Raw genomic sequence first — 230,686 nt, forward strand, 5'->3', positions numbered from 1 at the left:
TTCACCGATCATCCAATTCAAAAAATAAATGTATATGAGACGAATTACCGCTTTCTTGTTATTTCTGCTTATCTTACTGACGGGATATGCTCAGAATCCTTTTGCTGCTTACGGCTATGAACCTACGATGGCTACATTGAGTAATGGTCGTTTTGATGAATTTCATGATAAGAATCGAATTGTAGAGATTGGTTCTATCAAGTTTGATACAGAAACGAATAAAATAGTAGGGCTGGTTGGAGCGGACACTTTGGATTCTGTTATGGATGTTCAAACGGTCAGCCGCTTTATTTCCATTGATCCTCATGCTGAAAGGTATTATTCAATAAGTCCGTATGCATATTGCAATAATAATCCGGTGAATTATGTTGATCCTGATGGAAGAGATTGGTATCGGCACAATGAAAATGGAAGTTATTACTGGCAAGAAGGACATGACGAATTGGAAGGTTATACGAATGTTGGCTCTTCTGTTTCCATTCAATTAGGTGATGATTCGTATTTTAATGCTTACCAAAATGCAGGTGTAATGGCAAATCAAGCAGTAAATGCTTTTGGTTTGATATCTTCCAGCGCAAAGCTACAGAATCAGTTTTTAGGAAAAAATAGTCCTTTATCGGAAAACTCTAAGTCTGAATTGTTTAATGGATTGGTTAATCAAGAGACGAATGAAATAGGACTAAAAGTTGGACAGGCTTTGTGGGGATTAACAGCTTCTGAATTTGTTGGTGGAGTTGGAGGACGTTTTTTAAGTAAATTGTTTAACAAATTTGCTGCTGACGCTATTCAGACAACTGCTCATGGGGCTGAAAGAATAGCAGGGGCTGCTGCAACAAGGGGGGGAGTTCTTACTGCAAATGGGATCCGAGCTACAAAAACGATGGGTAAGGCATTTTCGCAATCAGATGGAGCAACTGTATATCTACATGAAATTAGTTCAGGACGATTTAATGCGGTTGTTTTGAATGCTGATGGTAAGGTTATAACAACGATGAGTAATTGGTCACAAAAATCAATAAATAGAATAGCTAAGAATTATGGATGGAACTTATGATAAAGATGGAATGGAGGTAATCTGTTGTTTTTGTGGGAAGTCATTACCTTATCATAAAGCAATGGTAATAAATGTGCAGAGCAACGTAAATAGTGAAGAAGTTCAACAATTGTTTTGCCATAGAAATCATTTTAAAGAGAGATTAGATAAATCAATTTCACTATATATAGATATTGATGAAAATTAGATAAAATTTTCTCAGATGAATTATTCCTGTTTTTTGTAATTTTCTTGATATTATAAGGAATGGCTTCATTTAGTCGAAGCATACCATATTCTGTAGTTAAAAATGTTTTTAAATATGGAGTAGTGACAATGGAAAGAACAGTAGCGTAAGTCGTAAGGACTTTTGAGAATTTTAGAATAATCGCCAATAGAGAAGGAACTCGTGTTATATCTGTAATTAAATTAGGACATTAAATGTTATTTAACAAATATCAATCTAAGCTTTGGTGCAGGATGCTCAACTTTATAAGAGCTTTCCATAATGGGGAATTATCATATTGTGATCTTGTGTATAGTCTAGGGGGCTTGGGATGCTGGGGAATTTAAAAATGAAAGAATGATTGAGCATTTGACTATTGGATCCCTTTGGAGAATTGGAGTGTTATAAAAGGAAATAGTGTAACTGTTGAAGATGTTAATCAAAATCTATCTGATATGGAGTCTTTTTTAAAAAGAGTTCTTCTAGAAGATCAGAATAGGCAGATTGGGTAAGTTTATATTAGATGATAAAAATATGGATGAAATTTATGAAGAAATTAATAACATTTTGGCAAAATGGAATCCTATTGGAGTTTGTGAAGATATAGCATTGGATGAATATGGAGGGTATATTCCTGTGATAGTTCATTTTCTTCAAAATCGTCAAGAATTAATGGAATATTTAGAGAAAATACTGATAGATGATATGGGACTAAATTATGATTCATACAATGAAAAACACTTTGATAACTTACAAAAAGTTTGTGATAATTTGATGAAAATCTATCGGAATCGAAAGAAACAATAATGATTAATGAAAAGAGGAATTCTAATATTCTTTTTACTTATTGCAAACCACCTGTTTGCACAAGTAGGCAATTTCTATCGGATGAGTTATGATAGCATTGACTCGATGTTGGTTAATAGGAAAACCTTAAATCTAAAAGAAGCTATATTTGCAGTTGAAAATGCATATTTTGATGGAGAGCTAAATCGTGAAGATTTTGAGTATAGATTGCAGCAATTTGTTTCTTTTACCCAACTGCTTTCCGCAAATAACCTGATCAGCTATAATCATGCCGATTTTCATTCTGTAAATGTCCATGCTGCTATCTATCGAATGATGACGGATACAATTCCTGTAGCTGTTTCAGATACTACATTGCTATATCATTTGCCATTTCAATATAATTTCGATGACTATGCCGGAAGTAAAGAATGGAGCAATATGTTTGTTTCTATTTTAATGTCTACTCACGAGGGGAATTGTCATTCTTTACCTCTATTTTATAAATTGTTGACAGAAGAGTTGGGGGAAAGATCATGGTTGGCATTAGCCCCTAATCATGCTTATATAAAACTACATAATGAGGCTGATGGATGGTATAACGTGGAATTGACTTCCGGTCAGTTTCCTACTGATGTATGGATAAAAGCTTCTGGGTATATCCATACTGATGCTATCCGAAGTGGCGTTTATATGGATACGCTTTCCTTAAAGTCTACGGTTGCTATTTGTATGACAGACTTGGCAGAAGGTTATAAACACAAATTCTCATCGGATTATGATCCTGAATTTATACTGAAATGTTGTAATTGTACATTGGAGGCGTTTCCCAACTATATCAATGCGCTGTTACTCAAAGCTGAAACATTACTTGAAATTTTTACGAGAACTAAAGACGAGGAACTCTATCGGGATGTGGAGAAACTTTACACATATATTCACCAGCTAGGTTATCGTAAAATGCCGGATAAAATGTATTTGGAATGGTTACAGTCATTAAGAGGATGCTCTGGTGCATTTTATAAGTAGGGACCAATATAGAGACCACTTTGGTGATACACTATGAAACTTCATGTTATTTAACGGGATATGAAAACTAATTTATTAATCTGAGTTGAAGGAGTAATAGGTTTTATAGCATATCATTAGAAAACGGTATTTAGTGACCGCCAGGAACCTCAAGCAGTCCTTTCAGATGATTTCTGAGGGGGCTTTTCTTTTAAAGTGGGTAAAAATGTTCCCACTTTGTTCCCGCCTTTTTCAATTGTTCCTAATAGTACATTTATACTATCCGGTTTCTGCCGGAGGGGGATTCAGCAGACGAAAGCAGTATTTGATAACGCTTGTTCTCCCGGTTTCCCATGTACGCACGCATACGTATAATGGTTCAGATTCTTTAGGTCTCTTTGCGCACGTGTGCGTATGGATCGTCACCTTTGTACCATAGGACTGTGTGAAAGTGTGTGATTCTTTCTATAGACTGTCCAATTATGACCAATTTTTTTCGTGCGTATATGCGCATACGTACGTGGACACTTCATTTAATTCACTTTATTGTGCCTATACACCCATACACTAAATATTCAATTAGTATGTGATGGATCATTGCTTTTTCTTTTTCCTCGGTTTTCTATATTTTACCACAACATATCTAAGCACATCAGCCGCATTACAGAACCACTTTCCATTCTGCTTATTGCTTGGTTTATCACTCCGGATTTTACCTTCTTCTATTAACTTAAGAAGGCGGCCCAATCCACCAACCATGCTCGCAGCTTTTCGTTGTCCAAAAGTCTCTCTATCCATAACAATAAGAATATTCGCTAACTTAAATTCGGCTGATTCGTCATAAGAAATAAAGTGCTTCAAGGACTGATTTATCATGATCTATTGTAATTATTTATAATAAAGCTCTATAAAAATAGCAATCCATATTAATATATTCTGCAAATAATGGATAATTTAGCTCTATACTTTTTTGTTTATCCTGGCAAGGTATATAAGCTCTTTATCACCTTGCTTTATCAAACAAAAAGAGACTGACTTTTTGCCAACCTCTTGTAATTTGAACTGATAAGCATTGAACTCCTAAATAGCTTTTGTTTGGCATGAATTCACGATAAACATTTGTTGGATGTCATCAATACTAATCTGTGATTCTTCATAAAGTGGATTGAGTGGGAATATTGTAATATGTCTATCGTTAATACTTGAAATACGCCTTACTGTATATCCGTTACCAATCTTTATCACATAATCATTTCCTATCTTCACGTCTTGTATATTAACCTCATCACATCGCAAATAGTCACCATTAGCAAAGCTCCATTTTGAACCGTTATTCATGCTGTCGCCTATCATTCGGAAGGCAAAAGTAAATTCTGATACTTCATCAATTTCTTTTCTTGTTTCCATTTCGTTTTTGTAGTCTTAGTGATGGATATCCCACCAAATTAATAATATCAATAAAATAAATTTTCTCCGTCTTTTCTATACAGGTAGTACCCACTAACGAGGTTACCAAGTATTATAATTATCTCTATCATGGTTCAATCTCCACAATAAGAGCCACAGCCGTAACCCATCGAACGACTAATACGATTTTGATACTCAGCATAAGAGATGTCCGCTTTGCGTGCTGCGATCTCGTCTCTCATGCGTTGTGCTTTGGCTTCTGCTTCACGTTTGATACGTTGTGCTTCCTGTTCTGCAGTAAAAAGAATAGAGCGAATTGCAGCCTATTCCCGTGCTTCCTGTTCCTTTGCCTCCTGAGCTTCTTTCTCTGTATCTATAGCCTTGATACTCTCTGTTACTTGAACGTTGAATTTAGCCATTTTCCAGCTTTTGCGGAGTGCATCGGAGAATGTCGGGTACTTTGCACGTGCATTGTTATACAAGTTGTGTACTCTTTTCATTATTTGGGATAAGTTGTATCGTTTCATATCCGTAATGTTTTATGTTTTGTTTATGATGCAAATGTAATATATAGCGGTACATTAATCTAAATAGAAAGAAATATTTAACATTACTTTAACTGAGAAATGTACCGTAAAAACATTATATTTAATAATAATTCTTATATTTGTACCGTAAACTAAAACATTACGATATGGATTTAAGAATAAAGGAAGTTATAAAAGAAAAAGGCATGACCATAACAGAGCTTGCCGATAAGATGGGAATAAATAGAGTAAATCTGTCTAATATGGTTAATGGTAACCCAACGGTCGAAACATTAAACAAAATAGCGGATGCTTTGGAAGTTTCGGTTACTGAACTCTTTGAGCAATCCAAGACCGGAACCGCCTCTTTGTCCTGTCCTCACTGTGGAAAGAGTATCAATATCAAAGCTGAATGACCATGAATGAAGAAATGAAACAACTATTGAATGAAGTTGATACACTCAAAATACAATTATCAGCTTTGCGTCCGCTCCCTGAAGAAGCACTGAAAAAGATTCAGGATGCTTTGGATATTGAATATACTTACGAAAGCAACCGTATAGAGGGTAACACCCTTACTTTGCAAGAGACTGCCCTTGTTGTAAATGAAGGGGTAACCATATCAGGCAAATCCATGCGTGAGCACTTAGAAGCAATTAATCATGCGGAAGCAATAGACTACATTAAAGACATTGCGAAAAAGGATATAGAGATAAGCGAACATACCATTAAAGAAATACACGCCCTTATTCTTCATGGCATAGATCGTGAGAATGCCGGAAAGTATCGTACTGTCCCTGTTATGATTTCAGGTAGTACACATATGCCACCCCAACCTTATTTGATAGAGAAGCAAATGGAAGACTTTATTATCAAGTTTCAGCAGATGGAAAAAGAAAAGATTCATCCGGTTCTTATTGCTACCTATCTCCATGATGAACTTGTACGCATCCATCCGTTTATTGACGGTAACGGACGTACTTCCCGTCTATTGATGAATCTATATCTCTTACGTAATGGTTATACCCTTATCACATTAAAAGGCAGTAATGAAGCCAAAATAAGCTATTACAGGGCTTTAGAGAAATCGCATACAGAAAATAAACCGGAAGACTTTCGAAAACTTGTTGCTGAGGCTGAAAAAGAGTCTTTGTTACGGTACTTAACTATTATGGAATAGTTGAAATATGAAAAAAGTAAATAAAATTTCATGGAGAGCAAAGACTTTCTGTGAATGGTATGGATACGATGTAAACAAGGTTAGAAATTGTATGAAATTACCAGAATTTGAACTTCTTAAATGTGAAACTACTCAGGAAATTAAAGCTGCAGGAGTAACCAAAGATACTCCATATATGATAAACAACCCTTTACATTATGAAATCTCTAAAGAATAAGGCAAGAATGGATGCAATAATTGTATTTATATCAAAGGATATAGAAAGTATTGAATCAATTTTAAATTTTGGAATTAAAACTTACTATAAATGTAAGGATGAATATATATATTATAAAAAATATCCTCAAATAAGGATGGCAAAAGATGCATTAACTTTGGATTTACTTAAACTGAATTTAATATCTGAGGACTTACAAAAAGAGATAAGAAAAGGCAAAAAGCGTTGGTTCTCAGTGAATGGTGTCGATGTAAGTATTAGGGTTGAAAACGAACTAAAACACATGGAGCGTCTATGTAAAACACTTCCATGTTTTTAAAGATACGTAAAAAGTAACTGTGTGCTATTGATTTAGATGTTTTATGCCACATAACTTAAATTATTTAGGCTATGCCTTTTTTTATAGCAGTCCCAAAAGTTTCATTTTCCGGTATAGTTTTAGTTACCATTTAAGTTTCCTCAAGTAACTAAAGAGGTAACATAAAAAACATACCTCTTTTGAGGTATCGGTAAGCCTCATCACGCACGTGTGTAATGATTATTAAAAAATCTTCCGGAACAGGTGTATGTATACTCTTCAGTTTTTTTGTTGTGATTAGCTTTCAAATTAGTATCTTTAACAGCATAAGCCATAAGTTTTCAGCATCGGATCGCGTTGTGATTAGCTTTCAAATTAGTATCTTTAACAGCAAAAGAGCAGAAGTACCAGGAACAGGAACGGTTGTGATTAGCTTTCAAATTAGTATCTTTAACAGCGTAACGTAAAGTGTTCACTTCCGGTAAGTTGTTGTGATTAGCTTTCAAATTAGTATCTTTAACAGCTACTTGATCGTGTGAGTTGCTGGTGTTGTGTTGTGATTAGCTTTCAAATTAGTATCTTTAACAGCTGAGAATCCGGGAGTCGGTTGTTATCTTTTGTTGTGATTAGCTTTCAAATTAGTATCTTTAACAGCGACCTCCTTGCCTGGAATGTTGCCATGAAGTTGTGATTAGCTTTCAAATTAGTATCTTTAACAGCACTAACTTCGGTAAGTGCTGTTTTTAAGTAGTTTACGAGCCTTGTATATAGAATTTTTTGAGTGAAGATAGTTGCTTATCCTTTGTTATAAATAAAAAAAATGGTTCGAATTGTAGAGTTCCAAAGCTATAAAATAGGAAGATGAGGTCAACATCTAATTGCTTGCTTTTTTCATTTGTTTATGAAACGGTGGCCAAATACTAAAGATTAAAAGCTGAACACAAAAAAACATTGTGCTCAGCTTTCAGCCTGAATGTAAGAGATTATATGATATTGGTTTTATTTTTTAAGTTTCTTTCCGGGGACATCGTGTAATTTCGGACGAGTTGGGCGGATATTATAGGTATTCATCCAATTTTCAAGAATATCACGATGCTTTTGTAACTCATTATTGTAAGTATTTTCCATTGTCAGGTTTCTTGTTTCGCCTCTATCTTCTTGCATGTCAAATAGTTGTTCACGATGATTCCCTTTATCGTAAAGTACATATTTATAACGTTTGCTACGTACCATCCAACCTCTGGTTTTGCTGCCATCAAACTGTGTTTCGGTGATGATATAGTCTTGATGCGGGCTTTGCGGGTTTCCTTCTTCCACAATTTTACGAAATGATTTTCCGGTTGCACCCTTTGGCATTTCAGCACCTGCCCAATCACAGATAGAAGCAAAGAAATCTATACCATTGCTGATGAGCTGAGGCAGTACTTTACCTGCATGCTTCTTACCTGGTAATGTGATGATGAGAGGAATATTAACCACTTCTTCATATAAGGCAGATTTCTGATTCCAGTGGTGAGCACCTATACCATCTCCATGATCGCTGGAGAAGATAACGACTGTATTCTTCCAAAGGTTGTTCTTGTCGATAGCATCAATAATTTTTCCGATTTCCTTGTCTACCTTTTCTACCAGGCGGTAGTAGTTATACCGATACATGCGCCAGTCCTCGGGGGTATAGTTAGCTGTAGGATATACATTATAGTTATTTGCTCTTTCGTTTTCTATGATATCAGCATCATAAGGACTTTTTGCAAAATTGGCGGGTAGGCCCGGACAATCCCGAATGTCGGGTGTGTCTATATTTCCATAAGGTAAATTCTGACTTCGTGCATATTCACAGATGTTGTGCGGGTTATCGTACGAAGCGACCAAAAAGAATGGCTTCTTGTGCTCGCGTGAAAGGTATTCGGCACAAGCTTCCGCCAATCCGTCATCGCTATGTTTATATATATTGTCGAAGCCATATTCCTTATCGGGTATATCAAGCAAAGGGATATGCCATTTGCCACCATAAGCACAATCGTATCCGGCATTTTTTATCAATGTACCCAATGTTTGGTTCTTGAGTGAATCGGGCATTGGTGAGCCGTTTACGGATAATCCTACTGCGCCGGGATAGTGGCCCGTAAACATTGCACCGCGTGAAGGGCCACTAAGGGGAGAGGTACAATAAGCATTGTTGAACATCACACCGGCAGCAGCCAACCTGTCAAGATTAGGAGTATGTAAATCCGGATTTCCGGCACAACTCATGGCATTGGCTGTTTGTTGGTCAGTGAAGATGTAGATAATGTTGGGGTGTTCGGCGGCAAAAGCCACAGAGGGGCATAACAAAGAGAGTGATGCCAGATACTTCATTGAAATAGGTTTTACCATGTTATTTAGTTTTGATAAATAAATCATCTTTGGGAGGATTATTTTCCTGATTGCTAAGTTACTCTTTTTTGTCTGTTTGGATTGATATTTATGTCCTTTTTGTTCAATGGAATGTTTATTAAGCTATCAATTTTGTGTGAATTACCTGTAATTTTGTGCAAATACCACTTCATTGCTATGTGACAGCCATTTTGAATGTGATTGGTATATGTCGTTAGAAGGAAGGTGCTATTCAAAAAGAAAGTGGTCTGTTACGGTAATATGTAACAGAATACACTTTCTTTTATTGAATTTGTAGCGGATTATTTCTTCGTGTTCTTATCCGAAACAGAAGTAATATTCCGAACCGTTACTGATGTAGAGGGTATCTTCTCTTTTTTCAATAAAGATACAGTTTTCTCTTGCCAGCCATCCGATAGCCAACATTACATCTTCAATAGCCAGATTGGTTATTGTACATAGTTCGTGAACGGAGATTTTCTTCATCTCGTTAAGTACCCGCCATACTTTGCCTGAATTTTCTCCAATTCTTGCTTTTTCCATAATGCAGATATATTTATTGTTTCCCTGATTATATAACAAAACAGAGGGGTGAAAAAGTCGGGTATAATGCTTCTGAATGAACACTATAAATGAAATAGCGGTTCTGATTTTGTAACTTTGAAACTAAATAGGTACGAAAAGTGGAAAAGTTTCGATAAATGAAAAACGTTTTCCGATATTCGGAAAACGTTTAAAAGATGAGTGAGCCTCTTGTCGGATTCGAACCAACGACCCCGAGATTACAAATCACGTGCTCTGGCCAACTGAGCTAAAGAGGCGTTTTCTGTTTTGCGGGTGCAAAGGTAATCATTTACTCCAAAATTCCAAATAAGGAAATGAAAAAAATAGGATGAAAATGCTATTTGATAAGTCATATGATTTGTTTACTTTTGCAAATCAATTAATTAGGTATAAAAGAAAATGAAGAAGATTTTTTTTAATGTGTCTTGTCTGGTCTTGTTGGTTACAGGCGTTTTAGCTTGTTCCGGACAGGGAAAAAAGGATAAAGAGAGTGCTGCTACGGATAGCGTATCGGTTGCTATAGGAAATAATAGTGCCGTACAGGCTGATAGTACGGGATACATTGTTAAGGTAGGAGAGATGGCTCCCGATTTTACGGTGACGTTGACCGATGGAAAACAGGTGAATCTTTCCACACTTCGTGGGAAGGTGGTAATGTTGCAGTTCACCGCCAGTTGGTGTGGTGTATGTCGTAAAGAGATGCCTTTTATTGAGAAAGATATCTGGTTGAAGCATAAGAATAATCCCAATTTTGCTTTGATCGGTATTGATCGTGATGAACCGTTGGATAAAGTACTTGCTTTTGCAAAAGCTACCGGAGTTACTTATCCGTTGGGACTTGACCCGGGAGCGGATATCTTTGCTAAATATGCACTTCGCGATTCGGGAATTACAAGAAATGTATTGATTGATCGTGATGGGAAGATTGTGAAGCTCACACGCTTGTATAATGAAGAAGAATTTGCCTCTTTGGTGCAAAAAATTGATGAAATGCTAAAGAAGTAGTTTTAAAAAGACAAAAGCCGGTGTTGACTGGCTTTTGTCTTTTTAAAACGAACGGAATACTTAAACTTTATTAATCCCTAAACTCATTTTATGGTTATAACTCTCATTATTTTAGTACTATCTGCAGCTTTTTTTATGAGTGGTAAGGTGCGTTCTGACCTCGTTGCTCTTTGTGCATTGATTTCTTTACTTATTTTCCAGATACTGACTCCTGAAGAGGCTCTTTCGGGCTTCTCCAATTCGGTAGTTATTATGATGGTAGGACTGTTTGTGGTTGGTGGGGCTATCTTTCAGACAGGGCTGGCAAAAATGATTAGTAGTAAGATATTGAAGCTGGCAGGTAAAAGTGAATTACGATTATTTTTATTGGTGATGTTGGTTACTTCTGCTATCGGAGCTTTTGTTAGTAACACAGGTACTGTAGCGCTGATGCTCCCCATTGTAGTGAGCCTGGCTGTCAGTGCGGGTATGAATCCCAGCCGCTTGTTGATGCCATTGGCTTTTGCAAGTAGCATGGGAGGTATGATGACTCTGATTGGTACACCACCCAACCTTGTGATTCAGAATACATTGACAAGTGCCGGATTTGAACCTTTGTCTTTTTTCTCTTTTTTACCTGTGGGTATCATTTGTGTAGTAGTAGGTACACTCGTGTTGTTGCCCCTTACCAAGTGGTTTCTTTCAAAGAAAGGAAAGAAACAGGATGGACTCTCTTCCGGGAAGTCATTGAACCAGTTGGTGAAAGAGTATGGGTTATCCAGTAATTTATTCCGTTTGCGTGCTGTTTCTACATCTGCATTGATAGGAAAAACAATTATCGATCTGGATGTACGGCGTAAATATGGACTGAATATTCTGGAGGTACGTCGTGGAGATGCTTCTCAAAATCGTTTTCTGAAAACGATTACACAAAAACTAGCCTCTCCTGATACCGTGATGCAGGCTGAAGATGTGCTTTATATTACAGGTGAGGTTGAGAATGTGGATCGGTTTGCTCAGGATTATCTGTTGGAAATGCTCGACGGGCATACAACAGAAGAAGCCGCAAAGGCTGATAAATCACTTGATTTTTATGATATTGGTATTGCTGAAATCGTATTGATGCCTTCTTCCAATTTATCGAATCGTACCGTGAAAGAGGCTGGTTTCCGCGATAAGTTTAATTTGAACGTGTTGGGTATCCGCCGTAAAAAAGAGTATATCCTGCAAGGACTGGGTAATGAGAAGATGCATAGTGGAGATGTACTTTTGGTGCAGGGTACCTGGCAGGATATAGCACGATTGAGTAAGGAAGATGCCGATTGGGTAGTGTTGGGTCAACCTTTGGATGAGGCAGCTAAAGTAACATTGGATTATAAAGCTCCTGTGGCGGCTGCTATCATGCTCCTGATGGTAGTGATGATGGTATTCGATTTTATCCCAGTGGCTCCTGTTACTGCGGTGATGATTGCAGGAGTATTAATGGTGCTTACAGGTTGTTTCCGAAATGTAGAGGCGGCTTATAAAACAATAAACTGGGAAACAATCGTATTGTTTGCAGGTATGCTTCCCATGTCGTTGGCATTGGAAAAAACGGGAGCGTCAGAATACATATCCAATAGCCTTGTCAGTGGATTGGGGAGCTATGGACCGATTGTTTTGATGGCAGGTATTTATTTCACTACCTCACTGATGACAATGTTTATCAGTAATACTGTGACGGCAGTATTGATGGCACCTATTGCCTTACAAAGTGCCTTGCAGGTAGGGGTTAGCCCCGTGCCCTTCTTGTTTGCTGTCACTGTAGCTGCCAGTATGTGTTTTGCATCTCCGTTCTCAACACCTCCCAATGCTTTGGTGATGCCGGCAGGGCAATATACGTTTATGGATTATATAAAAGTAGGATTACCACTTCAAATAATAATGGGGGTAGTGATGGTATTTGCATTGCCACTACTGTTTCCGTTTTGATAATGTGCCAATATGATAATATGCCAATGTGCCAATTGGCTGTGCTATTACACTGCGCAGCAATTGGCACATTGGCATATTGGCACATTAACACATTATTAATTTAGCCAGATAATCGTAATGCTTTCCTTCTTTGACAAGCTCGGCTTTGAAACCATATTCAGCAGCATAGAGGCTGAGAGTCTGGAAATCGATATATAGCCAGTCGAATGAGTCTCCTTTAATATCTTTATATTGCATTTGAAAATCAATCTCACCATAGTAGTCTCCGGCAAGGTCTATTTCAAAACTACCATCTTCGTCTTCAAAAAGATAGCGTAAATCACTTGAGTCCATTAATATACAGCCGCCCGGGCGAAGTAACATTTTCATTCTCCGGAAAAAAGCAGGCATATTTTCCAGTCGTCCGATGATACCGGATCCATTCATCAACATTAGGATTGTATCGAATGTGTCAACAAACTGTTCATCGAACAAATTAATAAGTCGGGCGTTAGTAACACCACGTTGTTTCATTACCTCTACAGACAACGGGGAAATGTCGATAGCACATACTTCTTTCCCCATTTCCTGAAGAGCGATGGCATGGCAACCACTTCCGGCACCAACATCGAGAATACTTCCGTTTGCCAGTTGCAGAGCGGTGCGTTCAAGCAATGGCATTGTTTTGGCATTACGAAAAAGCTGTCTTACGGGGATTTCGTCTTCATCGAACTGTGATGAGAATACTTGTAAGCGGTTAGCCTTATGATGATTGAAATAGTCGGCTATGGCAGCTCCCATAGGATCTTTGTCTGTTGTGAGTAAGGTTGTTTCCATTACGTCGTTATTGGTTGTTAAGGAAGCAAAGATAGATAATTCGGAGAAAAGGATTATCTTTGTACATTGAAAATATGAATTAAAGAAGTAAGATTATGAGCTTAGAAGATGCAATGATGGGTGGTATCGTTTTTAAAGGGAAGAAAGACGGTCCTAAAAAAGAGGAAGATAAGGTGAAGACGAAAGCTAAGAAAACAACTTATATTAAAGGAACCCATGGCTCTGGCGCTGCAAAAATGAAGGCGGAAATAAGAAGGAAAAGGGCGGGAAGACATAAGAAATAGTTATTTAGTTGACAGTGGACAATTGACAGTTGACAGTTAGCTGCGCATCATGCCACATTGTAACTGTCCACTGTCCACTGTCAATTGTTCACTGTGGTAATATTTCAATCCAGTAATCGTCCGGATCATTTATGAAATACAATCCCATAGCTGTATTTTCAAAGCATACGCAGTTCATCTCTTTGTGATACTGACGGATGGCATCATAATCGCCAGCTACGCGAAAGCAAAGATGGCTTTCGTTTTCTCCTAATTCATAAGCCTCTGTATGTTCTTTCAACCAGGTAAGTTCCAGTAGGAATCCGGTCGTATTATCAGTGAGATAAACCAATATGAATGAGCCGTCTTTAGCCTCTTTACGATGATGTTCTTTCAGGCCGAGCGCTTTTTCATAAAATGCGATACTGCGCTCTAAATTGGTTACATTGATGTTGAAGTGATCAAATCTGCTTTTTATTTCCATATTTAATAATGTGATAATTTGCTAATATGCCAATGTGCCAATTGCTGTGCAGGGTAATAGCGCAGCCAATTGGCATATTGGCACATTGAATAATTATTTAATCCAGGCTTTTACAATTTCTCCTGCATATGTACGTGGTTGCCCTTCCAGTGGAGCTTGTGACGGGAGTTTCTTGCATTCAAGAATTACCGAAGGCTCTGTCTGGTTAGAAGGATAGAATCTTACAGAGTAAGTTTCTGCTTTCTCTATCTGTTCGTTGGACTGATCGGGAGAGAATATGGTGAAAACAACAGGTTTACCGTCCATTTTTCCTAATGAACCACCTGCATTGGCAGTCATCATCGTCATGTTGAATGCATCTTTACCAATAGCAATTACAAGTTTGCCTGCACCCATCTGAATGGCACTGGCCGGTACCTGTGAAGGTGCTACTTCCGTATAACCGGGTATGCTACCTGATGCAGACGGAGTGGCACTTGCAGACGGGGTGGCAACAGTAACGGGTGTTGCCGGAGTGATAACTACCGGTCCGGGAGCTGTTACTGCTTTTTTCGTAGTCTGTACTTCAGGTTCTACTGCTTCTGCTGCTCCTAATGCCCGGGCTGCACTGGCAAATAGATCATCTGCAAAGTCTACTGTCTTTTTACGCCATTTGGCCAGACCGCGTATCAACTTGGTCTTTGATTTGTTGAGTGCATATTTATCAGTAATCCACTCTTCGGCGGTATATCTTTCGGTTTCACGATAACTGAAACGTATCTTTTCTATTTCCATCAGGCACTGACCGGGTTTGCAGGTTACAGTAATCTGATAGTTTGTCAGTGTGCGGTCTAATGACAAGGCACTCGATCTGAATACGATCCATTCTTCGCCAATTCCCGCTATCATTCCTTTTTCTTTGTCCCAGTAAGCAATACGGCTTCCCTGGTTTTTATTCTCTTTCAGCCTGTTTTCCATCCATTTCATCATTCTGTCGAATATCTGATCCTGTGACATACCTGGTATGCTGAATTCTTTGGAAAATACAACTTTTCCATCTACTTCGGGAACCGCACCAACAAGGTATCTGCTGTCGTCGTTGTCATCTTTATCTTTCTGTGCCATGATACTTACCGGCAGGCAGAGAAGAAATAATACAAGAAAAAAGTGTGTTAATCTGTTCATAATTCTATGTTTTATTTAGTAATATCAAAAGTTTCTCCTCGGTGAGTGATGTTGATAAAATGGCATCCATTGGCCTCTGCTATGTTTCGGAAAGCATTTCCTCCCTCATAATCTTCACTGAAGTGCATGGGTACAAATATAGTAGTTTTTATTTGTTCAATGAATTGTTTGGCTCCTTTCATGTAATCTTTTCCCATTCGCCGGTCTACCGGAAATAAGACGAGGTCAATGGCAGGAGCTTGTTGCTTCAGATATTTCACTTCTGCCAGAAAATCGCCATTCGCTTTACGTATTTCCTCTTCGGTAGATTCTTCACTCCAATGCCAATTGTTGAGATCGCCGGCATGGAATATATGCATAGCTTGCAGGTGAATGAGGAAAGAAATTCCCACGTCTGTCGAGCCGAATGCGTCAATTCTCAAAGCATCATCCTCATAGCTTTCTCCTTTATTAATATAAATAGCATCTTCCTGCTTGGCGCGACGATGTTTCAGGATATCTTTTGAGAAAATATAGATGATGTCCGGACGTTGTTCTTTCCACGTCAGTATCTCGCGATTAAAATGATCGGGATGGAAATGGGTAGAAAGAACATATAGCTTACCGGGTTTCTCCAATAGATAGTCATGTACGATTCCCCGGTTTCGTTCTGTTTCTGACGAATCTTTATAATAATCAATAATAAGGGTTACACCTTCGGCTTCGATGGCAAAACCACTGTGGTAGATATAATCCAGTTTCATGGGTTAATGGTTTAGGAATGCAATATTACATATTCTTCTCATTACAAACAAGAAAAAGTAAGAAAATCAAGGAGCCAGACGTGTTACTTTCCAGGTTCCGTCTTTCTGTAGCGTATACAGAAAACGGTCATGTAGCCTGTTGGGCCTGCCTTGCCAGAATTCTATCCGGGTAGGAGTGACGGCATATCCTCCCCATTGCTGCGGGCGTTCCACTTCTTTGCCTATCCATTGTGCTGCTTCTTTCACGAAGCTTCGTATTAACTGCATCCGGCTTTTGATGGGCTGGCTTTGTGGAGAGATACGGGCCCCGATACGGCTTTTATATGGACGGTTTTTAAAATATTCATCCGATTCATGAGCCGGAACTTTGGCTGCAATGCCTTCTATATGCACCTGCCTTTCCAGCTGATGCCAGATGAATGACAAAGACACGCGTGGATTATTTGCCAGATGCCTGCCTTTACGGCTTTCATAATTCGTGTAGAATATGAACTTGCCATTATGAAGGTCTTTCAATAAAACGGTTCGTGTCGAGGGTTGTCCTTCGGGCGACACAGTGCCTACAACCACTGCAGTAGGTTCGTCTACTTTGGCATCAATGGCTTCCTGGAGCCAGCGGTTAAACAGCAAAAGCGGATTGTCGGGAAGTTCACTTTCCTTCAATCCGCCTTTGGTGTATTCTTGCCGGATGCCGGCGAGATTTATTTCCATGATTTTAATGCTATTACATTGGAACTTCTATTAACAGAATATGTGAGTCTTTCAGAGTCTCAAGCTCAAAACTGTTGGTGTCATAGATACCCATGCCGTCCCGGCGTTGCATCACTGTACCATCCACTACTATCTCTCCTTCAATAAGGAAAATGTAAACTCCTCCGTGAGTCTGATGCAGATGATAACCTAACTTTTTACCGGCTTCCACTTTACCGATGGAGAACCATGTATCCTGTAGTAGTGAGGCGGGAGTACTACCGTCAGGTGATACAATCAGTGACAGTTCATTTTTTCGTTCCAGTTCGCGGATACTGTAATCATTGTAAGCAGGATGTGTATTCCGTTCGCGTGGCATGATCCAGATCTGCAGGAATTCCACAGGTTCCGTTTTGCTACCATTTATTTCACTATGGAAGATACCCGTACCGGCACTCATTACTTGTATATCGCCCACAGTAATCACCCGGTTGTTCTTCTTACTGTCTCCGTGTTCCAGTTTTCCTTTCAGGGGGATAGATACAATCTCCATATTCTTGTGAGGATGTGTCTGGAAGCCTTCTCCCGGAGCAACACGATCATCATTCAACACCCGTAACGCACCAAAATTGATACGTTCCGAGTCAAAATATTCATCAAAACTAAATGTATGGTGACTATCCAGCCAATCGTAGCGTGAACGTCCGCGGGTATCCGCTTTATGTATTACCTTTTTCATTATTTCTCCTTGGTTTATAAGTTTATATATACAGTCAACAGTTGCGGATAACGAAAGGTTCTATTTCTTCACTTCATTTAGCAAGGGTTTATGATTTATAAAATCACGGATATTTTGTAAAGTGGTCGTTGCAATATTTCCTAATGCCTCTTTGGTGAAGAAAGCCTGATGAGAGGTCACGATTACATTATTGAATGATAGCAAGCGTGCCAGCACATCATCATCGATGATACGGTCGGACTTATCTTCGTAGAAATATTCACCTTCTTCTTCATAAACATCCAGTCCGGCAGAACCTACCTTCTTATTTTTTAAACCTTCTATAAGCGCATTGGTGTGGATGAGTTGCCCACGTCCGGTATTGATAATCATTACTCCGTCCTTCATCTTGCTGATAGAGTAATCGTTGATCAGATATTTGGTTTGTTCGGTAAGCGGACAATGCAGTGAAATAATATCCGAGCTATGATACAGTTCGTCCAATGAAGTATATACTACCTGGTTTTCACGGGCGAAGTTATAATCCGGATAGAGATCATATGCCAGTATATTCATTCCGAATCCGCGTAGGATATGAATCAGTATTTTAGCTATTTTTCCCGTACCGATGATACCGGCAGTTTTTCCATGCATGTCAAAGCCCATAAGCCCGTGCAGGGAGAAGTTTCCGTCGCGGGTACGCCAGGAAGCACGTGGTATTTTACGGTTGAGTGATAACATGAGTGCTACGGTATATTCTGCTACAGCATAGGGAGAGTAGGCAGGAACACGTAATACGGTTATTCCGTTGTCGGCCGCAGCATCGAGGTCCACATTGTTATATCCGGCACATCTTAGCGCCAGGAGTTTTACGCCATTGGCTGCCAGTGTGCGGATGACTTCTGCGTCAGCTGTATCATTAACGAAGATACAGACGGCATCCACACCTTGGGTTAATAACACATTGTTCTTGTTCAGATGTCCTTTGAAATAACGTATTTCATATCCGAACTCTTTATTTTTTTCGTTGAATGAAGTCTCATCATAGGGCTTTGTACCAAAAAATGCGATTGTATATGCCATAATTTCTATGTTTATTATCTATAATAACACTGGAAAACCTCAATAAGTTCGTATCTGTTATCTTGCTTTTAAAAGTTCTATTTTAACAGTGTGTTAAATACCTATTTAAGTCACTGTGAAAATGCATAGTTTATACTTCAAAAGTACTATACTTTGCATCACTAAAGATGGATAGTTTGTCCGTATGTTAATATTGTTAATTGGGCTTTGATGCGTTTGTTACAAACGAAACTATTTTGTTTTTTCATCAAATACTTCTTATTAGTGAAATTAAATGCACAAAGATGCTTCTTGTGTGCAATATTATTGTACCTTTGCGCCCGAAATAACTTAAAAAAGATTTAAATGAGAAAATTATCTTTGATTAGCATTGTGTTGCTGATCGTTTCAATTCCAACTTTTGCGGGAGGTCTCCTGACAAATACTAATCAGCATGTTTTATTTTTAAGAATGTTGGCTCGTGATGCTTCAACAGATATTGATGCTGTATATTCCAATCCTGCCGGTCTGGCTTTTATGGAAGATGGATTTCATCTCTCTTTTAATGGTCAGAGTGCGTTTCAGACGAGAACAATAACTTCTACGTTTGCTCCATTTGCCGGCTTCGGTGGAAATGCTACTAAAGAATATAAGGGCGAAGCTTCTGCTCCGTTTGTCCCCAGTTTTTTTGCTGTATATAAAAAAGGTGACTGGGCATTCTCAGGAAGTTTTGCCGTGACAGGAGGTGGTGGTAAGGCTACCTTTAATGAAGGGCTTGGCTCTTTTGAGTCTCAGGTATCTGTCATTCCAATGGCGATGAAAGCAGCTGGAGCGAGCTTAGTAAGTGGAGGATTGCTTCCTGAAAATCCGTTTGCAAATACGAATAAGTATTCTGTAGATAGTTATATGCGTGGAAAACAGATGATTTTTGGTCTTCAATTGGGAGCCACCTATAAAATAACAGATTATCTGTCTGTTTTTGGTGGACTACGTATGAATTATGTAAGTAATGGGTATGAAGGACATATTCGTGACATTCAGGCTAATATAGGCGATAAAATGGTGAATTTGAACCAGACGTTTACTGCCTATGCAGACCAGTTTAATAAACTGGCGGCAGCAGCGGAAGTTGCCGGACAACCTGAAGCGGCAAAAAAGTATGCAGCAGCTGCTGCAATGGCTAATAAGTATGCGAAAAATACTCAAGATAAATATTTGGATTGCGACCAGACCGGTTGGGGAGTAACACCTATTATTGGTGCTGACTTTAAGATGAACAAATGGAATGTTGGTGTGAAATATGAGTTTAATACCAAACTGAATGTAGAGAATAAAACACGTGTGGATGATACTAAGTTATTTGCTCCGGGTGTAAACACTCCACATGATATTCCAAGTTTATTAACTGTTGGTGTGTCTTATGAAATTCTTCCTGTGCTTCGTGCTTCTGTAGGTTATCATCATTTCTTCGATACTCATGCTAAGATGGCCGATGCTACTAATCTAATTACTGGAGAAAGAACCGGGAAACAGCATTTCATAGATAAAGGTACTAATGAATATCTGGCTGGTATCGAATGGGATGTATGCAAATGGGCACAAATCAGTGCCGGTATGCAACGCACAAAATATGGTGTGGAAGATAGTTATCAAAGTGATATGAGCTTTGCTGTAAGTTCTTACTCTTTTGGTTTTGGTGCCGGTTTCAATATCGCTAAAAACCTGAAGTTGAATATAGCTTACTTCTGGACTGATTATGAAGATTATACAAAGAATTGGAGTGACTATAACGGGATTTCTGCTTTGGCAGGACAAGCCATTCCGGGAACAGATGTTTTCTCACGTACCAATAAAGTATTCGGTATCGGTCTTGACTATAAGTTCTAAATAACACGAACTAATTCTCTTATATATAAATAAAAGGAGATTTCTCTGCTACTTCTATTGAGAAGGCGGTGAAATCTCCTTTTTCGTTTTTATAGAGATGAAATATTTTCTTTTTTAGAAAGAATACTGTACCAACAGATTCATACGGTTCGCATTGCGGGTATCATCATTAAAATCCGTGCGCCATCCTCTCAGATACTCGGCACCTACCTGTAGGTTGCTGGTTACATTCCAGAATAAATTAGCTACCAGATACTGTCCTTTACGATATGCTTCCGGATTTTCACTTGGATATCCATGTTCGGAGTAAAGTCTTGACAAACTATAAGTCCCTGATACAAACATATTCTTGCATAAATTGTATTGTACTCCTGCATACCATCCGAGCATAGGAAGTGCTTGCATTTTGCCCTCTTTCTCCGGATTTGGAACAAGGTCTACATTCAGATTGCTAAGATCGTTGAGAAACTGCCCGATTCCCTTTCCATAATTAAACTGTCCGAATAGTTGCCATTTCGGAGTAACAGCAAATGTGGTGGATGCCTGCAATCCGAATCCGGTGGTGGAATAGGCTTTCTGATAAACATCACTTGAATAAGTCATACTGCGAAGAATAGCTGCCAGGCGGATGTGGCTGTTCTTATTCCAGTTGTATTGAGCAGAAGTGGCAAAGTCCGGCATACGTTGTGTGCTGATAGACAGTTTGTCGGTGGTTGTTCCGTCTACCGAAGGCATCTCGGCAGCAATACCGAATTTCCAGTTCTTCAATCCGCTATACATATAACTTAACTGAGTGGTACGATAGAATGCAGAACCGTTAGGCCCGGCAAAGTCTATGGTAGGGGGAAGTGCTGCTAAATCCATAAATGAACCATAGCTGTATCCTAATGTAAATCCTAAGAATGAAGCGTATGCATTCTGGAGTTCAAATGTTTTTCCATTTCCCCGGAAGTTTCCTGCAGTGTAGACAACAAAGTCTCCCAGATTCTTGGTATGCCCTACCAGCTTTAAAAATAGGGTAGAAGTGGTAGCATCCATCTGAAACTGATTTCTTGCATAATCCGTCCCTCTGTTGGGTATAAGTGCCGGATAGAAATCTACATCTTTAACGATACCTCCGAAGTCATATTCTGCCGTAGCACGTACGTATCCTCCAATACCGAGGGCAAACTTCCCTTTTTGATCTGTCAGCAAGAAGCGGGGAGCTTTGGGTTCGTGAAAGCGTCTAAGTTGTGTCTCCTCCATGATTCGGATAATCTCATCTCCGGCTTTATCCCTTGAGACAAACATGATAGAGTTTGGCTCTTTATCTTCAATGATTACTTTTTTCTGGGCATTTGCGCAGAGTGGGAGTAGTCCCATTCCAAGTAGCAGCGCTACTGTTCTAAATGTTGTTTCCATTATAAGTTAAGTTTTAGGTGAATGTGCAAAGAACAACTAAAATTTGAAAAGGTTGAGACATCTTTGCCAAAAAAGCGAAGATAAGCTGCACCTTGGCATAAAAAATGAACTCGTTCATTTTATTCTGCTCTCGGTTTGCATTATCTTTGGGAAAAATAGACAAATATTGCGGAAGTATTGCCATAGGTAAATTCTTTTAGAAACCTCATCTTTGCATTCAGTAATAATTTGAATAATAAAACCACAATGGATAAACTGACAAATAAAATAGTAGGGATGGAATCAGAGTTGCGTCACTTTGCTCTCAAGCTGACTGCCGATCAGGATTCGGCTAATGATTTGGTGCAGGATTGTATGTTGAAAGCTCTGGATAATAAGGAGAAGTTTGTTCATGCGCAAAACTTTAAGGGCTGGATGTACACAATCATGCGTAATCTTTTTATTAATAATTATCGTCGGGTTACGCGTGAAATGTCTATGATGGATGATAGTTATAGCATTGGCCGTCAGAATCTGTTGGAGGTAGAAGATGGAGAACGTTTTGAATATGCTTATGATCTGAAGGAACTTCATAAAGTGATTAATGCGGTACCGGAATCTATGCGAAAACCTTTTCTCATGTACGTTGCCGGATTCAAATACAATGAGATCGCAGAGAAAATGGGGCTTCCGATTGGTACGATAAAAAGTCGTTTGTTCTTTGTGCGTAAAAGGTTGCAGAGGGAATTGAAAGAATTTGGTAAATAATAATTAAAGATGCATTGTCGGTGTTTATAACTGCTGATTTTTTGTGTTGGAAAATCGGCACGGATTAATTCTATGTCATATTGTTCTGCACGTTTGTTCCACGCTTTTATATACATATTTCCTGTTTGTATCTACGATGTTACTATTTTGGGTGAGTTGTAGTATGGATTTATTGAGCTAATTTTTGTTGGAGTTAATTCGTATGAGGGGAATATATTCATTTATAAGTATTGGTAACTATAATTGTTAATTATGAAATATGGATTCTATTTTTTTTACGTCCCACAACAGTAAAGAATCATACGAAAAACAAAAATCTTCATAATCATTGAATAATTTGTATTTATTATTAGAAGTATCAATAATAAGTGTATATTGAGGAGCTTCGTATGTTATCAGCCCTTCTCCCCAATTATATATTTCTTCTTGTATATTCTTTGATATTGATTGTTTGAGATTATTTTTTTGTTCAATGAAAACATAGACATCGTTTAATCTAAAATATTTTGTGTATTTTATCAATGTGTCTCCTTCTTGATAAACATTAGAGTCTATTGTGTAAATGCAATAATTACCTTTAGAAGGTTGTTCAATTACCATTAAGTAAGATATTACAGAAATTTCTTTCTGTATCATCCTTTCTTGGTAAGAAAGTTTGGTACATACTTCTTTAATAATTTCATCTGTATTAGTTGTACAACTAATACAGATGAAAAGAAACAATAATATATTCAGAATTTTATAGCAGATTTTTTCCATTTTCCATTAGGATAATATTGAGTTATTCCATCTCTTTTAGATAGTATATAATAAGAGTGTTTGTCATCATTTTTTATATTGGAAATATCTTTTTTCGAAGGAGTTCCTAAACCACCTCGTCCATCTTTTGAACCAGGGTGAGTGTGAATGTTAAAATCTTTTTCTCCTAAATATCCAACTCTTTCCTTTTTACCATAAAAATCTTTAGATGTCATATATTCAACACCATTTTCTTTAATTGTTTTATTGAAAACCCATGGAGAAACTGCAAGTCCTTCACCTACACTTGTTTTATATCCCCATGCCGACATCTCAATATTGGAATTGAATGATAAAAATTTGATGGTGCTAATACCTTCATTTAAATGAGCTTCACTAAATACGAGTCCTGATTTTGAAATATCATCAAAATAATCTCCTAAAAGAATTCCTTTTGAGATATCTAAATAATTATCTTTATCTGTAACGGTAAATTCATTTTCTTTATTGAAGTTTCCTATCATTATTCTATCATAGTCATCATCCGTATGTTGAGTTATTGATAGTTGTCCTGTATTAATATCAAACCCATATACATCTTTTCCATCTGGGTCAATAAGTTTAACTGGATTATTCATACAATATACATAAGGACTAATTGAATAATACTTCTCACAATGTGGATCTATTGACATACTCTGTAATTCAGGCTGCAATTCTATCAATGAATCTGTATTATTTTCTACAAATCCGACCACTTCATTTGTTTTCGTATTAAAAAATACATCACCTATCTCTACAATTTCCTCTTGATCGTGAAATTCTTTCTTTTCTCCGAAAGTATATACATCAGCTTTATAGCCCAAGCGGAGAAAAGGATTTCCTTCGGAATGTTGCGCTTGTAACTTAGAACAAACTGCAACTATTAAAACGATGAACCCTATAAAATTCTTCATATCTGTATTGTATTTAAGATTATTATTTCATTGCTTTTCCCATTTCAGCACTCATAGGAGTCATGTAAGGTTTGTTGTAACGTGCTTACTTTTAATGTATTACTATTTATGTAGTAATCACTCAAAATAGCACGGCAGGTAAGTTTCAGATATACCATACGTCTTTATCATTTTGTATCTTCATAAATGAATGCTGGAGAACCGAAGATAAATAAGCTTTAACACCCAATATTCGCAATGTTAAGAAATTATTCTGAATTAATCAAGAGATATTCTATCTTTTTTACTCTATTTATATAAATAATTACGCAACTATATACTTTATTGTACCAACGATTGTGTATAATGACTGGTTGGACTTTAATGTGCCAATCTGCGACTTAGCAGATTGGCATTATTAAAACCACATCAGTCGTTATTGAAATCATTTTCAAATTTCATTTTACCGTTAATTTTAATTATATTTGCAGATAAATACGAATAGATATCAATCTTACAAACAATTATTATGGAAACATTACGACGCCAACGGAGAAATAATAAAAAGCACAGTTCGCCATCAGATTGGGATAGAAAACTAAAGTGAAAGGGATGAAGATTATCTTGATTTTTTTGATGATTAATCTCTTTATAAAAACTGTACAGTACATTGCTACACATTCAAACCACCTCATAAAATGGACTTTTACAATGCTATACTTTATCTGTATTCGCCTAATGTTCAAGATGTATTGAATATTATAAACACAGCAATACATTCAGAACATAATTTAGATTTAGATAATGAGGTAATACATACAGGATTCTATTGCCTAAACCATAACGGAAAAAGATTTGGTTTTCTTTATAGCTTAACATCCCAATCATTATATTACCAAATTGATACAATAATGTCTTATCCATTAGGTACTTTATTCTACAATGCATATGAACCAACTGCTATTGGGGCATACCAAAATCCTAAAATGCAATTAAAACCCAACATACAAAACAACGATAAGTTTGTATGCTATCAAGGATTCGACGCTTTAAACAATAGCTTTTTCAATAAAACACTGATAGCATATCCGATATGTTACCCAATACCAAACTATCAGTATTTCATCTTTAAAAAATTTGAAGGGTTTCATTATATTGAAGTAAAAGTCCCTCGTGAGCTACAATTTAAGCAGCTATATTCTAAAGGATTCACATTGATATAATCTTAACTTGGGATAAATGAATAGGGAGATGTTGTTAGAAACTTCTTCAAGCAACAAGAGGGCATGCCAGTTTCCCAGCATACCCTACTAATATTTGATATAGAGTTCGATTGTCTATGGCATAGCGCAAATGTCACTTAACGGTTTATTACTTACCTGTTGGGGCTCAGACCAATTCTCTCCATCAACAGACGTTGAAACTATCCACCATAGACAGGATTGAAAACAATACCTGTCATAATAAATTTCCCTTTTCCAAGTGTTATATCCATAATTTGCATACCAGATTGTATCACTTTTATCGGTGACCAGTTAATTCCATCTGTTGATACAGTAATTTCACCATTCATAGTTCCTACTACAAATTTCCCATTACCAAAACCTATAGTATTCACGGTGTTGCTTCCTGCAATTACATTAGGAGCAGACCAACTTCTTCCATCCGTTGATGTTATAGCGAAGTTTGCATTGTTAACTTTGCCAATAGCTACAAATTTCCCATTTCCATAGGCAATGTCATTTATTGTGGCATAGGTTCTTCCTGTATATACTGGTTCTGTCCAATTCATTCCATCTGTTGATGATATAATTGGTGAGCCTTCTTTTATTCCGCTACGAGTCACCGCTACAAATTTCCCATTACCAAATATAATTCTTCTAAAACCAATTTCATTATCAAAATGAATCAGTTCTGACCAGTTTTCACCATCAATTGATGAAGCTGCATATGAATCAAATGCCGAACTTACTACTACAAACTTCCCATTTCCGTATGCAATATTATACCAACCTTTCATTCCTAATGTTTTAACTGGTGACCAATTTTCTCCATCGGTGGATGTAGTGATATAACCACTGTCTGATGTTCCATTTCCTACTGCAACATATTTCCCATTTCCATAGGTAATGCCACTCCACCATACATTGTTATCAGCTCCTACTATCATAAATTCGTTATTAAAGTTAATAATCTTTTCTGTTGAAGGTAATTCTCCCGGTTCTATTGGTTTCTCAGGTTCTTCTGGTTCCTCGGGTTCTCCAGGCTCGTCTGGCTTTTCGGGTTTCTCTGGTTCTTCAACAGGAGGCTTAACCGGAATTTCGGGAATTATAGGTTCTTTGTCACACCCAATCAATAATCCGGTACACAGTACCATCATACAAAAGATTTTTGTTTTCATTATTTAAATTTGTTTTATCCCACAACCACTGGGATGAGATAATTTCAAGAAAGCGGGTTGTTCCGGAAACGGCACTTTCCTGTTTTACAATTTATACTTGTGTCTTTATAATATTACCACTTGCACCAACTATAACAACGGTAACAGGACCAATAATATCTCCTTCCATTACTAATTGATTATTGGCGTAAGTGCCCTTTACAAAGAATCCAGAGATTGCTTCAATTTCACTTCTAATCGGGCATTTAGTCAAATCTGAACTAAACGCACCAGCTTTTAGTATGTTACAAAACGCTCTTGTTGCAATTTTACCCATAGGTTTCTCCTTTTTTTAATGATTAATATTTGATATATGTATTATAGACTTTTAGAGAAGAGTTTTGCCTTTTGGATAATCAAATGAGTAGATACAAGAAAAGGGCACAAACATACTCTTCCTCATTGATTGGTAAGGCTCTGGTAAGCCCGAAGTTCAAATAAGAAAAAGCAGTCTGCGCCCTCGATTGAGGGTGCAAACTATGCTTAGACTCATTATTTTGAACTTCATTTAAAATTTACCAGATTTTACCAAGTCAAATAATTGTCTGCAAGTTATGCAATATGTCTATTTAGAAATAATATCTGTTCTTATACCTCATTTTTTAGTTAGTGTACAAAGTAAACAAAAAAGGTGGAAACAGACAAATATGCTTTAGACAAATCACAGACTACTTATATAATTGTTTCTTAATTTGATTCCTATGCCCATTCAGGTTTCATTAACAATTCGCCATAGTACAACCGTTCCGTGAAACTTTGCAAGAAATCATTGAAACGCTCGCCATCTGTTTGTTTACGTGTGTTGTATCGGAATACAAACTCCTTGCAATACTTAGAAAGATGTTTTTTACTCGCAAGGTGATATATCCCTTTGATGCCACGCTTAATATGACTTCAAAATCCTTCTATTGAGTTTGTATGAAATCCGTTCAAAGCGTAAATATGTTGCTTGTGTGGAATAGTCTTATGCTCGTAATCTTTACTTAATGTGTTATATACATTTAGTTCATCTGTAATGATTGTAGACCCTTTACGCACACGTTCCTTGATAATCGGGTATAAAGTTGTTTTCTGAACATTAGGCACTACTTGTGCATAAACAAGACCGTCTGAAACCATGCCGAATATAGGTGTTTTTTCCTTGAGGCTACGACCTTGTGTACCGTTACCATGACTTCTACTTTTACCACCCATATAGGTTTCGTCCATTTGAGTCATATCATCAAAAGTTGCATCATCATCCTTTATGTTATGACGAATGCGGTGCAGCATAAACCATGCTGTCTTTTGGGTTACATGGATATCACGCGCCAATTGGCAGCTACTAATGCCTTTCTTGTGCGAAAGGAACAGAAAGATAGCATAGAACCACTTCTTTAACGGAAGATTGGAATCCTCAAACATTGTACCAATCCGAACCGTAAACCGTTCCCGACAATCTTTACACTTGTACAAACCTTTAAACTCTCCGTTTTGAGTCAGTTTATAGTGGTGCTTAGTTATAGAGCCACAATGCGAACAAACAGGCTCACCATGCCACCGCATATCTTCAAGATACTCTCTGCAATCCTCTTCGGTATGCAAAGTATCTATCATTTGAAGTAGTGAGTGGAATGGTTTCATGTGTACAATTATTGATTAATAGAGAAATTGTACACGAAATGGGAGGATAATTTCAGTTTTAGAGAAGAATCTTAAGAATTTTCGCAAAAAAAATAATAGCGACTGATTATTAGGTTATTGGTTGCATTAAAACGTAGATTTTTATTTGTTTTATGAGAGTAAATACATATTCTATCAAATCAAAATTGTATCGAAATGAAAACTCTTACAGAAACCCTGAATGAAACGTTGGAAAATACGTTGCAAATAGAAATTGTAAAAATGGCAGATAGTCAATCAGAAGAGAAACAAGAAGGAACAACAAATGAAGAAAATGATTAAGTTTACTCGAAGATTGGTTGAAACCAAATGTTGTAGAATGATATAATTGTAATGACAATAAATCTTAATTTTTTTCAGAGTAACACAACCTATTTCATCTTGATGCGTTACATTTGCACCATTATAAAAAAGCCACCGTCATAATGTCAAAATGACAGAAGCTTTGATAGACCTCAAAATTGTGCTGCTACACGATGAGGATGAACATTAACATTTTACTCCACGGATGTCAGACAAAGGCATCCGTTTTTACTTGGAGTTTAATCCCCCTTCTTATGAATATGGGGTTTCAAAGATGGTGTATTTCCTGGAGTCTGCTTGTTGTCTCTTTGACGACGGTCAGGCTTTCCTGTGGAAATAGCAATTCTTTTTGGACCTGTTTTGATACCCATAATAACATTTTCCTTAGTTAAACATGTGAATTTTCCTTTTCAACGGAAGGAACTCCGCCATCTTGATTTCAGAAAGATAGGTGTAAACTGCCGTTATATCCAAAAAATGAATTTTAAGCAAAACGGAATGCCGATGACACTGATAAAAACTTTCAAAAACAGTACCAATTAATACAAATAATCTTTAATGCCGCAATATCTGCCAAATAGACAGACATTGTGGCACATTTTGTATTTTTCTCAGCTAAATCAAGAGAATAAGTACGGTGAGCAAAAGTTAACCTTGGAGTGAACTCGTTATTATTGGTATAACCAATCATTGTACACAATCGTTGGTACAATAAAGTATATAGTTGCGAATAATTATGTTCAATTATTTTGTGAAAAATGATATAGTATCCGTTACCCTTTTTTGATTTCTTGAAAAAACATCCTAATCGCTTGTCGGTTTTCTAAAGATGCCGTATCTTTGCTGCCCGAATTAAAAAAACGTATGATGCCGTGAATAGCGGTCGTGTATTCTAGAACACCACGTAAAAAACAGGAGTATGAAAGAAAAAGTATCCATTCCCTTCATGTTGCTTGGCATATTGTTTAATGTATGCCTTATTGCAGCCAATCTTCTTGAAACCAAAGTGATTCAGGTAGGTAGTATTACCGTTACTGCCGGATTGCTTGTATTTCCTATTTCCTATATAATCAACGACTGTATTGCCGAAGTATGGGGATTCAAAAAAGCCCGTCTCATTATCTGGAGTGGTTTCGCCATGAACTTCTTTGTTGTAGCATTGGGCTTGATTGCCGTAGCTATTCCTGCTGCTCCTTTTTGGGAGGGGGAAGAGCATTTTGATTTTGTGTTTGGTATGGCACCACGTATTGTCTTTGCCAGTTTGATGGCATTTCTGGTGGGTTCATTCCTTAATGCTTATGTGATGAGTAAGATGAAAGTTGCCAGCGGTGGAAAGAACTTCTCCGCACGTGCTATTATTTCTACGGTTGTCGGAGAAACGGCGGACTCTTTTATCTTCTTTCCTGTTGCTTTTGGTGGTATCATTGCCTGGCCGGAACTGTTGGTAATGATGGGAATCCAAATCGTGCTGAAATCTATGTACGAGGTTATTATCCTTCCTGTGACGATTCGGGTTGTAAATGCTATCAAGAAGATAGACGGCAGCGATGTCTACGATAAAGATATTTCCTATAATGTACTTAAAATAAAAGACGTTTAATAAGTGATAAGTGAGTAGTGATAAGTGATTAGTAAGCTGCGCTATGATCCGCATGGCACTAATCACTTATCACTACTCACTTATCACTACTCAAAAGTCATTATTTATGATTAATAAAAATACTGCCTTAGTCGTGTTCAGCGGTGGGCAAGATTCAACGACCTGCCTGTTTTGGGCAAAGCGTGAATTTAAGAAAGTGGTTGCCCTGAGTTTTCTTTATGGGCAGAAACATAAGAAGGAGGTAGAACTGGCACGTGAGATAGCCCGTAATGCCGGTGTGGAATTTGAAGCAATGGATGTTTCCTTTATAGGACAATTGGGGCACAATTCATTGACGGATACAACGATGGAGATGGATCAGGATAAGCCTGCCGATAGTTTTCCGAATACGTTTGTACCGGGGCGTAACTTGTTTTTTCTTAGTATTGCTGCCGTATATGCACGTGAAAGAGGTATCAACCATATTGTGACCGGTGTGTCGCAAACCGATTTCAGTGGCTATCCCGATTGCCGGGATGCTTTTATTAAGTCTCTCAATGTAACATTGAATCTGGCAATGGATGAACAGTTCGTTTTGCATACTCCGTTGATGTGGATTGATAAAGCACAGACCTGGGCATTAGCTGACGAATTAGGGGTGCTTGACATCATCCGTAATGATACATTGACTTGCTATAACGGTATACAGGGTGATGGCTGTGGGCATTGTCCGGCATGTAAATTACGTCAGCAGGGATTGGAAGAGTATCTCGCCAGAGAGTAACATAGAGTATTTTCTTTAATAAAACGCAGATAAAAGAGCTGTTATCTCTCTTTTACCACTGTTTCTTTTATATATAATCATCGCTTGTCGTACCTCCCCGTGCGGGAAGCACAACTTTTCATTTTATGACTGAATTAAAAGATCAACTCTCCCTTTTGGGTAGAAAAACAGAGTACAAACAAGATTATGCTCCCGAAGTATTGGAAGCTTTTGATAATAAGCATCCCGAAAATGATTACTGGGTACGTTTTAACTGTCCTGAGTTTACCAGCCTTTGTCCCATTACCGGACAGCCGGATTTTGCTGAGATACGTATCAGTTATCTTCCGGATGTGAAGATGGTGGAAAGCAAGAGCCTGAAACTTTATCTCTTCAGCTTCCGTAGCCATGGCGCATTCCATGAAGATTGTGTGAATATCATTATGAAAGATCTTATCCGCCTGATGGATCCGAAATATATCGAAGTGACCGGCATCTTTACTCCGCGTGGAGGTATTTCCATCTATCCGTATGCTAACTATGGCCGTCCGGGAACGAAATATGAGCAAATGGCGGAACACCGGTTGATGAATCACGAATAGATGAAGTATTGGATACAAAGTATAGTTTATATTATTCGTTTGTATTCCGTCGATAGAATTTCCGAGCATTCTTCGGCAATACTCATAATAATGTCTGTTCCTTTTTTTCTGGGAATGCGAATACTTTCACCTACAACAAGCATATCTTCGATAGTTGGATTGTCGTTATTATTGACAGAGGTGGCATGTTCTCCATTATAGCCATTGCTACATCGGGTTAAGTCGTAAGCCGGAGCTAATGACCAGGTACCTTCCCGACAAATGAAGCTGAAATTTTTGGCATGGTCGTCTTTATTGTCGGTTAAAACGTTGAATACCATGCGTCGAAACATTTCAGCAACTTGTTTCGGGTCTTGTGTGAGGTATCCCGTCAGATGGAGTAAGGTTTTGTACTCCAGTTTGGGTTGCATAATCGATTCGTTTAAGATTGCCCCGGCTGTAGCGATATGCAACCTTTCTCCATGCTCAATATCAAAACGTTTGGTTGAAAAATACTTTCCGTTCATTAACTTATAATCAGGTACAGTGATACCGCATTTACGTGCTATCTCATTATATTGGTATTCCATTACCCCCATATCTTTGGGGTCGTATGTGTGTCTGAATTTTACTAACCATGTCCCCTCTGCATCGTGATACAGGCACTTAGGGCGACATCCTCCCGAATTGCCGCTATTAAAATATAAGATATCTTCATCTTTATCAGACCTTTCAGATAGTACGTCCAGTGCCATCTGTTGGAGATCGTCCAGCTCCGGTAATGTTTTTTCTTCGCCTATATATGTTTCGGGAATATAGCACAAAGCCCCCATTCCCGATGTACCGACAATGCTCAAACGCTGCAAAGGAGTTAGCTTACTATCGTTGATTCCTTGTTTTTTCAGCATACGATTCAGTAAATAGCGCCCGTATCCGTCGGGCAGACTGTCTTCGAAAACACCAAAGTTACCCCAAAATGGTTCCGGTTTGGCGATGAACAGATCCGACTTTAAGGGCAAGTCAAGCGGTGAAATGGAAAATCCGTTTACTGACCAATCTTTATCATATTGAAATGCGCATAATCGGTTGTCCGGGAGTCATACTAAGTGTTCCAACAGTACGATTGTGATACGTGACTGTTACTTTATTTGTAAATCTCATTTCGCCCTTTTTTTCTGTTTTTGTTCTTGTTAATCATCTCCAGTTCCTCCATTGTGTTGTAGAGTGGTTCGGAGAGCAGTGCTTTCATGTCTTTGGTATAACCTAATGCTTTTGCTAATGCCACGAAGGAAGCCAGTGAAATGGTATGTTTTTGTTCAAATTTAGCAATAGTGGGAGTTGGAACTCCGCTAAGTTCTGTGAGAGCTTCCCGTGACAGCCCCTTTTCTAATCTGCGCTTTTGTAGATTAGAAGCAAGTATCGCTAATAATTCATCGGGTGTATCAATGTCGAAATTATAAAGTAATGGCATACTATTGTATTTGAAAAAATGGAAAATAGGATGTATTGAATATTATTGTATCCAATACAAAAGTATTCCTTTTTTTGCTGACAAACAAAATATTCCTGCTTTTATTTCGATTTGTTAATGCCTATTCCTGTGTCGGTTGATGAATCACGAATAACAGAGTTATTCTAAGCTCTTTCTGAACTCCGCCGGTGTCATGCTGTATTTCTCACGAAAAACACAAGGCGGTCAAAGATTTTGAGGTTCTCCAGTTCTTTACTGCTCATTTTCTTTTCCGTCTCTGATTCCGTGTCGTTCGTAATGTCCGGAGAGGAATCGGCTGTAGCTGTTTGCTGTTGCTCTGTTGTATCTTCGTCAGCAGTATCCACAACTTCGCTGGTAGGATCCTCTTCTGTTTGTTGTATTCTTTTTTTGTTTGGTAACGTTGCAAAGATATAATTTAGTGGGGAAAAATACAATTATTTTAGTCTACACCTGTTAGGGCAAATAGGTGTAGACTAAAATAAAGAATTAGCCTAAAAGTTTTTAAAATTTAAGAATAACTTTCGTTTTGCTCTTTTGTTGGCCGATCCTATAACACGTGCTTTGGGACAAATGTTGCTGTTAGAGGACGAATTGCATAAATACTTGTAATAATATGCGGTCTGTATTGTATATTTTTGCTCTATCTGCATAGATATGTACTGTATCCCGGTGTGTAAATTCATTTATCCTGGTAAGATAAGTCCGGTTTCTCTACCATTATCTTTGCCATTATCTTTGCCATGGAAAACATAGTTCTTTATGAACGTTAATAAGAATAAATTTCTTAATATTGTCTCGTAAACAAGAAAGCCTCCATATGTCGCGTTAGCTTACTTCCTCTATTAATCTTTTAGATTATTCCTCGTATTAAGCACGACATATTTATTGAACCTAAGCCAGAGAGTATTTCGGGAGTTGGATCCCATTATCATGGTAGTAGCCGTTCAATATCGGAGCCCTTCACTAAATAAAAATGTTATGGTACAAATTTATGGAATTGATTTGGGAATGTCAAGCTTTGAGGTTAGTTTTTTGAGTGAATCGGGCAGTGTCCGTCATTTATCCGGTGTAAAGAACACGGTTCATGGGATCAGCAAGTTTCTTCTCTCCTTGCCTTCCTCTGCCGTTCTTTGTGCGGAACATACAGGCGTTTATGGCGACCTACTGCTTCGTCTGTGTACTTTAAACCGGATATGCCTGTGTTTTGTTCCGGGTTATCAGATAAAGCATAGTCTGGGGCTTCAGCGTGGTAAATCCGATCCTCTGGATGCCTGTCGTATCCGTGAATATGCCGAACGTTTTTATGACCTTCTCAGACCTTGTTTCTATGCTGGGGAAGAGATGTCTGAACTTCAGGAATTGTATCGTACACGCTCTCTGCTGGTGGAATCTCGTAAGCGCCTGGACACTTTAAACATAGGTGATAATTGTAAATCTTCTGTTTCCCTGGCGGCCGTCCATGCACGGAGAGCTGTCCTTGCGGAGTTAAATACCCCAATATCCGGGCTTGACCATGAGATAGAAGCCCTCATACAAAACTCTTCCGAATTCAGCAGGAATTATCAGATTCTTACCTCCATTGTCGGTGTAGGACCTGTGACCAGTTGTGAGCTGATAATAAAGACAGAGAATTTTAGAAAATTAGACACGGCTAAAAAATGTGCTGCTTACGCAGGTATCGCTCCTTATCCAAAAGAATCGGGAAAGATGAAATGCGGACATAAAATATCGCCAATGGGTGACAAACAATTGAAAACACTGCTTTTCTTATGTGCACGTTCGGCAAAGGAGCATAATAAAGAAATAAGATTATACTTCCTAAAAAAGCATAAAGTGGAAAAGAAGCACTTTTTCGTAGCGATGAATAACATTGCCAATAAGTTATTGCGGCTGATTTACAGTCTGATTCACAAGCAACAGACCTATGACAGGGATTATATACAAAGAGACCCGAGATGTGTTGTGATTTCAGATACACATGAATGCTGAAAAAGGAACAAATGGACCGTTTAGGTAGTAAATATTCAAAACAAGTAGACGGTTTTATAATACATTGATAATTAATACATTATATGAGAGATTATTTTGTCGTAGAGAATCGACTCGTTTCTCTACGACAAACGCTTCGATTCTCTACGAGAAACGGGGCATTTATCACCGAGAAATAAGTGAAACATCCATAAGATATAACAATTGGTATAGTTACGAAAGTAGAGTCAGTCATTAATTGTAATGAAAAAGAAAACATAATGAAGAAAGGACATATCTTTCGTAGTTAACATTTATTAAAGCAATATTCTGCGGAAACATTTGGTTTTAATAGAGTATACGAGGAACGGTCCAAGTCTCGTAGAGAAACATTCCGAGACTCTACGGGGAAAAAATATTTCTCCGTAAAGTCCCTTTTTTTAGGCTAACTGATACTGATATTTGATCTGTCTTCAGGTAGAAAAAAGAATTATATCTGCTGGTTTTGATAATATATTGTGTAGCAAATATGAAAGAAAGAAGGAAAATGTTACTTGATGGACAATAATCCGTGTTATCTGAAAAAATGAATATGGAAATCAAGGCGATTTTAGTGACTGGTACTTCATTCAGATCCAAATAAGAGGAGTCTGTGACGTCAGGAATATCACTTTGTCAAATAGTAAGTTGAAAAGAAATCCAATTCAGGCTCCCCGAAGCAATTATTCATGATGATAGGGGCCTCCATTCAATATTGTCATTGCACGATATATCTGCTCTACAAAGATAAGGCGTATCATCTGATGAGAGAAGGTCATTTTCGACATTGAAATCTTCTCCTGTGCGGCATCATATACCCGCTGCGAGAAACCGTAAGGACCTCCGATGACGAACACCAGCCGTTTGTTCACCGTATTCATCTTTCGTTTCATGTATTCGGCAAATTCGAGAGAACGCATTTCTTTGCCATGTTCATCAAGCAGCACCACCACGTCTCCCGGTTGTAAGGCTTTGCATATAAGTTCTCCTTCTTTCTCTTTCTGTTGTTCCATCGAGAGGCTTTTGGTGTTTTTAAGTTCAGGAATGACTTCCATATCGAAAGATATGAAGCGTTTTGTACGTTGGATATAGTCGTTGATAGCAGTAATATAATGTTGTTCTACCGTTCGTCCTACGACGAGCAAAGTCGTTTTCATGCTGATACAGTTCTGATTATCGCACAAAAATAGGCATTTTTTATTGTATTCTGCAATAAATGCTTACCTTTGCGTATCATTAGATACCAGATTAAGTTGAAAACTGATATCTGAAAAGCTTGTGGTTATGAAAAAACAAGTACTTTTATGGATTGCCGGATTGCTCTTTTCCGCGTCTGCGCTTTTGGCACAAGATGTACCGGTGGGTGTAGTTCTGGCATTTAAAAAAGGAAGCTCTCAGGAGCTGAACAAATTCCTGGGTGATAAGGTAGACCTCATCATTCAGAATCGTTCGACGAATGCTGACAAGCAAGCAGCAGAAAGTACCATGAATACTTTTTTTACTGAAAATAAGGTCAGTGCTTTTAATGTAAATCATCAGGGAAAGCGTGACGAATCGAGTTTTGTCATTGGTACCTTGACAACTGCTAATGGAAACTTTCGGGTGAATTGTTTCTTCAAAAGAGTACAGAACAAATATTTAATTCATCAAATAAGAATTGACAAAACCAATGAATAAGGAAAAAGAACTTATAGACAAGTTGATTGACCTTGCCTTTTCTGAAGATATAGGTGATGGTGACCATACCACCCTTTCGTGTATCCCTGCTACAGCAATGGGAAAATCAAAACTCCTCATTAAAGAAACCGGTGTATTGGCGGGCGTTGAAGTTGCTAAAGAGATATTTAATCGTTTCGACCCCACTATGAAGGTGGAAGTGTTTATCAATGACGGTACTGAAGTAAAACCTGGTGATGTGGTAATGATAGTAGAAGGAAAAGTACAATCGTTATTGCAAACAGAGCGTCTGATGCTGAACGTAATGCAACGTATGAGCGGTATTGCTACTATGACCCGTAAATACGCTCAAAAGCTGGTTGGTACGAATACTCATGTGCTTGATACCCGTAAAACAACACCGGGAATGCGTATTCTTGAAAAGATGGCTGTGAAGATTGGTGGTGGGGTGAATCATCGCATAGGGCTGTTTGATATGATCCTCCTGAAAGATAATCATGTGGATTTTGCAGGTGGCATTGATAAGGCTATCACTCGTGCAAAGGAGTATTGCAAGGAGAAAGGCAAAGATCTGAAAATAGAAATTGAAGTGCGTAACTTCGACGAATTGCAACAAGTGCTTGATTTGGGTGGAGTAGATCGTATTATGTTTGATAATTTCACTCCTGAGATGACAAAGAAAGCTGTTGAGATGGTGGCTGGCAAATATGAGACGGAATCATCCGGCGGTATCACTTTCGATACATTGCGCGATTATGCCGAATGTGGAGTGGACTTTATATCTGTGGGTGCTTTGACGCATTCGGTGAAAGGACTTGATATGAGTTTCAAGGCCTGTTGACAACTGATTTATTCTGATAAAATAAAATAGACTTAACCTCCTGTATGCTCAATCTATTGTAGTATGCAGGAGGTTGTTTATTATAGGTAAGTAATCGTTCAAAATTATATGATACTCTTATTGAAACGCAGAAACTCACAGATTCATGCAAAGCATATCATCGCTCAAGTATAGCGCAGCCATTTAATCTGCGAAAATCTGCGATCATTTGCGTTTCAATAGAATGTTGTCATAGTATGAACTAAATTTGAAGTACTACTTAAAGTCTATTGTTTTTTTGTCTTTAACTTCTTTTAAATATTATCATTGCAGCATTTCTCAGAATGCTGCGTCTAACTAACAAACGACGCAGAGAGGCGTCCGTAAAAAAAGCACTGACATTGGAAAACGAGATAGAACTGATAAAGGGCTGCCGGGCAGGGAAAGATTCCGCTCGAAAGGAGCTTTATACCCTCTATTCTAAGCAGATGCTGGCGGTATGTTACCGTTATACGGGCGATATGGATGCGGCCCATGATGTGTTGCACGACGGTTTTATCAAGATATTCACCAATTTCTCGTTTCGTGGAGAGGCATCACTGTCTACATGGATCACGAGGGTGATGGTAACTCAGGCACTTGATTATCTCCGACGGCAAAAACGCATCACACAGGTGATGGTTCATGAAGAACAACTGCCCGATATCCCCGATATATCATCTGATAGAGGAAGCAGTATCTCCGAAGAACAACTGATGGCGTTTGTGGCTGAACTACCCGATGGGTGCCGAACCGTGTTTAACCTCTATGTGTTTGAGGAGAAGTCGCACAAAGAAATAGCAGGCATGCTTCATATAAAAGAGCATTCGTCTACTTCGCAACTTCACCGGGCCAAATATTTGTTAGCAAAAAGGATTAAAGAATATAGAAACCATGAAGAGAGAAAATGATGAAATAACCGATCTGTTCCGTTCGCGTCTTGGGCATGCCGAGATGACGGTAAGGGATGGTTTTTGGGAAGAGTTGAGCTGTGATGTGGCAGTTAGTAGCCATCAGCGCCGTCGTGTGCTATTCTTCCGGGTAGCTGCCGCAGCCTCTGTTTTATTAGTGCTGGCAGCATCTTCGGCAGCTTTCTGGTTTTTCTCACCGAAAGAAGAAATAGAAGAGGCATTTACACAATTAGCAGTTTCCGGTGTAGGAAATCTGGATGGTGATCGGGTGAATCAATCGTTCTCACCTGCCCATACCGAACCGGTATTGCAGAAACCGGCTCCTGGTCGGTATGCTATGTTGGTTCAGTCCGAAGGAGAAGAGGATGATTCGATATCAGTAACTGTATCTTTGTCATTCAGCTTTTCATCAACCACCTCAAGTCATCATGGGTATGGAAGAGAAACGGAGAATTCCGGAGAAAATATTTGGAAGGCAGGAGTAAACAATGAGCCTGCTACTACTGTTACAGAAGAACAACCTGTGAAGCCGGTGTTGGCAGAGGTTAAGAAACCACGTACCTGGGCTGTGAAAGCTGCTGTTGGTACGGCTCTTCCGGCAGAAAACGGGAAATATAAGATGCCTGTAATGGCAGGTGTCACGGTAGAGAAGATGTTGAATAAGTACCTGGGAGTAGAAACCGGATTGACTTATTCAAATCTTCGTTCAGAGAATCAGAATCTTCATTATCTGGGTGTTCCGGTAAAAGTGAATGTGCATCTGGCGGAAACAAAGAAGCTGGATTTGTATGCTTCTATAGGAGGAATAGTTGAAAAATGTATAGCAGGTGCGCCGAATAATGATTTTAAGAATGAGCCTGTACAGTTGGCTGTAATAGCCGGAGTAGGGGTTAATTATAAAGTAAATGACCGGATAGCACTTTTTGCAGAGCCGGGAGTATCGCATCATTTCAATACGGATTCAAAACTTGAAACGATACGTACAAAGCGTCCCACGAATTTTAACCTTATGTGCGGAATTCGCATGACTTATTAACCATTAAAAGAACGAACGTTATGAAAAAGACATGGATACTGCTTCTCACCGTTTTTGCGGTTTTCGCATTGACCGGATGCAGTAAAGAAACCCTGGACTATAATAATCCGGATGTTGATCTTTTTGTGAAGCAACTCAAAGCCGGAACCTATAATACAAAAAATGACAAAGGGATTGTTGAAGTCCCTCATTTTACCGAAAATGACATTCCCGAATTGCTGAATTATGCCGAGGATATGAGTGTGATCCCCTCATTTCCTTCCGTATATAACAGCAATAGTGGCAAGATCCGTTTGGGCGAATGTATTTTATGGACAGTAGAAAGTATTCGTCTGGGCTTTCCGGCTTCAATGGGGTGCCATATGGTAGAAGTGAATGCCGAAAATTACGAAGCAATCTATTTCTTGTCCAATGAAGAACTGCTGGATGCTGCAGTCCGTTACCGTCGCTGGTGGGAAAACAGGCAGTATCCGCGAACGGCATGGACCATTGATCCTTGCTACGACGAGCCGCTTTGTGGTAGCGGTTACCGCTGGTGGTAGGGTAGACTAAACAACTGAACATGGCTAAACGTTTTAATCTATTGCTGCTGATTTTTTCAGTGGCCGGGACAGTACATGCCCGATGGAAAAAGAAGGATGTACTACTAACTTATTAAAATGATTAATGCATTAGAGAATGACGAAGCGCTTTATATTATTTATATTAATCAGTCTGACTGCCTCAGTAGTCTGTTCGCAAGAATGGACCACACAGGATTCTATTAAATTGAATCGAATCCTGCAGGGCAACGAAGAGATTAAACTGAACCCGGAGGCTGTGAAACAGATTGATTTCGGTTCTGAAGTTATGGGCACTCCTCTCATGTCTACAGAAAAGAGCTGGATGTTGCCGGATGCGACGCTTCCGTCTGTATTGCCTAATACGTTGCCACTGAATAAAAAACAGATGCTTACCCTGCGTCCTTATAAGCCGAATACACCTTATGACTGGGATCCGGTATATCAAAAAAAGATAAAAGTAGGGCAGGACACCTGGCGGGGAGATCCCTTTTATAGGATAAAGACGCTGAGATCCTATACTAACATGGAAAAAGTTCCTCAAAAGCCGAAAAGAACAGGAGGGGTACCATCCGATATTGAAGCTGTGAACCTGCGATATAATCCGTTGATGGGGCAGGCAAATGGTGCAATGGCGGGTGTGGGCATTGGTGGCCTTGATTTTATGTCTATCTTTACAAAAGATTTTTGGGATGTGAAAGGGCGTGAACGACGTGGCCGTACGTTAGAGGTACTGAAAGCCTATGGCGATTCGACTACCAGGCTTATTCCGATGCCTATATTGCAGCCCATCGCTCATTGAACTATCTGAAAGCCCGATTTGTTTAGTAAATAGTTAAGGAGTATTCAGCATTCAAATAATTTAGTTGAAACGCAGATTAACGCAAATTTTCGCAAAGAATTGATTCAATTCAATTATCGCGTTGCTTTATAGTTTGCGAAAATTTGCGTTAATCTGCGTTTAATAAAAGACGTATTAGTATACAAAATAAAATCAAAACAAATTCAGTTTATGAATAGAATTTCTACTCTATTGGGTATTCGTTACCCTATCATTCAAGGCGGTATGGTGTGGTGCAGCGGTTGGCGTCTGGCATCGGCAGTAAGTAATTCAGGTGGATTGGGACTTATTGGCGCTGGGTCTATGCATCCGGAGGTTCTTCGCCAGCACATCCGTAAATGTAAGGCAGCTACCGATTTTCCTTTTGGAGTAAATATCCCTTTGATGTACCCTCAAATTGAGGAGATAATGAATATTGTGGTCGAAGAAGGAGTGAAAATCGTATTCACCTCTGCCGGTAATCCTAAAACGTGGACAGGTTGGTTAAAAGAACGTGGTATAACTGTCGTCCATGTAGTGTCTTCTTCTAAATTTGCTGTGAAGTGTGAAGAAGCCGGAGTAGATGCTGTTGTTGCTGAAGGTTTTGAGGCAGGCGGACACAACGGGCGCGAAGAGACGACTACATTCTGTCTTATTCCGGCAGTACGTCGTGCAACGACTCTTCCTTTGATTGCTGCCGGCGGTATTGCTACAAGCGAAGGTGTTCTGGCTGCTATGGTGCTGGGGGCCGAAGGTGTACAAATAGGTACCCGTTTTGCACTGACTTATGAAAGTTCTGCCAGTGATGTTTTCAAAGAGTACTGTCTGCGGCTGAATGAAGGTGATACGAAATTATTACTTAAAAAATTAGCCCCCACCCGTTTGGTTACGAATCATTTTCGTAATGCGGTAGAAGAAGCTGAGGCGCGTGGTGCTTCGGCAGATGAACTGCGTGAACTATTGGGAAGAGGGCGTGCGAAGAAAGGTATTTTTGAAGGTGATCTTGAAGAAGGAGAATTGGAAATAGGACAAGTAGCTGCTTTGTTTCGTCAGCAACAATCGGTGGCAGAAGTTATGAAAGAACTGACTAAAGAGTTGAAAATTGAAAGTTAGGCAGCGCTTCTATAATTGACAATTGACCACTGTCCATTGTCAATTGTCCACTGTCCATTATAGAAGCGCAGCTAACTTTCAACTTTCAATTTTCAATTCCAAAAACATCCGCTATAGCCTTATACACTACTTTACCTTCTACTATATTAAGGCCGAGTGCTAATGCGGGATCATCTTTACAGGCTTGTTTCCATCCTTTTCCGGCAAGAGCTTTTATATACGGTAGTGTTGCATTTGTCAATGCTAAGGTAGAGGTATATGGTACGGCTCCCGGAATATTGGCTACAGCGTAATGTACGATGCCATCTATTATATAGGTTGGGTCACTGTGTGTGGTGGGATGTGAAGTCTCGAAACATCCTCCCTGGTCAATGGCCACATCTACTAATACCGTACCCGGTTGCATCATTTTCAGCATATCACGTGTAATGATGTGAGGAGCTTTATCTCCCGGAATAAGTACGGAACCTATCACGAGATCTACCGTCGGCAATTCCATTTTTAATCGTAGCTCTGAAGCATAGAGTGTTTTTACGTTTTTGGGTAATGTTTCGCTTAAATAACGTAAGCGGGCCAGGTTGATATCAGCTATTGTTACGTCTGCTCCCATGCCTGCTGCCATTTGTGCTGCATTACTTCCCACGATACCGCCACCAAGAATCAGTACTTTGGCCGGTTTTACACCGGGTACACCGCCCAACAAGATTCCTTTACCACCTTGCGGACGTTCCAGAAAACGGGCTCCCTCTTGGGTTGCCATTCGTCCGGCAACTTCACTCATCGGTATTAACAGGGGGAGTGAGTGATCTGCCTTTTCTACAGTTTCATACGCCAGGCATACAGAACCATTCTCCATCATTGCCAGTGTCAACTCTTTATCGGAGGCGAAGTGGAAGTAAGTGAACAGTAATTGTCCCTTTTTAATAAGCTTGTACTCAGGAGCTATCGGCTCCTTTACCTTCACAATCATTTCGGCAATGGCATAAACTTCTTCCATTGTCGGCAGAATCTGTGCACCCACGGCTGTGTATGCCTCGTCCGGAAAGCCGCTGTTGATACCTGCAGTATGCTGTATATACACAGTATGCCCGCATTTCACAACTTCAGCAACTCCGGAGGGTGTCATACCCACGCGATTCTCATTGTTCTTGATCTCCTTTGGTACTCCGATAATCATAATGTTATTGTATTAAGGATTAATTATAGGCGAATGTACGGAAAAGATCCTTATACTATTACTCGTAACCGGATGTTTAACAGCATATTGTCAAAAATGAGTAGCCTTTGACTATTTCTGTTTATAATAGGTCGATCTTACTGTTTTTTGAATTAATTCTGCCGGTGGGTTTTAATATTTACCCGGAATGACGTACATTTGTGATTCTAAATAGATAAGTACTGTATCCTAATTAAATGATCGTATCATTGAAACGCAGATTATCGCAAATTTACGCAAAGAATATCGTCCCTTAAGTGCAGCAAGCCATCTAATCTGCGAAAATCTGCGATCATTTGCGTTTCAATAAAACATTGGTATAGTATGAATTAAATTTGAAGTACCACTTAATGAACTATATGAAACTATATATTGCAGCTTTGTTGCTTATCTGTAGTGTACAGGCTTTTTCGCAGGAAAAGCCACAGGCATCTTTTGTCCCGCCATTTGACTTTCCGTTGACTTTGAGTGGTAATTTCGGAGAAATACGTACCAATCATTTTCACGGCGGGCTCGATTTTAAGACCGGAGGTGTTATTGGAAAGCCGGTTCGGGCGTTGGCAGACGGGTATATCTCACGTATTCGTGTTACTCACGGATCGGGGTATGTACTCGATGTTTGTTATGATAATGGCTATTCTACCATCAATCGGCACCTTAGCGGATTTACAGGAGCTATTGCAAAGCGGGTAGAAGATTTGCAGTATAAAGAGGAGAGTTATGAAGTGGAAATTATTCCCGAACCGGGTGAATATCCTGTCAAAGCAGGACAGCAGATTGCGTGGAGTGGTAACACTGGCTATTCTTTTGGTCCGCACTTGCACCTGGATGTCTTTGAAACGGCTACGGGTGATTATGTAGATCCGATGCCTTTTTTCCTTAAAAAGATCAAAGATACGACTGCGCCGAAAGTTGAAGGTATTATGTTGTTTCCTCAGCCGGGCAAAGGGATAGTGGAAGGAAGTCCGGAACATCGTACATTCTTACCTAATGTGGCACATCCTGTTGAAGCCTGGGGAGTGATTGGCACCGGTATCAAAGCATACGACTACATGGATGGTGTACACAATCGTTACGGAGTACATACGGTTGTCCTTACCGTAGATGGGGAAGAGGTGTTTCGCAGCACTGTGGATCGTTTTTCTCAGGAAGAGAACCGGATGATAAATTCCTGGACATGCGGACAATACATGAAGTCGTTTATTGATCCGGGAAATACCCTTCGTTTGCTGAAGGCCTCTAATGGTAATCGCGGTTTGGTGACTATTAATGAAGAAAGAGACTATCAGTTTTTGTATACGTTGACGGATGCGTTTGGCAATACTTCACGATGTCGTTTTACGGTGCGTGGAAAAAAACAGCCGATAGAGCCGTTACAACACCGTGAGAAATATTTCTTTGTTTGGGATAAAACCAATTTTCTGCAAGAACCGGGGTTAACGTTGGTTGTACCCAAAGGAATGCTTTATGATGATGTTGCTTTGAATTATCAGGTAAAAGCCGATAGTGGTGCTATTGCTTTCACCTATCAGTTGCACGATAAACCTGTTTCATTGCATAACAGTTGTGAATTGCGCATTGGCTTGCGGCGTAAACCAATAGAGGATACTACGAAGTATTATGTGGTACGTGTAACTCCCAAAGGTTTGTATGGTGCAGGCGGTAAGTATGAAGACGGGTTTATGAAAACGCGCATTCGTGAGTTAGGCACTTACACGGTTGCAATAGATACAGTCCCTCCTGTGATTACTCCGGTCAATCCTAAAAATTGGGCACGTACGGGAGAAATAGTGTATACCATCAAAGATAAGTCTACCGGAATCCGTTCTTATCGCGGAACCATTGACGGGAAGTATGCGTTATTTGGCAGGCCCAATATGATTCGTTCACAGTACGTATACAAGCTTGATCCGAAGCGTGTGAAGAAAGGCGGTAAACATACAGTAGAGATGGTCGCCACGGACGACTGTGGCAATGAAACGGTGGTGCGTAACACTTTCGTATGGTAAATAATCACATAATTAAGTAATATAACAACAATGAACAAGAAACTGATCCTTTGTGCTGCCTTTCTTGTGGCGGCTGTGGCGAATGCTTTCGCTTGTACCAATCTCATTGTCGGTAAGAATGCTTCTGCTGATGGTTCAACCATCGTTTCCTATTCTGCCGATTCATACGGGCTCTTCGGAGAATTATACCACTATCCGGCTGCTACCTATAAGAAGGGTACTTTGCTCGATGTCTATGAGTGGGATACCGGTAAATATCTCGGGAAGATTGAACAGGCACGCCAGACCTACAATGTCATTGGTAATATGAATGAGTTTCAGGTGACTATCGGTGAAACTACTTTTGGTGGACGTCCCGAACTGGTCGATTCTACCGGTGTCATCGATTATGGAAGCCTGATTTATATCGGTTTGCAACGTTCGCGTACGGCGCGTGAGGCTATTAAGATTATGACGGATCTCGTGCAGGAGTATGGCTATTATAGTAGCGGAGAGTCTTTCACTATTGCCGATCCGAATGAAATATGGATCATGGAACTGATAGGTAAAGGGCCCGGAATCCGTGGAGCTGTATGGGTAGCTGTCCGCGTGCCCGATGATTGTATTTCGGCACATGCCAACCAGTCGCGCATCCATCAGTTTGATATGAATGATAAGGAGAATTGCCTCTATTCGCCGGATGTGATTTCTTTTGCCCGCGAGAAAGGATACTTCAGCGGTGTGAATAAAGATTTTAGTTTTGCCGATGCCTATGCTCCGCTTGATTTTGGTGCACGCCGCTTTTGTGAGGCCCGTGTGTGGAGTTACTTCAATATGTTCACAGATCAGGGTAAGGCATTCCTTCCCTATATACAGGGTGAGACAAATGACCCCATGCCGTTGTTTATAAAACCGAATCGTAAAATTTCTGTGCAGGATGTACAGAATGCAATGCGTGATCATTATGAAGGAACACCGCTCGACATTAGCAATGACTTTGGTGCCGGTCCTTATAAAACTCCTTATCGTCTCTCTCCGTTGAATTTCAAGGTGGATGGTCAGGAATACTTCAATGAGCGTCCTATCTCTACTCAGCAGAGTGGATTTGTATTTGTAGCACAGATGCGTGCCAGTATGCCCGATGCGGTGGGTGGAGTGCTCTGGTTTGGTACGGATGATGCGAATATGACAGTTTTCACTCCGGTATATTGCTGTACGGATAAAGTTCCTGTATGTTATACCCGCGTAGGTGGAGCCGATTATATTACTTTCTCCTGGGATTCTTCTTTCTGGATTTTCAACTGGGTGTCCAATATGGTATATCCCCGCTATGATCTTATGATTGGTGATATCCGTGCTACACAGCACGAATTGGAAGGTACCTTCCATGAGGCACAGGCCGGTATTGAGAGTATGGCTACCCGTCTTTATCAGAAAAATCCGGATGAAGCAAAAGCTTTTTTGACCAATTATACCAATATGACGGCACAAAGCACTTTTGACACCTGGAAACGGTTGGGCGAGTTCATTATCGTGAAATATGCTGACGGAGTGATTCGTAAAATGAAAGATGGTAAATTTGAGCGCAACTCTATTGGTCAGCCGGCAGGTGTTATCCGTCCGGGGTATCCGAAAGAATTCCTTGAAGAATACGTAAAACAGACGGGTGAACGCTATAAAGTGAAAGAGTAAATAATAGATTATTTAAAATTATTTATTAGGAATTCTTATTTTATTCTTTTACATTTGTGACTCTGAGAAAAGATTAATCAAACATTAACCAATAAATAACAATCTAAATGGAGAATCAGGAACTCATCAAGCAGGTAACTGAGAAAGCCGAAAAATGGCTAACCCCGGCCTATGATGCCGAAACTCAGGCTGAAGTGAAACGTATGTTGGCAAACGAAGATAAAACTGAGTTGATAGAAGCATTCTATAAAGACCTTGAATTTGGTACAGGCGGTTTACGCGGTATCATGGGTGTTGGTAGCAACCGTATGAATATCTATACAGTGGGTGCTGCTACGCAGGGACTTTCCAACTATCTGAAGAAGAATTTCAAAGATCTCCCTCAGATTTCTGTAGTGGTAGGATATGATTGCCGTAACAACAGTGATCTTTTTGCCCGTATCTCTGCTGATATATTCTCTGGTAATGGTATTAAAGTGTATCTGTTTGAAGATATGCGTCCTACACCGGAAATGTCATTTGCCATTCGTCATCTTGGTTGTCAGAGTGGTATCATCCTGACAGCTTCTCACAACCCGAAAGAATACAACGGTTATAAGGCGTACTGGGACGATGGTGCACAGGTATTAGCTCCGCATGACAAAGGGATTATTGACGAAGTAAACAAGGTAACTTCGGCTGCCGATATTAATTTTAAGGGTAATCCTGATTTGATTCAGATTGTTGGTGAAGACATCGATAAACCTTATTTGGATATGGTAAAGACTATCTCTATCGATCCGGAGGCTATCGCTCACCAGAAAGATATGAAGATCGTTTATACACCGATTCATGGTACGGGTATGAAACTTATTCCGCGTGCATTGAAGATGTGGGGATTTGAGAATGTATATACCGTTCCCGAACAGATGATTAAGGATGGTAACTTCCCGACTGTAGTTTCTCCGAATCCGGAAAATGCTGAAGCATTGACTATGGCTGTGAATCTGGCTAAAGAGATAGATGCCGACTTGGTGATGGCAAGTGATCCTGATGCCGACCGTGTAGGTATTGCCTGCAAAGACGATAAGGGCGAGTGGGTACTTATCAATGGTAACCAGACTTGTCTGATGTATCTGTATTACATCATCACTCAGTACAAGAAGTTGGGTAAGATGACCGGCAAGGAGTTCGTTGTGAAGACTATCGTAACTACTGAACTTATCAAGAAGATTGCTGAAAAGAATAATATTGAAATGCTTGATTGCTACACCGGTTTCAAATGGATTGCCCGTGAAATTCGTCTGCGTGAGGGTGAAAAAGTATATATCGGTGGTGGAGAAGAAAGCTATGGTTTCCTTGCCGAAGATTTCGTTCGCGATAAAGATGCCGTTTCTGCTTGTTGCCTCATCTCTGAAATAGCTGCATGGGCAAAAGATAACGGTAAGTCATTGTATGAAATGCTGTTGGATATCTACGTAGAATACGGATTCTCTAAAGAAAAGGGTATCAGCGTAGTGAAGCCGGGTAAGAGTGGTGCCGAAGAGATCAAACAGATGATGGTAGACTTCCGCAACAATCCTCCACGCGAATTAGCTGGTTCTAAAGTAATTCTTTGGAAGGACTTCCAGACTTTGAAGCAGATTGATTCTGACGGTCGTGTGACGAAGATTGATATGCCGGATAAATCAAATGTTCTTCAGTATTTCACCGAAGATGGTGGTAAGGTTTCTATCCGTCCGTCGGGAACAGAACCTAAGATTAAGTTCTATATCGAGGTGAAGGGCGAGATGGGCTGTCGCAACTGCTTTGCCAGTGCCGATGCTGCCGCTGACGAAAAGATCGAAGCTGTAATGAAATCATTAGGTATTTAGTGGTGCTTCCCGCACGGGGAGATACGCCGAGCGATAATAAAGAAGCGGCTGGTTCGAATAGGACCAGCCGCTTCTTTTATTACTTCATGCCTTTCAAAGGCAAATATTTATTGGTATCTGTTTTCTTATTGGTCAATTGATCATCAAGACAGAAAATTTTAGTTGATTTACGTCGGCTGACTAATGGTGAAGCTATCTCTGATATACTGAATAGTATTGACTCTAGTTCATGGAATCCGATACAGATGATTTATCAGAGTGGATATCTCATGACTAAAGGATATGATGAAAGTTCTCTTGGAAATTGATAGATAGCCTTTGGAACACCTCCGTTCCGGAAGCTATTTTATTTTTGTATTTCTTTTTTTCCATCGCTTGGCGAATCTCCCCGTTGCGGGAAGTACATTTCGTTTTTTTTTGATTCTTTAGACTATTGGGGCTAATCATTCTGTGTTAAACGTTGTTCTATGAGCAACATCTAAACCAATAGTAATATGAAAGATTTAGTAGCTGACATCAAGTATGATGCCTCAAAAGTGATTAATCAGGCCGTGGGGCCAAGTAAAGAATTTTGCATGGGGTATATGAATCCCGGTGCTGGTGAGGGATACATCTCTACCATGAAGCTCTCCGTCGGTACAGTCGATGTGAAAGACCTCGATGCAGTAACCGAGAACATTGTTTCTTATGACCGTTGCGAGAAGAATGATGCTTATATCGGTCAGATCAACATGCTTACTGTTTCTTCTTTTTGTGGATTGAATGGTGCGGTCTGGGGTTTTGACCTTGCTAAACATGACGACATTGCAAGTGGAGCAGAGAAGCCGATGTACATGCAATCTCAACCCGATGGACCTGATATTCCTGTTTACAATGTTCGTCCGCTACTCGAAGCTACCGAGCGCTTGTTCGGTAAAGAGCAACAACGCCGTTTTCCGCCTATGCCCGGTTCACACATTATCTGTGCTAATAAAGATGTCACTGCCCGTGGTCCGCTATGGGTATGGTCTGCCATTGGTATCGCCATTCTGAAAGACCGTAGCAAAGGTTCTTCTCTTTTTATTGAAGATGCCAATACCTACGGCAATGATTCTACTACAGAGTCTGAGATGATTGGCTATCTTGAAGGTACTCTTCGTAAAGTGACCAATAGTATCGCCTTGTGCGGACAAGATCAGGGAGTGGAATACGAACGTATCTATGTAGGTTACAAATACACATTCGTAGAACCTCATCAGGTAGGTTGTGCTCTTACCTGTGCCCCTTATATTAACCTCGCTCAGAATGCAATTCCTGAGGGTATGCAAGCTTCCGACCTGCGTCAACTCACTATCAGCGAGTGGGAAAAGAAATTGAAACTTGAAGAGTTGACTATCTGGTAATGAAGCCTTCCCTTCTGATTATTAACCATTAAAACCAAAAGAATTATGGATGAAAAAAGAGGAACCCGCTATCCGGTTTTCGGATTTGTAACTGGTGGAACCGGAGCGTTTAATGATGGCATACCACCTCAGCCGTACGAAACATTTGCATATGACCTTGCTTTGCATCAGGCTGGAATTGAAAACTTCAATGTGATACCTTATACTTCTGTGATGCCTCCCGAAATGAGGGGGAATCTGGTGTCTATTACTCCTGAGATGAATGATAAATTTCCTTATTTACCTTTCCGTCCCGACTTGAAAGATCAATTCCATCATGGGGCAATACTCGAAGTAATCATAGCCGGTCATGGTGCCAACTATGCCGAGCATAAGGCTATTGCTACAGGAGTTGGTATTGTGTGGGCAAAGAAGAATGGTAAGTTTATAGGTGGCTTTGCCGCAGAATATGTACAGTTCTACGACTCAAAGATTGATGATGAGATTGCCGGAGCAGAAGCCCGGATGTGGCTAACCAAATCGTTGAATCATGAACTTTCAATGCGTGGATTAGAACAGGATGGCGATAAGGAGCTGTTTCACAACTTCATTAACATTCCGAGTGATAATCCGTTTGCTTACTGCCTTACGGCTATTGGTTTCCTCAACTTCGGATATGCACCTTTAGTTAAATAATCATGGCTGATGGTTCAAAGAAATTAGGATTGGGCGGGCTGGTTGCCATTGTCTTTGGGTCTATGATCGGTGGAGGTATTTTCAATATCTCACAGAACATGGCTCAGGGGGCAGGGTTAGGGGCTACTCTCATCTCCTGGGTCATCTCAGGAGTAGGAGTGTTGTTCCTTGTGCTCAACTTCAAGATACTGGCTGATGCCCGTCCTGATCTCAATGCAGGAATTTATCAGTATGCGAAAGAAGGTTTTGGTAACTATGTAGGTTTCAATGTAGCCTGGGGCTATTGGCTCTGTGCCGCGATGGGAAATGTAGCTTTTGCTGTGATGCTCAATGATTCGTTCGGAGAGTTCTTCCCTGTATTGCTAAAGCATGGCTGGCAGACAGTAGTTTTCGGTTCTTTCTTCATTTGGGCAATGTACCTCATTGTGGCGCGTGGCGTAAAAGCAGCGGCGGCAATGAATACCGTTGTTACTATCGTGAAGTTTGCTGCACTGATTCTTATTGTTGTCATTCTCTTTATCTTTTTTAAGGTAGGAGCGCTGAGTTATGACTTTTGGGGGCATGTTTCTGATTTGGGTTCTCTCGGTACACAAATCAAGAGTACAATGCTTGTAACATTGTGGTGTTTCATTGGTGTAGAAGGTGCAGTTGTAATGTCTGCCCGCGCCCGGAACAGTCAGGATGTGGGTAAAGCCGGTGTCATCGGTTTTTTGCTGGCATTGGTGCTTTATGCGCTTATCAGTATTTTATCCTACGGTATCATGAAGCAACCCGAACTGGCTAAGTTAGATGATCCTTCAGTGGCTTACGTATTGAAAGCTGCGGTGGGAGAATGGGCATACACCTTTGTAGTCCTTAGTGTGATTGTCTCCGTTATCGGAGGATGGATTGCATGGACACTGTTGTGTGCACAAGTACCTTATACAGCGGCACAGGTGAAAATCCTTCCGAAGTCGTTTCTGCGTGAGAACAAACAAGAGACACCGATTCATGCATTGCTCATATCGAGCATTATCATGCAGGTGTTTATGATACTGGTAGCTATGGCCAAGTCGGTTTACGATGCGGCAATAGATATTACCGGCGTAATGATCCTTCCTGCTTACCTTTTCTGCGGCCTTTATCTGGTGAAGGCGAGCTTTACAAAAGGGGAGTTGAAGACTACCGATGCAAAGAAGATTATGCAATACCGGATTATCGGTATCATATCTTCCGTTTTTTGCCTGTGGTTATTGTATGCAGGCAGTCTGTTGTTATTGCTCATTACTTCCATTTTCTATCTGGCGGGATTCTATTTCTATGTAGTGGCTCGCAAGCAGAATATGGAAAAGGGTGAAAAGGTATTCTCCCGTCCCGAACGCTGGTTGGCTATAGCTATTGCGGTTTGTTCTGTAATAGCTGTGGTGCTCATGGCTGAGGGAAAGGCAGGATTATAGAAAGAGAAAATACAGGTTGCGAGGGCACACGGGTTTATTGATACTTTTGAGAGAGGAACGGAGTGTTCGTTTCATTCATAAGTTGTTCGTTTGTAGTTTGTAAGTGCTTCGTAATCTGTATCTCTTTTTTAATTGTTTTTTATCCACCAATCGATCATTTTACGTGCCAGGCTGAGTTTACGTGGCAGTTCCGGTAGGTTCTCACGTGTGTAGAAAGCCCCTGAACTCAACTCTTCGTCTTGTAAACTGATTTCTCCACCGGCATAATCGGCAATGAATCCTACCATTAGTCCGCTGGGATAGGGCCACGGCTCGTTACCAAAATAAGTGATGTTTTTAATATCAAGTCCTGTTTCCTCTTTTACTTCGCGCATTACACATTCTTCCAGTGTTTCTCCGGTTTCCAGAAACCCTGCTACCAGGCTATAGAAAGTTCCTTTAAAATTTCGTGCATGTACCAATAGTAACGAATCTTCTTTACGTACCAACACCAGTATGGCTGCCGAAATAGAAGGATACATTTCGTTTCCGCATGCCGGACACCTTTTCATGATAGCATCTTTCATTTCCGTTTTTGTGCCACATACCGGGCAGAAGCGGCTATGCTGATCCCAATGTAGTATTTCAAAAGCTTTTCCGGCTGTATGGTATTGTTTCAACGGGATAAAATCATAAGAAGCACGTAGCCCGGTCATACAATATTCGTCGGATTCTTCTATGGGATGGCTGATGACGAAGGCTTTGCAGGGGTGTCCCTCCAGAATACATATTTCGTGTACATGGGTATCTGCCGGGATAGGTATAGGAGGTTGTTCGTTACAAGGGATTGTCAACTTATTATTCTGCTTTTTAAGTAGTAGCTGGTCTTTGTAGAATACAATCCACCAGGTAGTAGTTAATTTGCTCATTTCTTTAATAACTTTTTTATATCCGATTCATTAATCCATTGCTGTTGTGACGGGCGTCCGCATCCAATAGTAGTTCCCGTTTCCGGCATTCTCACCTGTCTCATTTGCGCCTTTTCGCAAGCTGTTTGCATGGCTTGCATGGGATCTTTCCGACGGGGTTTGATACTGGAATATTCTTTTGGAAAATCGAGTCCTAATTCTTCCATTAATAATTTTAGCTGCCGGCGTGGTTCTTTAGCATTCGGGTGTTCTTTGATGAGGTACATCAGCTTCCGACGCTTGTCAAAAGGTTCCTGATATTCCCGCAGCATTTCTTTGTTTACAAAAGTGATGTAAGTAACCGTTCCGTTTCCGGCGTGGTCTATTACACTTAGTCCTTCGTTGTGTGCCAGGTATTTTGTATTGCGATGTCCACACATGACGGTATCTTTCAGAAGAGACAGGTAGATGAATCTGATTATGTCATGTTCGTCATTATACCGGATACCTTTGGGCTTCAGATACCGGCTGTTGAGCCTCTTCATATAGTGGGGCGTCACCCGGCTACACCTGTATTCGTCGATGAGGTAGATGCCTCTTTCACCATATTCGTTGGTATAGAAGGTATAAAAGGCGTAATGAATGACCTTTGGATCTTCAAGCATGATCATAATATTCCATACTATTCCTGTGCGGGGAGAGGTGACACTTACATGACTCTCTACCGGAAACGACAGGGAATATTTCATTCCCCGTCCGGTTCTTGCCAGTAGCCCGATATATTCTTCGGATAAAAAATCCCACTCTTTATTCAGTTCTCCTTCTATCTGTATAGGTAGTAGCTTGTTGCTTAATTCTTTCATTCTCTTTATGCTCTCATCAGGAACACCTCTGATTTAATAGAGTTACAAAGATATGAATTTTAAAGGATGATTTTTCTTTCCACTCCTATTTCATTTATAAAATATTTATCATGTGATACTACCAGCACTGTGCCTGTATAATCTCTGATAGTCGATGTGATGATTTCTATACTTTGAATATCCAGGTTGTTGGTCGGTTCATCCAGAATAAACATATCGGGCGTATTGTTGCTGATCATCAGACAACAGAAGGCAAGCCGCATCTTTTCTCCGCCACTTAGTTTCTTACAAGGTTTATCCCATACTGTGGAGGGAAACAGATAGCGGTTGAGCCTGATTTTCACCTCATGTTCGGGTAGATTGCGAATGTTGAAAGCTTCCGCTTGCTGAAGAACATTCCGATCATTCTGAATGATAGAGTACTCTTGATTGAGGTAGACATGCTTGAAATCGGCACGGATTAATGTCCCTTCCTTGGGCATGATATCTCCGGTGATGAGTTTAAGCAAAGTGGTTTTACCGCATCCATTTGAACCTTCAATGCAAAGACGGTCACCACTTTTCAATTGAAAGTTGAGTGGAGCTTTCCATAACAGTTCGTCTCCATAGCCAAAATTAATATCGGTTGCCGTAATCAGAATTTTCCCGGTGCGTAATCCTGAAGTATCAAAATCGGTTTTTAATACTGCCGCATCAGAAAGGGAACTTCTGATTTGAGTCATTTCACCGGTTAACTTTTCCGCTTTCTCTGCATGTATATCATTAAGTTTGGTGGTACTCTTTTCTGCTCTGTCTTTCAGCACATTCATCATAATGCGGGGAATGCCTTTCCTGGCATTTGCTTTCTCGCCACGCACATTCTGTTTTTCTTTTCGTTCGGCCACTTCGCGGGCTATCTTTCTGGCTAATCGTAGTTCTTTCTCTTTTTCTTCGAGTTGTTGTTGCAGGGCATTTAGCATAATACCTTTTTGTTCTTTATAAAACTCATAGTTGCCTCCATAAGTGGTGATGTTGTTTTTTGTAAGTTCACAGGTAGTGTTCAGCAGATTGAGCAGTGTCCGGTCATGGCTGACAACAATAAGTGTGGAAGCTGCTTTCTTTACGAAATCATAAAGCCGTTTTCTTCCCTGAATATCCAGATGGTTGGTCGGTTCATCCAGCAGAATTACGGAGGGAGAATGTATTTCCATACCAGCCAGGAATACTCGGGTTTTCTCACCACCACTGAGTTGGCACAGGGGGAGTGATACTGGTTTATTTCCTAATCCCCAGGACTCTAAAGCTGCTTGTATTCTTTCTTCAATATTCCAATCTTCATCAAGAGTATTAAAGTTTTCTACAGACACATCACCGTTCAGTATGGCGTGTAGCGCTTCTATTTTTTTGTCTACTCGTAAAGCTTGTGCAATGGTCTGTCTGTCATATTGCCCGAAATGTTGGGGAATATAATAGATATCGTCCGGGCGGATCACCGTTCCTGATGAAGGCGACAGCCATCCGGCTATAATCTGTAACAGGGTCGATTTGCCCGAACCATTATTTCCGATTAATGCAATCTTTTGTCCCTTGTTTACAGAGAGGTTAAGGTCTTTAAACAGAATTTCTTTATCTGCATGTATATACGTGATTTGTTGAATGGATATACTCATACTAACTACTGGGTTTGAATGTTAAATACTTGGGATAATTAAAAAAAGGAGGGGAGGGACAAACACAATAGTGGCTAAACATACACGTTTGTGATGCTTAGCGTCAATAGAAAGATAGCATATAAAAAGTGATGTTTACCGAAATGTGTTGTCTTACTTGGATATTCTCATCGGGGTAGTTTAAATTGATTCGGCGGCAAAGATAGAACAAAAATCGGAATAGACAAAGTAAAGGTTCATTTGATAAATGTGTAGTTGTTAAAAAAGCAATTATAAAAATCCTTTAAGAGAGAATATAAGGTAGAATATAAATACTCACTCTGATGTAATCTGCTGATTGATAATGAATATAAACCTCCAGTTTAAAGATAGGCAAGAGTGTACAATTATGCGAGTGTTAATTGTACACCTTTGTCATACTAAAATGTACACTTATGATATGCTAAAATGTACATTCTTATAAAGCAAAATCAGGGTGTTAAAAAATGAATTAACATTATTAACGAACTACGCATTTGTAGGATGAATCAAAATAAAAGCCCCCGTAGAAGGACGAGGGCAACCTAAATGTTTTCACAACGGAATAATCCTTATTGTGACTTGCTTTCAAATTAGTGTGGCAAATATAATGAAAAAATTAATATAAAACTCTTTTTACAATAAATAATTATATATTTGTATATATTTAAATTTAATGCAGTATGAAAAAGATATTAGGACTGGACTTAGGAACAAATAGTATAGGGTGGGCTGTAATAAATAGTGTAGCAGATGAATCAGTTGAAAAGAGAAATATAGAATTGGCCGGGAGTAGGATTATTCCTATGGATGCTGCTGTATTAGGAAATTTTGATAGTGGAGTTACAAAATCTCAGACAGCGGAGCGGACTTCTTATCGAAGTATTCGCCGGTTGCGTGAGCGTCAATTATTGCGTCGTGAACGGTTGCATAAAGTATTACAGATATTAGGCTTTCTTCCCGAACATTATGTCAATGATATAGATTTTGAAAATCATCCTGGTAAAATTAAGAAAAATACAGAGCCGAAGTTACCTTGGAGGAAAAACTCTATGGGACAATTTGAATTTATATTTCAGGATTCGTTTGAAGCTATGTTAGTTGATTTTGCTACTCATCAGCCTGTATTTGTTTCCGAAGGTAAAAAGGTGCCTTATGACTGGACTCTCTATTATCTTCGCAAAAAGGCGTTGACAGAAATGATATCTAAAGAAGAGCTTGCATGGATTATTTTAAATTTTAATCAAAAGCGTGGATACTATCAGTTACGTGGAGAAGAAGAGGAAGAACAATCCAATAAGCTTGTGGAGTTTTATGCTTTGAGGGTTGTTAAGGTGGAGGCTACTGATGACAAGAAAGGAAAAGACACCTGGTATAATGTTCATTTGGAGAACGGGTGGATTTATCGTAGAACCAGTAACATCCCTTTGGATTGGGAAGGGAAAGTGAAAGAATTCATTGTGACAACAGATCTTAATGAAGATGGGACGCCCAAACTGGATAAATATGGAGAGGTGAAGCGTTCTTTCCGTGCACCGAAAGAAGATGACTGGACGTTGATAAAGAAAAAGACGGAGTCTGATATTGCAAATAGCCATAAAACGGTGGGATGTTATATCTATGATGCCTTGTTACAAAATCCGCATCAAAAAATAAAAGGTAGACTGGTGCGGACGGTCGAACGTAAATTTTATAAGGAAGAGTTGCGTTTGATTTTAGAAAAGCAGCTATCCTTCCATCCGGAGTTACAGGACCGGGATTTATACAGAGCATGTATCGACGCCTTATATGTCAGTAATGAGGCACATAAGAATAATATCTCCGGTAGAGATTTTGTTTATTTATTCATAGATGATATTATCTTTTATCAACGTCCTCTGAAAACTAAAAAGTCATTGATAGATAATTGTCCTTATGAGGAGAATCAGTATATGGATCGGGAAACAGGAGAGGTGAAGCAAGCACCCATTAAATGTATTGCAAAATCTCATCCTCTTTTTCAGGAGTTTCGTTTGTGGCAGTTTATCTCTAATATACGGATTTATCAGAGAGAAAGGGTTATGGATGATGGCAAGTTGGAAACGGATGTGGATGTGACGCCTGATTTTCTTAAAACAGAAGACGATTATACTACTTTATTTGAATGGCTCAATGATCGGAAAGAGGTAGACCAGAAAGCTTTTCTGAAAAATCCGCAATTCGGTTTGAAAAAGACTTTTACTGAATATCGCTGGAATTACGTAGAAGATAAATCATATCCGTGCAATGAAACAAGAAATGCTATATTGAATGGTTTGCAAAAAGTGGGTGTTGCTGCTGATTTCTTATCCCGGGAGGTGGAAGAAGCTTTGTGGCATATACTCTATTCGGTAGAAGATAAAATTGAGATTGAAAGTGCTTTACGGAAGTTTGCTTCTAAACATAATTTGGATGATCGTTTTGCGGATGTATTTAAGAAACTGCCTCCTTTCAAAAAAGAATATGGTGCATACTCTGCTAAAGCAATCAAGAAGCTTTTGCCACTGATGAGGATGGGGAAGTATTGGGAACTATCGAATATCGATGATAAAACGAAGGAACGGATTGATAAGATTATTACAGGTGAATGGGATGAGAATATCCATGACAGAGTGAGGGAAAAAGCTATAAAACTGTCGGATATAACAGATTTTAAGGGACTTCCGTTGTGGTTGTCTTGTTATGTTGTGTATAACAGGCATTCTGAAGCCAGGGCTATTGCTAAGTGGGAGAGTCCTGAGGATATTGACTCATATCTCCGGTTGTTCAGACAACATTCATTGCGAAACCCTATTGTAGAGCAGGTTATTACAGAAACATTGCGTACTGTCCGTGATATTTGGAAACGTGTAGGGCAGATTGATGAAATACATGTTGAACTGGGGCGTGAGATAAAGAATCCGGCTGATAAGCGGGCAAAGATGACTGCTCAAATAGTAGAAAATGAAAACACCAATTTACGTATTAAAGCTTTATTAGCGGAGTTTATCAACTCTGAGTACGAAATAGAGAACGTACGTCCATATTCGCCGGGTCAGCAGGAAATACTTAGAATCTATGAGGATACGGTGCTCAATAGTGTTGAAGAAATTCCGGAGGATATTAGTGCTGTTTTAAAGAAGTTTAGAGAGAGTGATTTAAAGAAACGTCCCACGAAATCGGAGTTTCTGCGTTATAAATTATGGCTGGAACAGAAATATCGTTCTCCTTATACTGGTGACATTATTCCATTAGGGAAGCTCTTTACGTCGGCCTATGAGATAGAGCATATTATCCCCCAATCCCGTTATTTTGATGATTCTTTTAGTAACAAGGTTATTTGCGAGGCTGAAGTGAATAAGCTGAAGAGTAATGAGCTTGGATATGAGTTTATTAAGAATCATCATGGACAATATGTAGAGATAGGTTTTGGTAAAGTAGTCCAGATTTTTTCTATAGAAGCTTATGAAAAATTTGTGAAGGCCAATTATTCTGGTATAGGCAGTAAAATGAAGAGATTATTAATGGATGATATACCAGAGACGTTTATAGAACGCCAGCTGAATGATAGTCGTTACATTAGTAAGGTCGTGAAAAGCTTGTTGTCAAATATTGTACGTGAGAAGGACTCGAACGGAGAGTATGAGCCGGAAGCTATTTCTAAGAACGTAATAGTATGTACAGGCAGCGTTACAGATCGGCTAAAGAGGGATTGGGGAGTAAATGATGTTTGGAATTCGATTATCTATCCCCGGTTTGAACGACTAAATGAATTAACCGGAAGTCAACAATTCGGGTGTTGGGAAAATAAGGAAGGAAAGCGTGTTTTTCAAACGGCAGTACCTCTTGAAATGCAGAAAGGGTTCAGTAAAAAGCGTATTGATCATCGGCATCATGCAATGGATGCAATTGTAATTGCGTGTGCTACACGGAATCATATTAACTATTTGAGTAATGAGTCTGCAAGTAAGAAAGCAAAAATATCTCGTACTGATTTGCAACGTTTGCTGTGTATCAAATGTCGGACTGATGATAATGGCAATTATAAGTGGATTGTAAAAAAGCCCTGGCCGGCATTTACTCAGGATATACGAAAAGCATTGGAGAATATCACTGTAAGTTTTAAGCAGAATTTGAGAGTGATAAATAAAACCACTAATTATTATGTACATTTTGATGAAAGTGGGAAGAAGGTATTGGAGAAACAGATAAATGGCGATAGTTGGGCTATACGTAAGCCGATGCATAAAGATACGGTCTTTGGCAAAGTGAATCTTCAGAAGGTGAAAGAAGTCAGGCTTAGCCTTGCTTTGGATACTCCGAAAATGATTGTTGATAAAAAATTAAAGGAAAAAGTACTTCAGCTGTATTCATATAAATATGATAAGAAAAGAATAGATAAGTACTTCAAGGAAAACGCATCTCTTTGGAAGGATTTGAACTTGTCAAAAGTGGCTGTTTATTATTTTACGAATGATTCTACTGAACCTTTAGTAGCGGTTCGCAAACCATTGGATACAAGTTTTAATGCGAAGAAGATAAAGGAGTCTGTTACGGATACGGGTATACAAAAGATACTTCTTAATCATTTGAGTAATAATCAGGATGATCCTAACCTGGCATTTTCGCCCGATGGTATAGATGAGATGAACAAGAATCTTACTACTTTAAATGATGGTAAATATCATCAACCTATATATAAGGTACGCGTATGTGAGCCACAAGGAAACAAATTTAGTGTTGGGACATCAGGAAATAAGACTTCTAAATATGTTGAAGCTGCCAAAGGTACAAATTTGTTCTTTGCTGTTTATCAAACAGAAGATGGTAAACGGAACTATGAGACTATCCCGTTGAATGTTGTTATTGAAAGAGAGAAGTTGGGGTGGACTCCTGTTCCCGAAAATAATAATAACGGTGATAAGTTATTGTTTTGGTTGTCACCTAATGACTTGGTTTATGTGCCTACTGCAGATGAATTGAATAATGGTATGAAGTTGGATAATATAGATAAGGGTAGAATCTATAAGATGATTTCCTGTTCCGGGCCCCAGTGTTTCTTCATTCCTCAGAATGTGTCTAATGCTATAATTCCTGTTATTGAATTGGGAGCAAATAATAAGGCGGAGAAATCATGGAATAATGAGATGATTAAGGCTGTTTGTGTACCGATTAGGGTTGATAGGTTGGGTTGTATAACAGAAATAAACAATCAAAAATAAGAAAAAGATAATGTTGGATTATAATAGATTGAGTTATGATTAAAAAAACATTATATTTTGGGAATCCTGTTTATCTTTCATTACGCAATGCCCAGCTTGTAATTAAACTTCCTGAGATTGTTAAAAATGAATCCTTACCGGACACTTTTAAGCAACAATCGGAGATAATGAAGCCTATTGAAGATATTGGAGTTGTAGTGTTGGATAATAAACAAATAACTATAACATCCGGAGTTTTGGAGGCGTTGCTTGAAAATAATAGTGCTGTGATAACGTGCGATAGTAGAAGTATGCCTGTTGGTTTGATGCTTCCATTGTATGGCAACACTACTCAGAATGAACGCTTTCGCTATCAATTGGATGCTTCGGTTCCGTTGAAAAAACAACTTTGGCAACAAACCATAAAAATGAAGATTAATAATCAAGCTTCAGTATTGCAGGCATGTAAAAGTGTAGAGGTAAAGTGTATGCATGTGTGGGCAGATAATGTGAAAAGTGGAGATCCTGAAAATCTTGAAGCACGTGCTGCAGCATACTATTGGAAAGGTATGTTTGCAGATATTGATGGTTTTACAAGAGAGCGTGAAGGAGTCCCACCTAATAATTTACTGAATTATGGTTATGCTATTCTGCGGGCAGTTGTTGCACGTGCATTGGTTATAAGTGGGCTTTTACCAACTTTAGGCATTCATCATCATAATCGTTATAATGCCTATTGTTTGGCCGATGATATAATGGAGCCTTATCGTCCTTATGTGGATGAGTTGGTTTTTGGTATTGTACATAATGGAGCTAATTATGGTGAGTTAAGTAAAGAATTGAAGGTTCAGTTGTTGGAAATTCCAACGTTGGAGGTAAAAATAGGTGGTAAAAGAAGCCCGTTAATGGTAGCTGTTTCGCAGACTACTGCCTCACTTTATAAATGTTTTAGTGGGGAGCTTCGCCATATCATCTATCCGGAGAGGTAATGGATCGTTTTAGTGAATATCGCATTATGTGGGTACTGGTACTTTTTGATTTACCGACTGAAACAAAGAAAGATAAAAGGGCCTATGCGGATTTCAGAAAAAATCTGCAAAAGGACGGGTTTACTATGTTTCAGTTTTCTATTTATGTGCGTCATTGTGCCAGTAGCGAAAATGCTGATGTTCATATAAAAAGGGTTAAGTCTTTTCTTCCGGAACATGGTCAGGTGGGAATATTATGTATAACTGATAAACAATTTGGAAATATAGAACTGTTTTATGGAAAGAAGATACAGGGAGTTAATACTCCCGGACAGCAGTTGGAACTATTTTAAAATAAAAAATCCCATAGAAATATGGGATTTTCTTTTGGAAACAGTCTCTTTTTTTATTTTCTGTGATCAGATGTAACTGGTTGGTATTCAGTGAATAGTAGAGATTGTGCTGTTTCCAATGGTTCAAAGATACTAATTTGAAAGCCAATCACAACTTTTTATTGTTGTGTAGCCAGCTGTTATATGCTGTTTCCAATGGTTCAAAGATACTAATTTGAAAGCCAATCACAACCTCCAAGGCGGAACGGTGACCGTTTTCAATGCTGTTTCCAATGGTTCAAAGATACTAATTTGAAAGCCAATCACAACCATCTTCGACTGCTACGGCTGTGATTTTGGCTGTTTCCAATGGTTCAAAGATACTAATTTGAAAGCCAATCACAACTGCGGTTTCCAAGGTTTGCGCCGTTGAAATGCTGTTTCCAATGGTTCAAAGATACTAATTTGAAAGCCAATCACAACGGTACAGGGGGCATCTGGAAAACTGACTCGCTGTTTCCAATGGTTCAAAGATACTAATTTGAAAGCCAATCACAACACAACAGAGAAGATGTAAGTAATAGTGATGCTGTTTCCAATGGTTCAAAGATACTAATTTGAAAGCCAATCACAACACGGAACTTGTTTAATTCGGAGTCTGTTCGGCTGTTTCCAATGGTTCAAAGATACTAATTTGAAAGCCAATCACAACAAGGTTTAGTGCATCAATTGTAAACTTACGCTGTTTTCAATGGTTCAAAGATACTAATTTGAAAGCCAATCACAACGATACAAGCACATTATTCTTTGAATATTTCGCTGTTTCCAATGGTTCAAAGATACTAATTTGAAAGCCAATCACAACAGTTGGAGGCAAGCATGAAATCGGTAGAGGCTGTTTCCAATGGTTCAAAGATACTAATTTGAAAGCCAATCACAACGGTTCTTTGATTCTGAAAAGGAGGTTGGTGCTGTTTTCAATGGTTCAAAGATACTAATTTGAAAGCCAATCACAACTCCTGTTTGACAAAGTTACTTCTCATGATGCTGTTTCCAATGGTTCAAAGATACTAATTTGAAAGCCAATCACAACCGAATCAAAGCGTTAGATTCAAATGCTTTTGCTGTTTCCAATGGTTCAAAGATGCTAATTTGAAAGCCAATCACAACCATATATATCAACTCGTCCAACATTCCGCAGCTGTTTCCAATGCTTCAAAGATACTAATTAAAAATAAACCTATGGCCGAATGGTATATTATTGATTGTTTTTTGTAGTGATAATGTTAATATTGATTGAGTTTACAATGATAGATCAATTATACCTCTATTAATTTCTATTATTCCTATTATCATGTTATATTTGTAAATCAAATAAGAAACGCATGCTAATACCTATCATTATAATTTTTATTGCTGTTGCCATTATTTATCCATTTGTAAGATGGAATCATAAGTATGGTGGTTCTTCAGATTGTGCACCTTATCAGTTGGTGGACGAAGAGGAAGACGTAAAAATTACTATTAATGGGACTATTACTTTTAAAATAGAAGAGAAACCTTTAACGCCCTCACAGAAAAAGAAGAGAAGAATGAACTCTTCAAAGAAGTAGTTTTTACTCTTAGCCTTTAGAATATCAGCTAATTATATCTATTATTATGAAGAGTATGGATAGCACAAATAATGCAGCTAACATCTTGTAAATCAATGCTTATAAAAGTACGTACTTTTAGAGTATAAGAGTACGTATTTAAGTCGCTGTTAATTACCTATTTAACTCATATTTAAATACGTACTTTTGCGAGGTAAGGATTATAAGAGCTTTTCGTATGCCATCCTAACTCCCCTGCCATATATTATTTCCCCACAATATACAAAGCCAAGCCGTTCTAACATCTTATGCATGTAGAAGTTATCAAAATTGGTATCTACCTTGAAACTATAGATTCCTTTCCCGCGACTAAATTCTTCTACTTTTTGCATGAACAGAGTAGCTATGCCCTTTTGCTTCATTTCATTGGCCACAGCCAGGCGATGAACTACTACATAAGGCTGTTCACTTAACCATTTACCTTCGATGGCTTCATAGGCCGGTTCGCCATCAAAAGAGACTGCACCATAGGCTATTATGACACCCTCGTTACATAATACGCAGGCATAACCGTTCCGAATGTCACTGGCTATATTTTCGGGTAGGGGATAGGTTTCGTCCCATTGTTGCTTTTGTTGCCGAAGCATTTGTTCTTTGGCTTGCAGGATGATTTCCCATATTCTGGCTGCATCATCGGTGGTGGCTTTTCGAAAAGTAAATGGCATAATCTTTGATTGATAAGTTTGATTTTCTTTCATTTTGAGTTTTACTCTTTATGGGCAATGTTGTTACAAAAGTAAGAAAAATATAGCACTCCCCTGGTTGTTAAGATAAAAATAACGCCTGTTTTACTTTAATTTCTAACAGGCGTTACTTGAAATAAAAATCAGAACTATCTATTTCAATCAAATGTGAATAACTGGTTTAATACTTCACTCATACTTGGGTGTGTGAAAATAAAGTCTCGTAAGAAGCTGTAATGCTGTCCGGTTTTCATTGCCATATTGACAATGTTTATAATTTCTGATGCTTCGGCACAGAACAGGGTACATCCCATGATTTTTCCGGTATGTGTATCAATAATAGCTTTCAGCATGCCGTCTGTTTGTTGCAAAGTACGGGCACGTGCTACAGCTGTGGCCGGTAAGCGGGATACTTTGAAGGAATATCCTCTCTTGATAGCTTCATCTTCCGTCAAACCGACATGGGCAAGTGGCGGGTCAATAAATACGGAGTAAGCTATCGGATCACGGTCTTCGGTGGTGCGCTCTTTATCACCAAACAGTTTATTGCGGATAATCCTGAAATCATCCAGAGATACATAAGTAAACTGCGGTCCTCCCTTTACATCGCCCATTGCCCAGATGTGTGGAGTAGTAGTGTGCAGGTGTACATCCGTAATAATAGCACCGTGTGCATCTACTTTTACGCCTGCTGCTTGTAAGTTCAGGCCCTCTATCATTGGTTTTCGGCCTGTAGCCAGTAGGATAGCATCGCCTTCAACAAAGCAAGGGACGTCATCAGCGGTGTTTGTATATGTCAGAGTCACCCCATCTGCTGTATCATGTATGGACTGTGCACGGGCATTCAGACGAATTTCTACTCCCTTCTTTTCAAGTACCTTACGTACACTGTCTGCTATATCACGGTCTTCACGCGGAATGAACGCACTTCCTCCTTCAAGTATGGTTACCTTACTTCCGAACTCTGCATACATGGAAGCAAATTCCAGTCCGATGTATCCGCCGCCTACAATAATAAGGTGGCGTGGGAGTATGTCCAGATCCAGTAGGTTGGTACTGGTATACACGTGCTTGCTTTCTTTAACTCCATCGATGGCAGGGATAATGCTTGTAGCTCCGGTGTTAATGAAAATTTCTTTACCCTGAAGTTCTATCTCTTCGTCTGGAAGAACAACTTTCACCGTGTTGGGTGAAGTGAATGAAGCCATTCCCGTATAGATTGTAACATTGGGCCGACCATCCAGATCGCTGAAGTTCTTTTCTCGGAGAAAAGAGGTCAGTTCATTTTTACGGGTAATAGCCTGTTTATAAAAGTCACTTTGTTGCTTATAGTCTTCCTTGTACATCAGTCCGGATATCCCGGCCTCATGTACCAATGCTTTGGTAGGGATACAGGCTATGTTGATACATGTACCTCCATACATTTTATCAGACCGTTCGATGAGGGCGACTTTCCAGCCACGATTGGATAATTCGGCAGCCAATGTTTTTCCACCTTTGCCGAAACCTATGATAATAGCATCATATTGTTTCATATCTATATTCTTTTAAAGGGTTATTCTGTAGGTTTATAACATCCGAAGCGGGAGATTTGTTTCAGTTACCGGGTAGTAGCTGTCAAAGATTTCAATACCCGTTGCGAGGAGTCGGAAAGTAATACTACTGCGCCAGCCAGGATTACGATGTCTTTAATAACCAGTCTTCCGGCACCCGAGAGCAAGGGGAACCCATATTCGCCACTTCCTAAGTTGGGTACCCATACTTCGGGGGTAGTGACAAGAAAAGATAATGTGCCGAGTGTCATGATAATGGCGAGTGCATCTCCTATGATGCCAACTTTAGGGAAGAAGATACCGAGAAAAACCAGGATACCGATACTCATAATGAGCGCACCCAGTCCGTAAGAGAATGTGTATGTATTATTGGCTTCGTGCCATTCGCGGTTTTCGGGAACATATGCACCTTCGGCATTTTTATGTTCCTTGTATTCCGGAGCTCCCTTAGCGTAGAAGAAACTCATAAACGGACTGTTTGCCACGAAAGGTACGATGCCATCTGCCTCGTAGTGAAAATATTTCAATCCGCCAATCCAGACGAATACAACCAGAATGGCTACACGGATAAATTTGATACCGAAACTTTTAAGACCGGAGGTGAAGGTCAGAAGAGTGATTAATTTTTCTTTCATTGCTATAACTTTTTATGGGTTTAACTTATAGACGCAAAGGTCGGGGTTTTCCCATTTGCCGGAAATAGCAATTTAGCTTTATCGCTTGTCAATTTTTCCCTTCGGATGAATTTCGGAATTGTACAGTACTTTGTCCGGTCATGTTCTTGAAAAAACGGCTGAAAGAGGACTGGTCTTCAAATCCCAACAGGTCGGCTATTTCTTTAGAACTTTTATTGCTGTATAGTAATAATCGCTTGGCTTCGGCTTCCACACGCTCATGAATGACGCGCAATGGGGAGGGGAGTTTGCAGGCTGAAAAAATATTTGATAATGTTTTAGGAGATTTATGCAGCATATCGGCATAGTCCTGTACTTGTTTTTTCTCCCGGTAATGTGTATCTACCAGAATAAAGAACTGACGAATAATTTCAAAACTGTATTCCTTTTCCTGTGTGATGTTCAGGCGCCGGCGTGCGATACGGGTAGACTGGATTATGAAGCGTTTGAGCTGGATGCGGAGCATCTCTTCCTGTAAATTGTCCGATACGGAGAATTCTTTGCTGAGTGTATCGGCAATGTCGTTCAACAGTTTCTGTTCGGCATCATCCAATACGAACCGGATCACATGTGATGAACCGTTGAAGAGGAAACCGCTGCACGATACTTCGTGGTCGTTGCCATAAATACAATAGAAATTACTATTGAACAGTAGTGTCAGGTAGTCTCCGTCAATGGATTTGAATTCCAGATGTTGCAGGTTGGACAGAGAGATAACTTCATTCGGCACAAGTATTACCTCCTGATGATCTATTTCCAGCGTAATACTGCCATTTCGTACCCAGATAAATTTATAAAGGCTCTTTTCCTTTTGCAAGGCTTTGTCTGTATGGTAAGAATCGGTAAGGACGAGCTTTCCTTTTAGTTTGGTATTATATTGTTGTATCATTATTCTTTCATGGCTGAGGCGTCAAATGAGAGCGGTAACAGATCGCAGATACTTTTCACCTCATAAATTTCTTTCTTTCCGTAGAGCAGAATGCGGATGGGCTGTTTGTAGCGTTTCTCCGTTTCGAGTATTACCTGGCGGCAAGCACCGCAAGGGGGGATAGGGAGGTCGATGAAGTCCTTTTCCGTACGGGCAGCGATGGCAAGGGTCAGCACCGGTTGATCGGGATACTGAGAGTTGGCATAGAACAAGGTAGTGCGTTCTGCACATAAACCAGACGGATAAGCGGCATTTTCCTGATTGGTTCCGGTTACCACAATTCCGTTGGCAAGCAAGGCGGCAGCTCCTACTGAGAATTTCGAATAGGGAGCGTAACTACGCGTAGTTGCCTCCATTGCACTTGTCATCAGATCCTGGTCCGTTTTATTAAGTTCATCAAATGTGTATACTTTGATAATGCTGGTAATCGTCAGGTCTTTCATCTTTATCAAGGGTTTTTGTTCTACAATTAATGTTACAAAGTTAGGAAAGAGATTGATAATCCCAATTATTTTTATGATTTTTGTGGCATTTAACTCACATTTGGACAATAATGAATCAAACTCACCACAGAGTACCACTGAGTCTCACAGAGCTTTCTTTATCAGATGAAACGCGGATAAACGCAGATAAACGCAGATTAAAATACTGTTGTTCTTTATCTTATCCTTGTTTTTCTTTGCGAAAATCTGCGTTCATCTGCGTTTCAATTAATCATCTCTTGGTGCACCTCCCTGTGCGGGAAACACTTAGACTTGTCGTAATAACCCTTGCACTTATGCTTTCTGTGGGTGCACAGGCTCAGCGCAAAAATTCCCGTTATGTAGATTATATTGATAAGTATAAAGATCTTGCTATAGAGCAGATGAAAGAGCATAAGATTCCCGCCAGTATTACGCTGGCACAAGGATTGCTTGAAAGTGGTGCCGGAATGAGTGAACTGGCCCGTAAGAGTAACAATCATTTTGGTATCAAGTGCGGGGGAAGCTGGAAGGGACGTACGGTGCGGCATGATGATGATGCCCGTCAGGAGTGTTTCCGGGCTTATAAAAATCCAAGAGACTCTTATGAGGATCATTCTACGTTTCTGACTCGTGGGGCACGCTATGCTTTTCTGTTCAAGCTCAATATTACCGATTATAAAGGATGGGCACGTGGTTTGAAAAAGGCAGGGTATGCCACAGATCCTTCCTATGCCAACCGTTTGATTACTATTATAGAGGATTATGATTTGTATAAGTACGATTCCAAAGGTATTTATTCGGAACGTAAGTTGCGTAAACATCCGTGGTTGTTGAACCCGCATCCGGTGTATATAGCCAATGACATTGCTTATGTGGTTGCCCGTAACGGAGATACTTTCAAAGAACTGGGTGATGAGTTCGATATCAGTTGGAAGAAGTTGGTGAAGTATAATGACCTGCAACGCGACTATACTCTGACGCAGGGTGACATCATCTATCTGAAAGCAAAGAAGAAGAAAGCTCCCAAGCAATATAATGTGTATATTGTGAGAGATGGTGATTCTATGCATACCATTTCTCAGAAATACGGTATCCGACTGAAGAATCTTTATAAGATGAACCGTAAAGACGGTGATTATATCCCGGAAGTGGGAGATCGTTTACGGTTGAGATAATCTGAGTGTTTGTAACATTTCATTTGCTAAATTCGTACAGGGTGTTCGTTTTCGGACACCCTTCTTTTTTGTCTTGTTCCTTGTTTTCAGCACTTTAGTACTTTGGCACAGATTTAGTATCTCCAATCGTAAATCGCTAAATCGTAAATAGAAATAAGATGGACAGAGAAATTCCGAAAGAAGTACGTAACAAAGAACGTAATAAAAAGATTATTCGCTATTCAGCCATTGGGGTTACGGCCGTTGTGGTTATCAGTGTACTTGTTTCCCTGATGCGTACAGGGGTTCAGAAAAAGGATCTTGTACTTTCTACTGTTGACAAAGGTACAATTGAGGTCAGCGTCAGTGCATCGGGAAAGGTGGCACCGGCTTTTGAAGAAATTATAACTTCTCCTATCAATAGTCGCATTGTAGAGGTTTATCGCCGGGGGGGAGACAGTGTAGATGTCGGTACTCCTATTTTGAAACTGGACCTTCAAAGTACTGAGACGGAATACAAGAAATTGCTCGACGAAGAGCAAATGCGCCGTTACAAACTGGATCAGCTTCGTGTGAACAACCAGACCAAACTTTCTGATATGGCCATGCAGATAAAGGTGTCGGCTATGAAGCTGAACCGTATGAAGGTGGAGCTTCGCAACGAACATTACCTGGATAGCCTTGGTGCAGGTACTACCGATAAAGTACGCCAGGCGGAACTGAGCTATAATGTAGCCCAGTTAGAGTATGAACAACTCAAACAACAATATAATAATGAGAAACAGGTTGCTGCTGCCGAACTACAGGTACAGGAGCTCGATTTCAACATTTTCCGTAAGAACCTTGCCGAGATGAAGCGTACATTGGACGATGCACAGATTCGTTCTCCGCGCAAGGCTATTCTTACTTATATTAATAATCAGGTGGGTGCGCAGGTACCGCAAGGCGGGCAATTGGCTATTATTTCCGATTTGAGTCACTTCAAAGTGGAAGGTGAAATTGCCGATACTTACGGTGACCGTGTGGCTGCCGGCGGAAAAGCAATTGTGAAGATTGGTACGGAAAAGCTGGAAGGAGTGGTTAGCAGTGTGACACCGCTGTCAAAGAACGGGGTTATCTCTTTCTCCGTACAATTGGTGGATGATAACAACCGTCGTTTGCGTTCAGGTTTGAAAACAGATGTGTATGTGATGAATGCAGTGAAAGAAGATGTGATGCGGATTGCCAATGCTTCTTATTATGTGGGGCGTGGCGAGTATGAATTATTTGTAATGACTGCAGAGGATGAGATTGTGAAACGGAAAGTACAGTTGGGTGATTCCAACTTTGAATATGCAGAAGTAATAAGTGGTTTGCAACCGGGCGACAGGGTAGTGGTGAGCGATATGAGCCAATATAAGAACAAAACAAAACTAAAACTAAAATAGTGCTTCCCGCACGGGGAAGTACGGCAGGCGATGTTCGCTATCTTTAGATAGTATTGAATTATTAGCCTTTTGCAGAACAGGCTGTAGAATTATTCCACAAATATGTGGACCAATTCTACAGCCCTTTTTTCATTTCTTAGCTTTCCTTGGATAATTAATGTTTTTATTTACTGCTGTTTAGAATTAATTTGTTTCCTCGGCATCTTTAAGGTACAGTTATTGGGGTATATAAGTATAAATAGGTATTTGTAGATTTAAAATAATTAACCAATGAGAAACTTTAAAGTAGTATTGTTTGTGTTGGGTTGCCTGTGTGCAATACATGTTCAGGCACAGCAATTGGAAATAAAAGGTGTAGTGACATCATCAGACGACAAACAGCCACTTATCGGAGCTACCGTTTCTGTAAAAGGAGCACCGGGCCGGGGAGTAGTGACAGATATGGATGGTCGTTATACCTTGCATGTGGAGGCATCGGATAAATTCCTGGTTGTTTCCTATGTCGGGATGAAAACGGTTGAGGTGAAAGTGCCGAAGAACGGCGTTTTAAATGTGATGTTGCGCCCCGAATCACTGAGCTTGGATGAGGTAGTAGTGACCGGATACGGAAACTTTTCAAAGTCATCCTTTACCGGATCGGCCAATACGCTTCGGGCCGATATGCTGAAAAACGTGCCGGTACTCTCTGTTGAACAGAAGTTGCAGGGTATGACAACGGGAGTGAACATCACTTCCGGTTCCGGTCAGCCAGGAGCCAACCAGAGTATCCGTATCCGTGGTATGGGTTCGTTCAATGCATCCAATGAACCTCTTTTTGTCATTGATGGTGTACCGGTTACTTCCGGTAGTATGGGAGCCGGTACGGGTGCCGATGCTGCTTATATGAACAATGCTAAAACCAATGTGATGAGTACGCTTAATCCTGCTGATATTGAGAATATCACAGTGATAAAAGATGCCGCCGCCGCTTCTCTTTATGGTTCGCGTGCTGCCAATGGAGTAATCCTGATTACTACCAAGAAAGGGGCAGTAGGACGTACTAAAGTTACTTTGAGTGCCAGCGGAGGTTTTTCGAATGCAGCTGTCAACTTCCGTCCTACATTGAACGGGGATCAGCGCCGCGAAATGATTTACGAAGGTCTGTACAACTCTGCCGTAGACAAAGGACTGGAATCTCCCGTGGAGTATGCCAACGCCAATATTGATACGTATGCAGGGATACCGGAACTGGGATATACCGACTGGCGGAAAGAACTGATGCGTACCGCTCATAATCAGAATTATGAAGTATCTGCTTCGGGAGGTAACGAGCGTACTACTTTCTACGCTTCCCTCGGTTTCAACCGTCAGGAAGGATTGGTAGAGAACTCCAGCCTGGACCGTTATTCTGCCCGTCTGAACATGACACAGAAAATAGGTAGCCGTGCCGAAATAGGGGGGAATATGATGTTCACCCAGATGAGTCAGGAGATGAATGAAGAACGTGGTTCTAACATTAATCCATTTCTTTGTGTGGCTGTGTCTGCCACGCCTTCTATGCCGGTGCGCGATGCTTCGGGCAATTATGTGGGCTCTTATGCCGGCACCAATGTGAATCCGCTTCGCGACATCCGTACCGATTATAACCGTAGCCGTATGACGCGTATGTTCTCTACCGGATATGCTTCCGTAGATATTATCAAGGGATTGAAGCTGAAAGAGACGCTGAGTTATGATTATACCGTGCAGAAAGATTCACGTTATCTGAATCCTCTTAGCGGAGCAGGCCCCAAGAGCGGAAGCGATGCCCAGACTTCAAAGGGATTTACCGAATATGGTAAGCTATTGTCATCTACTTCGCTCAACTATGCCCGTACATTTGCCGCCAAGCACCATCTTGATGTATTGGTAGCTTATGAACTGGAAAGCTATCAGAGTGATAAGGCGATGGGAGAGAAAGCCAAGCTCCCTTCGGATGTGTTACTCGAACCGGATAATGCGGCTGTGCTGAAAAGTTTCGCTTCTTCTACGCAGGCATACAGGATGATTTCTTACCTTTCCCGTCTGAATTATGATTATGACGACCGTTACTACATTGCAGGCAGTTACCGTCGTGACGGTAGTTCCCGTCTTGCTCCCGAAAGCCGGTGGGGTGATTTCTGGTCTGTTTCCGGTATGTGGCATCTGAGCAACGAGTCTTTTATGGACGCTGTGAAGCCGATATTGAATGATGTGAAAATCCGTGCTTCCTATGGTGTCAACGGTAATCAGCCGGGAGCTTTTTACGGATATATGGGGTTGTACAGTTACGGACAGAACTATATGGGAGCCGCAGGTTCGTATGAATCTGCTCAGGCCAATCCAGGTTTGAAGTGGGAAAAGAATTACAATCTCAATATCGGTCTCGACTTAGCTTTTATCAACCGTATCTTTGTGAGCCTCGAATATTACAACCGCGATACCAAAGATCTGCTTTACAATCGACCTATCAGTGCTACTACCGGTTTCCTGAATTACCTGGCAAATATCGGGCAGCTCAACAACAAGGGAGTGGAATTTGAACTGCGTACCATCAACTTTGCCAGTCCGGACTTTAACTGGACGTCGGTGTTGAACCTGACGCACAACCGTAATAAGATTGTAACGCTGGATGGAGATATGACGCAGTCTATCGAAGGTTCCTGGTTTATCCATAAGATCGGCCTTCCTTACAATAGTTTCTACGTGAAAGAGTTTGCCGGAGTAGATCCGATGACCGGAAAAGCCCTCTACTATCTCAATACGCAGGATGAACAGGGGATTTACAGTAAAGAAAAGACCGATGATGCTTCTAAGGCACAAGCCATTCCGTATAAGTCTGCCGATCCGAAGATTTCGGGAGGTTTTACTAACATTATTTCTTACAAATGGTTCGACCTGGGACTTACCTTTACCTATTCATTAGGTGGTTATTCCTTTGACAAAGCAGGTACGATGATAGAGACTGACGGTAGCAAAGAAAAGTCATACAATCTGCCTGTATATGCCTTAGACCGCTGGCAGAAACCGGGAGATGTAACCGACGTACCCCGTTTTGTATTGGAACAAGGTGCCGGTCCGCAAAACTCTTCCCGCTATATTCACAGTACCGATCATATCCGCCTCAAGAACCTGACAATCGGTTTCACACTACCGGGACAGTGGACACAGAAAGCGCTGATAGAGAATGCACGTATCTACTTCTCGGGCAGCAACCTGCTGACGTGGGCCAAATGGAAACAATATGATCCGGAAGTACCGGTCAACGGTGAGGTGTTCTGTGAAGCTCCCGCCATGCGTACCTTCAATTTTGGGGTTGAGATAACTTTTTGATTTTACTCATTTATATTATAATACTCAGATATATGAAACGTACATTGATATATATATTTGCTGCCACATCGCTTCTTTGTTCTTCCTGCTCAGGTGACTGGCTGAACCTGAATCCGTCTACTTCTGTGACTACTCCGGAGGCTATCCGTACACTCGAAGAGGCACAAATAGCCCTGAACGGTATCTATCGTATTGCTGCTTCGCACAGTTACTATGGTGATAATTACCTCTATTATGCCGATTGTCGTGGCGAAGATGTTCAGGCACGTATCAGCAAAGGAGCCGGAAAGCGTGTATCGCCTTATTATGAATTTAACGTTACGGCAGATGATGCCTTGAACATCACGCGTGTATGGAATCAGCCTTACAGTGTGATTCACCAGGCAAATAGTCTGTTGGAAAGAATTGAATCCGGTGCAGTGGCGACGGATGATGTCACTGCCCTCAACTGTATCAAAGCCGAGGCGCTTGCCTTGCGCGGACTGGCTTTGTTCGATCTTACCCGCCTGTTTGCTATGCCCTATACATTGGACAACGGTGCTTCTTTAGGAGTACCTATCGAGATTAAAACGACACTGCCTACCCATCAGCCTGCCCGCAACACCGTAGCCGAGTGCTATCAGCAGGTGATAGACGATATGACGGGGGCACTGGATCTTTCGGCCCTCTCTACTGACAAGAAGGACGGGTATCTCAATGTGTGGAGTGTCAAAGCATTGCTTTCGCGCGTGTATCTTTATATGAATAATAATGAGCAGGCACTCGCACTGGCCAAAGAAGTGATAGATAACGGAGGGCTTTATAAACTGTTCACACACGAAGAATACCCCACCGTATGGGGAAAAGACTTCAGTTCTGAGTCGCTGTTTGAGTTTTACTATACCCTTTCCGAACCGGATGGCGGAACGGGAGGTGAGGGTGCTCCGATGGTGTATGCCGATAATGTGAAGGATTGGAATAACCTTGTACTCACCAAAGCCTTCCTCGATCTGTTGGGAGAAGACCCGGATGATGTGCGCCACGTGTTGAATCGCTTGCCCGAAAAACCGGCGGAAGATATACTGCCCGAAGGTTCTGCCGGCTATCCTAAGTATCTGAATAAGTATCCCGGCAAGACGGGGGATAATCCGCAGGACAATGACATCTGCATTGTCCGTCTCTCCGAAGTGTATCTGAATGCTGCCGAAGCTGCCTTTAAGCTGGGTGGGGCAGAAAACCTGAAATTCTCTCTGGATTGCCTCAATGCCATTGTGAGCCGTGCCAATCCGGTGAAGTCGGTGAAAGAATCAGAACTTAGCCTGGAACGTATCCTGAAAGAGCGTCGCAAGGAATTGGTAGGAGAGGGGCATGCTTTCTTTGATGCCATGCGAAATGGTTTGCCGGTGAATCGTACCGGTGGCTGGCATTTACCTTCCGTATCCGGGGCTGCGGTTATTACTCCGTCTGATCTGCGGGTAGCATTGCCTATTCCGCAAGCAGAGATAGATGCCAATCCGAATATGGTACAGAACCCACGTTAAGTGCTTTCTGCATGGGGAGGTAGATGGTTATGGAGTTAGATGGTTATAGAGTTGTAAGGTTATAAAGTGGTGGGGGAGAAGGTTATCTGGTGGAAGTAAAAAGAGAAAGATAGAGATGAAGACTTTTTGGAAGCAAAAGGATAGGAATATCTGAAATCGGCTAACTAAACTTTTTGTTGAAACCCTCCATCTGAGAATACTTTACATGAAAACGCTGCATGAATATGCAGATAAATGGGCTTTTCCGGTAGAATATACGCATATTCTTACCGGAAAAGCCTGCTTTTGTTGGTGAGAAATGATCTGTCCGGCACCGGGGAGCAGTGTGCGCGGCTCCGGGGAGCAACATGTTCGGCTCCGGGGAGTGATTTGCCCGGCTCCGGGGAGGGCTTCGGAAGCTCCTTTGATGTGCTTATTTGACTTATTAGGCAGCTGGAAATGACCGTGGAGAAAATAGCATAATGAACTATTCTTTATCTGCTTTTGATCATAAGGATCGTTGCGGAGAAGATCGTGTTTTGTGCTGATGCAAAAAATAATCAAATGCAAACTCTTTGCATTCTCCTGATGCGCCTGTAATGTCTTTAATTCCACCAACCGGGAGTTGGTTCCGCTATGGCGTTATAAAAAGGGTATAGAAAATACAATTTGTCAATCTGTCAGAATCAGAATCTTCTTCACGCTTGTAGTATGGGCAGTTGCCGTCCGGACAATGTAATTTCCCGAAGGCAGACTGAATGACGTTTCCGCAGTATTTACCGCTATTTGGCGGATCTTTACACCGCTATATGTATATACTTCTATACTGCTCTTTCCTGAAAGTCCGTTTACAATTACAGTATTGCCCGATGCATATACTGTAATTGCATCTTCAGACTCCTTTCCGATACCGGTTCCACTTCCATCAGAGTTTTGCCTCTCTGTGATATCGGCTACAAGGCTGTTGAGGTATACCTCCAAATTGGTGTATCCTTCCTGACTCAAAGTCGTTGCTTTTCCGTCGGTGGCATTGTTCGGGTTGAGACCGTTGGCTATCTCCCATACATCGGGGATACCGTCACCATCCGTATCTTTCAGTTGGTCGGTGGTAACTCCCCCCTTACTTAGCTCCGGCCAGGGACTGGAAGCTCCTGTGGGCATTACATCGGTGGGCAGATCGATAAGACCGGGCTTTTTGGCAGCATCATCGGATACGCTGCCTTGATAAGTCGCCGTTCCGGTTTCTGTTTCTTTCACGATGCGTTCGTCTATAATATCTCTTTCTTTGGAGCAACCGGCATAGAGCAATACTTGTTTGAATGCCTGTCCGGCGGTATGGGTAGTGATGACATCGGTTTCAAGCGGAGTATCCAGTTTCATTTCGGCCTTTACCTGATCATTGAAGGTGTTGTCGCACTCTTTATTATTGATCTGTTCATAGATACCTTTTGTCCAGTTGTCGGCAGTGACGGCCGCATTGCCCTCTATCACATTGCCGTCTACGTAGAACTGTCCCCATACATGTTCCATTGGCTTCCATGCATTAGGAGTGCCGTCGGCATTGGTACAGTATGCCGTAGTTCTTACGCCGATCTTGGCAATACGGTAACGTACTGCACTCTGAGGGGTTGCGGGACCTGGTTTGTAGTAGTTGTTTACGATGTTTACTTTCATACCTTCACCACCATAACATCCATTGCCTGCCCAGTTGTAGAATACATTGTTGCGCAGGTCCATATACTCCCGTTCCTGTGTTCCCGGACGCGGGCCAAGGCGGGGTACGCGGCTTTCGTGGTGAGCCATCAGGTTGTGATGATAAGATGCATGGGCACCTCCCCAGTTACCGCCATACCCGTGTTTCCCTTTGCTGTGTCCGGAAGTGCGCAGGCTTTCGGAGATAAGACACCATTGTACCGTTGTGTTTTCAGAACCATATACGGACAGGCATTCGTCAATAGACCAGCTGACCGAACAGTGGTCTACAATGATATTCTTTTTATCCATACCTCCCAGACCATCCGGTTCTCCACCGGTAGCTATGCTTGCTGTTCCTACCCGGAAACGCAGGTAACGGAGAATGACATCGTTGGCCGAGATGATAACCGGATAATCCGCCAGGCAGATTCCTTGTCCCGGAGCACTCTGTCCGGCAATGGTAATATTGTCATTGGAGATTTTCAGATCACTCTTCAGGTAGATGGTTCCGGCTACATCGAAGACAATGGTGCGTGCCCCTTTCTGCTTTACAGCGTAGCGCAAGGTACCTTTGGCCTCACTGTCCTCAAGAGTGGTTACATGATAGACGTTTCCTCCCCGTCCGCCTGTTGTGTAGCGGCCATGCCCTTCGGCACCGGGAAAAGCAGGAAGCTGTTGTGCAACCAGCCGGGTAGAGACTGGCAGGCATGTTAACAGCATCAGAAGATAGATTACTTTACAGGTTTTCATTTTAATATCTATTGAGTAAGCAAGAGGCTGTTTCAACTTTATTATGGACTAAAGTTGAAATAGCCTCTCAGGCGTTAGTTTGTAACTATGATTTTCTCGTTTTCTCTGTTTCCGTCGGCCAGGATATAAGTGATAATGTATACACCTGGTTGTAATGCCGGCAGATTGATTTCATTTTTCTTAGCCTGTGGATGTGAAGAGTATACCTGTGCACCCGTTAGGCTGTTGATATACAGTGCAGTCACTTCACTGTTGGTTGCGTAAGGACGTTCGATAGAAGTGCCGCCGCCTCCTGCCAGGTTGTTCAGGTAGTTTTCAAGATTGGAATAACCGTTCGCACTGATTGCTCCTCCGTCTGCGGGATTGTTCTTATCCAGCCCGTTAGCATCTTCCCAACTGTCGGGGATACCGTCGCCATCTGTATCTATAGGGGCAGATTCACCGTTCTTTGGAGTAAGATCAGGCCAGGGAGTCCAGTTTTCATCGGCATCGGCAGGTTTCAGATCGTCCTGAGAGTTGATCATACCAACAAATTTTACGGTAGGAGATGCCGGTTCTGTCTTGTTCCATTTGATAGCACCTCTGTCTACGGGTACCGATTCTCCTGCTGCTTCGGCCAGGATGCGTGTGTCTACTTCGTCGAGCTTCGGCAGTTGTGCTCCGGCTTGCCTGATGACTTTATAGTAGGCTTCTTCTGCCGTTTCTACATTGAGGTCGCTGCTGGCTGATGGGGTAGTCAGCTTTATATCGTTGATAAGGTTTGTACCCGCACGCAGATTGACTGCTTTCTTAGAGTTGCTTCCGTCTGCATATATCCAGTTGTCGGCATTCACCTGCGAGTGGTCTCCTTTGTTCTTATCGTTTTTGTATTCATTGGTTTCAAATAAGTTTCCGTCAATAAACCATTCTCCCAGTCCGGTAGCACTGGCGGCATCATGAGAACAGTCGGCAAACCAGCGTTCCTGGAATGTATTGGTGGCAGGCCCCGGCTTATAGTAATTGTTGATGAGATTGGTGCGTGAATAGGCCCCTTCGATAATTGAATGTAGTTGTCCACCGTATAAAGCGCCTTTGTTTCCCCAGTTGAAGTGCACGTTGTTGATAATCTCCGTGTCTACAAAAGCATCGTGTCCGCTGGCAGCTTTGTCACGGGCACCATTCACCAGCGGAGTACGGCCTACACAATGTGCAAACAGGTTGTGATGAAATGTAGAATGCTCGCCACCCCATTGTGCACCGTAACCGCGTGCGCCTTTATCATGTTTGGATACATAGAGCGGTTCGCTCAGGATACACCATTGCATGGTGGTGTACTTGTTATCGTACATCGTCACGTTTTCTTCCATTGACCAGCTAAAGGAACAGTGGTCGATGATAACATTCTCCGTATTTTCAATTCCTAATGAAGAGTAGTTTTTACCTGACAAGTCACCGGCACGGAAGCGTATGTAGCGTACAATAAAGTTTTTGCTGTGAATGTAGATATTGGCTCCCGAGATACAGATACCACCACCTGGAGCAGATTGACCTGCAATGGTTACATTGGGTCTGGGACATTTCAACCGTTCTTTCAGGACGATAGTACCACCTACTTTGAAAAGAATGGTTCGTGGGGTATCGTCTCCTGTACTCAGTGCCCAACGGAGGGTTCCTTCAATGGGCTCTTCCGTCGAAAGATAGTCCTCCAAACTTGTCACATAATACACTTTACTGCCTATGGCAGGATCTGTGGCACGTCCGCCGGTCGCGAAGCGTCCCCAGCCTTCGGCACCCGGAAAAGCAATTTGTTGTGCACTTGCCTGTGAACATACAGACGAAAGAGGAAGTAGCATAAGGCATCCGAGCAAGGCATGCTGCCGGAGGTTTTTCCTGAGAATAATGTTCTTCATTCTATATTTTATTAATGATTTAATATTGGCTTTCAATGATAGCGCACACTCCTCTAATCAGTGGGCGTTTGCGCTAATATGCATCTCAATTATAGCTTATCCGAATTTCTTTGCAATATTACGTGCTTTACAATGAACGCGTGTGTAATATCTGTTGTAAATGGAGGATGACCAATATTTTCCATTCACAATCAATTATTCCACATTCCTTTGTCAGCATATTTGTCGGAAATGCAGTGATAGGACCGGCCGGTTACTATCTGTTGCCATGAACCGGAAGATTTTTGCCGGAATATTGATTCTCAGGTTGTGCAGGAGTGTTAAATATATTTCGGTTGATACTTTTTATAGAAGATGAAGAATAACGTAAAGCCGATAAGGGCGAACGGTACGCCGGCCAATGCCGGATAACGGTAGCCATTGCTTACAACCAGTCCCCCTGCATAAGCACCGATGGCATTACCGAGATTGAAGGCTATTTGTACGCTGGCTGCTCCCAGCATCTCTCCACCTTTGGCTACGCGGATTATCAATACCTGTTCCGGACTGGAAACAGCAAATAATCCCGCTGTACAAAGGCACATCAGGATGACGGCCAGCCAATTGTACGGGGAGAAGAAGAAGATTAAAAGCAACATGATACAGATAAGCGCCTGTGCAGCCATTCCCACTTTTCCAGGTGTGTAGCGGTCGGAAAGACGCCCGCTAATCAGATTCCCCATTACCATACCGAATCCGGCAAGGATCATTAATGGGGTGATACTTTCTGCGGAGAATCCGGAAACATTGGTCAGCATAGGATTGATGTAGCTGTACCAGCAGAATACTCCACCGTTTCCTAAAGCCGTAGCACCAAGTATCAGCCAGGGGGCAGGAGTTTTGAGAAAACGGAATTGCCCTTTGAAACCGGTATCTTTCAGTCCTTCTACATTGGGCACCCAACGCCATATGTAATAAAGGATAACAACTCCCCATACACCTACTAAAAGAAAGGTGAAACGCCATGAGAGCATCGTACTCAGAGAAGTTCCCAAAGGAACGCCGAATAGGTTGGCAATGGTCATTCCGGCAATCATAATAGATACGGCTTCCGAACCTTTTCCTTTGTCGGCAACTTTCTCGGCTACGATGGAGCCTACTCCGAAATACGCCCCGTGTGGCAGTCCGGAGATGAAGCGAGCCAACAATAATACCCAATAATTAGGAGCCATTGCTGCACAAATATTGCCAAGCATAATTAGTGCAACGAGTACAAGCAGAATACGTTTCAAGGGATGTTTCCGGGCAAGAGTCAGGATAGGGGCACCCACGCAGACTCCCAATGCATAAGCAGAAATGAAATGTCCCGCCGCAGGAATACTGATATTTAAATCCTTTGCCACATCGGGCAGAATACCCATCATTACAAACTCGGCGATACCCAATCCTAAGGTACCGAACGCCAAAGCAATCAGACTCTTCTTCATACAAAACCTTACCTAATACCTTAATTTTCTTTTACCGGCTGCAAAGGTAAAACAAAAAATGTCAGGGTATAGTTCCGCCTGAACGTTTTTGATTTGGATCAATTTTATGACAGACACCCCGTCTGTTTTTATGTTCACTTTTGTATCTCCTGATAGTTCGTCTTTGGGCAAAGTGTTCATTTTCGGACAATAGAGTTTTTGTTTAATCATCAGGAAATAAGTGATTTACTTCTTTGGCACACGATTTGACTATATTTCACCGATAAAATGCGAAATAATTAATACCATTAAATACTTAAGTTATGATAACATTGACTTCTCTTTCCAAAATCTATCGTACGAATGAGATTGAAACGGTAGCCCTTGAAAACGTGAATCTGACCGTGGCCCGTGGTGAGTTTCTTAGCATTATGGGACCTTCCGGATGTGGAAAATCTACACTGCTGAACATTATGGGGTTACTTGATACGCCTTCTACCGGTACGATTGAAATTAACGGTACTCATACAGAAGGGATGAAGGATAAAGAGCTGGCGGCATTTCGTAACAAGACCCTTGGGTTTGTTTTTCAGTCTTTCCATTTGATAAACTCGTTGAATGTACTGGATAATGTGGAGCTTCCGTTGCTTTATCGCCGCGTCAACGGTAGCGAGCGTAAACGCTTGGCAAAGGAAGTGCTCGAGAAAGTGGGGCTGAGTCATCGTATGAACCATTTTCCTACGCAACTTTCCGGCGGTCAGTGTCAGCGGGTAGCTGTAGCCCGTGCTATAATCGGCAATCCAGAGATTATTCTTGCGGATGAGCCTACCGGTAACCTGGACTCAAAGATGGGAGCTGAAGTCATGGAACTTCTTCATCGTCTCAACAAAGAAGATGGACGCACCATTGTGATGGTTACTCATAATGAAGAACAGGCTAAACAGACTTCCCGTACGGTTCGCTTCTTTGACGGCCGACAAGTGCAATAGGCATTATAATGATATTGAGACCTAACTAAATATTCAGCATTCTTACTTTTTATAACTTAAAGAAATCATATACGACAATGAAAACAAGTCTATCCATATTTACTATCGCACTCATGCTGGGGATTCTTTTTTCTCCTTTACGGGCACAGTCTAATAAAAAAGTGATCCGCAATGAAGCGGTTGCCGACTTCTCTTCCATCCGCCTGCAGGCAGTGGGCGATATCTTTTTTACCCAGTCGGATGATTACTCTCTACGCGTTGAAGGCCCCGAGGAGTATGTGAAGAAGGTTACTGTTACAGCAAAGGATGGTAAGCTCGTCCTCAGTTATAAGCAAAAAAATAACGATTCAAAGAAGTTAAAGTATTATATCTCTGCTCCGGACTTGTCTCGCGTTGACGTTGAGGGTGTTGGCTCTTTCCGCTGCGAGAAGAAACTAAAACTGAAGAATCTGGAGTTGAATATGACTGGTGTTGGTTCTATAAATATAGCCGATCTGGAATGCAAAACTCTTCGTGCCCGTCTTGAAGGAGTAGGAAAGGTGAATGTGCATGTAAACTGCGTTAACCTCATAGCCAATGCTGATGGTGTAGGGCATATGACTTTGTCCGGATATGCCAAAACTGCTAAAATTACGAAAGACGGTATTGGTGGGGTAAATACCCGGAATCTGGAAACAGGAGAGTAAAAGATAAGGAGATTTAGTAAATATTCTAATTTGTCTAATCGTAAATATCTTCAAGATGATTAAACTATATTTCAAACAAGCGTTGGCACAATTGCGCCAGCAACCTATTATAAGTCTGGTCAGTGTACTGGGTACGGCGCTTGCTATTTTCCTCATAATGCTGGTGGTGATGATTCAGCAGGTGAAGGTAGCTCCTTTTTCTCCGGAAAGCAACAGAGATCGTTTCCTGCACTTTGCTTTTATGAGTATCGGTAACAAGGAGTGGGGAGACGGTACCAGCAACGGGCCTATGAGCGAACAAACTGCAAAAGCTTGCTTTAAGTCACTTACCACCCCTGAGGCAGTTACTGTTTATTGTTGTGCGGCAATAACTACTCCCGTTTCTGTGCCGGGTAGTCCTGCCGTTAGTATTGACTTACGACAGACTGACAATACTTTCTGGCAGGTGTTCGATTTTGCATTTGTTGCCGGTAAACCTTATGACCAGGCTACTTTTGATTCCGGCCGGCCTGTGGCAGTGTTGACAGAGAGTGTTTCCCGTGCTCTGTTTGGTACAACTGAATCCGTTGGATATGAATTTCTTTTAAATCATGCTCCCTATAAAGTAGTGGGGATAGTGAAAGATGTTTCTACTTTGGCAAGTTCTTCATACGGACAAGTGTGGATCCCTTATACTTCGACAGATTTGGCCAAAGATACATGGAGTGATAGTCATATGGGAATGATGAGTGTAACGATTCTGGCACAAAGCCGGGACGACTTTGAGCGCATTCGTGAAGAGGTTAAGAAAATGCAGCAGCAGTATAATCATTTGTTGGCCGAAAGTGGTTATGAGTTAATTTATCGCAATCGTCCGTACGATCAGGAGAAGCAGGCTATAGCTTTTGCTGCCAACTGGGAGCCTGATGTAAAGGCTGCCCGCCGACAGCGAATTACTATTTTCGTTATCCTGCTGTTGGTGCCTGCCATTAACCTGAGTAGTATGACTCAGAGCCGTTTGCGTCAGCGTGTTTCTGAGATTGGTGTACGTCGTGCTTTTGGAAGTACACGTACGGAGATGATGGGGCAGATTGTAATGGAGAACTTGATAGTAACCCTGTTTGCCGGTCTGGTAGGTTTACTTTTCAGTGTATTGTTTGCCTATCTGGGAAACAGTTTTCTGTTTCAGGACTATAGTGCTACGCTCAATCCACCCGAAGTAAATGCCTCTATCCTGCTACAACCTTCTACATTTATGTATGCATTGCTTTTCTGCTTTATACTTAACTTCCTGAGTACCGGCCTGCCGGCATGGAAAGCGTCGCGTACCAGTATTGTAAATGCTTTGGGAGGTAGAACTCATTAAACCGAATGAATGATGAATAAAAAACTATTTACACAGATAAAAAATGAGTGGCATTCCAATCTTTGGATAGCTACAGAGTTACTATTGGTAAGTGTGGTGATGTGGTATGTTGTGGATTATATCTATGTTCAGTATCGTGTGTACAACGAGCCGCATGGGTTCGACATCTCTCATTGCTATCTCGTAAGCATGGGCGGACTTACAGATAAAAGTCCTGACTTTATTCCGAATGACACATTGATTGCCGATGAAATAGAAGAGTTGGTGAACCGTATCGCCCGTCGTCCGGAGGTAGAAGCTGTAAGTTTGTCCCAGAATTCTTATCCTTATAATGGAAGCAATAGCGGCAGTGATATAAGGTATGATACACTTCAATCCTATGGATATGTAGTGCGTCGTCTGGTAACTCCGGATTTCCTGCGGGTATTCCGCTATGAGGGGACACGCGGAGAAACACCGGAGCAATTGGCAGAAATGCTGACTAAAGAGAACTTTCTGGCATCTGATAATCTGTATGAGAGAAAATATAATATTAAATTAACCTCATTGGTAGGTAAACAGTTTTATTTGTGGGGTGATACTACGAAAACTTACAATCTGGCTGCTTCTTTGAAACCGATACGCTACTCGGATCACGATCAGGCTTTGTTCTCCTACTGTATGCTTTATCAGTTATCGAGGAGTTGGTATGATACTCATTTAGAAGTATGTATACGTGTGAAGGAAAATCAGGATGTAGACTTTGTCAATCGCCTTAAAGCTGACAGTGAGAAGCAGTTACGTGTGGGAAATGTTTTCATTGCCGATATTCGCTCTTTTGCAGACATTCGCCGCAATTTTGAACAGAACTCTATGAATGAGTTGCGTAATTATGTTTTCGGCATGGTTTTTCTGCTACTGAATATCTTTTTGGGATTGTTGGGTACCTTCTGGTTCCGTACGCAACAACGCCGGAGTGAGATTGCTCTGCACAAGGCATTGGGAGGAACAAACCGTACAATCTTTAATCGTTTGCTGACAGAAGGATTGCTGCTGCTTGTGATAGCTACTGTACCTGCCATTGTTATCGACTGGAATTTAGCACATGCCGAACTGAACTCATGGATGAATGGTACTACCCTTGAAACCGGGCGTTTCATAATTACCACAGTTCTTACATTTGTTCTCATTACCTTAATGATTGTGACAGGTATTGGTATTCCGGCACGTAAAGCGATGAAGATACAGCCGGCAGAGGCACTGAGGGAAGAATAAAGGGATTTACGATTAGACGATTGACAATTTACGATTGAAGTTACTGAGTAAATCGTTCAATCGTCTGGTTTTCTCCCCCCCCCCCCATAACTGAAAGTAATCCCAATTGTTTAATCGTAAATCGTCTAATCGTAAATTATTTCATGTTTAAACAACATTTCAAACAAGCCTTTCATTTGCTGCTGGAGAATAAGCTGCTCTCTGCAATCAGTATTGCCGGTACGGCACTTGCTATTTCAGTGGTGATGGTGATTATCATTTTGTTGCACGCTAAGACAACAAATTATGAACCGGAAACAAACCGTAACCGTACGTTGTATGTGAAATGGTCCAGTGTTTATGAAAAAGAGAATAAAGATGCACGCAATTATAGCCGGGTATCTCTCTATGATATACAACAACTATTTTATCCGCTGACAACCGCAGAAGCTGTAACAGCTATTTGTGAATATGGGCGTATGTTGGCTGCTGTTCCGGGTGGGGGCGAGGAGATTAATTGTCAGTCACTTTATACCGATGCTGCCTTCTGGCGTGTATTTGAATTTGGGTTTCTTGCCGGAAAACCCTATGATGAGGCTGCTTTTAAGTCCGGATTGAAACAAGCCGTAATATGCGAAAGTGTAGCCCGCCGCTTGTTTGGTGGAGTAGAAGAAGCTGTGGGACGTTGTCTGGAACTAAATTTTGTAGAGTTCACCATTTGCGGGGTAGTACGTGATGTGAGTAAGTTTGCTGAGCAGAGTTATTCTGAAATATGGGTACCTTATACTACTAATAGTGATATTAGCCACATTGATCTTTCGGGATGGACAAAAGGACATACAGGCGGTTTTCAGTGTTTTATTCTGGCACATTCCTCTGCCGATTTTCCTGAGATACTCAAGGAAGTAGACGTGAACCTGGCTAAGCTGAACAGCAATGATCAGGAAATGCAACTGGATTTATTGGGACAACCTGATACTTTTTTCGTTCAGATGCTTCATAAGTATGCAAATGGTGGTGTTCCGGGGCAGGAGGTCATAATCCGCTATATCATTATTGTGATTGTCATTCTGCTTGTTCCCGCCATTAATTTGTCAGGACTGACACAGAGCCGGATGCGTAAACGTCTTTCGGAGATTGGAGTACGTAAAGCTTTCGGGGCTACCCGTTCGGGATTGCTCTGGCAAGTTCTTACCGAGAATTTGCTACTTACGCTGATCGGAGGATTAGTAGGATTGTTGTTCTCTTATTTTGCTCTTTGGCTACTGGCAGACTGGTTGTTGGCATCTGAGTTGTCGGATGGTGGAACGGCAACAATGAATGCTTCCATGATAAGTCCGTGGATATTCTTTGTGGCACTTCTTTTCTGTCTGGTTCTCAACTTACTTTCTGCAGGGATTCCGGCAGAGCGTGTGGCTCGTACAACCATTGTCAATGCATTAAATGAAAGGTAATCAATATGTTCAAGCACATCTTTACAATAATATGGAACAACCGGCGGCATAATGGATGGTTGATAGCCGGGTTGTTTGTTATTTCCACTTGCATGTGGTATGCGGTAGATTACGTTTATGTTATTACCGTTAATCAAACCCGTCCTTTGGGATTCAACTGGCACAATGTATATGCTCTCAATATTGGTGTACTTACTCCTGAAAGTGCAAAATTTCTTCCGGACAGTCTTCATACAAAGAATGCTACAGATGATTTCTATGCATTCATAGACCGCTTGGAACATCATCCGGCGGTGGAATCTGTTTGCTATACAAACATGCATAAACACTATGTCTGGATGAACCAAACAGCTTCACTTGTGCATGATACAATTACCTGTAATAGTTACATGCGTGGCGTTAGTTCGGATTATTTCCGGGTATTCGGAGTGAAAGGAGCAGATGGGAGTTCTCCGGAGCAACTGTCGGGTAAGGCAAATTTTACGGATATTATTATAACGGATAATCTGGCCCGGAGACTTTTTCCGGATCGTCCTGCTGTGGGCGAATGGGTAAAGAATAACTTAAACGGAGACAGTGTACGTATAGCGGCTGTATGTGAAAGCCAAAAGTACAATGAGTTTACCGCTCATCAGTCGGCTACTTATATTCCGTTGATTTACACAAAAAAATATCCTTTCTATTATCTGGATGCTCCTTATTTAGGTGTTTACATCCGGGTACGTCCTGATTCCGACGGAGAAGATTTTATTCGTAAGTTTCGTAAAGAGATGCGTGAACAATTGATGATAGGAAATTTCTATCTTGGAGATATGCGCCCGATGAGTGATTATAGAAATATACAGTTGAAAGAGCCTCGCAATGATTTGTATACCTATCTTTCAGTGGCTGTATTCTTTTTAATGAATGCTTTTCTTGCTGTGCTGGGTACTTTTTGGTTCCGTACCCAACAACGCCGTGCGGAACTGGGGTTGCGTGTAGCATTAGGCAGTACCAGGGTAAGTCTGCGTAAACTTCTTCTGGGTGAAGGACTGATTTTGTTGACTCTGGCATTTATTCCGGCAATAATAGTGGGAGCTAATTTGGGCTTTGCGGAAGTTGTTTCCAACTATCCTGTAGAGTTTACGTTACTTCGCTTTCTGGCAGGTACATTTGTTACCTATATCTTGTTGGCTATTACCGTATTTATTGCTGTCTGGCTCCCTGCCCGGCAAGCAATGGGTATTCAACCGGCAGAAGCTTTGCATGAAGAGTGAAAATTAAATTATATATCTGCGTTGCTTTCAAGATAATAGCGTATATTTGTGCGCACAATCGTGAAACAACGCAGTATTTAATTCTATGACTCAACGATTTTATAACACACTTTTGTTCCTGTTATTTACAGTATTTCTACCGATAACTGCTGCTGAACAGAATTATAATGTCCTTTTTATACAGTCTTATACTAATCAGACTCCCTGGCATAGTGAACTGACCCGTGGACTTCGTGATGGCTTTGGTGAAGAGAAACTGAAGATTAATATTATCACCGAATATCTGGATGCCGATTACTGGGCATATAGTTCAGAAAAAGTTATTATGAGCCGTATTTGCGAACGGGCAAGAGGACGTGGTGTAGACTTAATTGTGACGTCTGGTGATGAGGCTTTTCATACATTGTTTGCTTGTGGTGATTCTTTGCCACGTCAGATTCCGGTTGTTTTTTACGGTATCAAATATCCGGATGAAGCTCTTATGGCTACTTTACCTAATATTTGCGGTTTCACTTCCAATCCCGATTTTTTTCTTTTACTGGAACAGGCCAATAAGGTATTTCCCGAACGTAAAGAGGTTGTTTGTGTGAATGATAACAGCTTTTTAAGTTTGAAAGGAAAAGAAGATTTTATGAATGAGTGGGGACAGTTTGTAAAGCGTCATCCTGATTATAAATTGCAGACTTACAATGTACAAACCGGAACTACAAATAGTATTATCTCTTCTGTATGTTACCCGCGTAATAGCCACGGGCGTATTGTGGTAGTACCTAAATGGTCTCCTTTTATGGCATTTATCGGCAAGAACTCTAAAGCGCCTTTTTTTTCCTGCCAGAGCCTGGCGTTGACTAACGGAGTTTTTTGTGCTTATGATGCTGATCCGTATGCTTCTTCGCGGATGGTAGGTGTGAGGGCAGCTAAAGTGCTGAAAGGAACTTCTCCGACAGATTTAGGGATTACTGAAAGCCCGATTGATTTTTATTATGATTATAAGCAACTCGATTTTTTTCATGTGGCAAAAGATCGGGTGAAGCCGGGGATTATACTTAATGAGCCCCATTGGGAGAAGTATAAATTCTTTTTCATTTTGCTTTATGCTTCCATACTTGGGCTATTGGTATTTATTGTTGTTTGGCTGATACGTGCTAATCGACGGGAGGCACGCCGGAGAATGCATGCACAAACCCGTCTTTTGGTACAAAACCGTTTGGTGGCCCAGCGTGATGAATTTGATAATATTTTCCATTCTATTCGCGAGGGAGTAATAACGTATGATACTGATTTTCGTATTCATTTCACTAATCTCTCTTTGCTACGTATGTTGCATCTTCCGGTGGATGTTACTGTCCGGCCTTACGAAGGACTGCCAGCTGGTTCTATCTTCAAAATATATTCTAAGGGTAAAGATGTATTGCATGACATGCTGAAAGAGGTGATTGCAGAAGGCAAAAGTTGTATAATTCCTTCCAACTCTTTTATGCAGGAAGTACATAGTGGCAATTACTTTCCGATTTCCGGAGAGATGGTTCCTATTCATTCACGTGGAGAGATTACCGGCGTTGCCCTTTCCTGCCACAATGTATCTGATGAAGAGATGCGGAAACGCTTTTTTGACCTGGCAATAGAGGATAGTTCTATCTATCCGTGGCAATTTAATATTCGTACTAACATTTTTACTTTTCCGTTAGGATTCCTCCGGCAATTTGGTTTTGATGAATCGGCAACTACTATTACGCGTGAGAATATGGAAAAGATGGTGCATCCGGAAGAGTTGGAACACATACGTTCTCTATTTGATGCTGCCCTTACAGGAGTACATCAGAATACCCGGATGAGTTTCCGTCAGCGTAATGCAGATGGGCATTACGAGTGGTGGGAATATCGTACTTCCGTGCTTAGTGGACTGACATCAGATGAGCCTTATAGTATTCTTGGTGTTTGTCAGAGTATTCAACGTTATAAAAGTACAGAGGAAGAGTTGACCATAGCCCGCGATAAGGCATTGCAGGCTGATAAGTTAAAGTCTGCCTTCCTAGCCAATATGAGTCACGAAATTCGTACGCCTTTGAATGCTATTGTCGGTTTCTCCGACTTGTTGAGTGATACAAGTGCTTTCACAGAAGAAGAGGTTTCCCAGTTTATTACTACAATCAATAAGAACTGTAGTCTGTTGTTGGCATTAATTAATGATATTCTTGACTTGTCTCGTATTGAGTCGGGGACGATGGACTTCCAGTTTGCCCGTCATAGTCTTCCTTTGCTGTTGAAGAACGTACATGACTCCCAGCAGTTGAACATGCCATCGGGGGTAGAACTTAAACTTGATATCCCGGCAGGTAGTAAGAAGTATATGGTGACAGATAATGTACGCTTGCAGCAGGTAGTGAATAATCTTATAAACAATGCTGCTAAGTTCACAACAAGCGGATCTATTACAGTGGGATATACTGAAGATGAACCCGGCTATACCTCTTTATTTGTGGAAGACACCGGTAAGGGAATTTCTCAGGATGGATTGGATCATATTTTCGAACGTTTCTATAAAGTGGATAATTTCACGCAGGGAGCCGGATTAGGGCTTAGTATTTGTCAGACAATCGTGATGCGGCTTAATGGAACGATCCGTGTTACGTCTGAAGTAGGAAAGGGAACACGTTTTACTGTACGCATCCCGGATGTTTGTGAGTAAACGATGTTAAAGACGTTCATTTGTGTACAAAGTGTTCGTTTTCGGACACTTACCGAATGTATTAATTATCGGAGAATTAGTTACTTATCTTTTTGGCACGCCGTTTGGACTTCTTAAATTGTAGAAAATAATACTTTTATGAAAAAGAAGAATATACTGCTTGTTTTAGCGACTTTTGCCTTTTCGCAAATACTTACGGCACAGAATGAACGGGAAATAACTCTTAATGAGGCTATTGCCTTGGCACGTACTCAATCCGTAGATGCGGCGGTGGCCTTGAATGAACTGAAAACAGCTTATTGGGAATATCGTACTTTTCGTGCTGATCTTCTACCCGAAGTGAATCTAACAGGGACATTGCCAAACTATAAAAAATCGTACAGCTCTTATCAAAATTCGGATGGTACTTACGGGTTTGTCCGTAACAACTACCTGGAACTATCCGGAGACTTGTCTATTGATCAGAATATATGGCTGACAGGTGGTAAACTTTCTCTCTCAACTTCATTGGATTATATCAGGCAGTTCGGGGGAAACGGGAAAGAACAGTTCATGTCCGTACCGATCAATCTGGAACTGACCCAACCTGTTTTTGGCGTGAATAAGCTGAAGTGGGACCGTCGTATAGAACCCGTACGCTATGAAGAGGCAAAGGCTGCTTTTATCTCTGCCACGGAAGATGTGACGCGTAAAACCATTACTTACTTTTTTCAGTTGCTGTTGGCAAAGGAAACGTTGGCTACTGCCCGGCAGAATGAGCTGAATGCCGAACATTTATATAAGGTAGCCGGAGCTAAGCGTGAGATGGGGCAGATATCAGAAAATGAGTTGTTACAACTGAAACTTTCTGCTCTGAATGCCAAGGCTGCTACTACAGAAGCAGTGAGTAATCTGAATGCCAATATGTTCCAGCTTCGCGCTTTTCTGGGAATGGATGAGGATGAAAAGCTGGAACCAGTGGTTCCCGAATCGGCACCGGACATACGAATGGAATATAACGAAGTGCTTAGCAAAGCTTTGGAACGTAACTCTTTTGCACAGAATATTCGTCGTCGGCAGCTTGAATCGGACTATGCGGTAGCTACCGCACGTGGCGATCTGCGTAGTGTAGACCTTTTTGCCAGTGTAGGCTATACAGGGCTTGACAAAGAGTTTGCCTCTGCCTACAATCATCTGCTCGATAACCAGATAGTGAAAGTGGGTGTGAAGATTCCTATTCTGGATTGGGGAAAGCGTCGTGGTAAGGTACGTGTGGCAAAGAGTAATCGTGAAGTGGTACTTTCCAAAATTCGTCAGGAACAGATGAACTTTAATCAGGATATCTTCTTGCTTGTGGAGCATTTCAATAATCAGGCACAACAGCTAAGCATAGCCAAAGAGGCCGATATTATTGCTCAGCAGCGTTATAAAACCAGTATTGAGACTTTTCTGATAGGTAAGATCAATACACTCGACTTGAATGATGCGCAGAATTCAAAGGATCAGGCACGGCAGAAACATATATCAGAACTGTATAATTATTGGTCTTACTTCTATCAGATTCGCAGCCTTACGCTGTGGGACTTCGAGAGGGATACGGAACTGGAAGCAGACTTTGAAGAGGTAGTGAAAAAATAGTGATTAATGGGTAGAGTGATAAGTGATTAGTAGACTGTGCTGTAATATTGCGTGCTGTTTATCATTTATCATGCGCTTATTAATAACTATTTGCTATATTATTATTAATTTTGCGATCATAAAAACACACGCTTATGATATTGATCATTGATGACGACAGTGCCGTTCGTTCCTCTCTCAGTTTTATGTTAAAACGTGCCGGCTATCAGGTGCAAACAGTTCCCGGACCTCGTGAAGCTATGGATGTAGTACGTTCTGAAGCTCCCGCCCTTATTCTGATGGATATGAATTTTACGCTTTCCACAACAGGCGAAGAGGGGTTGACTTTGCTCAGACAAGTGAAAATATTCCGTCCTGATGTTCCGGTTATTCTGATGACCGCATGGGGAAGTATTCAATTGGCAGTGCAGGGAATGCAGGCAGGAGCTTTTGATTTTATAACAAAGCCCTGGAATAATGCTGCCTTGTTGCAACGCATTGAAACAGCTTTGGAACTGACTGCTACACCTGCAGAAGTACCACAAGAACAGAGTGATGCTTTGAAACGCGACCATATCATCGGTAAGAGTCAGGAGTTAACAGATGTTTTGAATACCATTGCCCGTATTGCCCGTACCAATGCTTCTGTTCTGATTACCGGAGAAAGTGGAACGGGGAAAGAATTAATAGCCGAAGCTATTCATATAAATAGCCAACGTGCCAAACAGCCATTTATCAAGGTAAATTTGGGTGGAATTTCTCAAAGCTTGTTTGAAAGTGAGATGTTTGGGCATAAGAAAGGCGCATTTACTGATGCCAGTGCTGATCGTATCGGGCGTTTTGAAATGGCAAACAAAGGTACTATATTTTTGGATGAAATAGGAGATCTGGACCCTTCTTGCCAGGTGAAGTTGCTTCGTGTCCTGCAAGACCAGACGTTTGAAGTTTTGGGTGACAGCCGTCCCCGTAAGACTGATATCCGGGTGGTATCTGCCACCAATGCCGATTTGCGTAAGATGGTAAGTGAACATACTTTCCGTGAAGATTTATTCTATCGTATCAATCTTATAACAGTTAAACTTCCGGCTTTGCGTGAAAGGAGGGGAGATATTCCGTTACTTGCCCGTCATTTTGCCGATCGCCAGGCCGAAGTTAATAATTTGCCCCGTACTGAATTTTCTGCTGATGCACTTCAGTTTCTCAGCCGTTTGCCCTTTCCGGGGAACATCCGTGAACTAAAAAATCTGGTGGAACGAACCATACTGGTCAGTGGAAAAGCTATTCTTGATGCTTCGGATTTTGATGCACAATATCTTCGTCAGGATGATCCGAAGGCAACGGGTGCTTCGCTTTCCGGAATGACACTGGATGAAATAGAACGTCAGACTATTTTGCAGACTCTGGAACGTTGTAAAGGGAACCTCAGTCAGGTAGCTACCGCCTTAGGTATTAGCCGGGCTGCCCTCTACCGGAGGTTGGAAAAATATGGAATCAATTATTAGTAATGAGTAATTAGTGATGAGTGGTTAGTGATAAGTGGTTAGTGATAAGTGATTAGTGCCATGCGGATTATAGCGCAGCCCACTAACCACTCATTACTCATCACTAATCGTTAATCACTCATCACTAATCACTCATCACTAATCACTCATCGTTAATCACTAATCACTATTTATCGTGCGTCTAAAAGGATATTTTTTTATACTGGCTTTGTTTCTGGCTGCTCTTGGTGGAGTGATACTCTACTTTGGTGGATGGGTGTATAAGCCTTTGTTATATATTTCGGAAGTTCTGATCGTTTTTCTGTTGGTATATTTGATTTTATTTTATCGCAAGATTATAAAACCGTTGGATACGATTGGTAGTGGTATGGAGCTATTACGCGAACAGGATTTCAGCAGTCGTTTGACTCTTGTTGGGCAGTATGAGGCCGATCGCGTGGTCAATGTTTTCAATAGAATGATGGAGCAGTTGAAGAATGAGCGTCTCCGGCTTCGGGAACAGAATCATTTCCTCGATCTGATGATTAATGCTTCTCCAATGGGAGTGATTATTACTACCCTTGATGATGAAATATCTCAATTAAATCCGATGGCTATTAAAATGCTGGGTGTTCGTCCCGAAGAGGTTCAGGGGAAAAAACTGATTGCTATTGATTCTCCGTTGGCTGCGGAATTGGGGCGTGTTGCTAAGGGAGAGACAGTAACTGTCCGTTTGAATGATTCGAATATTTATAAATGTACGCACTCTTCATTCATCGACCGGGGATTCCAGCATCCTTTCTTCCTGATAGAAAGCCTGACGGATGAAGTGATGAAAGCTGAGAAAAAGGCGTATGAGAAAGTGATTCGTATGATTGCGCATGAAGTGAATAATACAACAGCAGGTATAACTTCTACGTTGGATACCGTAGAACAGGCACTTTCCGAGTCGGAAGGGATGGAAGATATCTGTGAGGTGATGCGTGTATGTACAGACCGTTGTTTCTCTATGAGCCGCTTTATTACCCGTTTTGCAGATGTGGTAAAAATACCTGAACCTCACTTGGCTCCGGTTAATCTCAATGATCTTGTATTCTCCTGTAAACGTTTTATGGAAGGTATGTGTGCCGACCGTAATATTACCATAACACTGGATATTGATGAGGAATTGGGAGAAGTGAAACTTGACGTTGCTTTATTCGAACAGGTACTGGTGAATATCATAAAGAATGCGGCTGAGAGTATTGAGCAGAATGGAGAAATCAAGATACGTACTTATTCCCCGGGCGGGATTGAGGTGGCAGATAATGGTAAAGGTATAACAAAAGAGACTGAAGCTAAACTCTTCAGTCCCTTCTTTTCTACCAAGCCGAACGGGCAGGGAATCGGCCTGATATTTATCCGTGAAGTCCTGATGCGTCACGGATGTTCGTTCTCACTCCGTACGTATGCGGACGGGTGGACGAGATTTAGAATGTTATTTAATTGACAGTTGACAATTGACAATTGACAGTTAGCTGCGCTGTAATACTGTATAGTAACTGTCAATTGTCAACTATCCACTGTCAACTATCCACTGTCAATTGTCCACTGTCAATTGTCCACTGTCCACTGCTTATAGTATTCATCCAGTATTCTCTTAATACCTTTTCCAATTGTTACATAATCGGTTTCGTTAAGATTGGCAAGAGAAACGCGGACACTCCATTTCGGACCGGCAAACCCGCCGCCATTCAGTAAAACGAGTGAGGTTTCGTTAGCCAGGCGGAATACTATATCCAAAGGGTTGTAGGTCTTTTTCAGATAGTCTACAAACTCGTCTCCGTAAAATTTATGTGCCCATACGAGCATATCTATTTCTGAATAATATCCGGCACGTAAAGGATCTTCTACCAATGAGAAACCGGTATTGTCCCACAATGCATTCAGGCGGCGGCGAATGATATTCTGCATCTTTGTTTTATAGTAATCACCTTTATCGAGCAGAGAAAAGGCGGAAAACAAACTCATCTGCATCTGTTGCGGCAATGAGAGTCCGGCGGTATGGTTCAATGCTACCTGACGGCTGTCTGCTACCATACGGTCGATAAACTTCATCTTCTCCGGATGAAGATCAAGGCTGGAATAACGTTTATTTAATATCGCTTTCTGCTCTTCCGGGAGGCGGGCTATCATTTTATCATAGATATTATCCTCATGCAGGGCTATGACAGCAAGTCGCCATCCGGTTGCTCCAAAGTATTTTGAGAAGGAGTATACACATAGGGTATTGTGTGGCAACTCCGCCATAAGTGAACGGAAATGAGGGATGAACGTTCCGTATACATCATCGGTGATGATCATTAGATTCGGATTGTCATTCTTTACTATATTGACAATACGTGCAGCTGTCTCCGGACTCAGTGAGTAGCTGGGGGGATTGCTCGGATTGGTAATAAAGAGTGCTTTTATTTTCGGATCTTTCAGTTTGTCAATGTCTTCATCTTTATATTGCCAGGTATGCAATCCGTCTTCCGTCATCTTATCGGCTGAGATTTCGGTGACATTGAATTGGTATCGGCGTAGTTCCGGGATTTCTAAATAAGGTGTGAATACCGGAACCAGGAGGGCAATGTTATCTCCCTGATTCAGCAAAAAGTTCTCTTGCAGAGAGTCAAAAAGGTAACACATACCCGCTGTTCCGCCTTCGGTAGCAAAAAGATCAAAAGTTCCTTTCGGAGGGCGACGGTCACATAATTCCTGTGCCAGGTAATCTTGTACAAGGAGTTCGGTGAAATGTAGGATACGGTCGGGGACAGGGTATTGATCACCGATGACGGCTTCTGCCCATTCGTGAACAAGTGTATCCGGGTCTGCGGCATGCTCCATGAGGAGATAGTTATAACTGTCTTTTAATAATCTGGAGCCCGGTTCTTTGATATTGTCTTTCAGAAAGGCTTCAAAACGTGCGGCAATTCCTTCTTTTTGGGGGATGCCGGCTATTCCTTCGGGAAGAGAGGAAACACGGGTACATTCACTGAGCCCGAATTTTCCTAATAGGAAGAATGCTTCGCGAGGTTCTGTAGCAATCCAGTTCGGGTTACCACGTCCGGCGTTTAGCATTGTGTGGGCCATTCTCTTTACGCTCTCGTCCGCCATGTCGATCAGGCGGTTTTTTAATTCAAAGGGACTGATGCCCTCCATCTTTTTTGCAAAACTTTTGGTTATGGCTGTGCCATTTGATTTCTTTTCCATAATTAAATAATTTAGATAATATGCCAATGAATAATGTGCCAATTAATAATGTGCTAATATGCCAATGTGCCAATTACCGTGCGGGCGATAGCGCAGCCAATTGGCACATTGGCATATTGGCACATTAGCACATTATTACATCATTAATACAATAAATACCCCCCAAATAATAAGTAGTGTATTACCTACAGCATAGGTTACAGTATATCCCAGTGCGGGTGTTTCACTTTCAACCGCATCTTGTACAGCTCCTAGTGCTGCTGTGGTAGTTCTTGCTCCGGCGGTACATCCTAATGTTAATGCGGGATGGAATTTAAACAGATATCTTCCCATCAATAATCCACTGATAAGTGGAATAGCCGTAGCCAGTGCACCGACGATAAACAGGCTGGCACCTACTTCTTTGAATCCGGTGACAAAACTTGGTCCGGCAGCGATACCCACAACGGCAATAAACATATTCAGACCTACATTATTCAATACCCATAGAGAGGGCTCGGGTATGCCTCCGAAAGTAGGGTGCTTGCTGCGAAGCCATCCGAAGAATAATCCTGCAATAAGTGCCCCTCCACTGGTAGAGAGACTTATTGGGATACCTCCCAAATGGATGGTTAATGCACCTACTAAACCTCCGACGAGAATGCCCAGACCAACGAATATCATATCCGTTTGATTGGTCGGACGATCTACGTATCCCATTTGTTTGGCAGCAAGTTCTACTTCACGTTTCATTCCGGTGAGTTCGAGCATGTCACCTGCATCTACTACGGTCTGTGCCAGTACGGGGACGTTGATGCCTGCACGTTTGATACTGCGAATACTCACTCCGTGCATACATTTCTGTGCCCGGATGGTACTTATTGTTTCTCCGGCAAATGTTTTTCGTGTGATCATTACCGGTAGTGTCTCGGCTGGAAAGTCGAGTAGTTGCGCGTCTATTACTTCAGGGCCTATCCAGTCTTCTTCACCTATCACGAATTCTCGGCGACCGCTGAGTACTACTTCGTCCTTTTCTTTCAGAATGAGATTTGGAGTAACTTCTTTTATAATACCCTCCTGGCGAACACGTTCTACGAAGAGCCGTTTTCCTTGTTCGTACAAGTAGCTTTCAAGGTCAGTTACACGTTTTCCTTTTCCGAACCATTCATTGGTTATCTGATAGGCGCGGAATGCGACGGGACGCAAAGCAGGAGCGAAGCCCGGTTCGTCAGCTTCCGAACTTCCCATTTTAGATTCCAGTTCTTTACAGTCAGCTTTTACCTTTTCCAATCCGCCAAGAAATTTCGGTCCAAGTGAAGCCAGAATCCAGGCAGAGCCAGCGGTACCGAAAATGTAAGTTACGGCATAGGCTACAGGAATAGCATTAATGAAAGTTGCTTTTTGTGCATCGCTGATGCTCAGCCCGTTGATAGTATCTTCAGCCACACCGATAACAGCAGAGATAGTTTGTGAACCGGCGAGTAATCCGGCAGCTTCACCTACGTGATAACCCATTATTTTGGCGAGTGCCCAGGCAGATACAAGGCTGACAATACACATTAATACGGCAAATCCCACTTGCGGTAGACCGTCTTTCTTCAATCCGCGAAAAAATTGTGGTCCTACTTTATAGCCTACAGCAAAAAGAAAGAGCAGAAAGAACACAGCTTTCATCGGACCGTCTACCGTGATGTTCAATTGTCCAACCAGCACACCCACCAGCAGTACACTTGTCACTGTTCCAAGGGAGAATTTGCCTATTTTTAGCCGACCTATCCAGAAGCCCGCGAAAAGTGTCAGGAAGATAGCTAGTTCGGGGTGCTCTCTTAGTTGATTTATAATCCATTCCATAATTAAGTTGTTTAGGTTTATATCTCTATTTTGTTCGTTTATTGTTTAATACAACAGCATTCAATGGAAAGTGTTTTGTTAAAAACCTATTTTGGCATGTTAAACTTTCTGTCATCATTTTCAATTTAACAAGAGTATATGTTGTTGTATCATCTGAAATTATTTCTCTTTCGCTTGTTGTAAATGTAATTATTTTGGATTAGCAGTCCTTACTTGGTAATAAGAAAATACGATATATTTTTTTATAAAAAAAGTAACAAATTTGACGTTTTCTAATCTGTTAATTGTCAGCGTGTTACAGATGAGCGTTTTTGCTGGTAGAGGAACGGCTCGATTCTCTACGAAGATCGATCCGATTCTCTACGAGCAAAAGGGTGTTTTTCTACGAGCAACAAGATGAAAAGTTATAAGCTTTGACAAAAAACATTGGTAGAGTATAGACATTCTCTTTTGAATTGTAAGAAAAAAAGCTGATAAAATTCTATGCCAATCTTATTTTTAAGTTTTGTAATATATCATATTTCGTTATCAGATATATTTTAAATTTATTCGTCATAGATGAATCAGATCTGCGTATTGTTCTCTATATGAGCTTGTAAATAGGATAATACATCAAATGGAACAATTAATCCGACTATTAGAACTTCTTTGAGTATGGAGTTGAGCCTAACTTTGTAGGCAATTTTAATTTATCTAAAACAACAGAAATGGAACAAGAAATTAAACCGGCATCAGGCCGTCTCGGCGTGTTGGTGGTAGGTGTTGGTGGCGCAGTTGCTACCACTATGATTACAGGAACACTGGCTTCTCGCAAGGGATTGGCAAAACCAATAGGTTCTATCGCAGAAATGGCAACAATGCGTATGGAAAACAACGAGGAAAAACTTATTAAAGACATAGTGCCTTTAGCAAATTTGAACGACATTGTATTTGGTGGCTGGGATATTTTCCCCGACAATGCTTATGAAGCTGCTATGTATGCTGAGGTTTTGAAAGAAAAGGACTTGAATGGAGTGAAAGATGAATTGGAGACTATCAAGCCAATGCCTGCTGCTTTTGATCATAATTGGGCAAAACGTTTGAACGGTACTCATGTTAAACAAGCTGCTACCCGTTGGGAAATGGTAGAACAATTGCGTAAGGATATCCGTGACTTCAAAGCTGCTAACAATTGCGAACGTATTGCTGTGTTATGGGCTGCAAGTACAGAGATTTATATTCCTCTGTCAGACGAGCACATGTCACTTGCCGCTTTGGAAAAAGCAATGAAAGAAAACAACACAAACGTTATTTCTCCAAGTATGTGTTACGCTTATGCTGCTATTGCAGAAGGTGCTCCGTTCATTATGGGTGCTCCTAACTTATGCGTAGATACTCCTGCTATGTGGGAATTTTCTAAAAAGATGAATGTGCCTATCGCCGGTAAGGATTTCAAGAGTGGACAGACTTTGATGAAAACTGTTTTGGCTCCGATGTTCAAAACCCGTATGTTGGGTGTGAGCGGATGGTTCTCTACTAACATTCTGGGTAACCGTGATGGAGAAGTGCTCGATGATCCCGATAACTTTAAAACAAAAGAAGTAAGTAAGCTGTCTGTAATCGACAATATCTTCGAACCGGAAAAATATCCTGACCTGTACGGTGATGTATATCATAAAGTACGTATTAATTACTACCCACCCCGTAAAGACAATAAGGAAGCATGGGATAACATCGATATCTTCGGATGGATGGGTTACCCGATGGAAATTAAAGTAAACTTCCTGTGTCGCGACTCTATTCTTGCTGCTCCTATTGCACTTGACCTTGTATTGTTCAGTGACTTGGCTATGCGTGCCGGAATGTCTGGCATTCAGACCTGGTTGTCATTCTTCTGCAAGAGCCCGATGCATGATCTGGAAAGCCAGCCTGTACACGATCTGTTTACTCAATGGAGAATGGTTAAGCAGACATTGCGTGATATGGTTGGTCAGAAATCACCAAGTTATCTGGATTGATAAAAACATATTAGTTACTAAAGAGAAAGAGATGATCTGACTCTGTGGGTACATCCATAAAACTTTCCTCTTATAAAAAAGGGGAAAGTTTTATTATTTTTATAACTTTGCATATATTTTATCTGAGTGATGAAAAAAGTTTCCCTTTTTCATATAATGATTGCTACTGGTTTTGGAGCAGGATTTTCTCCTTTTGCTCCAGGTACGGCAGGAGCTTTACTGGCTACTGTGATGTGGTGTATTCTACTGTATTTCTTTCCATTCAATTTTGTGTGGCTATTGACTGTTGCACTGATTATCCTTTTTACTATCGGTGGTATCTGGTCGTCTAATAAACTGGAACCATTCTGGGGTGAAGATCCTTCGCGGGTGGTTGTGGATGAAATGGTAGGCGTATGGATTGCACTGCTGGCAGCACCCGAAGGTAATTTCTGGTATCCGGTAGCGGCTTTTGCATTGTTTCGCCTTTTTGATATTTTCAAGCCATTGGGCATTCGTAAGATGGAGAGTCTGAAAGGAGGAGTAGGAGTCATGATGGATGATATCCTGGCAGGTATTTATAGTTTTATTCTGTTAGCAGGTATCAGATGGCTGATTGGATGAAACAACTGATAACAGCATTCTCGGAGAAAGGGGGGATTTTCATGTTTCTGAGAGCCCAGCTTTCGGCACAATTGGCCACGGTTACGGATTTTGTGATAACGATTGCGTTGGCACAATTTTTCGGAATGTATTATGTATATGCCACTTGCATTGGTTCGGTTTGCGGAGGTATGTTCAATTGCTTCGTTAACTACGAATGGACTTTCAAGTGTCACGAATGCAAGAAATCACATGTGATTATAAAGTATACATTGGTGTGGGCAGGTAGTGTTTTTTTGAATACATACGGGACGTATTATCTTACGGAATGGATAGCAGGGATTTCATGGGTCAGAGATACATTAAGTCTTTACTCCAAAGACCTTTTTATTGTTCCGAAAATAGTGGTTTCCATATTAGTTGCACTGTTTTGGAATTACTACCTGCAACGTGTGTTTGTATATCGGAATGTGAATATAAAGAATTTTTTTAAGAGAGAAAACAAACTATAAAAAAATAACAAAAGAATAGAAATGAATTACAGAGACTGGTTACAACAGGTAATTTATAAAATAATCAATCCCGTTGTCAGAGGGATGATTAAAATAGGTATCACGCCCAACTTTATTACTACTACCGGGCTGGTTTTGAATATTGTAGCAGCAGGCGTATTGATTTATGGCGGTATCAACGGAGAGCGGGGAGACCTTTCTTATGTAGGCTGGGGAGGCGGTATTATATTGTTTGCCGGGCTATTCGACATGATGGATGGGCGTGTGGCCCGCTTGGGAAATATGAGTTCCACTTTCGGTGCACTCTATGACTCGGTACTCGACCGTTACAGTGAATTGATCACTCTGTTTGGTATCTTTTATTATCTGATACTCAAAGGGTATATGTGGGGATCGATTATTGCTTTCATTGCTTTGATTGGCTCATTGATGGTGAGTTATGTGCGTGCCCGTGCCGAAGGACTGGGGATTGATTGTAAGGTTGGCCTTATGCAGCGTCCGGAACGTGTCGTGCTGATTAGTCTGGGAGCTATTTTCTGTGGCGTTTTCGATGATGTCACTTCATTTGATCCGATTCTGATATTAATGATTCCCGTAGCATTGGTAGCTGTGTTTGCCAATATTACGGCATTTGCCCGTTTGAACCATTGCCGTAAGGTGATGAAAGATATGTAAACTCTGATTATGAGATATACTTTTAAGATGCCTTCGCGGAAAGAAACGCTGACCGTTGTAGGTATAACCATTCTTTTTTTATTACTTACGGCTGTATGCCTCGGACTGCGTCCGGAGCATTTGCTGATGGCGTTTATCTTTCTGGCTCTGTTCTTTGCCGGTATACCCACCCGCAAGTTGGCAGTAGCCCTGTTACCTTTCTTCATTTTTGGTATTTCGTATGACTGGATGCGCGTATTCCCTAATTACGAAGTAAATCCTATTGATGTGGCAGGAATCTATAATCTGGAGAAATCCTGGTTTGGTATCAATGATAATGGGAATCTTCTCATTCCCTGCGAATACTTCACATTGCACAACTGGAAATTTGCAGATTTCATGGCAGGTATCTTTTACCTGTGCTGGGTGCCTGTACCTATTGCATTTGGCATTTATCTCTATCTGAAAAAGGAGAGAAGTCTGTATCTGCGTTTCGCTATGGTGTTTCTATTTGTCAATCTGATAGGCTTTGCCGGTTATTATATTCATCCGGCTGCTCCACCCTGGTATGCTATTAACTATGGGATGGAAGCGATTCTGAATACTCCGGGCAATGTGGCGGGACTGGGTCGTTTTGATGAACTGACCGGCTTGTCTGTTTTCCAGTCTATCTACGGGCGCAATGCCAATGTATTTGCTGCCGTACCTTCTTTGCATGCTGCTTATATGGTGATTCCGCTCTATTATGCTATCGTGCGGAAATCCAGTAAAATGCTGATTGCTCTTTTTGCCATTATTCTGGTAGGTATCTGGTGTACGGCTGTCTATTCGTCGCATCATTATATTATTGATGTATTACTGGGAATCTTTTGTGCTTTGCTTGGTATCCTGGTTTTTGAAAAAGGACTCATGAAGACAAGAGGGTTCAAACGCTTCTTTGAACGATATTATAACTATATCAAATAAAAAAGATGTAATCTGTAGTGGATAAGTTACCGGCACATAGTCACTGAAACTCAAATGAAAAATAAATATCGTAATATATTTCTTGGTTTCGGCATTATCGCTGTTGTTATTATGCTTTTCACTTTTGATATGTCTTATGAAGAACTGTGGAGCAGCTTAAAACGTGCCGGTTATTATCTGCCGCTCGTTTTGCTGCTCTGGTTGTTTATATACCTTATCAATACCCTGTCATGGTATATCATCATACGTAGTGGTGGTGAGCGGGGAGGGCTTACTTTCACCCGTTTGTATAAGTTTACGGTTTCCGGCTTTGCTCTTAATTATGTTACTCCTGTGGGATTGATGGGTGGTGAGCCTTATCGTATTATGGAACTGACTCCTTATATTGGTGTAGAGCGTGCTACCTCTTCCGTGATTCTGTATGTAATGATGCATATCTTTTCTCATTTCTGCTTCTGGCTCAGTGCTGTCCTTATTTATGCTTTATTTTATCCGGTGGGTTGGGGAATGGGAATTGTGCTTACTCTGATCACCTTATTTTGTGTGTTGCTTGTTTCTCTTTTTGTGAAGGGGTACCGGCACGGGATGGCAGTGACATGTGTTCGTTTCGGTAGTCATATCCCTTTTTTGAAAGATAAAGCCATTCGCTTTGCCGAAGCACATCAGGATAAGTTGGAAAATATTGATGGCCAGATAGCTCTGTTACATCAACAACGGAAAAGCACTTTTTATAGTGCATTATTTTTGGAATATACAGCCCGTATCGTTGGTTGTCTTGAAGTATGGCTTATTTTGAATGTACTCACCACAAATGTTAGTTTTATGAGCTGTATTCTTATTATGGCTTTCTCTTCTTTACTTGCTAATTTACTGTTTTTCCTGCCTATGCAGCTTGGAGGGCGTGAAGGAGGGTTTGCACTGGCGGTTGGCGGACTTTCTCTTTCGGGAGGATATGGCGTTTATACCGCTTTGATAACCCGAGTACGGGAACTTGTGTGGATTGTAATCGGCCTTGTGCTGATGAAAATAGGAAATTCTAAAAAATAAAATACAATGAATAATTTCATCTTTTACAGTCCTACCGAATTTGTATTCGGCAGAGACACAGAGGCACAAACCGGTGCTTTAGTGAAAAAGCAGGGTGCTAAGAAAGTAATGATTGTTTATGGTGGTGGCTCAGTGATACGTAGTGGATTGTTATCGCGCATAGAGTCTTCACTCAAAGAGGTTGGGATTGAATATTGTATGCTGGGTGGTGTACAACCTAATCCTGTCGATATCAAAGTATACGAAGGCATTGAGCTTTGCCGGAGCGAGAGGGCAGACTTGTTACTCGCAGTAGGTGGTGGTTCGGTGATAGACACTGCCAAAGCCATCGCAGCAGGTGTGCCTTATAAAGGTGATTTTTGGGATTTCTATATTGGTAAAGCTAAGGTGACAGAGGCGTTGAGAGTGGCGGTTGTTCTAACCATCCCTGCTGCGGGAAGTGAAGGCTCCGGCAATACGGTAATTACAAAAACAGATGGTTTGCAGAAACTCAGTCTCCGCGTACCGGAATTATTACGCCCTGTTTTTGCTGTGATGAATCCTGAACTTACTTATACACTTCCTCCTTTCCAGACAGCTTGTGGTATTGCTGATATGATGGCCCATATTATGGAGCGCTATTTCACCAATACAAAAGAGGTGGAAATTGGTGATCGTCTTTGTGAGGGGACGCTTCTTACCATTATAAAAGAAGCAGCTATCGTTATGAAAGAACCGGAGAATTACGGTGCCCGTGCCAATCTGATGTGGTGTGGGAATATAGCACACAATGGCACGTGTGGGGTAGGTTGTGAAGAAGACTGGGCATCTCATTTTCTTGAACATGAAATCAGTGCCATTTATAATGTGACGCATGGTGCGGGACTTTCTGTCGTTTTTCCTGCCTGGATGACCTGGATGACTGAACATAATGTAGATAAGATAGCACAGTATGCCGTTCGTGTATGGAATGTTTCCGAAACGGATGATAAGAAAGCGGTTGCTTTAGAAGGTATTGTCCGGTTGAAATCTTTTTTCAAATCCATCGGATTGCCTGTTACTTTTAGTGAGTTGGGTATTGAGAATCCCGATATCGACCGTTTGGCAGATAGTCTGCATCGGAACAAAGGAGAACTGGTAGGCAATTATGTGAAGCTGACGAAAGAAGATAGTAAAGAGATTTACCGGTTGGCTTTGTAAATAAAATGCCAATATACTTAGTATCCCGTTACATATATTCTAACCCATCATCAGATATATTGTAACGGGATACTGAGTATATAGTAATAAGAGAGCTATCGTTATTAAAAAACGATTTTTTAACAATAGAAAGTCTCAGTTTTAAAAGTACGTACTTTATAACTATAAAAGTACGTACTTAACATGCTGTTAATTAGTATTTTAATAGATACTTAAATACGTACTTTTATAATCCTTGTTACGTAAGAGTGGGAGGAGTTACGAAAGATACATGATATAAATATACCGGACTTATGAATGTTGAAGAGTTTAGAGACTATTGCCTTTCATTGAAAGGCGTTTATGAAAAAATGCCGTTTCCCAATGTAGCAGATAAATATAGCCGGGATGTTCTTTGCTTTTATGTGGGAGATAAATGGTTTTGTTTTGTAAATATCGAGGTATTCGATTTTTGTTGTATCAAGTGTGATCCCAATGAATCGGTAGAATTGCAAGCCCAATATTCCGGGATAACTCCCGGTTGGCATATGAATAAGAAATATTGGATTAGTGTTTATTTCAATCAGGATGTACCGGATAATAAAATAAAAGAACTCGTAAAACGGTCATATGATATTGTATTTCTGTCTCTCTCTAAAAAAGAGAAAGAAAGGTTGTAGAAGGTGTTCGTTTTACATATAAAATGCCAATATATGTACAGCCCCGTTACATCTCTTCTAATCGGATATATTGTAACGGAGCTGTAAGTGATGAAATTTTTATTCTCGCCAGTGTTCCGGTTTGAATAATGCATCTGCACATTTAATTCTGCCTTTTACCAACTCTTCATCTGTCAGTGCTTGCATCATCCAATATTCGGCATATTCTGCGGGTGTCGGGTTCGGGTACGGTGTGGTATAACCCATACCTTGGGCGTTTTGTATGAAACCATGTCGGGGATAATATTCCTTGTGTCCCAATACAAAGACAAGTTTGGTACCTTTTTCTTTCAGCATTTGTATCCCTTTGCGGATTAGTAACCCTCCAATTCCCTGTTTCTGAAAATCGGGTATTACAGCCAGTGGAGCAAGGATATGGATGAGTGGCTGAATTGTCGCTCCCTCAATCTCTGCCTTTGTAAACAGTATATGTCCGACTGGTTTTCCATTATATCGGGCAAGTAATGACAAACGGGGCTCTGCACTTGGATCTTTTAATGCATTATATCCTTTAAGTAATCGTGTTGTCCTGTCTTATGCAGGTATTCAACACGAAAACTACTATTGGATGGGCAGTCGGTTGGTTTTCATATCCTGCCGAATTTATTTAAGCTTGTCGTACTGTTCGTCGGTCACAGGTTCGAGCCATTCATTGGATGTATTCTCGCCGGGAACTTCGAATGCCAGATGGGCGAACCAGCTGTCAGCAGCTGCTCCGTGCCAGTGTTTCACACCCGCAGGTATATGAATGACCGTTCCGGGAAGAATCTCTACTGCCGGTTTACCCTCTTCTTGATACCAACCACGACCGGCTACGCCGATAAGCATCTGACCACCGCCTTTTGATGCCTTGTGAATATGCCAATTGTTGCGGCAACGTGGTTCGAACGTGACGTTGGAGATGTTTACCTGTTCTTGTGAAATCGGTGCGAGGTAGCTGTTACCGATGAAATACTGTGCGTATGCTGTGTTCGGTTCGCCGATAGGAAAAATCATTTCGTGCTGGAATGCCGCTTTCGCATCGTTGCCCGTCGTATCTTCGGCCCACACCTCTTTTGCTAATCGGAAAGCAGCCCATGCTTTGGGCCATCCCGCATAAAAGCCTATGTGCGTGATAATTTCAGCAATCTCCGTTCGGGTGATACCGTTGTTTTTCGCCGACTGGAGATGGAATGTCAATGAACTGTCTGTGATGCCTTGACTGATGAGTGATGTAATTGTTACTAAACTGCGGTCACGCAGGCCGAGTTTGTCGGTGCGGCTCCATACCTCGCCGAAGAGGACATCATCGTTGAGTTCCGCGAATTTTGGGGCAAACTCTCCTAATTGGTTGCGCCCTGCTGTCTGTACTATCTTTTCTTGTGCCATAACAGTAAGTGTTAAAATGTTGAATACTGAAAATAAAAGGAGTTTATTCATAATCGTTTCATTTATTGGATGAAATTAGATGGATTGAGCGGCATCTGGTCGGAGAGAGGAAGGTACGTTCCTGCGGGCAATAGGGAACGAAGCCGATACCCAACTTCTCGAGCATATTAAAAAATGTCTGCGATCCATAGTGAATTTAATTTAGAATCCTATTTGTTTCTGCTGCTCGGCATTATAGCGGTCGCCTACTACAGGAATGGCGGCAACGGCATCTTCCAGTTCTTTCCACTCTTCTGTTGGAATATTGAAGTCGAGCGTGTGTAGGTTTTCTTCCAGATGTGCGAGCTTCGTTGTTCCCGGAATAGGCACAATCCAGGGGGCTTTCTGCAACAGCCATCCGAGGGCTACCTGTGAGGAAGTCATACCGCGTGTACGTCCAAACTGCTGCAGTACATTCACGATACGCATATTGGCACGCATGGCTTCCGGTTGAAAGCGGGGCAAGGTCTGGCGGTTGTCATTGTTTGGGTCGAACACTGTGTATTCGTTAATGCAACCTCCCAAAAAGCCACGGTTCAACGGACTGTAAGGTACGAAACCGATACCCAGTTCACGGCATACGTTCAACACACCGTTTTCCTCAACGAGACGGTGCATCAGGTGGTATTCGCTTTGGATGGCGGTAAGCGGCTGGATGGAGTGTGCCTTGCGGATGGTTTCCGTACTTACTTCGCATAGACCCCACCGCTGAATTTTTCCTTCTTTTATCAGATCAGAAATCGTTCCTGCAACATCTTCAATAGGTACGTTTCTGTCAAAACGATGTTGGTAGAAAAGCGGAATGGAATCGATGCGCAGGCGGCGTAATGATTCCTCGCAGTAGCGGCGGATTGTCTCCGGACGACTATCCTGACGGCCCGTACCTTTCCCTTCGATTACTTCGTGTCCGAATTTGGTCGTTACACTGATCCGGTCCTTGAATCCTGAGAGTGCTTCACCCGCCAATACTTCGTTAGTCAGTGGACCATAGATGATGGCCGTATCGAAGAGAGTGACTCCACGGTCCACAGCTTCATGCAAGAGCCGGATACATTCTTTGCGGTCGGGATGCTGACTGCGGTTGTAGGTCATACCCATCACCCCGAATCCGAGAGTAGATACTTCCATGGCAGTATGACCGCTACCGAGCGTGCGATGCTGCATCTTTTGGGGGATTGCGGGAGATGTGTTCCCTCCGTTAAGGGTAGCATTGGCCGCTTTTACCTTATTGATTGTAGGTTGTATCGTTAATGTTGCACCTATGGCAGCCGCCGTTTTCAGAAAACCACGGCGGCTGATCCCTTCTTGTTTATTCTTGTTTTTCATTGTGATTCTTGTTTTATAAGTTTAATGTATTGAAAAAGCGCCGTCCACCAACAAGGCATGACCATCCACGAAACTAGCCTGCGGGCTGCATAGCCACAATACGGCATTGGCGATTTCTTCGGGCTTGCCAAGACGACCGGCCGGAATATCGCGTATCAGTTCTTCTTCCAGGTCTGGATTACGGCGCATGAGTTCTTCAGCCATTGGAGTACGGATAGCTCCCGGACAAATGGCATTGATGCGGATACCTTTGGCTGCATAGTCTATGGCAGCGGTACGGGTCAGTCCGATAACGGCATGCTTACAAGCGATATAGGCAGCCTGTCCCGGAAATCCCGTTACACCGCCCTGTGATGAGGTATTGACAATGGCTCCGCCGCCTTGTTTCAGCATTTGGATAATCTCGTAGCGCATGCAGTTCCACACGCCTTTTAGATCAACGGCTACCGTACGGTCGAATTCTTCGTCGGTAATTTCGGCCATCGGTCGTTGTGGAGTCTGAATACCGGCATTGTTCAGCGCAGCATCCAAACGGCCATAAGTTGTAACAATCCAATCGATCATCTCTTTCACTGCCTGCGTGTCCGATACGTCGCAACCGTAGGCGATTACCTTGTGTCCTTCATTTATAAGTTTCCGGGCTTGCTCTTCCGGTTTGTTGATATCGACCATAATCGTCATTGCACCTGTTTTTGCAAATGCTTCGGAGCAGGCTAAACCGATACCTGCCGCAGCACCGGTAATCATTACCACTTTTTCTTTCATTGTTTCCATGATGCTCTGTTTTAATATTCTGATGCAAAGGTAAACGAAGAGCCTCGCAGTGACTTTGCTGCGAGGCTCAATTTACTTTGTTATGAAGTTCATTTCATAATTTGTTCCGGCTATATCCGATTTAAATCGCGCTGGGGGCATAACCGTATGTTTCTTTATAGACTTTAGAGAAATGCGAAAGATTCTTGAAACCGACATCGAAACAGGCTTCCGTAACTTTTTTCTTGCCGGATTTTATCAAATCGTGCGCTGCTTCCAAACGTCGCCTGATGATCCATTTCTGTGGAGTAAGTTCGCTTATTTTAGCGAAATCGCGTTTGAAAGTTGCCAGGCTACGTCCCGTGTAACCGGCGATCTTCTCCATCGAAAGGTCGTACATATAGTTTTCGTTCAGGTAATCGAGAATGTCTATTTTCCACGGATCGACGAAGTCGAACAAAGAGGCATAGAGATTTTTGTCTGTATTGAGCAAAACATAAGTTCCTTCGATCATTTTCAGTTTCAATACATCATCGGATGGTTTTACTCCCGAATCGAAATATGGGATGACCGACTCGAACAAGCTACGGATGTCTGGCCGATTATTCGGCAACACGCGCAGGCTCACTTTCTCGCGTTTCGATTCCACCGGAATATCATTTTTGTCGAGCGTCTGATAAAATTCCCTCAAAAAAGGTCTCGTGAATTTCAATACGATAGAACGATAAGGATTGTTCTTATTGGCATGTTTTTGTAACCACATCCAGTTATCCCGTCTCATAAAGGCACACTCGCCCGGATGCAGAACTGTTCTTTGTCCGCGTTCTTCAATTTCCAGTTCACCGGAACACAGGTAAATGAGCGTGTGTTCCCGGTTTTCGTGGGCACATCCCCGGTCATCGGTGAAATAACTCGCTATAAGTACATTCGAGCAATCGAATACATTCAGTCGTTCCATATTAATCCTTTTATTTTTTGCAAAAATAGGGATTTATATTCTCTTATATTTTGTTGTAAAGCTCATTTTTTTGATGATTTTGTATATTGTGGCAATAGGATGATGTTTTCATCATTTTTCTTTGCTGATTCCAATGGGGGATAGCTATATCCAGACAGAGTGGATGCCGTACTTTGGGGAGATTGTGCATGCGGGTGGGGTAAATCCTGATATAGACAATTGGGGTATTCTATTATGGGTACAAATAACGCGGATAAAATCAGATTTAGTTCATCCGGTAAATACATAGTTGTCAAAAAAGTAATTATAAGAATCCCTTAAAAGGAAATATAAGTTTAGAATGTGAATGTTTATACTTATGTAATCAGCTGATTTATAGTGAATATAAGAATTATTGTTGGCGATACTAATCAATATCAGATTTCGAAATATAAAAAGATATATTGATTATAGTGAACGTATAAAGTTTTTATTGATTTTTTATATCCTCTCGTGAAGTAGCTTGTCTATTTGTTTTTTATTCAAAAGAAAAGGCGACTCGTTTTCCGGGTCGCCTTTATCTTTTACTTAATCTCGATTTCTTCTTTCATGTCAATCTCTTCTCCATGGGAATCGTAGAATACGTATTCCAGGAAAGCGAGTTTTTGACTCGGAATAATCTTAATACCAAATCCATACTTCATCTGCCATTTGCGTTTCAGAGAAACGAGTCCCTGATTGATGTATGCAGCGATATACGGATGGATGTGTAACGAGAATTTCTTTATCTTCAGTTTATTGACCAGATAATCAATTTTACTCTCCAGAGTGTCCGTGAATAGGATGGACGACTTGATAGTTCCTTTGCCAAAACAGGTAGGACAGGTTTCCATCGTGTTTACGTCCATAGCAGGACGTACACGTTGCCGGGTAATCTGCATCAGACCGAATTTGCTGAGCGGCAGAATATTGTGGCGTGCCCTGTCTTTTTGCATATTGGCACACATGCGTTCGTAAAGCTTTTGACGGTTTTCGGCTTCATTCATATCAATGAAGTCTACAACAATGATACCACCCATATCTCTTAGTCTCAATTGGCGTGCCAGCTCATCGGCGGCCCCCAGATTTACTTCGAGTGCGTTACCTTCCTGCCCGTTGGCATTCTTGGTGCGGTTACCGCTGTTCACGTCTACTACGTGAAGCGCCTCAGTGTGCTCAATAATCAGGTAGGCACCACTCTTGTAAGAAATAGTTTTACCAAAAGATGACTTGATCTGCTTGGTGATACCGAAATTGTCATAAATGGGAAGCTGACCCTTGTACAGTTTTACGATCTCTGCCCGGTCGGGGGCAATGAGAGTGACGTAATCTTTTATTTCGTTGTATACCGCCTCGTTATTGACGTAGATGTTTTCAAAAGAAGGGTTAAAGAGATCACGCAACAGCCCTACGGCACGGCTTGTCTCTTCATAAATCAACGTCGGGAACTTGGTAGCTTTCTGTACCTTGGTGATTGCGTCTTCCCAGTGTTTAATCAATACTTTAAGCTCTCCGTCGAGTTCGGCAACGCGTTTCCCTTCGGCTACAGTACGAACAATGACACCGAAGTTTTTCGGTTTGATGCTCATTAACAATTGCTTGAGGCGTGCACGCTCTTCGCTCGATTTAATTTTTTGTGAAACAGAAACCTTATCATTGAAAGGAATTAATACCAGATATCTTCCAGCAAATGAAAGTTCGGAAGTTAATCTTGGTCCTTTGGTGGAGATGGGTTCCTTTACGATCTGCACCACTACTTCTTGTCCTACCTTTAATGTGTTGGCTACTGTGCCATCTTTATCAAGATCGGGAAGCAGGGTTGCTTTAGAAATGGAGTTGAGTTTTTTCTTGTCGCTTAAAGTTTGTTTTACGAACTTTTCGAGTGAATTGAATTGAGGACCCAGGTCTAAATAATGAAGGAAAGCATCTTTCTCGTAACCAACATCTACAAAGCAGGCATTTAGTCCGGGCATCAATTTCTTGACGCGGCCCAAATACATATTACCCACTGAAAAGGAAATATTTCTTCCTTCACTTTGAAGTTCCACCAGGCTCTTGTCCTCGAGCAGGGCGATGGAGACCTCTTTGGGCTGTACGTCTACTACTAGTTCGCTTGTCACAATTGTTTCCTAATTATTTATTTTTAAAAAATGAACAAATAAATTGAGCTCTTGTTCATTGGAGTCGGGCATTTAAACAAAGAACAAACTCGAAAGACATTTGCTTCACAAGTTTGTTCTTTATTTCTGTCCGATACAGACTAAAAATTACTTTTTGCTTTTATGTCTGTTCTTTCTTAGTCTTTTTTTACGCTTGTGCGTAGACATTTTATGTCTTTTTTTCTTCTTTCCGCTTGGCATAGCTTCAAAATTTTATGGTTAATACTCTTGTTTATTATTTCTTTACCGCGATTGTAAATGTCTTCGCTGGCTTAAATGCCGGAATATTATGTTCTGGGATAATAATTGTAGTATTTTTAGAAATATTACGAGCTGTTTTCTGAGCTCTTTTCTTTACTACGAAGCTACCAAATCCACGAAGGTAAACATTCTCATCTTTCGCCAAAGAATCTTTTACTGCGTCCATAAACGCTTCAACAGTTGTCAATACTGCTACTTTGTCAATTCCGGTGTTCTTTGCAATTTCGTTTACAATATCTGCTTTAGTCATTTTTCCTTAAAAAAAATATTATTACTATGTTCTTTCTAATTTTTTGGACTGCAAATATATAGCTTTTTAAGCTCTCAAAAAAATATATTCTGAACAATTTTATAAAAAAGTCTCTTCCTTAAGTTTTGTTAGATTTAAAAAGAGCTACTTTTGTACACGAATTGCGGTTCTGATGTACCAATATGCCAATGTATTAGTTGGCTATGAGGTGCATTAATAAGGCAAATAACGTATTTTTTACGTTGCTATATTAATACATTATTTTAATGAATAACTTCAGCGAAACACTAATAAACTGGTATCACGAACATAAACGTGACTTACCCTGGAGGGAGTCTTCTGATCCTTACCTGATATGGATTTCTGAAATCATTTTGCAACAGACAAGGGTTGTACAAGGGTATGATTATTTTGTGCGTTTTATTGAACGCTTCCCTGATGTGAAGACACTTGCCGAAGCTGATGAAGATGAGGTAATGAAGTTCTGGCAGGGACTGGGATATTATTCCCGTGCACGCAATCTTCATGCTGCTGCCCGTAGTATGAATGGGGTATTTCCTAACACTTATTCGGGAGTATTGGGCTTGAAGGGAGTAGGAGAGTATACGGCAGCTGCCATTTGTTCCTTTGCTTATAATATGCCTTATGCGGTGGTCGATGGTAATGTATATCGGGTATTGTCGCGTTATCTTGGGATTGAAACTGCTATAGACTCTACGGAAGGGAAAAAACTATTTGCTTCGTTGGCCGGTGAATTGTTGGATAAGACTCAGCCGGCTATTTATAATCAGGCTATTATGGATTTTGGGGCGATACAGTGTACTCCGCAAGCTCCGGCTTGCCTGTTTTGCCCATTAGCAGATGGTTGTATGGCACTGGCGAAAGGGACAGTCCAGCAGCTTCCCGTAAAACAGCATAAGACAAAGACAACAAACCGTTATCTCAATTATATGTATGTACGTGCGGGTGCATATACTTTTATTAATAAACGGACGGAAAATGATATTTGGAAAAATCTCTTTGAATTGCCGTTGATAGAAACGGCAGAATCTGTTACAGAAGAGGCGTTCCTGGCTCTTCCGGAATTCACTGAATTATTCGTTGGAGGAGAAGTTCCTATGGTTCGTTTGGTCTGCCGGGATGTGAAACATGTGCTTTCTCACCGGGTGCTTTATGCTAATTTCTATGAAGTTAGCTTGCCGGAAGATACTGTTTCTTTCTCTTCTTACCTGAAAGTGAGGATTGACGAGTTAGAGCAATATGCCGTGCCCAAATTGATACATGCTTTCCTGGAGAAATATGTATAAAAACTTGTTTGGTGTTGTATTTCTGTTTAATTTTGGCACAAAATAATATAAATATAGAATGATATGTCAGTAAATAAAGTGATATTGTTAGGAAATGTTGGTAAAGACCCGGAGGTTAGATATCTGGATACAGGTATTGCTGTGGCAACTTTTCCTTTAGCTACTACCGACCGTGCATATACTTTGGCTAACGGAACGCAAGTGCCCGAAAGAACAGAGTGGCACAATCTTGTGTTGTGGCGTGGACTGGCAGAAACGGCAGAGAAATATGTTCACAAAGGTGATAAGCTTTATATTGAAGGAAAAATAAGAAGCCGTTCTTATGACGATCAGACAGGTGCCAAGCGGTATATTACCGAAATATTCGTAGATAATATGGAGATGTTGACTCCTAAGAATACTGCACCAGGTGCTTCTTCATATACTCCGGCAGCTCAGCAGGGTGCACCGACTGTGCAGCCACAGCAATCGCAAGCTAACCCTATACAGAATAATCCGGCAGATGATTTGCCGTTCTAAATTGACAGTTGATAATTGATAATTGACAATTGGCTGCACATCATGCTGCATCATAACTGTCAATTATCAATTGTCCATTGTCAACTAAATAATTGTTTAACTAAAACCCAGGATTTTGGACCCAGACGCTTATTTATGCCATTTGGCAGACATTTTTAACGGTATAACCGTAAACCCACCTTCCTTTTCGGCAATTGTAGCTATTATTTTGGCCGGTGTGCTTTTGCTCGCCTCCGGTTTTGCTTCTGCATCAGAAATAGCTTTTTTTTCATTATCTCCTTCCGACCTCAATGAAATAGAGTCACGTAATCATCCCTCGGATGAGAAAATCAGTAGTTTGCTTGGAAATTCAGAGAGCTTGCTGGCAACTGTACTGATCACCAATAATTTTGTTAATGTGACGATAATTATGCTCTGCAATTTCTTTTTCATGAATGTTTTTATTTTTCATTCACCTGTTGCGGAGTTTTTGATATTAACAGTAATCCTAACTTTTCTGTTGTTACTTTTTGGTGAGATTATGCCAAAGATTTATTCGGCACAGAAAACATTGGCTTTTTGTCGTTTTGCCGCTCCGGGTATTTATCTGTTGCGCAAAGTATTTAGTCCGATTTCTGCTGTTCTGGTACGTTCTACTACTTTTTTGAATAAACATTTTACGCGTAAGAATCATAATATCTCGGTTGACGAACTCTCACAGGCATTGGAACTGACTGATAAAGCCGAACTTTCTGAGGAAAACAACATACTCGAAGGTATTATTCGCTTTGGAGGTGAGACAGCAAAGGAGGTGATGACTTCCCGCCTGGATGTGGTAGACCTTGACATACGTACTTCGTTTAAGGACGTGATGAAGTGTATTGTGGATAATGCTTATTCGCGTATTCCTATTTATTCCGGTTCTCGTGATAACATAAAGGGAGTGCTTTATATAAAAGATCTTTTACCTCATGTCAACAAAGGTGATAATTTTCGTTGGCAGTCTCTGATTCGTCCGGCTTACTTTGTACCTGAGACAAAGATGATAGATGATCTTTTACGTGATTTTCAAGCTAATAAGATACATATTGCCATTGTGGTTGATGAATTTGGAGGAACCTCCGGCATTGTAACAATGGAGGATATTATTGAAGAGATTGTAGGTGAGATTCATGATGAATATGACGACGAAGAGCGTACTTACGCTGTACTGAATGATCATACATGGGTTTTTGAGGCCAAAACTCAGTTGAGTGATTTCTATAAGATCACAAAACTTGATGAAGATGATTTTGAAAGAGTGTCCGGTGATGCTGATACATTAGCGGGGCTTTTACTTGAGATAAAAGGGGAGTTCCCTGCACTTCATGAAAAGGTTTCTTATCTGAACTATGAGTTTGAAGTACTTGAGATGGATAATCGCCGCATTTTGAAAGTTAAATTTATCATCAACCAACCTCAAACAGAAGAGGATGCATAATTATGGCATTATTTCTGCAGCATAGAGAACCTTCTTTCCAATGGGGAATCTGGAAGATGGAGGAACCGATAGATGTTTTACTTGGTTTACTTCCGGAGAGGGCGTATTACGAAGAGGAACTGCAACGTTTTAATGCTCCGCACCGTAAACAAGAATGGCTTTCTGTTCGTGCGTTACTATTCCGTTTGTTGGGTATGCATAAAGAGGTGTGTTACGAACCGAGTGGAAAACCTTATCTGGCAGATAACTCTTATTTTATCAGTATCTCGCATACTAAAGGTTACGTAGCTGTTATCTTGAGTAAAGAAAAACCGGTTGGTATTGATATTGAGCAATATAGCCAGCGTGTACACAAAGTGGCGCATAAGTATATGCGGGAGGATGAACAGCTCGTTCCCTATGGGGAAGATGATACCTGGAGCCTTCTGTTGCATTGGTCAGCCAAAGAAGTCATGTTCAAGTGTATGAATACTCCCGAAGTAGACTTTCGGGAACATTTGCATATCGAACCTTTTACAACAGAGCAACAAGGCGTTTTTCTGGCTCACGAATATAGAACGGAGCAACGGCGTAACTTCCGGATTCATTATCTGATTCATCCTGAGTTTGTGATGACTTGGCAGATTGATTAAATATAAAAAAACAGAATACTATGAAACTAAAACACTGCTTAAGTACTATTCTTTTCCTGATGCCCATTTGGGTTGTAGCTCAGAATAGTCCGGTTACGATTACTTACGAACGTTCGGGAAAAGGAGAGGTGACTTTTTATGCTGATAATATATCATATACTCCCTATACGGTTGCTTTGACCTTTACACGTTTGAGTGGTACCCTCTCTCTTCAGGAAGGAGATACCCATAAGGCAACCGCATTCTCTCGTAGAAAAACGCGATTACTGACCTTAAAACCGGTCACAGAAAATGCAGGTATAGGTTTCTCTTATCGCTCTAATATCACTAAAGGCGATTGGCATGCTAAAACAGATACTAACTTTGTATATCTTTTTCCGCTTACAGAAGGTAAACGGGTGCGTATGAACCACATGGTCTCTTTGGAAAAGGTGCTGGGTAGTGATGATAAATCCCGGCTTACAGGCATCTCATTTCAGACTGCCGATGGAGATACTATCGTAGCTGCTCGTCGTGGCATTGTAACCGAAGTACAAGATAATTCAGCTTCAGAAGCAGAACATAAGAGCTTTAGTGCAAAAGAGAATTTTGTAGAGATATGCCAGGATGATGGTACTTTTGCCCGTTATATCTTGTTTCGTGATAATGGTATTTTGGTCTCTCCGGGAGATCAGGTTATCCCCGGACAACCTCTTGGAATCATTGGCGGGAGTAATTATGAACGAGGTTCACATCTGCGTTTTAGTATCTATTGTCCTGACATGCGTAAGTTCACGTTTGTTCCCTGTTTTTATCTTTCTCCGGGGAAGACGGGTAAACCGGCTGTTGGAGAACTCTATGTTTCTGAACACCCTCAAGAGATTATCATGCAGGAGATGAGTAAGAAGGAGAAGAAAAAATATATGGAGGAGCATTAAAGGCCAGAGTATGCTGAAGGTAAAATTAGCTATTCATAAAACGCAGATTTACTCAGATTTACGCAAATGTTAATTGGATTTGCGATAATTTGCGTAAATCTGCGTTTCTAAAATTACACATTTGTTACTTTAGCAGACTTTCTATATAGTTTCCTTTTCTATTTATTTTTATTCATTTTATAACTTAATGCTCCCGAAGGGCATTTTTTGATCTGTGCAATCAATTCTTCTGTGGTTGCGTTTTCAATTTGTATCCACGGTCTTTCTTTTGGGTGGTATACATTAGGTAACATTTTTACGCAAATACCTGCATGCTGGCAAAGTTCAGGTTGCCATATAATGGTCATTTCACCATTTGAATATTCTATTTTCTTTCCCATATCTTTTTAATTTTTATTGAATATGAAAACCTTTCATTACGATACGTCTCCATTCCGGATGTTTGTGAATATATCCGGCTACAAACGGACAAAGTGGCACCAGACGTAAGTCTTTTTGTTCGATGTCTTTTAGTGCTTTCTCTACCAACTGGGAGCCTATTCCTTTACCTCCCAAAGCTCGTGGAACTTCAGTATGAGTCAGGTATATTTCTCCGTTCGGGGTCTTTATATATTCTATTTTGGCGATGTGGCCATCAATGCGAAACTCGTATCTTCTATTTTCTTCATTGTCAATGAGTTCATAATCTTCTGCCATAATTTTCTACGTTAATTGTTTAATATATATTTTATAAACAGATTATCCGGAGTTTTTGTTTGTCTCTTCTTTAGAAATTTATACATTTGGAAGATAGTATCAATTTAAAAACAAAACGACTATGGGAGTACAGAAACAAAACGGTTTTTGGGATGTGGTATTGAAACAAATAAATGATAAGTTGACGCAGATGCTTGAAAAACTGAATACAGAATTTGAGTGCGAATGCCTTCGTCATTATTTGATAGGAAAAGGAGAGACGATGGTACTTTCTGACGAAATTTTTCAGAAGGTAGCTGCTCATGCAGAACCTCAGTTTGCAGCCGGAAAAGGGATTGGATCTATTTCTTATGTTACGATCAATGGAGTGAAATATCGTTCGCAGGCGATTTCATTTTATGATAATACCGATTTTGATTATGCTTTTGGATGCTCTACTGTTTACTTTAATGCCGAAGGAAAGGCAGTTGGATTCAGAGATATCTATGATTTTGATGCGGCAGGGCATCGTAAAGAAATGGAAGAGAAGTTGACTGAGTTGATGGGGATTATTGGAAAATTCTTAAAGGCTCAGCCGTATGATATCGTTTATGGAACGTATCAATAATATGCCAATATGCTAATGTGCCAATGTGCCAATTAGCTGCGCTGTCACGCCGCATGGTAATTGGCACATTGGCATATTATTCCATTTGCACATTATTATAATCTTTCCAGTTGTACAGTGAAGTGTCTCATTAATGGAGCTTCCCATGCAATACGTACTCCACGTGTTACGTTTTCTCTGCGATCGTATACATTCTTTAATGCGGCGGCAATCACATCCATATGATTGTCAGTATATACACGACGGGGGATAGCAAGGCGTAACAGATCCAATCCGTTGAAGCGATTCTGTCGGGTTACCGGATCACGGTCTGCCAGCAAGTATCCTATTTCGCATCCACGGATACCGGCTTCCAGATATAATTCAATCGTTAGTGTTTGCGCCGGAAACTCTTCTTTCGGTACACAAGTCAGTACCTTCGGAGCATCTACAAAGATGGCATGTCCTCCGGCAGGACGTTGGTAAGGGATACCATATTCATCCAGTTTTTTTGCGAGGTATTGTACCTGATGGATGCGTGTTTCAAGATTATCGAATTCAGTGTTTTCATCCAGACCGATAGCAAGAGCATTCATATCGCGCCCGTTCATTCCTCCGTACGTAAGATACCCCTCATATTGTACACAGAAGCCTTTTGCTCCTTCATACCATTCTTTACGACGGGTGGCGATAAAGCCTCCCATATTTACGATACCGTCTTTCTTGGCACTCATGGTCATACCATCTGCTAAGTCAAACATTTCGCGTGTGATTTCTTTGATTGTTTTATTGCCATATCCCTCTTCACGCGTTTTGATAAAGTAGGCATTTTCGGCAAAGCGGGCTGAATCGAAAAGTACCGGTTTATTATATTTGTCGGCCAAAGCACGTACTTCCCGTAAGTTTTGCATAGAAACGGGCTGTCCGCCGGCTGTGTTATTGGTGATGGTTACTATGATAAAGGGAATTCGGTCGGCATGTTCCTGTAAGGCTTTCTCTAACTTGGCAGGATCCACGTTCCCTTTAAAGGGAATTTCCAGTTGTGTTTGCTTCGCTTCATCAATCGTGCAATCCAGTGCGAGGGCTTTGCGTCCTTCGATATGACCTTTGGTAGTATCGAAGTGTGAGTTTCCCGGTACGATATCTCCTTCGTGTACAAGATAAGAGAATAGTACATTTTCAGCAGCACGTCCCTGATGGGTAGGAATAATATATTCGAATCCTGTTAACTGGGTGATTTTGTCTTTTAGCTTGAAGAATGAGGAAGCTCCGGCATAGCTCTCGTCTCCTAACATCATTCCTGCCCATTGGCGATCACTCATAGCTCCGGTACCGGAGTCGGTGATGAGGTCAATATAGACTTGGTCGGCTTTTAGTTGAAATACATTGTAGTGTGCCTCTTTTATCCATTGCTCACGTTCCTGACGGGTGCTTTTGCGGATGGGTTCTACCATTTTAATTTTCCATGATTCAGCAAAAGGTAATTTCATTTCCTTAGATATTTGGTTTTACTTGCCGAATTTACTGTTTTACTTTGATATAGACAATGAAATACTGACTTTTTGATAGGATGGGGTAATAAAAAATACCTGTTGCATTTGGAGTGAATGCAATAGGTACTTGACATGGAATAGAAATTCTATTAAACCTGTACACCGGATGCAGGTGTACGATAACGAAAGAACTTTTAGGCTGGGAAATGCATAAATCATAATAAAAAAGTTCGCAATATTTGCGAATGCAGGTAAATGGTGTTATATTTGTATTTGTAAAGCTAATCGATATGGAGATAATTTTTGATAAGGAGTATTTACGAGATTTATATATCACAGGAAAGGCGGATAAAAAACACCGTTTTCAACCGCAGATTATTCGTAAGTATATTCGCATCATTGATTTGATGATTGAAAAAGCTGATGTAACGGCTCTCGCACAATATAATTCGCTGAATTATGAGAAATTAAAAGGTGATAAAGCGGGATTATCCTCGGTAAGGGTGAACGATCAATATCGTATCGAGTTCGAAGAACAAATCAAGGATGGCGAAATTATCGCAACAATATGCAGCATAACAGAATTGTCGAATCATTATAAATAGGAGGAACAGATATGAGTACTACCAAACAAGAGATTAACCCTCAAATGATTGCGAACAATCTTACTCCCGCATACCCGACACATCCGGGTGAGATTTTGAAAGATGAAATCGAGTATAGAGGAATATCGCAACGAAAGCTGGCAGAGCAAATGGGGTTGGCATATTCCGTTTTGAACGAGATATTGAATGCCCGTCGTCCAATGACGGAAAAAACTGCATTACTCTTTGAAGCCGCCTTAGGGATTGAAGCAGAACCGTTGATGCGCTTACAGTTGAAATATAATATGCAAACCACTCGTAAAGATGAAACGTTTATGAAGCGGTTGGCGCAAGTACGCAAAATAGCTGCGGCTCTTTAATAATAAGAATTGTGGCTTTACTTTATTATTCACATTCCTGAGGGTGCTTTTACGGATGGGCTTTATCATTTTATTTTCTATGATTCAGCAAAAGGTAATTTCATTTCTTTAGATATTTGGTTTTACTTGCTGAAATTAGTGCTTTTCTTTTTCATGTGCAATGAATTTATGTCTTTTTGTTGGAGTAAAGTGCTTTTAGATATGTTTCGGTACGGAAAATCTGTAAGGTGTGAAGCTTTAAAAGAGAATATGGAAAGTGAATAATTGATTATAGATTGCTCAACCATAATTGTTTTTCCAAATTTTAGGAAATTGGTATGTATGAATTTACGTTCTATTACTTTTTTCTATGATCAATATGGCTTTTTTATTTGAATCAACTTATTGGTATATTGTTTGTTTTGAATTATTGTGGAAGAGTAATTATCTTTTTTATCACAATATTTGTTTTCTAATTCTTGATAGCTTTGGTAAAATAGGGAAGAGTACACAAAACAGAAAATGTATGGACATGCATTTGATAGTAGTATGTAGACTATTGAATGTTGTAATATAAATTTAGTAAAAAGAAAAAAATAATGCTTATGTAATATGATGAAAAAATAATAGGAAGAAAATTATATTCCATTTTCTTCCTATTATTTTATCTATATATTTTCCCTAAGAAAGTATATGTTTTTGGGTTGAGTAATTATTAGATGTTATTAGAAGAAGAACACCAATAGAGCTTGTTATCATCAATTACAGTTGAGTCTTTGTAGAATTTAAGATCAAACGATGAAAGATATAAATTATTGGCAATGTTTTTTAGTCTGAAGTAATTGTTCCCATTTACAAACTCTATTTTCCAATGTTGGGTATTATTGTTCTTGTTAATTGTAATTTTGCAAGTATTATCTAGATATTCGTTTTCTCTTCTTTTCAATTTTATATAATCGTTTTCGAGTTCTAAAAGAAATAAACCTGTTTCATTGTATGGAGGTCTTAGATACATGATAGGAAGAAGAACTGTATTTCCTCCAGAGTTTGGGAATTCAGTTAAGAAACCTTTTCCGGATTCATTAGAATTGAATTTTGTGTAAGGTGATGTGAGAATTATTCCTATAGTATAATTAGTTTTTTTTAAGCGTAACGCTAATTCTATTTCTTTTTTCTTTGATAAATCATCAATAAATTCACTTAATAGATAAAATTTAGTATCAGGATTACCTATTCCTATTAATGATTCGGTCTCAGTTGTTACACTATTCATCCAACTTGCGTAATCAAAAGTTACATTATCTAAATCTCCATTAGCATTTTGACTTATTATAGATGTAATTACTTGAGAACCTCCTTGTGTCTTGATGTATATGTTCACATTTTTAAAGCTGTTAAATAACTTATTATCGTAATGTACATTTGCTGTAATTTGATGACATTAAAAAGTTAGATGAAGCCTTAAAGTCTAATAATTGAGTAGATTCTGTACTTGTATATTTTCCGGTATAGAATGCTGAAAAATTACCACCTAATAAAATATCAGTCATAACATGAGTACCGTATTTTTCAAGTAAATCTTTACCGGATAAGTTTTTTAAATCAGATAAAAATTCATCAGTAAAAAAATATTTCAACCTTGAAGGTGTTGTATATGGCAAGGTTATTCGGCGAGTCATTTTTAGTGCATCTACTCTATAGAAGGCATCTCGATTTTCGCTTGTTCCGCCTGAATTTATTGTTGCTTCTAAATCTAAAGAAAATAAATTTAAATCTTTTGTTCCGACTTTTGCAGTGGCATTAATATTAAGGTTTTCAGTTAATGTTCTTACGGACGAACCATATACTGTTTTTGTTTCGGTTTTACCATGTAATAAAGACGTTTCTATTTTTGAAGGATTGAAAACAACTTCTTGTCCTGTTATTGGATCTCGTCCTAATCCTTTTTCTAATCGATCTAAATCTATTATTTTAGCTTTCGCATACAATGGATCTTTAAAATCAGAATAGAAACAATTGTATCCATATCCCAATAAATCATATACTCCATCGCCTGCACTTCGTGTAGTGGGAGTATTTTCTTTTTCAGTATTCAAATCTGTAATGATTTCATTGTCTGTACATGAGAAGATAAAAAAGGAGAGAAATAAGGTAGCAATAAATGTTTTCATAATTTAAATTGTTTATGTGTAAATGATATTCACTCTTAAGAGTGAATATCATAATAGTTTTTTATTTTTCGATGAGGGTGATGCCGTCAAGACAGAAAAAATTGGCAGTTCCCGGATCTGAAGAACTTGTAACAAAGTTTATTTTAACTGCATTTTTCAGAGATGACATATCAAACCATACCCAGTCTTTTATAGGCAAATCAGTATCCGTTTTATAGTCTGCCAATAGATATTCGAGTCTTCCTATCTCTTTATTTTCACTATTGTAACCAACTGCTATAGCTTTAAACCAACTTCCAGCTTTAAATTTTTTAGCATATCCGTCTCCTTCAGTCATACCTATATAAGCCCACGTACTGTTTGTGATCCAAGCACCTTTAATGCTGTATTTATCCGGATTATTGATAGTCATAAATGCAGAGTTTCCCCATTCTCCTTCCGAGCTATTAGCAGCCAGATATACTTTACCTATTTTGGCTTTTCCACAAATAGGAGCCGGGCTATTACCTGTTTCATTATCAGTTTTGTTGGTATAAGTAAATGAAGCAAAACTGTATCCGCTTCCCCAATCTGCATAGGAATGTTCAAATGTCGCCAGGCTTTGAGAATCTTTGAACGTGTCTTTTTGGAAATTTATGCCGTTAGGTTCGCTTGCGTTAGAGATGAATTCACTATTCTCTTCCGTTAGTTGATTTTCAAAGCTAATAGTTACTTCATTTTTTACTTCATCGTCATCATTGCTACATCCCCAAAATACAAATACTGATAACAGCATTAATAAAGATAATTTTTTCATCTTGTTGTCTTGATTTAATAATTTATTAATTGAGTTTATTTAATTGTCGAAATGTAAATCTTCCACCGTCATTATTTCCGTAGAGATTTCTCCCATTGGTCCGGCATCCTGATTGATTGCTGTATATATTTTCACAAAATCAATTTCGTCCAGCACGACTTTGTTGCCATCGGCATCCACAGCCCAGTCTATTTTAAACTGAGACATTTCCGTACTGTTCGGATGATTATCTGCATATCCCCAGGCATAACAATAACCTACCCACATACCGTTTTCCTTCACTGCATTGTCTTTCAGGCGTGTTCCCCGGAAAGTAATTTCATTTTCTGCTATCCATGCCGGATAGTATGAAGCTTGCGTATGGAAACTGTTTCGGAGAATAAATCCGTCCTTCCCCTGATTATCCGTCCAAAGTACATTTGTGTTCGCTGACTGAGGACGATGATAGGTAATTTCATATCCACGCGTTTCCGTATCTGTGCCATACTCACTTCCTGCCAGTTCATACCATTCGTCATCCGGCAGACCATTGCCATTCACATCTTTTGATACCAGTACAATACCCGGTTCGGCACTACCGCCCGGTTTGCCTGTGCTTGTGCCATACATGTTATACGAAGCATTGCCGTATACTTTAAAGTCATACTCACCTGACACATTGCGAATCGGTTGATTGAATCCCAATATGATGTTTCCTCCGAATCCACCCAACGAGAGTAGAAAGCGATTCTGTATTCGCTCGGTAGCATATTCCAATACTTGCTCGTAGGTGAATCCTTCTTTGTAAGCGGTAGTAGTGGTATTGGTATATTGTGACGGAGCGGGATGATATTCCAATACCTTATTGGCAAAAGCGGCAGCCCGGGGATCTTCAGTTGACCCACCCCCATTGCTTTGTGAACTCTTATCAGAGAAGGCTATTGCATTCGGGTTTTGTCCGATACTTTGAAGACTGTATTGTAGTTCTCCTTGCGGATTGAAACATAATACATCTCCACTCACCTGGTAGTTGTAGGCTTCCGTGATGTATACGTTTCCGCTATAAGGATTGATGCAAATGCTGTAAGGAGTATGTATTTCCGTACCGTCTGTAATGAAGTTCTCACGCAGAGTGGTTTCTGTTTGCAGATTGAATACTTTTATCTGTGCCGTCTGTGTGCCGTAGTTGAAATTATATAAATACGCAAGCTGGTCATTAATGGCAAAGTTCATTACTTTCTCGTTGTAAACTTGTGCCACTTCATCGGTGGTCGTATTTATCTGTACGAAGTTATAGTCTCCTGTGCTAATATTTTCTCCACGGGTAGCTACATACACATGACCGTATTCGTCTGCTGCTATTTTACCGGGATTGGGGCCTACCTGTATTTTTTTGATTTCCTTAAAGGGGGCTGTGCTAACAACGGATACGGTATTATCCACGCCTGCTCCGTCCCAGTCAAGTCCTCCGGAGTTGGAAACATAGAGTTTATCTCCCTGTACACAGATGCCGTCCGGGTTTCGTCCTACCTTGACATAATCCTGAACGACGAGTGATGTCGTATCTATCCGTGCTACTGTTCCGTCGGACGAACATACATAGGCTTTGTCTTTGTGGAAAGTGATGTATCGCGGCTGTCGTGAACTACCGCTTTCCGTCAGTATTGGAATCTGCTTTAGCGAAAGCCCCGATTGTAAATCTATCACCTCTATCTGGCTCGAAACATTGACTACAATATAAAGTTTCTCTCCGTAAATGGCGAGGTCGTTGGCAGTATCACCCAGTCCGCGACGATTGAGGTTACGGAAATAATCCAGGTTCATTTGTCTGTCTTTGAACGAATAACGCATCAAAGTACTGTTGTTCAGATTGAAAAGTCCTTCGTTGAGTACATACATTTCGGATGTTCCGGTCTCTGTGACATTTCCGTTACCACCACCGGGTGTATCCTGATCGATCATGTCATCACAGGCATGCAGCAGCAGAGAGAAGAGCAGATATATAAGATATTTATAGTTCATCATGTGGATTGTTTAATAAGTAACTTTCAGCGTGGCACGTACCGAACGTCCCGGCATGGGGAAGTTTCGGATGATTTCATAATTCTTATCTAACAGGTTGAGTACTTCTACACTCAGTGACGTCTGGATGTTCCGGATTTTAAAATCACGGCTTGCCGACAGACTGTGATCACTATAACCATCCAGACGGTTTGCACTTCTGTTTTCTCCTTGTGTGTAGCGTTTCCCGGAAAAGAGGAAGGCATAGGAGAAATTGATCCAGGGAGTTTCTATACCTGCTTGTCCCGAACCCGATACGCGGGGCGTATAAGCAATCTGATGCTTGTAGGTTCTTTTTTGAGGTTCATTCACCGGGTCGGTAACGTCCAGTGCACGCTGGTACGTATAGTTTCCAGAGAGGTTAATACGTAGTTTTTCCATCGGCTGTAGCGTTATGTTTCCGGTAACGTCTACCCCTTTTATCTCCACCTTACCCAGATTGGTCATACTCCATACAAAGATATCTTTTGTGGGAGTGGCGATAATCTTGTCCGACACCTTATTATAATAGGCATCTATGGTTGCAGAGAGATAGGGGAGAAATTCAGAGATAGCTCTGTTATATGTAACGCCGATATTGTATTGCCGGGTATTCTCCGGGCGTAAATCAATATTGCCTACTTCGCCATAATATAAATCGTTGAAGTTGGGCAGGCGGAAAATGTCCTTATAGAAAAAGCGAATTCGGAATTCCTCGCTGCTGAAAGGCTTGAATGAAGCACTTACATAGGGAGTTAGTTTACGGTGATTGCCTGCACTGGCTCCTTGCTGAGTTTTTTCATTAATCACTGTAGCGAGTGCCGAAGCTGAAAGCGTCAACCATTCATTTACGTATTTTCCGGCTACTACCGTCAGCCATGAGTAACGTGTAGGATAGGCGAATTCGTGCAGGTTGGCATTAAGGGTATTGATACTTCCGTCTGTAGAGAGTGAAAACGAAAGATTGTCCAACGCCCGGAAGAGTGTCGATGCTGACAGATAGTATTCCTGCTGATAATAACTGTTATCCTGTTTACCTTCTGAGTTATTGTAAGTAGGATCCAGATAACGCTGGTAGCTCCAGTTCCATTTTGCTGAGGTCTGGAACACCCATTGGCGGTTAAATTCCTTTTTGTACTGGCTTTGCACAAAAACGTTTTTATCCCATAAGTGCTGTGCCGCGTAGTCATAATACAGTGAAGTGGCATTGGGTAACCCACGTGATGATTGATAGTAATATGCTTTCATCCGCCACTGTTCCGTCGCAGAGAAGTTTCCGAATAGTCCGGCTTCGGCACGTAAGTTTTCTACCTGCGTATTTTTTCTTTTCTCGCGGGAAGTCATATCATTTTTATCACCATAATAGAGTGTGAAAGGATATTGCCCATCTGCTGACATCCATTCGCTATTGGCAGAGAACGCCCATTTCTTATTTATTTTTTGCTCTATCATCAGAGAAGGATTGATCAGCCCCCACGAACCGGTTTTAAAAGAACCACTGATGTTTGTTTTTTTATTGTCATTGAATCGTGGAGTCAACGTCTGGATATTCAGTAACCCTGCGGATGCAAAGAAGCGTGCAGGTTGGAATATGTTGTCGCTTTGTCCATTGCTAAGCGATAACCGGTCTACATTGTCTAATGAGAAACGTCCGATATCAATTTGTCCCGTTTGACAATCCGTTAAAGTAATACCGTCATATCCTATGGCTGTATGCTGTGCTCCCAGGCTGCGTAGAGATATGGTTTTCAGTCCTCCGATACCACCGTAATCTTTGATGGTTACTCCTGCGAAATGTTTCACAGCATCAGAGACCTGTAATGCATGCAGGTTTTTAAGTTCTTCTTTAGATAAAACTTGTATGGGAGCTGTCGAACGTACTTCCCGTGTCTGGTAGCGGTCGGCAATAACCACTTCAGGGATCGAATAAATGTGTGTAGTATCCACTTTTTGCTGCTGTGCAGAAAGCAGAGGAATATAGAAAAGGTAGCAGGCAACCGTACCCCAGAGTTTATACTTAATGATCTGTCTCAATTTGTTCATCTCATTAGTTTTGCATTAAAATGTCCGGGCGAAATCCCTTCGGCCGGACATATAAATAAACTTGGCAGAGTTTATTTGAAAAATATACTTTCTCTGAATCAGAGTGGTGAATGAAATGATGGATAGAACTTATCCGGCTCATTAGACTCAACGCTTTTTCCTCGAAAGCAATGAAAAAAGATAGCATGGCAGGTCTTCTGACTTGTTCCTGTTACGAACGCCTTCCCAGGATTTTCCCAGTGGCTAAAGTGGTAGTTGTTCATAACATAATTCATTGGAACTTACAGCAGCGGGACTGTTCAGGATTTACACCTGATTCCCTTTTAATCGCATTCTTCCGAATAAGAAGAGGTTGCGAACCAATGCACGGCAAAGATAGGAAGAAAATTCAGAATAACAAAAATAATGTGGTAATATGCCAATGTGTCAATATGCCAATGTGCCAATTGGCTGCGTTGCCACGCCGCATGGTAATTGGCACATTGGCATATTAACACATTAGCACATTATTATTGCATTGGCAAATTATTATAGATAGCCTGTGCTGTAGCATCTTTCAGTAATACCTTTTTGTTGGCATCCAGTAGATAAAGGGTTGGAATGGCTTTCAGGTCGTAGAGATTTTTTGTTTTGATGGTGAATGATTTATCGTATCCGTTAATCCATTCGGCAGGGAATTCACTACGGTGTTTTCTCCATTCATCCAGTTCCTCATCAGGATAAAGAGAGAGAATGGTTAATTTTTTCTTTTTTATCAATTCGCTTACCATGGGAATACTTTTCAATGCTTCTATTGTTTCCGTACAGGCATGGCAACCGGGATTGTTGATGAATAGGAGGGTATAGTCGGATTTAATCTGATAGAGCGTACCTTGTGCGCCCGATGCTAATGTATACGTAAAGTCAAGTGCTTTTGTACCTACGCGGTTTTTTTGTGCGAGTTCTAATCGGGCCTGTGGGCGAATCTTTTCAGTTTCACTCAGGATAGGAGAGGCTACCATTGCTTCCAATACCGGAATATAAAACTCTTCATTTCGCAACGGTGAGTTTGGATCATAGAGATATTTGTCTGCCAATTCGGTGATGTGGTCAAACATCTTTCTTTCTACTTCCGTTTTCTGGATTGTTTCTTTCATGACTTCCTGTGCTGTTTTCAAGGGGACATGATTCAGGATGTCGCAATAATCAGCCCAGGCTTGTTCGGTGATGTCCGGATGATGAATATAGTTAGTATCTGCAAAGTTGACATTATCCCAATAATGGCGTACCAGAAAATCAGCCCTTAATTCCGGAGTATTCAGCATGGCGGGGATAGCGGGTAAGGTGAATGTTTTAATACTGTCTTGTGGGATATCAGTAGCCTGGCTTGTTGCATTTCCACTTTTGCAGGAGCAGAGACAAAGCATAAGAGCAATCGGAAGATACTTTATATATTTCATATTTCCAGAATTTTTATTGTGTTACAAATTTACATGATTTGTCGGAAACTACCTAATATTTGCGTAGATATTCTCAGAAGGGGTATTAGCGCACTTATAATCTATACAAAGTATCATATTTAGTCCAAAAGAACGGATTTTAAGAACCAAATTAAAGAACCGATTAAAGAACAAGGTTATGGCACAATAAGTCTTTATTAATGAAAACCGAGCTAATGCTAAGGTTGTAAAACAGGTATTTGGAAGGACGAATTATCTGCTATCAAAAAAATCTTCTGAATGCGAAAGTACAAATTATTTTCCACTCCCTAATAATTGTCTGAAAATCGCTTTTGGGGATAGAGATATCTTACTTGGAAAGACATACAGGACAGTTTCTTACGTCATTCCTTCCTTTTCAACGTTACCATCACTTCCTCCGCATACTTTTTACCCACGGGCAGGCTCTTGTCCATTTTCGTCAGTACCACTTCCGCCCGGGTGAACCTCGCGATACGACTTTTCGCTACCACGAACGAGCGGTGTATACGGATAAATTCTCCCGGCGGAAGCTGCTCCTCCATGCTGCGCAGGGGAATCTTGGAGAATACGGATGTACCGTCGGCAAGATGGACCTTGACATAATTGTCTATCGATTCTACGTACAGGATGCTGTCAACGGACAGTGTGACGTTCCTGTATTCCGACTTCAGTACGATTTGCCTGGCTGCAGATTCCGACACGCGGAGCAGGTCGTGCATCTTCAACCACTGCTCCGCCTTTTGCATGGCGCGGTCGAAACGCTCGTAAAAATAGGGCTTGTGCAGGAAATCCACGGCGTTCACCTCGAAGCCTTCCAATGCGTAGTGGGCGTAGGCGGTGGTGAATACCAGGCAGCAGGACGGGGGAAGCTCACGCGCTAGCTCGATGCCCGACGTGCCATTCATCTCGATGTCGAGCAGTACGATATCTGGCAGCCACTCGCGGATACGCTGCATCCCGATACGCGGTGCACTGTACGTCTCCAGCATTATGCCGCCCCTCCGTTCACAGTATCGGCTGATGATACTCAGTGCAATGGGTTCGTCATCTATGGCTATTACTTTCATCATACTTTCTCTGATTTAATTTCGAGCCGCACACGGAATGTTCCTTCACGGCCATGTCCGATATTCAGCCGGTGACGGTCGGGATAAAGCAGTGCCAGCCTGCGGCGGCAGTTCTCGATGCCCATTCGCTTGGAGCTGCCTGCTGTGCGTGGGAAGACTGAGTTTTCCACCTCGAAGCGGAGCGTGTCGCTACGTTGTTTCAAACGGATACGGATGAAGCACGGTTCGTTGGAGGAGATGCCGTACTTGAAGGCGTTCTCCACAAATGTAATGAGCATCATGGGCGGCACGGACATGGTTTCGTCCTCCACTTGATGTGTGAAGCTGACATCAGCGAACCCGTTCAGGCGCAGCTTCTGCAAGTCGATGTACTGGCCGATATACTCCACCTCCTCCGCAAGGGGGATGAACTCGTGGTTGGCATTGTTGTACATGTACTTCGTCAGGTTGATGAAGCGTTCGAGCGTTGCCTCGGTCTTGTCGGAATGGGTGATGAGCAGGCCGTAAAGCGTGTTGAGCGTGTTGAAGAGGAAGTGCGGGTTGATCTGCGCCTTGTATAATGCCAGTTCCGCCTTGTTTCTCTCGTACTCCACCTCCTCGCGAGCCAGCCGTTGGCGGTACGCCTCGTTCAGCATCCCCACGGCGAAGCAAAATACCACCACAAGAATGTAATGCAGCCACACCGCCTGCTGGTTCTGCCTCATGCCCCAGCCGGGAAAAGGGTTCTGCGCCAGCTGTTGCTGGCGCAGGTGGTAGAACGGCGAGGATATTTCGTAGGCCGAAAACAGGAACGTGACTAAAAGCGATACCGCTATCGCTGCCAGCGCATACACCCTGTGACGGTGGCTATGGAACAGACCGGGGACGATGAAATACTTGTAGGCGAAGTACGTGACATACAGCCAGCACGCGAAGGTGGTGAAGTAAACGGGATATGTGCCCCACCATCTCTCCACCGGGAACGCATATAGCATCAGCGGCAGGAAGACGAGGCAGAAGGCGAGGTCGGTATAGAGGGATACATTCTTCATCGGCTGGTCTCCTTATCTGTGCTGTTCGAACAGCCAGTCCTGTACACTTCTGATACCGTAGGCCACGAACCATGTGGCACGGTGGTTGCCGCCCGTCAGGTGCGTGAACAACAGGTGGCCGCCATCGGCACGCATCTTGTCCGCCTCCTCGGAGAGTTGTTCAGAGGGCAGGGTCATGTCCCATGTCGCTTCGGTCACTGTATGCCCGTTTTTGCGCCACAGTTCCACGGCCTCGCCTTGCAGCGTGTTCGACGAGGTGTCGCCCTCACAGGAGATAATCCAGATGTTCTGATTGGCAAGCGGTCCCATCAGTGTGGGATTCCACTTGCCTGCCACGAGCAACGCACCAGCGAAAAGCTCTGGTTCTTTCAGCATCATCACGATGGACGACATGCAGCCCATCGACTGACCTGTGGTGTAGATACGCTTCGGATCAATGGAGTAGCGTGTCTGAAGGTCTTTCAGCAGGGCGATGGTCGCGTCGAGATGGTGGCTGTAGTTCCAGTTGTCGTCCACTGTGATGAAGGGGTATTCGGGTGCCACGACGATACACTTGTGGCGTGCCTGTACCTCCGGTTCCGCCCATGAGGTGGCCCCGTTACCCTGATAGAGTGTCTGTGTGACAGGACCACTTGCCACGCCCGCATCGTGGATGAACAGCACCAGTGGATATTGTTCTTCGGGAGTATAGTCCTCCGGCAGGTATATATTATAAGGTAACACCTGTCCCGTGTAGGGGCTGACGAACTCCTCCTGTTTGAAGTCCTCCGCCACAAGGCATCTTTCCTGCGTACTTGCTATCGGTGTGTCGGTGGCCTTATAGGTCTTTCCCGTTGCCGTCCGGATGTCTGCCGTCTGTACCGCCACGGCATAGCCTGGGTATTCATCGTTGCCGCCCGTACTCCAGCCAGCCCGCAGACCAGGGCCGCCCTGCATACGGTCACGCTCCTTTTTCTTCTCCATGTCGGCAGGTGTGGGTTGCTTAGGCTGTGCGTCCAGATCCACTTCCGCTTTCACTTCGATGATGACATACTTCCCGTCTTTACCCTTGTCGGTGCGTTCAGGGGTTGTGTTGGCATAGATACGCGTCACCTGCTTACCCTCTACCCGGAAGCACCCGGGGATAAGGCTTCTGTTGCTGATGGGCGTATCGTATTCCAGTACGACGGTTTCCACCTTACGTCCGTCACCCAGCACCTTGCTGATGGCGGTGGACGACTGTATATGCTCCGGCAGGAGCGTGGAGTTGTTTTGGGCTTGTACCAAGCCAAGGAATCCTGCCAGAACCATTGTAATGATTGTACTTTTCTTCATAATTTCTTCTGTTTCTTATACATCCGGTAAATTGATAGCTGCAAAGATACGTTTTTTTCCTGCGAAAGAGGAATCCAGGCGACGGTGTTTACCCCCGAAAAAGCATTGTTTGCCACCAAAAAAACGCATTCCTACCGAAAAGCAGGTTTCCTGCACGGTAGGGGAACATGCCCCGTATGGGTATGAAGCGGGAACTTTGTGCATCCACAGTTTCCGGTTTCAAATATCAATATTGCTCCTGTTCTGCATGATGGCGCAAGATTTTCGCCACCACATTCCGTTCTTTCACCCCCACATCCCCGCATGTATGCGTCACGGTTTGCCGTATCCCTCTATTTTTGTACCCGACTGTTTAGAAACAATAACAATATGAAACGGATACAAATGAAAAAGGAAATGTTCGCAGCCCTACTCATGGGGCTGACATTGTGCGCCTGCCGGCAGACGCCGCCGACGCAGGAAACGGCTGCCTACCGCACGCTGACCGTGAAACCCGAAGACCGTACGCTGAAGTCGGAATACACCGCCCGGCTGCAAGGTCAGCAGGTGGTGGAGGTGCGTCCGCAGGTGAGCGGGCTTATCACGCGCATCTGCATCGGTGAGGGACAGAAGGTATGCCGGGGACAGGTGCTGTTTGTCATCGACCAGGTGCCTTACAAGGCGGCTCTGGCGGAAGCCGAGGCCAACGTGAAAAGTGCCGAGGCACAGCTTGCCACGGCGAAGCTGGACATGCAAAGCAAGGAGAAGCTGTTTGAAAGTCGCGTCGTGTCGGACTACGACCTCAGTACCGCCCGCAACACGCTGGCCGCAGCCGAGGCGGCACTGGCGCAAGCCCATGCCCAGGAAGTGAACGCCCGCAACAATCTCTCCTATACCGAAGTGAAAAGTCCTGTGGACGGTGTGGCGGGCATGATCGCCTACCGTGTGGGGGCACTGGTGGGCAGCAGCATCAGCGATCCGCTCGTCACCGTGTCGGACGACAGCCTGATGCACGCCTACTTCTCGCTGACCGAAAGCCGCGTCAGCGAACTTATGGAACAGTACGGTTCGCTCGACGGGTTCATCCGCCAGATGCCGGAGGTGGAACTTCGCACGGCAGGCGGCAAATTGTATGCGGAGAAAGGGTACATATCAGCAGTGAGCGGCATCGTCACAGCATCGACAGGGACAGTGACGCTTCGCGCCGACTTTCACAACCCGAAGAAGCTGTTGCGTGACGGGGGGAATGCTACCGTTATCCTGCCAACCAACCGGGAAAGATGTATCGTCATCCCTCAGGGAGCCACCTACGAGTTACAGGACAAGGTATTTGTATATAAGGTGGTGGGCGGTAAGGCTCAGTCTGCTCCCGTTACCCTGTTCCGGTTGAACAACGGCACGGAATACGTGGTGGAATCAGGTTTGCAGGAGGGCGATGTGATCATTGCCGAGGGAGCCGGACTGGTGAAGGAAGGTGCGACAGTCAATCCCCAAACTAAAGGAAAGGAGTGAACCATGACCGTAAAGACATTCATAGACCGCCCCATCCTGTCGGGCGTGATTTCCGTAACGATCCTCATTGTCGGGCTGATAGGACTCAGCCAGCTGCCCATAGAACAGTTCCCCGACATCGCACCACCCACCGTGCGTGTCTCTGCTACTTACACCGGAGCCAATGCCGAGACGGTAATGAAGAGCGTGATAACACCGTTGGAGGAGCAGTTGAACGGCGTGGAGAACATGATGTACATGACCTCCACCGCCACCAATACCGGATCGGCTTCCATCAGCGTCTATTTCAAGCAGGGTACGGACCCCGACATGTCGGTGGTAAACGTGCAGAACCGTGTGGCCTCGGCACAGGGACTGCTCCCGGCGGAGGTTACGAAGTCGGGCATCACGGTGCGCAAACGGCAGAGTAACGCCCTGAAAGCCATCTCGCTCTATTCACCGGACGATTCGTATGACTCCAACTTCCTGACGAACTACCTGAAGATAAACATCGAGCCGCAGCTCTCGCGCATAGCCGGGGTGGGCGACGTGAACATCTGGGGCGCAAGCTACTCCATGCGTGTCTGGCTCGCCCCGCTGAAAATGGCGCAATACGGCCTGATGCCCTCGGACATAGAGACGGTGCTCAACGAGCAGAACGTGGAATCACCCACGGGCACGCTCGGCGCGGAATCGGCCAACACCTTCCAGTACGTACTGAAATACCGGGGACGTTACGAGGACGAGGAGGACTACGGCAACATGGTCATCAAGTCACTGCCCGACGGGAGCGTGCTGCGCCTGAAAGATGTGGCCCGCATCGAGCTGGGGGCGGAGAACTACGCCATGCTCAGCCAGACAAGCGGTCATCCGGGTGCCAACTGCATGACGGCACAGACTTCCGGCTCGAACGCCAACGAAATTATCAAGGAGATGGACCGTGTGCAGGCCGATATCTCCGCTTCCCTCCCCAAAGGGATGGTACTGACGGACATCACGAGCACGAAAGACTTCCTCGACGCCTCTATAGCCAACGTGGTGGAGACGCTTTTTGTGGCCATTGTGCTGGTCGTACTGGTGGTCTACCTCTTCCTGCACGACCTGCGTGCCACGCTCATCCCCTCGCTGGCCATCATCGTATCGCTGGTGGGTACATTTGCCTTCATCTATGCTGTAGGGTTCAGTCTTAACTTATTGACGCTCTTCGCACTGGTATTAGTCATCGGTACGGTGGTGGACGACAGCATCGTGGTGGTGGAGGCGGTGCAGGCACGTTTCGACGAAGGGGCCACTTCTGCCTACCATGCTACTGTGGAGGCTATGGGCGGGCTGACGTCGGCCCTGCTGACTACCACCGTGGTTTTCATGGCGGTGTTCATCCCTGTCAGTTTCATGGGCGGCACCACGGGCACGTTCTATACGCAGTTCGGGTTAACGATGGCGGTGGCCGTCGCCATCTCGCTGCTCAACGCCTTGACACTCAGTCCCGCCCTCTGCGCCCTGATTCTACGTCCGCGTGCAGGGCAGGCCGGAGGCGATAAACCGGGTTTCTCCGACCGCTTCCACTACGCCTTCAACCGTTCTTTCCGCCATGTGCAGCAGAAATACCTGAAAGGCGTGTCGTTCCTGTTCCGTCACAGGGCCGTTACCCTGGGCAGTATCGTGGTGGCGTGTGCCGTCTTGGTGCTGTTGATGAACACCACCAAGACGGGGCTTGTGCCGCAGGAGGACATGGGAACCATCAACGTGAACGTGCAGGCCGCACCCGGCAGCAACCTCGACGAGACGGGGCGCATCATGGACGAGATAGAGGCAGCCATCAGGGACATCCCCCAAATCAGAATTTACTCGCGTATCACAGGCAAGGATGCCGTACACAACCAGTCGGCCTCCGCAGGTTCATTCACCATCCGTCTGAAGAACTGGAGCGAACGGACGAAGAAGGGCGACGACGTGAACTCCGTCATGGAAGAGATTTACCGCCGCACGAACGGTATCAAGGCTGCCTCCATCCGTGTCTCCACACAGCCCATGATTTCGGGCTATGGCACGAGCAACGGCTTCGAACTGTACGTGCAGGACAAGAAGGGCGGCAGCGTCGACGACCTGCTGAAATACACCAACGCCTTCATCGACGCGATAAACGGGCGTCCTGAAATATCACGTGCCTACACCACGTTCGACACCAAGTATCCGCAATACATGGTGGAGGTAGATGCGGCCCTATGCAAGCGCAACGGGGTGTCGCCCTCCGATGTACTCTCCACGCTTGCCGGGTATGTAGGCGGCAGTTACTCCTCGAACCTGAACCGCTTCACCAAACTCTACCGCGTCATGGTACAGGCATCACCCGAATACCGCCTCGACACGGAGGCTTTGGACAACATTTTCGTGCGCGGTGAAGACGGCAGGATGTCGCCCGTGTCACAGTATCTCACGCTTACGCGGGTATATGGTTCCGAGAGTCTGTCGCACTTCAACCTCTTCTCCGCCATCAGTGTTTCCGGTGTGCCAGCCAGCGGGTATAGTTCGGGACAGGCCATACAGGCCATCCGCGAGGTGGCGAAAACCGCCCTGCCCGAAGGCTACGGCTACGAATTCGGCGGCATGTCACGCGAGGAGGCGTCCACGGGCAATTCCACCACGATGCTAGTATTCGTCGTCTGCATCGTTTTCATCTACCTTATCCTCTGCGCCCTCTACGAGAGCCTGATGATACCGTTCGCCGTCATCCTCTCCGTCCCGTTCGGACTGGCGGGCAGTTTCCTCTTTGTCAAGCTGTGGGGACTGGAGAATAACATTTATATGCAGACGGGACTCATCATGCTCATCGGCCTGCTGGCCAAGACGGCTATCCTGCTCACGGAGTACGCCTCCGACCGCCGCCGTCAGGGCATGAGTATCACCATCGCCGCCATGTCGGCTGCCAAAGCCCGCCTGCGTCCCATCCTCATGACCTCCATGACGATGATATTCGGGATGCTCCCGCTAATGTTCGCACACGGTGTGGGAGCGAACGGCAACATCTCTGTGGGTGTGGGGACTGTGGGCGGTATGCTTTTCGGAACGGCGGGACTGCTGTTCGTGGTGCCTTCGCTGTTCATTGTCTGCCAGTACTTGCAGGAGCGCTTCCTGCCCGGACAAATCCATAAACAAAGCTGATGGTTATGAAAAGAATAGGAATACTTCTCGCCGCTTCCTGCCTGATGAGCGGGTGCGGCATATACAACAGATACTCACGCCCTGATATGGACGTGAACACCGACAACCTCTACCGCGCGACTGCGACTGACACGGGCACCGTTGCCTCGATACCGTGGCGCGGACTCTTCACCGATCCCAATTTACAAACGCTCATAGCCACGGGACTGGAACGTAATACCGACCTTGGCATCGCCCGCCTGCAGGTGGAGGAGGCGCAGGCTGCGCTGACGAACGCCCGTCTTTCCTACCTGCCCTCCCTGAACCTGACGCCACAGGCAGGTAGCAGCCGTTACAACGGGGAGACGCAGAAGACTTACAACCTTGGTGCCACAGCCACATGGGAGGTGGACATCTTCGGCAAGGTGACGAATGCCAAACGCGGTGCGTCGGCTGTGTTCGAACAGAGCCGTGCTTATGAACAGGCGGTGCGGACACAACTGGTAGCGACCATAGCCGAAAGCTACTACGCGCTGCTGATGCTCGACGAACAGCTTGTCATTTCCAGACAAACGCTGGTGAACTGGGACGAAACCGTCGCCTCTCTGGAAGCCCTCGTGGAAGCAGGCCGGGAAAATGATGTGGCAGTGCGTCAGGCACGTGCCAGTCGCACCGCGCTCGAAGCCTCTCTGCTGACCATCCGCAAGAGTATCAGTGAGACGGAGAACAGCCTGTGCACCCTGTTGAAGGAACCGTCGCACACCGTCAGCCGTGGTACGCTCGACGGGCAGCATTTTCCAGACAGCCTTTCCACGGGCGTACCGCTATTGCTTCTTGCCAACCGCCCTGATGTGAGACAGGCGGAAGCCGCGTTGGCGGAAGCCTTCTATGCCACGAACTCCGCCCATTCGGCATTCTATCCGAGCCTGACGCTCTCCGGTACGCTCGGCTGGACAAACAGCGGGGGCGGCAGCCTTCTCAATCCTGGCAAATGGCTTTCCAATGCCGTTGCGCAACTTACCGCACCGCTGTTCAACAGGGGCACGAACATCGCCAACCTGAAGATAGCCAAGGCACGTCAGCAGGAGGCGGTGCTGGCTTTTGAGCAGTCCCTGCTCGATGCGGGCAATGAGGTGAACAATGCCCTTACCGAATGGCAGACAGCCGACGGGCGGATTCGTCTTGATGAGCAACAGATCTGCGACCTTGAAGCCGCCACAGAAAAGACCCGGCTCCTCGTACGCTACACTTCTGCTAACTATCTCGAAGTGCTTACCGCACAGCAGTTGCTGCTTAGTGCCCGACTGACACTTGCACAGGACAGGATAGCCAAGATTCAAGGTGTCATACACCTGTATCATGCACTTGGGGGAGGGAAAGTTTGACGAATTTATTGAGGCAATAAAAAAGACACGAAGAGCCGTATTCTTGCTCCACATAGAGTTCGACGCGGCTCTTTTTCACGCAAGGTGATAGATACTTAGGCAATCATAACTTCAGCCTCGCTTTCACTTGGTTTTCTTCTTTCGACGAAGTATCCCAACCACCTTCCGATTGGCTTTCGCATCGGCATGTAGGACGAGTCGTTGCCACACAATAATCCCAACGCGCTATTGAAAAACTCACCGTGTGCAGTATCGGACAGTATGTACTCTTTCCAATCATTTAAATGTATCATTTAAAATAGCTATATTTGCGACTAGTTTATTAGGACGGATATGAACTAACTTTAAGAATAACGCTCATAAGTCTTTGGTAGTCAGATGTACATACGAATTTACATGATTATTCTTTCGGGGCAATAAAAAAGCCCGGGAAAGTCCTTTACTTTATTATATGATAACTAAATATTCCTTTTTAGTTAATTCGAGGGCTTTTTATCAACTATCCTATTTTTGTGTACTAAAAGTACGTATTTAACGCAGTGTTAAAATAGTATTTATTATACCCTTAATTACCTAATTAACATAGTATTAATTACCTATTCTTTAATGGCAAAGAATCCATACCGATGGAGAAACGAAATAAAATTATCAAAAATGTTTTGTTGTTTCATTTATCCGTTTTACCTTTGTCCCCGTCTAAAAAAGAACGTTCAGTAAAATAATATCTCTGTTCGTTTGTTGTCTGAAACAGTTTTTTAATTCTTTCGGCTTGAATGAGTAAGATGTCTCGTCCAAGCCGCGTAGCGTACCTGAAGGTTACTAAATCACCCCAATTTTAAAATCATAAATGTCTGAACAACAGGAATATTGGTTTGCTGCCCGAACCCGTAAGGATCAGGAGTTTGCGATCCGTAATTCTTTGGAGAAACTGAATGTCGAGTGCTTTATGCCCACTCAGTTTGTGATTCGCCAGTTGAAGTATCGCAAACGTCGTGTGGAAGTACCTGTTATCAGGAATCTGATATTTGTTCGTGCTACCAAAGATCGTGCTTGGTCTATAACGAAAGATTATAATGTTCAGTTATTCTATATGAAGGACCTCCGGACAAATAGCCTGCTCATTATTCCCGATAAGCAAATGCGTGATTTCATGTTCGTTATGGATCTCTCTCCCGAAAGTGTAATATTGAATGACGAATCTTTTGCAGTTGGAGTTAAGGTTCAGGTTGTCAAAGGAGACCTTTGCGGTGTTGAGGGCGAACTTGTCAGTATTGCCAATCGCACACATGTGATGATCCGGATTAATGGCATTCTCACTGCCAGTATTAAAGTCCCCAAAAGTTATCTGCACATCCTTTCATAAATAATAGTAATTGCTTACTACTGATTTCTAACTACGAAGTAAATGGATAAATTAATGAACCAGGTTCGGGAGTTGCAAAGCATCTCTCACGAATTATTGTATCTGGGTGTTGATGGTACCCCCATCTATACAGATCGTTTTTGCCAACTTAACACAGAAGTTTTTCGCTTGTCCGAATCTCTTTTTGACAGAAAAGGAGAGACGGACGAAGAAGAGGCTTCGCTTTGCCTTGCGTTGTTGATGGGGTATAGAGCCACAGCGTACTCGGATAGTAATAAAGAAGCAAAAACACAGGGAATATTAGATCGTGCTTTTATTGTCCTGGATCACTTGGAAGATTCAGTATTGAAATGCCGTTTGTTGCTCTCTTGTTATGATGAAGTGTTTGATGAAGAATTGATAGAAGAGATTCGGCGTATTGTTGATGGTTGGGGAGGTGGACGGCAGCTATCTTCGGAGGAAGAAACGGTAGTGGAAGCTTTGAAAGAATTAGAAGATAGTAAGTTGTAATATTTCGTATTCATTTAGTATTTCAATAGACTATTTTGTTATAGGATAATGGTGGAAAATATATACAATGTTGATTTGTTGTAACGATTTGATTACTAAATAGTTATGTTTTGCTAATTTTTCTCTACGAGGAATAGAGAGAAACTCTACGGAGATCGTGTCGATTCTCGTAGAGAAATGAGGCGTTTATCGTAGAGAAAAGAATAAGAGTTTTCTAAATTTGACAAAGTCTATGTTGAGAAGTTAATAGAACTACTTTTTTCTGTAAATCTTATTTTTTTTATAATCTTAATTAGAGCGTATACTTTTCCTATCAAATTATGAATATAATAAAGACTTCCATAGAAGGTGTAGTCATTATTGAGCCACGTCTTTTTAAGGATGAGCGTGGTTACTTTTTCGAGTCTTTCAATCAGAGAGAGTTTGAAGAAAAGGTCTGCAAAACGACGTTTGTTCAGGATAATGAATCCAAATCCGGTTATGGTGTGATCCGTGGGTTGCATTATCAGAAACCTCCTTTTGCACAGAGCAAACTGGTGCGTGTGATAAAAGGTGCAGTACTGGATGTTGCCGTAGATATCCGCAAAGGTTCCCCTACTTTCGGACAGCATGTGGCTGTGGAACTGACGGAAGAAAACCATCGCCAGTTTTTTATACCCCGTGGGTTTGCACATGGGTTTAGTGTATTAAGCGAAGAGGTTATTTTCCAGTATAAGTGTGATGAATTTTATCATCCGGAGGCTGAAGGGGCAATAGCATGGAATGATACGGAACTAGGGATTGATTGGAAGATACCAAGGGATAAAGTTATTCTTTCTGAAAAGGATTCAGGAACTTTATTTAAATAAGTGATTGCATATTTTATTTGATGGGAATAAAACGAAATTTTTTCTTTAGTAGTATATTGACTACAGCCAATTATATTTTTCCTTTAATTATTTTTCCATACATTTCCCGAGTTCTTGGAGTAAACAATATTGGAATATGTAATTTTGTTGATAGTATTATAAATTATTTCATTTTATTTTCAATGATGGGGTTGTCAATAACTGGCATTCGAGAAATTGCAAAAGTTAAGAAAGATAAATCTATTCTGCAGCAAACATTTTCTAGTTTATTTGTTTTAAATTTAATAAGTACCAGTATTGCTCTTATATTGTTAATTATAGGAATTTATACAATACCTCAATTGAAAGAATACCAAAATCTAATGTGGATAGGAGCAGTTAAACTTGTTTTTAGCCTCTTTTTAATTGAATGGTTTTTTAAAGGAATAGAAAATTTTAAATATATAACAATAAGAACAGTGGTAGTACGCTGTCTTTTTTTATTATGTGTTTTTTTATTAGTAAAGGAAAAAGATGATTTTGATGTCTATTATGGATTATTAGTAGGAACAACTGTCATAAATGCTTTTTTTAATTGGAAGTATTTGTTGCGTATTTTAAAGTTTGATTTTTCTAATATTTCAATATCGCCTTATATAAAATCTTTTTTTGTTTTAGGAGTATACTCTTTGCTAACATCCATGTATACCTCTTTGAATGTTGTGTATTTAGGATTTGTTGCAGGTGAAAAAGAAGTTGGTTATTATACAACTGCGATTAAGATATATACTATTTTACTTTCTCTTTTTACAGCTTTGTCTGGAGTACTGCTTCCACGTTTTAGTGCAATGGTTGCTGAGAATAAGATATTGGAATTAAAAAAACTAATTTTTAAATCTTTGGATCTTTTATGTATGATTTGTTTCCCTTTAATAGTTTTTACTGAGTTTTTTACACCACAAATTATTGAATATATTGCAGGTAATGGTTATCAAGGAGCAATAACTCCCATGCGCATAGTTATGCCTCTAATGTTTATTATAGGTTTGGAACAAATTTATATAATACAATTACTTATGCCTATGAAAGAAGATAAAATTATATTGAGAAATTCTCTTATAGGTGCTTTAGCTGGAATCGTATTTAATATATTGCTTGTTAGTACTTTAAAAAGTGTTGGGTCATCTATTGTTTGGCTTATTTCAGAATTGTGTGTTCTATTTTCTGCTTCTTTATTTGTCCATCGTAAACTTAATATATATTTTGATTGGCATATAGTATATATGAGACTTTTGAGTACTTTACCTTATATTCTAATTTGTTTTTTAGGCAATTTTTTTATAGAGGGAAATATTGTGACTTTACTTCTTATTGGCTTTTTATGTGTTTTGTGTTTTTTTATTCAAGAGTTGTTTTTTGTAAAAACCCCTTTTGTAATTAATATAGTAAAATCCATTTATCGAAGAATAATGTAATCTATGTTGATTTATTTACCTTCTATTTTTTTTCTTTTACTGTTAGTTTACTCTATCTCGAAAAATAGAGGTGTTGGTATAGATACATTTATTATTACATTGTATTTCTTTTCTGCTTTATTTTCTATTCTTATATATAATATTAATTTTTTACAATATAAAAATATAAATATCAGATTAGATGCTACTTTGTTTTATTGTCTTTTTTTATTTTTATTTTTTCTACCCATTATGAAAATTCGGAAGGAGGTTGTTATTTCTCCTGTAATAAATACCCGGATTGTTGATAAAATATTAAATTTCCTGATGGTTGTAAATTTAATTGGCATTATTTTTTCAATAAAGTATGTTTTTTTTGTTTTAACCCATGATCCTGGTGATTTCAAGACCATGGGAGGAATGGATGCTGTAACAAAAGAATTAAATTATAGTTTTAATATTTTTGAAAGAATTGGATTCTATATTTTGGGAATATTTTCAGATTTCTATATTATAATTGTGGTACTTTTCTTTTATTCCGTATGCTTTTTGAAAAAGAGTTTTAGATATAATATTTTATTATTGGTAGCTTCTACGTCTACTGTTATAAATGGAATGCGGGTAGGTGGACGAACACAGTTAATCTATTGGTTGATTATATTTATTTCGTGTTTTTTATTTTTTAAAAAAGCAATACCACAAGATGTTAGAAAAAGGATTGAGAAATTATTTTTATTATTATTATTGTTGTTTACAATTTATTTCTCTTCCGTTACCATATCTAGATTTAAGGATGTTAATTCAGGAAAAACAGAGGCTGCAGAATGGTTAAGCATTGCTGTGTATTTGGGACAAAGTTATCTGAATTTTGCGGATTATTGGGATAAATATGATAATAAACACTATACTTTGGCGCGCATTTTTCCTATAACTTATGATTTAGTTTCTACAGAAAAATTTGATTCTTTAAAATATAGGAATTCTTTTCCAATGGATATTGGAGTGTTTTCAACTTTTTTGGGAGATTTATATTTAGATATTGGTATTTGGGGAATTGTGTTGTATTCATTTTTATTTTTGTTTTTAGTCTCTTTAACTCAAAAACAAAAAATGTCGGGAAAGTACTCTTTGAGTCAAGTTATTATATTTTTTTTATTATATCAGATTCCTGCTAATGGGCTTTTTTATTATAGTATTTGGAATAAAACAACAACTTTAGGGATTATAGGAAGTATATTGATTTGTATACTAATAAAACAAAAACGAAATGATCGTTCTATCTTTTATAATTGTAAATTATAATACTTGTTTATTGACATCTAACTGCATTGAATCAATATTAAATTTAAATCTTTCATATTCATATGAAATAATAGTAGTTGATAATGCATCTACGGATGACAGTTTGATTTTCTTATCTAAGAGATATCCTTATATAAGGATAGTGAAGAATGATAAGAATTGGGGATTTGGTAAAGCTAATAATATAGGTGCTACAGTTGCGAAAGGCAAATATTTGTTTTTATTAAATTCTGATACAATAATGTATAAAGATGTTTGTAAGTCACTTATGGATTTTTATGAGCATCATCAATACCTTAATATAGGTGTATTAGGGATAAACTTATTAAACTCGGAAAATAAAGCGTCTCATTCGTATGGAAATTTTCCACGTAGTTTTAAGACAGAACATAGAAAAAGAAACATGATTAATTCTGTAGAAACCTACTCCTTGGTAGATGTTATAATTGGAGCTGATATGTTTATTCCTAAAGATTTATTTTTAGCATTTGGAGGATTTGATGAAAATATTTTTTTATATGAAGAAGAGATGGAGTTCCAATATCGACTTAATATTAATGGATATTATTCATATCTATTAAAGATGGATGGTATAATACATTTAGAGGGGAAATCTTCAGACTCTTATTTTAAGCGAATTTGTTCTTTCAAGAGTATGTGTTATATTCATAAGAAGCATCTTTCATTAATGAAATATTATAAATATAGAATGAAATGGTTACTTTATTCTATATTCTTTCTTAAAAATACCCATATCTCTTTTGGAGAAAAGCTCAACTATTTAATGTTTGTTTGTACTTATAGATTGAAATAATTCTTAATGTTATGTTTGTTTTATCTCGGTTTTTCTTTTTAGTCCGCGCTTTATGCTATAAAATATGGACTTTAAGAAATAATCAACTGTCAATGCCTACACCGAATTCTGAAACAGCGTTAGATGTAATTATTCCTATTTTGGAGAAAGATTTAGCTATTCTTCCTTTGTGTATAGAAGGATTGAGATCATGTGTACAGCACACAATAAAGAATATCTATTTAATATCTTCAGATAATGAGAATATTAAACAATTTGCTGAAAAGAATCAACTTAAATTTATAAATGAAAAGGAAGTGTTAGGATATGGAGCCGAACAGGTAGGATTTATAACTAGTAATGGAAGAAATAGAAGCGGATGGATATTTCAGCAATTGCTGAAATTGTCTGCTCAAATTGGCACAGAACGCTTTTTTTTAGTTATAGATGCTGATCATATTTTAATTCGCCCACATACATTTATTACTCATAATAATAAATATGTATTTTATCAATCTGATGAGTTTCATTTAACTTATTATTTGAGTATATATAAGTTACTGAAGAAAATTCCATTTTCTTTGTTTTCTTTTGTTTCTCATAAAATGTTGTTTGATAAATTTGAATTAATAAAATTGCATCGATTGTTAGGTACATCAGATAAAACTTGGGATAAGAATATTTTAACTTCTTTAGATAGAAATGATAATTCTCCTTTTTCGGAATATGAATTATATGGCAATTTTATAAATAAAGAGAAGAAAGTTATGTATCCGTGGATGCAAATAGCGTTAAAAAAATGTGAGTTAAATACTTATAGCGAATTGAAGAATAAATATGAATCTAAATATTTAAGTGTTACATTTCCTTCATATTTGAATTAATATATGTTTGTAATAAGATTGATTGGTGGAGTTGGGAATCAGTTGTTTCAATACACATTTGGGCAGTTCTTGAGGCATAAATTTGGAGTAGAAGTTTGTTATGATATTGTTGCTTTTGATACAGTTGACAAGGGACGAAATTTAGAACTTCAGTTATTGGATGAGTCTTTGCCTTTATTTGAAACTAGTAATTTTTTTTTCTCTAAATATAAATCATGGAAGAAACGATTGTTTTTATATGGCTTTTTATTGAAAAAAAATAATAAGTATTATACTAAATATTCTCCAGAAGAAATTTCACTTTTTACAGAAAAAGGTTTAAGTTATTTTGATGGTTGGTGGCAATATCCTGCATTATTAAGAGATACAATCAATAATATGGAGGATTTCTTTATACCCAAGCAACCCATTCCTGTTCAGATACAAAAATACTATACTGAAATCTTATCAAATAATTTTGCAGTTGCTTTACATGTTAGGCGTGGTGATTATTTTACCTCAAAATATGCCAAAACCTATGCAGTATGTAATGTCGAATATTACGCATCTGCTGTTAATTTGATGTGTGAAAAATTACGTAGTTGTAAATTCTATGTTTTTTCTGATGATTTAGACTGGGTTAAATCAAATCTTATTTTACCTTCCAATACTATTTATGTGAAAAATTATAATATAAATTCTTATTGGTATATTTATTTAATGTCATTGTGTAGGCATATTATTATAAGTAATAGTTCATTTAGTTGGTGGGGAGCTACATTGAATCGTAATCTTCATAAAATTGTAATTGCTCCTAAATATTGGTCTACAAAGAAAAATAATACACTTTGTGATAATAGTTGGATAAAAATATAATTTTTGTATATATCTATTCTTATTTGTTTTATTTAGGAAAAACAATCTACATATCATGTCTTTATTATTAAAAAAGAAATTAAGAACAACTGTTGGAGGTTTGTTTTTATTATATCGTTATAGAAAAATAAAAGCTTGGAGGACATCCATGTTATATTCTGATGAAACGTATTTTAAAAGAAAATACTATAAGATCTTCAAAAAAAAAACAGATTTACTTCATCCTTCTACGTTTTCAGAAAAACTTATATGGTTAAATTTATATTATCGTAATGAAAATCAGATAAAGTGTGCAGATAAATATGCTGTAAGGAGCTATTATAAAGAGGTTTTAGATACTGATGAATATTTGATACCTTTGGTTGGCGTTTTTGAAAATATTGATGAAATAAACATTGATGATTTTCCTGAAAAGTTTGTTTTAAAATCAACTCATGGCTCTGGGCAAAATTTTATTTGTACAAATAAATCTAATTTGTCTTCGTGTGAAAAAAAGGTGATACTTACAGAGTGTAAGTATTGGCTAAAAGAAAATTGGTATAATTTTGGTAGAGAATGGCATTATAAAACAATAAAACCGAGAATTATTTGTGAGGTTTATTTGGGAGATGAAAAAGGTAATGTACCTTTTGACTATAAGATATTTTGTTTCAATGGAGAACCTCGAATGATAGCGGTAGATGTTGACCGGTTTACTGATCATAAAATTTGTTATTTTGATCCACATTGGGAGTTGCTTAATTTTACCAATCGAAGATATGAAATAAGTGATAAGAAAATACTTAGGCCAGATTGCCTTGAAGAAATGCTTGATATAGCTAGAAAATTATCTGCTAATTTCCCTCATGTGAGAATTGACCTTTTCTACGTAAATCAGCATATTTATTGTGGGGAAATGACATTTTTTACAGCAGCCTGTTTTACTGGATATAATCCGGAAAAGTATAATGTAATAGTTGGTGATTGGTTACAACTTCCTGATTCAAATATTTGATTTATTTTATTATGAATAATCCTTTAGTTACTATTGGCATTCCCTTTTTTAATGGAGGAGTTTATCTAAAGTATGCAATACTATCTGTACTTAATCAAACATATTGGAATTGGGAATTAATTTTGATAAATGACGGAAGCACAGACAATTCTTTAGATATAATTGCTAACTTCTCAGATGATAGAATTAAAATAATTAATGATGGGATGCAGTTGGGGTTACCAACTAGGTTAAATCAGTTATCTAAGATGGCTAATGGACTTTTTTATGCAAGAATGGATGCTGATGACATAATGCATTATAATCGAATAGAGAGGCAAGTTCATTACCTGTTGACACATCCTGATATAGATGTGATAGGTACTCATTCGTATATCATAGATGCTCAAAATAAAGTAGTTGGAAAATCTAAAAAACAGATTTCGTATCCCAAAACTGTTCTTGACATTTTATCAGGAGGAGCTTTTATTCATCCGAGTGTAATGGGGTATGTCCGTTGGTTTCGGGAACATCCATATGATTCTCAATTATTGAGGATGCAAGATTTAGCATTGTGGATAGATACGGTATTAGATTCTAATTTTTTTATATTACCTGATAATTTATTGTTTTATAGGGCTGTAGGAGTCCCTACTTTGTCTAGATACTTATCTACACAGTCTTTTTTTCGGAAATATATTTTGGATATATTTTTACGGAAAAGAACATTTTTGGCTTACAAACTTTATCTACTTTCATGTATTAAGTCATTGGTATATCTGCTTTTCTCTTTATTTAAGCAAAGTGATCGTATTATTAAAAAGAGATATACAAGTATTTCTAAGGAGGATTTAGATTTTGCTTGTAAGGACTTGTTTTTTTCAATTACTCGATAGAAGATAATATATCATTTTTTAATGTATGAAAATGTATTATGAAGAGAGTATTACATGTTGTTAATATTTACTTTGTTATTCCTTATTTTTTGGGTGATCAGCTTATTTATTTCAGTAAAAGAGGATATAAAGAATATATAATTTGTTCTCCTTCTGAAGAGATATATAAATATTCCAAAAGTCATAATTTTAGTTATAAAGAAATTCCTATTTTACGATCTATCTCATTTTGGAGAGATCTTAGGGCTACTTGGGAAATATGTGAGTATATAAAAAAAGAGAAAATAGATATTGTTGTTGGGCATACTCCTAAGGGAGGAGTATTGGCTATGTTGGCATCTTTTGTTATGCATATTCCTATACGTATTTATTTTCGTCATGGGCTGGTATATGAAACATCTTCAGGTATAAAAAGAAAGCTTTTGATTTTAATGGATCGTTTAGCTGCATTTTTATCTACTAAGGTTGTTTGCGTTAGTCCTTCCGTGTGCAAAAAGAGTTTAGAAAATAAACTCAATCCTGCTTCTAAACAATTATTACTTCATAAAGGAACTTGTAATGGCATTAATATTGAAAAGTTTTGTAGAGATAATATTAATGAAAGAACTATAAAATTATTAAGAAATCAGTTAGGGCTCTCAGAAGAATCTTTTGTTATAGGTTACGTTGGCCGATTAGTAAAAGATAAAGGTATAATAGAATTAGTAGATGCCTTTAATGTGCTACAGAAAAAAAGTATAAATATAAAATTATTGTTGGTCGGAATGTTGGAAGAACGTGATTCATTACCTAAAAATATAATAAGTAGAATTCAAGATAATACTTCAATAATTTGTACTGGATATGTTGATAATTCATCAATAGAAAATTATTATGCTTTAATGGACTTATTTATACTTCCTTCTTACCGGGAAGGGTTTCCAACCTCAATATTAGAAGCTTCTTCTATGAAATTACCAGTAGTAACTACTAAAGCTACGGGTTGTATTGATGCTATTAGTCATGGAAAAACCGGATATTTTGTAAATCATGATAAGTATGAAATTGCGTCTGTCATACAAAAATACATCTGTGATGATGAATTGCGGGAGAAACATGGAATGGCAGGGCGAGTGTTTGTTGAAGAAGATTTTGATCAATGTATTATTTGGAGAGAAATTGAAAAATTGTATAGTATTAATTATACGAATTTTTAAATTATGAAAATATTAGTGACAGGTTCTGCCGGCTTTATAGGTTCTTATGTTTGTAGAAGTTTGTTGATGCGCGGTGATGAGGTAGTAGGCCTTGACAATATAAATACCTACTATAATGTGGATCTAAAATATGGTAGACTTTCCCTATTGGGGATTAATCGGGAAGAGATATCATGGTATAAATTTACTTCAAGCAATGTGTATCCGCAGTTTAGTTTTGTACGAATGAATCTTGAGGACAGACAAGCTATGCAAATGCTTTTTGCTAATGGAGCATTTGATATTGTGATAAACCTGGCAGCACAGGCTGGTGTACGTTACTCAATAGAGAATCCGTATGCTTATGTAGAGAGTAATATAGATGGTTTCTTGAATGTACTTGAAGGTTGTCGTTACAATAACATAAAGCATTTGGTATATGCAAGTTCCAGTAGTGTTTATGGGTTGAATGCCAAAGTTCCATTTTCAGAGAAAGATAGTATAGCTCACCCTGTAAGCCTGTATGCTGCTACCAAAAAAACAAATGAGTTGATGGCACATACATATAGTCATTTATATGGTATACCTTCTACCGGACTTCGCTTCTTCACAGTATATGGTCCATGGGGTAGACCGGATATGTCGCCTTTTTTGTTCACGGATGCTATCTTACATAACCGCCCTATAAAGGTCTTTAATAATGGAGACATGCTTCGTGATTTTACATACATAGATGATATCGTAAAAGGGGTATTACGAGTAGTTGATTCCATTCCACAACCGAACGTCTCTTGGGATTCGGAGTGTCCTGATCCAAGCACTTCAAGTGCTCCCTATAAAATTTATAATATCGGTAATTCTCACCCTGTGAAGTTAATGGATTTTATTCATGCTATAGAAGAAGCCATAGGGTACCCTGCTGAAAAAATATACTTGCCTATGCAGCCGGGAGATGTTTATCAGACCAATGCGGATACTACTGCTTTACAACAAGAATTAGGATTTAAGCCTGATAAATCTATCAAAGAAGGAGTGAAAGAAACCGTGGACTGGTATTGTTCTTTTTATCATTTATGCAGATAGAAAATTTAAATCAAAAATAGTATGAAAATAGCAATAGTGGGAACTGGTTACGTTGGTTTGGTTACAGGCACTTGTTTCTCGGAAATGGGGGTGAATGTTACCTGTGTGGACGTAATGAAATCTAAAATAGAGAATCTCAAAAAGGGTATTATTCCGATTTATGAACCTGGACTGGAGGATATGGTACATCGAAATTATAGTGCAGGGCGTTTGAAGTTTACTACTTCTTTGGCATCTTGTTTGAATGATGTTGAAGTAGTATTCAGTGCCGTTGGTACTCCTCCTGATGAAGATGGTAGTGCGGATTTGCGTTATGTTCTTGAAGTCGCCAGATCTATTGGACAAAACATGGAAAAGTATATTTTGGTAGTAACCAAAAGTACAGTTCCTGTAGGTACAGCTCAGAAAGTAAAGGCTGTTATTCAGGAGGAACTGGATAAGCGTAAAGTTTCTATTGATTTTGATGTTGCTTCTAATCCTGAGTTTTTGAAAGAAGGTGATGCTGTAGATGATTTCATGAAGCCGGATCGTGTAGTTGTTGGTGTGGAGTCAGATAAAGCAAAAGCGATAATGGAACGTCTTTATAAACCATTTATGATGAATAATTATCGTTTGATATTTACAGATGTTCCCAGTGCTGAAATGATAAAATATGCTGCTAATTCCATGTTGGCTACTCGTATCAGTTTTATGAATGATATTGCCAACTTGTGTGAACTGGTCGGGGCGGATGTGAATATGGTTCGTAAAGGAATTGGTGCAGATAGTCGTATTGGTAGTAAATTCCTATATCCGGGCTGTGGTTATGGTGGTTCTTGTTTTCCTAAAGATGTGAAGGCTCTAATTAAAACGGCTGAGAAGAATGGATATCCGATGAGAGTATTGAAAGCAGTGGAAGATGTGAATGAAGTTCAAAAAAGTATTCTTTTTGATAAATTGCAGAAGCATTTTAATAATGATCTGAAAGGAAAGAAAATAGCTCTTTGGGGATTGGCTTTTAAACCGGAGACGGATGATATGCGTGAAGCACCGGCATTGGTTCTAATAAATAAAATTACTACAGCAGGCGCAATTGTGAAAGTCTACGATCCTATTGCTATTCCAGAGTGCCAACGTAGGATAGGTAATAAAGTAGAATATGCTACTGATATGTATGATGCAGTACTTGATGCGGATGCTTTGCTTTTAATTACTGAATGGAAAGAGTTCCGTATGCCAAGTTGGAAAGTCTTAAAAAAGACGATGAGAGATTTTATTGTTTTTGATGGACGAAATATTTATGATAAAAATGAGCTTCAGGAGATAGGTTTTACATATTATTGTATAGGGAAATAGTACATTAAAAATGAATATTCTTATTACCGGAATACACGGCTTTATTGGCTCTAATTTTGTATCGGCTTTAAAAGGGGATAATAATCTCTATGGTTTGGATATTATTACACCTCAAAAAGAAGGAGTGATAAAGACTTTTCTATGGGAGAATATTGAAACAATTTCATATCCTTTGCAGAATTTACCTCAGTTTGATGCAATTATTCATTTGGCTGGCAAAGCCCATGATACGAAGAACCAGTCGATTGCTCGGGACTATTTTGATATAAATACAGGTTTAACCCAAAAGATCTTTGATTTCTTTTTGGAATCATCTGCTAAGAAATTTATTTTCTTTAGTTCGGTGAAAGCTGCCGCTGATAGTGTAATAGGGGATATACTCACTGAAGAGATAAATCCGACTCCGGTGGGTCCTTATGGAGAAAGTAAAATCAGGGCAGAAGAGTATATTCAAAAACATCTTCCTCAAGATAAACAGGTATATATTTTGAGACCTTGTATGATTCATGGTCCCGGTAATAAAGGTAATCTGAATTTGCTATATAACGTAGTGAAGAAAGGTATTCCGTGGCCTTTAGGTAGCTTTGATAATCGCCGTTCATTTACTTCTATAGATAATCTTTGCTATGTAATAGAAGGATTATTGACTCAGGACGTTCCGAGTGGCATTTATCACATAGGAGATGACGAAGCGATGTCTACTAATGAGTTGATAATTACTATGTGTGAGGTGATGGAAAAGAAACCACATATTTGGAAAATGAATAAAAGAGTGATGGAAGGATGTGCCCGGCTTGGTACTTTGTTACATTTACCTTTGAATACGGAACGTCTTCGAAAACTAACAGAAAACTATGTAGTTAGTAATGAAAAGATAAAAAAGGCGTTAGGAATTGAAAAAATGCCTGTTACTGCAAAAAAAGGTTTGGTAAAAACAATAAAATCATTTGGGTAGTTTACTGCTAAAATTAATTCTAAAATGATCTTACTGAAAAGATAATAGTTACTATGTTTGTAAACACTGAAAACCAACGCTCGTCGGGACGGGTGTTCCCGCCCCTTGCCGCTGGGCGTTCCCCGACCGAAGATTTGTTTTAAACAGAATAGGCGTAATAATTGAATTACTACATTTGTGGAATTGACAATCAACAAATAATCAGTAATTAAAACTATTACACCTATGGTACAAAGTAAAGGAATAAATTTCGATGGACAAAATATCTATATCGGAATTGATGTGCATTTGAAGACTTGGAACGTGACTATTCTCACCCAATCGGGTTATAAAAAGAAACATTCTCAAAAGTCTTCTGCCAAAGAGCTCTTTGAACATTTGAAGAAACATTATCCTAACGGAAATTATCAAGCCGTTTACGAGTCTGGATTTAGTGGCTTCTCGACTTATTACGCTCTCCAGGAGTATGGCATTTCTTGCATGGTCATCCATGCGGCTGATGTTCCTACTACTCAATACGAGAATGTGATGAAGTCTGATCCTGTGGATTCGGAGAAGCTTGCCAAAGCTTTAAAGGCCGGCACACTTAAAGGTATCTACATTCGCAGGAAAGAAAATCTGGACAATCGTAGTGTTGTACGCATACGTAAAACCCTCAAACAACAACTCGGTGGTTATAAATCGCGTGTAAAGCATTTGCTTTATAATAATGGTGTTCAGTTGCCCGATTGTTTTGCCAGTCCTAATACGCATTGGTCTAAACGTTTTATGTCTTGGCTACGTGAAGATGTGGTTTTATTGTCTTCCAGCCGTATCGGACTTGATTTGTTATTGGAACAGGTTGACTTATTCAGGAAAAGCCTGCTTAAGGCAAACCGCCTGCTTCGTGATTTAGCCGGTAGTCCGTTGTACGCCGGCCGTTATTCCCTTCTTATTTCTATTCCCGGCATAGGAGTGAATACCGCCATGTGTCTGCTCACGGAAATAGATGACATATCCCGCTTTAACAACCAGCGTGAGTTCGCTTCTTATCTGGGACTTATCCCCACCATGCATAGCAGTGGAGAGAAATCCTGTAACGGCGAGAAAACATTCAGGGGAAATAAAAAGATCGGTCCCATGTTGGTGGAAAGTTCTTGGGTAATCATACGGCATGACAGTGTCATGGCAGCTGCCTATGGTGAATATTGCAAACGCATGAGACCACAAGAAGCGATTATACGTATCGCCCGTAAATTATCAAGCAGAATTTTGAATGTGCTGAAAAAAGGGAAGAAATATGAATATGACAGATGTTGTTAGCATACCCTATAAAAGCCTGTTAGGCAAATTTCAGTTTGGACGACTCCTTTTTCATATTTGATGAGCCTTGAGCTGCATCTCTTAATAGTTTGTTGCGTCCATCCTATTATTCTGAAGAAGTAAATTGTTGCCTGCCGCTGTGCAGTTAAACTCATAGAAGTTTGTCTAATAGGGCTTTTATTTAAGAGAAAGCCACGAGGAACGATAGAAGTGATTAGTGGTTGATAGAGTAGGATTTTCATCTTAGTCTGGTAGGGTATTGTTTCTTGAAAAATGAGAGAAAAGAGATAACTAATTGATTTATAAAGTTAATAACAAATAAAAGAGTATTCAATTATTAGGAATACAACATAGAAGTATGTATTATTTAATAGTCTTAGTTCTGCTCTTCTTAGCAGAACTTTTTTATTTCCGTATTGCTGATGAATACAATATCATCGACAAACCCAATGAGCGCAGTTCGCATACTCGGATCACTTTACGAGGTGGGGGAATTATCTTCTATTTTGGTGTATTAGCCTATTTCCTTACGAACCATTTCGAATATCCCTGGTTCATGCTTGCCCTGACACTGATCACCTTAATCAGCTTTATTGATGATGTCCGATCTACTTCTCAGGCACTGCGATTGGTATTCCATTTCTCTGCTATGGCTTTGATGTTCTATCAATGGGGCCTGTTTTCTCTTCCTTGGTGGACGATCCTTGTAGCGCTAATAATATGTACCGGTATCATTAATGCTTATAACTTTATGGATGGTATTAATGGTGTCACAGGCGGATACTCTCTGGTTGTTCTTGTGGCTCTTGCCTATATAAACAGAGAGATTGTTTCTTTTGTGGAACAAGAATTGATTGTTACTGTTCTTTGTTCCGTACTGGTCTTTAATTTCTTTAATTTCCGAAAGTGTGCGAAGTGTTTTGCCGGTGATGTAGGTTCGGTGAGTATAGCATTTATCGTTTTGTTTCTTATCGGTAAGCTGATAATCAAGACGGAGGATTTCAGTTGGATTATACTGTTAGTTGTGTATGGAGTAGATAGTGTACTTACCATTATCCATCGCCTGATGCTTCATGAGAATATTGGTTTGCCGCATCGGAAACATCTGTATCAGATTATGGCAAATGAACTGAAGGTACCTCATGTGGCAGTTTCTTCTGTTTATATGATAGTACAGGCATTGGTGATAGCAGGATATTTCTATCTTCAGGAATATAGCTATTGGTATTTGTTAGGGAGTATACTTATCCTAAGTGGAATGTACATATTGTTTATGCGGAAATATTTCCGTTTACATTTCTTGATATAATATAATTCTTCCAATTACCTCTCTTTATCTAAATTATAATTATTATATTTACAATAATTGTAAATGTGATAATCTATAGTATGCATATAGCTAATCCTTTTGTTGTTGGAGGATACTTTTTGGGGGAGAAGAATCGATTCAAAAGTGCATGTGTTAAGAACCACGCAATTTTTTCTTATTTCTCTTTTGCCAATGTAAACACAAATTCCAGTCCTCCGCCTTGGTTGTTTTTTGCTGAAATACTTCCTCCGTGAATAATCACTGCATTCTTCACAATAGCAAGTCCTAACCCTGTTCCGCCTAATTTGCGTGAGCGTCCTTTGTCAACCCGGTAGAAGCGTTCGAATAAACGGTTCAAGTGCTCGGGAGAGACACCTATACCGGTATCTGCAAAACTGAAATAGTAGAAGTTCTCGTCTTCACGGAAACAGTTGATATGGATATGAATGTCACTCCCTGCATAAGCAATGGCATTATCCATTAGATTACGGAAGATAGAGTAGAGTAGGGAGTAATTGCCGCGTACTTGAATGTCTTTTTTCAAAGAGTTGACCACTGTGATATGTTTCTCTTCTAATTCCAACGATACTTCATTGACGATATTGGTCACCAATATACTGATATTTACCTTTTCCATATCTATCATATTGGCTGCTTCATCCATGCGGGTCAGTACTGAGATGTCACGTAGCAGTCGGCTGAGGCGGTTACTTTGTGCATAACATCTTTCTAAGAACACGTTCATCTTGTCACGCGGGATATTGTCATTGCTGACAATTGTTTCCAGATATCCCTGAATACTACTGACAGGTGTCTTTAACTCATGAGCAATGTTCTGAGTCAGTTGACGTTTCAAACGTACCTGTTCCTCTTCCAAAGTGACATCATTAATACTTATTTCAAAACTCATATCCTGGAAGATGATACATTCTACAATAAAGTTTTTACCGTTTTTGTTAATGGTGATGGACATTCGTTTCTCTTCCTTACCGGATGGGCGTTTGGGAGCTTTATTGATGAAGTCTGTGATCTCTTTCAGCTCACTGATAGTAAATACCTCCTCAGCCGTCTCAAGATTAGAGTCCGAAATAAGGTTGCTGTATTGTGTAAACAGGTTATTTACTAATATCTCTTTCTTGTCTTTATTAAATACCCCTAATCCTTCATGGGAAATCTGAAGGTGAGTGATTAGCTTCTCACGCTCAATGTAAAGAGCCTCTTTGGTCTCGTGCAGACGTTTGTATATCTGAATGATGTGTTGGGATATTTCTCCCAATTCGTTATGGGGGAAGGCCGATTGCATAGCCATTTCAATAGGTTCATTCCGGTCTGCCCGCATAGCAAATTCTCTCAGTTGGCTGATAGAGGTTCCTAACTTATTGGTGAATTTATAGAAGATAATAACCAGCAATAAAGTTACAATAGCAGTAAACCATATATAATGTGAATCCGCTTTCAGGTTGTTTATCAGACTGACATTATAAGGTAAGGCAGATCGTATAATATAATCTTTGTAGAGAGTGGCGGAATAAAAATAAGGTGTACCTGTAGTTTCGGAGGTGCGCCGTACATCAAAGCCATTGCCTGCCGTTAGGGATTTTGCCACTTCCGGACGATTAATATGGTTTTCAAACCGGGAGTTGTTTTTTTCATAGCTGTCATAAAGTACATTTCCATCCAAATTAATAACCGTCACACGAAGGTCTTTCAAAGCATGACTACTGATATAGTCATTCAACTCCTTCTGCATAGAGGAAGAAGTAGGGATCTTCTCATGCAAACGGGCATTATAGTCCTGTAATTGTGAATGCAGGAGTTCTACCTTATACTCTTTTTCACGTTGATACTGGTAGGCTATAAAGCAGGCTGCAAAGACCAGAAACAAAGAGATGACCGAAAGAAAGAGCTTTCGGCTGAAAGAGAGAAAATGTTTTTGATTGACAGGTAGATTCATGATAAATAATTATTAAATAATGTGCTAATAGGCCAATGTGCCAATATGCCAATTGCTATGCAGCATGACAGCGCAGCCCATTGGCCCATTAGCATATTGGCATATTGGTAGCATGACAGCGCAGCCCATTGGCACATTGGCACATTAGCATATTGGCACATTATTATATTGACACATTATTATTTTATTCTGTTTCAAAGCAGTACCCATATCCTAAGCGGGTTACAATCCGCTTGCCATAGATACCTATTTTTTTACGCAGTCGGGTGATATTGACATCAATAGTACGATCGAGTACATATACCTCATCACTCCATATCCGGGCTAAGATATCCTCGCGGGAGAATACGCGACCTTTGTTTTGTAATAACAGAAAGAGAATTTCAAATTCTTTTTTTGTTAATGCTACTTCTTCATCATCTATACTTACTTTCTTTTTGGTGATGTCGATAGTTAGGGTTTGGTAAGTGATCTGTTCCGGTGCTTTTTCTGTTTCTACAGTAGCAGTGCGGCGTAATACAGCTTTGACGCGGGCTATCACTTCACGCAAAGAGAAGGGTTTGGAGATATAATCGTCTGCTCCGAGATTGAATCCGGTAACCGTATCGTTCTCCGTATCTTTGGCTGTGATAAAGATAATAGGCACGTGGGCTGTTTTCTTATCTTTTTTCAGCATATTAGCCATCTTGAATCCTGAGATTTCTCCCATCATCACATCCAATAGTAGCAGGTTATAACTGCTGATGTCCATTTTCAGAGCTTCTTCGGCAGAATTGGCCGTGTCTACTTCGTATCCTTCATTTTCAAGATTGAATTTCAGAATCTCACAGAGATCTTCTTCGTCGTCGACAACTAAAATGCGGTAATCGTTCATAATTTAATAATTATTTAATGTGCCAATATGCTAATATGCCAATTAAAAGAAGATAATGCAACCAACAGGCATATTATTCATATTACAAATATAATCTTTATTTTATTTCGTTGCAAAGGTGAGACCTTTTTGTTACGACGGAGTGAAACACGTATTACAATTGCGTTACGACTTTCTGTTTTCCAACAAAAAAGAACTATCTTTGTTATATCTAAACAAACGGAAGACAAAATGATGAAAATAGATTTGAAACAGCGGAAACGAGAGGTGCTGGGTGTTATTGCCATATTGCTTATCATTGTGAGCGGTATGTCTATATACAAATGTACTTCTTTTCATTCCGGCTTTGAAATAATGGATGATTTGGGTGGGAATATTTTCCCTTCTGCCATCTTGTCCGTAGCTACGACGGATGCACAGGTTATTGAACCGTCTGATTCTCTTTATATAGGCAATCCGAAATCGTGTATTGCTATAAGAGTAAAATCTCGCTCGGCTTATAGCCGGGTGCGCATTGAAGTGGCCGAGACTCCTTTCTTTTCACGTTCCGTGTCTGAATTCATTCTTGAGAAACCACGAAAAGAGTACACGATCTATCCTGATATTATCTGGAATTATGAAGCACTGAAAAATAATGTGCAGGCAGAGCCGGTCAGTGTGGCTGTTACGGTAGAGATGAATGGTGAAGATATGGGACAACGGGTACGAACGTTTTCGGTACGTAGCGTCAATGAGTGCCTGTTGGGGTATGTTACTAATGGAACAAAATTCCATGATACCGGCATCTTTTTTGCAGCTTATGTCAATGAAGAAAATCCGATGATTGATAAACTGTTGCGTGAGGCACTGAATACCCGTATTGTAAATCGCTTTTTAGGGTATCAGAATACAACAGCCGGCGCGGTAGACAAGCAAGTATATGCTCTTTGGAATGTGCTTCAGAAGCGTAATTTTCGTTACAGTTCGGTTTCTAATACCAGCCTTTCGAGCAATGTGGTCTTTTCGCAGCGGGTACGCACGTTTGATGATGCATTGGAGTCTTCGCAGATAAACTGTGTGGATGGGAGTGTATTGTTTGCTTCTTTGCTTCGTGCCATTAATATTGATCCTATTCTGGTACGTACGCCGGGGCATATGTTTGTGGGCTATTATACAGATAACTCTCATAAAGAGATGAATTTTCTGGAGACTACAATGATTGGTGATGTTGATTTGGATGATTTCTTCCCGGATGAACAACTGGATTCTACCATGGTAGGCAAGTCACAGAATCAAATGTCGTTGCTTACTTTTGAGAAGTCGAAGCAGTATGCGAATAAGAAGTACAAGGAGAATGAAAAAGGAATTCACTCCGGCAGGCTGAATTATATGTTTCTTGAAATATCAAAAGACGTACGAAGAAAGATCCAGCCGATAGGAAAGTAGAAATGGTCCTATCGGCTGGTCTTGAGTTATTGGGCGGAGAGTATTTCGAAACGTGCTGTCATTTGGTATCTCAGCTTGATCGTTTTAAAATTCTCCGGATTGCTATCATTACTTTGTAAGGCAACATTGCTCATGGCGGACTGCGGTTGGAAATGATAGTAGTTTCTGTCTTCCGGTTCTATGATCCGAAGAACATTTCCGAGTTTCTGTCCCAAAGACTCTACCAGATAAGCGGCTTTCTGCCGTGCAGCTTTTAAGGCTTCTATCTTCCCTTTTGCACGATACTCCTGCATGTCTTTGTTCTTTAGTTCACCAATGTTCATCGACTGAATTCCTCTGGTATCGACATACTTTATAATCCGGTCTATCTGCCCGAAATTCTGTAGTTTTATATCAAATCTCTTGGCTATCAGAAAATCTTTTCCCTGTTCACGCCAATAGTCTCCTACTTCCTGGGTCTGGATATCTGTTTGGGGGATGCCGGCACGCTTTAAAGCGTTCATCAGATAACGTTCGATTTCTGTTATGGGGACTTTCGTCTTGTAATCTTCCGGTTTGCTTTTTGCTTCGAACTCTTCCTGCCAGAATTCTTTTATAGTAATCATAAAATGAATTTCATCGGGAATGATTTCTACTTCGGAGCTTCCGGTAACTTCAATATAGCGGGCGTTTACGTCCGGTTCCTGAGCTGATAACGATACGATTCCCCCTAACCATAGGGCAATGAGCACTGCGAATGTTTTCATATTCTTCCTACTTTTAATTTATTGTATTTGTTGCCGAAGATAAGAGTTCTGTGAAGGAAAAACAAATGAGACAACATTTATTGTTTATTGTTTTTTGCATATCCGCTTTTGGAGTGTTATTTTTGTCGGAATATTATCTATTGCACAAAAGAAAAAGTCAGAATAAGTATGATACAAGGTAAGAAATTTATCTCTCCGGGAGCTTGGTTTACTATGATTTATCCTTCAACCTGGAGTGAGTTTGAAGATGGTGAGGGTTCCTTTCTTTTTTATAATCCCGACGTATGGACAGGGAATTTCCGAATTTCGGCTTTCAAAGCGGATGCTGCTGCGCGTGGTAGTATAAATTATGGAAGAGAGGCCGTAAAACAGGAATTAAAAGATAATCCTTCGGCTTCACTGGTGAAAGTTGGCAGGTTGGAATGTGCATATAGTAAAGAAATGTTTCAGGAAGAAGGAGCTTACTATACTACTCATCTGTGGATAACCGGTATAGATAATGTAGCCTTTGAATGTTCTTTCACCGTACCCAAAGGGGGCGAAGTGAAGGAAGCGGAAGAAGTGATTGCCACGCTGGATATCCGTAAAGACGGGCAGAAATATCCGGCGGAAGTAATACCTGTGCGTTTGTCTGAGGTTTATGTCATTAATGAAGGATATGAATGGACAGTAAACACCGTAAAGAAACAATTGAAGAAGGATTTTCAAGGATTGGAGGAAGATTTACCTAAACTCCAGCAGGTGATTGACAGTGGTGTGATCGGTAAAAAGAAAGAAGATTGGCTGGCTATTGGCATTACTGTTTGTACTATACTAACCAATGAAATAGAAGGTTTGGAATGGATGACATTGATTGATGGTAACCGGGAAGTGCCGGTGTTGCAGTATAAAGATGGAAAACTGATTGATCCTATGAAACTTTTGTGGAGCAGGGTAAAGGCAGGGGAAACGTATAAATTAGTGATAAGTGATCTGTTAGCGATGAGTGATTAGTGGGCTGCGCTGAGAGAGAAATCTTTGCTTATCACTAATCATTAATCACTAATCGCTAAAAAAATGACTCCTTATTTACAGATAGATAACCTTACTAAATCTTTCGGAGATTTAGTTTTATTTGAAAATATATCTTTTGGTATTGCCGAAGGACAACGTATTGGCTTGATAGCTAAAAACGGAACAGGAAAGACTACGTTATTGAATATAATCTCCGGGAAGGAGGGATATGATAGCGGGAATATTGTATTTCGTCGTGACCTCCGTGTCGATTACCTGGAACAAGATCCTAAATATCCTGAAGAACTTACCGTACTGGAAGCCTGTTTTCATCATGGTAACAGTGTGGTAGAACTGATCAAAGAATATGAACGCTGTATGGAGACAGAGGGACATCCGGGACTGGAAGATCTGTTGGTTCGTATGGATCATGAAAAGGCATGGGAATATGAGCAAAAAGCCAAGCAGATTCTTTCGCAATTGAAAATCCGTAATTTCGATCAGCAGGTGAAGCATCTTTCGGGTGGACAGCTTAAACGGGTAGCTTTGGCAAATGCTTTAATCACTGAGCCTGATCTGCTGATTCTGGATGAGCCTACCAATCACCTCGATCTCGATATGACGGAATGGCTCGAAGAGTATCTGCGTCGTACCAACCTTAGTTTGTTGATGGTAACGCATGACCGTTATTTTCTGGATCGGGTCTGCTCCGAAATTATAGAAATAGACAATCGTCAGGTGTATCAATATAAAGGAAACTACAGTTATTATCTGGAGAAGCGGCAGGAACGTATTGAGGCTACGAATGTAGAAATTGAACGTGCCAATAATCTTTATCGTACGGAACTTGACTGGATGAGACGAATGCCACAGGCTCGTGCGCACAAGGCAAAATATCGTCAGGACGCTTTCTATGAAATAGAAAAAGTGGCTAAACAGCGCTTTAATAATGATAATGTAAAGTTGGACGTAAAAGCATCTTATATTGGTAGTAAGATCTTTGAGGCCGATCATTTATACAAGAGTTTCGGTGATTTGAAGATACTGGAAGATTTCTCTTATATCTTTGCCCGGTATGAAAAGATGGGTATTGTTGGTAATAACGGGACGGGTAAATCTACTTTTATCAAGATGCTGATGGGGCAGGTACAACCGGACAGTGGTACGATAGATATAGGTGAGACCGTTCGTTTTGGATATTATTCGCAGGATGGGCTCCAGTTTGACGAACAGATGAAAGTGATTGATGTTGTGCAGGACATTGCCGAAGTCATAGAACTTGGTAACGGTAAGAAGCTGACAGCTTCGCAGTTTCTGCAACATTTTCTCTTTACGCCCGAGACACAGCATAGTTATGTTTATAAACTGAGTGGGGGAGAGCGTCGTCGCCTTTATCTTTGTACAGTGCTGATGCGTAATCCGAACTTCCTCGTATTGGACGAACCTACCAATGACCTCGATATTATCACGTTGAATGTGCTTGAAGAATATCTTCAGAATTTCAAAGGATGTGTCATAGTCGTATCCCATGACCGTTATTTTATGGATAAGGTGGTAGATCATCTTCTGGTGTTTAACGGGCAAGCGGATATTCGGGATTTCCCGGGTAATTACAGTGATTATCGTGACTGGAAAGAAGCCAAAGCGCAGCGGGAGAAAGAGGCTGAAAAGCCACAGGAAGAGAAGACAGCCCGTGTTCGCCTGAATGAGAAACGTAAAATGAGTTTCAAGGAAAAACGGGAGTTTGAACAACTGGAGAAAGAGATAGCCGGACTGGAAGCTGAAAAAGCAGCGATTGAAGAGCAGTTATGTAGCGGTACGCTTTCGGTAGATGAATTAACCGAAAAGTCTAAACGTCTGCCCGAAGTGAATGATTTGATTGATGAGAAAACAATGCGTTGGTTGGAATTAAGCGAAATAGAATCATGAATCTGACAAACTATCACAGTCATTGCCTGTATTGTGACGGGCGTGCTGATATGGATGCATTTATCCGTTTTGCAATTGCTGAAGGATTTACATCGTATGGTATTTCTTCTCATGCACCGCTTCCTTTCCCTACTGCGTGGACCATGGAATGGGATCAAATGGAAGATTATCTGGCTGAGTTCCGCCGGATGAAAGAGAAGTATGCAGGCAAGATCGAATTCTATTCCGGTCTCGAAATTGATTATTTGAATGAGGAGAGTAATCCTTCGATAGCTCGTTTCCGTAAGTTGCCTCTTGACTATCGCATCGGTTCTGTGCATTTGTTATATAATGATAAGGGAGAAGTTGTGGATATTGATGTAGCTCCTCCTGTGTTTCGTAAGATAGTGGATGAGCACTTTCATGGTGACCTTGACCGGGTAATCCGTCTCTATTATGATCGCCAACTCCGTATGATGGAGTTAGGAGGTTTTGATATTTTGGGGCATGCGGATAAGATGCATTATAATGCGGCTTCCTATCGTCCCGGTTTGTTGGATGAACTGTGGTATGAAAACCTGATGCGTGATTATTTCACAACGATTGCCCGTTATGGTTATATGGTAGAGATTAACTCTAAAGCTTATCATCTATACGGTACATTTTTCCCAAATGAACGTTATTTTCCTTTGTTGAAAGAATTGGGTATCCGGGTGATGGTAAACAGTGATGCCCATTATCCCGAAAAGATCAATGCCGGACGTCCGGAAGCCTTGAAGGCATTGAAGCAGGCCGGATTTAAAACTGTAATGGAAATGCATGAAGGCGAATGGGTGGAATGTAGTATTTTGTAAATAAAATGCCAATATATGTAATGCCCCATTAGGTATATTCTAATGGGGCATTACATATATTATTATGGGAGGTTTCAGTTATTCTGTTCTTTTACATGTATTTGCCTGCAGGAATTCATTTAATAAGACTTCATAGTTGCCCTGTATCAGGATGTGATGATTGCCCAGTGGATTTTTCAGGAAATATTCGGCAGGAGTGTTCATCTTTATTCGTACCTGCGTACGGCACATATTGATGAAGTTCGTATTTTCCGTTAGTGTACCTGTTGACAGATAATATTCGTCCAGACATTCACCGCCACATTTCACAATGGTAACATCTCCTGTTGGTAGTAATCCCTGAATACCGATTCCGCTCTCTGTTTCAAAGTGGTTGCGAATAATATATTTTTCTGTTTGTTTTAAACCTATGGTACAATGAGCCAGAATCAATTCATTGGTGCGGGTATTAATCATCGAAGGATTTGCCATGAACCCAACCTTTCCGGTCAATGCTTTTGCTGTGAGAAGAGTAAATATAGATTGCAGATCACCTTCACATCCGGCAAGGATACCTTCATCATTCAACATTGCTAATGCCAGGCAACCGGTAGCACCTGTTTGTTCTATCATCTTAAAACAACTCAATGTGACGGCACTTAGTTTCTCTTCTTTGCATACCCTTTTGATAGCGCGGTAGAGGCGCATCGCTTTGAGCATATCTTCCGGAGTTCCTTCCCGGCAGGCCAATGCTTGTGAGGCAACAGCAGCACAGGAGGCTCCTACCTCATTGTCGGTGATACGGTCATAGATTTTATACACCCGCTCCAATGGTATATCAATGTACTCTACTCCCCATCGGCGTTTGGCCAGCAGATAATCTACATTGCTTGCTACTAGCCAGGAAGAGGGACTGCCAATCACACCGATACGGACACCAAAAAGTGAACGCTGTGCCTGAAAGTTATTATATAGGATATGTACACGTTTGATAATAGAGGTAAGTTCACCATGCAGAATCTCGCTTTTCATTCCCCGGTTGCGAAGCCAGGAAGATACCTCAAGTGCAGCGGCAAGTGAGTTTTGCATGCCATCTGCAAGGATTACAGCAGGACGGGGAAGAGATTCGAAGTGCTGTATGACCAGTCTTTCTACTCCTCCGGTGGCAATGAATATTATTTTAAAATCGTCATTGCTGAGTTTGTCAATATCTTCATAATTAACAAACCGTACAGTGAAGTATTTCTCTAATTCGCTTAGAATTGCTTCGTGCGAACTACGTATCGAAGATTGTTTGTGTAGTAATGATGCGAATGTGATGAGGTTTATGGTCATTATGGTATTGTTTTAGGTTTCATATATGACAAATGTATAGCTTTCTTTTCATAATACCATAACGTTTTTAACCTTGATAAGGTTTTTAAAGTTTTTATGTCTCTGTATCCGATTTATTGTGTACATTTGCTGCCTCAATTGACAGTTGACAGTTGATAATTGACAATTCATAACTTATAAACCATATATAAAGATTTATGCCAACAATATCTATTCGCGGAAACGAGATGCCTGCATCTCCAATCAGAAAGCTGGCTCCTCTGGCTGATGCAGCCAAGCAAAGAGGGGTTCATGTGTTTCACCTGAATATCGGACAGCCAGACCTGCCCACTCCTCAGGTCGCGATTGATGCGATACGCAATATTGATCGTAAAGTGTTGGAATACAGTCCAAGTGCCGGATATCGCAGTTATCGCGAGAAGCTGGTGGGATACTATCAGAAGTTTAATATCAATCTTACTGCAGACGATATAATCATAACTTCCGGAGGTTCGGAAGCTGTACTTTTTTCGTTTCTCTCTTGCTTGAATCCGGGGGATGAAATCATTGTTCCCGAACCGGCTTATGCTAACTATATGGCATTTGCCATTTCTGCCGGAGCAAAGATTCGTACGATTGCTACTACTATCGAAGAGGGCTTCTCACTGCCTAAAGTAGAAAAGTTTGAAGAGTTGATCAATGAACGTACGAAGGCCATTCTTATTTGTAATCCGAACAATCCGACAGGGTATTTGTATAGTCGCCGGGAGATGAACCAGATTCGTGATTTGGTGAAGAAATATGACTTGTTTCTTTTCTCGGATGAGGTATATCGTGAGTTTATCTATACCGGTTCTCCTTATATATCTGCTTGTCATCTTGAAGGAATAGAGAATAATGTAGTATTGATTGATTCAGTGTCAAAACGTTATTCGGAATGTGGTATTCGTATCGGTGCTTTGATTACGAAGAACAAAGAAATACGTGATGCTGTTATGAAATTCTGCCAGGCTCGTCTGAGTCCTCCATTGATTGGCCAGATTGCTGCTGAGGCTTCACTTGAAGCCAATGAGGATTATCTGCGTGATACGTATGACGAATATGTAGAACGCCGTAAATGTCTGATTGACGGATTGAATCGTATTCCGGGTGTATATTCTCCCATTCCGATGGGAGCATTTTATACGGTAGCTAAGTTGCCGGTAGATGACTCGGATAAATTCTGTGCATGGTGCCTTTCTGATTTTGAGTATGAAGGTCAGACGGTATTTATGGCTCCTGCTTCCGGCTTTTATACTACTCCCGGTGCGGGAATAAATCAGGTCCGTATAGCCTATGTGCTCAAAAAAGAAGATTTGAATCGTGCCCTCTTTGTGTTGCAAAAGGCTTTGGAGGCATATCCGGGAAAGGTGATTTAGTGATAAGCGGATTTAGTGATAAGTGATCAGTACCATGCGGATTATAATATAATCACTTATCACTACTCATTAACTTACTAATCACTTATCACTAACTTACTAATCACTTTTTTCTATGTCTTTATCCCTTTTCATCGCCCGTCGCCTTTATCGTGATACCGATGGCGGAAAGCAGGTATCACGTCCGGCTGTTCTCATCGCTATGGTGGGGATTGCTATTGGTTTGGCGGTGATGATTATTACGGTGGCAGTGGTCATTGGTTTTAAGGGAGAGGTTCGTAATAAGGTTACCGGTTTCGGATCGCATATTCAGATCAGTAATTTTGATGCTGTCCGTTCCTTTGAAACACATCCTGTTGTGGTGAATGACAGTATGATGGCTGCGCTTTCTGCTTATCCGGATGTGAAGCATGTGCAACGTTACTCTACAAAGCCGGGAATGATTAAGACGGATGATGCTTTTCAGGGAATGGTTCTGAAAGGAGTGGGACCTGAGTTTGATGCTTCTTTTTTTCGTAGTAACCTGGTTGAGGGGGAGATTCCTGCATTTAGTGATTCGGTTGCAACCAACCAGGTTGTCATATCTAAAGCACTTTCTGATAAGTTGAAGTTGAAACTGGGTGATAAGATATATACTTATTATATACAGGATAATGTTCGTGTTCGGCCGTTGACTATCAAAGGGATTTATCAGACCAATTTTTCTGAGTATGATAATCTGTTTCTATTGACGGATTTGTACACAGTGAATCGTCTGAACAATTGGAAATCGGAACAGGTAAGTGGCGCAGAGTTGCGGGTCAATGATTATGACAGGTTGGAAAGCATTACTTATGAAGTGGCAGAGAGTACGGATAACCGCGCTGATAAATATGGGGGCGTTTACTTTGTACAGAATATAGAGCAGCTTAATCCTCAGATATTTGAATGGCTTGGATTACTTGATCTCAACGTGTGGGTAATTCTTATTTTAATGGTAGGTGTAGCCGGGTTTACTATGATTTCCGGTTTACTGATTATTATCATTGAACGTACCAATATGATTGGTATCCTGAAGGCTTTAGGAGCCAATAATTTCACCATTCGTAAGGTTTTTCTTTGGTTCTCTGTCTTTCTGATTGGTAAAGGAATGATTTGGGGAAATGCTATTGGATTGCTGTTTTGTGTATTGCAATCCCAGTTCCATATCTTGAAACTCGATCCGGAAAGTTATTATGTAGATTCTGTTCCCGTCTCTTTTAATATCGGATTATTTCTGTTGATTAATATGGGTACGTTGTTTGCCTCTGTATTGATGCTGTTAGGTCCTTCTTATCTGATTACAAAGATTAATCCTGCGAGTTCAATGCGATATGAATAATGATGAATACGGGTTTACCACAGAGTAACACAGAGTTCCACAGAGTGCTATTATCCGGATAAAACGCAGATTAAAGTGCTGATATTCTCTCTTTTATAGGGACATTTACTGAATATCCCTGCTTAAAGATACAAAAAAGGCAACTAACTCGCAATGAATTAGTTGCCTTTAATTTTCTTATTTTAGGAATATCCCTTTATATTTGCGAAAATCTGCGTTAATCCTTTAGATTTGCATCATAATAAATAGAGGTTGAAATATTATCTTTGTAGTTAAAACAAGTTAACCAAGGGAAGCAGGTGACCTATTGCGTTATCTAGGCAGAAGTCCTATACGCAGAATTAGTCCTGCTTTCCTTTTCAGTTGAATCGTCCCAATTAGAATTTTAGGTCATTAGCCTATTAAAGGATTTAGTGAGTTCAACCTATGGTTAACAATAATGGTGTAACAAAATTATGAAAAAGAATTGGTTTATCGGCATTGATGTATCCAAAAAAACATTGGATGTGGTTATTTATGACTCTGCAAAGAAACATGCGGACACTGAGAATTACAAACAGTTATCCAACAGCAAGGAAGGATATGATACCTTACTATCCTGGCTTAAAAAGAAAAAGGCAGCACTTGACCAGATCGTTGTCGGTCTGGAGCATACAGGCACTTACAGTTTTGATTTGCGGCTTTATTTGGAAAAACACCAGATCGATTACTGTACGTTTAACCCTTTGCATCTGAAACGTTCATTAGGTCTGGTTCGTGGCAAAAACGACAAGGTGGATGCCGAAGGGATTGCCTATTTCACCTATCTTCATCGGGAAGAACTTACCTATTCTAAACTTTCAGGAAGTACCGTACTTCGTTTGCAGGACTTGTCGGCTGAGAGGAAGCGCTTTGTCACACAGCAGGCTGAATATAAGGCCTTGTTGACTGACAACAAGGAACGTCCCAGAACAAGTACTCTGCTACGCGCTCAAAATATGGTGGATGTGTTGGAAGGAGAAATTAAAACTGTGGAAGAAGAAATGATTGCACTGGTCGGAAAAGATCCGGCTATTGCAAAAAATTATGAATTGCTGACCGGCATAAAGGGTATTGGAAGTGTCAATGCCATTTCCACCCTCATACACACAAATAACTTTGAAGCGTTTGAAACGGCAAGACAGTATGCCTGTTACTTGGGCATTGCCCCCTTTGAACATACTTCGGGAACCTCAGTCAAGGGGGCCACCAGAGTTTCCCATATAGGGGCAAAACTCTTGAAAGCGGACCTTTCGCAAGCTGCAAAGTCTGCAATTGTATGGGACAAGGAATTGAAAGAATATTATATTCGTAAGACAATGCAGGGAAAAGCTTTTGGAGTGGTATTGAATGCTGTGAAGTTTAAATTGATATGTAGAATGTTTGCAGTTGTCAAAAGAGGAACGCCGTTTGTGGAGTTGAATACATATAAAAGTTAAACAGGCTGCTACACTAGATAGCAACCCATTTAACTTATTTAACTGTTTTTTCTTGCACAAATATTTGCGCAGGTCTTAGAATTCTGCGTTTCAATAGCTCTGCATCCATCGCCTGTCGCACCTTCCCGTGCGGGAAGCACAAGCACTAATACATCAGTTCCACTTTTACCGGGAAGTGATCAGAGGGTGTGTGTGCCTCGTAGCTTTCAATAGAAATCTCTTCCGGACAATCCTTTGCATTGGCTTTTTCTATTCCTGTAGCTTTTGCGCTTCTATAAGTATCTGTCAGTACCCCGTATTTTTTTACTTTGAACAGCGGAGATATAAAAACATGATCTATCCGGCTTTCCGTGAAGTTATTCGGGTCAAAGCTGTTGAATGTTCCATTGGTAGCGTAGCGGAAGTCTGCTGTTTCATAAGAGTCAACAAGTACTCCCTTTTCGGTTAATGCTTTGTAAGAACTGTGTGTCTGATCTACATTAAAATCTCCTGTGAGGATAGCAGGGAGATTAGCTCCCAGTTCTTTCATCTTCTCTTGTACGAGGAAGGCACTTTCTACACGGGCTTTTTTACCAATGTGATCCATATGGAGGTTAAAGAACAGAAATTCGAATCCGGAATCTTTGCATTTAAAATGTCCCCAACTACAGATGCGAGGTAATACGGCATCCCAACCTATACTTGCTGTATCGGGTGTTTCCGACAGCCAGAAATCTCCTTTCTTGAGAAGATCAAATTTATCTGTACGGTAGAAAATAGCAGAATGTTCTCCTGCCTCTTTGCCATCGTTACGGCCTACACCAATGTAGGTATAACCGGGTAATGCCGCTTTCAGATCTTCCAATTGGCGAATGTATCCTTCCTGTGTTCCAAAGATATCGAAGTCGTGGTATTGTATGAGTTTGGCAATAACCGGATAGCGCGTTCCCCAACCGTTTCCGGCAATAGAGTCGCCTTCATTAGCATAACGAAGGTTATAAGATGCTGCTGTAAATGCTCCGTGTTCAATCGGTTTTTGACTTTGGCAACTGAGTAAACCTATGAGCAGGACGGCTAAAATTAAAAGATTCTTTTTCATAATAATGTATTTAAAGTAGGTTTGTTGTGTTATCTTCTCATGAAGTCTCCTTTCCCCCGATAGAAACGATAGAGTTTGAATTTGAGAGTCTGAAGGGGTTGTAACAGGTCAAATACAGGAAGAGAAAAATAATAGCGTCGGTTGTCTCCTTGTTCTGTCGCTGTCTTATTGATCACAATGGCTTGTGTAATATAACGTATTAACCATATAAATAGAGCAATACCGGTTACTAACCAATGGAGATGCAGTATTCCGAATATAATACCGGCTATACAAACTATATAAAACAACAGGCGTGAGAAGGTTTCAAAACCAAGAAAGTAGCGCTGGACACCTTTAAAATAACGTGCAGTAGCCATATAGCTCACTTTCTCCTCTTTCCAGTCTTTGTATCTTTCTACGGGTTGCATCCGTATTACAGCATTACTATTTGTTTCTACCCGTGTATTATCAGGAGTCGCAATCTGGTTAATGAACAAGTCGTCTTCGCCTCGTTGCAGATTCAGGTGGGTAGAGTATCCTTTTTCTTTGAAAAACATCTCTTTCCGGTATGCTAGATTACGTCCCAGTCCCATATATGGTTTTCCGGCAAGAGCAAATCCCAGATAACGCAGTGATGTAAATAAAGCATCGAATGATATGCGTTTATGCAACCATCCCTTGCCACGTTCGTATCCGCTGTATCCCAATACAATTTGGGTATGAGGGGTAAAATTGCGTGCCATTAGTCGTAACCATTGGTTACTTGTAGGTTGACAGTTGGCTTCGGTGAATACCAGCCAATCGTATTTACTCGCTTTGATACCTAGTGTTAATGCCAGCTTTTTACGACTGATATACCGGGCACTTTCCGGAGTGAAACTATGATATAGATGTTGATATTTCTCTTCAAAGGCAGAGAGTACTTCTTCGCTTTCATCCGTAGAACCGTCGTTGATGACAATCACTTCAAATTGTGGGTAGTCTTGTTCAAGAATGGCAGGCAGAAACTGGCGTAGATTAGACGATTCATTGCGTGCACAGATAATGACCGATAGAGGAGGAAGCTCTTTGGTAAAGTGCAGTTCGTTTTTTTTATCTGCGATATTTCGTGTATGTATCCGGTTATAGATGCCCAGATAATAGAATAACTGAATCACGAGAAGAATTCCGGCTGCTGATAGTAGAATCAGTTCGAAAGTATTGAATGTAAATGCTTCCATTGATTTTTATGTCGTTTTGGTCTTGCAAAAGTACGCAATTTTTCGGGAGATTCACTGTTTTACCATTCGGTTATTTTCGTCCATCCAGATATTCCCGCTTGAACATATCAACAAAGAGGAAAAATAAGGATAAAAGTAAAGGACCGAAGATGACTCCCATGAATCCAAATAGAGAGAGGCCAATGACTACTCCGAAAATAGTAATGAGCGGATGGATGTCTGCCATTCGTTTTTGCAGGATGAAACGTATCAGGTTATCAAGCTGCGAAACAATAATGCCTCCGTAGGCTACCAGTCCGATGGCATTGAACCAATCACCTGTAACTGCCATATATACAGCTACAGGAAACCATACCAGAGCCGTGCCTACCATTGGGATAACTGTGGCAAAACAGGTTAAGAAACCAAGTAACAAGGCATCGGGAGCTCCGAAAATGAAATAACCAATCATAGCCACTCCTCCTTGTATAATTGCAAGAAGTGGAATTCCAATGGCATTGGAGCGTACAATCATATTAATTTCATGTATCACATGTTTCGTATTTGTGGCATTGAATGGAAGAATATCGTTGATATAGGCTTCCATTCTGCTGCCACCTATCAACATGAAATATAGTACGAATACCAGTACGAACAGATTGATGGCAAAACTACTGATGCCCCCCATTACAGCTTGCCCGATGCGGGGAAGAGCCGAAACAATAAACGACACAGTATCACTGCCCAATACATCATAACCTGTTTTGGCTTTGATAATACCTGCCATCTCTTCAATGGGAGCAATGATAGATTGTGGGTCCAGATTGAAATTCTGCAATTTGTTGACTATGAGCCACACGGTAAGTGAAATAGGGACCAGAAAACATAAAATAGCTTCGGCAGTGATCAGCAGAGCCGAAATGCTTCGTTTTATCTTTCGTATTTCAGTGAGGTGCATCATCTGTTTTCTAACAAGAATATAGATAGTCAATGCTCCCAGAAGACCACCCAGGAAAGGAGTGATCTGTTTGAACAGGATGATTCCTAATCCAATAATAATAGCGATAAGTGAAAATTTCCAATATTGCTCTTTTGTACTCATAGTTTAATGTTTTATCATAAATATAAACGCAAAATGAGCTATAAAGGTTTGAGATTATGGAGGTTCTATGACGAATATTGTTTTTCCCGGCTGGTTTGTGGTAATAAAATAGGGAGATACTAACCATCTGTCATTTATAGATATGGGGAAGATATCAATCCATATCTGCTTTTACCCAATCTTCTATCATTGTGGGAAGCGGACCATAAGGTTGTACGCTTTCTGTTCGTAAAGGTTTCATTGTACCAAAATCTACTTTGTAGTTTTTACCTTCGGGGGTTACATAATAGACATTGTCTTTTTCTCTTTCATTAAAGGGAATATAAAACATACTTTCTTCCTCTTTAGAAACAGGATACCAGCCGGTGACAAACGGTCTGTTTTTTATATTCAGCGGATAAGTTATATAGTTGAAAAGATAGCAATAGGTATCGAAATCAATATCGTAAGGAAAGCTTAGTACATGCGCTTTGTTAGTGAATTTTTGTATCTTGATAATAGCTCTGTCCTTTTCTTTATTATACATGGCGCAGAAATCTTTTACTAATGTTTCAATTTCGTTGCTATCCACCTTCTCTACTAATATTATTTTGTTATTGGATACTTTATTCTGTGTGAGTATACAGTTTCTTCGTGTTCTTTCTGTTTGTCTTTTTTGTTTCCTTAGTCTCATTTTGTATAAGTCCCAGTACAGAAAGAGGATAAATGCGGCTATTGATGTAAAATATGCTATGGCTGCATGAGAATATTGTGTCTCTGCAAACATAAGCATACAGATTGCCATTCCCAATGAGCCTACAGGTAATCCGATGTTGTCATTCTTTTCCGAGTTACGGTACAATTCTTTGAAGTGAGGACAGTAAATCCATAAGAAGCTGATGAGTGCACTGATCCCAAATAAAATGAGAGTCCCATATTGTTTCGATAAACTTGAGGGAATTTCCAATCCACTCATTCTGAACAGAGTTACCAGAATGATCCAGCTGCCTGTCATTAACGTGTTGACACGTATGAATGGCAATACATATTGCTTTAATGTATTTAGTTTTTCCATATATACTGTTTGGCTTGTCTTGTGGGTAAAGTTAAATATTTTTGTTCTATATCCAATTGATAAAAGAAAAAATATTCATATATGTTGATTCTAATGTCTCTTGACATTCTCTCCTTGTCTACAAAATAACACTGTATGTCTCATTTCCGAAGATCAGTTTTTATCTTGCTTTACCTTCGCAGCAGAATTAAAAAAACAAAAAGAATGAATAAGACAGAATTACTGGCGGCTATGTCCATACAGTCTGATATGAATGTAGACGATTGTAGCCGGATGTTGAAATCTTTAAAAAAGGTTGTAAGTGATGAATTATCACAGAAACTTCGACGGAGTGGCGGCTGGATTTTATTAGGAATAGCTTTATTGGTGTCTGTTTGTGTGTTTGGTCAGGAGAAGGCAATGCGGGCTCCTGTACAGATCATCCGTGGAATAGTTATTGATGGTGCATCCCGTCATCCCATTCCTTATGCTACGGTTCAATTGACAGATAAACCGGAGATGGGTACTGTAAGTGATTTCAAGAATACATTGTTTATTCTTTTTGGCCACAAATAAAAGCGTCACAACCCTTTTTTACTGTAATCATGTTGATAGATTATATTTCTGCACTCTTGATGACTACACTTTGTATGGTAGGAGGTTCTATGACTGTTTTATTGAAACTATGGATAGTTAATAATCAGCGTATTGCACAGTTGGAGAAAGCACATGTTTTATCAGAGGTAGAACAACTGAAAGAACAAGTCGGCCCCTCACTTTTATTTAAAATATTAAACCGTTCGGGGCATCTGGCTCTTATTGATCCGATCAAAGCTTCAAAGATGTTAATGAAACTTAGCCAATTACTACGTTATCAGCTGTATGATTGCAGTAGAGAAAAGGTGCTGCTTGGAAGTGAAATAAGTTTTCTCACTAATTATCTGACGTTGGAACAATTAAGTTCGGAGCGGTTTGAGTATAGCCTCTCTTCGGATGGAGATGTGAATTGTATCTTTGTTCTTCCTTTGCTTTTCATTCCTTTTGTGCAATATGCGGTAGAGCAGATGTGTGAACAGGGCATTTCATTTATATCTGTACATATCCGTCTGAAGGCTGATGTCGACGATATTATATTTGTCTGTTCCTGTCCGGGCATTGATTTCTTTGTAGGTGACGAACGAGGATTAGAGCGAATCAGACAAAGGCTTGATCTCCAATACGGGCAGTATTATGATCTGCAATTAGAAAAGGAAAATATTCATCTGGAGTTGAGAGGAGGTGAGGTATGGAGAAGAAAATAGATGATGGGGTTGTTTCCGATTTCTTGTTAGGTCCTCGTTGTAGGCTTTACCGGCATCTGCTACTACAGCTTGTGGTTTTACTGATAACCGTAAATGTACTTTGGTACGAACCTTTGCAGTCTCTTACGATCCTGCATCGTTTATTGGGATGGGTTATTTATTGGGCTACAATCGATTTTGTAATTTATACTAACATATATTGGCTGGTTCCCCGATTTTTGCAAAAGAATCGCTTAGGACTTTATTTGCTCACGGTCCTGGGAGTGATTTTTCTTGCTATACTTATCACGGTTGTTTATCAGGATATACTATATGCTTCTGCGATGCCCAGTCAGTATCCCGGTAGTTTTGCTATGTTCGTCAATGCTTTTTCCGGAATTCTCACAATTGGTTTTATTACTGCCGGTACGGCTGCTATTATGCTATTTCGGCATTGGATACTTTTTAAATTGGAGGATTTATTGCGTTATCAGATGAATGATAGCTCTCGTGAGAATGTTTCTCTTAGCTCTGATATTCGTTTTTTGAATGATTATCTGAATCTTGAAAAGATACGTCGTGACAAGTTTGAGTATACCCTTATCCAAGAGGGAGACATCGATTCTGTCTGGCTTCCGCCTTTATTGTTTATTCCTTTTGTAGAAAATGCAGTGAAGCACAATTCAGACAGTGAGAATCCTTCTTATGTTCATGTTTCTTTTAAAGTTTGTGACGCGCATCTGGAGTTTCAGTGTGAAAACTCAAAGCCGGTTATAGTGAAAGAGAAAGGTAGGGTAGGAGGTATCGGACTTGCAAATATCCGTCGCCGATTGACTTTGTTATATCCCGGGCATTATCTTTTAGAGAGAAAAGAAACCAAAGAAAACTATACTGTAATTTTATATTTGGATTTATGAATTGTATTATTGTAGATGATGAACCACTGGCGCGAGAGGCGATGGAATTGCTGATTGCAGATACCGGTGTACTCAATCTTATGGGAACTTTCAACAGCGCGGTGTCTGCTTCCCGTTTCATGGAAGAGTATTCGGTTGATCTTATCTTTCTGGATATTCAGATGCCCGGTATTACCGGTATTGAGTTTGCCCGTACCATCTCCAGGAAGACACTTGTTATTTTCACTACTGCTTATACAGAATATGCCCTTGATAGTTATGAGGTAGATGCTGTTGATTATCTTGTCAAACCCATTGAACCGGAACGCTTTAGAAAAGCTGTTGACAAAGCCGTTTCCTATCACTTACTTTTATTGAAAGAAGAAAAAGAGGCTATTGAAACCATTAAAGCTGCTGAATACTTCTTTGTCAAGGCAGACCGCCGTTACTTTAAAGTGAACTTTGCTGATATTCTTTTTATTGAAGGGCTAAAAGACTATGTAATTCTACAACTTGACGACCAGCGTATTATTACCCGCATGACTCTGAAAGCAGTTTTCGACCTTTTACCGGAAAACACTTTTATTCGGGTAAATAAGTCTTATATAGTTAATACCCGGCATATTGATTCTTTTGATAATAACGATATCTTTATTAAATCCAACGAGATAGCTATCGGTAATAGTTACCGTGATGCTTTTTTTGAAGAGTTTGTATTACGAAAGAGAATCAGATAAGTTTGTTTGTATATTGTTTCTTTGAAAAGGTGATACGTTTAGACGATATTGGATAATAAAATAACTAAATTAGAACATATAAGCAGGTAAAGTATCATAATTTTGTCAGAACAAAAATAGTATACTATGAAGAATAAGTTTTTGATAAGTTCTTTACTGTTGTCTTTAATAGGAGGTAGTACAGTTGCCGGCACTGTTCCGGACAAGGAACATCCTAATATTATTGAAAGTAAGAGCTTTGGAAAAGAAGTGGAACCGATGGGCAGAACAACAACACGTTTTTCCTTTTGAATACCGTCCTTGGGGAGAACGTATTAAATACTATAAAATATTGAATCCTGATCAAAGCGGGAAATAACATTAGGGTCTATAGATGGAATTAGTTTTTTTGAAGTGTATCTTGTGCAGAGAGATGTATTGGTACTGAGCACCCCATTGTTATGTATTCACATTCTTCCATGATTAATTCAGCCAACGAATGTTATAAAAGAACAATAATCAACACATTATGGTATTTACTGTTTTAATCACCGTATCTTGCAGGATATGAAGAATAGACTCCCGCCTATTTTATCCCGCCTCAGTATAAACTATTCTAAAAAATGAATCATGAAAGGTAAAGAAAGAAAAAAAGAAGCCAAGAAAGAGAAGTCAGACAAAGCAGGCTCAAAAGTTCTGACTGAGTATCAGAGAGAGAAACAAAGTAAGAGTGAAAGCAAAACGTTCGTAATGCCCAAAACTTAATGGTAAAAATCAAAAGGGAAGGCGTAATACTTGAAACGACTTCTCTTGAGTTTGAAAATGAAAGTGTGATGAATCCGGCAGTAATTGCCGAAGGAAATACGGTACATATGTTCTATCGTGCCGTGAGAGAGGGTAATCATTCCACCATTGGTTACTGTCGTCTTGAGGGCCCCTTGAAGGTGGTAGAAAGGAATACTGTTCCATTGCTGGTGCCTGAGTTTCCGTATGAATGTCAGGGGGTGGAAGATCCCCGTATCGTACAGATTGAAGACATTTATTATTTAACCTATACAGCTTATGACGGTTTCAGTGCTGTAGGTGCTTGGGCTGTCTCTTCTGACCTAAAACATTTTGAGAAAAAAGGAGTTCTCACTTCTCAGATTACGTATCCTCGTTTTAAGGAGTTACTTCGTTCGCAACCGGCTGTTATAGCCAAGTATTATCGTTCCTATAACAAACGGGAAGCCGTAAATGACAAAGGGAAACCTTTGTATCTAATGGATAAAAATCTGGTGTTTTTCCCCCGTAAGATAAACGGGAAGTTTTATTTTATGCACCGGATCCGTCCCGACATCCAGTTTGTAGCTGTAGAGCAATTGGAAGAACTTACTGTAGCCTTCTGGAAACAATACTTCTTGAATTTTGCATCTCATATATTGCTGGCTCCTCTCTATGAGCATGAGTCAAGTTATATTGGTGCAGGATGTCCTCCCATAGAAACACCTGTCGGCTGGCTGCTGATATACCACAGTGTATATGATACTCCTGCCGGATATGTGTACTCTGCTTGTGCTGCCTTGCTGGATATAAACGATCCGTCCGTTGAACTGGCACGCTTGCCGTATCCTTTATTTTCTCCTACAATCGGATATGAACTTTCCGGTGTAGTCAGCCGGGTGTGTTTCCCTACGGGTTCAGCTTCGTTTGGCGATACACTTTATATCTACTATGGAGCGGCTGATAAACAAGTGGCTTGTGTGTCGGTACAACTGACTGAGTTATTGAATGAGTTAATAAGTCAAATTAAATGAAAAAGATAATATGCATAACTACTTATCCTCCTCGTGAATGTGGTATTGCTACTTTTGCACAAGACCTGATTCGGAATATAATGACTAAATTTGGTGATTCTTATTCTATAAAAGTGTGTGCGGTAGAATCCGATACAGAAAAGCATGTTTATTCAAAAGAGGTGGAATATACGTTGGATACATCAGACGCTGCTGCCTTTGGTGCACTTGCTGTACAACTGAATACAGAGCGGGAAGTGGAGATGATACTTGTACAACATGAGTTCGGACTGTTTCATGAGAATAGAATGGCCTTCCTGCAATTGTTGGAACAATTGTGTAAACCGGTAGTTTTAATTTTCCATACGGTGCTATCCCATCCTTCTTCTGGGTTGTACGCCTATATAGGGCGTATGGCGGTTGCCTGTGATTCTCTTGTGGTGATGACGTATACTTCTTATAGTATTCTTGAAAGAGAATACCATGTTCCTACCGGGAAGCTGACAGTTATCCCCCATGGTACTCATTTGGTTTCACTTCGCGATAAGAAGAAATTAAAGGAAATATATTATGTTTCCGGTAGGAGGATACTCTCTACCTTTGGTCTGCTGAGTGCCGGAAAGAGTGTTGAAACTACGCTGAAAGCCCTGCCGGAGATTGTGAAAAAGAATCCCACTGTATTGTTTCTCATCATAGGGAAAACACATCCTATGGTGCTTAAGGCAGAAGGAGAGGCATATCGTGAAATGCTTAAAGTGCAGGTTGCCAATCTGGAACTGGAAGAGTATGTCCGGTTTGTCAATTGCTATCTTGAGCTTCCGGTACTATTGGAATATCTGCAACTTACTGATATTTATCTCTTCACCTCCAGCGATCCTTGCCAGGCGGTAAGCGGCACTTTTGTTTATGCACTGAGTTGCGGATGCCCTATTGTGGCTACGCCTATACCGCACGCACTGGAATTGTTGAGTGATGAATCCGGTGTCATCTTCGATTTCAAAGATTCTGCTCAACTGGCCATTGCGGTTAATCGTTTGCTTGCCGATGAGGCATCGCGTTCGGAGATGCAGATTGCCGGCTTGCAAAAAACAGCCGGTACTGCCTGGGAAAACTCAGCCATTGCCTATGCTTTATTATTTCGTACTATCGGTGAAAAAGAGAGAGAACCTCTTGTCTACTCTTTGCCGCCGATTAATATTCGTCATATATTGCGGATGACCCGTCAGTGGGGAATTGTACAATTTGCAAAGGGAAACCGTCCCGATTTAAAAACGGGTTATACACTGGACGACAATGCGCGTGCGTTGATTGCACTGTGCCAGATTGTCGCTTCCGGGATAAACGGATCTTGTACTCGGTATATTAAAACTTATCTTGAACTTATCTGCTACTGCCAGCAACCGGATGGTTCTTTTCTGAATTATATAGATAAGAATCATACCTTCACAAATCAGAATAAAGTGGTAGGACTTGAAGATTCCAATGGCCGGGGTATTTGGGCACTGGGATACTTTATTTTTTATGGCAGGCTTTTTCCGGACTCTTGGGTAGAAGAAGCTCGGGTAGTGCTTCAAAATACTTTTCAGCAGATCAGATGGATGAAGTCTCCCCGTAGCATAGCTTTTGCACTCAAAGGTTTGTATTATTATAACCTGATGTACCCCTCTGATGAGGTACAAGAACTGATCCGGTTATCGGCAGATAAGCTGGCTCGGTGCTACCGGTTGACGGCAAAGGGCAAATGGAACTGGTTTGAGACTTACCTCACTTATGATAACAGTATTCTGCCCGAGGCGATGTTACTGGCTTATCTGGCAACGGAAGACGACACATATAAGACGATAGCACGAAAGTCGTTCGATTTTTTATTGGAGAAACTATTTCCTGAAGATCATATCCGGGTAGTTTCCAACCAGGGCTGGATGCATAAGGAAAAGGAATGCCATAAATATGGTGAACAGCCGGTGGATGTGGCAGGGTGTGTCATTGCATTATCTGTTTTTTATCGGGTATTTCCGGAAGAAGAATACCTAATTAGACAGCGAATTGCCTTTAATTGGTTTTTGGGGCACAATCAACTGCATCAGATAGTTTACAATCCTGCTACAGGAGGCTGTTATGACGGGTTGGAAGAGAATAATGTTAACTTGAATCAGGGAGCCGAATCTACTACTTGCTATCTCATGGCAAGGATGTCTTTGGAGTGAGGAGTAATGCTCTGTTACCATATATATGGTGCCTCATTATAATATATTTTAACGAGGCACTATATATGGGCGTTTTTATTTACAGATGATTATTTCTATATAGCTTCCATTTTTTATTTCTTTTCTAATAGAAACTCGTCTACTATTTTAATCAGCTGATCTTTGGGCATTGCTCCTTGTAAAATTTTTGGTTCTCCTTTTACTGGAATCATTAATAAGGTGGGGATACTTTGGATACCGAATGTTCCGGCGAGTTCAGACTCTTTATCCACATCTATTTTATATACATCTATTTTCCCGGCATAGTCTTTACTTATATTATCCAAAATGGGTGCCATTGCTTTACAAGGACCACACCATGTCGCGTAAAAATCGATGATCGCAGGACGATTGCCTTCAAATTTCCACTCATTGGGATTGGCTTCGTAATTATATACTTTTTTTAAAAAGTCTGCTTTAGTTAATGCTATTACTTCCATATTGCTTTGTTCTTTTTGAAAATTAGCACTTTTATTGTCTTTATTACCTGCACAGGCTGTTGCTATAAAAGTCAGTGTGAGGGCAAAAATTGCAGTTAAGGTTTTAATTGATTTCATATACTTCCTTTTTTTATTGTTTTTACTGTTGCAAAGATAGTGCTGTCAAACATATATATAAATGACAATTTAGCTGAAATGTTTGGCGATTTTTCCCTTTTAACGCTCTTCATAAAAACTTTTCTCAAGAATTATCCTGTTATTTTACTTCCACCAGACTCTTGTAGGATATTTCATCAGAATTGAGTAATAGTTTTAAAAGTATACGTAAATGTTTTGAGGTGGGGATTATAAACGCTTATAAACTATTTATGTATATAAAAAAGACTAATGAGTCGCTTTGTACCACGCAGTCTGATATTTTTCAATGGCATAGGGGTTAGTACTTGGATCTGAGATTGTTGTACCGGAGAATGTATTGATTTTAATCTTTCCCTTGTTCATGGTGTAGTAATAATCGGTATGCCTTTTATAGGGAACAGTACGTTCCAGTTGTTCTTCAAATCGTGCCAATAGGCCGACGTCTGTACAGAGTTTCGCTACATAGTCCCCACAGTCGAAAAAGAGGGTGGGGGTATACCCGTCCATTGTCTGTATGGTATATAATGAAGAGGAAGGAAGAGTATATTGGTTATTTATTTCTTTCATTGTAGCAGCTAAATTTTCCAACTCGGAACATACCGTTACTCCGATTGTCCCGCAAGGCATTTCTTCGTAGTTCTTATAGAACTCGTAGAATGCATCACATATACTTTCATAATCGACTTTACCCAACAGATGCGGACCAATCTCAGCATAAGGCATACCGTAAGCCATAATCTCACAAGGGGAAGCAATCAGATAGTCGGTAACTTCTTTCAGATCATAGGCAACTTCTACAGAAGCCATGTAGCAGTCATCAAAGAGAATATACTCCATTTTTATTCCGGCATTTGCAATCCCTTCTGCAAGAGTGGTGGTGTTAGTCTGATATTCAGGACTTAATCCACCGAAATAGCGTGTCATAGGTACGCCTTCATATTCCCAGTGTTTCTTTTGGCCTATACTTCGCGCCTGTGTGGTTGGTACAGGAATCCATCCCATTCCGTGACAACCGATTGTCATGGCATAGCGGTTGGCAGGAGCGAGGGTTTTAACATCATTCAGAATGGAAGTAATGCCTGTGGCCGTAGTGAAAGCGGGGTTATGATAAATTTTCAGAGGTTTGCGTATGCATTTGCCATTATCATATGCCAACTCAAAGAGTACTGCTTCAGTGGGCGAAGTACAGAAGAACACTACAACCCTTTCGTTCTTGAGTATGTTTCGTTGTACTACACTCTCAAAGTCCGATATATTGGTTTCGAAGTAAGATTTAAGATTGCTGGACCATGGAAGATACATGAGTACGGTCTGATCTGTTTTGACAGGCCAATCCTCCTGTTCGCATGATGTAAATGCCAAGGGAATGATTAACAGTATAAGGAGCAAAAAACGTTTCATTACTTTCAGTGGGTAGGTCATTATCTTCTTCTTTTTATAACAATACATTTGTCTTTCAGATACAAACGTAAGAAATATTTCTCTAATAAGGAAAATATAGGGAGGGAATGTGGGTTACTATTCTATTTATTCATTTATATTTGCTGTTCCTATACAAGTTTCCCACAAATCACGAAGTATAAAGAAATGAAAACAGATAAAGAAAAAATGCTGGCAGGTGAACCCTATTTGGCTTTCTGTGACGAGTTGGTAGAAGATCGTGCCCGGGCAAAAGACGTTTTGTTTGAATACAACAATTTGCGTCCGTCGGACATGGAAAGACGTACTGAAATACTGAAGCAATTCTTGGGTGCTACCGGAAAGCAATTGCTGGTCGAACAACCCTTCCGTTGCGATTATGGCTATAATATTCGTGTCGGTGAGAATTTTTATGCCAATATGGGATGTACGATATTAGATGAGGCTTTGGTGACTTTTGGAGATAATGTACTGTTGGCTCCTAATGTGAGTATTTATACGGCAGGACATGCTGTAAATGTGACACGGCGCATAGCCGGTTGGGAGTATGCCTGTCCGGTAGCAATAGGGCATAATGTGTGGATTGGTGGTAATGTAGTGATACTTCCGGGAGTTTCGATTGGCGATAATAGCATAATAGGTGCCGGAAGTGTGGTGACAAAGAATATTCCCGCCAATGCCGTTGCTGTGGGAAATCCCTGTAAAGTGATTCGGGAACTTACCGAAGACGAACTGAAATAAAATACTTTAGATAAAACGGAATATGAAGAAACATTTTTTACTTGCAGCTGGTCTGTTTATGACATTTGCTGTGCAATATCAAACAATTATGGCACAAAGTCTTGAAAAGATGAATTGGTTTAATGAACCTGATAAATGGGAGATACGGGATGCACGTACTGTCTCAATGATAGTCCCTCCGAAAACGGATTATTGGAGAATATCCCATTATGGTTTTACGGTAGATGATGCACCTTTTTACTATGCTCTTTACGGTGGGGAGTTTGAAGCGAAAGTTAAAATAACGGGAAACTATGTGACTACTTTTGACCAAATGGGACTGATGATTCGTGTGGATCATGAGAACTGGATAAAAGCAGGTGTGGAGTATGTGAATGGTAAACAGAATGTGAGTGCTGTGGTGACACATAAAACAAGTGACTGGAGTGTGGTAGAGTTGGATAAAGCTCCTCGTTCTATCTGGATAAAAGCTGTCAGAAAGCTGGATGCCGTAGAAATATTCTTCTCATTGGATGATAAGAAGTATACGATGATGCGTACCTGTTGGTTACAAGATAACTGTCCGGTAATGGTAGGATTAATGGGAGCATGTCCTGATGGTACGGGATTTGAAGCTATCTTTGAAGATTTTCAGGTGAAACAATTGCCTGATACACGTCGGTTGGAATGGGCAAAGAAGCAAAAGTAAAACTTCAATTATGTTTCACCATAGAGAGTAGTACGAAGGAGTAATTGTATCAAAACTGTGTTATGCTTTCATGGGTACACAGGATGGAATGGATGATCCGTTGTCATCTGTTTCATCCTGTGTGCCATAGAAGATACTTTATTTCCGGAGCTTTATTTCCGGCACAAGTATAAATCGAGTGTCCGGGAAGTATTTTTCCATATACTTTCTGATAAAGCTTTGCGTATCCTCTTGTATTGTTTTATCTTCTACTGTGGGATACAGATTATACATCACAGTATCAAGATGGATCCCCCGGTTACGTATGGCTTCAAAGCTGAGTAATGTGTGGTTGATGCTTCCCAACTTGCCGGAGGTAACAAAAATGAGCGGGTAACCCTTTTGGGCTACATAGTCGATAGTCAGCAACTCTTCGGTCAACGGTACCATCAGTCCGCCGGCACCTTCGAGCAGAACGATGTCATAACGGTGGCTGAGTTCGGCGGTGGCTTGTTCCATCTTGTTGAAGTTTATGGGGCGCTTGTCCAATTGCGAGGCAAGATGCGGCGAAGCCGGATAGGAGAAAATCTCCGGCATAGTGAGTCCTTCACGATCTTCTTCGGTGTGAGGAATTCTCATGATACGGCGGTGCAGGTCAATATCTTCGGAATAACCTACATTGCCGGTCTGAATAAATTTCTGGGTAATAGTACGCTTTCCGTTCTTATTGAGTTCGCGGGCCAGGAAACCGGTGGCATAACTCTTTCCGGCATCAGTGTCAATGCCGGATACAAAAAATACATTCTGTTTCATTGTTTCTTCTTTTTTGCGATGATATAAATAGGGTGATAAGTAAGTGTCACGGAGCGGTTGTTACCGGATTGGCGGGGATAGTCCTCGCAGAAACGGTTTAGTTCGCGCCGTGTCCAATGGTGTTTACCGGTACCCGTAACTCCTGTTTCTTTCAGATGATAGAGTACTTGCAGCGGATTGGTGAAGGTACGGGGAAGTACCTCTTCTTCTGCATAAATGATATCGTACATAGGGGCGAGCGAAGCCTTCAGGTCGCGGAGCGAACGGTAGGTAAGTCCGTGACCGGTGGTACTACGTATCTCTTCCATGTTCTTTTGCCCGAAAGTGGTGAAAGCGAAATACCCGTTTCTACTCAGATAGTTCGTACAACGGTGAAAAAAGTGTTCCGGGTTTTCAAACCATTGAAGGGTAGAGCAGGAGGTGATAAGTTCCGTATCTTCGGGAAATGCGAGTGTTTCGGCATCTCCGGCAAGGAAGCCTACGCCCCGATTGAGCAGGTCCTCACAGCAGGTCTGCATGTCGTGGCAGATATCATTCAGGAGAAGTTGCTTCGGTTGCAGAGTATGATAGAGCAGCCGGGAGTAATTGCCTGTGCCGCAACCAAATTCTACCACTTTCCCCAACGGGGTCGGAGGGAGATATTGCTGTAAGAGATGGATCATTTTTTCGGCTATCTGTTGCTGTATATTTGCTTCCCGCGTATAAGTACCGATTGCTTTAGAGAAACGTTCGGCTATCAGATTCTTGTCCATATTCATTTCAGGTATTGCGTAAAGAGTGATTCGTCATAATGAGCTTCGTTACCATGGAGGATGGAAGCGGAAGTCTCTTCCCAGGCAGTATGTTGATTGGCGGGAGGGAAGATACGGTCGTTTTCACCGATGATGGCTTTCTTCCAGGAGAAACCGGCAGGAGGAAGTTCCCGATATTGCCGGGCAATGGTGGCGAGTTCCTCTTTCAGGTCTTCTACTGACCGTTGGGGAGTAATGTGGCGGAAGCTGTCAAAAGCACTTCCATTGGCGCACATCCGGCGCTGGAATTTCCGAAGGGATACTTCGTTCAAACCCTCTAATGTTCCTTCGAAAATGGCGGGAGGAATACCCCGTTTCTCGTCGATAGGGAAGGGGGTACCGTTGATCGCGACACTGCCGTTGACAGGAAGTGTAATGCGTGAGAGTACTTGTGAGGCCGCCCAGACTCCCATAGACCATGCCACAACGTCGATATGGGAGTAACGGGCTGCCGAGGAAGTGTCGAAATCGAGTGTATGATAATCGTAGCAAATCATAAAATCGCTTTCACGGGGTGTATATTGTATGAAAGGGCGTTCATCCATTCCCCAGCCTGCGAAGAACAGGAGAAGGCGATCTTGTTTCTGATTTGTTGACGTATGGATATATTGGTTCATAGGTAGATGCGATACTTAAAATAATGTTGTGTAATATTACTATTGTTGCACTGTTCGGAATACTAAAGTTTATCTCTGTAATGCGCTGATTATTAAAGGGTTTACGGAACGCTTTTCTCCCCGGAGCCGAACAGCCTGCTCCCCGGTGCCGAAGAACCTCTTCCCCGGAGCCGGGCTACCTCCTCCCCGGAGCCGGGCAAGGCGTACGGCTTGGGGAGAAAACTGTATGTAAAATAATGCGATTCTGTTTGAGGTGGATTCCATATCGTTTAAACTTATATATTCAGACAAAACGGGAGTAACAGTTGGCATCTTAGCATCTTCTTTTTGAGGAAAATTTAAACAGGCTTTTCGTCTTTTGATATTTCATTTATTAATTTCTCCATTTCACTTTCCCTGATCTCTGCCGTCAGCGAGAATCGGATACGTGAGGTACCTTCCGGTACCGTAGGTGGGCGTACGGGCAAAGCATAGAATCCTTTGCGTTGTAGTTCTTCCGCCTTCCGGATGGCCACACAGCTTTCTCCTGTTATCAACGGCACGATGTGGCTGGTTGAAGGGCAGTCATATCCTTTGTTTTTCAGGGCTTCCCTGAGTTGGTTACTAAGGAACCGCAGAGTTTCACGTCTTTGCCGGAAGCCTGCCAGACGTTCCAGCATGAAGGAGGTCCACTGTACTGTCACTGGAGGCAATGCCGTGGTGAAGATGAAAGTACGCATCTTGTTAATAAGGTATTCCCGTATTACTTTCCGGCAGACGATATAGGCTCCTGCCGAAGCTAACGCCTTACCGAATGTACCTACCAGAAAGTCGATATCGTTGATGCAATCCTGCTCTTCTGCACATCCCAGTCCTCTCTGTCCGCGTACTCCGAAGGCATGAGCCTCATCTACATACAACAGTACATTGGGATATTGTTTTTTCAAACGAACCAGTTCCCGGAGATCGGCTTCGTCACCATCCATACTAAAGATACTTTCGGTGACGACGATAATGCGTTCGTATTCCGAATGATTCACTTGCAACAGACGTTCCAACTGGTTGTATTCATTGTGACGGTACCGGATACATTTTGCTGCCGATAGGCGTATGCCGTCTATCAGGCTGGCATGTACCAGTTTGTCTGCCAGGATGAGCGTGTGTGTATTGCTCACTGCCGGCAGAATACCTGTATTGGCATGATATCCGCTGTTGAATGTCAATGCCGCTTCGGTACCAAAGTCATCGGCAAGTTGCTGCTCCAACCGATCATAAATACTGAAGTTCCCCGTCAGCAGACGTGAAGAGGAGGAGGTAGGCAAAAAAGTCTCCGTGGTCAGGGTTTCCCGGAACTCCTGGCGCAGTTTTCTATCGTTTGCCAATCCTAAATAGTCGTTTGAAGAGAGATTCAGCATCCGCTGCCCGTCTACAATAACATTTCTGCCTTTGTGTGTAATGGCAGGAAGCTTTCGTAGATTGCTTTTCTCTTTCAGTTCCTGCAACTCTTGTTGCATCTGTTCGATGGTGGTCATAATTCTTTAATTTATTAATTAGTAGTTAAGTAGTCAAGTAGTTAAGTAGTAAGTAGAATACATTAGACGAGTCATTTCTACTTGACTACTTAACTACTTGACTACTTACTACTTAACTACTAATCTGCTCATTATTTTGATAACTCCACTCGTAAGTTTACTTAATTGTTCCGGCGTGATGATAAACGGGGGCATGAGGTATACTAATTTTCCGAAAGGACGTACCCAGATACCCTCTTCAACAAAACTCCGTTGCATGTACGCCATGTCTACCGGCTGATGTGTTTCAATAACCCCGATAGCACCCAATACCCGTACATCTGCTACGGTCGGAAGTGAACGTGCCGGAGCCAGTTCTCGCTTCAGTTGCTCTTCGATACGGTATACATTTTCCTGCCAACCGGACTCTAATAACAGGCGTACCGAAGCACAAGCTACGGCACAAGCCAGCGGATTCCCCATAAACGTAGGGCCGTGCATAAAAGCTCCCGGTGCATGATTGGAAATCATATCTGCCACTTCATTGGTTGCCAATACGGCAGACAGTGTCATATATCCTCCGGTCAGTGCCTTGCCGATGCACATGATATCCGGTTCTACTCCGGCATGTTCCCAGGCAAAGAGCTTTCCTGTACGTCCGAAGCCGGTAGCTATTTCATCAAAGATAAGTAACAGATTGTGCTCACGGCAAAGTTTAGCTGCCTCCTGTAAATACCGGGGATGGTAAAACCACATACCGCCTGCCCCCTGTACAATCGGTTCGAGGATAAGTGCGGCGAGCTCGTCGGAACGTGTTTCTATCAGTTCTTTCAGAGGGAGAATATCTTCCGGATTCCACTCGCCATCAAAACGTGAGGTGGGTTGAGGTACAAAATAACGTACCGGCAGTGCTGATCCGAACAGCGAGTGCATCCCTGTTACGGGGTCACAAACAGACATTGCATTCCATGTATCACCATGATATCCGCTGCGTATGGTAACGAAATTATTCTTTTCTGCCTTCCCGGCGGCATACCAGTATTGCACGGCCATTTTCAGTGCTACTTCTACTGCCACCGATCCGGAGTCTGCATAGAATATCTTCTGCATCGAAGGAGGAACCAGAGGGAGCAACAGCTTTCCCAATTCAATGGCCGGATCGTGTGTCAGTCCGCCAAACATTACGTGCGACATTTTCTCCAACTGCTCCCGTACTGCTTCATTCAATACCGGATGATTGTATCCATGTACCGCACACCACCACGACGACATTCCTTCTACAAGCACCCGCCCGTCACTCAGCGTAATCGTAGCCCCTTCTGCCCGTTCTACCTTATATACCGGCAATGGATTCGTGGTCGAAGTATAAGGATGCCACAAATGTTCCCGATCGAACTCATCCTCCCTCTCTTTCCTTCTCCCTTCTCCCATCTCCCTTCTCCCTTCTTTTATCTCGTATCCTGCTGCACAAATCATCTGCTTGTCTTCCGAAACTTTTGAGCCGAGTGTAGTTAGTAGATCTCCCACGATAGCCGAGTTGATGCCGATATGTAAAGCCCGTTTCATAGTTTCCGGAGAGAGTTGTGAACGTCCTCCGGCAAAGCGCAGATAGGCTGTCGGGTTGATAAAACGGAAAAGTGCAATAGCGGTCAATACCTCTTCTTCTGTCAGCGGTGTTGCGTGTTCCAGTGGGGTACCAGGGATCGGGCTGAGTAGGTTGATCGGGATGGACTGTACCCCAAGTTCCCGGAGGGTGAAAGCAAATTCAATACGCTGTTCCAGTGTCTCTCCCATACCGATAATGCCGCCGCAGCAGATATCCATACCTACCCGGCGTGCAGCATTGAGTGTAGCCAGTTTCTGCTCTTGCGTATGCGTAGAGCAAAGTTTCGGAAAATAGGAAGGCGCTGTTTCCAGGTTACAGTGATAACGGGTGATACCTGCGTCGTAGAGTACCTGTAATTCATCTTCTTCGAGGAGCCCTAAGGAGGCGCATAGCTGAATGGAAGTATGCCTGCGCATGTAGCGGGTGGAATCACGGAGTTGAATAAGTTGTTTCGGGGAGGGTTTTCGTCCGCTGGTGACGAGTGAGAACCGGGCTATGCCCTGTGCTTCGTTGTATTGTGCCTGTCGGAGGCATTCATCTTTACTGACGAGGTCGTAGACCTCAGCTTTTGTCTGGTAATGGGAGGATTGTGCACACCATTTACAGTTTTCCGGGCAACGTCCGGACTTGGCATTAATGATGGAACACATGTCGAATTCGCGCTGTGCACGGGCGACGGTAATCTCATGGGCAGCCGCATATAGCGCTTCCCTGTCGGCTGTATTAGCCAGCCAGGCCGCTTGTTCGGGCGTGATATCAACGCCTTGCAGCACCTGGTCTTTAAGTTCTTCAAGTGTCATAAATGTATGATAAGGGATAGTTTGAGCAGCTTTCTGCTTGGCGAGCGAACGTTCCGTCACATTGAGATGCAACTGTCCGATGGTTACCTGGTGTCCCAGGCTGGCAAAGGCAGCATATCCCTTCCGGCTCCAACAGCGGAAACGGATGGCAGGTCTATGGATCAGACGGTTCGTTTTCATTCTTTTCTCAGGTTTTGAACAGGGCAAATGTACAAAGAAATTTTGAGTATGTGAACATAAAGACCTATCTTTGCGTACTACTAATGTCATACTTAGAATAATAGCCTTATGATTGATTTAAGCCGTAAACTCCCCATCGGGATACAGACTTTCGAGAAGTTGCGTAAAGAGGGATATCTCTATGTGGATAAGACTGCGCTTGTCTGGCAGATGGTAAGTACCAGTACTCCTTATTTTCTGAGTCGTCCCCGTCGCTTCGGGAAAAGTTTGCTGCTGTCTACTTTTGAGGCTTATTTTGAGGGAAAGAAAGAACTTTTCGAGGGGTTGGCTATCGAAGATTTGGAGAAAGAGTGGGTCACCTACCCTGTGCTGCACCTCGACTTGAACGCCGAGAAGTATGATACTCCCGAAAGACTGAACAGCATTCTCAGTAACCACTTAACTCAATGGGAACTGAAATACGGAAAAGGAGTTGACGAAACTACCCTGTCGAGCCGTTTCATGGGAGTTATTAGACGTGCTTCCGAATTAACCGGGCGCAATGTCGTTGTCCTGATAGACGAATACGACAAGCCCTTGCTTCAGGCCATGCAGAATGAGGCTTTGCTGGATGAGTATCGCACGACCCTGAAAGCTTTTTATGGCGTACTGAAAAGCTCCGATCGTTACCTACGTTTCGCTTTCCTTACCGGAGTGACCAAATTTGCCCAGGTAAGTGTATTCAGTGATTTGAACCAATTGCAGGATATCAGCCTGTGGTATGACTATGCTACTGTTTGTGGTATTACCCGGGATGAGTTAATTTCGACTTTCCATCCTGAGCTGGAAGTGCTGGGCAGAGTTAACGATACCACTTATGAAGAAACGGTGGATGAGATGACCCGGATGTATGATGGTTATCATTTTCATCCTGCGGGAGAGGGCGTTTTCAATCCGTTTAGTGTACTCAATGCGCTGAAAGCAAAAGAATTTAATGATTATTGGTTCCAGACCGGGACACCGACTTTTCTCGTTGAACTGCTTAAAAAGAGTGACTACGATCTTCGCATTTTGATTGATGGCGTGGAAGCATCTTCTACCGCTTTTACCGAATATCGGGTAGAGGCACGTAATCCCATCCCGTTAATCTACCAGAGTGGATATCTCACGATAAAAGAGTATGATAAGCGTTTCAAGATGTATCGTTTGGCTTTTCCGAATGATGAAGTGAAGTACGGTTTTATGAATTTCATATTGCCTTTCTATACACCAATACCGGACGGAGAACGACGTTTCTACATTGGCAAGTTCATCAAGGAACTACAGGCAGGTGATGTAGCAGCTTTCCTCACTCGTCTTCAATCGTTTTTTGCCGATTTCCCTTATGAGCTGAACGAAAACAAAGAACGCCATTATCAGGTTGTGTTTTATCTGGTGTTCAAGTTGATGGGGCAGTTCACCGAGGCAGAAGTGCGTAGTGCCCGTGGAAGGGCGGATGCTGTGGTAAAGACTCCCGATCAGATTTATGTCTTTGAGTTTAAGCTGAATGGCACAGCAGAACAAGCCTTACAGCAGATTGATGACAGGGGCTATCTGATACCTTATCTGGCGGATGGACGTGAAATAGTGAAGGTGGGAGTAGAGTTCAGTGCCGAAACACGAAATATCAGTCGTTGGCTGGTGGAGTAGTTGTTGTCAGATTATTACTTAGTGCTTTTTCCTGTATTGCTTCTTCAGATAAAAATTGAATCCTGCATATACCTGCAGTGTACCAAAGCCATTGTTTAGTGAGAAATTATTCCGGTAGTAATCATAGGTTCTGCCCACAAAGGAGGTCCCGGCAAAATATTTGCTGTTGTTGTAAACTACCCCTGCACGCAGTATGAAATCTATGTTGAAGTTTTGGTACCAGTCGTTTGTTTCTGTTTGTACTTTTTCAATCCGTGAGGTTTTGTAGGCTATGGCAGGTGTCAGTGAGAGGCAGGCGAGCCAGTTGCGTGCAAACACCCAGTTGTAGGCATAACCGAGAGTGAGACTGATATTTGTGTATTTGATGTGTTCCACTCTCATGTCTTCATTCAGGCTTTCCTGAATAGTTTGCGGCAATTTGGTAGGATCGAAGTTCAGATGATGTGTTGAGATAGAGAACCCTGCAATCATCGATCCGGCACTGCGCCTTTGGTTAGTGCTTTGGCTGAAAGCTGCCGGATAGGAAAAGCGGCGATAGTTGAATACGTAAAATGCATTCAGCCCTTTTATATCTACTTTCAATCCATCAAAACTTTCGGAATAATTATCGGGCATGTCATCAAAACCGTCCGCTTTGTGTATCCGGTAGTCGTTACCGGTGCGTCGATAGAAAATATCCACCCCTAATTTGGAACTGTAAAGACTTAAATCAAACTCCGTTCCTTTTCTTTTTCCTTTCTGTTTGCCATAAAGCCCGTCGGTGTCTATAGACCATCCCAGGAATATCCAGCGCCAACCGAAGTAGGGACCTATCTTATTGCGGGGGTTAGGAGAGAACCGTAACCGTTGTGATTGGGGAGTACTACTGCTTAAACTATAATATTCGTAGTTGGTGAAGTGGTCCAGCATCAGTGCATAGTTGTAACGGTTGGGGCTGATATAAGTAGTATCGATATCACTGGGGTTGAACAGATAGTTGAAAGCTCTTATAAATCCGTTGGGACGTTTGGTTGTCTTCACACTGTCCGGCATGACGATGTTGCTCTCTTCATTCTGAGCGAACAAAGAGAGAGGCAATATCACCAACAGACAAATTACAAGTTGTTTCATACTATTTTAATAAGTAGTTAGAATTTAGTAGTAAGTAGTTAGAATCCTTTCGGAATGACAACGCTGATATGCTGCATAGATTCTAACTACTGACTACTAACTACTAGCTACTGACTACTAACCTCATCATTCGCGAAATTAATACTTCCTTCCCGTTTGTGCAATCTTCCTTTAAATTTTGTTTCGTATCTTAAACAAAACAAGGCCATGTAATGTTAGATACCTCACGTAAATAAATCCTAAACCACAAGAAAATATGAGAATCAATCTACGTCTATTAGTAGCGTTTCTGGTCTTTGTTGTATCTGTATCGTTGCAGGCGGCCATACAACAGGAGAAACGTGTTTCGGGCACCGTAATATCCGACGGAGAACCATTACCCGGTGTTTCCGTACAGGTAAAAGGTGCCACTACCGGTACCATTACCGATATCGATGGAAAATATTCTATATCTGCCCCTGCCGATGGGATACTTGTTTTCCGCTTTGTAGGGTTAAAGACGGCAGAGAAGCCTGTGAACGGACGGAGTACCATTGATGTTACTCTTGAATCCGACAGTAAGGAACTGGACGAGGTCATGGTAGTAGCTTATGCCACAGCCAAAAAATATAGCTTTACCGGAGCCGCTTCTACTGTAAAAGGAGATGAGATAGCCAAACTACAGGTAGCCAGTGTTTCGCGTGCTCTTGAAGGTACTGTTTCCGGTGTGCAGGCAAGTGCTTCCAGCGGGCAACCCGGTACGGATGCCGAGATACGTATCCGTGGTATCGGGTCTATCAATGCTTCCAGTGCACCGCTCTATGTAGTGGATGGTGTGCCTTTTGATGGTTCCGTCAACGCTATCAATCCGGATGATATTGCCTCCATGACAGTGCTGAAAGATGCTGCTTCGGCTGCTCTTTACGGTTCGCGTGGTGCCAATGGAGTCATTATTATCACCACTAAACAGGGACAAACAGACTCTAAAACAACCGTCAATGTAAAAGCCTCCTTCGGTGGTTCCAATCGTGCCGTACGTGATTATGACCGTATAGGCACAAATGATTATTTCCAACTCTATTGGGAAGCCTTGCGCAATCAATATGCCAAGGATACGCAGAACTATACTCCTGCTACAGCCGCCGCACAGGCGTCAAAAGATCTGGTAACCAAACTTATGGGAGACGGTCCCAACCCTTATGGACCCAATTATTCACAACCTGTAGGCACGGATGGCAAACTTGTAGACGGTGCTACCCCTCTGTGGGATTTTGATTGGAGTGATGCTATGGAACAGCAAGCTTTGCGTACGGAGCTTAACCTCAATGTATCCGGAGGCGGACAGAAGAATCAGTATTTCTTTTCCGCCGGTTATCTGAATGATAAGGGTATTGCGCTTGAATCCGGATATCAGCGTTTCAACCTGCGTTCCAACATCACCAGTGAAATGACCTCCTGGCTGAAGGGTGGTGTTAACATGAGCTTTGCGCATTCCATGCAGAACTATCCGGTATCTTCGGATACGAAGACCAGTAATGTGATCAATGCAGGACGTACGATGCCCGGTTTCTATCCCATCTACGAGGTAAACCCCAATGATGGAAGTATCATTTATAAGGATGGAAGTCCTGTTCCTGATTTCGGGCCCTATCGTCCTTCCGGTTCTATGGCAAACTGGAACCTGCCCGCTACTCTTCCGCTCGATAAGTCCGAACGGATGAAAGATGAGTTTTCGGGACGTACTTTTCTGGAAGTTACCTTTATTCCCGGTTTGAAGTTCAAGACGAGTTTTAATTTCGACCTTATCAATTACAATTCTCTCGATTTCACAAATTCCCTTATCGGTCCTTCGGTCACTACCGGAGGTGGCTCAAGTCGTGTCAACACCCGTACCTTCTCCTGGACGTGGAACAATATTGCAACTTATGATAAGACGATTGGTGAGCACCACTTCAATATACTTGTTGGACAGGAAGCTTATTCCTACCGTTATGATGAACTTTCTGCTTCCCGTACGAAAATGGCGTTACCTAATATGCCCGAACTGGTAGTTGGTTCGCAACTCACCGGAGGTTCCGGTTACCGGATTGATTATGCATTGGTGGGTTATTTCTCTCAGTTCCTGTATGATTACCAGGACAAATACTTCTTTTCTGCCTCTTACCGCCGTGACGGTTCTTCCCGTTTTGCACCGGAGACCCGCTGGGGTAATTTCTGGTCGGTAGGAGCTTCCTGGCGTATCGATCGTGAAGACTTCATGGTTTCTACTTCCGATTGGCTTTCGGCTTTGACTTTAAAAGCCAGTTACGGAGCACAGGGAAATGATAACTTAGGTACTTACTATGCCAGCAAAGGACTTTATGCCATTGTATCCAACCTGGGGGAGAATGCACTTGTATCCGACCGCATTGCCACTCCGAAGCTGAAGTGGGAAACCAATCTCAACTTCAATGTGGGTGTGGATTTCTCTTTATGGAACAACCGTGTATCCGGTTCGTTTGATTTCTTCCAACGCCGTTCCAAAGACTTGCTCTATTCACGTCCTGTAGCTCCTTCTATGGGATATAGTTCGGTTGATGAAAATGTGGGGGCACTGAAAAATACCGGTATCGAACTGACGCTGAATGGTACGGTGATCCATACAAAGGATTTCATGTGGAAACTTGGTTTCAACCTGACACATTACAAGAACGTAGTCACCGAACTACCTTTGAAAGACATGCCTCCGGTAGGGGTGAACAAGCTAAAAGAGGGGCGTTCCGTCTATGATTTCTATACGAAGGAATGGGCTGGGGTAGACCCGGAAAACGGAGATCCGTTGTGGTATATGGATATACTCGATAAGGATGAAAATGTGATAGGTCGCGGTACAACCAATGTGTATAAAGATGCTACTGATTATTATGTCAACAAGTCATCTTTGCCCAAGATATATGGTGGTTTCAATACAGCGTTTTCTTATAAGGGCATCGAGCTTTCGGCGATCTTTGCCTATAGCGTAGGTGGGTATATCATGAATCGTGATATCACTATGATTCTGCATAATGGTAGTGCCGAAGGGCGTTCATGGTCAAAAGAGATATTGGATCGCTGGACACCGGAGAATCGGTATACGGATGTTCCGGCATTGGGTACTACTTCCAATAACTGGACTTCCTACTCTACACGTTTCTTGCAGAACAATTCCTACATGAGGCTGAAGAACCTTACCCTCTCTTACACATTGCCGAAACAGCTCGTCAACCGGGCGTCGTTGAGTAATGTACAGGTTTTCGTACAAAGTGATAACTTGTTTACTATTCATCGTAATCAGGGGCTCGATCCGGAACAAGGCATTACCGGACTGACCTATTATCGTTATCCTGCAATGAGAACTTTCTCGGGAGGAGTGAATGTGACGTTTTAGGATTCTAACTCCCAATTCCTAACTACTAATTAATTTATGGTTTATGAAAAAATATATCTATCCTTATATTGCTTTCCTGCTTTTATTGGCGGGATGTAGTGGTGACTTTCTTGATAAAGAACCCACGGACTCTGTTAGTTCCGATGAGGTTAGTGTACCCGGTAATGCCGAACGATTGTTTAATGGTGCCTGGTATAATCTGTTTGAGTATGGCACAACCTATGCCAATATTGGTTATCGTGCTCTTCAGTGCCAGGACGATATGATGGCGGATGATGTCGTTTCCCGCCCTGCTTATGGGTTTAATTCATCTTATCAGTTCAATGATATAGCAATACCGAACAATAGCCGAACCTCTTTTGCCTGGTATCTCATTTATAAAACGATTGATAACTGTAATACCGCCATTGCTATTGATGGTGATTCGGAAGAATTTTTTCAGGCAAAAGGACAGGCACTTGCTTTGCGGGCGTTTTGTTACCTTCATCTGGCGCAACACTATCAGTTCACTTACCTGAAAGATCCCACTGCTCCCTGTGTACCTATCTATACAGAGCCCACTACAAGTGAAACGGTGCCTAAAGCGAAATCTACTGTAGCCCAGGTGTATCAGCGCGTTTTTGATGATCTTAACCTGGCACAAAGTTATTTGAAGAACTATACCCGTAAAGGGGATGGGCAGAAATTCAAGCCGAATACCAATGTTGTCAATGGACTGCTTGCCCGTGCCTATCTGTTGACCGGACAATGGGAGGAGGCTGCAAAGGCAGCCGCCGCTGCCCGCCAGGGATATTCGCTGATGACAACGACTGCCGAATACGAAGGATTCAACAATGTATCTAATAAAGAATGGATCTGGGGACATCCGCAGACACTTGCCCAATCCGATGCTTCCTATAACTTTTATTACCTGGACGCAACCTATGTAGGTGCTTACAGTAGTTTCATGGCCGATCCTCATTTCAGGGATACATTCTCCGAAGGAGATATTCGTTTGGGATTATTCCAGTGGATGCGTGAGGGATATCTGGGTTATAAAAAGTTCCATATGCGTGCAGATGATACTGCCGATATCGTGTTGATGCGTGCCTCCGAGATGCTTCTGATAGAGGCTGAGGCCCTTGCCCGTGAAGGTTTCCCGGAGAAAGCAGTAATACCATTAAATGAATTGCGCCATGCCCGCGGATTGGGTGACTATGACTTAACAGGTAAATCACAGGACGATGTTGTCAATGAGATCCTGATGGAGCGTCGTCGTGAACTTTGGGGAGAGGGTTTCGGTATTACAGACATCTTGCGTACACAACAGTCTGTGAAGCGTGTTGCACTTTCTGTCGAAGAGCAGGCGCAGCAAGTAGATGCCTGGCAGGAAGGAGGAGGATTTGCCAAACGCACTCCGTTAGGGCATTGGTTCCTTACATTCTCCGGAGGAGATGCATTTGTACCCAACAGTATCAACTATCTGTATGCTATCCCGAAAGCTGAGATCGATGCCAATCCGAATTTGTAGGCTTTCGGGTGCTTCCCGCACGGGGAGGTACGACAAGCGATGATTAATTATTGAAATGCAGATGATCGCAGATTTTCGCAAAGAATATAAAGAGGAAGAACAACTGTCTCTTAATTTGCGTTAATCTGCGATCATCTGCGTTTTAATAAAACGCTGTTATAGTATGAATTAACTACTTAAACAAATAACTCTGTGGTGAAATATATTCATTACTTTTCAGCCAATAACCATGTCCACTTATGCCAGATACTTTCCAAAGGTCCTTGTTTATGTTTGGATAGCCACCATTTACAGAACCGGACTTGCAGTAAGAAAAGGACAATACCGATAATCAGACTAACTGTATAGCCGCAGTAAGGAGCCAGGTAAAATCCGAACGGAAAATAAATGATAGCTCCCATGATAGATTGGCTGATATAATTGGTAAGACTCATTTTTCCATAAAAACGTAGGTTTGTTACCGCCTTTCTGAATTTTTCTTTTTGATACAGGATCACAAAGGAGGCAACCAGGACAAACGTAAATGCAAACTTTTGCCACATATCAAAAGCAGTACCAACTGTCTGTTTGACTATGTCACTTTCGCTTTGCATAATCAACTCTTTTAGTGAATAGAGGGGGGCAAAACATATGGCAGCAACAATGAGCGTTTTAATCCAAAAACGAAGATGCGAGTCGGTGGTTACGAACAACTCTTTTCTGCCGATGTACAGGCCCATTAAGAAAAGTCCGGCTGTTTGCAGAAAACGTCCTGCTCCGATAGCCCAAAACAGACTGGCTTTTTGTCCCAGAGTGACATTACCTGCAATGAAATCCCAAAAGTTACCTGCTTTGGTATAATCGGCCACTTCCTGATACATTGCACCCACACCCAAATCGGGCAACGTATATGACGGATTGAATAAACTCATCAGATAATGGTACCACTCAATGGGCTGTAACAGGAAAAAGATTGCTGTGATCAGAATAGCTTTATTACTCCATTTCCGCACTAAGAACAATACAATCCCCACAATAGAGAAAAGCAGTAATACATCTCCCGCAGGAAAGAATGCGGCGTTTATGGTAGCAAAACCAACTAATAATACTAACCTCCAAAGAAAGCGATAACCAAAATCTTTTCCCTTCTTCTCTTGATTGTGGCATTGGATATAAAATGTAAATCCGAAAAGTAAAGCAAATATTGCGTAAGACTTTCCGGCAAAGAGTGAGAATACTACATTAAGTGTTCCGTTATCAAGAATGTTCAGCCATTCGGGCGAATCGGTCGGATAGACAGGAAATATAAAATGTTCTAAACTGTGTACCAATAAAATTGCCATTACGGCAAATCCTCTCAAGGCATCTATTACTTCAATACGTGGTGTTTTATTTACTGTTGGTTGCATAAAATTGTTTTTTATCTTCGTTAAATATCTTGTTGCAAACATAGTAATTAATTGTCATTCATCAGGTTCATTTTGATAAATATTTATTTTCGAACAGTTTTTTCTATTCGTTCCCAGTTATCAAAACAGTACTTATTGACTGATAATTGTCGTTGAAGGTTATGGATGGTAAAGAGTAAATATGAATGTAAATTATTGAATGACAGTGTGGTTAAATAATGTGTTCTTTATGCTGTAAAAGTACGTATTTAAGTGTGTATTAAATACGTACTTTTATATAAGAAGAGTACGTACTCTTATCTATAAAAAGTACGTACTCTTGTCAGACTAAAATTTATGATTAAGAAACGCTGTTAATGTTGTTAATTTATTATTTCCAATGATTTCTTCGATACATAATAGCTATGCTTCATTCGATAAATGTATAGTTACCAAAAAAGTAATTATAAAGATCCTTTCAGAGGAAATATTAAGATGGAGTATGGATTCTTGATCTTATGTAATTGCTTGATTTATAACGAATATAAACCTCTTTTTTAGAGGTAGGCAAAAGTGTACATTTCTGTGAGTGTTAATTGTACACTTTTGCCATACTTAACTGTACATTCCTGATGTACTAAATAGTACACTTTTGTAAAGCAAAAAATAGAGTGTTAAAAAACGTGTTAACAATATTAACAAGCCCTGTGTTTGATGAATGCATCATTTTCTTCTTTTCCTTGCCGAGCGGGCTATTTCTTTTTTTATCCATAGATAATATCCTGTCAGGGGTAAGGTAGCACCTAACAGTGAAGCTATAAAACTCAGAATCCGGGTAAACATACCTCCCCAGCTACCTACATGTACAGAGAAAATCCAGCCACGTATCTTGCCAGAATTATCCAGGTCTTTATAAAGTGTAGCCTCAGTTATTTCTCCATTTCTCGGATTAAAACTGTAACGGTCTGATGCACGTTGATTACCGAAACGGTTGAAAGAGACGTTTGCTGTACCGTTTGATACAGTGATTTGTTTATAATCGGGATTTTGAACTTTCAGTTGTTCGTATACTTTTTGCCACAAGGCGTAAGGAGAATATTCTCTGTTTCCTCTTCTTTCTTCACGATCTTCACCACGATTGTGACTTTCGCTTCGATTACGGCCTTCGCTCCGGCTATATCTTTTTTCGTCTCCTCTGTGACGTCCATCTTTGTTGCTTTCTTTGTTTCTTTCTCCCTGTCGTTCTTTATTTGATGTCTGAGAGGTCGTTTCCTGAGAAGAGGTTCCTTGTGTGGCTTCTACGCCAAATGCTTTATAGAATCCAGTGCGATACCAACCGAAAGACCAGGTCAGTCCGGTGAGAGCCAGTACGAGTAAGAAGATAAATGTGTACAGTCCACCTGCTATATGCAAATCATACCAGAATCTTCTCCAGCCTTTATTCACTGAAATTTTAAGGCTGTTTTTCAGAGCTTTGGCATTACGTGGAATCCAGATAATAATTCCGGATATCAGCACAAAGACAAACATCAACGTGCTGACGCCAACAATCATCTTACCCCAAAAGATACCTCCATCTGGTTTCATGCTATCCAGCAACCATCTGTGTAGCTTGAACATGGTCGTAAAAAACGGAGCACGTTCATATTTTCCTTTTATTTCACCTGTATACTGATCAATATATACAGATGCCCGTCTGGGTTTGGAGAGGTTGACCTGATATGCTTTTGCCGGATCGGATGAAATGCTGATTCCCGTCACTGATATACTATCAGGCAGAGTTGCTGCTACTTTCTGTACCAGTTCTCCAGCGGGTAGGGGAGTCTCTTCTACTTTACTGACATAATAAAAGTCGTGCCGGCACAATTCCATAATTTCATTCTCGAAAACTAAAGCTGCTCCGGAGAAGCAGATGACAGTAATGATTAAGCCGAAAGGAATAGAAAGCCAGAGATGTATTTGGCGAAATATCTTCTTCATATATCTTCTTTAGTAAGGTCATGAAAGGAGCCTGCAGCACATAAGGCTTGCAGGCTCTTCAATCTGTTTATTTTATGCTATTATTTATTTTACCTTCAATCTACCAACACCGCTGACTTGTGTTGCTTCTACTGCTATACCCATTGTTGCGGTAGCATTTGTCGGGTCAATCTTGTAGATAGCAGGATGGCCGGTAGTAGTTGTAACTGTGATATAAGTGAAACCGTTTTCTGTATACGGGGTATTACCGAAACCAGAGATCTGATCAGCTGATGGCAGGCCATCTACATAAGTAAGTTTTCCGGTTGTTCCTTTGTAAATAGCCAGTTGGTTGGCAACAAAATCTTCTTCACTTAAAGGACGGTCGTACATCAACATCAGGAAATAATCTTCTGTGAGGTGCCAGCAACGGAGGAAAGACTTCCCGCCGCTTTGTGCTTCAATGCTATAATAGTAGTTCGGATCAAATTCTTCTGTTCCGGCTTTGATACGTACCACTCCGGCATCCAGTGTAGTCCGTTGACGGGCATCACTCATTGTCTTGGCATAGCTGGGGGAGAATACATAGATATCGCCGTTATCTGCGCTCCAGATGGTCTGGTAGTACTGAGACTTCATACGGCCACAGGCATAACTGATCTGTTCTGTTTTGATAAGCTTCTTAGTTGTAAGCGTCTCGTCATCAAAAATTGCTACCCAGCATTCGTTAGGGTATTGTGTCCACTGTAGTTCTCCTTTTTTATAGCTGCTACTGTTCGAACCACCATCTTCAGTTTTTACCAGATCTTCGTTACCCGGCAATATCCATTGACCCCCGTTGGCTTTTCCACCATATTGGCTCAAACCCATTGGAACTGCAGCACTATAGATTTTATTGTTATGTTCCAGGATACCTGCAAGTGTTACAAATTCGCCATTACCCAAAAAGTTTTCTGACATGTATGCTTTATTTTGGGTATTATTGGTCGTAAATGTTTCGGCTGCTACATCCAGATAAGATAACAAAAACATCTTTGGCAAATATCCATTCTCGTCAGCATATTCCGTAGGTCCGTCGCCGGTGGAAGAAGTCATGATATACTTGTCATAGATACCGTAGGTGGTAAATCTCTTGACGGCATATTCTCCTGAGCGTGCCTGCATTTCATAGTTGGCATTCATGAAATACGACCGGGTTGTACCGGCATTTCCCTGATTGTATGTCAACCCATACAGATATTGGTCTTTATAAAATACCCATTGGGTTGCACCATCGTTCACAAGGCCATTATTTATAGTAGAAACAGTTCCTCCGTTTAAAGTTTCGGAAGTCAGCAGAACGTTAGTTGTATTTCCGGAGGCTGTGACAGAGGATGCGATTACATATTCACCTTTGCCTACAGTACCTGCTCCATTACCCTGTTCATCATCTGAACAGGCTGTCAATGTCAATCCGACCATTGCTGTTGCAAATAGTCCATTCAAAAAGAAGTTTTTCTTCATGTTATTTTTAATTTAAAACGATTTGTTATTTATTTTTATCTAAGTAGTACTTCAAATTTAGTTCATACAATGATAGTGTTTTATTGAAACGCAAATGATCGCAGATTTTCGCAGATTAAATGGCTGCGCTATACTTGAGCGATGATATGTTTTGCGTGAATCTGCGACAATCTGCGTTTCAATAATAGTATCATATAATTTTGAACCATTACTTATTGTTTTTTAGTTTCCAAAATGTATGCGAACCTTTCCATAGAATGCACGTCCGGCTTTTTGAAGGCTGAAGTTATCATACAATTTCTCGTTCGTGAAGTTACGGCACTCAAACGATATATTATACCGGCCATTCTGAAGGCTATATGAGAGTGCCAGATTGTGTGAGAATTGATTGGGTACCACATAATCACCTTTATTTGAACCAAGATTGGATGAATAATAAGTGAAACTATGCAAATACTGATTGTCATAAGACATGGTCAGTGTATTGCCTTTCTTCCAGAGATTCCGCCAGTAGAAGGATACATCCGAATCGGCAAACATATAGGGTAGGTTGGGCATACGTTCACCATAGGCAAGATTGGCTGCGTTGCTGGAAATGGAGGTTTTCATGTTGTCACGTACATTCATTTGTGTGAAATTACCTCCTATACTCAACCATTTTCCGAACCCATAACGGGCGGAGATGTTATATCCTTTTGTCAATACTTTGCCATAGTTAATATAAGTAGCGGCATATTTCCCTCCACTCAGATCTGCAATATTACGTTGGATATAATCTTTTGTATTACGATATATCAACCCTCCGTCTACGTATATGGAGTGCTTACCGAAAGTTTTATTATAACTCAGATTAAGGTTTAGGTTATCACTGCTCTCCGGTTTGATGCCGATATCTCCCATCTCCAGGTCTTCATCACCGAACATCTCTTCGATGGTGGGCAGACGGTAGGCTTTCTCATAAGATACCTTCACCTGTAAACCGGATAGAATGAAATAGGTACCTGCTGCTCCGTAACCCATGGAATTGATGCTACGGGTGGTACGTACATATTTATCTTGGTTGGTAGTCGTAGCTATCGGACCTGCCACAAACTGGTCGTAGTATTTACCAAATACGGAGAGATTCCATTTTTCAGATGGCATCAGGCGATAAGACAAACCGGAAATATTTTTGCGGGTCTCTTTGGCAATGGCATCTTTTTGTTCTTCTTTGGCAAGCAGAGAGGTATTAGAGCGATGGAAGGTATTTAACACATGATTGAAAGTCAGCATATGAGCCTTGCCGATACGATAATTAAGGGTTAAAGTACCGTTCCAGTTATTGTTATCCGCTTTTGAATACTGATTGGATTGTTCTCCCGGTGAATTCAGTAACTTCTTATCTCCATACCAGTTGTACTTATACGAAGCGGTATCTACATTCGTTGTCATATTTTTGTTGTAATTGGCCGTTAACACAACATCCAGACCTCTTGTAAACAGGTTACGCTTGTTGTACTCCAACGAGGGCATCAGCGAATGTCCTTTACGATGCTTCTGGCCATATACAATCTCCTGACGTACGCCTGTCTGGATATCTTTGTACATATTGGAGTAGGTAAAACCAAACATCAGCCGATCTGCCCATTTCTTGTCTACTACTCCGAGTTTACCGATAACGGCTTCATTATGATAGGTATCGTTGAAACGCTTCACACGCATCTTCTTATCTCTGTCAATTCTGCCGGTTTCGAAATCTTCTACAGGAGAATCCACATAGTAGTCGTTATCCGAATAGTTCTGGAAAGCATTGATTTCATAAGTAAATCCATTTTTGAAAGTCTGTCCGAAGTTGGCGTATGATTTGTGAGTATTGAACGATCCGTAAGAATAAGATGCATCCAGAAACCAACGCTGGCGTTTTTTGTTGGTGACAATATTAATGACACCACCAATGGCGTCAGTTCCAAAACCTACCGGTACTACCCCTTTATATACTTCGATGCGATCAGCAAAGTTCACGGGGATATTATTCAATCCAAAGGAGCTTCCCACCCCTTCCTGAGGTACACCGTCAATAAACACTTTGACGTGTTTACCGCTGAAACCGTCAAGCATGAGTTGCATATCCGAACCTACACCACCCGATTCACGGAGTTTCATTCCCGGTGCTTTGGTTAGTGCGTCACTTAGATTCTTTGTGGTATTCTGAAGTTCTTTCGTATCTACTGCTACAGCATTAAATGCCGATCTTTTTATTCGGCTTACACCCGTAGAGGTCACTACTACTTCATCCAGTTCGGTAGTAGCCGGATTGATCATAATATTTAGTTTGTTTCTCTCATCTTGTGTCAGTTCTACTTTTTTCTCTACTGTTTCGAAACCTACAGCAGACACAACCAATGTATAATGTCCGGCCGGGGCCTTTAAGTGATAAATGCCTTTTTCGTTGGTGGTACAGCCAAAGGTGGTACCTTTTAAATAGACGGTGGCAAAGTCAATGGTTTCTTTGGTTTCGGTAGATATAATTTTCCCTGACAACATTGCTCTCTGTTTTTGTGCAGAGACAGAAAACAGGCTGAGAGTTATTAAAAATAGGAGAACCAGTTTAAATCTTTTTGTTTTCAATGTGCTTTTATTATTTGTTTTTAAAACTTTGCAAAGGTCTTTATTATTTAGATTCTGCACAATCACTATGATTAGGTAATCTATGCATGGAAAATGTCGTGGATGTAATACGCTGCAATCACCATTAAGAGGTATATTACTTAAAATAGAATAAAACAGGTTGAAGAATAACGAACCAATATATCAACCGATTATACTATTATAGTTTAACGAAAGCTAAACTTAAGTTCTTTATATGTTTGACAACATATTCTTATTCGTTGATGTTGCTTTAATTTGCTGAATTATAGATATATAACTTTTTATATGCGCAACGTGTGTGCGCACACATTGTTGCTTATTCAGATTATTCATCTTACTTTTGCAGAAGAAAAATAGAGTTTAAGCTATTTATCCTATGAATAAAGAATCTTCAAATATTCGTATTATAGACATTGCCGAAATGGCAGGGGTATCCGTTGGTACGGTAGATCGGGTGATCCACAATCGTGGGCGTGTATCCGAAGAGAATGAGAAAAAAGTAAAGGCCATCCTTGAAAAGGCAAACTACCAGCCCAATCTGATGGCACGTTCTCTCGCTTCCAAGAAACAATATCATTTTATTGCTATCACTCCCTCTTTTGAGCCGGGAGAGTATTGGGAAGCCATTTCCGAAGGGATAGATAAAGCCGCTTCCGAGACGGAACTTTATAATATCAATGTAACCAAACTCTTTTTTAATCAGTACGATAATAATACCTTTGATGTGATTGTACGCAATCTCTTTGATGAAGAAGAGATAGATGGAGTACTGATTGCTACCTTATTTACCGATTCTGTGAGTCGCCTTTCCCGTATGCTCGATATCAGAAATATCCCTTATGTCTATGTGGATTCCAATATCGCGGGTGAGCACCAATTGGCCTATTTTGGTACAGAATCTTTTGATGCAGGATTTATTGCAGCCAAGCTACTGACGAGTCAGATTGGCAATCAACCGGACATTCTGATATCCCGGATCATCCATAATGGAAAGAACGATTCAAATCAGGGGAGGAACCGTAAAGAAGGCTTTTTGCAATATCTGAACGAGAATGGATTTGGAGGAAAACTGCATGAGGTTGAGCTAAAGATTGCTGATTCTGAATATAATTTTGCAAAACTGGATAAGATATTTTATGATAACCCCCGGATAGAAGGGGCTGTTATATTCAATTCAACCTGTTACATCTTAGGGAATTATCTCAAAGAAAGAGAGTTGAAAAATATAAAACTGGTGGGATACGACTTAATTGATAAAAACACAGAATTACTCTCCGAGGGAGTGATTACTGCTTTGATAGCCCAACGTCCCGAACAACAAGGATATAACGGCATTAAGTCTTTGTGTAATCATCTTGTGTTGAAACAAAACCCTGAGAAAGTAAATCTGATGCCGATAGATATTCTCATTAAAGAGAATCTGAAATATTATTTGAACAATAAATTATAACTTAATAAAACAGAGAATCATGAACGAATTATTTAGTGTAAAAGACAAAGTTGTTGTAATCACCGGTGGTGCCGGTATTTTAGGTAAAGGTATTGCCGCTTATCTGGCAAAAGAAGGTGCTAAGATTATAATTCTTGATCGTAGTGAAGAAGCTGGAAATGCACTTGTACAGAGCATTAAAGCCGATGGAGGGGATGCAATGTTCCTTTATACTGATGTGATGAATAAGGAAGTACTTGAAGGGAATAAAGCTGAAATCATGAAAGCTTACGGACGCATTGACGTATTGCTGAATGCTGCCGGAGGAAATATGCCGGGAGCTACCATTGCACCGGATAAGACTTTCTTTGACCTTGAGATCGATGCTTTTAAAAAGGTGGTAGATTTGAATCTTTTCGGAACAGTTTTGCCTACGATGGTATTTGCCAGTATCATGGTTGATCAGAAGAAAGGTAGTATTGTAAACTTCTGTTCAGAATCGGCTCTTCGTCCGTTGACTCGCGTAGTAGGTTACGGAACGGCCAAAGCTGCTATCGCTAATTTTACTAAATATATGGCTGGCGAACTGGCTTTGAAATTTGGTGATGGCTTGCGCGTCAATGCTATTGCTCCGGGATTCTTCCTGACTGAACAGAATCGTACTCTGTTGACCAATCCCGATGGTTCTCTGACCGATCGTGCAAAGACTATCATTGCTCATACTCCGTTTGGCCGTTTTGGTGAACCGGAAGATTTGTACGGAACCATCCAGTATCTTATTAGTGATGCCTCTAAATTCGTAACCGGTACAGTAGCTGTTATTGATGGTGGCTTCGATGCTTTCTCAATTTAAATTAGAAGTTGGGAGTTAGTAGTTGGAAGTTGGAATGAGAGTAATCTCAATTGTAAATCGTAAATTGTCAAATCGTAAATAAAAATAGTATGTATTTATGTGAACAAACCTGGCGCTGGTATGGTCCTAATGACCCTGTGAGTCTGTGGGATATAAAGCAGGCTGGTGCCACCGGAATAGTGAATGCCCTTCATCACATCCCTAACGGAGAAGTGTGGACAGTAGAAGAAATCATGAAGCGCAAGCAGATGATTGAGGAAGTGGGTCTTACCTGGTCGGTAGTTGAAAGTGTGCCTGTGCACGAACATATTAAGACCCAGACCGGTGATTACCTGAAATATATTGAGAATTATAAAGAAAGTATCCGTAATCTGGCTCAATGCGGTATTATGGTCGTTACTTACAACTTCATGCCTGTGCTTGACTGGACACGTACTGATCTTGCCTATACAATGCCCGATGGTTCTAAAGCACTTCGTTTTGAAAAGGCGGCTTTTGTAGCTTTTGACCTGTTCATCCTTAAACGCCCCAATGCTGAAAAGGATTATACAGATGAAGAGATAGCCAAGGCAAAAGCACGTTTTGAACAGATGAATGAAGACGATAAGAAACTTCTCGTTCGTAATATGATTGCCGGCCTTCCGGGTTCAGAAGAAAGTTTCACCGTTGAGCAGTTCCAGGAAGCTCTTGACAGATACAATGATATTGATGCCGAGAAACTTCGTTCCAACCTTATCTTCTTCCTGAAAGAGATAGCTCCGGTTGCCGATGAAGTGGGAGTGAAGCTGGTGATTCATCCCGATGATCCTCCTTATCCTATTTTAGGTTTACCCCGTATCATGAGTACGGAGGAGGATTTTGTTAAACTGATAGAAGCGGTTCCTAACGAATCAAATGGCCTTTGTCTATGTACTGGCTCTTTCGGTGTGCGTGCCGATAATGATCTTGCCGGAATAATGGAGCGTCAGGGTGATCGCGTTAACTTTGTTCATCTGCGTAGTACACAACGTGATGCTGAAGGTAATTTCTATGAAGCCAATCACCTGGAAGGAGACGTAGATATGTACAATGTGATGAAGAACCTGTTGAAGTTGCAGCAACGTCGCCGGTGCTCTATTGCCATGCGTCCTGACCATGGCCATCAGATGATTGATGATCTGAAGAAAAAGACGAATCCTGGATATTCATGCCTGGGACGTCTCCGTGGTTTAGCAGAGTTACGTGGTCTTGAATTGGGTATTGCAAAGTCTATCTTTTAGTACGGTTTGCATCGGTATATATGTCAAATGATGTATTTGAAATATATACTTTAAATAATGAATGAGATGTGTCTTCTTTAACACATCTCATTCTTTTTTTTTGTTTGCTAAAGGCTGTATTTATGCATTTATCGTCTATATTTGCTCCATCTATAGTTTTGAATTAAATAATAAGTAGCATTTCAAATTTAGTTCATACTATGACAGCGTTTTATTGAAACGCAAATGATCGCAGATTAAATGGCTGTGCTATACTTGAGCGATGATATTTTTTGCGTGAATCTGTGAGTTTCTGCGTTTCAATAATAATATCATATAATTTAGAATGATTACTTAGCCAATTGTGTATTACTATGAAACCACTTTATCAAGAACTTCCGTTTTCTGTGGAGAATTACATTAATTTCTATCGGGAGGATTTACCTTACTTTATTGTTCCGTGGCATTATCATCCCGAAATAGAGATTATGTGTATAGAGCAAGGTAGTGGAACTCGTTTTGTGGGTGATCATATTGAGAGTTATGAAGTAGGGGATGTTTGTATTATTGGTCCTCAGTTGCCTCATGAGTGGAGAAACAACAAAGAGTTTTTTGGAGAAGAAACCGGATTGCGATCTGTATGTTTGTGTGTTTACTTCCGTAAAGAGCTATTTGAAGGAGTGATGATCAACTTGCCGGAATTTATGCATATCCGGAGTTTGATAGAACGTTCCCGCCGGGGTATAAAGTTCACAGGAACGGCACGCGAGCGTATTGCTGATTTTATCCGTAATACTTTTGATTCAAATGGGGTAGTGAGGGTTACCAATCTGATCACTCTATTGGAAATGATGGCTAATACGGATGAGTATGAGTTGCTTGCCAGTGTCGGTTTTACCCAGTCAGTCAATTCTTCCGATTTTGAACGTTTTAATAAGATATACCAATATCTGGTGAAAAACTTTAATCAGCCGATAAAACTTGAAGATGTAGCCGGTTTAGTAGGACTTACCCCTACTGCCTTCTGCCGTTATTTTAAAGAACGGACAAAGAAAACTTTTGTACAATATCTGAATGATATGCGTATCGGGCATGCCAAGCGGCTCTTGATAGAAGGTAAGATGAAAATCTCTACTGTGAGTATGGAAGTGGGATTTAATAACCTGTCTAACTTTATCGAGCAATTCAAAAAGACAGTTAATATGTTGCCCACTGAGTACCAGAAACAGTATGGTGTGAAAAACAAAAAGGCTATTTAATATATACTCTGTATTCTGGAATATTATCAATTAAAATCTATATACCTATATTAATGATAAGATAACATAATTATCGGGGAAAATAGGAGACAGGACGCCTGTGTCTATCACCTACCTTTGTTCCCATCGAATTACATGTGGAATCTTAAAATATAGGTGATTATGGAAAATAAAAAAATTATCTTTCCTGAACTGTTCTTTACCGATAAGAATTTAGTTGGACGTGATGTTTGTAAAATTTCCCGGAATTTATCTGATTTAAAAGGCATCTTTGCCGATGTGGAAGCTTTTGAAAAAATGCCTCAGGACAAGCTTGCCTACGAAGTCAGTAGTTTTTTACCCGAAAAGGAAGGGACTCCGGGAGGATTGTATTTCGGTATTACTTATTTGTATCCGGGAAAAGTCGGCAATGAGTATATGATGACGAAAGGACATTATCATGCGAGTATCGACCGGGCAGAATTTTATTGGGGCTTAGAGGGAGAAGGAATGCTTATCCTCATGGACGAACAACGCAATGTATGGGCAGAGCGGGTGTTTCCCGGCAGTTTGCATTATATTCCGGGAGGAGTGGCCCACCGGATGGCAAATGTAGGAAGTTCTCTTTTTTCATTTGCAGCTTGTTGGCCTTCGGATGCAGGACACAATTATGCCGAAATTGCCGAGAAAGGATTTTCCGCAAGGTTGATTGAAGTAAATGGTATTCCTCATTTAATCTGATTTGCAATGTATTGTATAGCAATAGATTTAGGAGGAACCATCATTAAAATCGGTTTGGTAAAAGGAAATGAGATACTTGAATTCAGTTCATTTCCTGCCATAGCTGGTAGTCTGGATAGTAATCTTCCTGCTATGGGAGGGATAATAAACAGACTGTTGAGCAAATGGAAAGTGTCGAGAGAAGAGCTTGCAGGTATGGGGCTCGCATTTCCGGGTATGGTAAATCCGAAGGAAAAGAGAGTAACTTCTACCAATGATAAATACGATGATGCCTGTGACATAGATCTGCCTTCCTGGGTTGACAGGAACTGGGGAACCTCATTTATTATCGATAATGATGCTCGTCTGGCACTTGCCGGAGAATGGTATATGGGGGCCGGGAAAAATAGCCGGAATATGGTAATGATGACTATCGGGACAGGTATTGGTACCGGAGTTGTTTTAGATGGACGGATTATTAAGGGAACTCATTATCAGGCTGGTTCATTGGGAGGACACATCGTTGTGGATTATCGGGGACGACGTTGTACCTGTGGTAATATTGGTTGTGTAGAAGCAATGGCTTCTTCTTTCTTTCTGCCGGAAATAATTCGTACCCATCCCAAAATCAGCAGTGAATATAAAGCAAAAGCTTCCTCTTATGATTTTAAGACCTTGTTTGACCTGATGAGACGGGGAGAGCCGGAAGCTACTCTGTTGTGTAAAGATTGTATGGATGTATGGGCGGCAGCCATCATCAATTATATTCATGCTTATGATCCGGAAATCGTTGTGATTGGTGGTGGCATTATGCGTAGTGCGGATATCATATTACCTTATCTCAAAGAACGGATTGATCGTCTGGTGTGGGCCCCGGAAAATAAAGTGGAGATAACAACTTCTTTATTAGGAGATAATGCGGCCCTTTTGGGAATTTCATGTACGTTGTCAACAATAAAAAAAGAAAGATGCTATGAACAGATATTTTAATGATAAATCTAATTATGATAAATATCCGGTGGTAAATGTGCCGGGTATGGAAGGAGAATGCCGGGTAGGTTGGGAAGCTATTTCCGATTGTTTGAATAAAGACTTGTCGCAAATTGATAAAAAAGTAAAGATCGTAGTTCTGGAATGTTATCAGGGGGTGTTGGATGATGAAGTGGTAGAGGCTTTACAGTCTTTTTTCCCTTCTTCTCATTGGTTCTTTTCGCAGGATGCTATGTTATCATCGGAAAGGATAAATGCTCTTTTGAAACAGGATATTACAGACGATGAAATATTCGGCTATATGACTCGTCAGACAATGGATTGTTATTTTGACGAAAAGAAGTTGAAAGATGTCCGTTCGGAGATTGCTGCCGTTGCCGAAGGTATTGTTTTTGTCTATGGAGTTGGAGCTGCTTATATACAGCCGACATCCGACTTATTGGTTTATGCCGATATGGCCCGTTGGGAAATACAGATGCGTTTCCGTCGTAATGAAGTATCCAACGTTGGTGTTGAAAACAAAGAAGAACGTGCTTCTTTACAGTATAAACGTGCTTTTTTTGTTGATTGGCGTATCTGCGACCGGTTTAAGAAAAAATTGATGAAGAGATGGGATTACGTGCTCGATACGAATATAGCTGGTACTCCTAAGATGGCGACAGCAAAGGCAGTATGGAACGGATTGGAAAAAGCATCCCGTACGCCGTTTCGGGTAGTTCCTTTTTTTGATCCGGGACCTTGGGGCGGACAATGGATGAAAGAGGTGTGTGACCTGGACCGCGATGTTCCTAATTTTGCCTGGTGCTTTGATTGTGTTCCTGAAGAAAACAGCCTTTATTTCAGTTTTGGAGACGTTCGTTTTGAAATACCGTCTATTGATCTTGTTTTTGCTTATCCGGCACGTCTGCTGGGCAATCCGGTATATGGACGTTTTGGCGATGAATTCCCTATCCGTTTTGATTTTCTTGATACGATGGGAGGGGGAAATCTGAGTTTGCAGGTACATCCTCTGACGCAATATATACAAGAGAAATTTGGTATGCACTATACACAAGATGAGAGTTACTATATGCTGGATACCGCAGAAGATGCTACTGTCTATCTGGGTGTGAAAGAAGGCATTGATCCGCAAGAGATGATTAATGCTCTTAATGAGGCACAGGAGAGCGGACATTTTGATGCGGAGAAATATGTGGGCAATTACCCTGTTAAGAAGCACGATCATTTGTTGATACCGGCAGGTACGATACACTGTTCCGGAACAAACGGGATGGTACTTGAAATTAGTGCAACCCCTTATATTTTTACTTTCAAACTCTGGGATTGGGGACGTTTAGGATTGGATGGTCGTCCACGTCCTATCAATATAAAGCATGGCCAGGAAGTTATTCAGTGGAATCGTACAGAATCCTGGGTTAAAAAAGAAATATTCAATCGGATAGAGCTAATCGCTGAAGGGGAAGGCTGGAAAGAAGAGCGAACCGGTTTGCATGAGAATGAGTTTATTGAAACCCGCCGGCATTGGTTTACGGTTCCTGTTTTGCATCGGACAGATGGTAGTGTGAACGTGCTTAATCTGGTAGAAGGAAGAGAAGCTATTGTAGAAAGTCCGACAGGAAAATTTGAGCCTTTTGTGGTTCATTATGCTGAAACTTTTATAGTTCCCGAATCTGTGAAAGAGTATACGATCCGTCCTTACGGAGAATCCGAAGGAAAGCAATGTGCTACCATTAAAGCTTTTGTCAAACATAATCCTTAATCTGCTTTTTGATATGATTTTTAATCCGGGTTTTAATATAGAACCTACAACGAACCCCATGGGGTTCGTTTATGGGGCCGATGTTTTTGGTCCTCAGGTAGAGAATCGTTTGTTGAAAGACATTCGTAAGAGTTTATCCGATCCTGATTGTGAGGGGCCGGAAGTAGTGTATGCCATTGCTATGGATGTTGGTAAAAAGATCCATGCAGAGTTATTGAAAGAGAGGCATCTTCTTTATGGAGTAGTGACCTATGCAGCCGGAAAATTAGGCAAAGAACCGATACGTAGCCAGGGGCACATTCATTGGGTTTCAAAGTTCAGTCATTGGTCTACTCCGGAAGTTTATGAGATATGGTCGGGTGAAGCTATTATTTATATGCAGGAGTTTGCAGAAGACAATCCCGGACGTTGCTTTGCCGTTTATGCCCATCCCGGTGATGTTGTGATTGTACCTCCATACTGGGCACACGCCACTATTAGTGCCAATCCGGATAAACCATTGACATTCGGTGCCTGGTGTGATCGTGATTATGGTTTTGAATATGATGGAGTCCGTAAGCATAAAGGCATCGCCTGGTTTCCCGTTTTCAACGATAAAAATGAGATAGAGTGGCAGGCAAATCCATTGTATGATAAGTCGGAACTGATATGTAAATCTCCTGCCGGTTATTCAGAGCTGGGTATTGTAAAAGGCGAAGCAATCTATACAACTTTTGAAAAGAACCCGGATACATTTTTATATGTTCCCCGTCCGGAACTGAAAAAAGAAGTATGGGAGAATTATGAACCTTAATAAAGCAGAGAAACATTAATAAACAACCCAATTTAACTACCATGAAAACAGAGTATAATAGTAAGCTTATTTATGTCATAGCAGTAGTTGCTGCTACAGGTGGACTGTTGTTTGGATTTGATACCGGAGTGATATCAGGAGCCATTCCTTTTTTCCAGAAAGATTTTGGAATCGATAATAGTATGATTGAAATAATTACGGCTTCCGGATTGTGTGGTGCTATTTTAGGAGCACTCTTTTGTGGAAAGATTACAGATACGCTCGGACGTAAAAAAGTAATATTGGTATCCGCTGTCATTTTTGCCATTGGCGCTTTATGGTCCGGATTTGCTCCCGATGTTTATCATCTGATTGCTTCACGTTTATTTTTGGGTGTAGCTATCGGAGTTTCTTCTTTTGCCGTACCTCTTTATATTGCAGAAATCTCTCCTGCAAAAAAACGGGGAGCTTTGGTTTCGATGTTTCAATTGATGGTTACGATAGGAGTATTGGTTTCTTATCTTTCCGATTTATTTTTTGCCGATGAAAGTCAGATAGATTGTTGGCGGCCGATGTTTTACGTCGGGGTTATCCCGGCTATTGTTTTGTTTGTAGGTATGCTATATATGCCCGAAACTCCGCGATGGCTGATGAGTCGTGGAAGAGAATCGGAAGGATTGGCCGTTCTGTCACGTATCGAGAGTCCGGAATCGAGAGACGAGGCATTTGAAGCAATTAAGAGAGAAGTAGTCAAAAGTCGCGAGGAGAAAGCCGGGTATCGTGAATTGTTTAAACCCTGGTTACGCAACGCTGTGATCATTTGTATTGGCATTATGTTTTTTCAACAGTTTGTGGGAATTAATACAGTCATCTATTATAGCCCTAAAATATTTCTTATGGCTGGGTTTGACGGTACGGTTTCTGCTATCTGGGCTTCTGTGGGAGTGGGAGCCGTCAATCTGCTTTTTACCATCGTTTCTGTATATTTTGTAGATCGGTTGGGAAGGCGCAAACTTTTTTTCACTGGTCTGACAGGAATCACGGTTTCTCTGATTTTATTAGGTATTTGTTTCGCTTTCTCCGCTTCGTTAGGCGATGCGGGTAAATGGTTGTCCGTCACATTGGTCTTTTTCTATGTGGCTTTTTTCGCTATCAGCATTGGTCCGTTGGGGTGGCTTATCATTTCCGAAGTATTTCCTCAGAAACTCAGAGGGCTGGGTTCCTCCATCGGTTCTTTGTCCGTATGGTTTTTTAATAGTATTGTATCTTTTACTTTTTTCAAAATTGTGCATGCTTTCACTATCAGTGGCACCGAGATATATGTGGAAGGTGAGAATCTGGGAAATCCGGCCGGTGCATTCTGGTTTTATGCAGTAGTGGCTTTAGCAGCTTTGATATGGGGATACTTCTATGTTCCGGAAACCAAAGGAATCTCTTTGGAAAAGATCGAGGAGTATTGGCGCAAAGGTGGCAAACCACGCTTTCTGAAATAGAAAAACCGAACGAAATATTGGAATAATACCAATAAATAGACCTTGAAATGATTATTATGGTAAGATATCATAATTATCAGCTAAAATGGCGGAAAGAAGGTATGTTGCTTATCCGTACTTTTACATTCGTCATTCGATGCTAACCAAAACTCTTTTATTGATCGGGATATAAATAGACTATAATAAATGAAAACACAATGAATATGAAAACAGAGTATCTATGTAAGAGTCGTATGAAGCATATTTTGCTTATAGGGACTGCAATGTTTCTTATTTCTCCCATTACCCTTTATGCCGGTGTTACAGTAGACCTGAATACAAATACTGAAACCGGAATTATGAATGTGGCACAGCAACAACAGACTGTAAAAGGTATTGTAAAAGGGCCGGACGGATTGCCCGTTATTGCTGCCAATATCTCCCAGAAGGGAACTAATAATGCTACCATTACCGATTTGTATGGTAACTTTACACTGAATATTACAGGACAACACCCTGTTCTGGTTATTTCGTATATAGGATATGTCACTACGGAAGTAAATGTGTCAGGAAGGGCTTTTATTGAAGTAGTGTTACAGGAAGATGTCGAAGCATTGGATGAGGTAGTGGTAGTAGGATACGGAACCATGCGTAAGAAAGACGTTACGGGAGCCGTATCTTCAGTCCGGACAGAGGATATTACTAAGAATGCTACTTCTAATGTGATGCAAGCCATTGCAGGAAAGATGTCGGGGGTACAGGTTGTACAAAATTCCGGAACTCCGGGAGGTGATGTCTCTATTCTTATACGTGGAGTTGGTACCATAAATGATGCATCTCCTTTGTATGTTATCGATGGGGTGCCTGTCAGCGGCGGTATGTGGTATCTGAATCCTAATGATGTAGAATCTATCGATGTTTTGAAAGATGCTTCGGCTACGGCTATTTACGGTTCCCGGGGAGCCAACGGCGTAGTGATGGTTACTACTAAACAAGCACAGGAAGGGCATACGGAAATTAATTTTGATTATAGTTACGGCATACAACATACGGCAAAAACATATGACATGCTGAATGCATCACAATATGCCGCTTTACATAACGAAATGCGTACTAATGCCGGACCTGAATATTCTTTAAATCCGGCTTTCTCCGATCCGGAATCGTTAGGAACGGGTACCGACTGGATGGATGCCATTTTCCGTACTGCACCCATGCAAAAGGTGAATCTTTCCATGTTAGGTGGAAATCAGAAGATAAGCCATGCTACCTCATTGGGCTATTATACGCAGGATGGTATTATGAAGAATTCGTCTTATAATCGTTTGAGTCTGCAATCGAATATATCCTCTAAAATTGTATCAAATGTAACGGTAAGAGCAAACGTAAACCTGAGTGCGGAGAATCGTCGTACTCAACCGGTCAGCACAGTTATTCAAAATGCAATGCGTATTTTACCTTCTATTCCGATTCAGGATGAAAATGGTGAATATGCCGGTCCTACCGGTAATGCAGAATGGAATGGAAATGCACTAAATCCGGTGGCTATTATCAATGAGCAAAATTATCGGATGAAAGGATTCCGTATGTTATCCAATATTTCTCTTGAGTGGGAAATTATAAAAGGACTGAAGTTCAAAACCACAGGTGGAGCTGAGTTAGGGTATGATTATAATAATTCGTATATTCCTAAGTACAAATGGGGAATGAATGAATCGAAGAATACCATGCAAACTGTTTCTTCTGCTTATGAACAGTTGTATTTGTGGGATAATACTTTGAATTATGATAAGTCTTTCGGGAAACACCGGATAAATGCCATGGTAGGTACTTCTTATCAGGAATATAAAAAAGAGAGTGTATCTGCTTCTGGTTCCGGGCGTGCCAGCGAACTGACTACGGAACTGGATAATGCAACTAAAGCGACCGATGTAGGAGGTAATTCATTGCGCTGGGCGTTGATGTCGTACATGGCACGTTTACATTATTCGTATGATGACCGTTATTTAGTGACAGCAACTTTCCGGGCAGACGGTTCGTCGAAATTCGGTAAAGACAATCGCTTTGGTTACTTTCCCTCCTTTGCTGCCGCATGGAATATAGGCAACGAATCTTTTATGCAATCTGTGAAGCCCATCTCTCAACTGAAACTCAGAGCCGGTTACGGACAGACAGGTAATCAGAATATCGGTGCTTATGCTTTTGCCGATAAGCTGAGCGTGAACGGAGTTTACAATTTTGGTTCTCAACGTGGTTTCGAATCAAATCTGGTAAATTTGATATATCCTTATCTTTTATCCAACCCGTCAGTAAAATGGGAAGCTGTAGAACAGTATAATGTGGGTGTTGACATTGGTTTCTTAAAGAACCGTATTGTTGCAAATCTTGATTTTTACGTGAAAAACACACGTGATATGTTAACCAAAAAACCGGTTCCTCAAACAAGTGGTACTTCCTTGGAACAGGCAGATTGGCCACCGGTAAATATAGGTAAGGTACTGAATCGGGGTTTTGAATTTACCATCAATACAAAGAACTTTGTAGGAGAGTTTAAGTGGGAGACCAATCTTAATATGAGCTTCAACCATAATGAAGTTGTCTCTATTGGCGGTCCTGAAATTTTGAACGGTGTAAGCCTTATTCGGGAAGGACAACCTATAAACTCTTTCTATGGCTACAAACTGGGAGGAGTATACCAGACACTTGATGAAGTGTTCACCGGGCCTGTAATGGAAAATCGTGCAGCGGACAAAGCGTCTCACAACCCTTATAAAAACACCTCTCCCGGTGATATGTGGTTTGTTGATGTGGATGGAAACGGTGAAATTAATGATCTGGACCGTACGGTTATCGGTAATCCGTCTCCGGATTGTATTTTTGGTTTCAATAACACGTTCAGTTATAAAAACTTTGATTTGAGTATTTTCTTTCAGGGTGCTTTGGGCAATCAGGTTTGGAATGGTGTGAGAGCCAGCCATGAGAGTATGAACAGTACCTATAACCAACTGGCATCTACTTTAGAGAGATGGACGGGTGAGGGAACCAGCAGTTCTATGCCACGTGCCATATATGCCGACCCGAATAATAACTCACGAGCTTCTACCCGTTGGCTGGAAAATGGTTCTTATGCAAAGCTCAAAAATCTGACATTCGGTTATACGCTTCCGGAAAACTGGACAAACAGGGCAAAAGTAAAAGCGTTACGCCTTTATGTTAGCTTCGATAATCTCTGTACTATAACCAACTATTCAGGATTGGATCCGGAAGTCGGATTAAGTGGACTGGACTATGGAGTTTATCCTTCCGCCCGTACCTATATGTTTGGTGTATCCGTTAAATTCTAATATGATAAAGCCATGAAAAAGTATATTTATATATTCGCCTTTTTAGGACTGTCACTCTGTAGTCAGAGTTGTATGGATAAGCTGGAAATATTACCCAGTGACCAGATTATTACCGATAATTTCTTCGAGAAAGGTACGGCAGAAGAAATAGAAAGTGGAGTCAACTCCATGTACCAGCGTCTGCAAAGTTCGTATATGTACAATCTCCGTATGTGGACACTGGATATTGTGGCCGGAGAGGGTAGTGTAGGCAATGAAGCGGGAGGCAATGGGTTGGAAACTACCCAACTTGCCAATTTTATAACTACCAGTGATAACTCTGGTGCAAAAGAATTATGGCGGGGCCCTTGGGCAGGCATCAGTCGTACGAACTGGATTTTGAATAACATAGATGATGCTGTCCATGTAAGTCCGGATAAGATTACTCAATATAAGGGAGAAGCACATTTCCTTCGTGCTCTGTATTATTTCAATCTGGTACGTTTGTTTGGAGATGTTCCGCTGATTAAGACTCAGCAGACAGCAGGAGACGACTTACAGGTTCATCGTACACCCAAAGAAAAGGTTTATGAACTGATTATACAGGATTTGAAAGATGCTTCTACCATGCTGCCTGTGCAATATGAACAATCTTCCGACATTGGTCGTGCTACCAAAGGTGCTTCTTTAGGATTATTGGCAAAGGTTTATCTTACGCTGAAAAGATATGATGATACCATTCAGGCCATCGAAGAATTGAATGCTTTGAATGTGTATTCATTAAACAGAAGGTACGATTGGAACTTTGATTATTTGCGTGAGAATGGCCCCGAAAGCTTGTTTGAGGTACAGTACGAAAAAGATATAACTACCTATTCCGAATTTGACATACTTGGACAGGGAGCTTGGCACAATGACTATATGGCTCCTTTGGCTCCGGTAGCCATTGGTGGCAGATGGGGAAACTTTGGCTGGTTTGCCGTTTACCCGGAATTTGTGAATTCATATGAAGCCGGAGATTTGCGTAAGGTAGTATCTGTCTGGTGTCAGGGCGACCAGTATAAAGGATGGGCCTATAACCCTTCGGTTTCTCAAACCGGACATAATGTGAAGAAATTCTTGTGTGAAGATATTGGGCAGGACCGTGCAATGGATAGTCCTTTGAACTTTCCCGTATTGCGTTATGCCGATGTGTTGCTGATGTATGCCGAAGCTTTGAATGAAACCGGGCATACCGAAGAGGCATGTGCTCCTGCTGCTTCTTATGAAGAAGGAGGGCCGTTGAATCGTGTTCGTGTCAGGGCGGGATTACCTAATGTTACTACCGAAGACCAGGCAGAGTTGCGTGAAATCATTCGTCACGAGCGTCGTATGGAATTGGCTTTTGAAGGCGGTCACCGTTGGTTCGATTTGATTCGTTATGATGAAAACGGAGAGTATGCAAAGAATTTCTTTCATAGTATAGGCAAAACCAATTTCACTACTCCCAAACATCTGTTATTGCCTGTTCCAATGGATGATATTGATGCTAACCCCAATTTGAGACCGAATAATCCCGGATATTAATTTAAATCAGAAAAAGTATGAAAAAGAAATTTCTATTGTTAGTTGCCTTTGGGGCTCTGGCTTCCTGGATGAATGCACACGACGATTTGATTTACAGGACACAATCGGGATGGAGTTATGATATCGGCAATCAGTCTCATATTACTCAAACGGTGGATGCTGCTTTTATAGGGGGAGCTTGTGTGGGCGATTATAATGGCGATGGGTTGGTGGATATTTGTGAGGTAGAGATTAGCGGTGAAAATATAAAATGGGTATGGAAAATAAATGATGGTAAAAAAGATTGGATAACAAGCCCTTCGGTAAGTTTTGGTATCAGTGCTACCGATAAGTACGTGACTGGTGACTTTAATGGTGATGGAAAGACTGATATTGCCGTTATGCGTTCCGGAGCCGGAGGACTGGCCACCTGGTATATCGACTTTTCCCCTTGTGAGGGGAATGTCGATGCCAGAGGTCAATTCGGATTACCCGGAGATATCCCTTTATCGGGTGATTTTAACGGTGATGGGGTAGATGATCTTGCTGTTTATCGTCCTTCTACGGGAACCTGGTATGTTGCGTTCTCTTCTTTGACCGGTTATCCTGAATTCGATATGCCTTTGGCTATTAACGGAGTAGTGTTCGGTACGACAGAAGATATTCCTTTTACCGGTGATTTTAATGGCGACGGCTATACCGATATGGCTCTTTATCGTCCTTCTACCGGACAGGTTCTTATTAATTATTGGTCGGCCGACAAGCCTCGTTATGAACATTATGCCGATTCAAAAGGGTATGGTACTGTCGATGGTACTGTAATGGTACCGCTAACGGGTGTTCTTGCTGTCATGTCTGCTGATATGGATAATTCGCGTCCTGCGGCTTTGCCTTTGGCTACCTTTGAAGAAACGGGCCGGGAGGTGAATCTCCGTCACGGGTGGACCTGTATTTTTGATAATTCCTTGAATGTGGATAAATGGGCTCATAATCTGGAAGCTGTAGGAATTAATACATTGGAGTATCATCCCTGGATGAGAGCTCACGAAGAGATTGCTCCTCAAACGGAAACGTGGAACACCTATGTAGGAGACGATCGCCTTTGGACAAGCAAAGAGACAATGAAAAAGAAAATAGAGAAATTCCGCAGTATCGGAGGACGTTCTGTTTGCTATACCGGTATATATGCCGCCACTCCGGCTTTCGCTCATAATTATCCCGATTGGGCTATGCGGAATGTAGCTGACCGCAGTTTCATTACTTATGGCAACTCTTATCTTTACTTGATGTCTACCAACGAATCAGTCGATGCCTCCTATACAATAGGAGGGGAGACTTTTAAAAATTTCAATGATTATTTTGTATCTCAGGCTGTAAAGGCGCAGAAGGAGTATAACTGGGACGGATATCGTTGGGATTGGTATGGACTACCTGAGAACTATGTTTGTGACGGAACTTCTGCAGCTTGCAACTTTTCATCCGAAATGGCTCCATTGGTTAATCGTTTGGATTTGGCAGTGAAAGAGGTACGTGCAGATGTCACTACTACGGCTTTGCAACTGCCTTCTACAAGTGGAAATATTCCCCATTATACTACGGGAGCCGTAGCCAACCATCAGTTTATGGAGCTTTGGCCTTTTGGTACGGGAACCAAATATACAGACCTCTACCGTGATATTTATGAAGCAAAATCACGCTATCCGGATAAGCCTGTATTTGCCAATTTTTATCCGCCTGCTGAGATGAATTTAACGACTGGCTGGCCCAAACAGAATATCGATTATCAATTTGCTACCTGCCTTTCTGCCGGTGGTTATCCGGCTGCACAGGTCGTAGACGGAGTGGCAAGCTTTACAGATCCCGTACCTTTCCATGCTGTAAATTATCCGGTGGAAGTACTCGAACGGATAGCCAGCTGGAATAAGTTTACAGAAGCTTACGGAGCCTATCTGTATTATTCCAATCATGCCTATGTGATTGCCGATTATAATTATTCGGATTTATCATTGAGTAATGCCACCGGTATCTATGCCAAGTTAAAGAGACGCTGGGACAAACGAACTCGCCGGATGGATGCTTTGATTGTCGATTTGGTAAATTATGGTTCTACAGTAGATTTACGCTGGGATGCAGTTAATGCAGTCCCTCAGACAAAAACAGTAGAGGTATCTTTTACACTGCCGGACAATGTGACTCCGACAGACCTTTACTGCATTACTTTGGAAGAAAGCCGGAAAGTGGATTATACCCTGGAAGGTACTAAAATACGGGTGTCACTTCCTTCATTGGATACATTTGCCACCTTGGTACTGAATCTGAATAATACGGTTGGAATACCGCAGGAACCCGGAAAAGAGGCTGCTACATTTGATCTGTTTCCTTTCCAATACGATGCCAAAGGAGAAACCCTACGCTCCGGAAAAGTCAGTGCTATTACAGTTCTTGATGATCAGGAACCTCTCATCGTATCCAATGATTATAACGGTAATGTATCTCATGCCGATGGGATAACGGATGCATTTACAGGTGAGAGAGCATTGCAGGTAACTCCGGGAATGATTCGTTTCACCACCACTTCGGATGGTGCCATACGTGTACCTATTGATCAATTCAACCGCTTTAAAATAGCGATTCGTTCTCACAACACCACGGCTTGTTGGTTTGGTTTCCGTCTGATAAAACCGTCTGCCAGTTCTCCTGTATGGGAAACGAAAGACATATTCTATCGGGTAGGATATTCTCAACCGGGATTGGCTTACCTTACATTGACACCCGTAAAGCCCAAAGATGGTGAATGGGTGGAATATGAAAGGAATATCCAGCAAGACCTCATCGGATTGTGGGGAGAAGACTGGGCGGACGCTATCGTAATATCTGTTTTCATGGGACCGGTAGACAGAAATAGTGCCGACTATGATAATTTGATTTTCATGTCTGACGGGTATACAGGAATTGATTCTCTTAAAAAAAAAGAGGAAATAGAAATCTGTTTTACTGACGAAGGTTCTCTGATGATTGTATCTGGTGGAATGCAACAGGAACATCTTTACGAAATCCGGTTAATGGATATGGGAGGCCGTATCTGTTACGAAGACAGACTCCGGTTTAATAACGGAATACTCTCTTGCAGCATTCCTCCATTGCCGAAGGGTGCTTATCTGCTGACTATTAATGATACTGAAGAGAAGAGTCTTAACTCTTTATATTCTTCAGTTGTATTTCGGTAAAGTTTTAAATAAATGTCGATGAATTACTATTGTATAATTTAAATTTAATGGTTATGAAAAAGTTAATACTTGCAACTCTGGCCTGTTTGATGGCTGTTTTTATGTATGCTCAAAAATCCGATGGTATCGTGTATTGGTCTTACGGGGCAGGTTATCAGTTCGATTTCGATTTGGATGGAAAGATTGACCTTACGGTTCCTACGCAGACTAAAGATTTGCAGATATCCGAAGTCTTTGTATATGATGCCAACGGTGACGGTTATTTTGATTTATGCGAGGTAGACCGTTCCTGTTCGGTAGACCAGCTTATTCATTGGAGATTCTATTATAACGATGGAAATAATAATTTTATTGATCCGCAGGATGTTGTGTATGGAATGGCGGTAGGCGATAAAGCACTCTCGGCAGATTTCAACGGTGACGGTGTGGGTGATGTTGCTATTCGCCGTGACAATGAGTACGGACTTTGGTGGCTTATGCATTTTATAGCAATGGCTCCGGATGTAAATCTTGCTTTTGGTATTACGGAAAGCGATTATTTGTTGGCTGGAGATATGAATAATGATGGACAGGCAGATGTTGTTTTATATGATAAAGGAAATTGGCTATGCTCTTTTACTCCTTCTGCTACAGAATATAAAACTCCGGATTTTGCAAATCAGGATATTGCGAATATGCAGTTTGGAACTAAAAATGACATTCCTTTATTGTTGGATTTTAATGGTGACGGATATGATGATATGGCAATCTGTTCGGTGAACGACGAAGAAGTAAATGTTAACCTTCGTAATCCGGCTACTAAGCCTGAGAATAACGGGTATAGTAAAAGTGGTCGTGGTTCTTTTGATGAAACCTTTTTTATGCCTGCCGGGATTAAGCCGACCTGTGTACGTGGTGTAAAACTTGGTAAGGGAAGTGGGACAGGCGTAAGTACGCAAAAGCAGGAAGAAGCTGTATCTGTTTATCCTGTAATCGTTGAAAAAGATGCTTCGTTTGCCGTAAAGACGAATTCTGATAATAATCGGATCTCTGTTTATAACGTGACCGGACAACTGGTTAGAACGATTGTTGCAGGTCATACCACAGACATACAAGTGGATGGTTGGAGCAGTGGACATTATTTCGTTCGTGTAGAATGCGGAAATAATGTGGTTACTAAAAAATTGATTATAAAATAATTCCTTTAAGTACTGTATCCTCATTAAATGAACGTTTTATTAAAACGCAAATGATCGCAGATTTTCGCAAATTAGAAGGTTTGCTGTACTTGAGGGACGATATTTTTTGCGTGAATTTGCGATAATCTGCGTTTCAATGATAGGTTGTCATAGTATGAATTAAATTTGAAGTACTACTTATATGAAATTACATTTATGTTTTAGTCTGATTGTATTATTGTCTTTGGTTTCCTGTCGTACTGATAGAGTCTATTCCGAGTGGAGTTTACAGAATCGTGATACCGGAGAGTACTTAGGCGAGAAAGAGGGAACTTTTTGTTTCGCTGCCGAGCCCTCAGGAGATGATTTCCTTTGGATTATTGAAAGTACCTCCGGAGAAGAGTTTCTGATCAAGAATAAGAAAAGCGGGAAATACCTGCAGTTTGACGGAGAAGAGGTTGTGTGCGTAACTTCTGATGGTAAGGGACAAGAAAACCTGAAATGGAAATATGGTGGCTTTGATTTCTTGACTCAGAAGAACTGCGGTTGGTATACACTTGAGAACAAGGCTACTTCACGGGATTTACATCTGATGCGTCGGGGAGATGGAATCGCAATGGGAGCTTCCGATCGTGTAAAAGACTTTAAATCACATTGGAATATTGTACGTGAAAAAGGTACAGACCTTTCTTTTATGATAACTCCGGAGGAAGTGATTGATGCTTCTTTCCTTGGGACAAGAGAAGCTGTTGCTATTTCTGATACGGAAATAGAGTCGAATTATCATGGAGAAAATCGTTGGAAGTTACAAAAAGACATTTCTACATTTCCTCGGTTTACAGCTGAAAACAACCGTATGTTGGTAGCCCTTTATAATATGGCCCTGGAAGAGATGCAGCTTGATATCCGCACGGACAGTACGTTTATGGCAGGCGCTTTATGGCCCGATACATGGACACGTGATGCTGTGTACAGTATCTATTTCTCTTATGCCTGGATACTGCCGGAGGTTTCACGTAAGACATTAGAAAAACAGACTTTACAAAATCCGAAAGAAGCACTTCAGGATACAGGTAGCGGCGGATCCTGGCCTATTTCTACCGATCGTGTCGTGTGGGCAATGGCCGCCTGGGAATATTATTTGTACACAGGTGATAAGAGCTGGTTGGAATCTGTATATGACGGTCTGAAATACACGGCGTTGAAAGACATCCACGTGGCATTTGATGCCAATGTTGGCTTGTTTAAAGGTGAAACCTGTTCGATGGACTGGCGTACACATACCTATCCCAACTGGTTTATAAATTCTGTGATTGCTGATTCTTTTTCCAGTGGAACTAATGCATTACATAAATTCTTTTATCAATTTCTTGGAACTGCAGGGCGTATTATTCAGAAACCGGCAGAAGAGATTGCTATGTGGGAGAAATATTCCGGTCTTTTGAAGGAGAATATAAATAAGCACTTTTGGGATGAAAAACAAGGATGCTATACTTGCTATCTTTATCCGGAATACCTGGGTTACAGGCCGACTCAAAGAGTAGGGGTGATGTCCAATGGTCTGGCAGCTGTATTGGATATAGCGACTACCGGGCAGAGTATACAAATGGTAGAGAACTTTCCGCTTTATCCTTATGGAGCTGCCGTACTATATCCGAGCATTCCTGATGACTTTTCTTATCACAACAAGAGTGTATGGCCGGTCTGGGAAACCCCTTATATGTATGCCGCCCGTGATGTAAAAAATACGAAAGTTGTGGAACATATGATAAAATCATTGGTCCGTGCCGGTGCATTATTTTTGACTCACAAAGAGAATATGACTTATGATACGGGTTATGATTGCGGTACGGCATTGAATTCTTCCCGTCAGTTGTGGTCGGTAGCATCTTATATCAGTATGGTTTACCGTGTATTGTTTGGCATGACCATGGAAGAAGAAGGGATTACTTTTACTCCGGTAGTACCCGATCTTGTGGCCGGTAAAATTTCATTGGAGAACTTCCGTTATCGGGATGCAGTACTGAATATCAATATTACCGGAAAAGGGAATACAGTCAAAAAAATTACAGTGAACGGACAAGACCAAAAATTACCTTATGTGTTGCCTGCTACGGCACAAGGAGACTATACAATTGATATTGTGATGACAGCAACACACGCAAGTGATAAAATGAATCTGGTTCAGCCGGGACCTCGTGAGGATTGGTCACCGATAGAACCTGTACTGGAACAAAAAGGACAGATTATTAACTGTCCGGTAGAATCCGGCTTGCGTTATTTCTTGTGTGGCACAAAGATAGAAGATAAAGAAATAACGTTCCCATATGATCTTAGCCGGGAACCTGCTGGTTTTTATTCTGTGTATTCGGTGGACAAACGGGGTTTTAAGTCCGACTGTTCCAATCCGGTGATTAAAACTGACTGGCGGGAAATTTTTGAAGCGGAAGATGCTGTATCGAAGGGAACGTTCAGTAATGTTCATCCCGGCTATTCCGGGAAGGGATTTGTAGTGGACTTATATACTAAACCGGCAGATGTGGCCTTTACAATTGATGTTCCTGCTGATGGTGATTATGCTCTTGTCCTTTCCGGCGCTAACGGGCACGGTCCGGATGGAACCTACTGCACCATCCGTTCTGTCTTTGTCGATAATGTTGATTCCGGGACATTTATTCTGGAAGCTACAGGTGATTGGAACAAATGGACGAGGTCAAATTATATATTGAAAAATTTGAAAGCCGGACGTCATGTGGTCAGTTTGCGACTCAATCCGGAAGGAAAAGGATTTGATTCTAATATGTCTCATGGCAGGGAAGATGCCAATGATTGCAATCTGGATTATCTGGAGATAAGTCGGATACAGTGATATTGTAATCTATAAAGAGGAATATTTGAACAAGAACTAAACAAAAATGAAGGCTGTACAGTATCTTCTACTGTCCAGCCTTCAATTTAAAACGATCTGCGAACCTGTCGCATTTTCATGCCTTCCGAACTTATACGTTCATCGCATTTGCCCCTAACGCCCCTAACACAGCCGAAGCTACTGCTATCACAATTTTTAGGATTTTATCCCAGATTGATTTCTTCATACTTATTTAATTGAAAATTGAAAGTTGAAAATTGAAAATGAGAAGAACTTAATTAATTGAAAATTGAAAGTTGAAAGTTGAAAATTGGCTG

At 41.0% G+C, this 230,686-nt stretch carries 196 protein-coding genes, 1 tRNA gene, 2 pseudogenes, 1 CRISPR repeat array and 1 riboswitch (1 of these 201 only partly in view); of the genes and pseudogenes, 119 read left to right on the forward strand and 80 right to left on the reverse strand.

Annotated features, from left to right (window positions below; genetic code table 11):
- The 5 genes from VCM39_RS06385 to VCM39_RS06405 all read left to right on the forward strand — a co-directional run.
- Nucleotides 1-28, forward strand: the final stretch of a protein-coding gene (locus VCM39_RS06385) for a hypothetical protein (protein WP_322933894.1). 1,310 nt of this gene lie to the left of the window's left edge; the window shows 28 of its 1,338 coding nt (coding positions 1,311-1,338); its start codon lies off the left edge, out of view; it ends in the stop codon at nt 26-28.
- A gap of 6 nt (nt 29-34) precedes the next feature.
- Nucleotides 35-1,054, forward strand: coding sequence for an RHS repeat-associated core domain-containing protein (locus VCM39_RS06390; protein ID WP_322933895.1), 1,020 nt, complete (start codon nt 35-37; stop codon nt 1,052-1,054).
- Complete coding sequence (locus VCM39_RS06395) at nt 1,038-1,241, forward strand: hypothetical protein (protein ID WP_278508250.1); 204 nt, start codon at nt 1,038-1,040, stop codon at nt 1,239-1,241. The genes VCM39_RS06390 and VCM39_RS06395 overlap by 17 nt, the downstream gene beginning before the upstream one ends.
- Nucleotides 1,242-1,793: 552 nt before the next feature.
- Nucleotides 1,794-2,066 (forward strand): hypothetical protein, encoded by a 273-nt coding sequence (locus VCM39_RS06400; protein WP_322933896.1) that lies wholly within the window; start codon nt 1,794-1,796, stop codon nt 2,064-2,066.
- Nucleotides 2,067-2,072: 6 nt separating this feature from the next.
- Nucleotides 2,073-3,074, forward strand: a complete 1,002-nt coding sequence (locus tag VCM39_RS06405) for a hypothetical protein (RefSeq protein ID WP_322933897.1) — start codon at nt 2,073-2,075, stop codon at nt 3,072-3,074.
- A 573-nt stretch (nt 3,075-3,647) separates the two neighbouring features.
- Here VCM39_RS06405 and VCM39_RS06410 read toward each other — a convergent pair.
- The 3 genes from VCM39_RS06410 to VCM39_RS06420 all read right to left on the reverse strand — a co-directional run bounded on the left by VCM39_RS06410 (nt 3,648) and on the right by VCM39_RS06420 (nt 4,987).
- Nucleotides 3,648-3,929 (reverse strand): hypothetical protein, encoded by a 282-nt coding sequence (locus VCM39_RS06410; RefSeq protein WP_322933898.1) that lies wholly within the window; start codon nt 3,927-3,929, stop codon nt 3,648-3,650.
- 204 nt (nt 3,930-4,133) lie between these two features.
- Nucleotides 4,134-4,460: a helix-turn-helix transcriptional regulator gene (locus VCM39_RS06415; protein WP_007486468.1), complete on the reverse strand. Its 327-nt coding sequence runs from the start codon at nt 4,458-4,460 to the stop codon at nt 4,134-4,136.
- A 323-nt stretch (nt 4,461-4,783) separates the two neighbouring features.
- Nucleotides 4,784-4,987, reverse strand: coding sequence for a hypothetical protein (locus VCM39_RS06420; RefSeq protein ID WP_322933899.1), 204 nt, complete (start codon nt 4,985-4,987; stop codon nt 4,784-4,786).
- A 167-nt stretch (nt 4,988-5,154) separates the two neighbouring features.
- On the opposite strand from VCM39_RS06420, the gene VCM39_RS06425 reads away from it, so the two are divergent.
- From VCM39_RS06425 to VCM39_RS06440, 4 genes are read left to right on the forward strand one after another with little or no spacing between them, the layout of a single operon-like run.
- Complete coding sequence (locus tag VCM39_RS06425; protein WP_025868346.1) at nt 5,155-5,403, forward strand: helix-turn-helix domain-containing protein; 249 nt, start codon at nt 5,155-5,157, stop codon at nt 5,401-5,403.
- Nucleotides 5,404-5,405: 2 nt separating this feature from the next.
- The gene (locus VCM39_RS06430; protein WP_025868345.1) at nt 5,406-6,167 is read left to right on the forward strand and encodes a Fic family protein; all 762 of its coding nucleotides are present in this window, start codon (nt 5,406-5,408) and stop codon (nt 6,165-6,167) included.
- Nucleotides 6,168-6,174: 7 nt separating this feature from the next.
- Nucleotides 6,175-6,384, forward strand: coding sequence for a hypothetical protein (locus VCM39_RS06435; RefSeq protein ID WP_007486473.1), 210 nt, complete (start codon nt 6,175-6,177; stop codon nt 6,382-6,384).
- On the forward strand, nt 6,365-6,703 hold the full coding sequence (locus VCM39_RS06440) for a hypothetical protein (RefSeq protein ID WP_025868344.1): 339 nt from the start codon (nt 6,365-6,367) through the stop codon (nt 6,701-6,703). The genes VCM39_RS06435 and VCM39_RS06440 overlap by 20 nt, the downstream gene beginning before the upstream one ends.
- A 269-nt stretch (nt 6,704-6,972) precedes the next feature.
- A CRISPR array of direct repeats spans nt 6,973-7,402; the repeat unit is 36 nt; unit sequence GTTGTGATTAGCTTTCAAATTAGTATCTTTAACAGC.
- A 279-nt stretch (nt 7,403-7,681) separates the two neighbouring features.
- On the opposite strand, the gene VCM39_RS06445 is transcribed toward VCM39_RS06440, so the two are convergent.
- The 3 genes from VCM39_RS06445 to VCM39_RS06455 form a co-directional block, all read right to left on the reverse strand.
- Nucleotides 7,682-9,058, reverse strand: a complete 1,377-nt coding sequence (locus VCM39_RS06445; protein ID WP_289291281.1) for a sulfatase — start codon at nt 9,056-9,058, stop codon at nt 7,682-7,684.
- 318 nt (nt 9,059-9,376) lie between these two features.
- Entirely contained in the window at nt 9,377-9,601 is a 225-nt protein-coding gene (locus VCM39_RS06450) for a winged helix-turn-helix domain-containing protein (protein ID WP_221650438.1), read from the reverse strand.
- Nucleotides 9,602-9,805: 204 nt separating this feature from the next.
- Nucleotides 9,806-9,879: transfer RNA gene (locus VCM39_RS06455), tRNA-Thr, on the reverse strand.
- A 142-nt stretch (nt 9,880-10,021) separates the two neighbouring features.
- Here VCM39_RS06455 and VCM39_RS06460 point away from each other — a divergent pair.
- Both VCM39_RS06460 and VCM39_RS06465 read left to right on the forward strand, forming a co-directional pair.
- Complete coding sequence (locus tag VCM39_RS06460) at nt 10,022-10,627, forward strand: TlpA family protein disulfide reductase (RefSeq protein ID WP_221650437.1); 606 nt, start codon at nt 10,022-10,024, stop codon at nt 10,625-10,627.
- 90 nt (nt 10,628-10,717) lie between these two features.
- Nucleotides 10,718-12,577 carry an SLC13 family permease gene (locus tag VCM39_RS06465; RefSeq protein WP_323674037.1) on the forward strand — a complete coding sequence of 620 codons (1,860 nt, stop codon included), beginning with the start codon at nt 10,718-10,720 and terminating at the stop codon, nt 12,575-12,577.
- A gap of 87 nt (nt 12,578-12,664) precedes the next feature.
- Here the strand turns inward: VCM39_RS06465 and VCM39_RS06470 are convergent, their stop codons facing one another.
- Nucleotides 12,665-13,396, reverse strand: a complete 732-nt coding sequence (locus tag VCM39_RS06470) for a class I SAM-dependent methyltransferase (protein WP_122200726.1) — start codon at nt 13,394-13,396, stop codon at nt 12,665-12,667.
- A gap of 95 nt (nt 13,397-13,491) precedes the next feature.
- Here VCM39_RS06470 and VCM39_RS06475 point away from each other — a divergent pair, with 95 nt between their 5' ends.
- Nucleotides 13,492-13,680 carry a hypothetical protein gene (locus tag VCM39_RS06475; protein ID WP_002561340.1) on the forward strand — a complete coding sequence of 63 codons (189 nt, stop codon included), beginning with the start codon at nt 13,492-13,494 and terminating at the stop codon, nt 13,678-13,680.
- 88 nt (nt 13,681-13,768) lie between these two features.
- Here VCM39_RS06475 and VCM39_RS06480 read toward each other — a convergent pair whose 3' ends face one another.
- From VCM39_RS06480 to VCM39_RS06505, 6 genes are all read right to left on the reverse strand, one after another.
- Nucleotides 13,769-14,143, reverse strand: a complete 375-nt coding sequence (locus VCM39_RS06480; protein ID WP_002561341.1) for a VOC family protein — start codon at nt 14,141-14,143, stop codon at nt 13,769-13,771.
- Between the two features lie 93 nt (nt 14,144-14,236).
- Nucleotides 14,237-15,307: a DUF4468 domain-containing protein gene (locus VCM39_RS06485; protein ID WP_303071015.1), complete on the reverse strand. Its 1,071-nt coding sequence runs from the start codon at nt 15,305-15,307 to the stop codon at nt 14,237-14,239.
- An 11-nt stretch (nt 15,308-15,318) separates the two neighbouring features.
- Nucleotides 15,319-16,050: an MBL fold metallo-hydrolase gene (locus VCM39_RS06490; protein ID WP_221650435.1), complete on the reverse strand. Its 732-nt coding sequence runs from the start codon at nt 16,048-16,050 to the stop codon at nt 15,319-15,321.
- Nucleotides 16,051-16,116: 66 nt separating this feature from the next.
- Nucleotides 16,117-16,761, reverse strand: a complete 645-nt coding sequence (gene pdxH, locus VCM39_RS06495; RefSeq protein WP_322933902.1) for a pyridoxamine 5'-phosphate oxidase — start codon at nt 16,759-16,761, stop codon at nt 16,117-16,119.
- A 13-nt stretch (nt 16,762-16,774) separates the two neighbouring features.
- Nucleotides 16,775-17,479, reverse strand: coding sequence for a pirin family protein (locus VCM39_RS06500; protein WP_221650433.1), 705 nt, complete (start codon nt 17,477-17,479; stop codon nt 16,775-16,777).
- A gap of 60 nt (nt 17,480-17,539) precedes the next feature.
- Entirely contained in the window at nt 17,540-18,541 is a 1,002-nt protein-coding gene (locus VCM39_RS06505; RefSeq protein ID WP_002561346.1) for a 2-hydroxyacid dehydrogenase, read from the reverse strand.
- Nucleotides 18,542-18,886: 345 nt separating this feature from the next.
- Between VCM39_RS06505 and VCM39_RS06510 the strand changes: the two genes are divergently transcribed.
- Entirely contained in the window at nt 18,887-20,407 is a 1,521-nt protein-coding gene (locus VCM39_RS06510; RefSeq protein ID WP_322933903.1) for a hypothetical protein, read from the forward strand.
- A 114-nt stretch (nt 20,408-20,521) separates the two neighbouring features.
- On the opposite strand, the gene VCM39_RS06515 is transcribed toward VCM39_RS06510, so the two are convergent.
- Nucleotides 20,522-21,808 (reverse strand): DcaP family trimeric outer membrane transporter, encoded by a 1,287-nt coding sequence (locus tag VCM39_RS06515; RefSeq protein WP_322933904.1) that lies wholly within the window; start codon nt 21,806-21,808, stop codon nt 20,522-20,524.
- Between the two features lie 246 nt (nt 21,809-22,054).
- On the opposite strand from VCM39_RS06515, the gene VCM39_RS06520 reads away from it, so the two are divergent.
- A complete protein-coding gene (locus VCM39_RS06520) occupies nt 22,055-22,555 on the forward strand; it encodes an RNA polymerase sigma factor (RefSeq protein WP_322933905.1) in 501 nt (166 codons plus the stop codon).
- 246 nt (nt 22,556-22,801) lie between these two features.
- On the opposite strand, the gene VCM39_RS06525 is transcribed toward VCM39_RS06520, so the two are convergent.
- The 5 genes and pseudogenes from VCM39_RS06525 to VCM39_RS06545 all read right to left on the reverse strand — a co-directional run bounded on the left by VCM39_RS06525 (nt 22,802) and on the right by VCM39_RS06545 (nt 28,291).
- Nucleotides 22,802-23,191: a hypothetical protein gene (locus VCM39_RS06525; protein ID WP_221650430.1), complete on the reverse strand. Its 390-nt coding sequence runs from the start codon at nt 23,189-23,191 to the stop codon at nt 22,802-22,804.
- Nucleotides 23,192-23,286: 95 nt separating this feature from the next.
- Entirely contained in the window at nt 23,287-24,249 is a 963-nt protein-coding gene (locus VCM39_RS06530) for a hypothetical protein (RefSeq protein WP_221650429.1), read from the reverse strand.
- A gap of 1,402 nt (nt 24,250-25,651) precedes the next feature.
- The gene (locus tag VCM39_RS06535) at nt 25,652-26,629 is read right to left on the reverse strand and encodes a hypothetical protein (RefSeq protein WP_221650428.1); all 978 of its coding nucleotides are present in this window, start codon (nt 26,627-26,629) and stop codon (nt 25,652-25,654) included.
- Between the two features lie 91 nt (nt 26,630-26,720).
- Nucleotides 26,721-26,945, reverse strand: a complete 225-nt coding sequence (locus tag VCM39_RS06540; RefSeq protein ID WP_221650427.1) for a hypothetical protein — start codon at nt 26,943-26,945, stop codon at nt 26,721-26,723.
- Nucleotides 26,946-27,367: 422 nt separating this feature from the next.
- Nucleotides 27,368-28,291, reverse strand: a pseudogene (locus tag VCM39_RS06545) (IS1595 family transposase).
- Nucleotides 28,292-28,486: 195 nt separating this feature from the next.
- Between VCM39_RS06545 and VCM39_RS06550 the strand changes: the two are divergent.
- From VCM39_RS06550 to queF, 4 genes are all read left to right on the forward strand, one after another.
- On the forward strand, nt 28,487-28,612 hold the full coding sequence (locus tag VCM39_RS06550) for a hypothetical protein (protein WP_255585954.1): 126 nt from the start codon (nt 28,487-28,489) through the stop codon (nt 28,610-28,612).
- A 940-nt stretch (nt 28,613-29,552) separates the two neighbouring features.
- Nucleotides 29,553-30,233, forward strand: a complete 681-nt coding sequence (locus VCM39_RS06555) for a queuosine precursor transporter (RefSeq protein WP_002561351.1) — start codon at nt 29,553-29,555, stop codon at nt 30,231-30,233.
- 109 nt (nt 30,234-30,342) lie between these two features.
- Nucleotides 30,343-30,996 (forward strand): 7-cyano-7-deazaguanine synthase QueC, encoded by a 654-nt coding sequence (queC, locus tag VCM39_RS06560; RefSeq protein WP_323674040.1) that lies wholly within the window; start codon nt 30,343-30,345, stop codon nt 30,994-30,996.
- A 125-nt stretch (nt 30,997-31,121) separates the two neighbouring features.
- Entirely contained in the window at nt 31,122-31,577 is a 456-nt protein-coding gene (queF, locus tag VCM39_RS06565) for a preQ(1) synthase (protein ID WP_002561353.1), read from the forward strand.
- A 26-nt stretch (nt 31,578-31,603) separates the two neighbouring features.
- Here queF and VCM39_RS06570 read toward each other — a convergent pair.
- The 3 genes and pseudogenes from VCM39_RS06570 to VCM39_RS06580 form a co-directional block, all read right to left on the reverse strand.
- A pseudogene (locus VCM39_RS06570) lies at nt 31,604-32,717 on the reverse strand (type II toxin-antitoxin system HipA family toxin).
- On the reverse strand, nt 32,701-33,027 hold the full coding sequence (locus VCM39_RS06575) for a helix-turn-helix domain-containing protein (protein WP_221650423.1): 327 nt from the start codon (nt 33,025-33,027) through the stop codon (nt 32,701-32,703). The pseudogene VCM39_RS06570 and the gene VCM39_RS06575 overlap by 17 nt, the downstream one beginning before the upstream one ends.
- A 191-nt stretch (nt 33,028-33,218) precedes the next feature.
- Nucleotides 33,219-33,392, reverse strand: a complete 174-nt coding sequence (locus VCM39_RS06580; RefSeq protein WP_221650422.1) for a hypothetical protein — start codon at nt 33,390-33,392, stop codon at nt 33,219-33,221.
- Nucleotides 33,393-34,026: 634 nt separating this feature from the next.
- On the opposite strand from VCM39_RS06580, the gene VCM39_RS06585 reads away from it, so the two are divergent.
- A complete protein-coding gene (locus tag VCM39_RS06585; RefSeq protein ID WP_413544831.1) occupies nt 34,027-35,037 on the forward strand; it encodes an IS110 family transposase in 1,011 nt (336 codons plus the stop codon).
- A gap of 701 nt (nt 35,038-35,738) precedes the next feature.
- Here the strand turns inward: VCM39_RS06585 and rlmH are convergent.
- Nucleotides 35,739-36,212 carry a 23S rRNA (pseudouridine(1915)-N(3))-methyltransferase RlmH gene (rlmH, locus tag VCM39_RS06590; RefSeq protein ID WP_025867180.1) on the reverse strand — a complete coding sequence of 158 codons (474 nt, stop codon included), beginning with the start codon at nt 36,210-36,212 and terminating at the stop codon, nt 35,739-35,741.
- Between the two features lie 127 nt (nt 36,213-36,339).
- On the opposite strand from rlmH, the gene VCM39_RS06595 reads away from it, so the two are divergent.
- The 7 genes from VCM39_RS06595 (at nt 36,340) to VCM39_RS06625 (ending at nt 42,031) form a co-directional block, all read left to right on the forward strand.
- The gene (locus VCM39_RS06595) at nt 36,340-36,732 is read left to right on the forward strand and encodes a DUF4783 domain-containing protein (RefSeq protein WP_289294044.1); all 393 of its coding nucleotides are present in this window, start codon (nt 36,340-36,342) and stop codon (nt 36,730-36,732) included.
- Nucleotides 36,725-37,573, forward strand: coding sequence for a carboxylating nicotinate-nucleotide diphosphorylase (gene nadC, locus VCM39_RS06600; RefSeq protein ID WP_221650420.1), 849 nt, complete (start codon nt 36,725-36,727; stop codon nt 37,571-37,573). The genes VCM39_RS06595 and nadC overlap by 8 nt, the downstream gene beginning before the upstream one ends.
- A 380-nt stretch (nt 37,574-37,953) precedes the next feature.
- Entirely contained in the window at nt 37,954-38,502 is a 549-nt protein-coding gene (locus VCM39_RS06605; RefSeq protein WP_044095369.1) for an RNA polymerase sigma factor, read from the forward strand.
- Nucleotides 38,486-39,538, forward strand: a complete 1,053-nt coding sequence (locus tag VCM39_RS06610) for an outer membrane beta-barrel protein (protein WP_322933786.1) — start codon at nt 38,486-38,488, stop codon at nt 39,536-39,538. The genes VCM39_RS06605 and VCM39_RS06610 overlap by 17 nt, the downstream gene beginning before the upstream one ends.
- 20 nt (nt 39,539-39,558) lie before the next feature.
- A complete protein-coding gene (locus VCM39_RS06615) occupies nt 39,559-40,080 on the forward strand; it encodes a DUF4943 family protein (protein WP_322933787.1) in 522 nt (173 codons plus the stop codon).
- Between the two features lie 136 nt (nt 40,081-40,216).
- Nucleotides 40,217-40,900, forward strand: coding sequence for a DUF4858 domain-containing protein (locus VCM39_RS06620; RefSeq protein ID WP_221650417.1), 684 nt, complete (start codon nt 40,217-40,219; stop codon nt 40,898-40,900).
- Nucleotides 40,901-41,110: 210 nt separating this feature from the next.
- On the forward strand, nt 41,111-42,031 hold the full coding sequence (locus VCM39_RS06625) for an NAD(P)H-dependent flavin oxidoreductase (RefSeq protein ID WP_289293770.1): 921 nt from the start codon (nt 41,111-41,113) through the stop codon (nt 42,029-42,031).
- Nucleotides 42,032-42,116: 85 nt separating this feature from the next.
- Here VCM39_RS06625 and ald read toward each other — a convergent pair whose 3' ends face one another.
- A complete protein-coding gene (gene ald, locus VCM39_RS06630; protein WP_221650415.1) occupies nt 42,117-43,208 on the reverse strand; it encodes an alanine dehydrogenase in 1,092 nt (363 codons plus the stop codon).
- A gap of 398 nt (nt 43,209-43,606) precedes the next feature.
- Here ald and VCM39_RS06635 point away from each other — a divergent pair, with 398 nt between their 5' ends.
- The 6 genes from VCM39_RS06635 (at nt 43,607) to VCM39_RS06660 (ending at nt 52,273) form a co-directional block, all read left to right on the forward strand.
- Nucleotides 43,607-45,256, forward strand: coding sequence for a M23 family metallopeptidase (locus tag VCM39_RS06635; RefSeq protein WP_322933788.1), 1,650 nt, complete (start codon nt 43,607-43,609; stop codon nt 45,254-45,256).
- 30 nt (nt 45,257-45,286) lie between these two features.
- A complete protein-coding gene (locus VCM39_RS06640) occupies nt 45,287-46,927 on the forward strand; it encodes a C69 family dipeptidase (RefSeq protein WP_195348641.1) in 1,641 nt (546 codons plus the stop codon).
- A 107-nt stretch (nt 46,928-47,034) separates the two neighbouring features.
- The gene (locus VCM39_RS06645; RefSeq protein WP_322933789.1) at nt 47,035-48,780 is read left to right on the forward strand and encodes a phospho-sugar mutase; all 1,746 of its coding nucleotides are present in this window, start codon (nt 47,035-47,037) and stop codon (nt 48,778-48,780) included.
- A 494-nt stretch (nt 48,781-49,274) separates the two neighbouring features.
- Nucleotides 49,275-50,162 carry a histidine decarboxylase, pyruvoyl type gene (locus VCM39_RS06650; RefSeq protein WP_007486556.1) on the forward strand — a complete coding sequence of 296 codons (888 nt, stop codon included), beginning with the start codon at nt 49,275-49,277 and terminating at the stop codon, nt 50,160-50,162.
- Nucleotides 50,163-50,207: 45 nt separating this feature from the next.
- A complete protein-coding gene (locus tag VCM39_RS06655; protein WP_007486558.1) occupies nt 50,208-50,837 on the forward strand; it encodes a pyruvoyl-dependent arginine decarboxylase in 630 nt (209 codons plus the stop codon).
- Nucleotides 50,838-50,839: 2 nt separating this feature from the next.
- Nucleotides 50,840-52,273 (forward strand): basic amino acid/polyamine antiporter, encoded by a 1,434-nt coding sequence (locus VCM39_RS06660; RefSeq protein ID WP_320969936.1) that lies wholly within the window; start codon nt 50,840-50,842, stop codon nt 52,271-52,273.
- Between the two features lie 128 nt (nt 52,274-52,401).
- Here VCM39_RS06660 and nudC read toward each other — a convergent pair whose 3' ends face one another.
- Genes nudC through abc-f form a run of 3 tightly spaced genes read right to left on the reverse strand, consistent with a single transcriptional unit; the run spans nt 52,402 to nt 55,672 of the window.
- On the reverse strand, nt 52,402-53,181 hold the full coding sequence (gene nudC / locus VCM39_RS06665; RefSeq protein ID WP_322933790.1) for an NAD(+) diphosphatase: 780 nt from the start codon (nt 53,179-53,181) through the stop codon (nt 52,402-52,404).
- The gene (locus VCM39_RS06670; RefSeq protein WP_221650409.1) at nt 53,178-54,023 is read right to left on the reverse strand and encodes a hypothetical protein; all 846 of its coding nucleotides are present in this window, start codon (nt 54,021-54,023) and stop codon (nt 53,178-53,180) included. The genes nudC and VCM39_RS06670 overlap by 4 nt, the downstream gene beginning before the upstream one ends.
- Before the next feature lie 59 nt (nt 54,024-54,082).
- The gene (abc-f, locus tag VCM39_RS06675; RefSeq protein ID WP_322933791.1) at nt 54,083-55,672 is read right to left on the reverse strand and encodes a ribosomal protection-like ABC-F family protein; all 1,590 of its coding nucleotides are present in this window, start codon (nt 55,670-55,672) and stop codon (nt 54,083-54,085) included.
- 701 nt (nt 55,673-56,373) lie between these two features.
- Between abc-f and cas9 the strand changes: the two genes are divergently transcribed.
- From cas9 to VCM39_RS06695, 4 genes are all read left to right on the forward strand, one after another.
- A complete protein-coding gene (cas9, locus tag VCM39_RS06680) occupies nt 56,374-60,909 on the forward strand; it encodes a type II CRISPR RNA-guided endonuclease Cas9 (RefSeq protein ID WP_322933792.1) in 4,536 nt (1,511 codons plus the stop codon).
- A 35-nt stretch (nt 60,910-60,944) separates the two neighbouring features.
- Nucleotides 60,945-61,877: a type II CRISPR-associated endonuclease Cas1 gene (cas1, locus tag VCM39_RS06685; RefSeq protein WP_322933793.1), complete on the forward strand. Its 933-nt coding sequence runs from the start codon at nt 60,945-60,947 to the stop codon at nt 61,875-61,877.
- Nucleotides 61,877-62,209, forward strand: a complete 333-nt coding sequence (gene cas2, locus VCM39_RS06690; protein ID WP_221651401.1) for a CRISPR-associated endonuclease Cas2 — start codon at nt 61,877-61,879, stop codon at nt 62,207-62,209. The genes cas1 and cas2 overlap by 1 nt, the downstream gene beginning before the upstream one ends.
- Before the next feature lie 1,364 nt (nt 62,210-63,573).
- A complete protein-coding gene (locus tag VCM39_RS06695) occupies nt 63,574-63,801 on the forward strand; it encodes a hypothetical protein (protein ID WP_221651402.1) in 228 nt (75 codons plus the stop codon).
- Between the two features lie 200 nt (nt 63,802-64,001).
- On the opposite strand, the gene VCM39_RS06700 is transcribed toward VCM39_RS06695, so the two are convergent.
- The 5 genes from VCM39_RS06700 to cdd form a co-directional block, all read right to left on the reverse strand.
- A complete protein-coding gene (locus VCM39_RS06700) occupies nt 64,002-64,538 on the reverse strand; it encodes a GNAT family N-acetyltransferase (protein WP_251236852.1) in 537 nt (178 codons plus the stop codon).
- A gap of 143 nt (nt 64,539-64,681) precedes the next feature.
- On the reverse strand, nt 64,682-66,058 hold the full coding sequence (locus VCM39_RS06705) for an FAD-dependent oxidoreductase (RefSeq protein ID WP_221651404.1): 1,377 nt from the start codon (nt 66,056-66,058) through the stop codon (nt 64,682-64,684).
- Between the two features lie 65 nt (nt 66,059-66,123).
- A complete protein-coding gene (locus VCM39_RS06710; protein WP_007486566.1) occupies nt 66,124-66,711 on the reverse strand; it encodes a DUF417 family protein in 588 nt (195 codons plus the stop codon).
- Nucleotides 66,712-66,799: 88 nt separating this feature from the next.
- Entirely contained in the window at nt 66,800-67,639 is an 840-nt protein-coding gene (locus VCM39_RS06715; RefSeq protein ID WP_221651406.1) for an AraC family transcriptional regulator, read from the reverse strand.
- Complete coding sequence (cdd, locus tag VCM39_RS06720) at nt 67,639-68,121, reverse strand: cytidine deaminase (protein ID WP_122200811.1); 483 nt, start codon at nt 68,119-68,121, stop codon at nt 67,639-67,641. Before cdd ends, VCM39_RS06715 begins: the two co-directional genes overlap by 1 nt.
- A gap of 335 nt (nt 68,122-68,456) precedes the next feature.
- On the opposite strand from cdd, the gene VCM39_RS06725 reads away from it, so the two are divergent.
- The 4 genes from VCM39_RS06725 (at nt 68,457) to VCM39_RS06740 (ending at nt 75,573) form a co-directional block, all read left to right on the forward strand.
- The gene (locus VCM39_RS06725) at nt 68,457-69,317 is read left to right on the forward strand and encodes a glucosaminidase domain-containing protein (protein WP_322933794.1); all 861 of its coding nucleotides are present in this window, start codon (nt 68,457-68,459) and stop codon (nt 69,315-69,317) included.
- Nucleotides 69,318-69,475: 158 nt separating this feature from the next.
- Entirely contained in the window at nt 69,476-70,723 is a 1,248-nt protein-coding gene (locus VCM39_RS06730) for an efflux RND transporter periplasmic adaptor subunit (protein WP_221651408.1), read from the forward strand.
- A 270-nt stretch (nt 70,724-70,993) separates the two neighbouring features.
- A complete protein-coding gene (locus tag VCM39_RS06735; RefSeq protein ID WP_322933795.1) occupies nt 70,994-74,053 on the forward strand; it encodes a TonB-dependent receptor in 3,060 nt (1,019 codons plus the stop codon).
- A gap of 32 nt (nt 74,054-74,085) precedes the next feature.
- Entirely contained in the window at nt 74,086-75,573 is a 1,488-nt protein-coding gene (locus tag VCM39_RS06740; protein WP_322933796.1) for a RagB/SusD family nutrient uptake outer membrane protein, read from the forward strand.
- A 201-nt stretch (nt 75,574-75,774) separates the two neighbouring features.
- Here VCM39_RS06740 and VCM39_RS06745 read toward each other — a convergent pair whose 3' ends face one another.
- The 4 genes from VCM39_RS06745 to araJ form a co-directional block, all read right to left on the reverse strand.
- Complete coding sequence (locus VCM39_RS06745) at nt 75,775-76,167, reverse strand: hypothetical protein (protein ID WP_322933797.1); 393 nt, start codon at nt 76,165-76,167, stop codon at nt 75,775-75,777.
- A 57-nt stretch (nt 76,168-76,224) separates the two neighbouring features.
- On the reverse strand, nt 76,225-77,967 hold the full coding sequence (locus tag VCM39_RS06750; protein ID WP_323674029.1) for a T9SS type A sorting domain-containing protein: 1,743 nt from the start codon (nt 77,965-77,967) through the stop codon (nt 76,225-76,227).
- A 104-nt stretch (nt 77,968-78,071) separates the two neighbouring features.
- Complete coding sequence (locus VCM39_RS06755) at nt 78,072-79,886, reverse strand: T9SS type A sorting domain-containing protein (RefSeq protein WP_322933799.1); 1,815 nt, start codon at nt 79,884-79,886, stop codon at nt 78,072-78,074.
- A 320-nt stretch (nt 79,887-80,206) separates the two neighbouring features.
- Nucleotides 80,207-81,352, reverse strand: a complete 1,146-nt coding sequence (gene araJ / locus VCM39_RS06760; RefSeq protein WP_221651413.1) for an MFS transporter AraJ — start codon at nt 81,350-81,352, stop codon at nt 80,207-80,209.
- Between the two features lie 302 nt (nt 81,353-81,654).
- On the opposite strand from araJ, the gene VCM39_RS06765 reads away from it, so the two are divergent.
- The 10 genes from VCM39_RS06765 (at nt 81,655) to VCM39_RS06810 (ending at nt 95,549) form a co-directional block, all read left to right on the forward strand.
- Nucleotides 81,655-82,320, forward strand: a complete 666-nt coding sequence (locus tag VCM39_RS06765) for an ABC transporter ATP-binding protein (RefSeq protein ID WP_256142695.1) — start codon at nt 81,655-81,657, stop codon at nt 82,318-82,320.
- A 77-nt stretch (nt 82,321-82,397) separates the two neighbouring features.
- Nucleotides 82,398-83,006 (forward strand): GIN domain-containing protein, encoded by a 609-nt coding sequence (locus VCM39_RS06770; protein WP_289293735.1) that lies wholly within the window; start codon nt 82,398-82,400, stop codon nt 83,004-83,006.
- Between the two features lie 55 nt (nt 83,007-83,061).
- A complete protein-coding gene (locus VCM39_RS06775) occupies nt 83,062-84,351 on the forward strand; it encodes an ABC transporter permease (RefSeq protein WP_322933800.1) in 1,290 nt (429 codons plus the stop codon).
- A 12-nt stretch (nt 84,352-84,363) separates the two neighbouring features.
- The gene (locus tag VCM39_RS06780) at nt 84,364-85,605 is read left to right on the forward strand and encodes an ABC transporter permease (RefSeq protein WP_323674030.1); all 1,242 of its coding nucleotides are present in this window, start codon (nt 84,364-84,366) and stop codon (nt 85,603-85,605) included.
- 143 nt (nt 85,606-85,748) lie between these two features.
- On the forward strand, nt 85,749-87,038 hold the full coding sequence (locus VCM39_RS06785) for an ABC transporter permease (protein WP_221651416.1): 1,290 nt from the start codon (nt 85,749-85,751) through the stop codon (nt 87,036-87,038).
- A gap of 5 nt (nt 87,039-87,043) precedes the next feature.
- A complete protein-coding gene (locus tag VCM39_RS06790; RefSeq protein WP_322933802.1) occupies nt 87,044-88,294 on the forward strand; it encodes an ABC transporter permease in 1,251 nt (416 codons plus the stop codon).
- 85 nt (nt 88,295-88,379) lie between these two features.
- Complete coding sequence (locus VCM39_RS06795; protein WP_322933803.1) at nt 88,380-90,983, forward strand: ATP-binding protein; 2,604 nt, start codon at nt 88,380-88,382, stop codon at nt 90,981-90,983.
- 138 nt (nt 90,984-91,121) lie between these two features.
- The gene (locus tag VCM39_RS06800; protein WP_221651419.1) at nt 91,122-92,600 is read left to right on the forward strand and encodes a TolC family protein; all 1,479 of its coding nucleotides are present in this window, start codon (nt 91,122-91,124) and stop codon (nt 92,598-92,600) included.
- Nucleotides 92,601-92,734: 134 nt separating this feature from the next.
- Entirely contained in the window at nt 92,735-94,081 is a 1,347-nt protein-coding gene (locus VCM39_RS06805; RefSeq protein ID WP_322933804.1) for a sigma-54 dependent transcriptional regulator, read from the forward strand.
- A gap of 175 nt (nt 94,082-94,256) precedes the next feature.
- The gene (locus VCM39_RS06810; RefSeq protein ID WP_322933805.1) at nt 94,257-95,549 is read left to right on the forward strand and encodes a sensor histidine kinase; all 1,293 of its coding nucleotides are present in this window, start codon (nt 94,257-94,259) and stop codon (nt 95,547-95,549) included.
- 104 nt (nt 95,550-95,653) lie between these two features.
- On the opposite strand, the gene aspD is transcribed toward VCM39_RS06810, so the two are convergent.
- Together aspD and aspT are read right to left on the reverse strand one after the other, a co-directional pair.
- Nucleotides 95,654-97,294, reverse strand: coding sequence for an aspartate 4-decarboxylase (gene aspD / locus VCM39_RS06815; RefSeq protein ID WP_221651422.1), 1,641 nt, complete (start codon nt 97,292-97,294; stop codon nt 95,654-95,656).
- 135 nt (nt 97,295-97,429) lie between these two features.
- Nucleotides 97,430-99,124 (reverse strand): aspartate-alanine antiporter, encoded by a 1,695-nt coding sequence (aspT, locus tag VCM39_RS06820; RefSeq protein ID WP_221651423.1) that lies wholly within the window; start codon nt 99,122-99,124, stop codon nt 97,430-97,432.
- A 707-nt stretch (nt 99,125-99,831) separates the two neighbouring features.
- Between aspT and VCM39_RS06825 the strand changes: the two genes are divergently transcribed.
- From VCM39_RS06825 to VCM39_RS06860, 8 genes are all read left to right on the forward strand, one after another.
- Nucleotides 99,832-101,121 carry an inositol-3-phosphate synthase gene (locus VCM39_RS06825; protein ID WP_221649491.1) on the forward strand — a complete coding sequence of 430 codons (1,290 nt, stop codon included), beginning with the start codon at nt 99,832-99,834 and terminating at the stop codon, nt 101,119-101,121.
- A gap of 129 nt (nt 101,122-101,250) precedes the next feature.
- Entirely contained in the window at nt 101,251-101,724 is a 474-nt protein-coding gene (locus VCM39_RS06830) for a phosphatidylglycerophosphatase A (protein ID WP_221649490.1), read from the forward strand.
- Nucleotides 101,709-102,215 carry a GtrA family protein gene (locus tag VCM39_RS06835; protein ID WP_221649489.1) on the forward strand — a complete coding sequence of 169 codons (507 nt, stop codon included), beginning with the start codon at nt 101,709-101,711 and terminating at the stop codon, nt 102,213-102,215. The genes VCM39_RS06830 and VCM39_RS06835 overlap by 16 nt, the downstream gene beginning before the upstream one ends.
- Nucleotides 102,216-102,236: 21 nt before the next feature.
- On the forward strand, nt 102,237-102,890 hold the full coding sequence (locus tag VCM39_RS06840) for a CDP-alcohol phosphatidyltransferase family protein (protein ID WP_221649488.1): 654 nt from the start codon (nt 102,237-102,239) through the stop codon (nt 102,888-102,890).
- 9 nt (nt 102,891-102,899) lie between these two features.
- Nucleotides 102,900-103,835, forward strand: a complete 936-nt coding sequence (locus VCM39_RS06845) for a phosphatase PAP2 family protein (protein ID WP_289293444.1) — start codon at nt 102,900-102,902, stop codon at nt 103,833-103,835.
- Nucleotides 103,836-103,889: 54 nt separating this feature from the next.
- Nucleotides 103,890-104,882 carry a lysylphosphatidylglycerol synthase transmembrane domain-containing protein gene (locus tag VCM39_RS06850; protein ID WP_322933807.1) on the forward strand — a complete coding sequence of 331 codons (993 nt, stop codon included), beginning with the start codon at nt 103,890-103,892 and terminating at the stop codon, nt 104,880-104,882.
- 6 nt (nt 104,883-104,888) lie between these two features.
- Nucleotides 104,889-106,061 (forward strand): iron-containing alcohol dehydrogenase, encoded by a 1,173-nt coding sequence (locus tag VCM39_RS06855; RefSeq protein WP_322933808.1) that lies wholly within the window; start codon nt 104,889-104,891, stop codon nt 106,059-106,061.
- A gap of 293 nt (nt 106,062-106,354) precedes the next feature.
- Nucleotides 106,355-106,720, forward strand: a complete 366-nt coding sequence (locus VCM39_RS06860; RefSeq protein WP_322933809.1) for an MmcQ/YjbR family DNA-binding protein — start codon at nt 106,355-106,357, stop codon at nt 106,718-106,720.
- Between the two features lie 99 nt (nt 106,721-106,819).
- On the opposite strand, the gene VCM39_RS06865 is transcribed toward VCM39_RS06860, so the two are convergent.
- From VCM39_RS06865 to VCM39_RS06895, 7 genes are all read right to left on the reverse strand, one after another.
- Nucleotides 106,820-107,230, reverse strand: coding sequence for a GNAT family N-acetyltransferase (locus tag VCM39_RS06865; protein WP_289293449.1), 411 nt, complete (start codon nt 107,228-107,230; stop codon nt 106,820-106,822).
- A 132-nt stretch (nt 107,231-107,362) separates the two neighbouring features.
- The gene (locus tag VCM39_RS06870) at nt 107,363-108,178 is read right to left on the reverse strand and encodes a carboxymuconolactone decarboxylase family protein (protein WP_289293451.1); all 816 of its coding nucleotides are present in this window, start codon (nt 108,176-108,178) and stop codon (nt 107,363-107,365) included.
- Between the two features lie 150 nt (nt 108,179-108,328).
- Complete coding sequence (locus tag VCM39_RS06875; protein WP_322933810.1) at nt 108,329-109,492, reverse strand: aldo/keto reductase; 1,164 nt, start codon at nt 109,490-109,492, stop codon at nt 108,329-108,331.
- 21 nt (nt 109,493-109,513) lie between these two features.
- On the reverse strand, nt 109,514-110,266 hold the full coding sequence (locus VCM39_RS06880; RefSeq protein ID WP_322933811.1) for a glucose 1-dehydrogenase: 753 nt from the start codon (nt 110,264-110,266) through the stop codon (nt 109,514-109,516).
- A gap of 121 nt (nt 110,267-110,387) precedes the next feature.
- Nucleotides 110,388-111,203 carry an AraC family transcriptional regulator gene (locus VCM39_RS06885; protein WP_221649481.1) on the reverse strand — a complete coding sequence of 272 codons (816 nt, stop codon included), beginning with the start codon at nt 111,201-111,203 and terminating at the stop codon, nt 110,388-110,390.
- A gap of 563 nt (nt 111,204-111,766) precedes the next feature.
- On the reverse strand, nt 111,767-113,341 hold the full coding sequence (locus VCM39_RS06890; protein WP_002561407.1) for an Rne/Rng family ribonuclease: 1,575 nt from the start codon (nt 113,339-113,341) through the stop codon (nt 111,767-111,769).
- A 274-nt stretch (nt 113,342-113,615) separates the two neighbouring features.
- Nucleotides 113,616-113,891, reverse strand: a complete 276-nt coding sequence (locus VCM39_RS06895) for an HU family DNA-binding protein (protein WP_002561408.1) — start codon at nt 113,889-113,891, stop codon at nt 113,616-113,618.
- Between the two features lie 266 nt (nt 113,892-114,157).
- Here VCM39_RS06895 and mutY point away from each other — a divergent pair, with 266 nt between their 5' ends.
- The 5 genes from mutY (at nt 114,158) to VCM39_RS06920 (ending at nt 118,725) form a co-directional block, all read left to right on the forward strand.
- On the forward strand, nt 114,158-115,198 hold the full coding sequence (mutY, locus tag VCM39_RS06900) for an A/G-specific adenine glycosylase (RefSeq protein WP_221649480.1): 1,041 nt from the start codon (nt 114,158-114,160) through the stop codon (nt 115,196-115,198).
- A gap of 63 nt (nt 115,199-115,261) precedes the next feature.
- Entirely contained in the window at nt 115,262-115,717 is a 456-nt protein-coding gene (locus VCM39_RS06905) for a single-stranded DNA-binding protein (RefSeq protein ID WP_007486602.1), read from the forward strand.
- Nucleotides 115,718-115,832: 115 nt separating this feature from the next.
- On the forward strand, nt 115,833-117,176 hold the full coding sequence (locus tag VCM39_RS06910; protein ID WP_025867219.1) for a gliding motility-associated protein GldE: 1,344 nt from the start codon (nt 115,833-115,835) through the stop codon (nt 117,174-117,176).
- 2 nt (nt 117,177-117,178) lie between these two features.
- The gene (locus VCM39_RS06915; protein WP_322933812.1) at nt 117,179-117,808 is read left to right on the forward strand and encodes a 4'-phosphopantetheinyl transferase family protein; all 630 of its coding nucleotides are present in this window, start codon (nt 117,179-117,181) and stop codon (nt 117,806-117,808) included.
- Between the two features lie 20 nt (nt 117,809-117,828).
- Entirely contained in the window at nt 117,829-118,725 is an 897-nt protein-coding gene (locus VCM39_RS06920; protein ID WP_322933813.1) for a M23 family metallopeptidase, read from the forward strand.
- A 158-nt stretch (nt 118,726-118,883) separates the two neighbouring features.
- Here the strand turns inward: VCM39_RS06920 and VCM39_RS06925 are convergent, their stop codons facing one another.
- A complete protein-coding gene (locus VCM39_RS06925; RefSeq protein WP_221649476.1) occupies nt 118,884-119,105 on the reverse strand; it encodes a (4Fe-4S)-binding protein in 222 nt (73 codons plus the stop codon).
- A 13-nt stretch (nt 119,106-119,118) separates the two neighbouring features.
- Nucleotides 119,119-119,421, reverse strand: coding sequence for a GNAT family N-acetyltransferase (locus VCM39_RS06930; protein WP_221649475.1), 303 nt, complete (start codon nt 119,419-119,421; stop codon nt 119,119-119,121).
- Between the two features lie 121 nt (nt 119,422-119,542).
- Here VCM39_RS06930 and VCM39_RS06935 point away from each other — a divergent pair, with 121 nt between their 5' ends.
- Nucleotides 119,543-120,028: a hypothetical protein gene (locus VCM39_RS06935; protein ID WP_221649474.1), complete on the forward strand. Its 486-nt coding sequence runs from the start codon at nt 119,543-119,545 to the stop codon at nt 120,026-120,028.
- A gap of 95 nt (nt 120,029-120,123) precedes the next feature.
- On the opposite strand, the gene VCM39_RS06940 is transcribed toward VCM39_RS06935, so the two are convergent.
- Nucleotides 120,124-121,497, reverse strand: coding sequence for a tryptophanase (locus VCM39_RS06940; RefSeq protein ID WP_322933814.1), 1,374 nt, complete (start codon nt 121,495-121,497; stop codon nt 120,124-120,126).
- 293 nt (nt 121,498-121,790) lie between these two features.
- Here VCM39_RS06940 and VCM39_RS06945 point away from each other — a divergent pair, with 293 nt between their 5' ends.
- Nucleotides 121,791-122,105: a type II toxin-antitoxin system RelE/ParE family toxin gene (locus tag VCM39_RS06945; protein WP_221649472.1), complete on the forward strand. Its 315-nt coding sequence runs from the start codon at nt 121,791-121,793 to the stop codon at nt 122,103-122,105.
- An 11-nt stretch (nt 122,106-122,116) separates the two neighbouring features.
- Nucleotides 122,117-122,464: a HigA family addiction module antitoxin gene (locus tag VCM39_RS06950; RefSeq protein ID WP_221649471.1), complete on the forward strand. Its 348-nt coding sequence runs from the start codon at nt 122,117-122,119 to the stop codon at nt 122,462-122,464.
- A 694-nt stretch (nt 122,465-123,158) separates the two neighbouring features.
- On the opposite strand, the gene VCM39_RS06955 is transcribed toward VCM39_RS06950, so the two are convergent.
- From VCM39_RS06955 to VCM39_RS07000, 10 genes are all read right to left on the reverse strand, one after another.
- Nucleotides 123,159-123,824 (reverse strand): hypothetical protein, encoded by a 666-nt coding sequence (locus tag VCM39_RS06955; protein WP_322933815.1) that lies wholly within the window; start codon nt 123,822-123,824, stop codon nt 123,159-123,161.
- 25 nt (nt 123,825-123,849) lie between these two features.
- Entirely contained in the window at nt 123,850-124,614 is a 765-nt protein-coding gene (locus tag VCM39_RS06960) for an MAC/perforin domain-containing protein (RefSeq protein ID WP_322933816.1), read from the reverse strand.
- Nucleotides 124,615-124,675: 61 nt separating this feature from the next.
- On the reverse strand, nt 124,676-125,410 hold the full coding sequence (locus tag VCM39_RS06965; protein ID WP_221649469.1) for a DUF4465 domain-containing protein: 735 nt from the start codon (nt 125,408-125,410) through the stop codon (nt 124,676-124,678).
- A gap of 39 nt (nt 125,411-125,449) precedes the next feature.
- Nucleotides 125,450-127,411: a YncE family protein gene (locus tag VCM39_RS06970; RefSeq protein WP_323674031.1), complete on the reverse strand. Its 1,962-nt coding sequence runs from the start codon at nt 127,409-127,411 to the stop codon at nt 125,450-125,452.
- 12 nt (nt 127,412-127,423) lie between these two features.
- A complete protein-coding gene (locus VCM39_RS06975; protein WP_322933818.1) occupies nt 127,424-129,472 on the reverse strand; it encodes a TonB-dependent receptor plug domain-containing protein in 2,049 nt (682 codons plus the stop codon).
- Nucleotides 129,473-129,641: 169 nt separating this feature from the next.
- Nucleotides 129,642-129,851, reverse strand: a riboswitch (cobalamin riboswitch).
- A 130-nt stretch (nt 129,852-129,981) separates the two neighbouring features.
- Nucleotides 129,982-130,911, reverse strand: coding sequence for a DUF5106 domain-containing protein (locus tag VCM39_RS06980; protein WP_322933819.1), 930 nt, complete (start codon nt 130,909-130,911; stop codon nt 129,982-129,984).
- 383 nt (nt 130,912-131,294) lie between these two features.
- Nucleotides 131,295-132,002: a LytR/AlgR family response regulator transcription factor gene (locus VCM39_RS06985; protein WP_289293673.1), complete on the reverse strand. Its 708-nt coding sequence runs from the start codon at nt 132,000-132,002 to the stop codon at nt 131,295-131,297.
- Complete coding sequence (locus VCM39_RS06990; RefSeq protein ID WP_322933820.1) at nt 131,999-133,030, reverse strand: sensor histidine kinase; 1,032 nt, start codon at nt 133,028-133,030, stop codon at nt 131,999-132,001. Before VCM39_RS06990 ends, VCM39_RS06985 begins: the two co-directional genes overlap by 4 nt.
- Before the next feature lie 12 nt (nt 133,031-133,042).
- Complete coding sequence (locus VCM39_RS06995; protein WP_289293671.1) at nt 133,043-134,344, reverse strand: alpha/beta hydrolase-fold protein; 1,302 nt, start codon at nt 134,342-134,344, stop codon at nt 133,043-133,045.
- A 15-nt stretch (nt 134,345-134,359) separates the two neighbouring features.
- Nucleotides 134,360-134,548, reverse strand: a complete 189-nt coding sequence (locus VCM39_RS07000; protein ID WP_322933821.1) for a hypothetical protein — start codon at nt 134,546-134,548, stop codon at nt 134,360-134,362.
- Between the two features lie 165 nt (nt 134,549-134,713).
- Between VCM39_RS07000 and VCM39_RS07005 the strand changes: the two genes are divergently transcribed.
- The 3 genes from VCM39_RS07005 to VCM39_RS07015 are packed head-to-tail and all read left to right on the forward strand — an operon-like array spanning nt 134,714 to nt 140,340.
- Nucleotides 134,714-135,835 (forward strand): efflux RND transporter periplasmic adaptor subunit, encoded by a 1,122-nt coding sequence (locus tag VCM39_RS07005; protein WP_322933822.1) that lies wholly within the window; start codon nt 134,714-134,716, stop codon nt 135,833-135,835.
- A gap of 3 nt (nt 135,836-135,838) precedes the next feature.
- Entirely contained in the window at nt 135,839-138,976 is a 3,138-nt protein-coding gene (locus VCM39_RS07010) for an efflux RND transporter permease subunit (RefSeq protein WP_289293669.1), read from the forward strand.
- Nucleotides 138,977-138,981: 5 nt separating this feature from the next.
- Nucleotides 138,982-140,340, forward strand: a complete 1,359-nt coding sequence (locus VCM39_RS07015; protein ID WP_322933823.1) for an efflux transporter outer membrane subunit — start codon at nt 138,982-138,984, stop codon at nt 140,338-140,340.
- A gap of 103 nt (nt 140,341-140,443) precedes the next feature.
- Here the strand turns inward: VCM39_RS07015 and VCM39_RS07020 are convergent, their stop codons facing one another.
- The gene (locus VCM39_RS07020; protein ID WP_322933824.1) at nt 140,444-140,620 is read right to left on the reverse strand and encodes a hypothetical protein; all 177 of its coding nucleotides are present in this window, start codon (nt 140,618-140,620) and stop codon (nt 140,444-140,446) included.
- A 567-nt stretch (nt 140,621-141,187) separates the two neighbouring features.
- Here VCM39_RS07020 and VCM39_RS07025 point away from each other — a divergent pair.
- The 16 genes from VCM39_RS07025 to VCM39_RS07100 all read left to right on the forward strand — a co-directional run bounded on the left by VCM39_RS07025 (nt 141,188) and on the right by VCM39_RS07100 (nt 157,356).
- On the forward strand, nt 141,188-141,703 hold the full coding sequence (locus tag VCM39_RS07025) for a UpxY family transcription antiterminator (protein WP_007486614.1): 516 nt from the start codon (nt 141,188-141,190) through the stop codon (nt 141,701-141,703).
- Between the two features lie 54 nt (nt 141,704-141,757).
- The gene (locus VCM39_RS07030) at nt 141,758-142,213 is read left to right on the forward strand and encodes a UpxZ family transcription anti-terminator antagonist (RefSeq protein ID WP_323674033.1); all 456 of its coding nucleotides are present in this window, start codon (nt 141,758-141,760) and stop codon (nt 142,211-142,213) included.
- A 320-nt stretch (nt 142,214-142,533) separates the two neighbouring features.
- Complete coding sequence (gene rfbC, locus VCM39_RS07035; RefSeq protein ID WP_322933826.1) at nt 142,534-143,061, forward strand: dTDP-4-dehydrorhamnose 3,5-epimerase; 528 nt, start codon at nt 142,534-142,536, stop codon at nt 143,059-143,061.
- A 20-nt stretch (nt 143,062-143,081) separates the two neighbouring features.
- Nucleotides 143,082-144,515, forward strand: a complete 1,434-nt coding sequence (locus tag VCM39_RS07040) for an oligosaccharide flippase family protein (RefSeq protein ID WP_322933827.1) — start codon at nt 143,082-143,084, stop codon at nt 144,513-144,515.
- A gap of 3 nt (nt 144,516-144,518) precedes the next feature.
- Entirely contained in the window at nt 144,519-145,796 is a 1,278-nt protein-coding gene (locus VCM39_RS07045) for an O-antigen polymerase (RefSeq protein WP_322933828.1), read from the forward strand.
- Entirely contained in the window at nt 145,762-146,610 is an 849-nt protein-coding gene (locus VCM39_RS07050; protein ID WP_322933829.1) for a glycosyltransferase family 2 protein, read from the forward strand. Before VCM39_RS07045 ends, VCM39_RS07050 begins: the two co-directional genes overlap by 35 nt.
- 92 nt (nt 146,611-146,702) lie before the next feature.
- Nucleotides 146,703-147,473: a DUF6492 family protein gene (locus VCM39_RS07055; protein WP_322933830.1), complete on the forward strand. Its 771-nt coding sequence runs from the start codon at nt 146,703-146,705 to the stop codon at nt 147,471-147,473.
- Nucleotides 147,474-147,476: 3 nt separating this feature from the next.
- Entirely contained in the window at nt 147,477-148,328 is an 852-nt protein-coding gene (locus VCM39_RS07060) for an alpha-1,2-fucosyltransferase (protein ID WP_322933831.1), read from the forward strand.
- A 55-nt stretch (nt 148,329-148,383) separates the two neighbouring features.
- Nucleotides 148,384-149,322 (forward strand): ATP-grasp fold amidoligase family protein, encoded by a 939-nt coding sequence (locus VCM39_RS07065; protein WP_322933832.1) that lies wholly within the window; start codon nt 148,384-148,386, stop codon nt 149,320-149,322.
- 11 nt (nt 149,323-149,333) lie between these two features.
- Nucleotides 149,334-150,197, forward strand: a complete 864-nt coding sequence (locus tag VCM39_RS07070; RefSeq protein WP_322933833.1) for a glycosyltransferase family 2 protein — start codon at nt 149,334-149,336, stop codon at nt 150,195-150,197.
- A 38-nt stretch (nt 150,198-150,235) separates the two neighbouring features.
- On the forward strand, nt 150,236-151,393 hold the full coding sequence (locus VCM39_RS07075) for a glycosyltransferase family 4 protein (protein ID WP_322933834.1): 1,158 nt from the start codon (nt 150,236-150,238) through the stop codon (nt 151,391-151,393).
- A gap of 3 nt (nt 151,394-151,396) precedes the next feature.
- A complete protein-coding gene (locus VCM39_RS07080) occupies nt 151,397-152,455 on the forward strand; it encodes an NAD-dependent epimerase (RefSeq protein ID WP_322933835.1) in 1,059 nt (352 codons plus the stop codon).
- Between the two features lie 21 nt (nt 152,456-152,476).
- The gene (locus tag VCM39_RS07085) at nt 152,477-153,790 is read left to right on the forward strand and encodes a UDP-glucose/GDP-mannose dehydrogenase family protein (RefSeq protein WP_322933836.1); all 1,314 of its coding nucleotides are present in this window, start codon (nt 152,477-152,479) and stop codon (nt 153,788-153,790) included.
- A 10-nt stretch (nt 153,791-153,800) separates the two neighbouring features.
- Nucleotides 153,801-154,745, forward strand: a complete 945-nt coding sequence (locus tag VCM39_RS07090; RefSeq protein WP_322933837.1) for an NAD-dependent epimerase/dehydratase family protein — start codon at nt 153,801-153,803, stop codon at nt 154,743-154,745.
- Between the two features lie 225 nt (nt 154,746-154,970).
- Nucleotides 154,971-156,047 (forward strand): IS110 family transposase, encoded by a 1,077-nt coding sequence (locus VCM39_RS07095; protein ID WP_413544832.1) that lies wholly within the window; start codon nt 154,971-154,973, stop codon nt 156,045-156,047.
- A gap of 358 nt (nt 156,048-156,405) precedes the next feature.
- Nucleotides 156,406-157,356 (forward strand): glycosyltransferase family 4 protein, encoded by a 951-nt coding sequence (locus tag VCM39_RS07100; RefSeq protein WP_322934250.1) that lies wholly within the window; start codon nt 156,406-156,408, stop codon nt 157,354-157,356.
- 175 nt (nt 157,357-157,531) lie between these two features.
- Here the strand turns inward: VCM39_RS07100 and VCM39_RS07105 are convergent, their stop codons facing one another.
- Together VCM39_RS07105 and VCM39_RS07110 are read right to left on the reverse strand one after the other, a co-directional pair.
- On the reverse strand, nt 157,532-159,310 hold the full coding sequence (locus tag VCM39_RS07105; RefSeq protein ID WP_221649457.1) for a sensor histidine kinase: 1,779 nt from the start codon (nt 159,308-159,310) through the stop codon (nt 157,532-157,534).
- A gap of 184 nt (nt 159,311-159,494) precedes the next feature.
- Nucleotides 159,495-160,184 (reverse strand): response regulator transcription factor, encoded by a 690-nt coding sequence (locus tag VCM39_RS07110; RefSeq protein ID WP_002561439.1) that lies wholly within the window; start codon nt 160,182-160,184, stop codon nt 159,495-159,497.
- Between the two features lie 231 nt (nt 160,185-160,415).
- Between VCM39_RS07110 and VCM39_RS07115 the strand changes: the two genes are divergently transcribed.
- A complete protein-coding gene (locus VCM39_RS07115) occupies nt 160,416-161,609 on the forward strand; it encodes a hypothetical protein (protein ID WP_322934251.1) in 1,194 nt (397 codons plus the stop codon).
- 26 nt (nt 161,610-161,635) lie between these two features.
- Here the strand turns inward: VCM39_RS07115 and VCM39_RS07120 are convergent, their stop codons facing one another.
- Entirely contained in the window at nt 161,636-162,355 is a 720-nt protein-coding gene (locus VCM39_RS07120) for an SIMPL domain-containing protein (RefSeq protein WP_289294128.1), read from the reverse strand.
- Between the two features lie 168 nt (nt 162,356-162,523).
- On the opposite strand from VCM39_RS07120, the gene VCM39_RS07125 reads away from it, so the two are divergent.
- The 3 genes from VCM39_RS07125 to VCM39_RS07135 all read left to right on the forward strand — a co-directional run bounded on the left by VCM39_RS07125 (nt 162,524) and on the right by VCM39_RS07135 (nt 166,110).
- A complete protein-coding gene (locus VCM39_RS07125; protein ID WP_002561442.1) occupies nt 162,524-163,348 on the forward strand; it encodes a DUF3805 domain-containing protein in 825 nt (274 codons plus the stop codon).
- A gap of 63 nt (nt 163,349-163,411) precedes the next feature.
- Nucleotides 163,412-165,277 (forward strand): ABC-F family ATP-binding cassette domain-containing protein, encoded by a 1,866-nt coding sequence (locus tag VCM39_RS07130; RefSeq protein WP_322934252.1) that lies wholly within the window; start codon nt 163,412-163,414, stop codon nt 165,275-165,277.
- Nucleotides 165,274-166,110 carry a histidinol-phosphatase gene (locus tag VCM39_RS07135; protein ID WP_322934253.1) on the forward strand — a complete coding sequence of 279 codons (837 nt, stop codon included), beginning with the start codon at nt 165,274-165,276 and terminating at the stop codon, nt 166,108-166,110. Before VCM39_RS07130 ends, VCM39_RS07135 begins: the two co-directional genes overlap by 4 nt.
- A gap of 78 nt (nt 166,111-166,188) precedes the next feature.
- On the opposite strand, the gene VCM39_RS07140 is transcribed toward VCM39_RS07135, so the two are convergent.
- Nucleotides 166,189-167,424, reverse strand: a complete 1,236-nt coding sequence (locus VCM39_RS07140; RefSeq protein WP_221649451.1) for a fucose isomerase — start codon at nt 167,422-167,424, stop codon at nt 166,189-166,191.
- A gap of 197 nt (nt 167,425-167,621) precedes the next feature.
- On the opposite strand from VCM39_RS07140, the gene VCM39_RS07145 reads away from it, so the two are divergent.
- The 3 genes from VCM39_RS07145 to VCM39_RS07155 all read left to right on the forward strand — a co-directional run bounded on the left by VCM39_RS07145 (nt 167,622) and on the right by VCM39_RS07155 (nt 171,638).
- Nucleotides 167,622-168,821: a pyridoxal phosphate-dependent aminotransferase gene (locus tag VCM39_RS07145; protein ID WP_002561446.1), complete on the forward strand. Its 1,200-nt coding sequence runs from the start codon at nt 167,622-167,624 to the stop codon at nt 168,819-168,821.
- A gap of 115 nt (nt 168,822-168,936) precedes the next feature.
- The gene (locus VCM39_RS07150; RefSeq protein ID WP_322934254.1) at nt 168,937-170,181 is read left to right on the forward strand and encodes an ABC transporter permease; all 1,245 of its coding nucleotides are present in this window, start codon (nt 168,937-168,939) and stop codon (nt 170,179-170,181) included.
- A gap of 455 nt (nt 170,182-170,636) precedes the next feature.
- Nucleotides 170,637-171,638 carry an IS110 family transposase gene (locus VCM39_RS07155; protein ID WP_322934266.1) on the forward strand — a complete coding sequence of 334 codons (1,002 nt, stop codon included), beginning with the start codon at nt 170,637-170,639 and terminating at the stop codon, nt 171,636-171,638.
- 145 nt (nt 171,639-171,783) lie between these two features.
- Here the strand turns inward: VCM39_RS07155 and VCM39_RS07160 are convergent, their stop codons facing one another.
- The 4 genes from VCM39_RS07160 to VCM39_RS07175 form a co-directional block, all read right to left on the reverse strand.
- On the reverse strand, nt 171,784-172,716 hold the full coding sequence (locus VCM39_RS07160) for an endonuclease/exonuclease/phosphatase family protein (RefSeq protein ID WP_221649449.1): 933 nt from the start codon (nt 172,714-172,716) through the stop codon (nt 171,784-171,786).
- Nucleotides 172,717-172,745: 29 nt separating this feature from the next.
- A complete protein-coding gene (locus VCM39_RS07165; protein WP_221649448.1) occupies nt 172,746-173,918 on the reverse strand; it encodes a glycosyltransferase in 1,173 nt (390 codons plus the stop codon).
- Nucleotides 173,919-173,988: 70 nt separating this feature from the next.
- The gene (locus tag VCM39_RS07170; RefSeq protein WP_221649447.1) at nt 173,989-174,999 is read right to left on the reverse strand and encodes an AI-2E family transporter; all 1,011 of its coding nucleotides are present in this window, start codon (nt 174,997-174,999) and stop codon (nt 173,989-173,991) included.
- A gap of 154 nt (nt 175,000-175,153) precedes the next feature.
- Nucleotides 175,154-176,053, reverse strand: coding sequence for a hypothetical protein (locus tag VCM39_RS07175; RefSeq protein ID WP_255585498.1), 900 nt, complete (start codon nt 176,051-176,053; stop codon nt 175,154-175,156).
- A gap of 204 nt (nt 176,054-176,257) precedes the next feature.
- On the opposite strand from VCM39_RS07175, the gene VCM39_RS07180 reads away from it, so the two are divergent.
- The 8 genes from VCM39_RS07180 to VCM39_RS07215 all read left to right on the forward strand — a co-directional run bounded on the left by VCM39_RS07180 (nt 176,258) and on the right by VCM39_RS07215 (nt 182,906).
- Nucleotides 176,258-176,608: a hypothetical protein gene (locus tag VCM39_RS07180; RefSeq protein WP_322933503.1), complete on the forward strand. Its 351-nt coding sequence runs from the start codon at nt 176,258-176,260 to the stop codon at nt 176,606-176,608.
- 29 nt (nt 176,609-176,637) lie between these two features.
- Nucleotides 176,638-177,333 (forward strand): sensor histidine kinase, encoded by a 696-nt coding sequence (locus VCM39_RS07185; protein ID WP_322933502.1) that lies wholly within the window; start codon nt 176,638-176,640, stop codon nt 177,331-177,333.
- On the forward strand, nt 177,318-178,229 hold the full coding sequence (locus tag VCM39_RS07190; protein WP_221649444.1) for a sensor histidine kinase: 912 nt from the start codon (nt 177,318-177,320) through the stop codon (nt 178,227-178,229). Before VCM39_RS07185 ends, VCM39_RS07190 begins: the two co-directional genes overlap by 16 nt.
- A complete protein-coding gene (locus VCM39_RS07195) occupies nt 178,226-178,945 on the forward strand; it encodes a LytR/AlgR family response regulator transcription factor (RefSeq protein WP_322933501.1) in 720 nt (239 codons plus the stop codon). The genes VCM39_RS07190 and VCM39_RS07195 overlap by 4 nt, the downstream gene beginning before the upstream one ends.
- Nucleotides 178,946-179,071: 126 nt before the next feature.
- Nucleotides 179,072-179,236, forward strand: a complete 165-nt coding sequence (locus VCM39_RS07200) for a hypothetical protein (protein WP_322933500.1) — start codon at nt 179,072-179,074, stop codon at nt 179,234-179,236.
- 318 nt (nt 179,237-179,554) lie between these two features.
- The gene (locus VCM39_RS07205; RefSeq protein ID WP_255585496.1) at nt 179,555-179,689 is read left to right on the forward strand and encodes a hypothetical protein; all 135 of its coding nucleotides are present in this window, start codon (nt 179,555-179,557) and stop codon (nt 179,687-179,689) included.
- Nucleotides 179,689-180,720: a pesticidal protein Cry7Aa gene (locus VCM39_RS07210; RefSeq protein ID WP_221649441.1), complete on the forward strand. Its 1,032-nt coding sequence runs from the start codon at nt 179,689-179,691 to the stop codon at nt 180,718-180,720. Before VCM39_RS07205 ends, VCM39_RS07210 begins: the two co-directional genes overlap by 1 nt.
- The gene (locus tag VCM39_RS07215; protein ID WP_322933499.1) at nt 180,717-182,906 is read left to right on the forward strand and encodes a glycosyltransferase; all 2,190 of its coding nucleotides are present in this window, start codon (nt 180,717-180,719) and stop codon (nt 182,904-182,906) included. Before VCM39_RS07210 ends, VCM39_RS07215 begins: the two co-directional genes overlap by 4 nt.
- A gap of 113 nt (nt 182,907-183,019) precedes the next feature.
- Here VCM39_RS07215 and trxA read toward each other — a convergent pair whose 3' ends face one another.
- Nucleotides 183,020-183,502, reverse strand: coding sequence for a thioredoxin (gene trxA / locus VCM39_RS07220; RefSeq protein ID WP_289292664.1), 483 nt, complete (start codon nt 183,500-183,502; stop codon nt 183,020-183,022).
- 267 nt (nt 183,503-183,769) lie between these two features.
- On the reverse strand, nt 183,770-184,945 hold the full coding sequence (locus VCM39_RS07225) for a clostripain-related cysteine peptidase (protein ID WP_322933498.1): 1,176 nt from the start codon (nt 184,943-184,945) through the stop codon (nt 183,770-183,772).
- Between the two features lie 165 nt (nt 184,946-185,110).
- Between VCM39_RS07225 and VCM39_RS07230 the strand changes: the two genes are divergently transcribed.
- Nucleotides 185,111-185,683, forward strand: a complete 573-nt coding sequence (locus VCM39_RS07230) for a sugar O-acetyltransferase (RefSeq protein ID WP_322933497.1) — start codon at nt 185,111-185,113, stop codon at nt 185,681-185,683.
- A gap of 58 nt (nt 185,684-185,741) precedes the next feature.
- Nucleotides 185,742-186,371 (forward strand): DUF1349 domain-containing protein, encoded by a 630-nt coding sequence (locus VCM39_RS07235; protein WP_370866281.1) that lies wholly within the window; start codon nt 185,742-185,744, stop codon nt 186,369-186,371.
- 138 nt (nt 186,372-186,509) lie between these two features.
- On the opposite strand, the gene bioD is transcribed toward VCM39_RS07235, so the two are convergent.
- The 5 genes from bioD to bioA form a co-directional block, all read right to left on the reverse strand.
- The gene (gene bioD / locus VCM39_RS07240) at nt 186,510-187,163 is read right to left on the reverse strand and encodes a dethiobiotin synthase (protein WP_322933496.1); all 654 of its coding nucleotides are present in this window, start codon (nt 187,161-187,163) and stop codon (nt 186,510-186,512) included.
- Nucleotides 187,160-187,915: a malonyl-ACP O-methyltransferase BioC gene (gene bioC / locus VCM39_RS07245; protein WP_196811948.1), complete on the reverse strand. Its 756-nt coding sequence runs from the start codon at nt 187,913-187,915 to the stop codon at nt 187,160-187,162. Before bioC ends, bioD begins: the two co-directional genes overlap by 4 nt.
- Before the next feature lie 2 nt (nt 187,916-187,917).
- Entirely contained in the window at nt 187,918-188,571 is a 654-nt protein-coding gene (locus VCM39_RS07250; RefSeq protein WP_322933495.1) for a DUF452 family protein, read from the reverse strand.
- 338 nt (nt 188,572-188,909) lie between these two features.
- Nucleotides 188,910-190,082, reverse strand: a complete 1,173-nt coding sequence (locus tag VCM39_RS07255) for an 8-amino-7-oxononanoate synthase (protein WP_234130226.1) — start codon at nt 190,080-190,082, stop codon at nt 188,910-188,912.
- A 108-nt stretch (nt 190,083-190,190) separates the two neighbouring features.
- A complete protein-coding gene (bioA, locus tag VCM39_RS07260) occupies nt 190,191-192,647 on the reverse strand; it encodes an adenosylmethionine--8-amino-7-oxononanoate transaminase (RefSeq protein ID WP_322933493.1) in 2,457 nt (818 codons plus the stop codon).
- A gap of 108 nt (nt 192,648-192,755) precedes the next feature.
- On the opposite strand from bioA, the gene VCM39_RS07265 reads away from it, so the two are divergent.
- Nucleotides 192,756-194,315 (forward strand): ATP-binding protein, encoded by a 1,560-nt coding sequence (locus tag VCM39_RS07265; protein ID WP_322933492.1) that lies wholly within the window; start codon nt 192,756-192,758, stop codon nt 194,313-194,315.
- A gap of 18 nt (nt 194,316-194,333) precedes the next feature.
- Here VCM39_RS07265 and VCM39_RS07270 read toward each other — a convergent pair whose 3' ends face one another.
- The gene (locus tag VCM39_RS07270; protein WP_289292671.1) at nt 194,334-195,425 is read right to left on the reverse strand and encodes a DUF4421 domain-containing protein; all 1,092 of its coding nucleotides are present in this window, start codon (nt 195,423-195,425) and stop codon (nt 194,334-194,336) included.
- A gap of 256 nt (nt 195,426-195,681) precedes the next feature.
- Between VCM39_RS07270 and VCM39_RS07275 the strand changes: the two genes are divergently transcribed.
- Both VCM39_RS07275 and VCM39_RS07280 read left to right on the forward strand, forming a co-directional pair.
- Entirely contained in the window at nt 195,682-198,810 is a 3,129-nt protein-coding gene (locus VCM39_RS07275) for a TonB-dependent receptor (protein ID WP_322933491.1), read from the forward strand.
- Between the two features lie 43 nt (nt 198,811-198,853).
- Nucleotides 198,854-200,320 carry a RagB/SusD family nutrient uptake outer membrane protein gene (locus tag VCM39_RS07280; RefSeq protein WP_322933490.1) on the forward strand — a complete coding sequence of 489 codons (1,467 nt, stop codon included), beginning with the start codon at nt 198,854-198,856 and terminating at the stop codon, nt 200,318-200,320.
- Between the two features lie 209 nt (nt 200,321-200,529).
- On the opposite strand, the gene VCM39_RS07285 is transcribed toward VCM39_RS07280, so the two are convergent.
- The 4 genes from VCM39_RS07285 to VCM39_RS07300 form a co-directional block, all read right to left on the reverse strand.
- Nucleotides 200,530-201,708 (reverse strand): DUF418 domain-containing protein, encoded by a 1,179-nt coding sequence (locus VCM39_RS07285; RefSeq protein ID WP_322933489.1) that lies wholly within the window; start codon nt 201,706-201,708, stop codon nt 200,530-200,532.
- A 702-nt stretch (nt 201,709-202,410) separates the two neighbouring features.
- Nucleotides 202,411-203,667 (reverse strand): PepSY-associated TM helix domain-containing protein, encoded by a 1,257-nt coding sequence (locus tag VCM39_RS07290; protein ID WP_289292675.1) that lies wholly within the window; start codon nt 203,665-203,667, stop codon nt 202,411-202,413.
- Between the two features lie 84 nt (nt 203,668-203,751).
- Nucleotides 203,752-205,149 (reverse strand): DUF4374 domain-containing protein, encoded by a 1,398-nt coding sequence (locus tag VCM39_RS07295; protein ID WP_322933488.1) that lies wholly within the window; start codon nt 205,147-205,149, stop codon nt 203,752-203,754.
- 222 nt (nt 205,150-205,371) lie between these two features.
- On the reverse strand, nt 205,372-207,672 hold the full coding sequence (locus tag VCM39_RS07300) for a TonB-dependent receptor (RefSeq protein ID WP_322933487.1): 2,301 nt from the start codon (nt 207,670-207,672) through the stop codon (nt 205,372-205,374).
- Nucleotides 207,673-208,153: 481 nt separating this feature from the next.
- Between VCM39_RS07300 and VCM39_RS07305 the strand changes: the two genes are divergently transcribed.
- The 14 genes from VCM39_RS07305 (at nt 208,154) to VCM39_RS07370 (ending at nt 230,369) form a co-directional block, all read left to right on the forward strand.
- Entirely contained in the window at nt 208,154-209,227 is a 1,074-nt protein-coding gene (locus VCM39_RS07305; protein WP_322933486.1) for a substrate-binding domain-containing protein, read from the forward strand.
- 19 nt (nt 209,228-209,246) lie between these two features.
- Nucleotides 209,247-210,059: an SDR family oxidoreductase gene (locus tag VCM39_RS07310; RefSeq protein ID WP_002561482.1), complete on the forward strand. Its 813-nt coding sequence runs from the start codon at nt 209,247-209,249 to the stop codon at nt 210,057-210,059.
- A gap of 89 nt (nt 210,060-210,148) precedes the next feature.
- Nucleotides 210,149-211,318 carry a mannonate dehydratase gene (gene uxuA, locus VCM39_RS07315; protein ID WP_320997331.1) on the forward strand — a complete coding sequence of 390 codons (1,170 nt, stop codon included), beginning with the start codon at nt 210,149-210,151 and terminating at the stop codon, nt 211,316-211,318.
- A 353-nt stretch (nt 211,319-211,671) separates the two neighbouring features.
- Entirely contained in the window at nt 211,672-212,556 is an 885-nt protein-coding gene (locus VCM39_RS07320) for an AraC family transcriptional regulator (protein ID WP_002561484.1), read from the forward strand.
- A gap of 162 nt (nt 212,557-212,718) precedes the next feature.
- On the forward strand, nt 212,719-213,276 hold the full coding sequence (locus VCM39_RS07325; protein WP_007486685.1) for a glucose-6-phosphate isomerase family protein: 558 nt from the start codon (nt 212,719-212,721) through the stop codon (nt 213,274-213,276).
- Nucleotides 213,277-213,282: 6 nt separating this feature from the next.
- Complete coding sequence (locus VCM39_RS07330; protein ID WP_195350810.1) at nt 213,283-214,245, forward strand: ROK family protein; 963 nt, start codon at nt 213,283-213,285, stop codon at nt 214,243-214,245.
- Nucleotides 214,229-216,004, forward strand: coding sequence for a class I mannose-6-phosphate isomerase (locus VCM39_RS07335; protein WP_195350808.1), 1,776 nt, complete (start codon nt 214,229-214,231; stop codon nt 216,002-216,004). The genes VCM39_RS07330 and VCM39_RS07335 overlap by 17 nt, the downstream gene beginning before the upstream one ends.
- 13 nt (nt 216,005-216,017) lie before the next feature.
- On the forward strand, nt 216,018-216,797 hold the full coding sequence (locus VCM39_RS07340; RefSeq protein ID WP_025867622.1) for a glucose-6-phosphate isomerase family protein: 780 nt from the start codon (nt 216,018-216,020) through the stop codon (nt 216,795-216,797).
- Nucleotides 216,798-216,838: 41 nt separating this feature from the next.
- Complete coding sequence (locus VCM39_RS07345; protein WP_370788546.1) at nt 216,839-218,269, forward strand: sugar porter family MFS transporter; 1,431 nt, start codon at nt 216,839-216,841, stop codon at nt 218,267-218,269.
- A gap of 203 nt (nt 218,270-218,472) precedes the next feature.
- Nucleotides 218,473-221,592, forward strand: coding sequence for a SusC/RagA family TonB-linked outer membrane protein (locus tag VCM39_RS07350; RefSeq protein WP_289292681.1), 3,120 nt, complete (start codon nt 218,473-218,475; stop codon nt 221,590-221,592).
- Nucleotides 221,593-221,604: 12 nt separating this feature from the next.
- A complete protein-coding gene (locus VCM39_RS07355) occupies nt 221,605-223,137 on the forward strand; it encodes a RagB/SusD family nutrient uptake outer membrane protein (protein WP_025867619.1) in 1,533 nt (510 codons plus the stop codon).
- A 17-nt stretch (nt 223,138-223,154) separates the two neighbouring features.
- Nucleotides 223,155-226,343, forward strand: coding sequence for an FG-GAP-like repeat-containing protein (locus tag VCM39_RS07360; protein ID WP_322933485.1), 3,189 nt, complete (start codon nt 223,155-223,157; stop codon nt 226,341-226,343).
- 53 nt (nt 226,344-226,396) lie between these two features.
- Nucleotides 226,397-227,521: a T9SS type A sorting domain-containing protein gene (locus tag VCM39_RS07365; RefSeq protein ID WP_221649414.1), complete on the forward strand. Its 1,125-nt coding sequence runs from the start codon at nt 226,397-226,399 to the stop codon at nt 227,519-227,521.
- A gap of 181 nt (nt 227,522-227,702) precedes the next feature.
- Entirely contained in the window at nt 227,703-230,369 is a 2,667-nt protein-coding gene (locus VCM39_RS07370) for a hypothetical protein (RefSeq protein ID WP_322933484.1), read from the forward strand.
- 130 nt (nt 230,370-230,499) lie between these two features.
- Here VCM39_RS07370 and VCM39_RS07375 read toward each other — a convergent pair whose 3' ends face one another.
- Nucleotides 230,500-230,595 carry a smalltalk protein gene (locus VCM39_RS07375; protein WP_007486699.1) on the reverse strand — a complete coding sequence of 32 codons (96 nt, stop codon included), beginning with the start codon at nt 230,593-230,595 and terminating at the stop codon, nt 230,500-230,502.
- Between the last annotated feature and the right edge of the window lie 91 nt (nt 230,596-230,686).

Source organism: Bacteroides mucinivorans (assembly GCF_034654355.2).
Taxonomy (GTDB): domain Bacteria; phylum Bacteroidota; class Bacteroidia; order Bacteroidales; family Bacteroidaceae; genus Bacteroides; species Bacteroides nordii.

Coding starts and splice junctions, on each gene's coding strand:
- VCM39_RS06390 (WP_322933895.1), top strand. CDS start 35: ATGAGACGAATTACCGCTTTCTTGTTATTTCTGCTTATCTTACTGACG.
- VCM39_RS06395 (WP_278508250.1), top strand. CDS start 1,038: ATGGATGGAACTTATGATAAAGATGGAATGGAGGTAATCTGTTGTTTT.
- VCM39_RS06400 (WP_322933896.1), top strand. CDS start 1,794: ATGGATGAAATTTATGAAGAAATTAATAACATTTTGGCAAAATGGAAT.
- VCM39_RS06405 (WP_322933897.1), top strand. CDS start 2,073: ATGAAAAGAGGAATTCTAATATTCTTTTTACTTATTGCAAACCACCTG.
- VCM39_RS06410 (WP_322933898.1), bottom strand. CDS start 3,929: ATGATAAATCAGTCCTTGAAGCACTTTATTTCTTATGACGAATCAGCC.
- VCM39_RS06415 (WP_007486468.1), bottom strand. CDS start 4,460: ATGGAAACAAGAAAAGAAATTGATGAAGTATCAGAATTTACTTTTGCC.
- VCM39_RS06420 (WP_322933899.1), bottom strand. CDS start 4,987: ATGAAACGATACAACTTATCCCAAATAATGAAAAGAGTACACAACTTG.
- VCM39_RS06425 (WP_025868346.1), top strand. CDS start 5,155: ATGGATTTAAGAATAAAGGAAGTTATAAAAGAAAAAGGCATGACCATA.
- VCM39_RS06430 (WP_025868345.1), top strand. CDS start 5,406: ATGAATGAAGAAATGAAACAACTATTGAATGAAGTTGATACACTCAAA.
- VCM39_RS06435 (WP_007486473.1), top strand. CDS start 6,175: ATGAAAAAAGTAAATAAAATTTCATGGAGAGCAAAGACTTTCTGTGAA.
- VCM39_RS06440 (WP_025868344.1), top strand. CDS start 6,365: ATGAAATCTCTAAAGAATAAGGCAAGAATGGATGCAATAATTGTATTT.
- VCM39_RS06445 (WP_289291281.1), bottom strand. CDS start 9,058: ATGGTAAAACCTATTTCAATGAAGTATCTGGCATCACTCTCTTTGTTA.
- VCM39_RS06450 (WP_221650438.1), bottom strand. CDS start 9,601: ATGGAAAAAGCAAGAATTGGAGAAAATTCAGGCAAAGTATGGCGGGTA.
- VCM39_RS06460 (WP_221650437.1), top strand. CDS start 10,022: ATGAAGAAGATTTTTTTTAATGTGTCTTGTCTGGTCTTGTTGGTTACA.
- VCM39_RS06465 (WP_323674037.1), top strand. CDS start 10,718: ATGGTTATAACTCTCATTATTTTAGTACTATCTGCAGCTTTTTTTATG.
- VCM39_RS06470 (WP_122200726.1), bottom strand. CDS start 13,396: ATGGAAACAACCTTACTCACAACAGACAAAGATCCTATGGGAGCTGCC.
- VCM39_RS06475 (WP_002561340.1), top strand. CDS start 13,492: ATGAGCTTAGAAGATGCAATGATGGGTGGTATCGTTTTTAAAGGGAAG.
- VCM39_RS06480 (WP_002561341.1), bottom strand. CDS start 14,143: ATGGAAATAAAAAGCAGATTTGATCACTTCAACATCAATGTAACCAAT.
- VCM39_RS06485 (WP_303071015.1), bottom strand. CDS start 15,307: ATGAACAGATTAACACACTTTTTTCTTGTATTATTTCTTCTCTGCCTG.
- VCM39_RS06490 (WP_221650435.1), bottom strand. CDS start 16,050: ATGAAACTGGATTATATCTACCACAGTGGTTTTGCCATCGAAGCCGAA.
- pdxH (WP_322933902.1), bottom strand. CDS start 16,761: ATGGAAATAAATCTCGCCGGCATCCGGCAAGAATACACCAAAGGCGGA.
- VCM39_RS06500 (WP_221650433.1), bottom strand. CDS start 17,479: ATGAAAAAGGTAATACATAAAGCGGATACCCGCGGACGTTCACGCTAC.
- VCM39_RS06505 (WP_002561346.1), bottom strand. CDS start 18,541: ATGGCATATACAATCGCATTTTTTGGTACAAAGCCCTATGATGAGACT.
- VCM39_RS06510 (WP_322933903.1), top strand. CDS start 18,887: ATGAGAAAATTATCTTTGATTAGCATTGTGTTGCTGATCGTTTCAATT.
- VCM39_RS06515 (WP_322933904.1), bottom strand. CDS start 21,808: ATGGAAACAACATTTAGAACAGTAGCGCTGCTACTTGGAATGGGACTA.
- VCM39_RS06520 (WP_322933905.1), top strand. CDS start 22,055: ATGGATAAACTGACAAATAAAATAGTAGGGATGGAATCAGAGTTGCGT.
- VCM39_RS06525 (WP_221650430.1), bottom strand. CDS start 23,191: ATGATACAGAAAGAAATTTCTGTAATATCTTACTTAATGGTAATTGAA.
- VCM39_RS06530 (WP_221650429.1), bottom strand. CDS start 24,249: ATGAAGAATTTTATAGGGTTCATCGTTTTAATAGTTGCAGTTTGTTCT.
- VCM39_RS06535 (WP_221650428.1), bottom strand. CDS start 26,629: ATGAAAACAAAAATCTTTTGTATGATGGTACTGTGTACCGGATTATTG.
- VCM39_RS06540 (WP_221650427.1), bottom strand. CDS start 26,945: ATGGGTAAAATTGCAACAAGAGCGTTTTGTAACATACTAAAAGCTGGT.
- VCM39_RS06550 (WP_255585954.1), top strand. CDS start 28,487: ATGAAAACTCTTACAGAAACCCTGAATGAAACGTTGGAAAATACGTTG.
- VCM39_RS06555 (WP_002561351.1), top strand. CDS start 29,553: ATGAAAGAAAAAGTATCCATTCCCTTCATGTTGCTTGGCATATTGTTT.
- queF (WP_002561353.1), top strand. CDS start 31,122: ATGACTGAATTAAAAGATCAACTCTCCCTTTTGGGTAGAAAAACAGAG.
- VCM39_RS06575 (WP_221650423.1), bottom strand. CDS start 33,027: ATGCCATTACTTTATAATTTCGACATTGATACACCCGATGAATTATTA.
- VCM39_RS06585 (WP_413544831.1), top strand. CDS start 34,027: ATGGTACAAATTTATGGAATTGATTTGGGAATGTCAAGCTTTGAGGTT.
- rlmH (WP_025867180.1), bottom strand. CDS start 36,212: ATGAAAACGACTTTGCTCGTCGTAGGACGAACGGTAGAACAACATTAT.
- VCM39_RS06595 (WP_289294044.1), top strand. CDS start 36,340: ATGAAAAAACAAGTACTTTTATGGATTGCCGGATTGCTCTTTTCCGCG.
- nadC (WP_221650420.1), top strand. CDS start 36,725: ATGAATAAGGAAAAAGAACTTATAGACAAGTTGATTGACCTTGCCTTT.
- VCM39_RS06610 (WP_322933786.1), top strand. CDS start 38,486: ATGAAGAGAGAAAATGATGAAATAACCGATCTGTTCCGTTCGCGTCTT.
- VCM39_RS06615 (WP_322933787.1), top strand. CDS start 39,559: ATGAAAAAGACATGGATACTGCTTCTCACCGTTTTTGCGGTTTTCGCA.
- VCM39_RS06620 (WP_221650417.1), top strand. CDS start 40,217: ATGACGAAGCGCTTTATATTATTTATATTAATCAGTCTGACTGCCTCA.
- VCM39_RS06625 (WP_289293770.1), top strand. CDS start 41,111: ATGAATAGAATTTCTACTCTATTGGGTATTCGTTACCCTATCATTCAA.
- ald (WP_221650415.1), bottom strand. CDS start 43,208: ATGATTATCGGAGTACCAAAGGAGATCAAGAACAATGAGAATCGCGTG.
- VCM39_RS06635 (WP_322933788.1), top strand. CDS start 43,607: ATGAAACTATATATTGCAGCTTTGTTGCTTATCTGTAGTGTACAGGCT.
- VCM39_RS06640 (WP_195348641.1), top strand. CDS start 45,287: ATGAACAAGAAACTGATCCTTTGTGCTGCCTTTCTTGTGGCGGCTGTG.
- VCM39_RS06645 (WP_322933789.1), top strand. CDS start 47,035: ATGGAGAATCAGGAACTCATCAAGCAGGTAACTGAGAAAGCCGAAAAA.
- VCM39_RS06650 (WP_007486556.1), top strand. CDS start 49,275: ATGAAAGATTTAGTAGCTGACATCAAGTATGATGCCTCAAAAGTGATT.
- VCM39_RS06655 (WP_007486558.1), top strand. CDS start 50,208: ATGGATGAAAAAAGAGGAACCCGCTATCCGGTTTTCGGATTTGTAACT.
- VCM39_RS06660 (WP_320969936.1), top strand. CDS start 50,840: ATGGCTGATGGTTCAAAGAAATTAGGATTGGGCGGGCTGGTTGCCATT.
- nudC (WP_322933790.1), bottom strand. CDS start 53,181: ATGAGCAAATTAACTACTACCTGGTGGATTGTATTCTACAAAGACCAG.
- VCM39_RS06670 (WP_221650409.1), bottom strand. CDS start 54,023: ATGAAAGAATTAAGCAACAAGCTACTACCTATACAGATAGAAGGAGAA.
- abc-f (WP_322933791.1), bottom strand. CDS start 55,672: ATGAGTATATCCATTCAACAAATCACGTATATACATGCAGATAAAGAA.
- cas9 (WP_322933792.1), top strand. CDS start 56,374: ATGAAAAAGATATTAGGACTGGACTTAGGAACAAATAGTATAGGGTGG.
- cas1 (WP_322933793.1), top strand. CDS start 60,945: ATGATTAAAAAAACATTATATTTTGGGAATCCTGTTTATCTTTCATTA.
- cas2 (WP_221651401.1), top strand. CDS start 61,877: ATGGATCGTTTTAGTGAATATCGCATTATGTGGGTACTGGTACTTTTT.
- VCM39_RS06695 (WP_221651402.1), top strand. CDS start 63,574: ATGCTAATACCTATCATTATAATTTTTATTGCTGTTGCCATTATTTAT.
- VCM39_RS06700 (WP_251236852.1), bottom strand. CDS start 64,538: ATGAAAGAAAATCAAACTTATCAATCAAAGATTATGCCATTTACTTTT.
- VCM39_RS06705 (WP_221651404.1), bottom strand. CDS start 66,058: ATGAAACAATATGATGCTATTATCATAGGTTTCGGCAAAGGTGGAAAA.
- VCM39_RS06710 (WP_007486566.1), bottom strand. CDS start 66,711: ATGAAAGAAAAATTAATCACTCTTCTGACCTTCACCTCCGGTCTTAAA.
- VCM39_RS06715 (WP_221651406.1), bottom strand. CDS start 67,639: ATGATACAACAATATAATACCAAACTAAAAGGAAAGCTCGTCCTTACC.
- cdd (WP_122200811.1), bottom strand. CDS start 68,121: ATGAAAGACCTGACGATTACCAGCATTATCAAAGTATACACATTTGAT.
- VCM39_RS06725 (WP_322933794.1), top strand. CDS start 68,457: ATGCTTTCTGTGGGTGCACAGGCTCAGCGCAAAAATTCCCGTTATGTA.
- VCM39_RS06730 (WP_221651408.1), top strand. CDS start 69,476: ATGGACAGAGAAATTCCGAAAGAAGTACGTAACAAAGAACGTAATAAA.
- VCM39_RS06735 (WP_322933795.1), top strand. CDS start 70,994: ATGAGAAACTTTAAAGTAGTATTGTTTGTGTTGGGTTGCCTGTGTGCA.
- VCM39_RS06740 (WP_322933796.1), top strand. CDS start 74,086: ATGAAACGTACATTGATATATATATTTGCTGCCACATCGCTTCTTTGT.
- VCM39_RS06750 (WP_323674029.1), bottom strand. CDS start 77,967: ATGCTGTTAACATGCCTGCCAGTCTCTACCCGGCTGGTTGCACAACAG.
- VCM39_RS06755 (WP_322933799.1), bottom strand. CDS start 79,886: ATGAAGAACATTATTCTCAGGAAAAACCTCCGGCAGCATGCCTTGCTC.
- araJ (WP_221651413.1), bottom strand. CDS start 81,352: ATGAAGAAGAGTCTGATTGCTTTGGCGTTCGGTACCTTAGGATTGGGT.
- VCM39_RS06765 (WP_256142695.1), top strand. CDS start 81,655: ATGATAACATTGACTTCTCTTTCCAAAATCTATCGTACGAATGAGATT.
- VCM39_RS06770 (WP_289293735.1), top strand. CDS start 82,398: ATGAAAACAAGTCTATCCATATTTACTATCGCACTCATGCTGGGGATT.
- VCM39_RS06775 (WP_322933800.1), top strand. CDS start 83,062: ATGATTAAACTATATTTCAAACAAGCGTTGGCACAATTGCGCCAGCAA.
- VCM39_RS06780 (WP_323674030.1), top strand. CDS start 84,364: ATGAATAAAAAACTATTTACACAGATAAAAAATGAGTGGCATTCCAAT.
- VCM39_RS06785 (WP_221651416.1), top strand. CDS start 85,749: ATGTTTAAACAACATTTCAAACAAGCCTTTCATTTGCTGCTGGAGAAT.
- VCM39_RS06790 (WP_322933802.1), top strand. CDS start 87,044: ATGTTCAAGCACATCTTTACAATAATATGGAACAACCGGCGGCATAAT.
- VCM39_RS06795 (WP_322933803.1), top strand. CDS start 88,380: ATGACTCAACGATTTTATAACACACTTTTGTTCCTGTTATTTACAGTA.
- VCM39_RS06800 (WP_221651419.1), top strand. CDS start 91,122: ATGAAAAAGAAGAATATACTGCTTGTTTTAGCGACTTTTGCCTTTTCG.
- VCM39_RS06805 (WP_322933804.1), top strand. CDS start 92,735: ATGATATTGATCATTGATGACGACAGTGCCGTTCGTTCCTCTCTCAGT.
- aspD (WP_221651422.1), bottom strand. CDS start 97,294: ATGGAAAAGAAATCAAATGGCACAGCCATAACCAAAAGTTTTGCAAAA.
- aspT (WP_221651423.1), bottom strand. CDS start 99,124: ATGGAATGGATTATAAATCAACTAAGAGAGCACCCCGAACTAGCTATC.
- VCM39_RS06825 (WP_221649491.1), top strand. CDS start 99,832: ATGGAACAAGAAATTAAACCGGCATCAGGCCGTCTCGGCGTGTTGGTG.
- VCM39_RS06830 (WP_221649490.1), top strand. CDS start 101,251: ATGAAAAAAGTTTCCCTTTTTCATATAATGATTGCTACTGGTTTTGGA.
- VCM39_RS06835 (WP_221649489.1), top strand. CDS start 101,709: ATGGCTGATTGGATGAAACAACTGATAACAGCATTCTCGGAGAAAGGG.
- VCM39_RS06840 (WP_221649488.1), top strand. CDS start 102,237: ATGAATTACAGAGACTGGTTACAACAGGTAATTTATAAAATAATCAAT.
- VCM39_RS06845 (WP_289293444.1), top strand. CDS start 102,900: ATGAGATATACTTTTAAGATGCCTTCGCGGAAAGAAACGCTGACCGTT.
- VCM39_RS06850 (WP_322933807.1), top strand. CDS start 103,890: ATGAAAAATAAATATCGTAATATATTTCTTGGTTTCGGCATTATCGCT.
- VCM39_RS06855 (WP_322933808.1), top strand. CDS start 104,889: ATGAATAATTTCATCTTTTACAGTCCTACCGAATTTGTATTCGGCAGA.
- VCM39_RS06860 (WP_322933809.1), top strand. CDS start 106,355: ATGAATGTTGAAGAGTTTAGAGACTATTGCCTTTCATTGAAAGGCGTT.
- VCM39_RS06870 (WP_289293451.1), bottom strand. CDS start 108,178: ATGAATAAACTCCTTTTATTTTCAGTATTCAACATTTTAACACTTACT.
- VCM39_RS06875 (WP_322933810.1), bottom strand. CDS start 109,492: ATGAAAAACAAGAATAAACAAGAAGGGATCAGCCGCCGTGGTTTTCTG.
- VCM39_RS06880 (WP_322933811.1), bottom strand. CDS start 110,266: ATGGAAACAATGAAAGAAAAAGTGGTAATGATTACCGGTGCTGCGGCA.
- VCM39_RS06885 (WP_221649481.1), bottom strand. CDS start 111,203: ATGGAACGACTGAATGTATTCGATTGCTCGAATGTACTTATAGCGAGT.
- VCM39_RS06895 (WP_002561408.1), bottom strand. CDS start 113,891: ATGACTAAAGCAGATATTGTAAACGAAATTGCAAAGAACACCGGAATT.
- mutY (WP_221649480.1), top strand. CDS start 114,158: ATGAATAACTTCAGCGAAACACTAATAAACTGGTATCACGAACATAAA.
- VCM39_RS06905 (WP_007486602.1), top strand. CDS start 115,262: ATGTCAGTAAATAAAGTGATATTGTTAGGAAATGTTGGTAAAGACCCG.
- VCM39_RS06915 (WP_322933812.1), top strand. CDS start 117,179: ATGGCATTATTTCTGCAGCATAGAGAACCTTCTTTCCAATGGGGAATC.
- VCM39_RS06920 (WP_322933813.1), top strand. CDS start 117,829: ATGAAACTAAAACACTGCTTAAGTACTATTCTTTTCCTGATGCCCATT.
- VCM39_RS06925 (WP_221649476.1), bottom strand. CDS start 119,105: ATGGGAAAGAAAATAGAATATTCAAATGGTGAAATGACCATTATATGG.
- VCM39_RS06930 (WP_221649475.1), bottom strand. CDS start 119,421: ATGGCAGAAGATTATGAACTCATTGACAATGAAGAAAATAGAAGATAC.
- VCM39_RS06935 (WP_221649474.1), top strand. CDS start 119,543: ATGGGAGTACAGAAACAAAACGGTTTTTGGGATGTGGTATTGAAACAA.
- VCM39_RS06940 (WP_322933814.1), bottom strand. CDS start 121,497: ATGAAATTACCTTTTGCTGAATCATGGAAAATTAAAATGGTAGAACCC.
- VCM39_RS06945 (WP_221649472.1), top strand. CDS start 121,791: ATGGAGATAATTTTTGATAAGGAGTATTTACGAGATTTATATATCACA.
- VCM39_RS06950 (WP_221649471.1), top strand. CDS start 122,117: ATGAGTACTACCAAACAAGAGATTAACCCTCAAATGATTGCGAACAAT.
- VCM39_RS06960 (WP_322933816.1), bottom strand. CDS start 124,614: ATGAAAACATTTATTGCTACCTTATTTCTCTCCTTTTTTATCTTCTCA.
- VCM39_RS06965 (WP_221649469.1), bottom strand. CDS start 125,410: ATGAAAAAATTATCTTTATTAATGCTGTTATCAGTATTTGTATTTTGG.
- VCM39_RS06970 (WP_323674031.1), bottom strand. CDS start 127,411: ATGAACTATAAATATCTTATATATCTGCTCTTCTCTCTGCTGCTGCAT.
- VCM39_RS06975 (WP_322933818.1), bottom strand. CDS start 129,472: ATGAACAAATTGAGACAGATCATTAAGTATAAACTCTGGGGTACGGTT.
- VCM39_RS06980 (WP_322933819.1), bottom strand. CDS start 130,911: ATGAAATATATAAAGTATCTTCCGATTGCTCTTATGCTTTGTCTCTGC.
- VCM39_RS06985 (WP_289293673.1), bottom strand. CDS start 132,002: ATGATGAAAGTAATAGCCATAGATGACGAACCCATTGCACTGAGTATC.
- VCM39_RS06990 (WP_322933820.1), bottom strand. CDS start 133,030: ATGAAGAATGTATCCCTCTATACCGACCTCGCCTTCTGCCTCGTCTTC.
- VCM39_RS06995 (WP_289293671.1), bottom strand. CDS start 134,344: ATGAAGAAAAGTACAATCATTACAATGGTTCTGGCAGGATTCCTTGGC.
- VCM39_RS07000 (WP_322933821.1), bottom strand. CDS start 134,548: ATGCACAAAGTTCCCGCTTCATACCCATACGGGGCATGTTCCCCTACC.
- VCM39_RS07005 (WP_322933822.1), top strand. CDS start 134,714: ATGAAACGGATACAAATGAAAAAGGAAATGTTCGCAGCCCTACTCATG.
- VCM39_RS07010 (WP_289293669.1), top strand. CDS start 135,839: ATGACCGTAAAGACATTCATAGACCGCCCCATCCTGTCGGGCGTGATT.
- VCM39_RS07015 (WP_322933823.1), top strand. CDS start 138,982: ATGAAAAGAATAGGAATACTTCTCGCCGCTTCCTGCCTGATGAGCGGG.
- VCM39_RS07020 (WP_322933824.1), bottom strand. CDS start 140,620: ATGATTGGAAAGAGTACATACTGTCCGATACTGCACACGGTGAGTTTT.
- VCM39_RS07025 (WP_007486614.1), top strand. CDS start 141,188: ATGTCTGAACAACAGGAATATTGGTTTGCTGCCCGAACCCGTAAGGAT.
- VCM39_RS07030 (WP_323674033.1), top strand. CDS start 141,758: ATGAACCAGGTTCGGGAGTTGCAAAGCATCTCTCACGAATTATTGTAT.
- rfbC (WP_322933826.1), top strand. CDS start 142,534: ATGAATATAATAAAGACTTCCATAGAAGGTGTAGTCATTATTGAGCCA.
- VCM39_RS07040 (WP_322933827.1), top strand. CDS start 143,082: ATGGGAATAAAACGAAATTTTTTCTTTAGTAGTATATTGACTACAGCC.
- VCM39_RS07045 (WP_322933828.1), top strand. CDS start 144,519: ATGTTGATTTATTTACCTTCTATTTTTTTTCTTTTACTGTTAGTTTAC.
- VCM39_RS07050 (WP_322933829.1), top strand. CDS start 145,762: ATGATCGTTCTATCTTTTATAATTGTAAATTATAATACTTGTTTATTG.
- VCM39_RS07055 (WP_322933830.1), top strand. CDS start 146,703: ATGCCTACACCGAATTCTGAAACAGCGTTAGATGTAATTATTCCTATT.
- VCM39_RS07060 (WP_322933831.1), top strand. CDS start 147,477: ATGTTTGTAATAAGATTGATTGGTGGAGTTGGGAATCAGTTGTTTCAA.
- VCM39_RS07065 (WP_322933832.1), top strand. CDS start 148,384: ATGTCTTTATTATTAAAAAAGAAATTAAGAACAACTGTTGGAGGTTTG.
- VCM39_RS07070 (WP_322933833.1), top strand. CDS start 149,334: ATGAATAATCCTTTAGTTACTATTGGCATTCCCTTTTTTAATGGAGGA.
- VCM39_RS07075 (WP_322933834.1), top strand. CDS start 150,236: ATGAAGAGAGTATTACATGTTGTTAATATTTACTTTGTTATTCCTTAT.
- VCM39_RS07080 (WP_322933835.1), top strand. CDS start 151,397: ATGAAAATATTAGTGACAGGTTCTGCCGGCTTTATAGGTTCTTATGTT.
- VCM39_RS07085 (WP_322933836.1), top strand. CDS start 152,477: ATGAAAATAGCAATAGTGGGAACTGGTTACGTTGGTTTGGTTACAGGC.
- VCM39_RS07090 (WP_322933837.1), top strand. CDS start 153,801: ATGAATATTCTTATTACCGGAATACACGGCTTTATTGGCTCTAATTTT.
- VCM39_RS07095 (WP_413544832.1), top strand. CDS start 154,971: ATGGTACAAAGTAAAGGAATAAATTTCGATGGACAAAATATCTATATC.
- VCM39_RS07100 (WP_322934250.1), top strand. CDS start 156,406: ATGTATTATTTAATAGTCTTAGTTCTGCTCTTCTTAGCAGAACTTTTT.
- VCM39_RS07105 (WP_221649457.1), bottom strand. CDS start 159,310: ATGAATCTACCTGTCAATCAAAAACATTTTCTCTCTTTCAGCCGAAAG.
- VCM39_RS07110 (WP_002561439.1), bottom strand. CDS start 160,184: ATGAACGATTACCGCATTTTAGTTGTCGACGACGAAGAAGATCTCTGT.
- VCM39_RS07115 (WP_322934251.1), top strand. CDS start 160,416: ATGATGAAAATAGATTTGAAACAGCGGAAACGAGAGGTGCTGGGTGTT.
- VCM39_RS07120 (WP_289294128.1), bottom strand. CDS start 162,355: ATGAAAACATTCGCAGTGCTCATTGCCCTATGGTTAGGGGGAATCGTA.
- VCM39_RS07125 (WP_002561442.1), top strand. CDS start 162,524: ATGATACAAGGTAAGAAATTTATCTCTCCGGGAGCTTGGTTTACTATG.
- VCM39_RS07130 (WP_322934252.1), top strand. CDS start 163,412: ATGACTCCTTATTTACAGATAGATAACCTTACTAAATCTTTCGGAGAT.
- VCM39_RS07135 (WP_322934253.1), top strand. CDS start 165,274: ATGAATCTGACAAACTATCACAGTCATTGCCTGTATTGTGACGGGCGT.
- VCM39_RS07140 (WP_221649451.1), bottom strand. CDS start 167,424: ATGACCATAAACCTCATCACATTCGCATCATTACTACACAAACAATCT.
- VCM39_RS07145 (WP_002561446.1), top strand. CDS start 167,622: ATGCCAACAATATCTATTCGCGGAAACGAGATGCCTGCATCTCCAATC.
- VCM39_RS07150 (WP_322934254.1), top strand. CDS start 168,937: ATGTCTTTATCCCTTTTCATCGCCCGTCGCCTTTATCGTGATACCGAT.
- VCM39_RS07155 (WP_322934266.1), top strand. CDS start 170,637: ATGAAAAAGAATTGGTTTATCGGCATTGATGTATCCAAAAAAACATTG.
- VCM39_RS07160 (WP_221649449.1), bottom strand. CDS start 172,716: ATGAAAAAGAATCTTTTAATTTTAGCCGTCCTGCTCATAGGTTTACTC.
- VCM39_RS07165 (WP_221649448.1), bottom strand. CDS start 173,918: ATGGAAGCATTTACATTCAATACTTTCGAACTGATTCTACTATCAGCA.
- VCM39_RS07170 (WP_221649447.1), bottom strand. CDS start 174,999: ATGAGTACAAAAGAGCAATATTGGAAATTTTCACTTATCGCTATTATT.
- VCM39_RS07175 (WP_255585498.1), bottom strand. CDS start 176,053: ATGGAAAAACTAAATACATTAAAGCAATATGTATTGCCATTCATACGT.
- VCM39_RS07180 (WP_322933503.1), top strand. CDS start 176,258: ATGAATAAGACAGAATTACTGGCGGCTATGTCCATACAGTCTGATATG.
- VCM39_RS07185 (WP_322933502.1), top strand. CDS start 176,638: ATGTTGATAGATTATATTTCTGCACTCTTGATGACTACACTTTGTATG.
- VCM39_RS07190 (WP_221649444.1), top strand. CDS start 177,318: ATGGAGAAGAAAATAGATGATGGGGTTGTTTCCGATTTCTTGTTAGGT.
- VCM39_RS07195 (WP_322933501.1), top strand. CDS start 178,226: ATGAATTGTATTATTGTAGATGATGAACCACTGGCGCGAGAGGCGATG.
- VCM39_RS07200 (WP_322933500.1), top strand. CDS start 179,072: ATGAAGAATAAGTTTTTGATAAGTTCTTTACTGTTGTCTTTAATAGGA.
- VCM39_RS07205 (WP_255585496.1), top strand. CDS start 179,555: ATGAAAGGTAAAGAAAGAAAAAAAGAAGCCAAGAAAGAGAAGTCAGAC.
- VCM39_RS07210 (WP_221649441.1), top strand. CDS start 179,689: ATGGTAAAAATCAAAAGGGAAGGCGTAATACTTGAAACGACTTCTCTT.
- VCM39_RS07215 (WP_322933499.1), top strand. CDS start 180,717: ATGAAAAAGATAATATGCATAACTACTTATCCTCCTCGTGAATGTGGT.
- trxA (WP_289292664.1), bottom strand. CDS start 183,502: ATGAAATCAATTAAAACCTTAACTGCAATTTTTGCCCTCACACTGACT.
- VCM39_RS07225 (WP_322933498.1), bottom strand. CDS start 184,945: ATGACCTACCCACTGAAAGTAATGAAACGTTTTTTGCTCCTTATACTG.
- VCM39_RS07230 (WP_322933497.1), top strand. CDS start 185,111: ATGAAAACAGATAAAGAAAAAATGCTGGCAGGTGAACCCTATTTGGCT.
- VCM39_RS07235 (WP_370866281.1), top strand. CDS start 185,742: ATGACATTTGCTGTGCAATATCAAACAATTATGGCACAAAGTCTTGAA.
- bioD (WP_322933496.1), bottom strand. CDS start 187,163: ATGAAACAGAATGTATTTTTTGTATCCGGCATTGACACTGATGCCGGA.
- bioC (WP_196811948.1), bottom strand. CDS start 187,915: ATGGACAAGAATCTGATAGCCGAACGTTTCTCTAAAGCAATCGGTACT.
- VCM39_RS07250 (WP_322933495.1), bottom strand. CDS start 188,571: ATGAACCAATATATCCATACGTCAACAAATCAGAAACAAGATCGCCTT.
- VCM39_RS07255 (WP_234130226.1), bottom strand. CDS start 190,082: ATGACCACCATCGAACAGATGCAACAAGAGTTGCAGGAACTGAAAGAG.
- bioA (WP_322933493.1), bottom strand. CDS start 192,647: ATGAAAACGAACCGTCTGATCCATAGACCTGCCATCCGTTTCCGCTGT.
- VCM39_RS07265 (WP_322933492.1), top strand. CDS start 192,756: ATGATTGATTTAAGCCGTAAACTCCCCATCGGGATACAGACTTTCGAG.
- VCM39_RS07270 (WP_289292671.1), bottom strand. CDS start 195,425: ATGAAACAACTTGTAATTTGTCTGTTGGTGATATTGCCTCTCTCTTTG.
- VCM39_RS07275 (WP_322933491.1), top strand. CDS start 195,682: ATGAGAATCAATCTACGTCTATTAGTAGCGTTTCTGGTCTTTGTTGTA.
- VCM39_RS07280 (WP_322933490.1), top strand. CDS start 198,854: ATGAAAAAATATATCTATCCTTATATTGCTTTCCTGCTTTTATTGGCG.
- VCM39_RS07285 (WP_322933489.1), bottom strand. CDS start 201,708: ATGCAACCAACAGTAAATAAAACACCACGTATTGAAGTAATAGATGCC.
- VCM39_RS07290 (WP_289292675.1), bottom strand. CDS start 203,667: ATGAAGAAGATATTTCGCCAAATACATCTCTGGCTTTCTATTCCTTTC.
- VCM39_RS07295 (WP_322933488.1), bottom strand. CDS start 205,149: ATGAAGAAAAACTTCTTTTTGAATGGACTATTTGCAACAGCAATGGTC.
- VCM39_RS07300 (WP_322933487.1), bottom strand. CDS start 207,672: ATGTTGTCAGGGAAAATTATATCTACCGAAACCAAAGAAACCATTGAC.
- VCM39_RS07305 (WP_322933486.1), top strand. CDS start 208,154: ATGAATAAAGAATCTTCAAATATTCGTATTATAGACATTGCCGAAATG.
- VCM39_RS07310 (WP_002561482.1), top strand. CDS start 209,247: ATGAACGAATTATTTAGTGTAAAAGACAAAGTTGTTGTAATCACCGGT.
- uxuA (WP_320997331.1), top strand. CDS start 210,149: ATGTATTTATGTGAACAAACCTGGCGCTGGTATGGTCCTAATGACCCT.
- VCM39_RS07320 (WP_002561484.1), top strand. CDS start 211,672: ATGAAACCACTTTATCAAGAACTTCCGTTTTCTGTGGAGAATTACATT.
- VCM39_RS07325 (WP_007486685.1), top strand. CDS start 212,719: ATGGAAAATAAAAAAATTATCTTTCCTGAACTGTTCTTTACCGATAAG.
- VCM39_RS07330 (WP_195350810.1), top strand. CDS start 213,283: ATGTATTGTATAGCAATAGATTTAGGAGGAACCATCATTAAAATCGGT.
- VCM39_RS07335 (WP_195350808.1), top strand. CDS start 214,229: ATGAACAGATATTTTAATGATAAATCTAATTATGATAAATATCCGGTG.
- VCM39_RS07340 (WP_025867622.1), top strand. CDS start 216,018: ATGATTTTTAATCCGGGTTTTAATATAGAACCTACAACGAACCCCATG.
- VCM39_RS07345 (WP_370788546.1), top strand. CDS start 216,839: ATGAAAACAGAGTATAATAGTAAGCTTATTTATGTCATAGCAGTAGTT.
- VCM39_RS07350 (WP_289292681.1), top strand. CDS start 218,473: ATGAAAACAGAGTATCTATGTAAGAGTCGTATGAAGCATATTTTGCTT.
- VCM39_RS07355 (WP_025867619.1), top strand. CDS start 221,605: ATGAAAAAGTATATTTATATATTCGCCTTTTTAGGACTGTCACTCTGT.
- VCM39_RS07360 (WP_322933485.1), top strand. CDS start 223,155: ATGAAAAAGAAATTTCTATTGTTAGTTGCCTTTGGGGCTCTGGCTTCC.
- VCM39_RS07365 (WP_221649414.1), top strand. CDS start 226,397: ATGAAAAAGTTAATACTTGCAACTCTGGCCTGTTTGATGGCTGTTTTT.
- VCM39_RS07370 (WP_322933484.1), top strand. CDS start 227,703: ATGAAATTACATTTATGTTTTAGTCTGATTGTATTATTGTCTTTGGTT.
- VCM39_RS07375 (WP_007486699.1), bottom strand. CDS start 230,595: ATGAAGAAATCAATCTGGGATAAAATCCTAAAAATTGTGATAGCAGTA.